This is a genomic window from Spirosoma utsteinense (genome assembly GCF_014282275.1).
GTDB classification, from domain to species: Bacteria; Bacteroidota; Bacteroidia; order Cytophagales; family Spirosomataceae; genus Spirosoma; species Spirosoma utsteinense.
In genome coordinates this window covers 1-230,686 of the sequence record NZ_VFIA01000004.1, presented here as the reverse complement: position 1 = coordinate 230,686, position 230,686 = coordinate 1, and the positions used below count along the sequence as shown (strand labels likewise).

The 230,686-nt window shown below is 52.0% G+C and carries 208 protein-coding genes, 3 tRNA genes, 1 rRNA gene and 1 pseudogene (1 of these 213 cut by a window edge); 89 read left to right on the top strand and 124 right to left on the bottom strand.

Annotated features, from left to right (window positions below):
- A protein-coding gene (locus tag FH603_RS04685; protein ID WP_186736290.1) for an NAD-dependent epimerase/dehydratase family protein crosses the window boundary here: on the top strand, positions 1 to 376 show its 3' portion. It extends 287 nt beyond the left edge of the window; 376 of the gene's 663 nt are visible here — the last part of the coding sequence; its start codon lies off the left edge, out of view; the stop codon is at positions 374 to 376.
- Positions 377 to 429: 53 nt separating this feature from the next.
- Here the strand turns inward: FH603_RS04685 and FH603_RS04680 are convergent, their stop codons facing one another.
- The 5 genes from FH603_RS04680 to FH603_RS04660 all read right to left on the bottom strand — a co-directional run bounded on the left by FH603_RS04680 (position 430) and on the right by FH603_RS04660 (position 9,349).
- The gene (locus tag FH603_RS04680) at positions 430 to 3,639 is read right to left on the bottom strand and encodes a PQQ-dependent sugar dehydrogenase (protein ID WP_186736289.1); all 3,210 of its coding nucleotides are present in this window, start codon (positions 3,637 to 3,639) and stop codon (positions 430 to 432) included.
- A gap of 34 nt (positions 3,640 to 3,673) precedes the next feature.
- Positions 3,674 to 5,293 carry a serine hydrolase domain-containing protein gene (locus tag FH603_RS04675; RefSeq protein WP_394366407.1) on the bottom strand — a complete coding sequence of 540 codons (1,620 nt, stop codon included), beginning with the start codon at positions 5,291 to 5,293 and terminating at the stop codon, positions 3,674 to 3,676.
- Between the two features lie 172 nt (positions 5,294 to 5,465).
- A complete protein-coding gene (locus tag FH603_RS04670; RefSeq protein ID WP_186736288.1) occupies positions 5,466 to 6,794 on the bottom strand; it encodes a DUF6600 domain-containing protein in 1,329 nt (442 codons plus the stop codon).
- A 138-nt stretch (positions 6,795 to 6,932) separates the two neighbouring features.
- Positions 6,933 to 8,375 (bottom strand): Gfo/Idh/MocA family protein, encoded by a 1,443-nt coding sequence (locus tag FH603_RS04665; protein ID WP_186736287.1) that lies wholly within the window; start codon positions 8,373 to 8,375, stop codon positions 6,933 to 6,935.
- A 182-nt stretch (positions 8,376 to 8,557) separates the two neighbouring features.
- Entirely contained in the window at positions 8,558 to 9,349 is a 792-nt protein-coding gene (locus FH603_RS04660) for a 3-keto-disaccharide hydrolase (RefSeq protein ID WP_186736286.1), read from the bottom strand.
- 362 nt (positions 9,350 to 9,711) lie between these two features.
- Here FH603_RS04660 and FH603_RS04655 point away from each other — a divergent pair, with 362 nt between their 5' ends.
- The 3 genes from FH603_RS04655 to FH603_RS04645 all read left to right on the top strand — a co-directional run bounded on the left by FH603_RS04655 (position 9,712) and on the right by FH603_RS04645 (position 13,209).
- Positions 9,712 to 11,169, top strand: a complete 1,458-nt coding sequence (locus FH603_RS04655) for an energy transducer TonB (protein ID WP_186736285.1) — start codon at positions 9,712 to 9,714, stop codon at positions 11,167 to 11,169.
- A 124-nt stretch (positions 11,170 to 11,293) separates the two neighbouring features.
- Entirely contained in the window at positions 11,294 to 12,388 is a 1,095-nt protein-coding gene (gene gcvT / locus FH603_RS04650) for a glycine cleavage system aminomethyltransferase GcvT (RefSeq protein ID WP_186736284.1), read from the top strand.
- Positions 12,389 to 12,495: 107 nt separating this feature from the next.
- The gene (locus FH603_RS04645; RefSeq protein ID WP_186736283.1) at positions 12,496 to 13,209 is read left to right on the top strand and encodes a 2-phosphosulfolactate phosphatase; all 714 of its coding nucleotides are present in this window, start codon (positions 12,496 to 12,498) and stop codon (positions 13,207 to 13,209) included.
- A gap of 118 nt (positions 13,210 to 13,327) precedes the next feature.
- On the opposite strand, the gene FH603_RS04640 is transcribed toward FH603_RS04645, so the two are convergent.
- The 3 genes from FH603_RS04640 to FH603_RS04630 form a co-directional block, all read right to left on the bottom strand.
- Complete coding sequence (locus tag FH603_RS04640) at positions 13,328 to 14,668, bottom strand: TolC family protein (protein WP_317171311.1); 1,341 nt, start codon at positions 14,666 to 14,668, stop codon at positions 13,328 to 13,330.
- 72 nt (positions 14,669 to 14,740) lie between these two features.
- A complete protein-coding gene (locus FH603_RS04635; RefSeq protein WP_186736282.1) occupies positions 14,741 to 16,321 on the bottom strand; it encodes a DHA2 family efflux MFS transporter permease subunit in 1,581 nt (526 codons plus the stop codon).
- A 2-nt stretch (positions 16,322 to 16,323) separates the two neighbouring features.
- Entirely contained in the window at positions 16,324 to 17,430 is a 1,107-nt protein-coding gene (locus FH603_RS04630; protein WP_186736281.1) for an HlyD family secretion protein, read from the bottom strand.
- 223 nt (positions 17,431 to 17,653) lie between these two features.
- Between FH603_RS04630 and FH603_RS04625 the strand changes: the two genes are divergently transcribed.
- Both FH603_RS04625 and FH603_RS04620 read left to right on the top strand, forming a co-directional pair.
- Positions 17,654 to 18,154, top strand: a complete 501-nt coding sequence (locus FH603_RS04625) for a MarR family winged helix-turn-helix transcriptional regulator (RefSeq protein WP_186736280.1) — start codon at positions 17,654 to 17,656, stop codon at positions 18,152 to 18,154.
- A 108-nt stretch (positions 18,155 to 18,262) separates the two neighbouring features.
- A complete protein-coding gene (locus FH603_RS04620) occupies positions 18,263 to 19,627 on the top strand; it encodes an NAD-dependent succinate-semialdehyde dehydrogenase (RefSeq protein ID WP_186736279.1) in 1,365 nt (454 codons plus the stop codon).
- Between the two features lie 444 nt (positions 19,628 to 20,071).
- Here the strand turns inward: FH603_RS04620 and FH603_RS04615 are convergent, their stop codons facing one another.
- Positions 20,072 to 21,262 carry a dipeptidase gene (locus tag FH603_RS04615; protein ID WP_186736278.1) on the bottom strand — a complete coding sequence of 397 codons (1,191 nt, stop codon included), beginning with the start codon at positions 21,260 to 21,262 and terminating at the stop codon, positions 20,072 to 20,074.
- 212 nt (positions 21,263 to 21,474) lie between these two features.
- Between FH603_RS04615 and ubiE the strand changes: the two genes are divergently transcribed.
- The 4 genes from ubiE (at position 21,475) to FH603_RS04595 (ending at position 26,443) form a co-directional block, all read left to right on the top strand.
- The gene (ubiE, locus tag FH603_RS04610) at positions 21,475 to 22,209 is read left to right on the top strand and encodes a bifunctional demethylmenaquinone methyltransferase/2-methoxy-6-polyprenyl-1,4-benzoquinol methylase UbiE (protein WP_186736277.1); all 735 of its coding nucleotides are present in this window, start codon (positions 21,475 to 21,477) and stop codon (positions 22,207 to 22,209) included.
- Positions 22,155 to 22,892 (top strand): type IX secretion/gliding motility protein PorT/SprT, encoded by a 738-nt coding sequence (gene porT / locus FH603_RS04605; protein WP_186736276.1) that lies wholly within the window; start codon positions 22,155 to 22,157, stop codon positions 22,890 to 22,892. The genes ubiE and porT overlap by 55 nt, the downstream gene beginning before the upstream one ends.
- A 320-nt stretch (positions 22,893 to 23,212) precedes the next feature.
- Positions 23,213 to 26,233 carry a DPP IV N-terminal domain-containing protein gene (locus FH603_RS04600; RefSeq protein WP_235985541.1) on the top strand — a complete coding sequence of 1,007 codons (3,021 nt, stop codon included), beginning with the start codon at positions 23,213 to 23,215 and terminating at the stop codon, positions 26,231 to 26,233.
- A gap of 135 nt (positions 26,234 to 26,368) precedes the next feature.
- A tRNA-Val gene (locus FH603_RS04595) sits at positions 26,369 to 26,443 on the top strand.
- A 1,398-nt stretch (positions 26,444 to 27,841) separates the two neighbouring features.
- Here the strand turns inward: FH603_RS04595 and FH603_RS04590 are convergent.
- The 14 genes from FH603_RS04590 to FH603_RS04525 form a co-directional block, all read right to left on the bottom strand.
- Entirely contained in the window at positions 27,842 to 28,066 is a 225-nt protein-coding gene (locus tag FH603_RS04590; protein ID WP_186736275.1) for a helix-turn-helix transcriptional regulator, read from the bottom strand.
- Positions 28,067 to 28,909: 843 nt separating this feature from the next.
- The gene (locus FH603_RS04585; RefSeq protein ID WP_186736274.1) at positions 28,910 to 33,547 is read right to left on the bottom strand and encodes a tape measure protein; all 4,638 of its coding nucleotides are present in this window, start codon (positions 33,545 to 33,547) and stop codon (positions 28,910 to 28,912) included.
- Between the two features lie 21 nt (positions 33,548 to 33,568).
- Complete coding sequence (locus tag FH603_RS04580) at positions 33,569 to 34,768, bottom strand: DUF6371 domain-containing protein (RefSeq protein ID WP_186736273.1); 1,200 nt, start codon at positions 34,766 to 34,768, stop codon at positions 33,569 to 33,571.
- A gap of 129 nt (positions 34,769 to 34,897) precedes the next feature.
- The gene (locus FH603_RS04575) at positions 34,898 to 36,151 is read right to left on the bottom strand and encodes an AAA family ATPase (RefSeq protein ID WP_235985325.1); all 1,254 of its coding nucleotides are present in this window, start codon (positions 36,149 to 36,151) and stop codon (positions 34,898 to 34,900) included.
- Positions 36,148 to 36,426 (bottom strand): hypothetical protein, encoded by a 279-nt coding sequence (locus FH603_RS04570; protein ID WP_186736272.1) that lies wholly within the window; start codon positions 36,424 to 36,426, stop codon positions 36,148 to 36,150. Before FH603_RS04570 ends, FH603_RS04575 begins: the two co-directional genes overlap by 4 nt.
- 16 nt (positions 36,427 to 36,442) lie before the next feature.
- Positions 36,443 to 36,856, bottom strand: a complete 414-nt coding sequence (locus FH603_RS04565; protein WP_186736271.1) for a hypothetical protein — start codon at positions 36,854 to 36,856, stop codon at positions 36,443 to 36,445.
- Entirely contained in the window at positions 36,853 to 37,206 is a 354-nt protein-coding gene (locus FH603_RS04560) for a helix-turn-helix domain-containing protein (protein WP_186736270.1), read from the bottom strand. The genes FH603_RS04565 and FH603_RS04560 overlap by 4 nt, the downstream gene beginning before the upstream one ends.
- Before the next feature lie 101 nt (positions 37,207 to 37,307).
- The gene (locus FH603_RS04555) at positions 37,308 to 38,390 is read right to left on the bottom strand and encodes a hypothetical protein (protein ID WP_186736269.1); all 1,083 of its coding nucleotides are present in this window, start codon (positions 38,388 to 38,390) and stop codon (positions 37,308 to 37,310) included.
- Positions 38,391 to 38,430: 40 nt separating this feature from the next.
- Positions 38,431 to 39,693, bottom strand: coding sequence for a site-specific integrase (locus FH603_RS04550; RefSeq protein ID WP_186736268.1), 1,263 nt, complete (start codon positions 39,691 to 39,693; stop codon positions 38,431 to 38,433).
- Positions 39,694 to 40,016: 323 nt separating this feature from the next.
- Complete coding sequence (locus tag FH603_RS04545) at positions 40,017 to 40,925, bottom strand: DUF5694 domain-containing protein (RefSeq protein WP_186736267.1); 909 nt, start codon at positions 40,923 to 40,925, stop codon at positions 40,017 to 40,019.
- A gap of 103 nt (positions 40,926 to 41,028) precedes the next feature.
- Complete coding sequence (locus FH603_RS04540) at positions 41,029 to 41,487, bottom strand: response regulator (RefSeq protein ID WP_186736266.1); 459 nt, start codon at positions 41,485 to 41,487, stop codon at positions 41,029 to 41,031.
- Between the two features lie 83 nt (positions 41,488 to 41,570).
- Positions 41,571 to 42,071, bottom strand: a complete 501-nt coding sequence (locus FH603_RS04535; RefSeq protein WP_186736265.1) for a response regulator — start codon at positions 42,069 to 42,071, stop codon at positions 41,571 to 41,573.
- 255 nt (positions 42,072 to 42,326) lie between these two features.
- Positions 42,327 to 42,836: a SixA phosphatase family protein gene (locus FH603_RS04530; protein WP_186736264.1), complete on the bottom strand. Its 510-nt coding sequence runs from the start codon at positions 42,834 to 42,836 to the stop codon at positions 42,327 to 42,329.
- 110 nt (positions 42,837 to 42,946) lie between these two features.
- Complete coding sequence (locus tag FH603_RS04525) at positions 42,947 to 43,747, bottom strand: 3-keto-disaccharide hydrolase (RefSeq protein WP_186736263.1); 801 nt, start codon at positions 43,745 to 43,747, stop codon at positions 42,947 to 42,949.
- Positions 43,748 to 43,866: 119 nt separating this feature from the next.
- Here FH603_RS04525 and FH603_RS04520 point away from each other — a divergent pair, with 119 nt between their 5' ends.
- The 5 genes from FH603_RS04520 to FH603_RS04500 all read left to right on the top strand — a co-directional run bounded on the left by FH603_RS04520 (position 43,867) and on the right by FH603_RS04500 (position 54,448).
- The gene (locus FH603_RS04520) at positions 43,867 to 45,795 is read left to right on the top strand and encodes a 3-keto-alpha-glucoside-1,2-lyase-like domain-containing protein (protein ID WP_186736262.1); all 1,929 of its coding nucleotides are present in this window, start codon (positions 43,867 to 43,869) and stop codon (positions 45,793 to 45,795) included.
- Positions 45,796 to 45,843: 48 nt separating this feature from the next.
- Positions 45,844 to 47,841, top strand: coding sequence for a c-type cytochrome (locus FH603_RS04515; protein ID WP_186736261.1), 1,998 nt, complete (start codon positions 45,844 to 45,846; stop codon positions 47,839 to 47,841).
- 249 nt (positions 47,842 to 48,090) lie between these two features.
- On the top strand, positions 48,091 to 51,312 hold the full coding sequence (locus tag FH603_RS04510; RefSeq protein ID WP_186736260.1) for a SusC/RagA family TonB-linked outer membrane protein: 3,222 nt from the start codon (positions 48,091 to 48,093) through the stop codon (positions 51,310 to 51,312).
- A gap of 19 nt (positions 51,313 to 51,331) precedes the next feature.
- Positions 51,332 to 52,861: a SusD/RagB family nutrient-binding outer membrane lipoprotein gene (locus FH603_RS04505; protein WP_186736259.1), complete on the top strand. Its 1,530-nt coding sequence runs from the start codon at positions 51,332 to 51,334 to the stop codon at positions 52,859 to 52,861.
- A 159-nt stretch (positions 52,862 to 53,020) separates the two neighbouring features.
- Positions 53,021 to 54,448, top strand: coding sequence for a vanadium-dependent haloperoxidase (locus FH603_RS04500; protein WP_235985326.1), 1,428 nt, complete (start codon positions 53,021 to 53,023; stop codon positions 54,446 to 54,448).
- Between the two features lie 50 nt (positions 54,449 to 54,498).
- Here FH603_RS04500 and FH603_RS28395 read toward each other — a convergent pair whose 3' ends face one another.
- The 6 genes from FH603_RS28395 to FH603_RS04470 form a co-directional block, all read right to left on the bottom strand.
- Positions 54,499 to 54,921 (bottom strand): hypothetical protein, encoded by a 423-nt coding sequence (locus FH603_RS28395; protein WP_208493011.1) that lies wholly within the window; start codon positions 54,919 to 54,921, stop codon positions 54,499 to 54,501.
- Entirely contained in the window at positions 54,921 to 55,283 is a 363-nt protein-coding gene (locus tag FH603_RS04490; protein WP_186736258.1) for a hypothetical protein, read from the bottom strand. The genes FH603_RS28395 and FH603_RS04490 overlap by 1 nt, the downstream gene beginning before the upstream one ends.
- A gap of 41 nt (positions 55,284 to 55,324) precedes the next feature.
- Positions 55,325 to 55,927: an RNA polymerase sigma factor gene (locus FH603_RS04485; RefSeq protein ID WP_317171207.1), complete on the bottom strand. Its 603-nt coding sequence runs from the start codon at positions 55,925 to 55,927 to the stop codon at positions 55,325 to 55,327.
- A gap of 202 nt (positions 55,928 to 56,129) precedes the next feature.
- On the bottom strand, positions 56,130 to 57,098 hold the full coding sequence (egtD, locus tag FH603_RS04480) for an L-histidine N(alpha)-methyltransferase (RefSeq protein WP_394366368.1): 969 nt from the start codon (positions 57,096 to 57,098) through the stop codon (positions 56,130 to 56,132).
- Positions 57,099 to 57,103: 5 nt separating this feature from the next.
- Positions 57,104 to 58,315, bottom strand: a complete 1,212-nt coding sequence (gene egtB / locus FH603_RS04475; RefSeq protein ID WP_186736257.1) for an ergothioneine biosynthesis protein EgtB — start codon at positions 58,313 to 58,315, stop codon at positions 57,104 to 57,106.
- Positions 58,316 to 58,402: 87 nt separating this feature from the next.
- On the bottom strand, positions 58,403 to 58,675 hold the full coding sequence (locus FH603_RS04470; protein WP_186736256.1) for a UBP-type zinc finger domain-containing protein: 273 nt from the start codon (positions 58,673 to 58,675) through the stop codon (positions 58,403 to 58,405).
- Between the two features lie 191 nt (positions 58,676 to 58,866).
- Between FH603_RS04470 and FH603_RS04465 the strand changes: the two genes are divergently transcribed.
- The 5 genes from FH603_RS04465 to FH603_RS04445 all read left to right on the top strand — a co-directional run bounded on the left by FH603_RS04465 (position 58,867) and on the right by FH603_RS04445 (position 63,268).
- Entirely contained in the window at positions 58,867 to 59,556 is a 690-nt protein-coding gene (locus FH603_RS04465) for a response regulator transcription factor (RefSeq protein ID WP_186736255.1), read from the top strand.
- A complete protein-coding gene (locus FH603_RS04460) occupies positions 59,553 to 60,926 on the top strand; it encodes a HAMP domain-containing sensor histidine kinase (protein WP_186736254.1) in 1,374 nt (457 codons plus the stop codon). The genes FH603_RS04465 and FH603_RS04460 overlap by 4 nt, the downstream gene beginning before the upstream one ends.
- Before the next feature lie 111 nt (positions 60,927 to 61,037).
- Positions 61,038 to 61,304 (top strand): hypothetical protein, encoded by a 267-nt coding sequence (locus FH603_RS04455; RefSeq protein ID WP_186736253.1) that lies wholly within the window; start codon positions 61,038 to 61,040, stop codon positions 61,302 to 61,304.
- A gap of 134 nt (positions 61,305 to 61,438) precedes the next feature.
- Complete coding sequence (locus FH603_RS04450) at positions 61,439 to 61,792, top strand: tellurite resistance TerB family protein (RefSeq protein ID WP_186736252.1); 354 nt, start codon at positions 61,439 to 61,441, stop codon at positions 61,790 to 61,792.
- Between the two features lie 390 nt (positions 61,793 to 62,182).
- Positions 62,183 to 63,268, top strand: a complete 1,086-nt coding sequence (locus tag FH603_RS04445) for a lipase family protein (RefSeq protein ID WP_186736251.1) — start codon at positions 62,183 to 62,185, stop codon at positions 63,266 to 63,268.
- Here FH603_RS04445 and FH603_RS04440 read toward each other — a convergent pair.
- The 3 genes from FH603_RS04440 to FH603_RS04430 all read right to left on the bottom strand — a co-directional run bounded on the left by FH603_RS04440 (position 63,260) and on the right by FH603_RS04430 (position 66,921).
- Entirely contained in the window at positions 63,260 to 63,706 is a 447-nt protein-coding gene (locus FH603_RS04440) for a hypothetical protein (RefSeq protein ID WP_186736250.1), read from the bottom strand. The two genes, FH603_RS04445 and FH603_RS04440, sit on opposite strands and share 9 nt — an antisense overlap.
- 104 nt (positions 63,707 to 63,810) lie before the next feature.
- Complete coding sequence (locus tag FH603_RS04435; RefSeq protein WP_186736249.1) at positions 63,811 to 65,472, bottom strand: NAD(P)/FAD-dependent oxidoreductase; 1,662 nt, start codon at positions 65,470 to 65,472, stop codon at positions 63,811 to 63,813.
- Between the two features lie 66 nt (positions 65,473 to 65,538).
- The gene (locus tag FH603_RS04430; RefSeq protein ID WP_186736248.1) at positions 65,539 to 66,921 is read right to left on the bottom strand and encodes a sensor histidine kinase; all 1,383 of its coding nucleotides are present in this window, start codon (positions 66,919 to 66,921) and stop codon (positions 65,539 to 65,541) included.
- 127 nt (positions 66,922 to 67,048) lie between these two features.
- On the opposite strand from FH603_RS04430, the gene FH603_RS04425 reads away from it, so the two are divergent.
- Entirely contained in the window at positions 67,049 to 67,951 is a 903-nt protein-coding gene (locus tag FH603_RS04425) for a ChaN family lipoprotein (RefSeq protein WP_186736247.1), read from the top strand.
- A 179-nt stretch (positions 67,952 to 68,130) separates the two neighbouring features.
- Here the strand turns inward: FH603_RS04425 and FH603_RS04420 are convergent, their stop codons facing one another.
- The 6 genes from FH603_RS04420 to FH603_RS04395 all read right to left on the bottom strand — a co-directional run bounded on the left by FH603_RS04420 (position 68,131) and on the right by FH603_RS04395 (position 74,196).
- On the bottom strand, positions 68,131 to 68,685 hold the full coding sequence (locus tag FH603_RS04420; RefSeq protein WP_186736246.1) for a hypothetical protein: 555 nt from the start codon (positions 68,683 to 68,685) through the stop codon (positions 68,131 to 68,133).
- A gap of 85 nt (positions 68,686 to 68,770) precedes the next feature.
- Positions 68,771 to 69,679, bottom strand: coding sequence for a 30S ribosomal protein S6--L-glutamate ligase (gene rimK / locus FH603_RS04415; RefSeq protein ID WP_186736245.1), 909 nt, complete (start codon positions 69,677 to 69,679; stop codon positions 68,771 to 68,773).
- A 130-nt stretch (positions 69,680 to 69,809) separates the two neighbouring features.
- Positions 69,810 to 70,271, bottom strand: a complete 462-nt coding sequence (locus FH603_RS04410) for an ATP-dependent zinc protease family protein (protein ID WP_235985327.1) — start codon at positions 70,269 to 70,271, stop codon at positions 69,810 to 69,812.
- 16 nt (positions 70,272 to 70,287) lie between these two features.
- Positions 70,288 to 71,436, bottom strand: coding sequence for a DNA polymerase III subunit (locus FH603_RS04405; RefSeq protein WP_186736244.1), 1,149 nt, complete (start codon positions 71,434 to 71,436; stop codon positions 70,288 to 70,290).
- 54 nt (positions 71,437 to 71,490) lie between these two features.
- Positions 71,491 to 72,678 carry a GlmU family protein gene (locus FH603_RS04400; protein ID WP_186736243.1) on the bottom strand — a complete coding sequence of 396 codons (1,188 nt, stop codon included), beginning with the start codon at positions 72,676 to 72,678 and terminating at the stop codon, positions 71,491 to 71,493.
- A 150-nt stretch (positions 72,679 to 72,828) separates the two neighbouring features.
- On the bottom strand, positions 72,829 to 74,196 hold the full coding sequence (locus FH603_RS04395) for a hypothetical protein (protein WP_186736242.1): 1,368 nt from the start codon (positions 74,194 to 74,196) through the stop codon (positions 72,829 to 72,831).
- Positions 74,197 to 74,418: 222 nt separating this feature from the next.
- Between FH603_RS04395 and FH603_RS04390 the strand changes: the two genes are divergently transcribed.
- The 3 genes from FH603_RS04390 to FH603_RS04380 all read left to right on the top strand — a co-directional run bounded on the left by FH603_RS04390 (position 74,419) and on the right by FH603_RS04380 (position 77,138).
- Entirely contained in the window at positions 74,419 to 75,495 is a 1,077-nt protein-coding gene (locus FH603_RS04390; protein WP_186736344.1) for a hypothetical protein, read from the top strand.
- An 89-nt stretch (positions 75,496 to 75,584) separates the two neighbouring features.
- Complete coding sequence (locus tag FH603_RS04385; protein ID WP_235985328.1) at positions 75,585 to 76,112, top strand: DUF1772 domain-containing protein; 528 nt, start codon at positions 75,585 to 75,587, stop codon at positions 76,110 to 76,112.
- A gap of 87 nt (positions 76,113 to 76,199) precedes the next feature.
- Positions 76,200 to 77,138: a TIGR01777 family oxidoreductase gene (locus FH603_RS04380; protein WP_186736241.1), complete on the top strand. Its 939-nt coding sequence runs from the start codon at positions 76,200 to 76,202 to the stop codon at positions 77,136 to 77,138.
- Between the two features lie 74 nt (positions 77,139 to 77,212).
- On the opposite strand, the gene FH603_RS04375 is transcribed toward FH603_RS04380, so the two are convergent.
- The gene (locus tag FH603_RS04375; protein ID WP_186736240.1) at positions 77,213 to 78,637 is read right to left on the bottom strand and encodes a mandelate racemase/muconate lactonizing enzyme family protein; all 1,425 of its coding nucleotides are present in this window, start codon (positions 78,635 to 78,637) and stop codon (positions 77,213 to 77,215) included.
- 203 nt (positions 78,638 to 78,840) lie between these two features.
- Here FH603_RS04375 and FH603_RS04370 point away from each other — a divergent pair, with 203 nt between their 5' ends.
- The 4 genes from FH603_RS04370 to FH603_RS04355 all read left to right on the top strand — a co-directional run bounded on the left by FH603_RS04370 (position 78,841) and on the right by FH603_RS04355 (position 82,361).
- A complete protein-coding gene (locus FH603_RS04370) occupies positions 78,841 to 79,779 on the top strand; it encodes an RraA family protein (protein WP_186736342.1) in 939 nt (312 codons plus the stop codon).
- A 38-nt stretch (positions 79,780 to 79,817) separates the two neighbouring features.
- Positions 79,818 to 80,747 (top strand): RraA family protein, encoded by a 930-nt coding sequence (locus FH603_RS04365; RefSeq protein WP_186736239.1) that lies wholly within the window; start codon positions 79,818 to 79,820, stop codon positions 80,745 to 80,747.
- A 37-nt stretch (positions 80,748 to 80,784) separates the two neighbouring features.
- The gene (locus FH603_RS04360; protein WP_186736238.1) at positions 80,785 to 81,243 is read left to right on the top strand and encodes a regulatory protein RecX; all 459 of its coding nucleotides are present in this window, start codon (positions 80,785 to 80,787) and stop codon (positions 81,241 to 81,243) included.
- A 62-nt stretch (positions 81,244 to 81,305) separates the two neighbouring features.
- The gene (locus FH603_RS04355; RefSeq protein WP_186736237.1) at positions 81,306 to 82,361 is read left to right on the top strand and encodes a glycosyltransferase family 4 protein; all 1,056 of its coding nucleotides are present in this window, start codon (positions 81,306 to 81,308) and stop codon (positions 82,359 to 82,361) included.
- A 176-nt stretch (positions 82,362 to 82,537) separates the two neighbouring features.
- Here the strand turns inward: FH603_RS04355 and FH603_RS04350 are convergent, their stop codons facing one another.
- On the bottom strand, positions 82,538 to 83,335 hold the full coding sequence (locus FH603_RS04350; RefSeq protein ID WP_186736236.1) for an FkbM family methyltransferase: 798 nt from the start codon (positions 83,333 to 83,335) through the stop codon (positions 82,538 to 82,540).
- A 271-nt stretch (positions 83,336 to 83,606) separates the two neighbouring features.
- On the opposite strand from FH603_RS04350, the gene FH603_RS04345 reads away from it, so the two are divergent.
- The gene (locus FH603_RS04345; protein WP_186736235.1) at positions 83,607 to 85,076 is read left to right on the top strand and encodes a M48 family metalloprotease; all 1,470 of its coding nucleotides are present in this window, start codon (positions 83,607 to 83,609) and stop codon (positions 85,074 to 85,076) included.
- Between the two features lie 261 nt (positions 85,077 to 85,337).
- On the opposite strand, the gene FH603_RS04340 is transcribed toward FH603_RS04345, so the two are convergent.
- Both FH603_RS04340 and FH603_RS04335 read right to left on the bottom strand, forming a co-directional pair.
- Positions 85,338 to 86,111 carry an HNH endonuclease gene (locus FH603_RS04340; protein WP_186736234.1) on the bottom strand — a complete coding sequence of 258 codons (774 nt, stop codon included), beginning with the start codon at positions 86,109 to 86,111 and terminating at the stop codon, positions 85,338 to 85,340.
- A pseudogene (locus FH603_RS04335) lies at positions 86,095 to 86,261 on the bottom strand (hypothetical protein). Before FH603_RS04335 ends, FH603_RS04340 begins: the two are co-directional and overlap by 17 nt.
- A 423-nt stretch (positions 86,262 to 86,684) precedes the next feature.
- Between FH603_RS04335 and uvrA the strand changes: the two are divergent.
- The 6 genes from uvrA (at position 86,685) to FH603_RS04305 (ending at position 93,683) form a co-directional block, all read left to right on the top strand.
- Entirely contained in the window at positions 86,685 to 89,579 is a 2,895-nt protein-coding gene (gene uvrA, locus FH603_RS04330) for an excinuclease ABC subunit UvrA (protein ID WP_186736233.1), read from the top strand.
- 18 nt (positions 89,580 to 89,597) lie between these two features.
- Positions 89,598 to 90,014, top strand: a complete 417-nt coding sequence (locus FH603_RS04325; protein ID WP_186736232.1) for a hypothetical protein — start codon at positions 89,598 to 89,600, stop codon at positions 90,012 to 90,014.
- Positions 90,011 to 90,400 (top strand): hypothetical protein, encoded by a 390-nt coding sequence (locus tag FH603_RS04320; protein ID WP_186736231.1) that lies wholly within the window; start codon positions 90,011 to 90,013, stop codon positions 90,398 to 90,400. Before FH603_RS04325 ends, FH603_RS04320 begins: the two co-directional genes overlap by 4 nt.
- Before the next feature lie 50 nt (positions 90,401 to 90,450).
- Positions 90,451 to 90,855: a hypothetical protein gene (locus tag FH603_RS04315; protein WP_186736230.1), complete on the top strand. Its 405-nt coding sequence runs from the start codon at positions 90,451 to 90,453 to the stop codon at positions 90,853 to 90,855.
- Positions 90,856 to 90,961: 106 nt separating this feature from the next.
- Positions 90,962 to 92,209 (top strand): metal-dependent hydrolase family protein, encoded by a 1,248-nt coding sequence (locus FH603_RS04310; protein ID WP_186736229.1) that lies wholly within the window; start codon positions 90,962 to 90,964, stop codon positions 92,207 to 92,209.
- 187 nt (positions 92,210 to 92,396) lie between these two features.
- Positions 92,397 to 93,683, top strand: a complete 1,287-nt coding sequence (locus FH603_RS04305; RefSeq protein ID WP_186736228.1) for a citrate synthase — start codon at positions 92,397 to 92,399, stop codon at positions 93,681 to 93,683.
- Positions 93,684 to 93,793: 110 nt separating this feature from the next.
- On the opposite strand, the gene recA is transcribed toward FH603_RS04305, so the two are convergent.
- The gene (gene recA, locus FH603_RS04300; protein WP_186736227.1) at positions 93,794 to 94,888 is read right to left on the bottom strand and encodes a recombinase RecA; all 1,095 of its coding nucleotides are present in this window, start codon (positions 94,886 to 94,888) and stop codon (positions 93,794 to 93,796) included.
- Positions 94,889 to 95,064: 176 nt separating this feature from the next.
- Entirely contained in the window at positions 95,065 to 95,580 is a 516-nt protein-coding gene (locus FH603_RS04295; protein WP_186736226.1) for a hypothetical protein, read from the bottom strand.
- 349 nt (positions 95,581 to 95,929) lie between these two features.
- Here FH603_RS04295 and eno point away from each other — a divergent pair, with 349 nt between their 5' ends.
- The 5 genes from eno (at position 95,930) to FH603_RS04270 (ending at position 101,371) form a co-directional block, all read left to right on the top strand.
- Complete coding sequence (gene eno, locus FH603_RS04290; RefSeq protein WP_186736225.1) at positions 95,930 to 97,210, top strand: phosphopyruvate hydratase; 1,281 nt, start codon at positions 95,930 to 95,932, stop codon at positions 97,208 to 97,210.
- 94 nt (positions 97,211 to 97,304) lie between these two features.
- Positions 97,305 to 97,616, top strand: a complete 312-nt coding sequence (locus FH603_RS04285) for an FtsB family cell division protein (protein ID WP_186736224.1) — start codon at positions 97,305 to 97,307, stop codon at positions 97,614 to 97,616.
- Between the two features lie 63 nt (positions 97,617 to 97,679).
- Positions 97,680 to 98,183 (top strand): low molecular weight protein-tyrosine-phosphatase, encoded by a 504-nt coding sequence (locus FH603_RS04280; protein WP_186736223.1) that lies wholly within the window; start codon positions 97,680 to 97,682, stop codon positions 98,181 to 98,183.
- 80 nt (positions 98,184 to 98,263) lie between these two features.
- Complete coding sequence (gene gpmI / locus FH603_RS04275) at positions 98,264 to 99,799, top strand: 2,3-bisphosphoglycerate-independent phosphoglycerate mutase (protein WP_186736222.1); 1,536 nt, start codon at positions 98,264 to 98,266, stop codon at positions 99,797 to 99,799.
- Positions 99,800 to 100,198: 399 nt separating this feature from the next.
- Positions 100,199 to 101,371 carry a hypothetical protein gene (locus FH603_RS04270; RefSeq protein ID WP_235985330.1) on the top strand — a complete coding sequence of 391 codons (1,173 nt, stop codon included), beginning with the start codon at positions 100,199 to 100,201 and terminating at the stop codon, positions 101,369 to 101,371.
- Between the two features lie 29 nt (positions 101,372 to 101,400).
- Here FH603_RS04270 and odhB read toward each other — a convergent pair whose 3' ends face one another.
- Together odhB and FH603_RS04260 are read right to left on the bottom strand one after the other, a co-directional pair.
- Complete coding sequence (gene odhB / locus FH603_RS04265; protein ID WP_186736220.1) at positions 101,401 to 103,026, bottom strand: 2-oxoglutarate dehydrogenase complex dihydrolipoyllysine-residue succinyltransferase; 1,626 nt, start codon at positions 103,024 to 103,026, stop codon at positions 101,401 to 101,403.
- A 144-nt stretch (positions 103,027 to 103,170) separates the two neighbouring features.
- Entirely contained in the window at positions 103,171 to 105,984 is a 2,814-nt protein-coding gene (locus tag FH603_RS04260) for a 2-oxoglutarate dehydrogenase E1 component (protein ID WP_186736219.1), read from the bottom strand.
- A gap of 353 nt (positions 105,985 to 106,337) precedes the next feature.
- On the opposite strand from FH603_RS04260, the gene FH603_RS04255 reads away from it, so the two are divergent.
- The 6 genes from FH603_RS04255 (at position 106,338) to FH603_RS04230 (ending at position 115,119) form a co-directional block, all read left to right on the top strand.
- Positions 106,338 to 109,517, top strand: coding sequence for a cyclic nucleotide-binding domain-containing protein (locus tag FH603_RS04255; protein ID WP_186736218.1), 3,180 nt, complete (start codon positions 106,338 to 106,340; stop codon positions 109,515 to 109,517).
- Positions 109,518 to 109,615: 98 nt separating this feature from the next.
- The gene (locus FH603_RS04250; protein WP_186736217.1) at positions 109,616 to 111,004 is read left to right on the top strand and encodes an ATP-binding protein; all 1,389 of its coding nucleotides are present in this window, start codon (positions 109,616 to 109,618) and stop codon (positions 111,002 to 111,004) included.
- A gap of 56 nt (positions 111,005 to 111,060) precedes the next feature.
- Complete coding sequence (locus FH603_RS04245) at positions 111,061 to 113,148, top strand: tetratricopeptide repeat protein (protein WP_186736216.1); 2,088 nt, start codon at positions 111,061 to 111,063, stop codon at positions 113,146 to 113,148.
- 49 nt (positions 113,149 to 113,197) lie between these two features.
- Positions 113,198 to 113,575 (top strand): response regulator, encoded by a 378-nt coding sequence (locus FH603_RS04240; RefSeq protein ID WP_186736215.1) that lies wholly within the window; start codon positions 113,198 to 113,200, stop codon positions 113,573 to 113,575.
- On the top strand, positions 113,572 to 114,618 hold the full coding sequence (locus FH603_RS04235) for an adenylate/guanylate cyclase domain-containing protein (RefSeq protein WP_186736214.1): 1,047 nt from the start codon (positions 113,572 to 113,574) through the stop codon (positions 114,616 to 114,618). Before FH603_RS04240 ends, FH603_RS04235 begins: the two co-directional genes overlap by 4 nt.
- 54 nt (positions 114,619 to 114,672) lie before the next feature.
- Positions 114,673 to 115,119 carry a DoxX family protein gene (locus tag FH603_RS04230; RefSeq protein ID WP_186736213.1) on the top strand — a complete coding sequence of 149 codons (447 nt, stop codon included), beginning with the start codon at positions 114,673 to 114,675 and terminating at the stop codon, positions 115,117 to 115,119.
- Between the two features lie 49 nt (positions 115,120 to 115,168).
- Here FH603_RS04230 and FH603_RS04225 read toward each other — a convergent pair whose 3' ends face one another.
- From FH603_RS04225 to hemC, 3 genes are all read right to left on the bottom strand, one after another.
- The gene (locus FH603_RS04225) at positions 115,169 to 115,507 is read right to left on the bottom strand and encodes a YrdB family protein (protein ID WP_186736212.1); all 339 of its coding nucleotides are present in this window, start codon (positions 115,505 to 115,507) and stop codon (positions 115,169 to 115,171) included.
- A 121-nt stretch (positions 115,508 to 115,628) separates the two neighbouring features.
- Positions 115,629 to 116,882 carry an ABC transporter permease gene (locus tag FH603_RS04220; protein WP_186736211.1) on the bottom strand — a complete coding sequence of 418 codons (1,254 nt, stop codon included), beginning with the start codon at positions 116,880 to 116,882 and terminating at the stop codon, positions 115,629 to 115,631.
- Between the two features lie 107 nt (positions 116,883 to 116,989).
- Positions 116,990 to 117,919, bottom strand: a complete 930-nt coding sequence (gene hemC, locus FH603_RS04215; protein WP_186736210.1) for a hydroxymethylbilane synthase — start codon at positions 117,917 to 117,919, stop codon at positions 116,990 to 116,992.
- Positions 117,920 to 118,219: 300 nt separating this feature from the next.
- On the opposite strand from hemC, the gene FH603_RS04210 reads away from it, so the two are divergent.
- The 4 genes from FH603_RS04210 to FH603_RS04195 all read left to right on the top strand — a co-directional run bounded on the left by FH603_RS04210 (position 118,220) and on the right by FH603_RS04195 (position 122,562).
- Positions 118,220 to 118,627, top strand: a complete 408-nt coding sequence (locus tag FH603_RS04210) for an Hsp20/alpha crystallin family protein (RefSeq protein ID WP_186736209.1) — start codon at positions 118,220 to 118,222, stop codon at positions 118,625 to 118,627.
- Positions 118,628 to 119,021: 394 nt separating this feature from the next.
- Positions 119,022 to 120,062, top strand: coding sequence for a ribonucleotide-diphosphate reductase subunit beta (locus tag FH603_RS04205; RefSeq protein WP_186736208.1), 1,041 nt, complete (start codon positions 119,022 to 119,024; stop codon positions 120,060 to 120,062).
- A gap of 638 nt (positions 120,063 to 120,700) precedes the next feature.
- Positions 120,701 to 122,341, top strand: coding sequence for a capsule assembly Wzi family protein (locus FH603_RS04200; protein ID WP_186736207.1), 1,641 nt, complete (start codon positions 120,701 to 120,703; stop codon positions 122,339 to 122,341).
- Positions 122,338 to 122,562, top strand: coding sequence for a hypothetical protein (locus tag FH603_RS04195; protein ID WP_186736206.1), 225 nt, complete (start codon positions 122,338 to 122,340; stop codon positions 122,560 to 122,562). Before FH603_RS04200 ends, FH603_RS04195 begins: the two co-directional genes overlap by 4 nt.
- A gap of 98 nt (positions 122,563 to 122,660) precedes the next feature.
- Here FH603_RS04195 and FH603_RS04190 read toward each other — a convergent pair.
- A tRNA-Leu gene (locus tag FH603_RS04190) sits at positions 122,661 to 122,745 on the bottom strand.
- Between the two features lie 37 nt (positions 122,746 to 122,782).
- Positions 122,783 to 122,858: transfer RNA gene (locus FH603_RS04185), tRNA-Gly, on the bottom strand.
- Between the two features lie 303 nt (positions 122,859 to 123,161).
- Between FH603_RS04185 and FH603_RS04180 the strand changes: the two genes are divergently transcribed.
- Entirely contained in the window at positions 123,162 to 124,349 is a 1,188-nt protein-coding gene (locus tag FH603_RS04180) for a type III polyketide synthase (protein WP_186736205.1), read from the top strand.
- Here FH603_RS04180 and FH603_RS04175 read toward each other — a convergent pair.
- Positions 124,309 to 125,049, bottom strand: a complete 741-nt coding sequence (locus FH603_RS04175; RefSeq protein WP_186736204.1) for a glycosyltransferase family 2 protein — start codon at positions 125,047 to 125,049, stop codon at positions 124,309 to 124,311. The two genes, FH603_RS04180 and FH603_RS04175, sit on opposite strands and share 41 nt — an antisense overlap.
- Positions 125,050 to 125,193: 144 nt before the next feature.
- On the opposite strand from FH603_RS04175, the gene FH603_RS04170 reads away from it, so the two are divergent.
- Positions 125,194 to 126,273, top strand: a complete 1,080-nt coding sequence (locus tag FH603_RS04170; protein WP_186736203.1) for a TerC/Alx family metal homeostasis membrane protein — start codon at positions 125,194 to 125,196, stop codon at positions 126,271 to 126,273.
- Positions 126,274 to 126,430: 157 nt separating this feature from the next.
- The gene (locus tag FH603_RS04165; RefSeq protein WP_317171209.1) at positions 126,431 to 130,450 is read left to right on the top strand and encodes an AAA domain-containing protein; all 4,020 of its coding nucleotides are present in this window, start codon (positions 126,431 to 126,433) and stop codon (positions 130,448 to 130,450) included.
- Positions 130,451 to 130,469: 19 nt separating this feature from the next.
- On the opposite strand, the gene carA is transcribed toward FH603_RS04165, so the two are convergent.
- The 33 genes from carA to FH603_RS04000 all read right to left on the bottom strand — a co-directional run bounded on the left by carA (position 130,470) and on the right by FH603_RS04000 (position 150,036).
- Positions 130,470 to 131,573 carry a glutamine-hydrolyzing carbamoyl-phosphate synthase small subunit gene (carA, locus tag FH603_RS04160; RefSeq protein ID WP_186736202.1) on the bottom strand — a complete coding sequence of 368 codons (1,104 nt, stop codon included), beginning with the start codon at positions 131,571 to 131,573 and terminating at the stop codon, positions 130,470 to 130,472.
- An 84-nt stretch (positions 131,574 to 131,657) separates the two neighbouring features.
- Positions 131,658 to 132,278, bottom strand: coding sequence for a 50S ribosomal protein L17 (rplQ, locus tag FH603_RS04155; RefSeq protein WP_186736201.1), 621 nt, complete (start codon positions 132,276 to 132,278; stop codon positions 131,658 to 131,660).
- Between the two features lie 93 nt (positions 132,279 to 132,371).
- On the bottom strand, positions 132,372 to 133,361 hold the full coding sequence (locus FH603_RS04150) for a DNA-directed RNA polymerase subunit alpha (RefSeq protein WP_186736200.1): 990 nt from the start codon (positions 133,359 to 133,361) through the stop codon (positions 132,372 to 132,374).
- Positions 133,362 to 133,545: 184 nt separating this feature from the next.
- The gene (gene rpsD, locus FH603_RS04145) at positions 133,546 to 134,151 is read right to left on the bottom strand and encodes a 30S ribosomal protein S4 (protein ID WP_186736199.1); all 606 of its coding nucleotides are present in this window, start codon (positions 134,149 to 134,151) and stop codon (positions 133,546 to 133,548) included.
- An 87-nt stretch (positions 134,152 to 134,238) separates the two neighbouring features.
- Positions 134,239 to 134,634 carry a 30S ribosomal protein S11 gene (rpsK, locus tag FH603_RS04140; protein WP_186736198.1) on the bottom strand — a complete coding sequence of 132 codons (396 nt, stop codon included), beginning with the start codon at positions 134,632 to 134,634 and terminating at the stop codon, positions 134,239 to 134,241.
- 105 nt (positions 134,635 to 134,739) lie between these two features.
- Positions 134,740 to 135,117, bottom strand: a complete 378-nt coding sequence (rpsM, locus tag FH603_RS04135; RefSeq protein ID WP_080238322.1) for a 30S ribosomal protein S13 — start codon at positions 135,115 to 135,117, stop codon at positions 134,740 to 134,742.
- A 2-nt stretch (positions 135,118 to 135,119) separates the two neighbouring features.
- Positions 135,120 to 135,236 (bottom strand): type B 50S ribosomal protein L36, encoded by a 117-nt coding sequence (gene ykgO, locus FH603_RS04130; RefSeq protein ID WP_018618719.1) that lies wholly within the window; start codon positions 135,234 to 135,236, stop codon positions 135,120 to 135,122.
- A gap of 86 nt (positions 135,237 to 135,322) precedes the next feature.
- Positions 135,323 to 135,541 carry a translation initiation factor IF-1 gene (gene infA, locus FH603_RS04125; RefSeq protein ID WP_009284801.1) on the bottom strand — a complete coding sequence of 73 codons (219 nt, stop codon included), beginning with the start codon at positions 135,539 to 135,541 and terminating at the stop codon, positions 135,323 to 135,325.
- A gap of 7 nt (positions 135,542 to 135,548) precedes the next feature.
- A complete protein-coding gene (gene map, locus FH603_RS04120) occupies positions 135,549 to 136,361 on the bottom strand; it encodes a type I methionyl aminopeptidase (protein WP_186736197.1) in 813 nt (270 codons plus the stop codon).
- Positions 136,362 to 136,393: 32 nt separating this feature from the next.
- Positions 136,394 to 137,713 (bottom strand): preprotein translocase subunit SecY, encoded by a 1,320-nt coding sequence (gene secY / locus FH603_RS04115; RefSeq protein WP_186736196.1) that lies wholly within the window; start codon positions 137,711 to 137,713, stop codon positions 136,394 to 136,396.
- A 32-nt stretch (positions 137,714 to 137,745) separates the two neighbouring features.
- Entirely contained in the window at positions 137,746 to 138,222 is a 477-nt protein-coding gene (gene rplO, locus FH603_RS04110; RefSeq protein WP_186736195.1) for a 50S ribosomal protein L15, read from the bottom strand.
- Positions 138,223 to 138,315: 93 nt separating this feature from the next.
- A complete protein-coding gene (gene rpmD, locus FH603_RS04105; protein ID WP_186736194.1) occupies positions 138,316 to 138,495 on the bottom strand; it encodes a 50S ribosomal protein L30 in 180 nt (59 codons plus the stop codon).
- A gap of 15 nt (positions 138,496 to 138,510) precedes the next feature.
- Positions 138,511 to 139,029 carry a 30S ribosomal protein S5 gene (rpsE, locus tag FH603_RS04100; RefSeq protein WP_186736193.1) on the bottom strand — a complete coding sequence of 173 codons (519 nt, stop codon included), beginning with the start codon at positions 139,027 to 139,029 and terminating at the stop codon, positions 138,511 to 138,513.
- Positions 139,030 to 139,032: 3 nt separating this feature from the next.
- Positions 139,033 to 139,383 (bottom strand): 50S ribosomal protein L18, encoded by a 351-nt coding sequence (gene rplR / locus FH603_RS04095; protein ID WP_186736192.1) that lies wholly within the window; start codon positions 139,381 to 139,383, stop codon positions 139,033 to 139,035.
- A 101-nt stretch (positions 139,384 to 139,484) separates the two neighbouring features.
- Entirely contained in the window at positions 139,485 to 140,042 is a 558-nt protein-coding gene (gene rplF / locus FH603_RS04090; protein ID WP_186736191.1) for a 50S ribosomal protein L6, read from the bottom strand.
- Between the two features lie 13 nt (positions 140,043 to 140,055).
- Complete coding sequence (gene rpsH / locus FH603_RS04085; RefSeq protein WP_186736190.1) at positions 140,056 to 140,454, bottom strand: 30S ribosomal protein S8; 399 nt, start codon at positions 140,452 to 140,454, stop codon at positions 140,056 to 140,058.
- 91 nt (positions 140,455 to 140,545) lie between these two features.
- Positions 140,546 to 140,815: a 30S ribosomal protein S14 gene (gene rpsN, locus FH603_RS04080; RefSeq protein ID WP_186736189.1), complete on the bottom strand. Its 270-nt coding sequence runs from the start codon at positions 140,813 to 140,815 to the stop codon at positions 140,546 to 140,548.
- 23 nt (positions 140,816 to 140,838) lie between these two features.
- Positions 140,839 to 141,393, bottom strand: coding sequence for a 50S ribosomal protein L5 (rplE, locus tag FH603_RS04075; protein ID WP_186736188.1), 555 nt, complete (start codon positions 141,391 to 141,393; stop codon positions 140,839 to 140,841).
- Between the two features lie 21 nt (positions 141,394 to 141,414).
- Positions 141,415 to 141,777 carry a 50S ribosomal protein L24 gene (gene rplX, locus FH603_RS04070; RefSeq protein ID WP_186736187.1) on the bottom strand — a complete coding sequence of 121 codons (363 nt, stop codon included), beginning with the start codon at positions 141,775 to 141,777 and terminating at the stop codon, positions 141,415 to 141,417.
- A gap of 3 nt (positions 141,778 to 141,780) precedes the next feature.
- Positions 141,781 to 142,149 (bottom strand): 50S ribosomal protein L14, encoded by a 369-nt coding sequence (rplN, locus tag FH603_RS04065; protein WP_080238296.1) that lies wholly within the window; start codon positions 142,147 to 142,149, stop codon positions 141,781 to 141,783.
- A gap of 3 nt (positions 142,150 to 142,152) precedes the next feature.
- Entirely contained in the window at positions 142,153 to 142,380 is a 228-nt protein-coding gene (gene rpsQ / locus FH603_RS29210; protein ID WP_394366369.1) for a 30S ribosomal protein S17, read from the bottom strand.
- Between the two features lie 188 nt (positions 142,381 to 142,568).
- On the bottom strand, positions 142,569 to 142,763 hold the full coding sequence (gene rpmC / locus FH603_RS04055; RefSeq protein ID WP_080238292.1) for a 50S ribosomal protein L29: 195 nt from the start codon (positions 142,761 to 142,763) through the stop codon (positions 142,569 to 142,571).
- A gap of 21 nt (positions 142,764 to 142,784) precedes the next feature.
- Positions 142,785 to 143,216 (bottom strand): 50S ribosomal protein L16, encoded by a 432-nt coding sequence (rplP, locus tag FH603_RS04050; RefSeq protein ID WP_093827754.1) that lies wholly within the window; start codon positions 143,214 to 143,216, stop codon positions 142,785 to 142,787.
- Positions 143,217 to 143,328: 112 nt separating this feature from the next.
- Complete coding sequence (gene rpsC, locus FH603_RS04045) at positions 143,329 to 144,246, bottom strand: 30S ribosomal protein S3 (RefSeq protein ID WP_186736185.1); 918 nt, start codon at positions 144,244 to 144,246, stop codon at positions 143,329 to 143,331.
- Positions 144,247 to 144,252: 6 nt separating this feature from the next.
- Positions 144,253 to 144,642 carry a 50S ribosomal protein L22 gene (gene rplV / locus FH603_RS04040; protein WP_186736184.1) on the bottom strand — a complete coding sequence of 130 codons (390 nt, stop codon included), beginning with the start codon at positions 144,640 to 144,642 and terminating at the stop codon, positions 144,253 to 144,255.
- Positions 144,643 to 144,726: 84 nt separating this feature from the next.
- The gene (gene rpsS, locus FH603_RS04035; protein ID WP_018618700.1) at positions 144,727 to 145,005 is read right to left on the bottom strand and encodes a 30S ribosomal protein S19; all 279 of its coding nucleotides are present in this window, start codon (positions 145,003 to 145,005) and stop codon (positions 144,727 to 144,729) included.
- A gap of 9 nt (positions 145,006 to 145,014) precedes the next feature.
- Positions 145,015 to 145,839, bottom strand: coding sequence for a 50S ribosomal protein L2 (rplB, locus tag FH603_RS04030; RefSeq protein WP_186736183.1), 825 nt, complete (start codon positions 145,837 to 145,839; stop codon positions 145,015 to 145,017).
- Positions 145,840 to 145,869: 30 nt separating this feature from the next.
- The gene (rplW, locus tag FH603_RS04025) at positions 145,870 to 146,157 is read right to left on the bottom strand and encodes a 50S ribosomal protein L23 (protein WP_080238282.1); all 288 of its coding nucleotides are present in this window, start codon (positions 146,155 to 146,157) and stop codon (positions 145,870 to 145,872) included.
- 4 nt (positions 146,158 to 146,161) lie between these two features.
- A complete protein-coding gene (gene rplD / locus FH603_RS04020) occupies positions 146,162 to 146,791 on the bottom strand; it encodes a 50S ribosomal protein L4 (RefSeq protein WP_186736182.1) in 630 nt (209 codons plus the stop codon).
- Between the two features lie 3 nt (positions 146,792 to 146,794).
- Complete coding sequence (gene rplC, locus FH603_RS04015) at positions 146,795 to 147,415, bottom strand: 50S ribosomal protein L3 (RefSeq protein WP_186736181.1); 621 nt, start codon at positions 147,413 to 147,415, stop codon at positions 146,795 to 146,797.
- A gap of 425 nt (positions 147,416 to 147,840) precedes the next feature.
- Positions 147,841 to 149,241: a dihydrolipoyl dehydrogenase gene (gene lpdA / locus FH603_RS04010; RefSeq protein WP_186736180.1), complete on the bottom strand. Its 1,401-nt coding sequence runs from the start codon at positions 149,239 to 149,241 to the stop codon at positions 147,841 to 147,843.
- 119 nt (positions 149,242 to 149,360) lie between these two features.
- Complete coding sequence (locus FH603_RS04005; protein ID WP_186736179.1) at positions 149,361 to 149,813, bottom strand: type II toxin-antitoxin system VapC family toxin; 453 nt, start codon at positions 149,811 to 149,813, stop codon at positions 149,361 to 149,363.
- Positions 149,803 to 150,036 (bottom strand): hypothetical protein, encoded by a 234-nt coding sequence (locus FH603_RS04000; RefSeq protein WP_186736178.1) that lies wholly within the window; start codon positions 150,034 to 150,036, stop codon positions 149,803 to 149,805. Before FH603_RS04000 ends, FH603_RS04005 begins: the two co-directional genes overlap by 11 nt.
- Positions 150,037 to 150,189: 153 nt before the next feature.
- Between FH603_RS04000 and prfB the strand changes: the two genes are divergently transcribed.
- Together prfB and FH603_RS03990 are read left to right on the top strand one after the other, a co-directional pair.
- Positions 150,190 to 151,267, top strand: a protein-coding gene (gene prfB, locus FH603_RS03995; RefSeq protein ID WP_186736177.1) for a peptide chain release factor 2 whose coding sequence is annotated in 2 segments (ribosomal slippage) — positions 150,190 to 150,249 and positions 150,251 to 151,267 — 1,077 coding nt in all. Because the reading frame shifts where the segments join, the coding sequence is not laid out codon by codon here.
- A gap of 169 nt (positions 151,268 to 151,436) precedes the next feature.
- On the top strand, positions 151,437 to 152,069 hold the full coding sequence (locus tag FH603_RS03990; protein ID WP_186736176.1) for an SGNH/GDSL hydrolase family protein: 633 nt from the start codon (positions 151,437 to 151,439) through the stop codon (positions 152,067 to 152,069).
- A 2-nt stretch (positions 152,070 to 152,071) separates the two neighbouring features.
- Here FH603_RS03990 and FH603_RS03985 read toward each other — a convergent pair whose 3' ends face one another.
- The 6 genes from FH603_RS03985 to FH603_RS03960 all read right to left on the bottom strand — a co-directional run bounded on the left by FH603_RS03985 (position 152,072) and on the right by FH603_RS03960 (position 159,074).
- Positions 152,072 to 152,767: a DUF2306 domain-containing protein gene (locus FH603_RS03985; RefSeq protein ID WP_186736175.1), complete on the bottom strand. Its 696-nt coding sequence runs from the start codon at positions 152,765 to 152,767 to the stop codon at positions 152,072 to 152,074.
- 134 nt (positions 152,768 to 152,901) lie between these two features.
- A complete protein-coding gene (locus tag FH603_RS03980) occupies positions 152,902 to 153,837 on the bottom strand; it encodes a LytTR family DNA-binding domain-containing protein (protein WP_186736174.1) in 936 nt (311 codons plus the stop codon).
- A gap of 69 nt (positions 153,838 to 153,906) precedes the next feature.
- On the bottom strand, positions 153,907 to 154,527 hold the full coding sequence (locus FH603_RS03975) for a rhomboid family intramembrane serine protease (RefSeq protein ID WP_186736173.1): 621 nt from the start codon (positions 154,525 to 154,527) through the stop codon (positions 153,907 to 153,909).
- A 91-nt stretch (positions 154,528 to 154,618) separates the two neighbouring features.
- Positions 154,619 to 155,590 carry a polyprenyl synthetase family protein gene (locus FH603_RS03970; RefSeq protein ID WP_186736172.1) on the bottom strand — a complete coding sequence of 324 codons (972 nt, stop codon included), beginning with the start codon at positions 155,588 to 155,590 and terminating at the stop codon, positions 154,619 to 154,621.
- 63 nt (positions 155,591 to 155,653) lie between these two features.
- Positions 155,654 to 156,481 carry a hypothetical protein gene (locus FH603_RS03965; protein ID WP_186736171.1) on the bottom strand — a complete coding sequence of 276 codons (828 nt, stop codon included), beginning with the start codon at positions 156,479 to 156,481 and terminating at the stop codon, positions 155,654 to 155,656.
- A 100-nt stretch (positions 156,482 to 156,581) separates the two neighbouring features.
- Positions 156,582 to 159,074, bottom strand: a complete 2,493-nt coding sequence (locus FH603_RS03960) for a glycoside hydrolase family 95 protein (protein ID WP_186736170.1) — start codon at positions 159,072 to 159,074, stop codon at positions 156,582 to 156,584.
- 207 nt (positions 159,075 to 159,281) lie between these two features.
- On the opposite strand from FH603_RS03960, the gene FH603_RS03955 reads away from it, so the two are divergent.
- Positions 159,282 to 160,034 carry a hypothetical protein gene (locus tag FH603_RS03955; RefSeq protein WP_186736169.1) on the top strand — a complete coding sequence of 251 codons (753 nt, stop codon included), beginning with the start codon at positions 159,282 to 159,284 and terminating at the stop codon, positions 160,032 to 160,034.
- A 180-nt stretch (positions 160,035 to 160,214) separates the two neighbouring features.
- On the opposite strand, the gene FH603_RS03950 is transcribed toward FH603_RS03955, so the two are convergent.
- The 5 genes from FH603_RS03950 to FH603_RS03930 form a co-directional block, all read right to left on the bottom strand.
- On the bottom strand, positions 160,215 to 160,847 hold the full coding sequence (locus FH603_RS03950) for an NAD(P)H-dependent oxidoreductase (RefSeq protein ID WP_186736168.1): 633 nt from the start codon (positions 160,845 to 160,847) through the stop codon (positions 160,215 to 160,217).
- A gap of 89 nt (positions 160,848 to 160,936) precedes the next feature.
- A complete protein-coding gene (locus FH603_RS03945) occupies positions 160,937 to 161,641 on the bottom strand; it encodes a DsbA family oxidoreductase (RefSeq protein WP_186736167.1) in 705 nt (234 codons plus the stop codon).
- A 12-nt stretch (positions 161,642 to 161,653) separates the two neighbouring features.
- Positions 161,654 to 162,187 (bottom strand): YceI family protein, encoded by a 534-nt coding sequence (locus FH603_RS03940; RefSeq protein WP_186736166.1) that lies wholly within the window; start codon positions 162,185 to 162,187, stop codon positions 161,654 to 161,656.
- A gap of 90 nt (positions 162,188 to 162,277) precedes the next feature.
- Positions 162,278 to 162,880 (bottom strand): TetR/AcrR family transcriptional regulator, encoded by a 603-nt coding sequence (locus tag FH603_RS03935; RefSeq protein ID WP_186736165.1) that lies wholly within the window; start codon positions 162,878 to 162,880, stop codon positions 162,278 to 162,280.
- 131 nt (positions 162,881 to 163,011) lie between these two features.
- Complete coding sequence (locus FH603_RS03930) at positions 163,012 to 163,575, bottom strand: pentapeptide repeat-containing protein (protein WP_186736164.1); 564 nt, start codon at positions 163,573 to 163,575, stop codon at positions 163,012 to 163,014.
- Between the two features lie 233 nt (positions 163,576 to 163,808).
- Between FH603_RS03930 and fucP the strand changes: the two genes are divergently transcribed.
- A complete protein-coding gene (gene fucP, locus FH603_RS03925; RefSeq protein ID WP_186736163.1) occupies positions 163,809 to 165,053 on the top strand; it encodes an L-fucose:H+ symporter permease in 1,245 nt (414 codons plus the stop codon).
- 93 nt (positions 165,054 to 165,146) lie between these two features.
- Here the strand turns inward: fucP and FH603_RS03920 are convergent, their stop codons facing one another.
- Both FH603_RS03920 and FH603_RS03915 read right to left on the bottom strand, forming a co-directional pair.
- Positions 165,147 to 165,581, bottom strand: coding sequence for a nucleoside deaminase (locus tag FH603_RS03920; RefSeq protein ID WP_186736162.1), 435 nt, complete (start codon positions 165,579 to 165,581; stop codon positions 165,147 to 165,149).
- A gap of 35 nt (positions 165,582 to 165,616) precedes the next feature.
- A complete protein-coding gene (locus FH603_RS03915) occupies positions 165,617 to 166,621 on the bottom strand; it encodes a YpdA family putative bacillithiol disulfide reductase (protein WP_186736161.1) in 1,005 nt (334 codons plus the stop codon).
- Positions 166,622 to 166,945: 324 nt separating this feature from the next.
- Between FH603_RS03915 and priA the strand changes: the two genes are divergently transcribed.
- Positions 166,946 to 169,471, top strand: coding sequence for a replication restart helicase PriA (gene priA, locus FH603_RS03910; protein WP_186736160.1), 2,526 nt, complete (start codon positions 166,946 to 166,948; stop codon positions 169,469 to 169,471).
- A 73-nt stretch (positions 169,472 to 169,544) separates the two neighbouring features.
- Here the strand turns inward: priA and FH603_RS03905 are convergent, their stop codons facing one another.
- From FH603_RS03905 to FH603_RS03850, 12 genes are all read right to left on the bottom strand, one after another.
- The gene (locus FH603_RS03905; protein WP_186736159.1) at positions 169,545 to 169,742 is read right to left on the bottom strand and encodes a hypothetical protein; all 198 of its coding nucleotides are present in this window, start codon (positions 169,740 to 169,742) and stop codon (positions 169,545 to 169,547) included.
- Between the two features lie 145 nt (positions 169,743 to 169,887).
- Complete coding sequence (locus tag FH603_RS03900) at positions 169,888 to 170,385, bottom strand: GtrA family protein (RefSeq protein WP_186736158.1); 498 nt, start codon at positions 170,383 to 170,385, stop codon at positions 169,888 to 169,890.
- Positions 170,386 to 170,506: 121 nt separating this feature from the next.
- On the bottom strand, positions 170,507 to 171,913 hold the full coding sequence (locus tag FH603_RS03895) for an NADH-quinone oxidoreductase subunit N (protein ID WP_186736157.1): 1,407 nt from the start codon (positions 171,911 to 171,913) through the stop codon (positions 170,507 to 170,509).
- A gap of 84 nt (positions 171,914 to 171,997) precedes the next feature.
- Positions 171,998 to 173,476: a complex I subunit 4 family protein gene (locus tag FH603_RS03890; RefSeq protein ID WP_186736156.1), complete on the bottom strand. Its 1,479-nt coding sequence runs from the start codon at positions 173,474 to 173,476 to the stop codon at positions 171,998 to 172,000.
- A gap of 72 nt (positions 173,477 to 173,548) precedes the next feature.
- Complete coding sequence (gene nuoL / locus FH603_RS03885; protein ID WP_186736155.1) at positions 173,549 to 175,465, bottom strand: NADH-quinone oxidoreductase subunit L; 1,917 nt, start codon at positions 175,463 to 175,465, stop codon at positions 173,549 to 173,551.
- Between the two features lie 100 nt (positions 175,466 to 175,565).
- Positions 175,566 to 175,910 (bottom strand): NADH-quinone oxidoreductase subunit NuoK, encoded by a 345-nt coding sequence (gene nuoK, locus FH603_RS03880; RefSeq protein ID WP_020597411.1) that lies wholly within the window; start codon positions 175,908 to 175,910, stop codon positions 175,566 to 175,568.
- A gap of 57 nt (positions 175,911 to 175,967) precedes the next feature.
- Positions 175,968 to 176,789, bottom strand: coding sequence for a 3'-5' exonuclease (locus FH603_RS03875; protein ID WP_186736154.1), 822 nt, complete (start codon positions 176,787 to 176,789; stop codon positions 175,968 to 175,970).
- 54 nt (positions 176,790 to 176,843) lie between these two features.
- On the bottom strand, positions 176,844 to 178,478 hold the full coding sequence (locus FH603_RS03870; RefSeq protein WP_186736153.1) for an FAD-dependent oxidoreductase: 1,635 nt from the start codon (positions 178,476 to 178,478) through the stop codon (positions 176,844 to 176,846).
- Positions 178,479 to 178,610: 132 nt separating this feature from the next.
- Positions 178,611 to 179,003 (bottom strand): ExbD/TolR family protein, encoded by a 393-nt coding sequence (locus FH603_RS03865; RefSeq protein WP_186736152.1) that lies wholly within the window; start codon positions 179,001 to 179,003, stop codon positions 178,611 to 178,613.
- A 92-nt stretch (positions 179,004 to 179,095) separates the two neighbouring features.
- Positions 179,096 to 179,809 (bottom strand): MotA/TolQ/ExbB proton channel family protein, encoded by a 714-nt coding sequence (locus FH603_RS03860; protein WP_186736151.1) that lies wholly within the window; start codon positions 179,807 to 179,809, stop codon positions 179,096 to 179,098.
- A 148-nt stretch (positions 179,810 to 179,957) separates the two neighbouring features.
- Complete coding sequence (locus tag FH603_RS03855; protein ID WP_186736150.1) at positions 179,958 to 181,073, bottom strand: alkane 1-monooxygenase; 1,116 nt, start codon at positions 181,071 to 181,073, stop codon at positions 179,958 to 179,960.
- Positions 181,074 to 181,164: 91 nt separating this feature from the next.
- A complete protein-coding gene (locus FH603_RS03850) occupies positions 181,165 to 182,136 on the bottom strand; it encodes a zinc-dependent alcohol dehydrogenase family protein (RefSeq protein WP_186736149.1) in 972 nt (323 codons plus the stop codon).
- Between the two features lie 240 nt (positions 182,137 to 182,376).
- On the opposite strand from FH603_RS03850, the gene FH603_RS03845 reads away from it, so the two are divergent.
- Positions 182,377 to 183,102 carry an MIP/aquaporin family protein gene (locus tag FH603_RS03845; protein WP_186736148.1) on the top strand — a complete coding sequence of 242 codons (726 nt, stop codon included), beginning with the start codon at positions 182,377 to 182,379 and terminating at the stop codon, positions 183,100 to 183,102.
- A 2-nt stretch (positions 183,103 to 183,104) separates the two neighbouring features.
- Here the strand turns inward: FH603_RS03845 and FH603_RS03840 are convergent, their stop codons facing one another.
- Positions 183,105 to 183,305, bottom strand: a complete 201-nt coding sequence (locus FH603_RS03840) for a hypothetical protein (protein ID WP_186736147.1) — start codon at positions 183,303 to 183,305, stop codon at positions 183,105 to 183,107.
- Between the two features lie 47 nt (positions 183,306 to 183,352).
- Complete coding sequence (locus tag FH603_RS03835) at positions 183,353 to 183,502, bottom strand: hypothetical protein (RefSeq protein ID WP_186736146.1); 150 nt, start codon at positions 183,500 to 183,502, stop codon at positions 183,353 to 183,355.
- 78 nt (positions 183,503 to 183,580) lie between these two features.
- Between FH603_RS03835 and glpK the strand changes: the two genes are divergently transcribed.
- Positions 183,581 to 185,086, top strand: a complete 1,506-nt coding sequence (gene glpK / locus FH603_RS03830; protein ID WP_186736145.1) for a glycerol kinase GlpK — start codon at positions 183,581 to 183,583, stop codon at positions 185,084 to 185,086.
- 279 nt (positions 185,087 to 185,365) lie between these two features.
- Here the strand turns inward: glpK and FH603_RS03825 are convergent, their stop codons facing one another.
- From FH603_RS03825 to FH603_RS03785, 9 genes are all read right to left on the bottom strand, one after another.
- Positions 185,366 to 186,514 carry a mechanosensitive ion channel family protein gene (locus tag FH603_RS03825; RefSeq protein WP_186736144.1) on the bottom strand — a complete coding sequence of 383 codons (1,149 nt, stop codon included), beginning with the start codon at positions 186,512 to 186,514 and terminating at the stop codon, positions 185,366 to 185,368.
- A gap of 110 nt (positions 186,515 to 186,624) precedes the next feature.
- Entirely contained in the window at positions 186,625 to 188,103 is a 1,479-nt protein-coding gene (locus FH603_RS03820; RefSeq protein WP_186736143.1) for a DUF1501 domain-containing protein, read from the bottom strand.
- Positions 188,104 to 188,238: 135 nt separating this feature from the next.
- Positions 188,239 to 191,715: a DUF1553 domain-containing protein gene (locus FH603_RS03815; protein WP_186736142.1), complete on the bottom strand. Its 3,477-nt coding sequence runs from the start codon at positions 191,713 to 191,715 to the stop codon at positions 188,239 to 188,241.
- A gap of 152 nt (positions 191,716 to 191,867) precedes the next feature.
- Positions 191,868 to 193,397 (bottom strand): c-type cytochrome domain-containing protein, encoded by a 1,530-nt coding sequence (locus tag FH603_RS03810; protein ID WP_186736141.1) that lies wholly within the window; start codon positions 193,395 to 193,397, stop codon positions 191,868 to 191,870.
- A gap of 82 nt (positions 193,398 to 193,479) precedes the next feature.
- Positions 193,480 to 194,550 (bottom strand): 6-bladed beta-propeller, encoded by a 1,071-nt coding sequence (locus tag FH603_RS03805; RefSeq protein ID WP_186736140.1) that lies wholly within the window; start codon positions 194,548 to 194,550, stop codon positions 193,480 to 193,482.
- Positions 194,551 to 194,621: 71 nt separating this feature from the next.
- On the bottom strand, positions 194,622 to 195,104 hold the full coding sequence (locus tag FH603_RS03800; protein ID WP_186736139.1) for a GAF domain-containing protein: 483 nt from the start codon (positions 195,102 to 195,104) through the stop codon (positions 194,622 to 194,624).
- 1 nt (position 195,105) lies between these two features.
- Positions 195,106 to 195,612: a hypothetical protein gene (locus tag FH603_RS03795; RefSeq protein ID WP_186736138.1), complete on the bottom strand. Its 507-nt coding sequence runs from the start codon at positions 195,610 to 195,612 to the stop codon at positions 195,106 to 195,108.
- Positions 195,609 to 196,451, bottom strand: a complete 843-nt coding sequence (mreC, locus tag FH603_RS03790; RefSeq protein WP_186736137.1) for a rod shape-determining protein MreC — start codon at positions 196,449 to 196,451, stop codon at positions 195,609 to 195,611. The genes FH603_RS03795 and mreC overlap by 4 nt, the downstream gene beginning before the upstream one ends.
- 58 nt (positions 196,452 to 196,509) lie before the next feature.
- A complete protein-coding gene (locus FH603_RS03785) occupies positions 196,510 to 197,535 on the bottom strand; it encodes a rod shape-determining protein (RefSeq protein WP_186736136.1) in 1,026 nt (341 codons plus the stop codon).
- Positions 197,536 to 197,790: 255 nt separating this feature from the next.
- Here FH603_RS03785 and FH603_RS03780 point away from each other — a divergent pair, with 255 nt between their 5' ends.
- From FH603_RS03780 to FH603_RS03750, 7 genes are all read left to right on the top strand, one after another.
- A complete protein-coding gene (locus FH603_RS03780; RefSeq protein ID WP_186736135.1) occupies positions 197,791 to 199,296 on the top strand; it encodes a GH3 auxin-responsive promoter family protein in 1,506 nt (501 codons plus the stop codon).
- 44 nt (positions 199,297 to 199,340) lie between these two features.
- Positions 199,341 to 200,558, top strand: a complete 1,218-nt coding sequence (locus FH603_RS29070) for a glycosyltransferase family 4 protein (RefSeq protein ID WP_186736134.1) — start codon at positions 199,341 to 199,343, stop codon at positions 200,556 to 200,558.
- 4 nt (positions 200,559 to 200,562) lie between these two features.
- Positions 200,563 to 201,726, top strand: a complete 1,164-nt coding sequence (locus tag FH603_RS03770) for a 1-deoxy-D-xylulose-5-phosphate reductoisomerase (protein WP_186736133.1) — start codon at positions 200,563 to 200,565, stop codon at positions 201,724 to 201,726.
- 103 nt (positions 201,727 to 201,829) lie between these two features.
- Positions 201,830 to 203,146 (top strand): RIP metalloprotease RseP, encoded by a 1,317-nt coding sequence (gene rseP, locus FH603_RS03765; protein WP_186736132.1) that lies wholly within the window; start codon positions 201,830 to 201,832, stop codon positions 203,144 to 203,146.
- An 82-nt stretch (positions 203,147 to 203,228) separates the two neighbouring features.
- On the top strand, positions 203,229 to 203,720 hold the full coding sequence (locus tag FH603_RS03760; protein ID WP_317171212.1) for a DUF6702 family protein: 492 nt from the start codon (positions 203,229 to 203,231) through the stop codon (positions 203,718 to 203,720).
- A gap of 184 nt (positions 203,721 to 203,904) precedes the next feature.
- Complete coding sequence (lon, locus tag FH603_RS03755; protein WP_186736131.1) at positions 203,905 to 206,394, top strand: endopeptidase La; 2,490 nt, start codon at positions 203,905 to 203,907, stop codon at positions 206,392 to 206,394.
- A 23-nt stretch (positions 206,395 to 206,417) separates the two neighbouring features.
- On the top strand, positions 206,418 to 207,617 hold the full coding sequence (locus FH603_RS03750; protein WP_186736130.1) for an AGE family epimerase/isomerase: 1,200 nt from the start codon (positions 206,418 to 206,420) through the stop codon (positions 207,615 to 207,617).
- Between the two features lie 6 nt (positions 207,618 to 207,623).
- On the opposite strand, the gene FH603_RS03745 is transcribed toward FH603_RS03750, so the two are convergent.
- Complete coding sequence (locus tag FH603_RS03745; RefSeq protein ID WP_186736129.1) at positions 207,624 to 208,232, bottom strand: hypothetical protein; 609 nt, start codon at positions 208,230 to 208,232, stop codon at positions 207,624 to 207,626.
- A 189-nt stretch (positions 208,233 to 208,421) separates the two neighbouring features.
- The gene (gene murQ, locus FH603_RS03740; RefSeq protein ID WP_317171216.1) at positions 208,422 to 209,246 is read right to left on the bottom strand and encodes an N-acetylmuramic acid 6-phosphate etherase; all 825 of its coding nucleotides are present in this window, start codon (positions 209,244 to 209,246) and stop codon (positions 208,422 to 208,424) included.
- 130 nt (positions 209,247 to 209,376) lie between these two features.
- Here murQ and ilvD point away from each other — a divergent pair, with 130 nt between their 5' ends.
- From ilvD to FH603_RS03635, 22 genes are all read left to right on the top strand, one after another.
- Positions 209,377 to 211,077, top strand: a complete 1,701-nt coding sequence (gene ilvD, locus FH603_RS03735; RefSeq protein WP_186736127.1) for a dihydroxy-acid dehydratase — start codon at positions 209,377 to 209,379, stop codon at positions 211,075 to 211,077.
- Between the two features lie 63 nt (positions 211,078 to 211,140).
- On the top strand, positions 211,141 to 211,410 hold the full coding sequence (locus tag FH603_RS03730; protein ID WP_186736126.1) for a nucleotidyltransferase family protein: 270 nt from the start codon (positions 211,141 to 211,143) through the stop codon (positions 211,408 to 211,410).
- 81 nt (positions 211,411 to 211,491) lie between these two features.
- A complete protein-coding gene (locus FH603_RS29205) occupies positions 211,492 to 211,587 on the top strand; it encodes a ribonuclease HepT family protein (protein ID WP_394366367.1) in 96 nt (31 codons plus the stop codon).
- 47 nt (positions 211,588 to 211,634) lie between these two features.
- The gene (locus FH603_RS29200; RefSeq protein WP_208493012.1) at positions 211,635 to 211,766 is read left to right on the top strand and encodes a HepT-like ribonuclease domain-containing protein; all 132 of its coding nucleotides are present in this window, start codon (positions 211,635 to 211,637) and stop codon (positions 211,764 to 211,766) included.
- Between the two features lie 46 nt (positions 211,767 to 211,812).
- On the top strand, positions 211,813 to 213,579 hold the full coding sequence (gene ilvB, locus FH603_RS03720) for a biosynthetic-type acetolactate synthase large subunit (protein WP_186736125.1): 1,767 nt from the start codon (positions 211,813 to 211,815) through the stop codon (positions 213,577 to 213,579).
- A gap of 1 nt (position 213,580) precedes the next feature.
- Complete coding sequence (ilvN, locus tag FH603_RS03715; protein ID WP_186736124.1) at positions 213,581 to 214,114, top strand: acetolactate synthase small subunit; 534 nt, start codon at positions 213,581 to 213,583, stop codon at positions 214,112 to 214,114.
- 40 nt (positions 214,115 to 214,154) lie between these two features.
- Positions 214,155 to 215,198, top strand: coding sequence for a ketol-acid reductoisomerase (ilvC, locus tag FH603_RS03710; RefSeq protein ID WP_186736123.1), 1,044 nt, complete (start codon positions 214,155 to 214,157; stop codon positions 215,196 to 215,198).
- A 128-nt stretch (positions 215,199 to 215,326) separates the two neighbouring features.
- On the top strand, positions 215,327 to 216,601 hold the full coding sequence (gene ilvA / locus FH603_RS03705) for a threonine ammonia-lyase (RefSeq protein ID WP_186736122.1): 1,275 nt from the start codon (positions 215,327 to 215,329) through the stop codon (positions 216,599 to 216,601).
- A 21-nt stretch (positions 216,602 to 216,622) separates the two neighbouring features.
- Positions 216,623 to 216,856 (top strand): DUF433 domain-containing protein, encoded by a 234-nt coding sequence (locus FH603_RS03700; protein WP_186736121.1) that lies wholly within the window; start codon positions 216,623 to 216,625, stop codon positions 216,854 to 216,856.
- Positions 216,856 to 217,242: a DUF5615 family PIN-like protein gene (locus tag FH603_RS03695; protein ID WP_186736120.1), complete on the top strand. Its 387-nt coding sequence runs from the start codon at positions 216,856 to 216,858 to the stop codon at positions 217,240 to 217,242. Before FH603_RS03700 ends, FH603_RS03695 begins: the two co-directional genes overlap by 1 nt.
- A 51-nt stretch (positions 217,243 to 217,293) precedes the next feature.
- Positions 217,294 to 218,163: a helix-turn-helix transcriptional regulator gene (locus tag FH603_RS03690; RefSeq protein WP_186736119.1), complete on the top strand. Its 870-nt coding sequence runs from the start codon at positions 217,294 to 217,296 to the stop codon at positions 218,161 to 218,163.
- Between the two features lie 306 nt (positions 218,164 to 218,469).
- Entirely contained in the window at positions 218,470 to 218,790 is a 321-nt protein-coding gene (locus FH603_RS03685) for an ArsR/SmtB family transcription factor (protein ID WP_186736118.1), read from the top strand.
- Positions 218,787 to 219,290 (top strand): SRPBCC family protein, encoded by a 504-nt coding sequence (locus FH603_RS03680; RefSeq protein WP_186736117.1) that lies wholly within the window; start codon positions 218,787 to 218,789, stop codon positions 219,288 to 219,290. The genes FH603_RS03685 and FH603_RS03680 overlap by 4 nt, the downstream gene beginning before the upstream one ends.
- A gap of 151 nt (positions 219,291 to 219,441) precedes the next feature.
- Positions 219,442 to 220,023 carry a YdeI/OmpD-associated family protein gene (locus FH603_RS03675; protein ID WP_186736116.1) on the top strand — a complete coding sequence of 194 codons (582 nt, stop codon included), beginning with the start codon at positions 219,442 to 219,444 and terminating at the stop codon, positions 220,021 to 220,023.
- Positions 220,024 to 220,183: 160 nt separating this feature from the next.
- Complete coding sequence (locus tag FH603_RS03670; protein WP_186736115.1) at positions 220,184 to 222,544, top strand: outer membrane protein assembly factor BamB family protein; 2,361 nt, start codon at positions 220,184 to 220,186, stop codon at positions 222,542 to 222,544.
- A gap of 94 nt (positions 222,545 to 222,638) precedes the next feature.
- Positions 222,639 to 223,205 carry a dihydrofolate reductase family protein gene (locus FH603_RS03665; RefSeq protein WP_317171214.1) on the top strand — a complete coding sequence of 189 codons (567 nt, stop codon included), beginning with the start codon at positions 222,639 to 222,641 and terminating at the stop codon, positions 223,203 to 223,205.
- Positions 223,206 to 223,470: 265 nt separating this feature from the next.
- Positions 223,471 to 224,880 (top strand): 3-isopropylmalate dehydratase large subunit, encoded by a 1,410-nt coding sequence (gene leuC / locus FH603_RS03660; protein WP_186736114.1) that lies wholly within the window; start codon positions 223,471 to 223,473, stop codon positions 224,878 to 224,880.
- An 82-nt stretch (positions 224,881 to 224,962) separates the two neighbouring features.
- Positions 224,963 to 225,574 (top strand): 3-isopropylmalate dehydratase small subunit, encoded by a 612-nt coding sequence (leuD, locus tag FH603_RS03655; protein ID WP_186736113.1) that lies wholly within the window; start codon positions 224,963 to 224,965, stop codon positions 225,572 to 225,574.
- Positions 225,575 to 225,698: 124 nt separating this feature from the next.
- Positions 225,699 to 227,219 (top strand): alpha-isopropylmalate synthase regulatory domain-containing protein, encoded by a 1,521-nt coding sequence (locus FH603_RS03650; RefSeq protein ID WP_186736112.1) that lies wholly within the window; start codon positions 225,699 to 225,701, stop codon positions 227,217 to 227,219.
- 130 nt (positions 227,220 to 227,349) lie between these two features.
- Entirely contained in the window at positions 227,350 to 228,423 is a 1,074-nt protein-coding gene (gene leuB, locus FH603_RS03645) for a 3-isopropylmalate dehydrogenase (protein WP_186736111.1), read from the top strand.
- Between the two features lie 256 nt (positions 228,424 to 228,679).
- Positions 228,680 to 229,819 (top strand): 2-isopropylmalate synthase, encoded by a 1,140-nt coding sequence (locus FH603_RS03640; RefSeq protein ID WP_186736110.1) that lies wholly within the window; start codon positions 228,680 to 228,682, stop codon positions 229,817 to 229,819.
- Between the two features lie 120 nt (positions 229,820 to 229,939).
- Complete coding sequence (locus FH603_RS03635) at positions 229,940 to 230,401, top strand: hypothetical protein (RefSeq protein WP_186736109.1); 462 nt, start codon at positions 229,940 to 229,942, stop codon at positions 230,399 to 230,401.
- Positions 230,402 to 230,570: 169 nt separating this feature from the next.
- Here the strand turns inward: FH603_RS03635 and rrf are convergent.
- A 5S ribosomal RNA gene (gene rrf / locus FH603_RS03630) occupies positions 230,571 to 230,681 on the bottom strand.
- Positions 230,682 to 230,686: the final 5 nt, after the last annotated feature.

Sequence of the window (230,686 nt, the reverse complement as noted above, 5' to 3'; positions counted from 1 at the left end):
CGTTGCCCAAACCCTGTCGAAGCTTAACCCCGACATGACGTTCGGCTACATCTCCGGCGCAGCTACCGACAGCACCGAAAAGGGTAACAGCATGTGGGCGCGCGTGAAGGGCGCGACGGAAAATGCGCTGATGCGCCTGCCCTTCAAAAAAGCGTATATGTTCCGGCCGGGCTTCATGAAACCGACCGAAGGTCTGAAAAACACACTGGTTTATTACAAGTACATCTCCTGGCTGTACCCCCTTGGCCGGGCGATCTATCCGGCGGGATTCTCAACCCTGCGCGAGCTGGCCCTTGCAATGATCAACTCGGTTAGAGTCGGTTATGAGAAACCGATTCTGGAAGTGAAAGACATTGTCAACCTGGCAAAAGCCTGAAGCCCTCACCGGCAACGGTCACTGTCACTGCCGGTGAGGGCTAACTAACTGCCTTATTTGCGCGCAAACTGAATCCAGTCGACAATTAGCAGGTTTTTGTCTTTTACCTGATCGTTGCGAAACACAAAGAACAGGTCCTGAAGGCCGCCCGCGTTGGCAATCGGTGCCGAAACAAGCTGCCAGAGCGGGCCTTTCCGCCCCGTACCGGCATTGGTTTCAGCGGGGTTTGTTATGTCGACCGTAGCCAGCAGTTTACCCGTCGGCGAACCAACGTGAATCTCAACCCGGCCTCCGCGCGATGGCATGGCCGCCACGTTAAGTTCCAGCCGTGAAATACCTGTCAGATCGACATCGGAAAAGCCAATGTATGACCCGTCTTTGATATCGCCCACCCACGATTGGTTACTGCCATCCTGGTGTTTGCGGTCGACATTGGCCGATTGCGCGTAAGATTCTGCCTGTACTTTAGGGTTGCGCAGGACAATCAGCTTCCGGCCCGTCAGCGAACCGGTGATCGGGTTTCCTTTATCGGCGTAGCTGGCCGAAATCACGTAACTTCCTTCCTCAGTCGCGTTTGCGGGCGGGCGGGGCGTATAGGAACCCACGAGCGGCAACCGCTGCGTTGCATCGCCCGTTAGCGAGAGGATATACCGGACCATTTCGCCTGTTTCGGCCTCGGTATGCTGGGGGTGGGCCGACATCATATTCTTTCCCCAATTGCCATTTCCGCCGGTAACCACCTTTTTTGCCAGCATTGGTACGGCACTTTCGGCAGCCGGGCTATATCGTTTGGACACGTCTATCCAGGAAGGGCCAATTGATTTCACGTTCATGGCGTGGCAGGCCTTACAGTCGCTGTTGGCGACCAACGTTTTACCCTGTATATACCTGGCCCCGACATCGCCAAGATTTTGACTATTGGAGGTAAGCAGGGCCAGATCTTTTCCCTCGGCCAGGTAATCGATGGAGAATTTTACCTGTTTTGGTAAAATACCTTTATTAAGGCTACCATCTTCTTTGTCGCGCACGGTAACCGTATACGCCATCGGTGTCTTATCGAAATAGAACGACCGATTACCCCGCAGCACGATGTCGACCTGTGGGGTTTCGTTACCCACTTTCATCTCCAGCTCCGTCGTTGAGCGTTGCCCTTCGGCGTCGATGACTGTCAGTTTAGGCCGGTAAACACCGGGTTTGGCATAGGTAAAGGTGGGAGCAACGGCATTGGATTTCTGGCCAGTACCGGATTCCCACTGGTACGTAATTTTATCGCCCCGGTCATAGTCGAAGGATGAAGCCGCCGAGAGCGTAGCGGTCAGCGGGGCCGCCCCCACCGTTTTTGACGCGGTGATTTTAGCCACCGGCCGGCGGTTACCTTCGGAGTATTCGATGCGGACCAATTGCGAATCGGGGTTGCGGGCAAAATAATTCGCACCATAAGCCAGTACATACATGGCCCCGTCACGGCCGAACTTCATATCGATTGGTTTGGAGATAAACGTAGTAGGCAGGAAGGATTCGATCTGCCTCAGGTCACCAGCCTCCGTGAAACTCAGCACTTTTATCCAGTTCCGGGCCCATTCGTAGATAAACATCTTGTTGTCGTAATATTTCGGCAAGCGGACGTCCGATTTTTTGTAATCGCCGAGGTAATAGAAGGGTCCGGCCATCGCACTCCGCGAGCCGGTACCCAGCATCGGAAACTCGGTCGATTTGTCATATGGATACCAGATCATGGCTTTCTGCGCCGGTGGCAGCACTTTATCGCCCGTATTGTTGGGCGACTCGTTGACTGGCCGTGCCGGGTCGAAGATGGCTCCGACTTTGTTGGAGGCAAAGTCAAAATCGGCGTAGGCTTTGTTGTCGCCCACAAAGTAAGGCCACCCATAGTTGCCCGGCTTCCGGGCCTGATTCCATTCATCCTGGCTTTTCGGACCGCGTTCGTTCGCAACCCCACCGTCCGGCCCTACGTCGCCCCAATACAGGAAACCGCGCTTGTCGACCCAGATCCGGTAAGGGTTCCGCGCACCCATCACATAAATTTCGGGGCGTCCTTTCGACCCGTCTTTAGGGAACAGGTTTCCCGCTGGAATGGTGTAGGTACCATCTGCTTCGACGTGAACCCGAAGAATTTTACCACGCAGGTCATTCGTATTACCCGACGATTTCTGCGAATCGAACGGAGCCCGGCCCGGACGCTCGTCCAGGGGCGAAAACCCGTCGGACTCTTTTGAACTGGTGTTGTCGCCCGTAGACAGGTATAGATTCCCATCCGGCCCAAAGTATACGTTACCCGCCGAATGGCAGCAGGTCTCGCGCTGAACCGGCACCTGCATCACCACTTTCTCGGAGGCCATCTGCAGGCTATCGCCGGTAAAACGAAAGCGCGACAGGTTCTGCACCGGTTTATTACCTACGGGGGAGTAATAGAGATAGACAAAGTGATTCTTCCCGAAGTCAGGGTCCAGTTCCATCCCCAACAGACCATCTTCGTAGTTACCCGTCAGGTGAACAGGCAGTTTGTTGATGACCTTCGTTGCTTTGGCGGTCGGGTCATAGAGCTTGATGTTGCCCCGGCGTTCGATGAACAGCACGCGCCCATCGTCCATAACCTCCATCTCGATGGGCTCTTCCATGTACGAATCGAGTACGGTAGCGGTAAAGCGGTTTTCTTCCGGCGTCCGCATAGTATGGGCATTCCGGTAGTTGATCGCGGGGCCATCCATGGCCTGTTTGATGCCCTCCAGAATCTGTTTACTCAGTGTCTGGTCGGTAATGCTACCGGCAGCGGCATAAAAGATGGGCCCGCCATCGTACGTTTTCGTCCAGAAAACGGGGCGATTGGCATCCGCGGGTTTGTTACCGCCCGCCATCAGGTCATTGTACCACGGCCATTGATAGGCAGTAAAGCCACTGGCGTTGACAACGCCCATCCCCCCACCCGCCTGCACAAACCGCTCTACATCGTTCTGCTGCCAGGTCTCCAGCACATCGGTCGATGTTTGCAGGAAAAGTACAGCGCGATAGTTCTTCAGAGAATCCTCCGCGATGTAAGCCTCATTCGAGGTTGTATCGGCATCGATACCGTTCTGGCCAACAAAGGCCATCAGCGTTCCGGCTGCGACATTAGCTGTGGGCTGATTGGTACTGTTTTTCAGGAAAATCAGAAGTTTGTCTTCCTTACGGCTGTGCCAGCCTATGAGGACCAGCACGAGCAGGACACTGCAAACGGAGCTTACAAACGAACGAAATCGCATAGTCATTGAGTAAATTGGTTTATGCTTTGTGTAACAAACCTTACCCTTTCATACCAACCCCACCAGCCTGTAGTTTACCCTGTAGTTCCGGACGCGGGTCTTTGGTTTTATTGATTTTGGACAGGCTGCTGGCAAAGTCGACGGTGACGCTGTCGTCGCCGAAGGTTAGTGAGACGGTGTCGGTATGAGCGGTTTCAATGAAGCGTAGCGTCATCACGAACGTGTTGGCGTCCTGCCACGTGCCGCTCCCGGCAACGCGCGTTTTGGTTTCGCCGGGGACGGGCGTCGCTACCAGTTTCAATGGTATAGTCGAGAAGGTCGTCTCGCTTTCGACCCAGCGGTTTATACCACACGTTACCTGATGCGCCCCCTGCTCATCCTGCAGTTTGAAGATGCAGCCATCTTTGCCAAATGTCAGCGAGACGGCTTTTGCCTTCATCGAATTGGTAGCCAGCCCGTAGGTATGGCCGCTTATCTTTGACGACACGGGCGAAGTCGACGCCATCATAGGCGGAGCCAGTGCCAGTCCTTTTAATTTTTGATTCAGAGCGGTTGACGCCGTTTTGTCGGTCGATGACCCGGCTCCCTGAAGCGCAGGCAGAATGTTGGTCCAGACCTCGTCGAGGATCGCCTGCATATCCGATGTTTCGGAGGTAATGGCAATCACAGCGTCTTCCTTCGGGAGCACGATGCAGTACTGGCCCAGGGCTCCGTCGCCCCGGTAGGCATCGTGTCGGCAGCGCCAGAACTGATAGCCGTACCCTTGCAGCCAGTCGTTCTCTTCAGCTTTCCGCTTTCCCCCCGCCGACTGGACCTGCTTACTCGTAGCATCGGCGATCCAGGCTTCGGGGAGGAGCCGTTTACCGTTCCACATGCCTTTCTGCACGTACAGCTGTCCGAATTTGGCGATGTCTTCCGTCCGTACCCGCAGGCCCCAGCCGCCCGTGTCGATCCCATTCGGATCTGTTTCCCAATCGGCTCCTTCGATACCCAGCGGATCGAACAGGCGTGGTTTGAGGTAAGTCAGTACCGGCTGGCCGGTGAGTTTCTGAACAATGGCCGAGAGCATGTAGGTAGCGCCACTGTTGTACACAAAATGGGTACCCGGTTTATGGTCGACAGGATGCGCCAGAAATACCTTGATCCAGTTTTTATTCCCGTCGACCCGCATGTTGGGCGTGGGCTCTTTATCATGGCCGGTGGTCATGGTCAGCAGATCTTTCACCCGCATGGCCGCCAGGTTGTCGCTGATGGTGGCGGGCAGATCAGCTTTGAAGAAGGAAATTACCTTATCCTCGACCGTAAGTTTTCCCTCGGCAACGGCCATTCCTACCGCTGTCGACGTAAAACTTTTACTGAGTGAATACAGGGTGTGCTTAAGCTGGGGTTTATAGGGTGCCCACCATCCTTCGGCAACGACCTGTCCATGCCGCACAACCATCATACTATGCAGATTGAGGGCTGACTTCTCGACGGCATTGACGAAATTCAGCAACCCGCCTGATGCCACGCCCTGCACTTCGGGCAGGCTGCGCGGTAGCTGAAAAGTTCGGGCAGGCGAATCCCAGGCCGGGGCCGCCCAGCCTGAAGTAGCTACCGTAAGGCCAACGGCACCGAAGCCCAGTTGCTTAAGAAAGTGACGACGATTGAGATTTATCACGCTGGGAAAGAGTTAGAGTCCGGCTTTTAAAGGGTATGCCGAATGCGTTATACTGTTTATTCCATTATTCTAATCGTCTCTTAATGAAAGTTTCGGCCCACCCGGCAAGAGCAGGCCCGCCATCTCATTTTGCAGATGGCGGGCCTGTTCCAAGCGTAGAAAGTCTATTGTTTTAGCGAGGACCGCGCGAACCGCCCCGCCGTTCGGGCGTTGCGCCCGGAGGAGTTGGCGCCTGTTCCGGTGCCTGGCTGCGTCCCTGCGGCTGCGGCTGTGGCTGAACACGCTGCTCAATCCGGTTCTGCCGTTGCAGCTGGGGCTGACGAATGTCGGCGGGCTGACTGTTTTGGCGTTGCGGGAATGACTCCTGGCGGGTGTTTGCTTCCCGTTGTGGTTGCGGAAATGATTCCTGACGACGGGATTGCGGATACGTAGACGGCTGCGTTGGCTGGTTTTGTTGCGGAACAGGCTGGTTCTGCTGAACCTGCGGCTGAACGCGCTGCTCGTTCTGGTAACGACTCTGCCCTGAGCGCGGATTCACCGGCGATGCCTGTTCACGGGGTTGATACCGCGGATTGTCGTTGGTCTGCACCGGATTAGGCCGTGAGGTACCGGCAGGATTTCCTGCGTTCGGGGCATAGTCCCGGCGGGAGTAATCCCGTGGTTGATCGGTACGCGTTTCGCCACCGTTTCCCCGGCTGCCCCGGTTCATTTCGGGGCGGTAGATACCAACCGAGTTGTTCTGAACCACCGTCCGGCCGGGCCGACCCGAATTTTCGATTCGGTAGACCGGCACGCTCCGGCGGGTTACCCGTTCGATCTCTTCCCGACGCGGTCCATAAGCATAGGACCGGTTGTTGACCTGATATACGTTATTGATGATCGTTGTGCTCTGGTAGATGTTCACTACGCGTGGCCGGGGCACATAATAGCTGAACAGACGCGGGCTGGTAATGTAAATCTGCGGGACGAACACCCAGTAGTTGGACGGGATGTTAGCGTTCACATTGATGTTGATACCAGGTCCCAGTGGTGCCCAGCCGTAATAGCCGCCACCCGACCGCCACGACACCCAGGCAGGGCCCCAGTCGTTGCCCGGCACCCAGGCCCAGCGCTGATAGCGGTCCTGAAACCAGCGGCCGTAGTGGAACGGTGCCCAGCCCCAGGAATAGTCAGAAACCCAGGTGTTACCATACTCCGTAACGACCCAATGTCCATTGGTCGCGTAAGGCTGAAAGCCGGGCTCTACGTTTGGAACCCAGACCGTGCCGTATTCGGGCGTCTGCACCCACTGGCCGTGAGGTCCCAGCTCATTATAGAAGTCCTGGTTCTGTCCCTGACTGCCGTATTGCTGGTCATATTGATTATAACCGGGCTGCTGGTTATAATCGGGCTGGTTGTATCCCGGCTGATTATACCCGACCTGCGCCGTAGTCGTACATGCACCAGTCAGGCCAAGTACCAGGCCAGCCACCAATATCTGAAGTTTTGTTATCGTTTTCATCGCCTTGTTATTGAGACGTACACCCATTGGATGCATTTGACTGGCAAACGTTTAATCGGTTGGTCGAAGAAACGGGTTCGACTAACGTATTCAGCAAATACGTTGGTCGAACCCGTTTTGTTTCCGGCGTCATCCGGACTAGGTCGCGCTCCCGATCTTCATCTTGATGGGGTCCCAACTCATCACTTTCTTCTGGGCCAGACTCATATTACCGCACTGGGTAGGACCGCAGGCGCGCAGACCGAACGTGGCATCTTCGATGTTGGGTTTGTTGTCGCGCACCGAGTTGAAGAAGTTGACGAAGTGTTCATACCGGTCGCCTTTGTAATCCTTGGGCACCGTGTACTTGAACTCCTTCGGCCCTTCCATCTCCGAGGTAGCCGGGTACATTTTATTGTACTGCGCAACGAACAGATCTTTCTGGTCTTTCGGGAAATTATCGACCGACATCCCCGGTGCTTTCGGAAACTTGTTCTTCCGAACGGTCAGGCTATCCCAGCCGATGGACAGGTCACCTTCCGTACCGACCAGCCGCACCAGGTAAGCTCCACCCCCGCCATCGACGAAGTTGGACCGGGTGGTCAGGTTAAATTCGGGGTGCTCTGCCGTTTTCGGATAATCGTAAATGCTCAATTGGATATCGGGCACGTCGCGACCATCTTTCCAGTAGCGCGTTCCTCCGCTCGAATACACTTTGTTCGGTCCTTTGGAGCCGGTAATCGTGTGGAGACTCGTGAGCAGGTGGACATACAGGTCACCGGCAATGCCCGTTCCATAGTCCTGGTAGTTGCGCCACCGGAAGAAGCGGAGGGGGTCCCAGGGACGCTTGGGCGCACTACCCAGGTAGGTATCCCAGTCGACGGTTTGGGGCGAGGCATCGGGCGGAATCGAGTACTGCCAGGCACCCATGGCGCTGTGGCGATCGTACTGCGCTTCGGCAAAGACGAGTTCCCCAATGTCGCCGGCTTTCAACAGCTCTTTTGCCTTGGCAATGATGATAGAAGATGCAAACTGACTACCCACCTGAAAGACCTTGCCCGTTTCGGCAGCGACCTTGATGAGGGTGTGGCCATCCTCTACTTTCTGCACCATCGGCTTCTCGCAGTAGACGTGCTTGCCTTTTCGCATGGCGTCGGACGAGATTTTCTCGTGCCAGTGGTCGGTAGTGGCGTTAATGACGACGTCGATGTCCTTGCGTTCCAGCAGTTCACGGTAATCTTTGGTTACCGTCAGCCCATCGCCCCACAACTCCTTGGCCCGGCGTAACCGGCCGTCATACAAATCGCAGGCCGCCACCATTTCGACGCCATCGACCATCACCGCCGTTTGCGTGTCGCCAATTCCCATGCCGCCCGTACCGATGAGCGCCAGCCGTACTTTACCATTCGCCGACGTACTGGCATGGCTTTTCACCAGATTCAGGTACTGGGGAGCCGCCACGCCCGCAGCCTTGGTTTCGACGAGCGCGGAGGGTACGGTAGCAGCCGCTACGCCAAGGGTCTTCAGGAACGACCGCCGGGTGGCCTCGCCACGCGACTTGCCGCCTGTGTTTTCACCAGGGCCCTGTTCATTGTTTTTCATAGATGTAGGGTATTGCGTTGTAGTGTCACAGGAATTGGTGTGACACTACAAATAAAACCATTTTTCGGTATTGTCGCCCCCTAGCCCACAGATTCATCTGTGGGTTATCAGATTCATCTGTGGGTTATCAGATTCATCCGCGGGTATCAGATTCATCTGTGGGTTATTTCATACCGGCAAACCTAAAAATCCGTATCAGCCTGTTTCAGGTCAATTTTACGAATCCAGATATTGCGATACAGCACATCGTGCCCTTCGGCCTGTAGTTTGATACCACCCGGCGTATCGGTAACGCCTTTGCCGCCGTCATTTCCCCCATCGATACCCGAGTTAGGACCGCCCCATACCTGACTGATGGACTGGTTGGTATGTACCTTCGTCCCGTTGAGGTAGATGGTCGCCATGGCGGGTTCGGTCCGTTTGCCGTTCTGGAACCGGGCCGCCCGGAACTGAATATCGTAGGCGTTCCACTTGCCGGGACCGGTATAGTACTTATAAGGTGATTTAGATTCGTTGATGATGGCACCCATCCCGTGCGAGGTAGTGTCGCCGTCGACGATCTGCACCTCGTAGCGGTTTTGCAGGTATACGCCACTGTTGCCGCCGGGCTTGCTGACGAAAAATTCGACGTGCAGCCGGAAATCGCGAAATGCTTCTTTTGTAACAATGTCGGCCGCTCCGTACTTGCCACCGGCCGCAGCCGGATCATTGGTGTTCATGACCGTGCCGCTACCGGCCGGATCTTTCTCGACCTGCCATTTGATGGGCATGGTTGCGGCCAGCCTGGGCCCTTCCCAGTAAATCCATTTTTCATCGAGCATCTTACGTGACCCATCGAAGAGGACTTCGGCTCCTTTCGGCACTTTAGCACCCACACCAATGGGCTCTTTAACGGTTAGGGCCAGACCTGCACCAGCCGCTACGACGAATAACGCCCAGCGGACCTTGGTTTGGATGAAAACGGAACGTTTCATACGTAGATAAATGATAAGTGCTTGATACATTGCAAACAGCTTTTACTATAAGGATACCCAATTCCTGATTTACCCATGCACCTGATACCAGGCCCTGAGCCGATCAGATTACCTGTCATGTGTCCACTACTCGAATGACAACCACTACCAGGGGCTACGCCCACTGGCAGGGTTAGGCACACACCCTGCCAGTGGGCGTAGCCCCTGGTAGTGGTTGTCATGTGCCAGGTACCATACCAATCGATAACGATTAGTTATAGAAGTTACGTTTATCGACACAAATTTGATAAAGAACAGACAGTATCTCTTTGAGCGTAAATAGTTTCTTTTTTACTTTAGCCTTCATCCATCAACACCCATTCATGAAAAACCTTTTCCTTTTTTGCGCCCTCATAATCTCCACCAGTGCGTTTGCCCAGGAGCCTGTTTACAAGAATTTTGAAACCGACAGTGCGGCTCAACCGCGCGGTGGTATTCCCTTCTTCAACGCCTTCCTGCAAAACAACCTCCGCAAACCGGTCGTCGTCGAAGCCAGCGGGCTGAGTGGGCGCGTTATCCTTGGTGCCATTGTTGAAATCGATGGACGGGTATCCGACGTAAAACTCATGCAGTCGTTCCGGCCCGACTGCGACCGCGAGGCTCTGCGCGTTTTTAGCCTCTTCAACGCCTGGCAACCAGCGTATAAAGGGGGTAAAGCTGTTCGCCAGACGGTTACCATGCCGGTCACTTTCAAAGCCAGTGCTCCGTATGCCTTCGCGAATGGAACCCGAATCACCTATTACGATACGAAACAGAACCTGCTGCCCGATAGCAGCGCCCGGGCGGAGTTCAGGCAGGTTACCCCCCTCGACACAAATGGTTTGCCCAACGGCGACATCGTTGTATTCCAGCGGAAGCGGCAGGAGTGGAAAGAATCGTACCGATTGCCGTTCGTCCGTCAGAAAATTGAGGAGCGCAGTCCCTGGGGTAAACCGGTTTTCAGGCAGGGGATTCAGCAGACCACTAAGCAGTGGCAGGGCTGGGTAACCGATATCGACCAGGATGGCAAAGCCGTTCGCCGGGTTTTCTACGAAAATGACAAACAGACCAACTATGAACTAACCTACCACGCCAATGGGGTGGTAGCGCAGCGAACGGACTATGGTGATCAGGAAAACACGCTGCGTTCGTGGCACCCGAACGGACAGATCAAACAGGTTTGGACCGTTCCCAAACCGAAGACGATGACAATTACCCAACCCGACCAGATCGCTGCTTTCTGGGATAGCACGGGACGTCAGCTGGTCAGTGAAGGAAACGGCACCGTGATTGATATACAGCCAGTCATGTCACGCAGCGATTCCAGCAGACAGACCCGGCTTATTGAGCAGGGCCTGCTCAAGGCCGGCATGAAACAGGGCATCTGGACGGGCCGCTATGCCGACGGGTCTTATCACTACGAAGAACGATACGACAAGGGCATTTGCCAGGGCGGAAAAGCCTTAACCGCGGGAAGCGATACAGTACGATACGCCGTTCATCAACAGCAACCTGAATTCAAAGGCGGTATGCAGGGGCTCGGCAACTTTCTCGCCCAGAACCTTCAATATCCACCCAACGCCCAACGAGCCAACGCCCAGGGCAAGGTCTACATTAGTTTCGTCGTCTGCACCGATGGCAGCCTGTGTGACTACGAAGTGCAGAGTGGCGTACACCCTGAACTCGACCAGGAAGCCCTGCGCGTAGTGAAAGCCATGAACGGCCGGTGGAAACCGGGTAACCAGCGCGGCCAGAACGTACGGGTAAAGTACAATCTGCCGATCAATTTTACGCTCCAGTAGCCGCAGAAGCTTCGGTTTGAGCCAGCGCCTGCTATAATGTGAAGACTGTTTTTGCCCGCGTTCCGGTTAAAACAGACTGAAGTCTGTGGTACGTTCGTAAATTTGCCGGATAACCCCCGCGCAGATGTCGCTAAAGCAAGTCCCTCTCCATCTTATTCATCAACAACTGGGCGCGAAGATCGTGCCATTTGCGGGCTTCGAAATGCCCGTTCGTTATTCATCCGATCTCGATGAGCATAACACCGTCCGCAACAGCGTTGGCGTTTTCGACGTATCGCACATGGGCGAGTTTATCCTCAAAGGGGAAGACGCCCTGGCCCTGATCCAGCGCGTGTCGGCCAACGACGCCAGTACCCTCTTCGATGGTAAGGTACAATATAGCTACCTGCCCAATGGGCGGGGCGGCATTGTCGACGACCTGCTCGTGTACCGCATCAGCCCGCTCGAATACATGCTCGTCGTCAACGCGTCGAATATCGAGAAAGACTGGAACTGGATCAACCAGCACGTCGATGCCGATGCCAACCTGACGCTGGTCAACATCTCCGACGATATGTGCCTGTTTGCCGTGCAGGGTCCACTGGCGGCTAAAGCACTTGAATCGCTTACCCCCGCCAAGCTCGACTCGATGGGTTACTACACCTTCGAGAAAACCGATTTCGCCGGCTATGCCAACGTAATCGTATCGGCAACGGGCTATACGGGCGCGGGCGGATTCGAGATCTATGTATCGAACCACCAGGCCGAAGGTGTCTGGAACGCGATCATGGAAGCCGGAGCCCCCTACGGCATCAAACCCATCGGCCTCGGCGCGCGCGACACGCTCCGGCTCGAAATGGGCTATAACCTCTACGGCAACGACATCACCGACGAGACATCACCCCTGGAAGCGGGTCTGGGCTGGGTTACCAAGTTCACCCACGACTTCATCGACGCCGACATACTCAAACAGCAAAAAGAGCAGGGACTCGCGCGCAAACTCATTGCTTTCGAGATGATCGACCGGGGTATCCCGCGCGGCCATTACGAACTAACCGATGCCGACGGCCAGAAACTGGGAGAGGTCACGTCGGGCACTCAGTCGCCCACGCTCAGCAAGGGCATCGGTATGGGGTATGTACCTACCGCCTTCAGCAAGCCCGGCACCGACCTGTTCGTGAAGGTTCGTGACAAACTCCTCAAAGCCCAGGTCGTTAAATTACCATTTGTCAATAAGTAGTCGTAGTAGTCGTAAGTCGTAGTAGTCGTAAGGGGCTGACGCCCCCCCCTGTTCCAAGTACTTACGACTACTACGACTTACGACTACTATGACTTACATCACTTTCTATGAAACAAATCGACGTTTGTCTTACCCCTGATTTATTGCATCTACACGCTGTAGAGAATACCATTGTAGTCGTTGCCGACGTATTCCGGGCAACCTCCTGTATGGTTACAGCCTTTGCCTACGGGGTTAAAACCATTATCCCGGTTGCTACCATCGATGAGTGTCAGATGTGGCAGGAGCGTGGTTATCTGGCCGCAGCTGAACGCAATGCCCGCCGGGTCGACGGATTCGAGCTGGACAACTCGCCGTTCACGTATATGGATGAACAAATCCGGGATGCCAACGTAGCGATGACAACTACCAACGGTACACTGGCTATTACAAAATCGCGTTCGGCGGTAAAAGTGCTGGTCGGGTCATTCCTGAATCTGGAAGCCATTGTGCGTTACCTCAAAACCGAGCGGTACGACGTCATGGTCTTGTGTGCAGGCTGGAAAGGCCGTGTCAACCTGGAAGACACTCTGTTTGCCGGGGCGCTGGTCGACCGCCTGAAAGATAGCTATGCTATGGCCGAAGACAGCGCTATTATGGCATGGCGGCTATACGAACAGGGCAAAGACAACCTGGCAGGCTACCTCTCGAACTCATCCCACATCAAACGGCTCCAGCGGCTGGGCATTCAGAAAGACATTACCTACTGTCTTCAGCACGACCTGTACGACGTTGTCCCCGTACTACGCGGCAACGCCCTGGTAGCGATGGAAGGGCTATAAAAACACAACCCTTCGCGTCTATCTGTAGAGACGCAACCCCTTGCGTCTCGGATGCGTCAGCAAATTTTCATCAAGAAGACAAATTGCTGACGCATCCGAGACGCGAAGGGTTGCGTCTCTACAGGCCTTCGCCCTGTAACCGCTTTAACTCCAATTGATTAAGCAACAGCTGGTACTGGAAGTTCAGTCGTCCGAGTTCGGCTTCTTCAACGCCTGTTTCGGCACTTTGCAGTTCCACGTTGGTGATGACGCCGTTACGGAGCCGGGCGTTAGCGATCTGGAGCGCTTTACGGGCTTGCAACACCTGTGTTTCCAGATTGGTCAGGCGTGTCTGGTTGCTGCGGATATCGGCGTTTAGCTGGGCGATACTCTGCCGAAGCTGCGCGTTGGCCGTTTCAACGGCATACCGGCTGGCGTTCAGGTTCATCTGCGCAACCTGGTTCTGCAACTGGTAACGTTTGCCTGCATAAAGCGGCACGACAATACCAACTCCAGCCGCCATGTTGGCCCGCAACTGGTCGACATTGAGCGGATAGCCATTCTTATAACCGGCATTCCCGCTAAAGCCAATGTTGGGTCTGCCCGCCTTGTCATTCACCAGAATATCCGTTTCGGCCGCCCGGACCCGGTCCTGAGCCAGCTGCACCTCTTTGTTGCCCGCCAGAACCGGTGCCAGATCACCGTCGAGGTTATATGGCTGCGTCACCGCGTTACCCGTTGCGCGCTGGCTGAACTGATCTACAGCCTGGCTGATATCCGGACTGGGATTCCCCGTCAGGAATGTCAGCGTGGCCAGCTGCCGCTCCAGCTGATTCTGGATTTCTATCCGTCGATTCTGCGCTGTTTTAACCCGAACCGCCTGTGTCAGCACATCGTATTCGAGGGCATCGCCATTCTGTAGCCGTGTCGTCAGCAGCCGTACGTTGGCGCTGGCCGTCTTGATAACCGAGTCCTGAACCGACAGACCACGTTGCAGAAACCCAATGCCGTAGTAGACTGTCGCTACCTGATATGCCAGATTCTGCTGGCTTATCTCCAGACTACGGCGCAGCACCTGTACATTGTCGGCCGCCTGCCGAACGGCAGCCTCGGTGCGCCCGAAGTCATAAATCGTTTGTCCAACTGAGACATTACCATTAAGGCTGTTATTCGGGGCCAGTTTGGCAACGACATCCTCCCCGTTGAGCGATAGCGCAAACTGGGGAACAGGGGTGATGTACGTGTAACTGCCGTTCAGATTTACCGTGGGACGCATCGCCGTATGTGCAATGTCGACCCGCAGTTCACCCGCCCGTATCTGTTCCTGCTGCTGTTTGAGAACCGGGTAATAAGCCGCAGCCTGTTGCACCAGCGACCGTAGTCCATCGGGCGTTTGGGTTGGCTGCGTTTGTGTTTGTGCCTGCACCGTCAAACCCGTCAGGAGTAAGGCCAGGTAGTATGAATGCGAAAGTTTCATCATGTTGTCTGGGCCCGGCTCCCGCCTGACCCGTCAGATAGTTATGCAGACCGGGTGCTACTCCCGATCAGCCGGTTAGTGAGCGGCATCAGCAACCGCTTTGGCCGTTGCCGCGTCCATTTTTTTGTTTTTTAGCAGAAACAGCAGCGGAAAAGAAACAACGAAGAACAGGCCCGCCAGCCGGAACGTGTCCAGGTAGGAAACCATCAGTGCCTGCCGCGTAACAATCAGATCGAGGTTCTTGTAAGCTCCCTGCACCGCATCGAGCGAATTGATGCCTCTGGCAATCAACCCCTGCGTAAGGGCCGTAAGCCGCTCGGTCAGTGCCGGATTCTCGGGCTGTAAGTTCGAGACGAGTTCGGTTCGGTGCAGCGCGGTCCGCTGGGTGACATAGGTGTTGGTGATGGCAACGCCAAACGCGCCCCCCAGTTGCCGCATCATGTTGACAATAGCAATGCCGGTAGGCAGTTGACGCGGTTCGAGCGTGGATACCGACTGGTTGATGAGCGGTACGTTAACCAGCGCCAGCCCAATTCCCCGGATAATGAGCGCATAAATAAAGTCGCCCGACGAAGCATCGGCGTTATAGGTCGACATCGTAAAGCAGAACGTGGCGAAGGCGATGTAGCCGAAGATGACGATGAGCCTTGGTGAGACCCCTTTGGCCAGTAGCCGCCCGGTAATGGCAAACATCGGCAATGTAATCAGTCCACCCGGCATCAGCAGCTTCCCCGTCTGGGTGGCCGTCATGCCTACGATCCGCTGCGCGAATAGCGGGTAGAGCAGTACCGAGGTGAACAGTCCGTACCCAACTACCACAATCAGCAGGGAACCGACCACCAGATTGCGGTTCTTGAGCGTTCGCAGATCCACGACCGGCGACCGGGTACCCCGTAGTTCCCACCACACAAACAAGGGCAGGGATATGACTGTAGCGATCGTTAGCCAGCGAATGAGCGAACTGTCGAACCAGTCGTCGGCCTCGCCCCGCTCCAGCACATATTGCAGACAGCCAATACCCACTGCCAGCAACAGAATACCGAACGTATCGACTTTGATCGCACTTCGATTGATATTGAGTTCTTCTTCTTTTTTGTCGATGAACGCCAGACTCAGGAAAACCGCCAGAATACCAATTGGCACGTTGATGTAAAACATCCAGCTCCAGTGGTAATTGTCGATGATGTAGCCACCCAGTGTAGGGCCGAGCGTAGGACCCAGCACGATACCCATCCCGAACAGGGCCGACGCAACAGCCCGCTGCGACGGTGGAAAGGCGTCGTACATAAGCCCCTGCGAAGTCGATAGCAGAGCGCCCCCGCCAATGCCCTGCAGGAACCGGAAGGCAACCAGCATCCACAGATTGTCGGCCAGACCACAACCGTACGACGCAACGGTAAACAGAATGATGGATGCGATGTAGTAGTTTTTCCGGCCAAAATAGCCCTGTAAAAAACTCGTCATCGGAATAACGATCACGTTGGCAACGGCATAAGCCGTTACCACCCATGATACGTCTTCGATGGTGACGCCAAGGTTACCGGCAATATCGGTCAGGCCTACGTTCACGATCGAGATATCGATCAGTTCGATGATGGCCGCCGAGATGGCCGTGATCACCACAATCCACCGGCGAAAACCCGTTGGTTGATTCATGGTTAGTCGGTTACCCGCACTTCAGCCTCTACGCTTAATCCGGCCCGAAGCTGATTTTTATAGTTCTGCGGGTTGATGATCTCGATTTTCACCGGCACCCGTTGCGTTACCTTCACGAAGTTACCCGATGAATTATCTGGCGGCAGCAGCGCGAAGCGGGCACCTGTAGCCTCCGACAGTGAGGCAATGCGGCCTTTTATGGCAAGATCAGGGTAAGCATCGAGTTTAACCGCAACTTCCTGCCCAAGCTTCATTTTTTCCAGCTGCGTTTCCTTGAAGTTCGCTACAACCCAGAAGGTAGAGTCGGCCACGATCGTGAACAGGTTCTGACCCGGCTGCACATACTGCCCGACGACGACGTTCTTCCGACCGATTTTACCCGCAATCGGAGCCGTAAGCCGGGCGTAGCCCTGCCGCAGTTTGGCATTGTCGATAGCTGCCTGCTTCACGTTCAGCACGGCCCGAATCTTCTGGATATTGGCCTGTGCTCTGGCAATACCAGCCTGCGCCACACCCTGCGACGTTTTGGCCAGCGTAATCTGTTCGACATTGGCTTCATACTGACGCCCCTGCACCTCCACGTTATTCTGCGTGTCTTCGAGCTGCTTACGCGTCAGCGACTGCTCCTTGTACAGGTTCTGGTCGCGCTGCAGGTCCTGGCGGGCTTTGTCACGACGGGAGGCCTGCACCTGCGCCGTCGACTGAGCGACACGGGCATTCTGTATCACGTTGCGCGCCGTAGCCTGGGCTGTGGCCAGATCGGCCTGGGCTGTGGCCAGATCAGCTACCGACTGCTGGTAGTCGGCCTCGACCTGCGCCAGGGCTACATCGTACTCCTGCGGGTCGATGGTAACCAGTGGCTGACCGCGTTTAACCGTTGCGTAATCATCGACGTTAACAGCCTGCACGTAACCAGCTACGCGGGCCAGTACGGGCGCAGAATTGCCCTCGATCTGGGCATTGTCGGTCGATTCGTAGTGCTGGCTGTGCTGGTATGCCTGAAAGGCGAAATAGCCACCGACCAATACGACAAGCGCAATGATGATACGGGGCAAGTATGTCTTTAATGCACTTTTTTCTTCGGTCGGAGTATACGTATCCGTTGCCATAATAGGAGTTGGTTGACTAAATGTTTTGTGCAGATCTGGTATTCAACTGAAACTGCCTTCCCTCGCTCACAGGCAGCCCGATCGGTTGATAATCAGCGACAGCTTTTGTGTATTGGGACAACAAAAGTAAACCAAGTTGACTATAAAGTCAAGTCAGTTGACTATATTTGTCATGTTAATTAATCGTGAATTAATACCGACTGGTTTACTTTGCGGAATAGCCATGGAAACAGACAAAAAAATCGTTGATTTCGACCAGTTACGGGAACTGCGGGGACGGTCTATTGGCCGGTTGGTCTGGCGGCTAAAACGCTACATGGATAACTTCATGGAGCCTCGTCTGCACCAGATGGGATTTACCGATTTCAAAACCAGCTACCTGGCGTTTCTGGCCAATATCGAAGAGAAAGGCATAACGAATAACGAGCTGGCGAAAAGGGCCTGCGTTACCAAGCAGATGATGAGCAAAACGGTCAGTTTGCTCGAATCGGAAGGGTACATACATACCGAGAAAAGCGAAACCGACTCCCGCTCGAACCGAATCTTTATGAACGAGCGCGGCTTTCAATTACTCTATGCCGTTAGTGAATGTATGAATGAAGCCCATGTCAAATTGGCCGACATTATTGGTGAAAAACGGTTTGAAGAAACGCTGGATTCGCTCCGTATACTGGCCGACGCCCTGGAAAAAGAAGAACTGGACAACAAGACCACTCAGCCCTGATACCCGGCAGTGACTTTTTTTACGTGTCGGCTCACTAAAAGCGCGCGCCGTTGTTTAGCCATTGGATGATTACCGGGCTTGCCCGCCGAAACCGTCACCCAGTGTAACATGACCTTCCAGTCCATTAACCCCTACAGCCAGCAAAGGCTGAAATCCTACCGCGCCGACAGTGCCGCAGCCCTGGAGCGTAAACTGAAACAGGCAGACCGGGCCTTTACCGACTGGTCTGCACTATCATTGGCAGAACGGGTTGGCTACCTGCGTCGCGTTGGCCAATACCTCTCCGATCACAAGGGATCGCTCGGTGATCTGATCACGGCGGAGATGGGCAAGACCCGCAAAGAAGGCGCGGCCGAAGTAGAGAAATGTGCCACAAGCTGTACCTACTACGCCGACCATGCCGACATGTTCCTGGCCGATCAATCGATCGATATCGATCAACATAACCGCGCTTTTGTCACCCATCAGCCCCTGGGGCCGGTGCTGGCGATCATGCCCTGGAATTTTCCATTCTGGCAGGTGTTCCGGTTTGCCATTCCGGGGCTGCTGGCGGGTAACGTTGGCCTGCTCAAACACGCCCCCAACGTATTCGGCTGTGCGGTGGCCATCGAAGATGTTTTCCGGCAATGCGGCCTGCCTGGCGGGGTCTTCCAGTCATTACTTATCGATGTAGCGCCGGTCGAGCGTATCCTGGACGACAAACGGGTGCGGGCCGTTACGCTCACGGGCAGCGGGCGGGCGGGATCGTCGGTAGCGGGCATTGCCGGGCGGGCCATCAAGAAATCGGTGCTGGAGCTGGGTGGCTCGGATGCGCTGATCGTTCTGGCCGACGCCGATCTGGAACGTGCGGCTGAAACGGCCGTGAAATCCCGGATGCAGAATGCCGGACAAAGCTGCATTGCGGCCAAGCGGTTCATTGTGGAGAAGTCGGTCAAAAAGCAGTTTACCGAACTGGTCCTGCATCATATCCGACAGATAAACCAGGGCGACCCAATGGATGATACCACAACGATGGGCCCTATGGCCCGTCCCGACCTCGCCGACGCCATCGAACGTCAGTTTGACGAATCGGTAGCGAACGGTGCGAAATCGCTAACGGGGCCTGTGCTGCGTAACGGCTGTAACGTACAACCGATGCTGCTCGACCGGGTGAAGCCGGGCATGGCGGCTTTCGATGAGGAGACGTTCGGCCCAATAGCCGCCCTGATCGAAGCAAAGGACGCAGCCGACGCCATCCGGCTGGCCAACCAATCGGACTTTGGCCTTGGGTCGGCTTTATGGACCAAGGATCTGGACAGGGCCGACCGGCTGGCACGACAGATACAGGCGGGGTCGGTGTTTGTGAACGGGTTGATGCGTTCCGATGCGCGGGTACCGTTTGGCGGTATCAAAAACTCCGGCTTCGGCCGGGAGTTATCGGAAATTGGTATGAAAGAATTCGTGAACGTGAAAACGGTCTGGATCGAGGGTTAACAGAAAAGGCGAATGCCATTACTTGGAGTAATGGCATTCGCCTTTTCTGTTACTGAAATAGTTTTTCAACAACCTCATTGCGTGTCAAACCAAAAGGGGCCGCTACATCCGACAGTATCTTAACGTGAGTCCGGGTTCAGATTTGGCCCGTAGGGCCTTCACAGCGTAGCGTCGGTAGAAAAATGGGGCCATCTGTAGGAAACGAGTGCCGTCAGGTACACAACCGGTATGTACCTGACGGCACATGGATAATGCTGAAATCAAATTGTCCTACCAACACTACGCTGTGAAGGCCCTAACGGGCCAGAACGAAGGCAGTTTAATTCCAAATTCACGTGACCAATGGCAGACGCCATATAGCCACCTTCTTCTGCTTCTTCGATGAGGAAAATATCTCTTTCATAGGCTGACAAAGAAAATCAAAACCCGCCTTTTCTGTTAACCCTACTGCACCTTGGCCTGGCCCAGTACCCGGAGCAGGTTACCGCCCCATATCTTGGCAATGTCTTTTTCGGAGTAGTTCCGTCGCAGCAGTTCGGCCGTCAGGTTTTCGATCTGGCTCACATCTTCGAGTCCGTTGACACCCCCGCCCCCGTCAAAATCAGAACCGATGCCAACATGATCGATCCCGGCAATTTTAACGATATGGTCGATGTGATTGGCAATGTCGGCCAGGCTGGCCCGTTCCGATGAAAATACCTTAGTCAGCGAGTCGCCCTCAGCCTGTAGTTTAGCCTGTAGTTCGGGCGTCATCACCTGACCCACGCGGGCCATCCGGTACTTGGTCTTGGCGATTTGAAAAGCAGGCGATGGCTTTTTAAGGTAATCGCTCACGAAGTTCACCTGCACAACGCCCCCTTTTTTGGCAATTGCCCGAATCATATCATCGGTCATGTTCCGGGGGAAATCGCATAACGCGCGGGCGTTGGAGTGCGACGCGATAACGGGCGCTTTCGACAAAGCCAGCGCATCGTAGAACGTGCTGTCGGCCACGTGCGACACGTCGATCAGGATACCGAGCCGGTTCATTTCCGGGACTACCTTCTTTCCAAACTCACTCAGGCCGCCGTAAATAGGACCATCGGGGTCGGTAGACGAATCGCCGATGAGGTTATTGGCAAAGTGGGTCAGCGTAATGTAGCGGCAACCCAGGTCATAGTAGGTTTTTAGCATCGACAGGTCTTTCCCGACCGGATACCCATTCTCCATCCCGATAAAGACAGCCCGCTTCCCGGCTTTCTGGATTCGGTAGGCATCCTCGGGCGTTAGCGCCAACTCGGCCATATCCGGGTATTTTTTAAGCGCTTTGTGAACCAGATCGAACTGGTTGAGGGCGTTTCGTTTAGCCTCGGCATGACCCGAATCGGTGCGTGGCCCCTGCGAGGTGTAGACCGCAAAAAACATGGCGTCCATACCACCCGCTTTCATACGGGGAAAATCGATCTGCGACCCGTCGCGTTTGGTGTCGTGCGCAACACCAACGTCAAAACCGGGTTTCTGCATCATAATCGGCGCATCGGCGTGGGTGTCGAGGGTCAGAATTCGCTGGTGGAGTTTATGCGCTTTTTTGGTGATGGGATCGTCAGCAGGTGAAGACAGGGCCAACAGAAGAAAAGGAAGTAATGGATTAATCATCGATCAGGAAGTTGGTTGTATGGTGAAATCTACACAATGATGCGGCTAATCACAACCGTTCCGCAGCTTAGGCCGGGAACTACGCGAAACTTTCCGAACAAACACCCGGTTTCTCAAAGAGCAAAAGAAGGTAAAGGGTAAAAAAAGCAAAACGGGCTGCGGCTTGTCAGCATTCACTCTTTTACTCATTCACACTTTTGCTCTTCACCCTAATGTCCGTCGTTCCTTACAAAGATAAAGACACGTCCAAGCGCGAGCAGGTTGCCGAAATGTTCGACAGCATTTCGCCCAAATACGACCTGCTCAATCACGTGTTGAGTGGTGGTATCGACATTTTATGGCGTAAACGGGCTATTCGGGAACTGCGCCGGACCGCCAGCAAGCCCCCCAAACGCATTCTCGACATTGCCACCGGTACCGGCGATTTCGCCCTCGAAGCGCTGGTCCTGAAGCCTGAAAAGATTGTCGGCATGGACATTTCGGAAGGCATGTTATCGGTAGGACGCGACAAGATGAAGAAGCGTGGCGTCGATCAGGTCATTGAAATGCGGTCCGGTGATTCAGAAGGTTTACCCCTGCCGGACAATGATTTCGATGCTGTCATCGTTGCATTTGGTGTGCGCAACTTCGAGAACCTGCTGAAAGGCCTTACCGACATGCACCGCGTTACGCGCCCCGGTGGTACGTGCGTCGTGCTGGAGTTCTCGAACCCGCGCCAGTTTCCGTTCAAACAGCTATACGGTTTTTACTCCCGGACTATCCTGCCGCTCATCGGGCGCATGGTAAGCAAAGACGCATCGGCTTACACCTACCTGCCCGAGTCGGTGCAGGCGTTTCCCGACGGTCCCGACTTCCTGCGTATTTATGAAGCAGCCGGATTCACCAACACCAAATGGATACCGCTCACCTTCGGCGTCGCGTCGATTTACATTGGACAAAAGCGCTAGTTGCTGCTTTTTTCGTTCTGCTGATCCACGGTCAGTCTGTTGCCCAGAGCAACTATAAATACGTGGTAAAGCACCTGGAACGATACGACGACAAACCGATTCACTACGGTTTTTTCTTTGCTGCCCCGATCACACGGTTCAGTGTTGGCTACAGCCCGGCTTTTGTCAACTCCGACTCGGCCTACCGCATCTACTCGCCCAACAAAGGCAGTTTTCGGGTGGGCTTTGTGGTGAATGCGTTCCTGAACGATCGCTTCGACCTGCGCCTTACCCCGGCTGTGTCGCTTTTCAGCCGGGAAGTCAAGTACGATTACCCGGGCGGTACCTCAAAAACAGAAATCCGCGAATCGACCTGGGTCGACCTGCCCCTGTTGTTGAAATACAAATCGGAACGACGCAATAACTCCCGCATGTACCTGCTGGCTGGCGGGGCGTTCAGCGTGGAAACGAACGTGCGCCGGAAAGAAAACACGGCTGCCAGTGGGTTGAGTACCGGCACTATGGACTTCTCCGTTGAGTATGGAGTTGGCTTCGAGCAGTTTTTCGAGTACTTCAAGTTCGCTCCCGAGATACGATTCTCGCATGGCCTGACCAACCTCTACCGCCCCACCTCCAACGCAGCCGGTATTGGTATCAACCGACTAACATCGCATACGGTTACCCTGTACCTGAACTTCGAGTAAGCAGATCCATTATACAAAAAGAGGGGAGGGCAACACGTGTTGCCCTCCCCTCTTTTTGTACTTTACTATATTTAATTTGCTGATCAGTAGACACATAAGTTACGTTTTTTCAGACAAAGCTTTCCATTGAAAAACCTATAATTAATTCCATAAAAAATTATTCAAAGCAAATAATATTCTAATTATACATAAATAGTCAGTATAAAATTTTTATAGATAACCACATCTCCCCATAATTGTCTGTCTATTACGAACACTACCCTATCTGGTCCCGGCCCGGCTATCTAATCCTGATCTATGTACTGTCAGCACGTACAACTATGAAAAACATAACGCTACCTTCTGCCACGATTGCTTACTGGCTCATTGGGCTGTTGCAGGTAATGCAACCCCAGCTAAGCCGGGCCGGCAACGCCGATTCCCTCCGCGTTACCGTGACCGAAGGAACCAACATGGCGGCCGATCTCTCGCCCGACAAAAAGCAGATCGCGATGGATCTCCAGGGTACCATCTGGCTCGTTCCCGCTACCGGTGGCCTGGCCAAACCCATTACCGATGCACTGGGCGACTGCCGCCAGCCAAGCTGGTCGCCCGACGGTAGCCAGATTGCGTTCCATGCCTTCTGGGACGGGCGGTATCACCTCTGGACGGTTTCCAAAACGGGCGGGAAACCGCGCCAGCTGACCACCGGCATTTACGATGACCGCGAACCACACTGGTCGCCCGATAGCAAACGCATTGTGTTCGCTTCGGACCGGGGCGGTAACTACGACATCTGGCAACTGACCGTAGCCGATGGTAAACTGACCCAGCTAACGACCGACAGCGGCAATGATTTCAACCCGTCGTTCTCGCCCAACGGTAGAGAAATTGCGTTTGTATCCGACCGGACCGACGCTCCGGGTCTGTACGTAATTACGCCCGGAAGTGCCGAAAAACTAATCTCCGCCAGTAAAGCAAAACTAGCGGGTCCTGCCTGGCAACCCGATGGGTCACACCTGGTCTACAATGCGCTCACCAAAGCACAGAGCGGGCTCGAAACGGCGGCCCTGACAGACAGCAAGACAGCCTGGCTGACCGAAGCAGCTGAAGATGTCTTTCCCTTTCGGGCCAGCTGGCTTTCGTCCGATGAGTATCTGTACACCGCCGACGGCCTCTTGAAACGCCGTAAGATCGGTAGCAGATCAGCACAGACGATTCCGTTCCAGGCCGTGATCGCCTTACCCCGCACGACCTACAAACGCAAAACCTACGATTTCAACAGCACCAAACCACAGGCGGTGCTGGGCATCAAAGGCCCCGTCATATCGCCTGATGGCAAACAGATTGCCTTTGCCGCCCTGGGCGATATCTGGCTGCTGACCAAAGGCAACAAGATCCCAAAAGCGCTTACCAATGGCCCGGCAATGGATGTTGAACCGACCTGGTCACCCGATGGGACTAAACTGGCTTACGTGTCCGATCGAAACGGAAATATGGACGTCTGGATTCGTGACCTGAAAACGGGGCAGGAAAAAGTGCTGGCCGACATGGCCGAAGACCTTAACTTTCCAACCTGGTCGCCCGATGGCAGCAAAGTCGCCTTTTATCAGGGCGACCCACGCAATGCCTGGGGTCGCAGTACGCTCTACACCGCCGACGTGACTTATACCGCCGACGCAACTGCGCCTAAAACGACTAAAGTACATGAGTCCCTGTTCGTGCCGAGTCAGGCCAGCTGGTCGGCCGACGGGCGAACCATTGCCGTGTCGGCGCTTCACCCCTACTCGTCGCGCTACCGGGAGGGCGTCAGCGAAGTGCTGCTGATTTCGCTCGATGGAAAAAACGATCGGTATGTATCGCCCGCTCCGGCCCATAGTCTCGGCACGCGCAGTAAAAACGGCCCGGTCTGGTCGCCCGATGGCAGCAGGATGGCCTACATCCTCGACGGACAGCTCTGGATCACAACGGTATCGTCCGACGGCACGCCCACCGGTACGCCGGTTCAGTTGACTACCGAACAGGCCGAAGCCCCCACCTGGACGGGCGACTCGAAAAGTCTGCTGTTCCTGGCGACCAATCTGCTAAAGCAGGTAACCGTGTCGGACAAACAGACCGAAACGATTCCGATGACGCTGAACTGGCAGATCAGCCAGCCCAACCAATCACTGGTTATCCACGCCGGACGGCTGTTCGATGGCAAATCGGGCACATACAGGCAAAATGTGGATATCCTTGTGGATAACAATCGAATCAAAGCCATTGAACCACACCGCGCCGGACGGACGGGAACCCTGATCGACGCATCGACAAAGACGGTCATGCCGGGTCTGTTCGAGATGCACACCCATCAGCACTCGATGGTGGGCGAAAAAATAGGGCGGTTATGGCTTTCCTACGGCATCACCTCCGTGCGGGAGCCCGGTGCCGATCCATATGATGCGCTCGAACGCAAAGAGTCGTGGGCCAGTGGTGTCCGGCCCGGCCCCCGGCAGTTTTTCACAGGTGGCCTTACCGATGGCACCCGCATTTATTACGGAGCTGCCACCAGTATCAACTCCGACGAGCAGCTCGACCGCGAACTGAACCGCGCCGTTCAGCTGGGTTATGACCTGATCAAAACATACGTTCGCATGCCTGACGCCATGCAGCAGCGCATTACCACCTTTGCCCACGCCCACGGCATCCCGGTCTCGTCGCACGAAATTTTCCCGGCCATGCGCTACGACGTCGATGCCGTTGAGCACATCGGCGGTACGAGCCGACGGGGGTACTCGCCCAAGATTACGGCCATGAACCGAAGCTACCAGGATGTGATCCAGCTACTGGCTAAATCGGGCATGAATATTACCCCGACAGCCTCGTTGCAGGGCGGCTTCTTTGTAGCCGCCAGTAAAGACCCGGCGTTCTACGAGAACCGACAGTACAAAGCCTTTTACTCGGAAGACTACAGCAATGCCTTACAGGCGGGCGCAGCGCAGATGACCAAAATCAGCCCCGGTTACCTCGCCAATTACAGCAACCTGCAAAAAAGCGTGAAAGCGTTGATAGCTGCCGGTGCGCACGTCACGACCGGCACCGACAGCCCGTTTGTACCCTACGGCCTGAGTTTACATACCGAGCTGCAAACGTTCGTCGATGCCGGCCTGAGCCCGTATGAAGCCTTGCGGTCGGCTACGCTCTGGGCCGCAGAGACGGTGGGTGCCAGCAAAGACCTGGGCTCCATAGAGCCAGGCAAGCTGGCCGACCTTGTCATCGTGAACGGCGATCCGCTCACCAACATAAAAGATGCCCTGAACGTAGAGCAGGTCATCCGCAACGGCGCTGTGTTATCGATCGAAACCTTATTAAAACAGCCCTGACGGTCAATAGCTTAGCCATTCACCTTTCTATCCACACCAATTTTTTACATTTTTTTTCAACCAACTGTTGCATCAAAGGCCAGCATCCTGCTATATTTGCACTCCCAAACGACGAAAGACAGACGGGAAAACAAAGGGAGTTTAGCTCAGCTGGTTCAGAGCATCTGCCTTACAAGCAGAGGGTCGGGGGTTCGAACCCCTCAACTCCCACACTAATAGTCAAGCACTTACAGCGTCAAAACTGTAAGTGCTTTTTTGTTTGATACACATCTTGATACACAGTTCGGCTTTAAAGAGTAGTATAAAAGCTATAGCTAGTAGGTATATTGATTATAGGAGCCGTCGAATACACTTGATCAAAACGAGTGTATAGTTGGACGAGAATACGTTTAGGTCATTCTTCCCGATCAGTTCTTTGAGTTCAAAGAAAGGGACACCCATTTTCACGCCCAGCTGCTTTGGTTAATTACATCATGACACACGACGGATGGGCGGTTGAATCCGGTTCATCGTCTTATCCTTGAAATAACTACATAATCCTACTAAGCAGAACATTTATGAAACCTATTAAACCAGTCGTTACGAATGAGAGTGAATTTATAACTTCTATCTACGCTGCGTCACACGAGCTTGTGGATAGGATTTTTTCTGAGCTGCAGGACCTCCGGAGTCGCGTTGAGTTAGTAGAAGCATTACAGTTTGTTTGGCTAACCAGGAGTCAGACGATGATCCTCCTTGATATAAGTAGTACCAAAATATGGGAGCTGAAAAAGTCAGGTGAGATTATAACGTCCGGCTCCTTATACAGTTACAAGTCATGCCGCGAGTATCTGGACAGTAAAACTGTAAGTAAGGAAGTGATCAAAGCAAGATTAGCCGATGTTATCGCTAAGAAAGATATCAACATGACCAAACAACCTGGTAAGATGCGAGGTAACCTATAAATGGACCAGCCCAACCTATCGCATGCGACAAGCCAGGCTGGTAATATTGAAGGTTAGTGAGAGTTTAGTTTACTGGTTTTCCTTAGAGAAACTCAGTAAACTAAACTTTTCCAGATCATCGTATAATTGCTGGTTGACCTGACTATGCTGTAGCTACAGTTGACCGAGCGCAGTTAACTACTGGCCGATCTATACCTAAAGTGTCACAGCAGAATACCGTGAATGATAGTGAGCGTATAACGTATATAGCCTGCCACTCCTCGTAGCCACGTAACGAGAATTCTTGATCGAGTTCCAGACGGAAACCTTTGTACCAGGTTTCGAATTGCTTTGATCCAACATTACCAAAGGCGGGGAAACTGTCATAATATTCTTCGAAGCATAGACGGGCTACCGACTCCGGAGTGGTGCTAATCGAGCGTGAAGGGGCAACTGATGTCGAAGCGATTGCGTTGTTCGTGAATTTTGAGTAAGATTGCATCGTGTTCATTGTAATAGATAGTTAGAGTGTGACACATTGCCCTTTGCTGCGTTTACGAGGCCCAGCAAAGGGCTTTTTTTATTGTCATTCGGTCCGTACAGTCCAGCGGGCAACCTTATCGGTACTATGTCGCTTTTTCTGTTCCTTATTGACTATTCAAAGGTAATGCTATAAAAGCATTAGTCAAGCTTTATTTAATATTTCTTTTAATTCTTTAATAGTATTTCTTAGCTCTATGTTCTCCTTCAATAGTTTACATGCCGCAACAGTCTGGTTAGAAGGAGTTTGCTTACCAGTTTCTATGTTAGAAACCCTCGTTTGTGGTTCTGTATAGCCTAACAATTCGCCAAATGCCCTTTGGCTTATGCCTAATAATAGGCGCAGTTCTTTAATCTCTGTGCTTTCCATAGTAATGCTTTAAAAGTATTGGTCAAACATACTGCTTTTACGCTTACAAACAAACGTATTATCAATATTAACTTGCCCTATGTATGCCCCTACACCGAGGGATACCGCTTACTCCCGGCTATGTAGGTAGAAGTAAGTGGGTAGAGGTGTACACTGCTTTGTCACTGCATGGTATCAGGCTACCTACTCACCATATGTATAGCAGCAGCTACCTACTCTGCACAAACGGTGCCTTCTGTGTAGTGCTGTACCTTATGCTGTGTGCACATGGTATATGTGGGTAGTGCATAGCACAGTACGTCAGTAGTGTATGCTGGTAGCCTGGTAGTGTAGCCTATGCTATAGCTTATATAGTCTTAGCTCTACGCCTATTACGCTGCTGTATACGCTATGCTACGTATGTTGTGGCATGCCTTCACAGTACATTATATGGTAATATTGCCGTTACTGCTATAAATAGCCTATTATGTTCTGTTATAATACTTGCTCTGTGACGGGTGCAGTCTATTAAACGTACATAGAGTCACCTGATGGAAGATCGTAGCTCCTGTGGCAAAACACCCCCCCCCTACACCCCCTTTTGAGGAACGAGCCTGGCCCCTCCTAGTCCTCTGACCACAAAAAATACAAAAAGGGATTTTCTCTTATGTCAGATGAGAGTGAGATGGCAGATGTATATGGGGAATACTTCCCTTACTCACCCTGGACAGTTCCAAAAAGGCACATCACTCACGGTCGACTGTTGCTGCTCAGTTATACGGGGTCATTCGAATGAAACCATTAGCCCGGCCTATCACACTGGATAAGCCGGGCTAATGGTCTGATCGTTCGATGCCTTTTAGCTTACCGGCTGAAAAGGTTTTGATAATACGTGGCCACGTTACCCTGGCTACGCACTTGTTTTCTGAATCCGTTCTCGTCAATGGTAACGTGTACCTGGTCACGTTCCATCTTCTCGTCTATTCGATCCATAAGTCTCTCTTGAGCTTCGAGTAAACTGGATAGGTCTTGCTTAAAGATACTTAGATCAGGTGAACCGTTTCTTGATAGCATTGCCAGCGTGTCACCCCCGATGAGGCCCGGCCTCGGCAGGCTGGCCGACAGTGAGGCGAAGGCTTCGATCTGGCGGACTAAGTTATCGTTGGAGAGTCCCATAAGCCTGCGGTTCTGCTCGGCCGTCAACACCCTTTCCCCTTTGGTCAGCATAGCGGGCACGGTGTCGATGCCGTCCGGCTGGCCGAGGCCCGCCACGAACTCTGTACCGCGAAAGAAGCGCTCACCCGTGGCCGGAACAAAGCCGCTGGCCTGCATGATAGGCACCTCATTGCCGTCAGCGTCGTAGACAGTGTGGACGGCAGTGGAGTTGACGTAGGTGATCTGGATAGGGTTTTTGTTCTTGTCGAAAACAGGGAAGTTCAGTTCACCACGACCATTCAGCGTTATGGGTACTTTCGGGTTACCCGACGTGTTCAGGTCGTTGGCGTCCAGGTATTCCGCCATGTTGATCTGGTTACCCAGGCTTGTTGCGGCAATCGTACTTATAGCCCCTTCTATGTCGGCAATGGAAGCGTTAATCTTGCCAGCGTTTAAGAAGTTGCGTTTGCTTCTCAGAATTGCTATCTCTGCCTGAAGTTCAGCGATTTGAATTCTCTTCGTCGCCTCGAAAATTTCATTCCTCGAATTGATGACAGCCACTTTATAGTCGAAGTTGGCTTTCTTCTTCTCCTGAGCCGATTGCCGTTCTTTCTCCGTTATCTGATCCTGAATGGCCGTAATCTTATCCTTCGAATCGGCTTCCAGGGCGTTGACTGCATCTTTCTCCTGAGCTTTGGCCTCCTGACTGGCAAGGCTGGTGGCCTTCGCCTTATCACTCATGGCCGTCTGGTACTCGGCGTGTTTATCGGCAATAAGTTTGTTGAACGACGAGGTGATCTGCTCTACCTCAGCAGCCGTAGCGCCCGACTCAGCCGCTCGCTGTAGCTCACGCTGTTTAGCCGCTTCCAGGGCCGCTACTTCCCGAGCTTCACCCTCAGACAACAGCCGGGAGCGGTAGTCACTGTCTTCCTGAAGGCGTAGCTGCTTATCGGAGTAGAATATGTCGGTAGCGGCTTTCTCCGCCGATAGCACCTCGTTGACCTTCGCAATCTCAGCGTCTTTGGCCGCAGTAAAGGCTTTCAGCTCGGCGTCAATCTTAGCCAGTCGGTTATCCAATACCCGTTGAGCTTCCTCAATGTCCAGATTCGCCGCGTTGATAAGCGACTGCTGGATGGCGATGTCGTAATCCCGGCGAGCCGCAAGCATACCCTCTATGTGCTCTTTAACCTTACTGCCCGCATCGGCCTGCACCTGGGCAACCTGCTGGTTATACGCCAGCGTCGCGTCTATCCGGTCCTGACCGACAGCAAACTGCTTTTCCTTGTCGTAGTAGGCAATCAGCAGCTCTTCCCGACGCGCAAAGTTGCCCTCGTAAAGCTGTAGGTCGGCTTCGAGCGCCGTTTTGTTCATCTCGGAAATTGTCTCGAAGTAGAAACGGTAGGCTTCCCGAGTTACCGCCAGTGCGTCAGCGATGGCCTGGTAAGAGGCCCGGTACATCTCCGTGAGTGCGGCATCAGCGGCCTGGGCGAGCTGGAACACCATGCTTATCATGCCCAGCGTTGCGGCCGACGATGCCGCCGTGGCTGCGGCCACATCTTTCTGGGCACCGGCCACTTTGGTGCTGGCCTCGGCAATACGCTTCTCACCTTCCAGTCCGGCATCCGAGTACTGGGCCTTGATGAACTGTAAGCTCAACTGGGCCTGGGATAGCCGGTCTTCCGCCCCCTGCTTGGCGAGACCCGACAGCGCATCCCAGTCCATGTAAACGGATTTGATGGCTTTTCCGAGCTGACCGACCAGGCCCGACTCCTGGGAAAGAAAGTCCATCGTCAAGCCAAACAACTGCTTTTTCGAGGCAATCTGAATCTGAGCAGTTTCCTTTTCCAGATCGGCCGTTTCTTTGTGGGCATCCTGGATGGCCTTCTCGGTCTCTTTGGTGTCCTTGAGCTTCTGGCGGACGATGTTGGTGTATTTGGTGCTCCCCTCCTGGTAGACGGTTTCCAGCTCCTTCCACTGTTTGATCTCCATTGCTCCCTTCGACTGCATCTTGTCGATCTCGTACTGGATGGCATCGCCAAACACCACCCGGTAGCGGGCTTCAATGGCGGCTTTGTCGGCTTCACCCTTTTCGTGGATCGCCAGAATTTTGGTCTGAGCCTCCAGAACGAGTGCGACGCGCTGATCTTCCGAAATCTTCCGGCTGACGGTCACGCGGTTGACGGCTTCGATCTCGGCCTTTACTCTGGCCTCTACCGCTTCAATTTCTTCTTTGTAGTTGTTAGTTGCCCCGGCCGTCAGCAGCGCTTTTATCTGAGCGGCTGACAGTAACGTTATTTGCTTGACCTTCGCGGTGTGATCTTCCAGGGCTTTGATCTCCGTAGCCTGGGCATCCCCCGTGATCCTGGCAACGTTTTTCTTGTTGAGAGCCACCTCAGCGGCCGTGCTCTGGTTGGCTGCTTTGAGCTGATCCATGACCAGCGCGTGACGTACCCGCTCATCCTTGAGCGCCTGCGCCTTTTCTTCTTCCTTGATCCGGCTAACCTTCAAACTCGACTCACCGTAGGCACCCTCGACATTCACTAAGCCGACCTTTATGTCCCGGAGCTGGGTTTCCAGACTTCCTTTCCATATCTGACTGATCTCACCCGTACCCTTCTGGTTGGCGAGCACCCGAAGGTTGATGTCCTTCTGCATGGCGTCATACAGCTTGGCAGCACTACCCTGAGCGATCTCCTGATACTCTTTACTCAGGCCCGCCAGTAACTCGGACTCACGCTTGAAGAGTTCGGTGCGTTTGGTGCCCAGCTCTTCCACTTTGTAGGCTTCGCGGGCGAGGTCGATCCGTTTTTTGTACGTTTCGTTGACGCCACCCAGAATGTAGCCGAGTTCGGCGTTGGAGGTTTTCTCGGCATCCAGCCCGGCAAACATTTCGGGAAACTTGGCAATCAAGACTTCCATTGCCTGGGTCCGCTTGAGGGTGCCCACCTCAGCGGCGTACACGTTGGCGACCAGCGCCTGAAGCTCGCTCTGCTCTTTCCTGATGGCGATTTCCTGATCCCCGATGGCCTGGGTTGTCTCCGCCGTTACCGCATTGTACGCCTGCCAGGCCGTGTAGGCGGCACCCACGAGCGTAACGACAATACCAATCGGGTTAGCGGCCAGCGCAGCCCACAGCCCACGAGCGGCCACCGTAGCGGCCAGTTGGGACGCTGTAAAAACGGTGTGCTGCTGGGTAACCCGCTGAACGGCCAAAAGGTAGGCACCGTAAACGACATTACTCGCCACGGTGAGGGCTGTCGTAGCAGCCGTAGCCGTGCCCTGGGCCACCGTAGCCAGCCGCCAGGTGACCACTGCGGCCGTCGCGGCTTTGAACCAGCTCACAGTGCGTTCGATGGCTTCGTTACTGCCCGCCACAGAGTCGATAAACCGGGCTAACCCGCTGATGGTCGCTTTAAGGCCATTTTCGTAGAAGTCACCGATCCGGGCTTTCGCCAGGAAGAAACGGTCGGCCATGTTACTCACCTGACCGCCCAGCGTCTGGGCCTGAAGCGTCATGAGGTTGTAATACCGGCCACCTTCCTGGGAGGCATCCATGACCGCCTTTTTAACCTGGTCGAAGCTGATGGTGTGCGCCTCGGCCATTTTGATGATAGCGGCACGAGGCTTGTTCATGGATTCGGCCAACAGGTCGTAAATGGGAATACCATTTTCGGCAAACTGGTTGATCTCCTGCTTCATCAGCTTGCCCTTGTTCATTACGTCGGTGTACGCCTTCGCCAGCAGCGGCAGCTTCTCCTGGCCCGCGATGGCCGACATGTTGCCCAGCGCCTGGAGCGTCGGTATCAGCTCCTGGGTAGCCACACCCATGCCTTTGAGCATGAAGGTCGTCTGGAACAGGTTCTCCACCTCAAAGGGTGTCTCCTTCGCTAGTTTGATGATGTCGGTATACAGGGCGTTTACCTCCCGTTTATCCCCGATCATCTGGGTCAGGCCCGTCTTGAAAATGTCGATCTTACTCTTGGCATCAATGACGCCTTTGCCGAACTCCAGTATCTCATACAGCGAGAAGGAGGCGCTGACGATGGTGCGGAAGTCGCGGAGCTGGCTGGTGATACTGTCAACACCCCCACCCACGGAGCGGATCGCGGCCGTCTGTGCCGTAGCGCCCTGCTGAACAGCGGCTGTGGTGGCCCGCTGGGCATTGGTCACTGAGTTGAAACCCGCAATCTGCTGGTTGGTGGCCGCAATGATCTGGTTGGTTTGCTGCTGAACGGCAGCGGCCATCTGGTTACTCAGGGCGATGATCTGGGCGAGCTGACCCGAAACCGTGGGCAGGTTGCTAATCGCGTCGAACTGGTAACGGATACTCTCGGTGCGCGTTGACATGTTCTTGGGGTTTTAAATGGGTTACACGTTTGTTGGTTCGAGAATGGGGAGATCTTCAGTGCCGGGTGGGTCCCATTCAGGCGGGTAGTTGGTGCTTGGCTCGACCGACAACTTTTCTCCAAAAATGGGTTTACCACCTACCGGGGTGTAGCGAGGCCAAGTGAGCATGTCTCGAAGGTCTACGTTAGTTACTCCGGGTGGAGCATTATCTTCAAGGTAGTGGCTGGTTCTAACCTTATGGCCAATTTGCTGGAGTAGGAAGGCTTTTGCGTTCCACTCGTCATACTTGCCCGTGTCAGGCCACAACACGACATTACGGCCACGAAGTACTTCGAATCGTTCGGGATCATTCCATTTCCCGCCAGTTACTCCCCCTGTAGCTAACCAGATGTAGTCATTCCAGATAGCAGCAAAGACAATGGCCGTACTTTCCCCCTCGACAAGGGCAATACGCTTATTGGGGTATTGGGATAACAAGTGCTCACCAAAATAGCACTGTTGCAGGTTTGGTGTTTTTTCCTGCGAAAGACTCTTACCCGCAAACCAAACTTTGTTCGCTTCCGGGTCCGATCCGTACTGGCGCGTATGAGGGTTCCATCGGTGGGCAATGTCTTCGGCTTTGGCCCGACGTCCGGTCTGTGGGTGGAACGGAATCACCTTGACCTGCCGAAGATTCCCGGCCACATCGAACTGTGGCAGACAGGCAGATAGGGCGTTTTCGTATTGCCACCTTCGGGATGTGCCGATCCGGTACTCAACGAACAAGTGGTGAGCGGTGGGTTGGTCGAACAACTCGCACAGGTAGCAGTAGAGGCCGTTGCGTTCATACTGCTGTTGGCAACGGGCGTACAACTCGCCTGGCAGATAGTCGACCGGGCGCAGTGGCGGCTCGGTCACTGATAGCCGCGTTCGGTTGATGGACCTTCGCGGTGTGCTGTCGATTCCATACTGTTGGCGCAGGTCGACCAGTGCTGTCGCATAATCCACCCCGTAGGTTTGACAATATGCCGTAACCGGATAGTAGCGCTTGCCCTGCTGGAAGTCCTGCACGTATGGTTTCCCCTGCTTATCGGCTCGATAGAAGACCTCGGCACTGTGCTTGGTCTGATCGAAAAGCCGGATGGGTTGCCCGTTACGCGTCAGGTGCTGGCCCGTCAAGTCGGACAGGATAGCCGTTCCATAGTCGGTTTCTAACTGGTCTAAAAGGGAATCTGTACTCATGATCCAGGGAATATTTGTTCTTTAGTGGCAAGCTGGCAAAACACATGGCAACGCATTTTGCCACTATGGTTTTTGATGGTGGCAAAGGCAAAGGCCATATAGGGGGTTTGCCTTTGCCACCATCAAAAACTAGCCTATCGGCTCCATTTTGTAATACTCATTCTTGCCCTCACGGCAGTCCGCCAACCGGGCAGGTTTACCTTCCTCGTTATACATTTCTATTCCTTGCTCCATCATAGTTCTTAGCCGTTCACGGATAGTTCTATTGCTGGACGAAAACTCGGTCATGAGCGTATCTACCACGCTGCCTTTGGGTACTGGCCCTTCGGATAGTAGACTGGTCAGGCGGTCGGCCATGTCCTGTACATCCGCCTTGTGTTTACGCTGGTTGATGTGTTCGGCTACCTGTGCAGCGTCGGCCAAAACCAGTCCTTTAGCCTGGTCACAATAGCGGAGATAGATCGGATCGGGTCGTTTCCCGCGTCGCAGTTTGAGAAAGCGGAGCCGGATTAGCTCACTATCCACGCCATTGGAGTCTTTCTCAAAACCAATCTGTAAGACGCTGCTCGCCTTGTTGGCAGCTTCGGTTCCGGTGTGGCCTCTGGCCTTGTCCGTCCCTGGGTTTTGGTGGATGACCAGTAAGAATGTGGCGTTATGCCGGTCGCAGAGGTTCCCCAGAAAATCGAACAGCTTCATTGTCTCTTCTGAGTCGTTAAAGTCTCCGATGGCGTCAGTTACGACGTCAATAAGGGCGAACAGGTGTAGGCTCGTGGACTGACGCACGTGGCCAATGAAGGCATCTATAGCTGCGAAGCGTTGTTTCCGCTCGATATGTTTGATGCTGGTAAAACGAAAGCTCTCGGGCTTGTCTGCCAGCAGGAAGCCAGCCTTTAGTTTGATCTGCTGAACGGCGAAGGGGAGTTCTTCACTCTGGTTCCGCTCGGTGTCGATATAGCACACACAAAACCGCTCTATCACAGCTCGTTTGAAGTCCATAAACTGCGAATCATGCGTGTCGTTTGTGGTCAACATCAATGCAGCCAATGTTTCGGCCAGACGGGACTTGTGACTGCCATACGCTCCCTGAATGATGTTGATCGTTCCCCGGCCAATAATCCCGGATTCAAGTCGACTAATCAGAGGGGGGCTGAACACAACCTCTTTCGTGGCCGCTTCACCCAGGGCACATTCCCGTTCCAACAGGCTCGTCAGTAGAAGAGTCGGGTCCGCCTGTTTACCCCTGGCGGATTGCGAAGGCTGAGCCCTGCTTCGCTCTTCCTCCGTTTCCATTTCCTCGACAATAGGCAGACGAAGGAAGTTGGATAAATTTGTATCTTTCCGCACTTCAGTACTACGGAGGGGGGATCGTGCTTGCTGGCTCATATTTTCTCCTCCGTTTTTTGCGTTTTGGCCTGGGTGATAAGCATCGCCAGGTAAGGTTGAGATGCTTCTGGTGTACGGGAATCACGAGATAACTCTTCGAGTTTTTCGAGTGGAACGTAAAAGCCGCTGCGGGCTGGTGTCCACTCCGAAAGCGAGAACAAAAGGTCCGAAAAGTCACCCTCACTCCATGATGCGTTACTCTCAAGCAATGGCTGTATGCGCTTCTGCTGGTCTTTTATGAGCTGTAGTTCGGCTGGGCTGGGTTTGTTCTTCATGAGGATACAGAACGGGTTAAAGATCAGGGGTAGCCAGATGCGCAATAGGGTGACGCTGGTTGTAAGGAGAGATCGGCGAGGTCGACTTGGGGATCGTTAGCACGTAAGCCTCAAACCACCGCTTGAAACCATTGAGTGAGAAGGAGACGCACACAGTTATACCCGACTTGATGAGAGCTGCGTTGGTTTCCTTCTGGGCGTCGGTTGGTTTCCGGCAATCGACTTCAACCAGTACGGTTTTACCCTCGACTATGGCCAACACCGCATGAAACCAGGAGTTTTCTTGTTTAGGTATGAACTCGTGAGGGACCAGGCAGCGGCTACCGTCGACGACTATTCGTTTGGCACAGTAGCCATGAAGTTCGAAGTGCCGAGCGATGCTGCAAGCCAAGCTCAACTTGGCGAGTTGATGCATGGGGGTCGTGCTCATGCGTTCCGGCTCATTAGGTCGGCATTGACCTCGGCTTGTAATTCAGTTGCCGTTTTACGGCGCCCCTCTTGAACCCACTTAGTTAGCTCTTCGCGAGAAAAGTATAGCTTCCGAATACCATCTTTCTTCATGAAGGGGATGCCTCTACGTCCAACGAGAGCATAGATAGTCGGAACCGCGAGATTGACGTGCTCAGAGGCTTGCTTAATAGTGAGCAGGTCTTGGCTTTGCGGAGGAATTTCCGGGATTTTCCGGGACTGACTTAGTAGAAGCGTTAGATGGTCAACCTTACGCGATAACTCATACACAGCACTTGGAAGCTGGTCGAAGGAGATTGGTTGTGTTTGCATCTGTTCTGTTAGTAATATTAGTAACAGAGGCAAAGGAAGTAGTTGGGATAGAGTGATAGAAATGGGGATTTCGGGGACAATTATCCCCGTTTGTTACACCCTCATTTCAAGCTATTTCGTATCGTTTTAATGTCGGCATCATAATACAATGGGGGTGTTGTAAATTTTTTCTTGATGTCTGAAGGTTTACTCTCCTTCATGTCTGCAAATACCACCCTTAGAAACTCATAAAAAGCTGGATGTCTTTTCCTGGAACCAAACACCTCTCTATGAATTATGTAGTAAGCATAACGTATATGCTCTTTAGTGAGATTAATTGGTGGAATTAATTCAACCTTACCTGGCACAGAATCAGTCAGCACTAAGTGTTTAGTGTACTCAACGAGTCGTTTGAAGTCTTCATCTTTCATAATCTTTACATTATTAGTATGACTATTACCGCGAAAAATAGCCAACTGCTCTTCCACTACCGCCAACCTCCTGGCCTCTTCAGCGGTTATTACCTTCTGGTCGGTAACTTGACCTAGGTCAAAATTCTCTAGATAAAGTGCGAACAGATAGTTACTTTGAGCAAATAGGTATTTGTCTATCAAAGCCCAGTCCATACAAATGGGGGATATCCTAACTGCTGATGACAGATGATCGAGAGTGTAGGTTTCATGAGCAAGCTGGCGGGCCATATTAAGGTAACTCTGATCTATGTTAATGTCTGTCAACTCACAGAGTGCTTCACGCCGGCGAAATGTTATTGGTTCGGCATCCTGTTCTCCAATATAAGCCCACCGTTTAGCGCCAGCGAGTGCCTCTTGAAATATTCTCATCGGAATGCCTTTTGCCTTAAGTCCTTTTAACTCCTGGTCAAATTCTGCTTTTCTTATCTCTAGTGACTTTGGAGCATCCCTCATACTAGGACGAACTTGTAATGCCCACTCAGTGAACTGACGAGCCTCCTGCAAGTCGAAAGGCGAGAGGGTTATAATATCAAACTGGATCAGTTCCTCCCAAGTCTGACAATTTTCCAGTTTGCTGAGCAAGTCGACCGAGTCAAACTCACCAAGGTAGTGTAGCTTTTTTTCCAGGCCATGCTTCTGCCAGAATGCAAGACGGTCAGCATATACGTTGCACTGCCTAAACTCAGGGAGTAGTTTATTTAGATTTAACGTATGGGGAGGTTGGGCTGTCATTTTAAAGGGTCATTTATAGATTAGCGATACGTTGAAAATGTTACGGCTTGAACTTGGTCAAGGCTAGCGCATACTCCCGTTTTACGTCGTCCTCAAAGCTATCAAGGTAGCTCTCTGTCGTACGTAGATCGTGGTGGCCTAGGCTTTCGCTGATGAACTCAATGGGTGCTCCAGATCGCTTCAGAACCGTGCTGAATGAGTGCCGGGCTGTGTAGGTGGTAACGGGCTTGTCAACGCCTAACTCAATAGCGATGCGCCCTACATACTTATTAATGGAGCGAGTAAGATACTGGACTAGCTCGCGCTCCCGCTGAGGTGTCACATCTGGTGGAAGAATCGGAAAAACGTAGCTGTCTGGTGCTTGGTGCTGGTTTGCCCACTTATCCAAGATAGACCGTGAAGCATCGGTCAGGATCACCACGACGGCTTTCTGATTCCTACGCTTGGTCCTGGCTGTCTTGGCTCGAATGAATGTTACTCTGTCCCCCTCAATGTCTTTCCAACGTAGTCGACAGATGTCTTTAATGTTGATGCCGTTGCAGAGGTAAGAGAAGAACCAGAAGTCTTTTGCTCGGTCAGGCAAACTACCGACCTCCGTTTTGTACTGATATATCTTTTCAATCTCGGCCAATGTGAGTGCCTTTTTAATATTCCGAGCTGCTGGCACTTCGTATCGATTCTTACCGAAGGGATATTCTTCAACCGTAATTATCCCCTTCGTTTTGGCTGCATTAACGATAGTCCGTACGTTACGTAGGTAGATACTAACGGTAGTAACGGACTTGTTTCGTTCTATCAACCAGTCATCATACTTCTCAAGTAATGCAGGAGTAATCTCCTCGAAGCGTAAGCGAGCCTTAAAGCTCTTGAGCGAGTTAAGCGTAGTGCGATAGATAGAAGCAGTTGAGACGCTACCTTGCTTTTCTAGCTTCTTTACTTGCTCCTCGAATGCGTGATATACATCCTCAGCCTTAGACTTAGCATCACTGGTGTGATCAGTGAAGTAGAGCTTTTCAAACCGGGCAAAGGTGAACCGCGGTATATCCTTGAAAACGGTATCAGCATCGCTTTCATACGACTTTATCTTGTCTCTCACCTCTCTGATGCGCTCGTCCCTAAGTCGTTCGCCGTTCAGCTTCTCCCACTCTATAGAGGTTAAGTCAGGTAGCTTGAGGCTATAATATTTCCTTTCCCGCTGAAACGTTACCCGTAAACGCAACGGGTATGTACCGTCCTGCTTTTGTCGACGCGTATCTAGTACGACAGCGGCCGTAGGTTTTGGTTCTCTTGGCGTCTTAACCATAAAACTGACGACCCTTTTTTAAGTAGGCAGAGGATCGGTAGATGTTTGCGTTTGATACACGAATTGATACACAAACATACGCAATAGAAATGACTTGACATCAATTCATATAATCTATTTGTTAGCTATACATCTGTTTTTCAATATTTTATATTACTTCCTATCATTTCATAATATGCTATATAACCCCCTAACATCTGCCTTACAAGCAGAGGGTCGGGGGTTCGAACCCCTCAACTCCCACTACTAAAAATGAAAGGGTTACGTCAGAAATGATCGTAACCCTTTTTTATTGTTTGCCTGAATCCCGGCGCATGTCCCTACTACTTGTGATTCAAATACGGCACTGACTCAACCAGCTTATACGCTGGATCATCGCGAAAAATGCTCTGCAACGAGCCAATGTGAGCCACGCCAATGATGACGACGATCTTCTTCGCCTGTTGCGCCAGTTGAGCAGTAACGATGTTGCTGTAAATTTTGTAATCCCTGTTTTTGAAAACAGAAATGAGTTCTGCTCCAATATAGGCCGGGTTGACAAAGGCCGTATCGACCATTTTGTCTGGATTGGTGAAGTGTCCGTTGGTTACACGCGCTGGTGTCATGTACCGCAGATGATATACTTTTTGAACCGTCTCCGGCTGATTTAAGAACCGGATGTAGTTACTGAAAGACAGGCTGCCCGCCTGAATCTGCGTGTATTTTTCCGTGACAAGGGCCCTCAATCGGGCGTTCTCCTGCAGATAAAGTTCGATATTGTGGCCGTTGCTCAGAATACTCTGTGAGGTGCCCCCCGGTGCATTTACGCCAACTATCTTTTTCAGACCAAGCTGTTTACCCAGTGTAAAACCCAGTTGATACTCCTCGGCACGGCCATCGGGAAGATCGGCGAGCGCCAGTTTATTGTTGAGAAAGAGCGTATAAAGGCTATCCAGTGCTGGCTGGTCGGCCGGTAGCCGTTCAACAAGGATCAAATCGGGTTTGTAAGCTTTTATCCGGTTCACGACCTCGGCCAGTTCCTGTTGCCACCTGGGCGTAAAAGCATCTGTGTTGGGATTACCTTTCCTGTACACCTGCTGGAGGTGATCACAGCCAACGAACATAATCTGAGCAGGGGTAGACTGGGCCAGCAGTGAAAATGGAAACAGTAATCCTGTCAATAAAATAATAACGCGCAGGCACATACTAGTAGCGATCCGGTTGGTGATTTCCCGGTATTTACCAAGATACATGCCAATAAGTTAATAGGGTAATAGTCAGACTGAACGGGTATCGACCGGTGGAGCGATCGTCCAAAACCGTACAACTATCGTCCACTAACGGACGTCGCGGTACTTACGCCCCCTGACGGGCGATACTGTAACCCGGCAACGTCACTTCCTTAAACCAGTACTGAATAAGCAGGTTGAGGAACGAATGCCATTCGCTATAGGCTCTGGGTTTCATAAAGAAAGAAGCAACACCCCGGTCATAGGCTTCCTCGATCATGCTTCTATCATCGGTATCGCTCAGTACAATGACCGGAATCGAACTCCGCAGCGCCCGTTTCTGCAGTTCATCGAACAGCGCGTAATCAGCTTTCGACAGCTCGTTATGGTCGACCAACAACAGAGTTGGGAGGGAGGATGGCGTTCGCTGGATGGTTTCCAGATACGACAGCGCCGACGGTATCGTGTCTTTACTGATTAGTGAAATACCGGCCTGGTTTTGCTGATATACATCGATATGCGCTTTATGCTCCCCATCGCTTTCAATGATTACTATTGTATTTAGCTGATTGGCGGTGCTGCGCATCACTAGTTGCGGAAAGAAGTAGACTAACAAAGATAGATTATTCAGCTCTATGTAACTAGTATAGTCTTACATTCAGGAACACACTAGCTGGCTTGCGAACGTGGATACTGCGGTAGCCCGGTATGTTGCAAAGTCCCCCACCGCTGGGTTGAATATTCGTCTGTCGGTTCGTTCGGCAAACGTACATCCGACTGTGTCCAGTAAGTCAGCAAAGTCCGGGCAAATTGTGTCCAGTCCTGAGGACGCTTGAAAACAGAGATAGTCCCCTGCTGATACAGGCGCTCCACAAAGCTGCTGTCGTTGTTCCGGCTGAAGGCAATCACGGGCGTGGCAGAGCAGTAAGGGTGTTTCTTAAGCTGGGGCACGATACTCGTTCTGTAGCCATTCGAGTCGTCCAGATCGACAATAATCAATGAGGGGCGTTTGGGATCATTTCCTGCAGCTTCGTCCAGCCATCGAAGCACATCGCTGTCCGGCGACTTAGTGATGCAATGAACCCGCACACCATCGTTTGTAAAGGCTTCGGTCAACGAACTACATTCGTGCTGATTGGTGGTAATAATCAAAACGGATAACAGGCGCATACTGACTAAGATTCTATACTAAATGGTGGCAACTAGTTCTCTACTACAGAGGTACTTGCTGACAGAAATGCAAGCGACAACTGATAAACGAATAAATATAATTTGTAGAGGGTTTGTTCAACAAAACTACATAGTTTTTTTTGAGATTATAACTCCTGTTGTTCCACCTACCCTATAAAACGAGTCGCTTACTGCGACAGCAGCTGTTTGCGCGAGACAAAACAGGCTGGCCAGGTAAAAAGGGGTGTTGTCCGGCTAAGGCTGTGTAGGCTGTCCATATGTTTTTTCGGACAGGTCGATGGTTCTACCAAACAGCCCACGTTTGATGCGCAGGACAAACAGATTGTCGAAATCACCCGACTCGATGGTTCGCAGGGTGGGCGACGCGCCCAGGCCCCGGGCTATGTCTAGCACTGTATTGCTGTGTCCAACAACCAATACTGTTTTGGTGCGGATGCGGTTAACCCGGTCGACGAGCGCGCTGGTGAGTTTAGGTGCGTAGTCGACCAGTTGAAGGGAGAGCCGCTGAGCCAGTGGTTCGGCCGTCTGTCGGGTTCGGCGGTAAGGCGTTGTGAAGATAGAGTCGATACCCCGTTTGGCGAGGGTGTCGGCCAGGGCTATCGCGCGCTGTTTGCCAGCCGGGCTAAGATCGGTGGAGTCCGTCTCATCTACTTTTTCAGCATGACGAACGATGTAAACGGTGGTTGTGGAACAGGCGGCTAGCGAGAAAGCCAGGAAAAGTAAGGCAGGAAAACGTAAACGCATAAGGATTGATTAGTTTGATAGATACCAAAACGGGCTGAAGTCCGTGTTACGTAACACGGACTTCAGCCCGTTTTGGTACAGACAGAACAGTTTACAGACACAAACAACGGTTACAACTCTCGCACCCAGATGTTACGGTAACCAACCGGATTGCCATGGTCCTGTAACAGAATTGGACCCGCGCCGTGGGCCTGTACTTTGGGGTAGCCGATGTACTCGGTTGTACCGCGAATGGCTGCATGGTTCTGCACCAGCACCCCATTGAGCAAGACCGTCACGTAGGCATAATCGAGCATCAGACCAGCTTTATTGAAGCGGGGTGCCTGATAAATGATGTCATACGACTGCCACTCACCCGGCTTGCGGCTGGGGTTAGCCAACGGAATGGCCTGTTTGTAGATCGAGCCAACCATACCGTTCACATATGTCTTGTTGTCATAATTGTCGAGAACCTGCAGTTCGTACCGGCCCTGCAGAAAAATACCGCTGTTTCCCCGTCCCTGCCCGTTGCCTTCAACTTTCTCGGGCGTTTTGAATTCCAGGTGCATCTGAAAATCGGTGAACTCTTTTTTGGAACGAGCCGAGAACCCTTTGGTCGAGTACATCACGCCATCGGTTACGGGCCATTTCAGGGGACCCTCATTGACTTTCTCCCAGTTGGCGGGGGAGTAACCTTTGATAGCCAGCCACTGATCTGCGTTTTTACCGTCGAACAGAATAGTCGCATCAGAGGGGGGCGTAGTGCCCGATGTATTGGCTGAAGTCGTACCAGGGGTAACAACGGGTGGTACAGGCTCCCAGATTTCAGTGGATTCGGGCGATTGTTTGCTGGGTTGAACCTGTGCAATAGACACAGTAGCCAAACTCATCAGCGCAACGCAGGCGGCAAGCGATAAAGGGCTGTTCTTCATGGAAATTGTTGGGGTTGATAAATCGTCAATAAAACGGTCAAAGATAGGGCAAATGGTGTATTACGTCCTTTTATGGTGAAAAAATGGTAAATTTCAAGCGTCAAAATTTCCTATCATTCATGGTAAAATTAACCCAGGCAACCCGCTTTCGCTGGCTGTTAAGCGTCGGCTGGACAGTAGGTGCCGGACTGGCTTTGGCTCAGCCCGCCCCGATACCCGGCCTTCCGCTCCCACTCAACGACTTGAGCGCTTTCGCCCCAACGACACCCAACTGGCGCATTGCGGGTGGTGTCCGCGCTGACCTCAACAAACCCAATACGCTGACTACCGACAACGGTGCAGGCGTTCTGGTGAGCTTACCGCTTCCCGCCAACCAGGCCAGCAAACTGGCTGATCAACAAATGAACGCTGTATCCAGGTTGCAACACGGCGACATGGACCTGGAGCTGGATTTCATGATCGCTCCCAAATCGAACTCGGGCGTTTACCTGCAGGGCCGCTACGAAATTCAACTGTTCGACAGCTGGGATATTCGCAGTCCACGCACTATCGACAATGGCTCGATCTACGAACGCTGGGACGAGAAGCGGGCCGAGGGCCAGAACGGGTTCGAAGGGCATCCGGCCCGTCAGAATGCCAGCCGCGCTCCCGGCCTCTGGCAACACCTGAAAGTTTCGTTTCAGGCACCACGCTTCAGCGCAAACAGTGCCGGCGGGGTACCGCAAAAAACCGAAAACGCCCGCATGGTCCGCGTCGAGTTGAACGGCGTTGTTATCCACGAAGACGTTGAACTAACCGGACCTACTCGTGGATCGATTTTTTCCGATGAAAAACCAACCGGTCCACTGCTGCTTCAGGGTGACCACGGGGCCGTGGCGTTCCGGAATATCCGCTACATCAACTACGACAAGCCCCGCCCCGAGTTGATGAACCTGAAGTATGCCGTTTACAAAGGCAAATACGAAAAAGAGGCTGAGTACAGCCGCACAGCACCGGAGTCGGAAGGCACGACCGGTGTTCTGTCGGCCAACGTTAGCCGCATTCCCAACGAGTTCCTGATTCGCTATACCGGCACGCTGCGGGTAGTCGAACCAGGTGAGTACCGGTTCAACCTGGGTGTTCCGGGAGGTGGCGGTATGCTCAAAATCAATAACCAGCCGGTGGTGGCTTCCGGGAGCAGCACCGGGAAGGTGACGCTTGCCAAAGGAGACCTCCCCTTCGAGTTGTTCTACTCCAAATTCGTGGACTGGGTAAAGCCAAATCTGGGTCTGGCCGTTTCAGGTCCGGGTATACGCGAGTACACCGTTACCGACGCGACCAGCGGTACCAACGACGAAGTCGACCCAATCATCATTGATGCGCCGACCAACACGGTGCTGCGCAGTTTTATGGATATGCCCGGCGTGGATTCGCCGGGTGAGAAAACCCCCGCATCGGCGAACCGCCAGCGCCGAACGTTGCGCGTGGTCCATGCGGTATCGGTAGGCAGTCCGGAGCAGGTCCATTACACGTATGATCTGGACAAGGGAGCGCTGCTACAAGTCTGGCGGGGCTCGTTCCTGGATGCAACGCCCATGTGGCACGACCGGGGCGATGGTTCGTCGAAACCCATGGGCATGGTGCAGCGTCTGGGAGCGCCTGTGCTGTTCCTGAGTAAACTTTCCTCACCCCAGGCCAGCTGGATAGCCGACACGACGGGATCGGGTTACCGGCCCAAAGGTTACGTGCTGGACGAGGTCGACCGGCCAACCTTTCGGTATATAAGCTACGGAAGTATGGTCGACGACAAGATCCGGGTGCTGCCCAACGGTCAGGGTGTGCAGCGGGAAGTGTCCATTGCCACGCCCGCCAGTGATCTGTATGCCCGGTTAGCCAGCGGAACCACCATCAGCCCGATGGAAAACGGCCTGTACCTGATCGACGGACAGCAGTATCTGCGTATCGACGATGGTACGGGCGGCAAACCAGCTATCCGTGAAGCCAGCAACGGCCGTCAGGAGTTGATTGTGCCGGTAAAAGGAAAAGTGATCTACTCAATCCTGTTTTAGACTAAAATTCCCTCCCGACCTGTCGGTGAAGGAATGAATAGACCTATCATGAAAAAAATACTAACAACGCTCCTGGCTGCCGCCACGTTCTCGGTAGCCTGGGCGCAGGAGTCGCCTAAAGAGGAAGATTTCTTCAAGATCCTGAAGGTGACAGCGCCGGAGGGTACCCTGCTGGAAGTAGGTGGCCTGACGGTACTGCCCGACGGTAATCTGGGGGTAGCTACCCGCCGGGGCGATATCTGGATCGTAGAAAACCCCACCAGCCGTAAACCCTTTTTCCGCAAGTTCGCGTCGGGTCTGCACGAGGTACTGGGGCTTACCTATAAAGACGGGGCGCTCTACTGCGCCCAACGGGGAGAACTGACGAAGCTTATCGACGCCAACAAAGATGGAAAAGCCGATGTCTTCGAAACGGTCTATGCCTGGCCCCTGTCCGGGCACTATCACGAATACAGCTTCGGCCCTAAAATTGCCCCCGATGGTCAGTTCTTCGTCACTGGCAACGTGGCCTTCGGTGATGAAGAGTGGTGGCGGGGCGAAAGTCGGGTCCCCTGGCGGGGGTGGACAATGAAAATCAGCGAGAACGGCACCATGCAGCCGTGGGCTACCGGTATGCGTTCACCCTGTGGACTGGGAATTTTCGACAACGAGTTATTCTATTCCGACAACCAGGGGGAATGGATGGGGTCAGGGGGAATCTTTCACGTTAAAAAGGGTTCGTTCACCGGCCATCCGGCAGGGCTGAAATGGACAGGGCTGGCTAACTCACCCGTTAAACTGACAAACGAGCAGTTCGTTGCCAAAGTCGACGAGCGCCGACGCCGGGACGAAAACGGCCGGGCCATCAAACCCGAAAACGTGGTGAGCGAAACGCCAACCCTTCTTTATACGATGAAGGAACAGTTTCCGAATGTGGATGTCCAGACGCCCGCCGTCTGGCTGCCCCACGGCATTCTGGGTATTTCAAACTCCGAAATTCTGGAGATTCCGCAGGGTGCCTTCGGTCCGTTCTCGGGCCAGCTCCTGGTGGGCGACCAGGGCATGAGCAAGATCTCGCGGGTGTTCATGGAAAAAGTGAACGGCGAGTACCAGGGCGGAGCCATTGAATTCCGCAACGGGTTTCGGTCGGGCGTACTACGGATGGCCTGGGCCAAAGACGGTTCGCTGTTCGTGGGCGAAACCAACCGGGGCTGGGGATCGGCTGGGGAAGCCAACGAGGGGTTACAGCGGCTGGTCTGGAATGGGGTCACCCCCCTGGAAATGCGTACGGTGAAGGCTATGCCCGATGGGTTTGAAGTAGAATTCACGAAACCTGTCGACCGCAAATCGGCCGAGGATCTGGCTTCGTACCGGGTCGAAAGTTTCCTCTACAAATACCACGCGGTATACGGCAGCCCAACGATCAACAAAGAAGCACTTCCGCTCAAAGGTGTGAAGGTGTCGGCCGATGGCCTGAAAGTGCGGCTTATCGTCAGCGATTTACGCCGGTATTATATCCACCAACTGACGCTCGACGGCGTTCGGGGGGTAGAAGGGTCCTACTCGCTCGTTCACCCGATTGCCTACTACACGCTCAACAACATTCCAGAGGGTGAGAAACTGGCGATGAGTGAGGTGAGTACCCGCAACTCGGCCACTACACCGGCGGCTCCGGCCAAAAAAGCCACACCGGCAAAAGCGGGGACGAAACCGGCTGTTACGGTCGGCAAGCCCAAGCTGAAAGAAGGACAGGCCGTGACAATGGCAAAGGCCCCGACCTATGACGAGGTGAAAGGGTTACTGACGCGCCATACCTGCCTGGCCTGCCATCAGGCCAACAAACGTCAGGTAGGACCGGCCTATGCGGACGTGGCCAAGCGGAAATACACCAACGACCAGATTGTGGAGTTGATCTATAACCCGAAACCACAAAACTGGCCTGAATACGCAACCGAGATGCCGCCCATGCCCCAGGTTCCCAAAGCCGACGCGCTGAAGATAGCGGCCTGGATCAACTCATTGTCATCGGCTGCGGGGAACACCTCAGCTAGTGAGCCAAAGCCGTAATCAGTAAAGACTGCAACCTGATATAATCAGACGTAACGAACAACCCAAGGAAGCCCGGTAGACTACTATCGGGCTTCCTTGCATTTCCAGCCCTCAAAAACCGTCGATTACCTAGAAAATTTACGATTGCTCCCCTTGAAACGTATAGTAGAATACGTACCAAAGAATCTTTCCCTTCTTTATCAATCTACCAAGAATTATTTGTTTTTATTTAAGCAAGTAAATAGGTAATCAATTTAAAGTCAGGCTATGAGACATTTTGTACGTAGACAAGTGTGTTCGCTCGGAACATTACTCTGGGCGCTATTTCTACTAGCGGGATCTGCACAGGCGCAGGATCGCCGGGTAACGGGCCGCGTTCTGTCGGGAAAGGATCAGCAGCCCATACCCGGCGTGAACGTCCTGATCAAAAGTACACAGACCGGAACGACGACAGACGCAAACGGTAACTTTACGCTGAACGCGTCGCCAAATGCTACGCTGGTCTTCAGTGCCATTGGCTTTCAGGGACGGGAGGTCACCATCGGGAATCAGTCGCAGGTAAACGTCTCACTTCAGGAAGGGGAGCAGAACCTGAACGAAGTGGTTGTAACGGCGCTGGGTATCAAAAAAGAGGCCAAACGCCTGGGTTATGCCACGGCGATCGTAAACCCCGAGCAGGTCACCACCAACCGAACCGTTAACTTCATCAATGCGCTACAGGGCAAAATTGCCGGGGTGAACATCAGCAGCTTGGGAACAGGGGCCGCTGGTACCAGCAAAATCAGGATACGGGGCCAGTCATCGTTCTCGGGTCAGAACAGCCCGCTGATCGTTATCAACGGCGTTCCCATCGACAATACGAACTTCGGCCAGAACAACGGCAATAACGGGGGCGACAACTCGGTTGGTAACCGCGACCGGAACTACTCCGACGGGGGCGACGGGCTGTCGTCTATCAACCCGGACGACATCGAGGGCATGACCGTGCTAAAGGGCGGTACGGCTGCGGCTCTGTATGGCTCCCGCGCCAAAGACGGGGCTATCCTGATCACGACAAAAACCAAAGGCGCAGGGCAGGGAATCGGCGTGACCTACAACACCAACTTCACCTCCGACCGGCCACTCGATTTTACCGACTACCAGTATGAATACGGGCAGGGCGAATACGGCGTTCGGCCGCAGGCAGCAAACCCTACTTCGGGCGTATGGAGCTTCGGCGAGAAGTTTGCGGGCCAAACCCAGGTGTTGTTCGGGGGGCTGACGGTTCCTTACCAGCCCGTTCGCAACCGGATCAATACCTTCTACCGCGACGGCTCCACCTGGACCAATTCGATTGCGGTTTCATCGGGCAGTGAGAAAGGCGGCTTTAACCTCTCGCTGTCAAACATGGACAACAAAGGCATCACGCCCAATAACAGCTTCAGCCGCAAAACCATCAACCTCGGCTTCAGCTACAACCTGTCGCCTAAACTAACGGTAACGGGCACGATGAACTACTCCTACGAGCTGAACAAAAACCCACCCCAGATTGCTCAGCAGGATAACAGTACCCCAACCGTACTCTATACCCTGGCCAATTCGATGCCCCTCGACGTGCTACAGGCCAATCAGATCAATCCAACAACGGGCAACGAGTTCATCTATTCGCGGTTTATGAACCGTACCAACCCGTATTTTGTGCTCAACAACAAGTTTGAGACCATTCGCCGGGACCGGCTGTTCGGCAACATTTCGGCGCGCTACAACTTCACCGACTGGCTGTATCTGCAAGGGCGCGTGGGGCAGGATTACTGGTCGCGCGATCAGGACTATAACTTCCCAACGGGGCAGGCCTCGCTGGCAGCCGCACCCGCCGGTTTCGTCAACGGCGCTTACGTACAGGATGCACGCCGGTTCCGCGAACTCAACACCGACTTCCTGATCGGTGCCAACCGTAAATTCGGCGTCTTTGGCGTCGACCTGACCCTGGGTGGCAACCAGCTTTACCGCCGGAGCGACCTCAACAGTGTGCAGGTAACCGATTTCATCGTGCGCGGGCTGTATGTTCCGCAGAACGGACGGGTTAAAGATCCACTGTATGGACTTAGTGAGCGGAAAGTCAATTCGTTGTACGGTGCCCTGGAGTTGGCGTATAAGGACTTCCTGTTCCTGAACGGAACGGTTCGGAATGACTGGTTCTCGACGCTGGCACCGGCCAACCGCAGCATCGTGTATCCATCCCTGACGGGTAGCTTTGTGTTCTCACAGGCGTTCAACAGCCTGCCTTCGTTTATCAACTTCGGTAAACTTCGGGCGGCTTATGCCGAAGTGGGCAGCGACGGCGATGTTGCCCCCTACTCCAATAACCTGTTCTACGGCGTATCGGCAAACCTGTTCCCGAATCCAGCCGGACAGGGACAGCCGGTAGGGACCATCACCTCGAACACGGTTCCGAGCGCCACGCTCAAACCAAGCCGTACGGCCGAAACCGAAGTTGGTCTGGAGCTGAAAATGTTCAACAGCCGCGTTGGGTTAGACGTGGCGGTATACAGCAAGATCACCAGCGATCAGATCGTTCAGGCGCAGTCGTCCGATGCGTCAGGCTACACCAGTACCCTGATCAACAGCGGACAAAGTCGCAACCAGGGTATCGAAATCCTGCTCAACCTGTCGCCCGTACGGACGCAGAATTTTTCGTGGGATGTTACCCTAAACGGTTCGTATAACAAAACGAAGCTGCTCAAGCTCCTCACCAACGATGACGGTTCGCCGGAAAGAGACTACAACAAAGACAAGCAGGCGGAGCAGATCGTCGTAGGCACCGGCATTTACGTGGGCGATCTCCGGCAGGTAGTTGGTCAGGAGTTGGGCCAGTTGTATAGTTTTGGCTACCAGCGCGACGCACAGGGACGAATCATTCACGGGGGCGATGGTCTCCCGCTGCGCACGGCAGCACCCGTTTCATTTGGGTCGGCCCTGCCCAAATACCTGGGTGGTATCACCAACACCTTCAACTATAAAGGCCTGAATCTATCGGTTCTGGTCGATTTCAAATTAGGCGGCAAGATGATTTCCGGCACCAACCTGAACGCGTTCCGTCACGGGTTGCAGAAGGAGACGCTGGTAGGCCGGGGCGAAGCCGACAATAAAATGCTGGGCGTTGGTGTGAACGAAAAAGGGGAAGCCAACGCGGTGCGGGCCTTTGTGCAGGATTACTACTCGGTAGGGCGGTCCAAGAGTCTGGGCGAGCAGGTAGTCTATGATGCCGGGTTATGGAAACTCCGGCAGATCAGCCTGGGCTATGACTTTACCAAACTGCTGCCCCAGAGCCTGTTCATAAAAGGTGTCCGCCTGAGCGCCGTAGCCAATAACGTAGCTATTCTGAAAAAGTGGGTGCCCAATATCGACCCCGAACAATTCGGATTCAGCTCCGACAACCTGGTTGGACTGGAATCGACGGGATTGCCCACTACCCGCAGCATAGGCTTCAATCTGAATGTTAAATTCTAATCTCAGTACGACTCTGACCATGAAAAAAATAAGCCTCACGCTCGGTCTTTTTGTTCTGCTCGGCTGGATGAGCAGCTGCGAAAAAGGATTCGATCAGCTAAACCTCAACCCTACGGCGGCTACGTCGCTGAACCCGGTATTCACGTTCAACAACGCGATTATCAATACGTCCTTTCCGGGGTCGATCATCATTTTTGAGGAGCCTATTGTCCAGCAGATGTTTTCGCCCAACTCAGGCATTATAGCCGGTGGAAATTACAACATCGACAACCGCGGATCGGCGGGTGTCAATGCTCAGCTCTGGCAGCGCTATTACCGGGACAATATGCGTTACCTCATCGATGGGCTGGCCAAGACCAAAACCGACGCCAACCGCAGCAATCTCTACAACATGATGCGGATCTGGAAAGCCTATGTATCCATGGTGCTTACCGATACCTACGGCGATGTGCCCTACTCAGAAGCGGGCCTGGGTTATCTGGGGAATAACCTGACGCCCAAGTATGACACGCAGGAAAGTATCTATACCGATATACTCAAGGAACTCCCGGAGGCAGCAGCGGCCCTCGATGCCAGCAAGCCCACTGAAGCAGGCGAAGTGATGTATGGGGGCGATATCGTTAAATGGAAGAAACTGGCTTACTCCATCCTGCTACGGGCCGGCATGCGTCTGTCGAAGGTAAATCCTACCCTGGCCCAGTCGACGGTACAGAAAGCCGTAGCCGGTGGCGTCATGCAGTCGAATGCCGATAACTGTGCCGTTCGGAACAATGCCAACTTCCAGAATACGGTCGGCACGACGCTCAATTCAACGGAGGCTGCCAACTACTACCTGACCGGCTTCTTTGTGAACTACCTGAAAGCAACGGCCGATCCGCGCTTACAGTCGATTGCGGTGCGGTATGTGGGGGCCAAAAGTGGTCCCGAGCAGACGGCCGCCAAAGCAAACCGCGACCCGACCGTGCAGATTGGCATGCCCCTGGGCTTCGACAACGGTACCATTCCGGCCCAGGCGAAGACCGACGGGCTGGCCAGCTTTTATGACTACTCCCAGCTGGACCGCACCCGGATGGGCAAGTTCGACGCGCCCTGCTTCCTGGTCACCTACGCCCAGACGCAGCTTTTGCTGGCCGAAGCCGCTCAACGGAACTGGACAACCGGCAATCCGGCCGATTTCTATACTGCGGGGGTAACGGCCCACATGAAGCAGTTAGGCGACTATGATGCCACTTCCCTCGTATCTGACGCTAACATTACGGCTTATCTGCAAAAGAACCCCTATGTGGCTGCCAGTGGACTGGAGTTGATCAATACGCAGTACTGGGTGGCTTCATTCCTGAACGGACCTGAAGTGTTCGCGAACTTCCGCCGGAGCGACTTCCCCGTGCTGACACCCAATCCCTACCCAGGTAAGGAAATCAAGGGCAACTTTATCAATCGGTTATCCTATCCGGATTTCGAACAGTCGGTTAACCAGGCGAAACGCCAGGAAGCCGTTACCCGTCAAGGCCCCGACGATCTGGACACCAAGGTTTGGTGGGACAAATAACGGCCATTGCCCGCTGATATAGTTTTTACAAAAAAGCAGCCTGCTTGACAAACAGGCTGCTTTTTTGTGACATAACAGTAACTATGCCTATAGATTGCAACGGTTATACCCTATCCGGAATCTCGTAATAAATCCCGGAGGTTTATTCAAGCACATCACATGAGCGACAGAAGTACAGTATCCACCGATCACTGCATCCGCAGGCCGACGGTTGCCCGTTTGTGGTGGTTTCTAGGGCTATGCTGGGTCCTGTATGGCTGCTCCTCCCCAACACCCGAGGAGCCCAAACCGGTAACGAAACCGGTTTTTCCGGCAGGTACGCCCGCCACGCAGTTCACCGCTGACGTAGCTATAAAGTGGGGCCAAATGGCCTTGTTCGTCACTGCCCAAACCCCCGCCAACACGCCTACCTACGCGTCGCGGGCCTTTGGTTATATGGGGCTGGCCATGTATGAGTCGACCGTTTACGGCATTCCCGGTCGTCAGTCGCTGGGTCGGCAACTCAACGGGAATGCCAGTTTTCCGTTGCCCCAGACAGATAGTGTCTATAGCTGGCCCCTGGCTCTGAACTCCGGACAGGCTTACCTGCTCAAAAACCTGTATGAACACACCCCCTCGGCCAATAAAACCTCCGTCGATTCGCTGGAAGCGGCCCTGCTGCGGGCTTATGGCGACACGGTAAGCCCGGCAGTGGTGGCCCGCTCGGTGGCCTTTGGGCGGGCGGTAGCAACGGCGATCTACGATTGGTCCAGGAGCGACGGTGGTCATCAGGGTTACAAAGATCCGTTTCCAACCGATTATACATTAGCCACCAAACCCGGCTCCTGGTCTCCGCCATTCGATGGGCAGGTAGCCATTCGTCGGGCGCTGCACCCGCGCTGGGGTGCTAACCGCACGTTTGCTCCGGCCAACAGTCGGCTACCGATGCCCGAACCCGTCGTCTATTCCACCAGCCCGTCGTCGGCGTATTACAAGCTTTACGACGCTGTGTATAAGAAAAACAAACAACTGACGCAGTCGGAAAAAGAGATTGCACTCTGGTGGGCCGATGATCCCAGCCAGACGTTTACACCGCCTGGCCATTCCTATAATCTGGCTACGATTACGATACGGACAACCGGAGCTAATCTGGCTAAGGCGGTTGAGACCTACGCCCGCGTAGGCATGGCCGTAGCCGACGCCTTCATCACCTGCTGGAAATGTAAGTACACCTATACGAACGAGCGTCCCTCAACCTTTGTCCGGGCCAACATTGACAGGACCTGGCTACCGTTCTGGCCGGAACCCCCGTTTCCCGGTTTCTCATCGGGCCACGCCACACAGTCGGCAGCAACGGCAACTGTACTGGCCCAGCTATACGGCGAAACGATCAAACTCGTCGATGACTCTCATCAGGGAAGACCCCGAGACACGTTTCGGGGGGTTGACTATAAAAGCCGTTCATTCGACTCGTTCTGGGCCACAGCCGAAGAATCGGCGTATTCGCGGTTTCTGGGTGGGATTCATACCCAGCAGGACAACAATACGGGCCTGAAAGAAGGCCGGACAATCGGGGGTAACATCAACGCCCTGAGCTGGACGAACTAAGCGAACCGACAGACCACTGCTGGTTGTCGATTCGCCCGGTCCAGCTACCCTTACGCCGTTGGTTCAACCGGTTCGGGGGAATCGGGTTGCCCGGCTTGGGGACCCCTATTCCAGCGCCCTCGGCCCCAGCGCCCCTCACCCCGAAAACCCGGTCCGCACCTGGTGCGCCATTGCTCTTTCATCTGCTCACGTTGTTCGGGGGTCATGCCCTGCCAGCGTTCGGTCATCTTTTGTTTCCAGTCGCCCCGGCCTCCCCGCCAGCCAGGTCCACCCCCGCGCGGGCCGAAGCCGCCAAATAAAATCCGGCTCAGTACCAGCAGACCCAGGGCCTGCCAGAAGGTAATGACGGAGACGCCCAGAATAGCGGGCAGCAGAGCGTTCCAGAGCGTCATGACAACCAGTCCGGCCAGTCCGACGAAGAGTAGGGCAAAGCCGAGGAACCGTAGTCCCCGGCGAATCCAAAATCGTTTCATTAGTTACTTAAAGCGGTTTCCCGCTGTGGTTTATGTGTGATACCCGATAAATGGTGGGCTTCCGGCTTTCCTGCCTTTGGTGCTACGTGGTGGTGTCTGGACCAGTCGCTCCGATGCCAGTAGCGCCCGTAACCATGCGGACCACCCTGGTTGAACCGGCTATGCCCAAATCCGCCAAAACCAAACAGCAGACGCGCCAGAAGAAACAAACCCAACGCCTGCACGAAGCGCAGCTTAGGGCCATTGAACAACGATGGAACCAGCCAGTTCCAGAGTCGCATGACGGCATAGATCACCAGCACGAACAGACCGATGCCCAGTGCCGCAAACCCAATGCCTTTTATTATGAATGTTGTGTCCATTAGTGAAAAAAGTGATTGTGTGAAAAAACAGAATCAGTTGATCAGTCATCCAGAAAATCGTCGTATAAATCGCGAAGCCGCTTGCGGAGGTGCAGCACGGCATAGCGTTTCCGCGACAGCAGCGTGTTGACCGGCACGTCCCATTCGTCAGCCATATCCCGGAAACTCCGGCCTTCGAGTTCGTGCTGCACAAATACCTCTCGCTGCTCAACGGGCAGTTCGGCCAGGGCGTCGGTCAGGGCGTCCATCAGCGTTTCACGGAAAAATTCACTTTCGGGGCCGGTCTCATCGGTAGCGGCTAGCCAGGAAGCCAGTACGGGCGCGCCCTCGTCGTCATCCAGGTCGCTTTTGTCGATCGAAACCATCCGGCCAGGTGGAGCCTTCCTGTACCAGTCGCTGATCTTGTTGCGGGCCACCGTAAAGAGCCAGGCCGCCACGCGCTCGATGGGTTTAGCGAGCCGGTAGGCTTCAACCAGTTCCATGAATACGTCCTGCAACACGTCTTCAGCTTCGTCGGGGTCGGGCAGCCGCCGACGGATGAAGCTGAGCAGCCGGCCGCGCTCTTTACGGACGGTATCGCCGACCGATGGCTGCTCGCGATCAGTTCGTTCGACGGGTTGGCTGCTGATAGGGATTGTGTTCACGCGCTGATTTTCGGATTACCCAATTAACTTACAAAAGGGTAGTCGGAATCAGGCGAATTATATTTTATAACCGGGGCAGCAGACTGATAGAAAAGGATGAATGGAGTAAATAACCCAGCAGTGGTCGTAGCGTACCGCGGGCTTCAGCCCGTTATTTCCTTAAAATGAATACGGACTGAAGCCCGCAGTGCAGGGGGTACACTTAGCGTTCAAAAACGACATCAGCAAAGTAGGCGCTGGCGTCGGTGAACCAGCCTGCCAGCGAGAAACCGGTGCGTTCGGCCAGCTGCTCAATCTGATGTCGGGTAAACTTGCGGGATATCTCGGTGTGGATGATTTCGCCGTACTGGAAGGGGACCGTCATATCCAGCGAACCGATCTGTACGGTTTGTGCTTTCTCGCTGACCAGATACGAACGGGCCTCCCCCGTTTCAGGGCTGTAGGTTTCGTAATGGCTGAACGCGCTGAGGTCGAAATCAGCATTCAGGTCGCGGTTGATGCGCCGGAGCAGATTCAGATTGAAGTCCCGGGTGAGCCCTTCACGGTCGTTATAAGCCGCATGAATGATGGCGGGGTGTTTCTGCAAATCGAAACCCGTCAGCACCAGGTCGCCGGGTTGGAGCCGGTCGTGGAGCTGCTGGTAAAACCCGACCGCTTCGTCGGGAGAGAAGTTGCCGACGTTCGATCCCAGAAACAGTACCACCCGGCGGGCGTCTGACTCCTCCGAGAGCTGGTCGAGGGCATTGAAATAATCGTCGTGGCGGGGACGCAGTTGCAGATCAGGCCACTGCTGGCTCACGTCGGCCACCAGGCCATCGAGTGCATCGGCCGAGATATCGACCGGCACGTAGGTAAAGTCGGCACGTTCGCGGCTAAAATGATCGAGCAGCAGTTTTGTTTTCAGCCCGTCGCCCGCTCCTAGTTCAACCAGCTCGAACGGACGGTCGTCCGGGGCGAACAGCTCAAGAAGAGAGGCTTTGCAGGTGTCCAGCACTTCATATTCCGACCGGGTCAGGTAATAGTCCGGCACGTGCATGATCGCCTGAAAAATCCGGCTCCCTTCAGCATCATAAAAAAAACGCGACGACAACCGTTTGGGCTGTTGCTGCAGTCCTGTCCGCACTTCCTCCATCAATGCCGGATCAACGGCGGTACTGGTTTCCAGCATCATATCGTTTATTGGCTCACCAGGCGTATGCCCGTGAACTGCCATCGTTTGTCCGGTTGAAAAAAGTTGCGGTACGTAGGTCGCGAGTGCCCTTCAGGCGTAGCGACCGATGCGCCACGAAGAACCATCTGCCCGCTCATGAACTTACCGTTGTACTCACCCACGGCTCCTTCGGCGGTAACGAATCCGGGGTAGGGCAAATAGGCCGACCGGGTCCACTCCCACCGCATTCCCCAGTTCAATTGACTGCCCGGCAACCGCGCAGCCGCTTCCCATTCGAATTCGGTTGGTAGTCGCCGGCCTTTCCAGCGGGCATAGGCATCGGCTTCGTAGTGGCTGACATGGCAGACCGGTACAGCCGGATCGACGGGGGCCAGCCCATCGAACGTATACTGCCACCACGCCCCTTCTACCTGGTGCCAGTACATGGGTGCCTGAACGCCATTGTCACTGACCCAGGCCCAGCCATCGGCCAGCCAGTACCGAAAATCCTGGTAACCCCCGGCCTCCATGAACGCGAGGTACTCACCATTCGTGACCAGCTCGCCCGATAACGTCGTTTCGTTGAGGTAAACCTTGTGAACAGCTTCTTCATTGTCGAAATGAAAGGGCTGGTCCTCCGCTTCTGTCGAACACGGGTGCCCGATGGTATATACGCCTTCGGGCAGACGGATGGATGGGTGGGCCGACGCCGACAGAAACCGATTTTCCTGTTCGGTGACCATAGGCATGGCAACAGGCGGCAGCAGCGGGTTGTTGCCGAGAATATATTTGATGTCGGAGATAAGCAGTTCCTGATGTTGCTGCTCGTGGTTCAGGCCAAGTTCGATGAGCGCATACTGTTCGGGCGATTCGTACCGGGCCTGATCGAGAAACCGACGCATGTGCTCGTCTACGTAAGCGCGATACTCATATACGCCCGAAACCGTTGGACGGCTCAGGTTCCCACGGTCGGTACGCAGCACGCGCTTCCCTACCGTTTCGTAGTAGCTATTGAAGACGTAGCTGAAATCGTCATGAAAAATCCGGTAGCCGGGCGCGTTGGGTACCAGCACAAACGTCTCCCAGAACCAGGTAGTATGCCCGAGGTGCCACTTCGGCGGGCTCACATCGGCGATGGGCTGAACGACATAATCTTCGGTTTCGAGTCCCCGGCAAATGGCTTCGGAATGCGCCCGGACGCGGAGATACTGATCGGTAAGGGTTTGTTCGGCAACCATTCGGGTAGGTGTCGTTTATCCGTGTCCTTATCCCGGTTTGGGTTTCTGACAGCGGTACCGTATCAACTACAAATGAAGTCCCTTGTTTCAGTATTCGGCCATCTCTTCGTCAGCATAGCACCAGAGCCAGCGCTCCCCCGGCTCGGCGGAGGCCACGACCGGATGGGCACTGGCCTGAAAATGCTTCGTCGCATGCTTATTGGGCGACGAATCGCAGCAGAGGGTTGTCCCGCAGGTCTGGCAGGTTCGCAGGTGTACCCACGAATCGCCGGTTTTGATACATTCGTCGCATACGTAATCACGGGCTGGCTGAAGGCTGGTCAGCGACAGGAGGTGGTTGCAGGTTTTCCGGTTGAGCATGATTGGGCGGTTTACAGACCAAACTAACAGATCGCTGTAAAAAAAGCAAAAGCTTCCTTTCATAATGAGGCTGTACAGCACTGCGTTCTAATGTGTTTCTAATCACGTCCTAACCCCGGTCCAATGAGGACTTCCCACCTTTGAATCGGTAATTTGTCCGATATTCGCTTTATCATTAATTCCAGCCAACCGTGTCTCAATCTACTTTTCCCCGCCTACTGGTTGTCGAAGACGAAACTAAAGTAGCCACCTTTATCAAGAAGGGGCTCGAAACGCAGCGGTATACCGTTGAAACTGCCGACGATGGCCGCGAGGGTAAACGCATGATTGCCGAACGAGCCTATGATCTGATCATTCTGGACCTCAACCTGCCCTTCGTGAGCGGGCTGGAATTGTGTGCCTTTATCCGGACCAAACAGCCATCAGTACCGGTGCTGATGCTGACAGCCCTGGGCTCGGTAGCCGACAAGCTGGCCGGATTCGATGCCGGGGCCGACGACTATCTGGTGAAGCCATTCGACTTTATGGAGTTGATGGCAAGGGTCAAAGTGCTGCTCAAACGAACTGCCGAAGTAGGCCCAACCGTTTTGCAGGTAGCCGACCTGGAGCTGGATCTCAACGAAAAGATTGCCCGACGGCAGGGACAGACCATCGACCTGACCGCCCGCGAGTTTGCGCTGCTCGAGTACCTCATCCGCAATGCCGGTCGGGTGGTGTCCCGAAACGATATTGCCGAGCATGTCTGGGATATTAACTTCGATACCGGCACCAACGTCATCGATGTGTACATCAGCTATGTGCGAAACAAAATCGATAAGGATTTCCCGACAAAGCTCATTCATACCGTCGTGGGTATGGGCTACATGCTGAAGCAGAAATGACGATCCGTACCCGCCTGACCCGGTTGTTCACACTGCTGGTATCACTATTGCTGGGCGTGTTCTGTGCGGTCATTTATACCCTCTCCGAACGCTACCGACAAACGGAATTTTACGAACAGCTCCGGCAGGAGGCCCTCACGTCGGCCCAACTCCTGTTTGGCCGGGAAACGATCAGCCCTCAGTTATTTAAACTTCTGGACAAGAACCAGATGACGGTTCTCAATCAGGAAGAGATCATCATCTATGACAACCAGAACAAGATTGCGTATGAAAGCGGCACCGACTACCTGACGGTGCCGGTAGAAACGCTCAACCAAATCCGGCTTCAGAAGCAAGTACAGTGGCGGCAGGACGACCGCGAAATTGTAGGGGTTCTGTTCAGCGATCGGTATAACCATTTTGTGGTGCTGGCGTCGGGCGTCGATAAATACGGGTTTCTCAAGCAGCGCGACCTGGCCATTATTCTCTCGGCGGGCTGGCTCCTGGCAACGGTGGTCGTCTGGCTGGTTGGGCTTTTCTTTTCCACCCGGGCTCTCGCCCCGATCAAGCAGGTGGTGAAGCAGGTCGATACCATTACGGCAACGAACCTGGACCTGCGCCTGGATGAAGGCGAACAGCAGGACGAAATTGCCCAGCTGTCGCACCGCTTTAACCGAATGCTCGACCGGCTCGAAGCGGCTTTTCAGGCGCAGCGCGCTTTTGTGGCCAACGCATCCCACGAGCTGCGTACCCCACTGACCGCCATTACGGGCCAAATACAGGTGGCGCTGCTGGCCGACGATGATCCGGATGAGCTACGGGCCGTTATGCGGTCGGTGCTCGACGATGTGCGCGGCCTGAACCAGCTCACCAATGGCCTCCTCGACCTGGCGGATGTAAGCCTTGGCGAGTCGGCGGTAATAACGACGGTACCTGTTCTGCTCGATGAACTGCTCTGGCAAACCCGGGCCGAACTGCTCAAGACCTACCCGGACTATACCATTCGGTTGAGCCAGCCCGAAGCCGGCGAAGGGTTGGTGGGCGTGCGGGTGATGGGCAACGAAGCGCTTTTACGGATTGCCTTCCTGAACCTGCTCGAGAATGGCTGTAAGTTCTCGCCAAACAAGACCGTGACGGTCCAGATGGAGACCGCTACGTCGCCAAACTACGTTACACTACATATCCGCAACGGCGGACCCGCCATTCCGGCGCTCGAATTACCGCTTATTTTCAAACCACTCCGCCGGGGCAGCAACGCCCGGCATGTACGCGGCTACGGCATTGGGCTGTCACTTACCGAACGCATCGTCCGGCTGCATAAAGGGCAGATCTCGGTCGAGTCAACTACCGAATCGAGTACGACATTCACGCTGATGCTGCCCCGGCCCTAACCGCCCAGCGCGCCCTGAGGCCGTTTGGATGCATTCTAATACCTTTCTAACCAGCTACTAATTCAGGTTTAATAGGCCAGTTATAGGTTTACGGGTGAAATCAACGTAGCCATGACAAAATACACCCTTGATTACTCGGAACGCCAGGGGCAGCCAGATCACCCCCGCCGGCACGCCCACCCGATGCTGTTTGTCTTTATTGTCGGTATGCTGTTGAGCGGCCTGCTGATTACGCAGTCAATTGTACTCAAAACCGAAAATCAGCAACTCCGTCATCAGCTTGATACGCAGCTGCTACAGTACGATTCATTACTGGCGGCCAAGCTCCACGCCGACCGAAAGCTGGCGAACTGGCAACAGGCCCGCCCGCCACGCTAACGAATATCCTGCCATTCACAAACACACTACGAGACGACTTGCCTGACTGACGGTTCCACGCGGGTTATCCGGAGCGGGCCTGCATCTTCCCTCGTTTATATTCCTATACCTACTAATCGTTCGTTAGCATGATCATGAAAATTCAGGACATATACATGGGATTGGGTAGCCTTGTCTACGCCATCGCCAGAGCCGACGGTCATCTGCATCCCCTAGAGAACAAAGTCATCCGGCAGTTGCTGGAGCAGGAGCCCTTCGGTGATGTAGCCCGGTGTGCGTTCACCCTTCGGGAGTTTCACCGCGAAACGGCCGAAGAAGCTTATGCCTTTGCGCTGCGTCATTTCCGGGCGAACCGGGTATTTATGGACGAAGCCCGAAAAGCCGATTTCGTTTCCATCGCCGAATCCATTGCCCGCGCTCATAATGACGTATCGGTAAACGAACAGTTGCTGCTCGAGCGCCTGCGGGCAGATTTCAACGCATTATAAACGTCCAATACCATTCTGTAGCCACAACGGGGACGAGCCAGCACGGTTCGTCCCCGTTGTGGCTACAGGCCACTTAGCTTCCCGCTGACGCTATTTCCGGCCCAACAGTTGTTCAGTAGGCTGAACAAGTATCGTTCTGGGAATTTGATACAACCTAACGATTACACCAGTGGCAGATCGGTACCGGACCTGCTTATTTTGCCCGTCAGTTATCGATCATTTTGCCTCACCACTTAATGAGCTACTTTCTCCCAGCCTTTCGGGAACCCAATTACGAACCGGAACTGCTCCTGAATTTTGCGCCAAAAACCGGGGCCAGGTACAGGTCGACTGTCTCTAAATCATTATCGCTACCAAAGCAGTTCTTGTTATGACTAAGCAATTTAACCAATGAAAAAACGATTTACGTTCTTACTGCTTGCCTTGACATGCTTACCGTTCATACAGGTTTCGGCTCAAACGACCCGCCTGAAACCCGGATTCGACAAAGCAGAAGCCATTGAGATGCTAAAGATGGCAGGTGCCTTTGTCGACAGCGTCACCATTGGCGACCCTGCCCGCTGCAAACGCGTCTACCGGTCGCCGGTTGTCGGGCTGGACAATGTGTGGGATCTCTGGCAGCGCGATGATGGCGTGGGTGTCATCAGCCTCCGCGGCACAACGCTGAAAGCGGTTAGCTGGCTCGAAAATTTCTACGCAGCCATGGTGCCGGCCACGGGTCAGCTACAGCTTGGGCCCAACGAGACATTCACCTATGCGCTGGCAAAAAACCCACGTGCTTCTGTCCATGCAGGCTGGGTCATTGGCATGGCCTATCTGGCCAGGGACATCATGCCCAAACTCGACTCGGCCATAAAGAAAGGAACTCGTGAATTCATCATCACGGGCGACAGCCAGGGTGGGGCGCTGGCATTTATGATGACGTCGTACCTGCATAGCCAGATAGGCAACCGTCTGCCAGCCGATATGCGGTTCAAGACCTATTGTTTTGCCGCGCCCAAACCCGGAAACCTGTATTACGCCTACGACTACGAATCGCTGACCCAGGGCGGCTGGGGATTCAACGTCGTCAACTCGGCCGACTGGGTACCCGAAATCCCGATGTCGATCCAGACAACCGACGATTTCAATCCAACAAATCCGTTCGTCGGTATTCCGCAGGCCATTCGCAAGCAGAAGTTTTTCAAACGCATTGCGCTCAACTATGCCTTTGGCAAGCTGGACAAACCCACCCGCAAGGCCCAGAAAAGTTACCAGAAATTTCTGGGCAACTATATCGAAAAGACCGTTAAGAAAAACCTGCCCAGTTATCAGTCACCAACCTATGCCAACAGCAACAACTATGTCCGTACGGGCCAGACGATCGTGCTGTTAACTGACGAAGCGTATAACCAGAAATACCCTGACAACCCGAAGAAGTTATTTCAGCACCACTTCCTGCCGCCTTATTTGCTACTGCTCAATCAGTTAAAGTAAAGGTACGGCGGGCAAAACGACTCTATTTTCAGCAGGTAAGGCGGAATATTGGTGGCTACCGACACATCGGCCAGCGACAGGCATGGTTGCAGATAAGGCTTTGGGCTGGTCATGTACTGTTCCAGCATAAGGAGTTTTTTCGCGTGCGTCCGGCTCAGATGGGGTCGTTACGCTAACCTTACGATAGCCATTAGCTAGACTGGCACCATCCTGCCTGACGGCATCGAGCGAAATCCTGCCGATGGGATCGGTAGGCGGCATGGCCAATGCCGCCTGTTCAGAAATGCCATCCGGATCACGAGCCGGTTTACGGAACCAGTTGGCCCCGTAGAGCAGGCTCGGACGCTGGATAATGTAGACACAGGTAAGCAGATGAGCCACCACAAAAATCAAGTTGATCGTGTAATTGGCGTAAGGCGTGTTACGCAGGAAGAGCATGTTAAGCGCACAGACTGACAATAATAAGCTGAATTACAAGCTATTGCTATATAATTACATTATTTACCGGTTTTCGCGGCTCAACCCTGTTTCACGTCGGCGGTTTAATTTTCTGCCAGGTATTTATGAACGAAGCTCACGGCCATGGCTCCTTCACCCACAGCCGACGCCACACGGTTCATAGCCCCGGCGCGCACATCGCCAGCCGCAAAAATGCCGGGACTGCATGTTTCCAGCAGGTAGGGCTCCCGGTTTTGTTTCCACACTTTTTTGTACTCAGCATACTTCCCCATATCACGGCCTGTAGCAATAAATCCTTTCTGGTCCTTGATGATGTCCATCTCGATCCAGTCGGTAAGGGGTTTGGTGCCGATGAAAATAAAGAGCCCGCCCGCATTATGGGTCTGCCGTTCGTGGGTATCCATATTCTCCAGTACCAGACGCTCCAGCCGTTCGTCACCGAGGGCTTCTACCACTTCGGTACACCCGATTACGTGGATATTGGGCGTTTTTTCGATCTGGTCGATCAGGTACTGCGACATCGTTTCGGAGAGGTCTGGACGCCGGATGCAGATATACACATCGGAAGCGGTTCTGGACAGGTACATGGCACCCTGCCCGGCTGAGTTTCCACCGCCTACGATGTAGACCGGCTGGCCTTTGAAGGCAAACGCTTCGGTTGTGGCTGCCCCATAATAAACACCGGCCCCTGAAAACCGATCGAGGCTTTCGTTATCGAGCCTATGGTAAGCAACGCCCGTACTGAGCACAATAGCGCGCGTCACTACCTTACTGCCGTCGGTCATGTTGATGTGCTTATACTGGCCTTTCGACTCGATCGACATAACTTCCTGCGGAGCCAGAAATTCCACCCCAAACCGTTTGGCCTGCGTAATAGCCCGTTTGGTTAGCTCGGCACCACTCAGCCCCGCCGGAAAACCAAGGTAATTTTCGATTCGGGAGCTGGTCCCCGCCTGCCCGCCCGGTGCCCGTTTATCGATCAGGATCGTTTTCAGCCCTTCGGAGCCCCCATAAACGGCTGCCGCCAGCCCGGCCGGTCCCGCGCCAATGATGGCCAGATCGTAGAGTTCTGCTGAAGCCGTTGGGCTCAGGCCCATCTGCGCCCCAATTTCCTGGATACTGGGCTGCACCAGCACCGTACCGTCTTCCAGCACCGCCACCGGCAAATCTTTATGGGTCATACCGTGCAGATCGAGCAGAGCCTGTGCATCCGGATCGGTTTCTACGTCGAGCCATTGGTAGGGCATCAGGTTCCCCGCCAGGAAATCTTTCAGTTCGTGCGAACGGGGCGAAAACTGGTACCCGACCAGTCTCAGTCCGGTGAATCCGGGCTTATAATCAGATTGCCAGTTGCCGAGCAAATCATCGAGAACGGGATACAGTTTTTCTTCCGGCGGGTCCCAGGGCTTGGCAATGTAATAATCCAGCTGTACCTCGTTGATGGCGCGTACGGCTGCGTCGATGTCGGAATAGGCCGTCAACAAGGCCCGTTTGGCGTTCGGGAACACCTTCCGGGCCTGCGTCAGAAACTCAACACCGGTCATGTCGGGCATCCGCTGATCGGATAGGAACAGCGCTACATCTTCGCCTTTTTTCTTCAGCTCCGTCAATGCATCGAGGGCCTCGCGGGACGAAGTCGTACACATGATCCGGTACTGTTTCCGGTAATGCTGCCGCAAATCGTGCTGAATAGCCTGCAACACCTGCGGATCGTCGTCGATCGAAAAAATAATAGGGAGTTTCATAGAAAAAAAGAGAATGCATAAAGCAAAGGCGTGAACGCATCACAACAAAATACGGCACCCGTTCAGTTATTGGATTGGCAAACAAACGCTGAACACGGTTCTTCCCGGCTCCGACTCCACCTTGATAGAGCCATTGTGGTGTTTTACGACGCCCTGCGCAATGTCGAGGCCCAGTCCGGTGCCCTTACCGATTTCTTTGGTTGTAAAAAAAGGTTCGAATATGTTGTCTTTGATAGCGTCCGGAATGCCCGACCCGTTATCGGTGATTTTGGTGAGCACAAACTCCGACCCGTCTGGTTCGCTGCTGATGGTGAGTTGCCCGCCGTCGGGCAGGGCATCGACGGCGTTGTCGATGAGGTTTGTCCAGAGCTGGTTAAGCTCGCCCGGCCAGCCACCTACCAGCGGTAGATCGTTGGCCAGGTTCAGGGTTACGGCAATGTGCTTGCTGCGCAGTTTATGGTCCAGCAGCGTCAGCGTATTACGGATGCCTTCGCCAAGCGGAACCTGTTCTTTGCCCACCCCCCGATCCATGTGCGTGTAGTTCTTGATGGAGTTTACCAGCGTCGAAATGCGTTTCGACGCTTCGCTGATATCCATCACCAGCTTTTCGGTAACCAGATTATTGACCAGCCATGCCAATACGCCCGCCAGATTATCGTCACCAATCCGGGCCAGAACGGAGTCCAGGTCATCGGTTGTGAAGCCGAACTCAACCAGCGGCCCGGCCAGATCGACGGAGTCATCGACGCCATGATCGTCGAGCCAGTCGGTTACGTCATCTTCCAGCGTTGTCCGTTCCAGCAGCGACAGGTTGATGCGCTGGTCGACTTTCCTGAAAAAAGCCTCATCTACCGAGTCGACCTGTTCGTTGGTCAGGTTGAGGTGCATAATGGCTTTAAAGTTCTCGGGCGTGGCGCGCATGTGCTCTTTGAGCGTATCGGCCGAGCGGACAACGGCCGCTACGGGATTGTTCAACTCGTGAGCCAGTCCTGCCGACAGTCGGCCCAGGGAAGCCATTTTATCTTCCTGCTGGGTTTGCCGGGTATATTCCCGAACGCGGGTCGTCATCTGGTGCACCAGAGCACCGGTCAGTTCATAATGTGTCTGAGACAGCTCTCGCAGGTGGTCGCGGTGCAGCCGCAGCACCCGCGACGGGGCTTCGGTAATAACCCGGTTCCGGATGTGTTCGAGCCGCGAGAACGGCAGAAGGCCCAGGAACGACTGCGGCCCAAAGGTAGCCAGGTCGTCGCCGGGGCCGTTCTGGCCGCTATCGATGACCATACGGCCTTCGAGCACCAGCATCAGGTGATCGACCTTGTCGCCGGGCTTGTTGATGACATGATGGATAGGGAGCGACACCTCCTCCGAACGGTCGATAAGCCATTGTAACTGCACGTCGGGCACCGTTTCAAAGGCCGGAAACTGACGGAGCGATTCGAGTAAAGTCATTGGTGATGACGAGTTAGGCTATATCGTATAACAGACGGGTAACTAATTGACGGCAGGATTAGTTACGAGATTGTCTGAAGCGCGGGCCAATTCATATGGTCCGTCATTTGCCCAACATCCCGACCTTATGCGCGTTTCCCTCGTTCTGCTTTGTCTGCTGGCTTTCTCATTCAGCCCCGACCGACCTGCTTACCGGATTTATGATGCCAGACTAAAAGCCACGACCTACGCGAAGTTGCTTCGGCAGGCGGCCGATGCCGATGTGGTGCTGTTTGGTGAGTTACATAACAACCCCATCTGCCACTGGCTCGAACTACAGTTGACGAAAGACCTGGCCGCGCAGAAAAAGGGCAATCTGGTACTGGGCGCTGAAATGTTTGAAGCCGACAACCAGACAGCCCTCAGCAATTACGTCGAAGGCCGCACCACCGGCGCTGAACTAGCCAAACAGGCGCGGCTGTGGCCTAATTTCGACACCGACTATAAACCCATTGTCGATGTGGCCCGCGAGCTGAAAATTCCGTTTATAGCCACCAACGTGCCGCGCCGGTATGCCAGCCTCGTATCGCGCCAGGGCCTGAGCGCGCTCGACACGCTATCACCCACGGCCAAAAGTCAGATGGTGCCCCTGCCCCTTACCGTCGACCTGACGCTGCCCGGATATCAGGCCATGCTGGAGATGATGGGCGGTTCAGGCCACGGAGCCGACACAAAGCAGGCCAATCCACACAGTGGCAACGGCGACATGGCAGCCAACTTTGCGCGCGCCCAGGCAATTAAGGATGCGACAATGGCTCATTTTATTTTACAAAACCTGAAGGCTGGTCAAACGGCCCTTCACTTCAACGGCGATTACCACTCCAAGAACTTCGAGGGCATTGTCTGGTACCTGCGCAAAGGTCGGCCTGACCTGAAAATTATGACACTCTCGTCGGTCGAGCTGGCCGACCCCGATAAACCAGCCGGTGAAAACCGCGCCCTCGGCGACTTCGTACTGGCCATCCCCGCCGATATGACCAAAACGTATTAAATAAGTCGTAGAAGTCATAAGTCGTAGCAGTCGTAAGTGGCTGACGCATCCTAGATGCTCGACTGTCAGCCACCTACGACTGCTACGACTTACGACTTACGACTTCTACGACCTACGACTTCTACGACTTACGACTTCTACGACTTACGACCACTTACGACTTACTACCACTTACGACTTCACACCATCCATTCTTTTGGCAGGCCTAGTTGGCGGGCGTAATGGGCCGGGGCATTTCCGTGGATCCACAGCAGCAATTTGTTGATCTCACTGGCAAATTCGATGTGATAGTCGGGGTCGAGTTTAGCGGCTTTTTTCAGCACCTGATCGGTTCGTTTGGCAATGTACTCGGCAGCTTTGTCGGAGCGCGAATTGTACTTATGCAGCAGGTGGGCATTATGATCGTAGAACGTATTGAGCATCGACAGCATCAGCTCTACCTCCCCATACTTATCCTTTGTTACCTTCAGATGCCGACTGATATAGCCACTAACGGTACGCATATCCATCATCAGCCAGCCGGGCGTATCGGCGTTGAGGGTAGCCGTCCGTAGAATAAAATCCCGGATCATCGTGCGCCGGTCATCGATAGTCTGTCCCCGTTCAACAAGCTCGAACTGGAGTTTTTCGGTCAGAATAGCATCTTTGGCCACCAGCCGAAGCAGGAGCTTATCTTTTTCCACACCGGGCATGTGGACAATAGCTTTCTTGAGTTCAGGATCGAGAGCAGGCATGTAAAAAAAACGATGAATGATAAACGCAGAACGAGACACAAAGTTAGCGGGTCCTTTCCCATTCCTCATTCCTCATTCCTCATTCCTACACCCCCACCATGTCGCCTTCGTCGGCGCGGATTTTGTCTTCGATGTAGGCAATTATTTCGCTGGCGACGTCGATACCCGTTGCGGTTTCGATCCCTTCCAGACCCGGCGATGAGTTGACTTCCAGCACCAGCGGCCCGCGATCGGAAGGCAGCATGTCGACGCCGGCAACTTTGAGGCCCAGTGCGCGGGCTGCCTCGATGGCCACCCGCTCCTCGTCTTCTCCCAGCGTTACGGCCACGGCGTTTCCGCCCCGGTGCAGATTCGAGCGAAACTCCCCCTCCAGACCCTGCCGACGGATAGCGCCCACGACACGTCCGCCGATAACGAACGCCCGAATGTCGGACCCTTTGGCTTCGGCCACGAACTCCTGCACCAGCACATGTTTTTTCAGCCCATAAAACGCTTCGATGGTCGATTTGGCGGCTTTGGTCGTCTCGGCCAGCACCACACCAATACCCTGGGTACCTTCCAGCAGTTTGATCACGACGGGTGGGCCGCCAACCAGTTCGATCAGTTGAGTGACACTACCATTTTTGGGATGGTTGGCGAAGGCCGTTTTAGGCAGGCCAACACCCGCCTTCGACAACACCTGCAAACTGCGCAACTTGTTACGCGAGCGCATGATGGCCTGCGATTTGGCCGTTGTAAACACATTCATCATTTCAAACTGCCGGACAACAGCGCAGCCGTAGTCGGTAACCGAAGCCCCGATCCGGGGAACGATGGCATCGAATGACGCTAGTTCACGCCCCTCGTAAAGTACCGACGGGTTGCCACCTTCAATCATCACCTGACAATTGAGGTGGTTTATCAAAACCCCTTCATGGCCGCGCCGATCGGCGGCTTCGAGCAGGCGTTTGGTAGAGTACAAAGCCGGATTGGCCGATAAGATGGCAATTCGCATTGGTTGAGTAGACAGGGGTCAGTTGGTGAGTCGTAGTAGTCGTAAGGCGTAGTAGTCGTAAGGCGTAGAAGTCGTAAGTCGTAGTAGTCGTAAGTGGCTGACGCATCCTGGATGCTCGACTGTCAGCCACTTACGACTTCACGACTTCTACGACTTCACGACTATTCTTCAATTGATACGACAAATTCGTTTGTGATACGTCGACGATAAAGCGGTTGCGGAGCAGTTTGCGACCCAACAGTATTGGGTTTTTAAGTCGCTCCCGATCGGCGAGCGTAAACTCGGTTTTGATGGTACGGCCGAACAATACGATACGTGTTTTAATGACGTACCGCATTTCGGATACGCCGAACGAGTTGCGAATCATGCGCTGGCTGAAGTCGTCGCTGTAGAACTTCCGGGCGGGCTCGCCGGTTTTGTCGATCACCCAGAAGCTTAGTTTAGTGCGGGTGCCGGTTCGTACCTTTTTGATTTTCTTACAGTGCAGCGACGAGGTAAATGCCCCGGTATCGATCTTCGCCTGCACGTCGAACAGGCCCAGATCGGGAAGGTCGATGATATCCGTCATGCCAATAATCTGCCTGGGTTTCATGGATTGGGCAAGGGCGTTACAACTTCGTTTTTATCAACCGGCTGAAGGTAAGCGACAGATCCAGCATGATCATCCGGGCCCGGGCGTTGCGTTCGAGATGATAGGCCGCTTCGTTGAGGTCGGTTACGATGTGTTCGATATGGGTAATGGTTAGCACTTTCGAGAAATTCTTGACAAACTCCAGCTCATCGTCTGGCAGGCGCAGTAACGCACCAGCCCCCTGCTGCCATAAAAACAGATCGCGGTACAGACGAATACTGTATTCGACCAACCCTTTCTGTTTCTCCTTGTTGAAACCATCGAACTGGTCGGCCTGTTTTACCAGCCCCAGTAAATCCTGCCGGTAACAAAGTCGCATCCACTCGGCAAACCAGGTATGCTGACCAGATACCGACGTTCCATTACTTTCCTGCTGGCCAAGTTTGGTCGCTGCCGACAAATCGCCGTCGGCCAGGTACGCAATGCGCCGGGCAGTGGTTTCGTCGAGGTTCAGGTGCTGACGCAGGTAAGTGCTTACTTCCTCGTCGGTAAAGGCCCGCACCGCCACCCGCTGGGTACGCGACAGGATCGTGATGAGCAGTTTGTCGGATTGGTTGGTTACCAGCAAAAACAGCGTTTGCGCCGGTGGCTCCTCCAGCACTTTCAGCAGGGCGTTGGCTGACGTTACGTTCATTAGTTCCGGCAACCAGATCAGCATGATCTTGTAAGCGCCCTCATAAGCTTTCAGCGACAGCTTTTGCAGAATATTGCGGGCTTCTTCGGCCGATATATTGCCCTGCTTATTGTCGGCACCCATCGTTTCGAGCCAGTCCGGCAAGGTACGGTATGGCTGGTCGAGCAGGAATTTACGCCAGTCGACCAGGTAGGCTTCCGAGTTTTTTCCTTTCGCCAGATTGGCCACCGGAAACACCATGTGCAGGTCGGGGTGTACGAGTTTCTGGATCTTCACACAGGAGGCACACCGCCCGCAGGCATCCTGACCAACCCCGTCGATGAGTTGCTTGTCTTCGCAGTTGACATACTGCGCCAAAGCGAGGGCCAGGGCCAGATTGGCGCTACCCTGCGGCCCATCGAACAGCAATGCATGGGCAAGGTGGTTGGTCTGTACCGCCCGCAGCAGCATCTGCTTGGTTTCGTCGTGACCAATAATTTCGGAGAATTGCACGGCCTGAAAATGATGAATGGTGAATGATGACTTAGTACAGCAACAGCGTATTCATCATCCACCATTTACTGCTGAAAATATAGTTCTTAAGATCCCCTCCTCCACCGCATCGAAAAGTTTACCCCGGCGGCTAAAGGCTTCGCGGGCAACCTGTAGTGCTTTCTCGATACGGTAGGTGGTAAAGCCGTCGACGCTTCCGCCCCAGGAGAATGACGGAATGTATTTTGGCTGAAACCCACCCCCAAATACGTTGCTGCTGACGCCTACCACCGTACCCGTGTTGAACATGGTGCTGATACCGGCTTTCGTGAAATCGGCCATCATCAGGCCACAGAAAATGCGACCTGTATCTTCGAGCTGGTCGGTGGCGTAGCTGTGAAGCTTAACGTTGGTGTAGTCGTTTTTGAGGTTCGAGTTATTGACGTTGGCCCCCAGATTGCACCATTCGCCAATGACCGAGTTACCCAGAAAACCGTCGTGGCCTTTGTTGCTGTAGCCCAGAAAAATAGAATTACCTACTTCCCCACCTACTTTACAAAATGGCCCGATGGTGGTGTTGCTGCGCATTTTACCACCCCAGTTCACGGTAGATCCTTCGCCCAGCGCAAATGGCCCGATCACGATAGATCCTTCGCTGATGGTAGCGTCCCGGCCAATATAAATGGGGCCGCCCTCGGCGTTTAGGATAGCGGCCCGGATCGTAGCGCCCGGCTCTATGAATATGTTTTCTGGCGCGTAGCAGCGCGTAAACGGATCAGCGATCGGCTGCGACTGACGACCGGCGGTCATCTGCGCAAAATCGGCCCGGATCTGGTCGCCGTTCTGCACGAAAATATCCCAGAGATTCTGGACGATCGTGAGCGGTTCGGCAAACGACCGCGCTACGTAACTGCCACCAGCGATGGGGCCGTTTGGCAGCGCGTGGTCGGTACGAACAGCGAGCAGAAGGCCATCGGGTGTGGTAAGTCCCTCACCAGTGGGTAGTTCGAGAATTGCCTGCTGCAACGCAGGCGTTGGGCAAACAGCCCCATTGACATACCAGTTATCGGAACCGGTGCGAACCGGAAATTTAGCCTGTAAGTAAGGTTGCGTCTGGAACGAGGGCTTTTTGCCGAACGAAGCCGCCCATTTTTCGGACACCGTTCGGATACCGATGCGGATTTCTGCCACGGGACGCGTGAACGTGAAAGGTAACAGGGCCGTTCGGATGGCCAGATCGTCGAATAAAATAAGGTTGGACATTGCGTACTCAAGTCAGTCGGCAAATATCAACTCTTAATTTTTAAATCGGGAATATATGAACAGGCCAACGTATCGGCGGGGGCGCTACCCGTTTGGATGACCAATAGGCGGGCAGGTGGCCATTTGCTGACCCTGTCCGGGCCATTCTACTCATACGCGGTTGTTGCTCAGCCGGTACCGTCTGGTGGGTGGCTTGTATAAACCCAGCCGGTACATATTCGTCCAGCGCTGCTCATAATACTGCCGTATGAACGGAGTTGGCGCGTCTACCGATCTGTACAGAAGCCAGTTGTTGAGTTGAAGAGTAAGGTAGGCCTGATGCACGCCTATAATTGGCAAATAGCGTTTATAGGCAATACCATTTGCGATCAAACACAGTAAAACGACAGGCCGAATCGACCAGACCCGCCACCGGAACCGATCAAGGCAAAGCAGGTACAGGCAGATGAGTAACAGAACGGGATAAATTTTGTAACGGCTTACGTGCAGTATGGCATCCAGATGCCGGTTAACGGCAATAGCGGCCATGGTCAGTAGAATAAAGCTGCTGAAAGCCAGCACAAAAATCGTTTGGCGGTCGACTGACGCTACAGGCAACTGAATAAGGGCCCTGATTTTGGGGGAAACCGCCAGGGCAACCAGAATGAGAAAAACGACACCAACGATAACCGACACATAATCATACCGTTGCGACTCCACGAATGCACCCATCATGCCCAGGAATGAAAGGCCGCTATCCAGCACATCTGGCGTTGTTTTAGCGGCACTCCCCGAATGAACGCCCGGAATGAACCCAGTCCAGTAAAGTTCTACGACAAATCCGCCCGTTACCAGCCAGCCAACGGCCTGTTTATAGCACCGTTTAACCAGCAGGACAAGAGCCACAGGGAGTAGCAACAGTATCCCATTGGCCCCCGTGAGCATGGCGGCACCCGTCAGTAAAAAGGAGACAAGCAAGCGGCCCGCAGAACTACCGTCACCACTGATCAGGTATCTCCGAAGATTCCTCGTACCTCGGAATGACAAACCCGCAGCACTGCCGTCACCACTGATCAGGTATATCGTTATGGCCGACAGGACCAGCACACCGATGTTTTGCAGCGAAGCCATACCCCAGTAGGTAAGCTCGGCAGCGAGGGGTTGAAAAAGCAGCAGAACAACCGGAACGAAATAGATAAACGGCTTCTGATAATTAGCAAAGACCCGGTAGAATACATACCCGATTAAGAGCAGGAGACTATTCCCAGCCCAAATCCACCACTGAATGTCGACGATGCCCCCATTAAGTTTGGCTAAGGCCATAATTACCAGCCTTGGCAGCAGTATCCGGTGTTCGTTATGGTAGGAAAGCAACGTGGCAACTACGTCTGAAGGCGTAGTTGCCACATGGATGTCGTACAGATTGGCCATGATGGCCAGATCATCGGCGAACGGAATATTTTGACTGTTTTCGACAATAACGGTGTAGTAAACTACGATGCACAAAAAACAAACGGTGGGCCAGATGAATCGTTTCATGGTGGATAGACGCTATAGTTAATGCTCACCAGACAAAGTCAGTATGTCTCTGCATTAACTATGCATTTGACTCTCAACAGACCTTTAGGTAACTGCTCCGTCCGGTGCGCTTATCCACACGGGGGGTTAACCGGCTTATGAAGGCGTAAAGCCGCCTGCGGGTAGGCCACCGTTTTCAAAACCTACCCGGCCTGGTTTACCTTTGTTAATCTTTACCTGCTAATCGACGCTGTTATCATTCCCGACGCTATCATCCAACGCATTGCCCGCCTGCAAACCGATCTGGGCCTGTTCCCGTCGGTTCGGAGCAACCCGGCCATTGCTTACCGGCGGCCTGATACAAATGTCTTTTTTACGGCCATTACCGTGTTCACGCTTCGGCAGCTACACCCGAGCGCATCGCCGGGGTCGCAGCGGCTGATCGATCAGATTCAGGTGCGGGCCCTGGCGGCTTACCCCCGCTTCCGGAATAAAGACGGCCTGGCTACTTACAACTTCTGGCCGACGCGCCCCTCGCAGCATTTCCCGAACGGGCATCTGTTCCGACGCTTCGAGCATTTTCGCATCCCCGACGACATTGACGATACGGCGATGGTTTACCTGACCACCACCCCCACACCGGACGAGTTGCGCTGGCTGAAAACCAAACTACCACAACACGCCAACCTGACGACCCGACAGATCCAGACGACCTTTGCTGAATACCAGCCTCTGAAAGCGTATTCAACCTGGTTCGGCAAGCAGATGGGGATCGATTTCGATGCCTGTGCCCTGAGCAATATGCTCTATTGCATTTACCGGTATCGGTTACCCCTTAACCAGCACGACACCGACTCGCTGACCTACCTGCGGGCAGTGGTTGAGTCAGGTCGCTATAAGTCGGAGCCGTTTCGGTGTGCGCCCCACTACGCCCGAACGTCGCTGATCATCTACCACCTGGCGCGGTTGATAGCTGCTTTCGACCCGCCGGAACTCACCTCCATTCGGTCATGCCTGATTACCGATGCGTATACCCTGCTGGCCCAAACCACGAATCGGGTGGAGCAGCTTGTACTCGCCACGTCGCTGATTCGGCTGGGCGCAGCGCCCGATGCTGTCGACACCGTGGCGATCGAACGCGATTTCGAGGGATTCCATTTTTTTATTGCCGGTCTGCTGACGGCCTACGAGCACCCTTTTCTGCGCCGGTTTGCCCATCGGCCACTCGTGCAGATGCGGTGGCAATGTGAAGCGCATAACTGGGCGCTGGTAACGGAGTATTTGACACTGCGTGCCAGCCAGGTCAGTTCAGCGCCCTGACAGCCGGGTTTATCCCCACTTTTAAGCAGTTGATTCCTGTTTGTCGGCAACCGGTTTGGCAACGGTGTAGGTTTGACCCTGTCAACTGAATGGTTCCTCTATACTTACCAGCTGATCTGGCTACCGACATGATGAATCATCCCGCTGAAATCCTGTTAGTGTTGTTTATCCTAAACCTTGGAACGGCCTTTGGCGCGGGTTTATACGAAACAAGAATTATCATTCCTCTCTGGTTTCATAAAGTGGCAGGGGCAGGTTACCGGGTCAATATGGAAGCGATGCACGACATAGAAACGGGCAGAAAATTCTGGGCATTTGTAACAACGGTGCCGCTTACACTCCTTACGCTGGCGAATCTTACTATGGCTTGGCAGTCATTGCAACCCGGTCAGGCGTGGTGGTTTGGCGCAGCCCTGATAACGCTCGTTGAACGGATAGGCACTTTTGCTTTTTTTATTCCAACCGCCATCAAACTACAGCAGGCCAATCGGCTCCCAGACTCGGTCGTTACGCGTTTGGCAGGGTTGTGGATTACGTTGAATTATATACGCATTGCCCTTACGCTGATGGCCTGGGTAGCCGCGCTGGCAGCGCTTTCTATTCGGTCCGGTCATTAGCAACCGGCAACCCTTTAGTTAGGAAGGTTAACAAACCAGATGCTCCTTTATTGGGTTAATACCTTTTTGACGCTACTCCTCCCACACATGAACCAAACTGTGTTAATCACCGGCGGTACGGGCACTATTGGTCGCCGGTTGACGCAACTTCTTCAGCAACAGGGCTACCAGGTTTCTTTACTAAGCCGACAGGTGTCCAGCGCGACGTCGGCTGGTACGCAGCCGGACTCTTCTGTTTCCGTTTACCAATGGGATATCAGGAAAGGGCATCTCGATCCGCAGGCGATTCAAACCGCCGATCATATTATTCACCTTGCCGGGGCCGGTGTTGCTGACGAACGCTGGACCGACGCCCGCAAAGACGAAATTCTGACCTCGCGCACCGAATCGACAGAGCTGATTGCGAAAGCACTGGCCAACAATCCGCACCACGTCAAATCCTTTATTGCTTCGTCGGCCATTGGCTATTACGGGGGTGATACCGGCGACCGGCCGCTAACAGAAACCAGTTCGGGCGGATCTGATTTTCTGGCGCAGGTGACGCGGGCGTGGGAACGATCGGAAGATCAGGTGGCAGCACTCGGCATCCGAACCGTAAAAATGCGGACGGGCGTCGTGCTGACGATGGCTGGTGGAGCGCTGCCAAAACTCGCCCAACCGGTTCGGCTGGGTGCGGGGGCACCTATCGGTTCGGGGCAACAGTATATTTCCTGGATTCACCTCGACGATCTGTGTCGGCTATACATCAGGGCATTAGAGGATGAGTCGTGGCAGGGCGTTTATAATGCCGTTGCGCCCGGACCTGTCACGAACGAAACCCTGACGCGCACCATTGCCAGAGTACTGAATCGCCCGATGCTGCTGCCCAACATCCCCAATTTCGCTATCAAGCTCATGTTCGGCGAGTTGGCCATCACCGTCATCGGCGGCAACTACGTCCTCAACAAGCGCATCAGCGAAGAAACCGACTTCCAGTACCAGCACGGCGAACTGGAATACGCGTTACGGGAACTGTTGAATGAGTGATGAGCGATGAATGGTATTCCTTCTGGGACCATTCATCGCTCATCACTCATCATTCATCATTCATCACTCCCTTCTCAACTCCACTCCCGGTCGGCGGAATCTTTGGTGTTCCACACGTCGGTGGGAGCAAACCAGGTACCGCCTTTCTTGAGGAATTTCTTGGCTACGTCCTCGTTCAGTTCAACGCCCAGGCCCGGCTTGTCGGGTACGCGTACGAAGCCTTTTTCAACGATGGGCTTCATACCGGTGACGATATCTTCCCAGCCTGCCACATCGACGCCGTGGTGTTCGAGGGCGACAAAGTTTTCGGTAGCGGCCGCACAGTGAATATTGGCCATCATACAGATAGGCGACCCGGCAAAGTGCATGGCCATGGGAATACCTTTTTCCTCGGCATAGTCACCAATCTTCTTCGTTTCGAGCAGGCCACCCGACGAAGCCAGATCCGGATGGATCATGTCGATTGCCTTTGCGTCGATAAGCTTGATAAAATCTTCTTTCAGGTAGATGTCTTCGCCCGTCAGTGTGGGTGTGTCGATGGCGTCGGAAATCTGTTTCCACTGATCGGTGTAGAACCAGGGGACAAGGTCTTCGAGCCAGGCCAGCCGGAAGGGCTCCATAGCTTTGCCGATCTGGATGGCTGTATTCACGTCAAAGTGCCCGAAGTGATCGGCAGACAGGGGGGTTTCATACCCGACGATTTCCCGGATACGGCCAACGTGCTCAACCAGCGAATCGAGCCCTTTTTTGGTAACCTGTATGCGGGTAAAGGGGTGTTTGGTGTTGGCATAATTACCAAGCTTTCCCATCTCTTTATCGTCCCACTGCCTTTTTACGCTCCAGCTGTTGGCATTGACCAGCATACCCGGCTTATCGGCCAGCATACCGATGCCAAAGTCCATCTTCAGGAACGTGTATCCCTGGTCCCGGCGCTTTTTCATGTTCTCGGCAAATCCTTCGTAGGTATCAGACTCGGGGGTGTCGGCATAGAGCCGGATGTAATCCCGGTACTTCCCCCCCAGCAGTTGATAGGCGGGTACGTTGTAGGCCTTCCCGGCCAGATCCCATAACGCCATCTCAACGCCACATACACCCCCGGCCGCCCGGCTGTGGCCGCCAAACTGCTTGATCTGTTTAAAGATCTGCTCCACGTTGCAGGGGTTCTTACCGAGTAAGCGGCTTTTCAGCATCAACGCGTAGTTGGCGCTGGCCCCATCCCGGACTTCCCCCCAGCCCACTAATCCCTGGTTGGTATCGATGCGGATAATGGGACTGCTGAAGGGAACACCACTCAGAATGGCCACGCGCATATCCGTAATCTTCAGATCCGATGGTTTGGAGTCGCGGCTTACTTTCTGCGTGATAAATTCCATTTCGCGGTCGTGTTGCCCATCGAGCGACAGACCAAGCGACAGACCACCTAAGCCGGCACTGCGCAAAAAATTCCGGCGGTCGGGCGACGTGCCAGAAGCAAATAAAGAAGCGAAGGTTTTTTTCATGTCAGCGGGGCATATCTTGGTTCAGGACTATTTATCCATAAAATAAGCTAATGTCAGTATTTTACTTATCTATCCGCCTTTTTAACCATATATCTAATGTTGATCTATAGTTTTTAGCCATTTTGAACGACCCTCATCCGGTACTCTCCTTCCCATTTATGAAAAAATCAACGACACGCGTTGTGCGGCTACCGCTGGCCACGATGAAGAGAACGCTGCTGGCTCTGGCAACCGGTATGACCCTACTGACAGGCTCCGCAGCCCAGGCCCAGCGCGTAGGCTCGTCGCCGGAGCACGTAAAAGCGCTGACGGCTAACTGGAAAGGAGACCGCCTGCCCGATGGGCGCCCGAACGTGCCGGACCTGGTGCTGGAACGGCTCCAGAACTGCACGCTGGAACAAATCTGGGGTTACCTGAGCAACAAGGGATACCGGAACCAGGTCGAAAAAAACTGGATCATTCTCAAGCCCGGCGAAACAATGACCGGGCGGGCGCTGACAGCTCAGTTCATGCCCACCCGCACCGACCTCGACAGTCTGGTACGGGCACAGGGTAAAGCCGAAGGGCGCTCTCAGAAAGGAGGAATCAACATCTGGCCAATCGATGTGTTGACAAAAGGGGATATTTACGTGGCCGATGGCTTTGGCAAGATCAAAGACGGCACGTTGATCGGCTCCAGCCTGGGCAACGCCATTTATGGAAAAACAGGAAAGGGCGTGATCTTCTACGGATCGGTACGGGACATGCAGGAACTGAAAGACACCAAAGGATTCAATGCCTGGGTAAAAGGCCATGACCCGTCCTATATCAAAGACATGACACCAACGTCTATCAATGCCCCTATCCGCATCGGCGACGTTACGGTACTACCCGGCGATGCCGTATTTGCCAATGAATACGGAACGGTATTTATCCCGGCTCACCTCGTTGAAGGGCTGGTGTCGGCGTCGGAGATGACCGCCCTACGCGACGAATTCGAACGCGTACTCCTGCAACAGGGTAAATACCCGTCCGGCGAAATCCACGGCGACTGGTCCGACAAGATAAAAGGCGAGTTCCGGACGTGGGTTGGTAAGTACCCCAAAAAATTAGCGATCACCCAGAAAGATATCGAAACGTATCTGGCCAAGGAAGGCCATTGAGCCGCGTCTGGTCAACCCCACTTCTATAAACATCCAACATGCCCTGTAAGCCCACCCTTCTGTCGTTACTCTTTATTATTTGCCTGACGAGCCCGCTGTTGGCTCAGACCATTCCAAAAGAGGAGCTTATCTTTTTAACCTCGGAGTGGAAAGGCGAGCGCTTCCCGGATGGGCGACCCAGGATCTCCGACGACCTGGTCGAACGCGCCAAACACATAGGCATTGATGATGCCTGGACGGTTTTAAAAAATGAAGGCTATACCAACCAGTTCGAAGGGGGCTGGAAATTGATCAAGGAAGATGTTCCCGTGACGGGACGGGCCGTGACGGCGATGTTCATGCCCAGCCGGCCCGACGTGGAAAAAACGATCAAGGAGCGCGGCATTTCCAAACAGGGCCGGAAAGGCAACACCAACACCTGGCCAATCGAAGTACTGACAAAGGGTGACGTGTATGTAGCCGATGCGTTCGGCAAGATTGGCGGGGGAACGCTCATGGGTGCCACGCTGGGCAACGCTATTTTTAGTAAGACCGGCAATGGTGTCGTCTTCAACGGAGCGGCCCGCGACTTGCAGGAATTACAGAACATCAACGGCTTCAACGCTTTTGTGCGCGATTTTCACCCGTCTTTTCTGGAAGAGATGGTTTTGATGGGCCTGAATTCTCCCATCCGTATTGGTCAGGTGATGGTGCTGCCGGGCGATCTGGTTATAGCCCAGCGCGAAGGAGTGCTCTTTGTGCCTGCCCACATGGCCGAGCAAGTCGTTGGCACCGCCGAGTTTGTTACCCGCAAAGATCAGTTCGGCTTTGAAATGGTCAAATCAGGCAAGTATACGACCGGGCAGATCGACAGCCAGTGGACCGACGAGATCAAGACCAACTTCCTGACCTGGCTGGGCAAGCATCCCGAACTGGGCGCTATGACCCGGCCCGAATTAGATAAGGTAATGAGCAAACGTACGTGGTAAAATAGAACCTCTGTCCTACCCGCTGCGTTTTCCTTTTATGACCGAATCGATAAAAGATGCCCTTCGCAAAGCGGCTATGTTTTGCGCTTATCAGGAACGGACCCAGCAGGACGTACGCGACCGACTGAAGGAATGGGGGGTGTGGGGCGACGATGCCGAGGAAGTTATCGCCGAATTGATCCAGCAGAACTACCTGAACGAAGAGCGGTTTGCCAAGTCGTTTGCGGGGGGTAAATTTCGGGTGAAAGGCTGGGGAAAGCGCAAAATAAAGCAGCACCTGCAGCAACGGGGCATTACCGGCTACAACCTCGATCAGGCCATGAAAGAAATCGCCCCCGACGATTACCGTACGACCCTGGCCGACCTGCTGGATAAAAAACGCCGGACACTGCGCGACGACAATCCGCTGGTTATAAAGCAAAAGCTGGTTCGGTATGCGCTCAGCAAAGGGTATGAGTCAGATATGGTCTGGCAGGTGCTGGGCAGCGAGGACTAGGTCAGGCTTCCGAAAATCCCTTTTTTTGCCGATTATTGTCGTTCACCCTCTGTACCGACGGCATGCCCCGACTCTTTCTGGAAACCGAACGAATGGCCAATATTAACAGTGGTCTGGGACAGGTTTGTCTGCACTTAGGCCATGAGTTAGTTCGCCAGCGACCACCGGGTTGGGAGATCACCTTTCTGGTACCACCCGATCAGGTCGGCGTGTTTGGCCCCTCGGTAAGCTATATCACCGCAACGCGCTGGCGACGGGTATGGCACCCCTGGAAGTTCGATGTCTGGCATAGCCTCTATCAGGGTACCCGCTACCTGCCGATGCGGAGTTCCCGGTTCATCTACACGATTCTCGATCTTAACTATTTATCGCTGCCTGAGATCTCAGAGAGCCGGAAAGCGCGTCAGAAAAAACGCTATCAGCACCGGATCGACAAGGCACGGGCCGTCACAACTATCTCGAACTACGTGGCGCGGGATGTGAGCGGTCAACTGACCATACCGCCAGCTACCCCGCTTCAAGCAATTTACTGCGGAGTAAACACCCCCGATCAACTGCCGGCAACCCCGCCATCGGTGAAACCCAACGGGCCATTTCTGTTCTTCATCGGGATGATTCAGCCCTACAAGAACATCCACACGATGCTGCCGTTGCTGGAAGCTTTCCCCACCTACCGGCTGGTAGTGGCGGGCCCTAACGACCGCGCTTACGGCCAGGAAATGCGCGAACAAGCCGAGCGTATGGGGGTGTCGGACCGGCTCCTGATGCCCGGCCCCATCGATGAAGCGACCAAATGGTGGCTTTACGCCCACTGCGAGGCATTCCTGTTTCCGTCGCTGATGGAAGGATTTGGTCTGCCGGTGGTTGAAGCCATGCGGTTTGGCAAGCCCGTTTTCAGTTCACCGCTGACCAGTCTTCCCGAGGTGGGTGGCCCCGACGCGTTTTACTTTCAATCATTCGAGCCTGAAACGGTCGTTGACACGTTTCGGCAGGGCATGGATGCCTATCGGCAGGACCCGACCCTGGCGGAGCGGTTTCGGCAATACAGCCAGCGGTTTCGCTGGGATGCCATAGCTGCCGAATACTGGACGCTTTACCAGGACGTAGCCTCACGATAAAATGCTACCGACGCGCTACCAACGCTACGCTGTTGAGCCCCTACGGGGCTTCATTCACCGATGCTACCGACGCGCACCGACGCTGCGCGGTTGAGTCTCTGCGGGGCTTCTGTTGATTATTCATTGATGTTACCGACGCTGCGCTGTTGAGCGGCTGCGGGGCTGTTGGTAATGGCCTACCGGCGAACCGCTTCCAGGGCGTGGCAAAATGAATTGATCGGTTCGTGGGTGGTCGTGTAACCCAGCGACTGGAGGTAGGCATCGAAAGCCGCCAGGTTGTTCCGGTCAGTGTCCACATCGTGTACTTCGACAACCATTTTCCCAATAAGCCGAACCAGGGTAGGATCGGTGTTGTAAAGGATGTCGTATTCGCTTCCTTCGCAGTCCAGTTTGAGCAGATCGATCGATTGCAGGTTGTTGGTCTGGATAATATCGGTGAGGGTAATACAGGGTACGGTTATCTTCTGGGTGTTGTTTTCGTTGAACCCGGCAAACATAGACGCTACGACCTGATTGTTTTCTTCGGCTTCGGCATACAGATCCAGCGAATCGAGTGGTTGCCCGGTCACCGCCATCTGAAAGAGTTTGACCTGTTTTGCCAGGCGCGGATTTTGCTGTAGCGTGTGGTGAAGCGTTTTCACATTGGCGGGCATCGGCTCATAGGCGTAAACCGTTGCTTCGTTGATCTTGGACAAAAGCTGAACGATGAAGAACCCCGCGTTGGCACCAATGTCGATGACGACCGGCTGAGCCGGTAATGTTCTTACCAGCGCATCGATTTCGTACACGTCGGCCATGAATATTTCCTTGAACACCTGATACAGCGCAGCCGATACCTGGAAACGAACGGGCAGCGGTTTTGTCGTGAACAGCAGGTCACGCTGGCGTCGTTCACCCTTTCGAACGATGTATTCGACTGGATTTTCAATGTGCTTTACTAACCTGAAATAGCGATTGACACCGGTTACGGCCATACTTTAACGAATTACAATTGAACTGATTGACTTAGGTACGCTGGCCCCCTGCAAAACTTTCTATCTATCGGCGTATATAGGTCCAGGAACCGATAGAGCCCCCTATGCAACGATGTTTGTACAGGGAAAGATAAAACCGAAACGGGTTACTTTAAACAAAGTGTACAATTACCGTAGTTTGTATTGCACTTCGACCGGCCTGAATGGGACTCACCGCGCCCGCTCAACCAGGTTGAACTTCACCATCACTCACAGAACCATACGTACACGAATGCGCACCAACACAGCCTTCATTCAGGTTTCGTTAGCTGTTACCCTTTCCCTGTTTGCTACCTGCGCCCGCAACCCGGTCACCGGTAAACGGGAGCTGAACCTGATGTCGCAGGAACAGGAAATTGCCATTGGCAAGGAGTCGCACCCATCCATAGTGTCCAGCATGGGGCTATACGACAACAGGAACATTCAGGCGTTTATGAACGAGAAGGGCAAAGCCATGGCAAAGATTTCTCACCGCCCCGACCTGCCCTACGAGTTTCACATCGTCGATTCGCCAGTGGTCAATGCGTTTGCCGTGCCGGGGGGCTTCGTCTACTTCACACGCGGCATTCTGGCTCACTTCAATAACGAAGCGGAATTTGCGGGCGTACTGGGTCATGAGATCGGTCATATTACGGCGCGGCACTCCGCCCGTCAGCAAAATAAGCAGCTATTTGGCACACTCGGCACCATTGCCACCGCCATTTTACTACCCCAGGCAACCGAAATGGCCCAGCAGGGGGTCGGTTTGGCCTTGCTGAGCTACAGCCGCGCCCACGAAACAGAATCGGACGGTATTGGCGTCGAGTATTCCAGCAAAATTGGGTACGATGCTCATCAGATGGCTAATTTCTTCAGCACCATCAAGCGCATATCGGATGGGTCCGGCCAGGTTATTCCGGACTTTATGTCGACACACCCTGACCCGGGCAACCGCAACGTTCGGGTCAATAAACTGGCAACGGAATATCAGGCGAAGAACCCGGCTAACTACCAATCGAATCGTGATCAGTACCTGCGCCTGATCGATGGCATAACGTACGGCGAAGACCCCAAGCAGGGCTTCGTGGAAAACAATCAGTTTTACCATCCCGAACTGCGCTTTCAGTTCCCGGTCCCTGGCGGCTGGCAGCACCAGAACTCACCCGTTCAGTTTCAGATGGGTCCAAAAGAAGGAAAAATGGCCATGATCCTGATGCTGGCCAAAGGCAACTCGCTCGATGAAGCTTCCCAGGCGCTGGTTAAGGAGCTAAGTCTGAAGGTTTCGGAAAGCAAAAAGACGACGATCAACGGCAACCCTGCCTATATACTTATCTCGCAGCAGCAGGCCCCGCAGGAACAAGGCCAGCCGCAGCAACAGCAGCAGGACCCGAAAACGGCCACCCAGATTGCTACCTGGCTTATCCAGTACAACAACGCCGTTTACGCCCTCCACGGTCTATCGGCCGTGAGCACTTTCACCGATTCATTCCGTACGTTTCAGACGGTAGCCGGTGGTTTCAAAGCCCTCTCCGACCCCGACAAACTAAACCGGAAACCCGAGCGTGTGCTGGTCAAAAGCGTACCGCGCGACGGGTCTTTCAGTGAAGTCATGAGTGCACTCGGCATGCCCGCTGCCCGTCTCGAAGAGTTGGGAACGCTCAACAGCCTGAAAGCCACCGACCGGGTAGCGCGTGGATCATTGATTAAAGTTATTGTGCGCTGATAACTGAATTCGAGAGGTAGTCGCAAGAGGGAGTAGAAGGAAGCCCAGTGGCAGACGTCACTGGGCTTCCTTCTACTCCCTCTTTCAAAATTCTTATCTGTTCGCTCAACAGCATCACGAGTAGCAAGAATGTACGTTTTCTTCACACCACCTATTGTGTAGGCACGTCGATCAGACCAACAGATTAGTGTAGTTCCATCACCGACTTTTGTCTCGGGAGATTTGTTTCCGCGTAAACGAGATTGGTTAACGTGCCATAGGTCATAGTTCAAACTGGTTTAGTCTATATTCTAAAAATTCCTTCCTGGGCTGGTAGGTTTTAGGTACGCGAATGGGTTGATACTCAAAACGACCGAAGAATTCCTGATAGAATTTTTTTGAGACGTCTGCCTTCAAACGCTTTGAGATCAATAGTTTATGGTCAGTATCAATACAAATTAACCCCTTCTCGTAAGCTCGGTCGTACAGGCTTGACATGCACAAACCATTTTCAGGATTAAGTCGCTCATGTTCGTTTTCCGACCACGGAATGATATGACCAGCCACTAATAATTCTGGAAGGTCAATTCCAGAAATAACGCACTGATTCGCGTAGGTCTTCAAGATCATTTTCCGAAATACACTTTGGTTTACGCGCACTTTTACAGCTCGGATTTTAACCTCACCAACCAAGTCTTTCAGATCAAATACAATCTCTGGATACATTTCCTCTATCGTACTACCCTGATAATCAGCCAAAATACGTTCACTTTCAAAAACAAGCTCTTGCTGATTATTGACAAATTCATCCCAGATTGGTTCAACCTGCCGTCTGCCACCGTCCATTCCTTTAACTCCTCGTTGTTGATGATAAGGATCAACGCTGGCAAAATTAGTGAGTCGAATCGCTACAGAGTCAGGAGTACGACGACCTAGAATGGAGGCCAGTTTCTTCACCTCTTCGTTGCCTTTGTGCATTTTCCCAAAAGGCAGTTTCAGGTATAGGTTGAAAGCTAGAATCAGTTCTTCGCGGGTCCAGTTAGGGGAGGTTGCCATGCACGAAAATAACGGTTTTGTATCTGGGTAGTACTATGTCCGGGCTACCGGGTAGTTTTTGTCGTGGAGCCGGTAGCGGAAACCGTGTGCGTGTAAGAATTTGCGGACAATCAACTCAGGGTTGGTGTCTTTGCTACGTACCCGAGACATGCGGGCCGACGTTTCGGTTGTAGCTGCGCTGAGCGGGGGTGTGTACGTCGGTCATTAAAAGGGGTGTTAAGTTCGTGTAGTTATAACAACATCCCCCACTCTTGTAGAGACGCGACCCTTCGCGTCTCCTGATGCGTCAGCCTTTCGCGTCTCCCGTCACGTCAACCCTTTGCGTCTCCCGATGCACCGTTGGTAGACTATCCGCAAACCATCCGGTTGTGGAGACGCGAAGGGCTGACGCAAAGGGAGACGCGAAGGGTCGCGTCTCTACGAGAGATTATGCCTATAGGAATCAATAAACAGACAGGGCCATATTTGCCTTCTACGAATACATGATCCCTATACCGGTTTTCCGGAAACTTCACCCGGCTGCTTTACGTTGCTATAAAGAATAAGCTAACCGCTCTGGCGGTCTGATGCAACGTGACGACAGCTGAACAAAAGACGCTTACCGATATTGACCTGACAGGCTATGACCAGATCGACGTACTGGGAGCCCGCGAACATAATCTCAAAAACATTGATGTTAGCATTCCCCGCAATAAGCTGGTCGTGGTAACGGGTATCAGTGGCAGCGGCAAATCGTCGCTGGCCTTCGATACCATCTATGCCGAAGGCCAACGACGCTATATGGAAAGCTTTTCGGCGTATGCCCGCTCGTTCATTGGCGACATGGAACGGCCCGACGTCGATAAGATCAATGGCCTTAGCCCGGTGATTTCCATCGAGCAGAAAACAACGTCTAAAAATCCACGCTCCACCGTTGGGACTACCACGGAGATCTATGATTTTCTGCGGTTGCTCTATGCCCGGGCTGGCGAAGCATATTCCTACCTGACAGGCCGTAAAATGGAGCGGCAGTCGCAGGACCAGATTATCGACACGATCATGGGTCGGTATGAGGGGCAAAAGCTGACCCTGCTGGCTCCGGTCATTCGTAGCCGTAAAGGTCATTACCGCGAACTGTTCGTGCAGATCGCTAAAATGGGGTATACCAAAGTGCGGGTCGATGGGGTAGTGCAGGATATCGTCCCCAAGATGCAGCTGGACCGTTATAAAATCCACGACATCGAGATCGTGATCGACCGGCTCGTGCCCAAATCCGAGACGGCCGACTCACAGTCACGTTACCGGCTCAGCCAGTCGGTACAAACGGCGCTCAAGCAGGGCAAGGGTGCTATGCAGATGCTCGACGGGGAAGATGCACTCGTCTATTTCTCGCAGAACCTGATGGACCCGGAGTCGGGTATCAGCTACGATGAGCCATCGCCCAACTCGTTTTCGTTCAACTCGCCCTATGGTGCCTGTCCGGTTTGTAACGGCCTGGGAGTGGTAGAAGAGATTACGGAGGAGTCGGTCATTCCCGACAAGTCGCTGAGCATCAGCCGGGGCGCTATTGCGCCCCTGGGTGAGTTCCGGGAGTTGTGGATCTTCAAGGAGATCGAAGCCATTCTCAAAAAATACAAGCTAAACCTCAGCACACCCGTCGTCAAATTTCCCGACGATCTGCTCCGTGCGCTGATGTACGGTACGGAGGACGATGCGGCCAGTGGCGAGACGACTTCCGACGCCAAATATTCATTCAAGTTTGAAGGAATCGTCAACTTTCTGAAACGGCAGCAGGAAAACAGCACCGATAAGATTCAGGAGTGGCTCAAAGACTTTATGGTCGTTAAGACCTGTCCGGAATGTGCCGGTGCGCGGCTGAAGAAAGAGTCGCTGTACTTTAAAATGGCCCATAAGAACATTTCGGAACTGGCCCGCATGGACATTTCGGAGCTTTCGGCCTGGTTCGATGGGGTTGAAGAGCGTCTGACCGATCGGCAAAATATCATCGGCAAAGAAATTCTGAAAGAGATTCGTAAACGCATCGGATTCCTGCTCGATATCGGCCTTGACTACCTCACACTCGACCGGCCCCTGCGGACGCTGTCGGGTGGTGAAGCACAGCGTATCCGGTTGGCAACCCAGATCGGGACGCAGCTCGTCGGGGTGCTCTACATCATGGACGAGCCAAGCATTGGTCTGCACCAGCGCGACAACGTCAAACTGATCGACTCGCTGAAGAACCTGCGCGACCTGGGAAATACCGTTCTCGTGGTCGAGCACGACAAGGACATGATGCTCGAATCGGACTATATTCTGGATATCGGTCCCGGAGCGGGCCGACACGGGGGTCAGGTCGTTAACCGCGGCACACCCGATGAATTCCTTAAAAACCAGTATGTCGGCCCGGCGGGTAGCAGCAGCACTGCCGATTACCTCAGCGGTCGGCTTAACATCGATGTACCTACCGAAAGGCGGAAGGGCAACGGTAAATTCCTGATCATCAAAAACGCTACGGGCAACAACCTCAAGAACGTAACGCTGAAACTGCCCCTTGGCAAGATGGTCACCATTACCGGCGTATCGGGCAGTGGCAAATCGTCGCTGATCCATGAAACCCTGTTCCCGGTGCTGAATCGGCACTTCTTCCGATCAAAGCGGGAACCGCTGCCGTTCAAGACAGTGGATGGACTGGAGCATCTGGACAAAGTAATCGAGGTCGATCAGTCGCCTATCGGCCGGACACCCCGCTCTAACCCCGCCACCTATACCGGCATGTTTTCCGACATCCGGATGCTGTTTGCCGAGTTACCCGAAGCCAAAATCCGGGGCTATAAACCCGGCCGTTTCTCGTTCAACGTGAAAGGGGGCCGCTGCGAAGACTGCGAAGGGGCGGGCATGAAAAAGATCGAGATGGAGTTTCTGCCCGACGTCCACGTGATGTGCGAAACCTGTAAAGGCAAGCGCTTCAACCGCGAAACGCTGGAAGTGCGTTTCAAAGGAAAGTCCATTGCCGACGTGCTGGACATGACTGTTGAGCAGGCATTGGATTTCTTCGCCAGCCAGCCCAAGATACTACGCAAAGTCACCACCATGAATGATGTGGGGTTGGGTTATATCACCTTAGGTCAGCATGCCACAACCCTGTCGGGTGGCGAAGCGCAGCGGGTGAAGCTTGCCGAAGAACTGTCGAAGAAAGACACAGGCAAGACGCTGTATATTCTCGATGAACCAACGACGGGACTGCATTTCCAGGATATCGCTCACCTGCTCGATGTGCTGAACAAGTTGGCCAACAAGGGAAATACCGTCCTGATCATCGAGCATAACATGGATGTGATCAAGGTATCCGATCACCTGATCGACCTTGGTCCAGAAGGGGGAAACAAAGGCGGCTTCATCATTGCCGAAGGCACACCGGAAAAGGTAGCAGAGGTGAAAGGGAGTTACACGGGCAAGTTCCTAAAAATGGAGTTGGAAGTGACAAAATAAGATACTATTTTGTCACTTATGTTGCTAAAATCAGACCTAAAACGCATCGCCAGTGCACGTCTGGCCGATGCTGACGCACTATTTTCAGCTAGTCGATTTGACGGAGCAGCTTACTTGTGCGGATACGTTGTAGAGATAGTTCTCAAATTGAGGGTTTGTAAAACGCTCCAGTGGGAAGGATTTCCAGAGTCGCGAAAAGAGTTTGATGGCTTGGCAAGTTTCAAAACGCATAACCTTGATGCCTTGCTGCATCTATCAGGAGTTGAAAATAAAATTAAGCAATTTTATTTTTCAGATTGGTCAACGGTAAAGGCTTGGGACCCTGAATCGCGTTACAGCCGAGTAAGTATGCGTACCAAGAGTGAGACATTACAGCGAAGAGGTGAAGTTTTGGCAATATTAAGCGCAACAAAAACGCTTTTAAACGTGCTATGAAACAACTCATAAAGAAAATAGGTAGTCTTCTTGAGCCAATTACGGCAGAGAAAGGAACAGTGCTCTTCTTTGCTTTAGCCCGGAGGGAAGATGCTTCTGTATGGGATTTATTGGTTGCGGCCAAATGGATTGATGAGGACAGAAAGAGCGCTCTGGATTATCTGGTAAATCAGGTACAACAGGTATTGACAAAACAGGAACTGCTCTATATATCAGCAGTAATCATGCTACGTCATGAATACTTCATTGATGGTTCACTTATTAAACGTGAGATGGGCTGGGAAGAATCAAATATTGATTTGTACGGTGTAGCTGTAGAAAAGGCATACATATTTGTAGCACCCGACGTAGAATTCAAAATGGGACCCTTACACGCTATTCATTAAATCTAATCTTGATTTTCATTCCGCTGATCATTAAAACTGTTCTCTTATAAATGCGTAACCCTTTTTTCTACGTTATCCTGCTTGTATTGGTCGTTCTTGATGCCTGGCTGTTGTCCCATCCGAACCTGATTGGCCGTGCCGGTGTATTCTTTTTCGATTACGATTACCTCGAAACCTTTCCCAAAGCGCTGGCCACGGTAAGCGTTGTTATAGCCCTCACGCTGATTGTTTCCGGCGTACTTGGCCAACTGGGGCGGCCGCTGGGGTCCATTATTCTGGTTGCGCTGCTGGCTGTATCCGGCTATTGGCTTTTCGACAGCTTCATGCTCTACAACTCAGGCGTCTATAAACTGACGGGGGCAGGCTTTCGGGCGGGTGCCATTCTATTGCCAGGATTACTGGCTCTTATTTTTGGGAAAGGAGCCCTGGATGCCAGTACGAAGAAACGACGTTGACGACAAGCCGGCATTACAAAAGCTGCTTCACCAACCTATTATCCTACGCAAAAAGGGGCCTTCTGGCTCCTTTTTGCGTATGTTTGGCCTTGTCCTTATCTCGCTCATGAAACGACTTTACCTGCTGCTGCTTTTACTTCCTTATTCGCTCGTTGCTCAAACCACGCTGTTGCTTCGACCCGACCGAGTTTTTGACGGCGAAACCATGCATGCAGGTTGGGTGGTACGTATTAACGGGGAGAAAATCGAAGCGGTTGGTCCTGCCAGTTCCGTATCGGCAACCAACGCCGGGATAATCGACCTGAAGGGTACAACGCTTTTGCCCGGTCTGATTGAAGGGCACTCCCATTTGTTACTTCACCCCTATAATGAAACCAGTTGGGACGATCAGGTTTTAAAAGAATCCCGTTCGCTCCGGGTAGCCCGCGCAACGGTTCATGCGCAAAAAACGCTGCTGGCAGGCTTCACCACAGTACGCGACCTCGGTACCGAAGGCGCGGATTATGATGATGTAGGACTTAAGCAGGCTATCAACCAGCAAATTATACCCGGCCCACGGATGGTGGTAGTGACGCGGGCGCTCATTGCTACGGGTAGTTACGGACCCAAAGGATACGGACCTGACATCAGCGTACCGCAGGGTGCCGAAGAAGCCGACGGCCATGACGCCCTGATCCGGGCCGTACGGACCCAGATCGGCAAAGGAGCCGATGCCATAAAAATATACGCTGATTACCGCTGGGGCCTGATGGCCGAAGCCCATCCTACGTTTACCCTCGATGAATTGAAACTGATCGTAGAGGTCGCCCGCAGCAGCGGCCGGGGCGTTGTAGCCCATGCCAGCACAGCCGAGGGCATGCGACGGGCTATTCTGGCAGGCTGCGAAACCGTTGAGCATGGCGATGCCGGAACCCCTGAGATCTTTGCGCTGATGAAAAAAAATGGTACCGCTCTTTGCCCCACACTGGCGGCTGGAGACGCGGTTAGTCAGTACCGGGGCTGGAAAAAAGGCCAGGACCCCGAACCAGCCCGGCTGGGCGAAAAGCGCATTACGTTCAGGCAGGCACTGGATGCGGGCGTGACCATTTGTGCCGGGGGCGATGTAGGCGTGTTCAGTCACGGCGACAATGCCCGCGAGCTGGAGATGATGGTCAATTACGGCATGAAGCCCCTGGATGTGCTGCGCTCGGCCACGTCTGTCAATGCCGATGTCTTCCATCTGGCCGACCGGGGCCGGGTCCGGCCGGGTTTGCTGGCCGACCTGGTAGCGGTTGAGGGTGATCCCAGCCAGGCAATGGCCGCCATCCGGCAGGTTCGGCTAGTGATGAAAGGTGGCAAAATCTACAAACAATAAGACAAAACTAATTCTTCTGCCAATGGGTTACATAATTAATTAACATGGGTTTAATGGCCTTTTTCGGTAGTTTTCGTCCGCCGTTTGTGTTTTTGGACTAATTTCGCCCGGTTGGTATGGTAAGTTACGATCCATACCCGACAACCCCTTATTCGTTCTATTAGAATACTCTACCCTGATTTTTTGTATGGCAAACGCTGCTGAATTAACCGTCGATGGTAAGTCTTACTCGTTCCCCACGTTAGAAGGAAGCGAACACGAAAAAGCCTTCGACATCTCGAACCTCCGTGACCAGACCGGATACGTTACGTTAGACCGGGGCTACAAGAATACCGGCGCTACTCAAAGCGGCATTACATTTCTGGATGGCGAAGAGGGTATTCTTCGTTACCGGGGCTACTCCATCGAAGATCTAGCGTCAAAAGCCTCGTTCCTGGAAGTAGCCTACCTGCTAATTTACGGGGAATTGCCTACGCAGGATGAGTTCGCCACCTTTGAAACCGCTATCCGTCGCCATACGCTCGTTAACGAGGACATGCGGAAAATCTTCGACGGTTTTCCGGTCAACGCCCATCCAATGGCCGTTCTGTCATCACTGGTTAGTGCCATGAGTGCCTTTTACCCTGACTCCTACGACGACACAGCCGAGGCTTCTACTGACCAGCACATTATCCGGCTGATGGCCAAGTTGCCAACCATAGCCACCTGGTCGTACAAACGGTCGCTGGGCCACCCGATCAACTACCCCAAAAACAACCTCGACTACATTCCCAACTTCCTGAACATGATGTTCGCCCTGCCGGTCGAAGATTACAAGGTAGACCCGGTTGTAGCCGAAGCCCTAAACGTATTACTGATTCTCCATGCCGACCACGAGCAAAATTGCTCCACATCGACGGTGCGGCTTGTTGGCTCCTCAAAAGCCAACCTGTATTCATCTATTTCAGCCGGTGTGAGTGCCCTCTGGGGTCCGCTCCATGGCGGTGCCAACCAGGAGGTGATCGAAATGCTGGAAGAGATCAAGAATGGTGGTGGCGATGTCAATAAGTATATCGACATGGCCAAGAACGCCAAGACAACGGGATTCCGGTTGTTTGGCTTTGGTCACCGGGTGTACAAGAACTTCGATCCCCGCGCCCGCATTATCAAAAAAGCAGCAGACGACGTACTGGCAAAACTGGGCGTTAACGATCCGGTGCTTGAAATAGCAAAAGGTCTTGAAGAAGCGGCCCTGAACGATGAATACTTCGTATCGCGTAAATTATACCCGAACGTCGATTTCTATTCAGGTATCATCTATCGGGCACTCGGGATTCCAACGAACATGTTCACCGTGATGTTTGCCATTGGCCGTTTGCCGGGCTGGATTGCGCAGTGGAAAGAAATGCGCGAGCAGAAAGAACCTATTGGCCGCCCACGCCAGATTTATACCGGCGCTACGCTCCGTGAGTTTAAATCGATCGAACAACGGTAGTAATCTTACAGGTGAAGTTTACCCTTCAGGAAGACTTTTCCCGTGCATAAAAAAAGGTAGCTAACCATTCGTTAGCTACCTTTTTTTACTAAAAGCGGTCCTGATTACGATTAATCGTCGATAGCGCCTTCATCGTCCTCTTCTGTAGCAGCCAGAACGGGGTCAACCAACGCATTTTCGTCTTCACTGATTTTCGTGCGGATCTTACCTTCCAGTTCAGCGCTCAATTCAGGATTGTCCAGTAACAATTCTTTTACGGCATCACGTCCCTGAGCCAGACGGCTTGTTCCGTATGAGAACCACGAACCTGACTTCTTAACGATATCCATTTCGACGGCCAGGTCAAGAATTTCTCCGACTTTGGAAATACCCAGTCCGTACATGATGTCGAATTCAACAACTTTAAATGGAGCCGCCATTTTGTTCTTAACGACTTTCACTTTGGTACGGTTACCAACGACATTATCGGCACCTTCTTTGATCTGGCCGATTCGCCGGATATCCAGACGTACGGAAGCGTAGAACTTCAGCGCATTACCACCTGTAGTGGTTTCGGGGTTACCGAACATCACGCCGATTTTTTCCCGCAGCTGGTTAATGAAGATACAGCAGCAACCCGTTTTGTTGATGGTACCGGTGAGCTTACGGAGCGCCTGCGACATCAGACGAGCCTGTAGTCCCATTTTGCTCTCGCCCATTTCGCCTTCGATTTCCGCCTTTGGCACCAGAGCCGCTACGGAGTCGATAACGATAATATCGATTGCACCTGAGCTGATGAGGTGTTCGGCGATTTCCAGCGCCTGCTCGCCGTTATCGGGCTGTGAGATCAGGAGGTTTTTGGTATCGATACCCAGTTTCTCCGCATAAGCGCGGTCGAAAGCGTGTTCAGCATCGATGAAAGCTGCCAGACCGCCCGCCTTTTGTGCTTCGGCGATGCAGTGCATGGTCAGTGTAGTCTTACCCGACGATTCAGGACCGTAGATTTCAACGACACGACCACGTGGCAAACCTCCAATGCCCAACGCCAGATCGAGCCCGAGCGAACCGGTTTTGATCACCGGAACGTCTACGACCCGGCTCTCGCTCAGGCGCATGACAGTGCCTTTCCCGAACGCTTTATCAAGCTTCTCAATCGTGGTTTGTAGGGCCTTCAGTTTGTTTTCAGCGGCAGTTGCTGTAGCCGTTGCCGAATCAGATTTAGCCATGTTTGGATGGTTGTTTAAACAGATAAAGTTACCCAGAAAGGGGTAAAAAACCAAGCAGTTTTTGAAAATAGTTGGCAGCCTTTATCGAAGCCACAACAGAAAATTCAACAGAAAAAAAGAAACCCGTTCATAGGCCTTTCAGACGCAATGAACGGGCTTTTTTCTAGAAAATCAGACTAGAGTGTTGAGTCAACCGGCATAGGCTGGGCCTGCGCCGGAGCCATCTGCTGAGGCTGGGTTTGCTGCACCGGAGGCTGCTGCGTCTGCGGTTGTCCCTGACCCGGCTGAGCACCCGGATAAGCCGACCCGTCGCCGTACGAACGTGTTCCCGGACCAATGATTTCTACCGACGTAATGTAGTATTTGGTATCGCCATTCCAGGGCAGGCGCAGGATCTTCTCTTCGTAATGAAGGGTTACCCGCTGCCCGGTCTTGACAGCATTTGTGATCTGGGTAGCGATGTTATCTTCTTTCACCGAAAAGTCAAAGTACTGAGGTGTCAGCGAACCCGTTTCTCCCGAAAAGCCGCCTACATTCAATACGCCCTCATAGGTTTTAAAGACAAATCCCCGTCGGCTGAACTTGGAGATTGTACCCGCACGTTCGCCATCGCTGTAGCTCCAGCCGGTAAGTGCGTACAAAACGCCGAAAATAACTAACAGGAATAATAAGAAGTACAATAATCCTCGCATGGATCTGGTTGGTTTGGTTGCGGTGTAATACCGCACAAATAGACAAAAATTTCAGGACATACCTAACGACGTGTCACTAAGATTTTAGAACGGTCGGCAGCGTCTATTGTTCGTTAAATAAGCCAATAGTCGGTGGTGTGGCCCGGCAACGCTGGCAAATACAGGCCTTACAAGTGGTCACTTTGGTAACCTACCCGGTAAGCATACCCTACTAAGCCCTATGAAAATCCTGCACTTTTGACCTGTATTTCGTTACTTTACACTCAGTTTGTCAGTCAAGGCGTAATGACTTGGTAGTCAGCGCAGAAAAAATTGACTTTTTCGTTGTTAACCCTTCTATATTTTTGAAATGAGTACAATCCAAAGCATTCATGCCCGGCAAATTCTGGATTCACGGGGCAACCCAACCGTTGAAGTTGACGTTCGCACCGAGAACGGTTTTTTAGGTCGGGCGGCTGTACCATCAGGTGCCTCAACCGGAAGCCATGAGGCTGTTGAACTCCGTGACGATGATGCCAGCGTATACGTTGGAAAAGGCGTATTGAAAGCTGTATCGAACGTTAATGAATTGATCTTCCCCGAATTGGTGGGCATTTCTGTTTATGAGCAAAGCATGCTCGACAAGATCATGCTGGAACTGGACGGAACGCCTAACAAGAGCCGCCTGGGGGCAAACGCTATTCTGGGTGTATCGCTGGCGGTTGCCAAAGCGGCCTCGCAGGAAGCAGGTATGCCGCTGTACCGCTACGTAGGTGGCGTCAACGCTAACACGCTGCCCGTACCGATGATGAACATCCTCAACGGTGGCTCCCACGCTGATAACTCCATCGATTTTCAGGAATTCATGGTGATGCCCGCCAATGCACCGAGTTTCTCGGAAGCACTGCGGATGGGTACCGAGATATTCCACACGCTCAAAAAAGTACTGAAGAGCAAAGGCATGTCGACTAACGTTGGTGATGAAGGCGGATTTGCCCCCAACATTCCTTCCAACGAAGAAGCGATTCAGATCATCATGCAGGCCATCGAAAAAGCGGGTTACCGGCCAGGTGAAGACGTATGGATCGCGATGGATGCGGCTACTTCGGAGTTCTACGACGCCGAAACCAAACAATACCACTTCAAAAAATCGACCGGCGACAAGCTGACCTCGTCTGAAATGGCAGGTTACTGGAAGGACTGGGTTAGCAAATACCCGATCCTGTCGATTGAAGACGGCATGGCTGAAGACGATTGGGATGGCTGGAAAATGCACACCGACGCGCTGAAAGACACCAAAACGCAGCTTGTTGGCGACGACCTGTTCGTAACCAACGTAACCCGTTTGCAACAGGGCATCGATCAGCATATTGCCAACGCTATTCTGGTGAAAGTAAACCAGATTGGCTCACTTACCGAAACCATCGACACGGTAAACCTGGCAAAGCGCAACGCGTACAAGAACATCATGTCGCACCGTTCCGGCGAAACCGAAGATTCGACCATTGCCGACCTGGCCGTGGCGCTGAATACAGGTCAGATCAAAACCGGATCGGCTTCCCGGTCAGATCGTATGGCTAAGTACAACCAACTTCTTCGTATTGAAGAGGAACTGGGCGAAATCGCTTATTTCCCCGGGTTGAAATTTTAATTGCCGATACCTGACGAACGATGAATGATCTCAAGCAGAAATCATTCATCGTTCGTCATTTGTACTCCTTCCAGCTTCCCGATCGATCATCCCTATGCTTCAGAAACTCCTCCGCTCTGTTCGCAATTTCTACGTTGCCACTTCACTGGCACTGCTGGGGTGGATGACCTTTTTCGACGCCAATGACCTTCCTTCGCAAGTACGTAACTGGCTGAAACTGCGTGAACTGGAAGGAGAAACAAAGTTTTATCAGGCGGAAATAAAACACGTACAAACCGAACGGCGGGAGGTGCTTGGCAGCGACCGGCTCCGCGAGAAGTTTGCCCGCGAGAAATACCTGATGAAGAAACCGACCGAGGATGTATTCGTGATCGTCGATGCACAAAACGAACCGATTGAAAAATAGTGTTGGGTTAGTAATGATGAGCGCTGAACAGCGCTGGTTGCTCACCATTACTAGCTCATTTTTATGATAAACGTTCTCTTCGTTTGTTACGGCAACATCTGCCGATCGCCGGTGGCAGAGGGCATATTTCGCGAACTGGTTGCCGAAGCCGGGTTAAGCGAACAAGTTCAATGTGATTCAGCCGGAACAGCGTCGTACCACATCGGCCAGCTTCCCGACCGACGTACCCGCGAAAATGCTATTGAGCACGGTCTGGTGCTCACCCATCGGGCCCGGCGGATGATTGGCGAGGACCTGGCACTGTTCGATTATTTTGTAGCGATGGACGAAATGAACCTGGAAGCCATCGAAAAACTGAACTACCGCAGTACAGGGCTACACACGAACGATACCATCTTCCTGCTCCGTGAGTTCGATCCGGCTACCAGCGATCAACCGAATGTACCGGACCCTTATTACGAAGGACCCGAGGTTTTTGACGAAGTGTATCAGATAACGGCCCGTTGCTGCCGCCAGCTACTGGAGTTCCTGATCAAAGAACGGATGACCCACCCACCTATGTTATAACTTATGGACGGACTGACAGGCGACTCTTCTGAGCGCCTGACCGCCCGGCAATTCATTACGTCGCTCATTGAAATCATACCATGAATAAAAAAGTCATTCTCATTATTCTCGACGGCTGGGGCATTCCCCTCAACCCGGCGGTATCAGCTATTGAGGCTGCTAACGTCCCTTTCGTCCGGTCGCTGTATGCTACCTATCCTAATAGCCGCCTTGAAGCGTCGGGATTAGCCGTTGGTTTACCCGTCGGGCAGATGGGCAACTCTGAAGTCGGCCACATGAATCTCGGGGCGGGACGGGTTGTGTATCAGGACCTGGTGAAGGTCAACAAGGCAGTTGATGAACACACGCTCGATACGGAGCCTGTTCTCGTCGATGCCATGAATTACGCCAAACGGACCGGCAAAAAAATTCACTTTATCGGACTGGTATCCGATGGAGGTGTTCATGCTCACATCGATCACCTCAAAGGTTTACTGTCTATTACGCACGCGCAGGGTCTTACCGACGTATTCGTTCATGCGTTCACCGATGGCCGCGACACCGACCCCAAAGGCGGGGTTAGCTACTTGACCGAGCTTCAGGCGCACATGGCCAGCACCACCGGGCAGATTGCCAGTGTGGTTGGCCGCTATTATGCTATGGACCGCGACAATCGCTGGGAGCGGGTTAAGGTGGCATATGATGCCATGGTACACGGCACAGGCCAGAAAGTAGCGGCCGATGCTGTTACGAAAGCACTTCAGGCCTCTTATGACCAGGACATAACCGATGAATTTATTAAACCAATTATCGTTGCCAGGGCTGACGGTTCGCCGGTAGCCGTAATCGAAGAGGATGATGTCGTGCTGTGTTTCAACTTCCGCACCGACCGGGGCCGCGAAATTACCCAGGCTCTGACGCAGAAAGACTTCCCGGAACTGGGAATGAAAAAGCTGGCCCTTGATTACATCACAATGACGAATTACGACAACGAGTTTGTTGGGGTAAAAGTCATTTTCGATAAGGATAACCTGCAAAACACACTGGGTGAAGTCATTGCCAACGCTGGTCGTAAACAAATCCGGATCGCCGAAACCGAAAAATACCCACACGTTACGTTCTTTTTCTCAGGTGGGCGTGAGGAGCCGTTCGCTGGTGAGAAACGGTTGCTGTGCCAGTCGCCGAAAGACGTGAAGACATACGATCTGAAACCCGAAATGGCGGCTTACGATATCCGCGATGCGATCATTCCTGAATTGGAGAATGAAGAAACGGATTTCGTTTGTCTGAACTTTGCCAACACCGACATGGTCGGCCATACGGGCGTGTTCGAAGCGGTAAAGATAGCGGCCCAAACTGCCGATACCTGCGCGAAAGCCGTTACCGAAGCAGCCCTCGCCCATGGCTATACGACGATCATCATTGCCGATCACGGTAACGCCGAATTCATGATCAATGGAGATGGAACGCCCAATACGGCACATACCACTAACCTGGTACCCTGCATCCTGATCGACAAAGAGTACCGCCCGACACTGAACGATGGTAAACTAGCCGACATAGCCCCTACTATTCTGGAACTGATGGGGATTCCAAAACCCCCGGAAATGGCGGGTGTTAGTTTGATCAGAAAGTAGTTTTACAATAGCCCTGCCAGTGGGCTTTGCCCCTGGTAGTGGCTATTGTAAAACTACTTAGGCTTTACAGCCACTACCAGGGGCTTTGCCCACTGGCAGGGCTACTGTAAAACATGAGTCATCCCGAATTTTAGGGACTTGACAAAAAAGAGCCTCCTTTCTTAGTTTTGAGCATCACCACAACGCCAAAACCAGAAAGGAGGTCTTTTTATGTCCAGGACATACTCACAAAATACGCAAAAGCAAGGCCCAAAGTCAACCGCTACCCCTTTTTTAGAGGCCAAAATCAACCAGTATCTTCAACCACTACACCACCAGTTACTCGATCAAATCGACAAACGCCTGGTGACCACCTTTGAGACCCTATTTCGCTCCATTTTACTGTTTCGTCATACTAAAATGGGACTCTTGCTCAGTGAGTTGGGTGGCTACGTCTGCGGTCATGCCCACGCACCGTCCGGCACCAAACGCATCAGCAACTTACTGCGCTGCCAGAAGTGGACAGCCGCTTTAGTGGATGGGTTCTTCTTTGCCAATACCCAACGGCGAATGGACCAACTCGTGGCGGTTGGCAAACGCCCCCTGCTACTTTGGGACGATAGTCGACTCGAGAAGCCCGAGAGTTGGTTTGCCGAAGGACTTTGTTCCGTAGAAAGCAGTAAGGGCAAACGGCTTACTAAAATCAAGAAAGGCTACTACAAGCGCCCTACGGCCCGGATTTGTGTGCCAGGCTTCCACTGGACGGGGGTACTTTTGTCAGCCCTGGGTGAAGTACCTAGCGTGTGCCAGATGAGTTGGTGGACCACCCGTGGCAAACATAAAGAGGTTGGCACCAACATCATGTTTCGGATGCTCAAAGCACTTCAAGCCACCATCCCCCACCGCCTGCTGCACGTGCTGGATCGGGGCTATGCCAGCAGTTGGACGATTGAGTGGATGCTCCATTTTGAGCAGCACTTTTTACTGCGCTGGAAAAAGAACCACCTACTGGTCCACGCCCAAAAAGGGACTAAGCAAACGCATCTGCTGGCCCGCAGTTGTGTGGCTCAGGGTCGAAAACTCCTGCGCGACAAGGAGCGCAAGATGACCAAACACGTTAGCGTGGGTTGGCTAGGAGTTCATCACCCTGAATTTATGGACACCCAACTATTTTTAGTGGTGGTGCGGGACAGAAAGCACCAGCAACCACCGATGTATCTGCTCACCTCACTTGCCATCAACAGCCTCAAAGATGCCTGGGAGATAGTGCATAGCTATATGCACCGCTGCGGTTCCCCGCCGGGACAGATCGAACAGGCTTTTCGGGCGGGCAAAGCCGAGTTAGGGATGGAGTCGCCCCGGCTGTGGTTTTGGGAAGGTCGGCTTAAGTTATTAGGGATTGTTAGCTTAGTCTATGACTTTCTGTTGTCGTTGTTGCGTAACTGGTCGGGCTGGGTGCCGATCTTCTTGAAGCGGTGGGCACCCCGGACAGGTAATCGGCACCGAATAGCTTCGGTGCCGATCTACAGATTGCGGTTAGCCATTGCCAACGCATTGATGATAGCTTTTGCTATTACTCAAAATTCGGGATGACTCATGTTTGTATGACTTAAAAGCAATGACTACATATCGAACAGCAAACGGGCAGGATCTTCCAGAATCTGTTTCACCCGAACCAGGAAGCTAACCGACTCTTTTCCGTCGATAATGCGGTGATCGTATGATAGGGCCACGTACATGATAGGGCGAATCACAATCTCCCCATTGACGACTACGGCCCGCTCAACGATGTTGTGCATACCCAGAATGGCTGACTGGGGCGCGTTGATGATTGGCGTCGACAGCATCGACCCGAAGGTACCGCCATTGGTGATAGTAAACGTGCCACCCGTCATTTGCTCAATGGTCAGCTTGTTTTCACGAGCCAGACCCGCCAGACGGACGATTTCTTTCTCAATCTGGGCGAAGCTTAGTTGCTCGGCATTCCGGATGACAGGAACGACCAGACCCCGATCGGACGAAACGGCAATCGATATATCACAGAAATCGTTGAAGACCATCTGGTCGCCATCGATCTGAGCGTTCACGGCCGGGAAGTCTTTCAGCGCCGTACAAACGGCCTTCGTGAAGAACGACATGAAGCCAAGGCCTACGCCGTTTTTCTCCTTGAACTTATCCTTGTACTTATTCCGCAGATCCATGATCGGCTTCATGTCTACCTCGTTAAAGGTAGTGAGCATGGCCGTTTCGTTTTTCACAGCTACCAGTCGGCGGGCAATGGTTCTACGCAGCGACGTCATTTTTTCACGACGCTGGGCGCGCTCACCCGTCATGACGGGGGCGGGTGCCGGTGCGGCTGCTGGTTTAGCGGCAGCAGGTGCTGGCGCGGGTGCCGACGGAGCGGGTTGTGCAGGCGCGGGCGACGCTTTCATCGCATCCTCTTTGGTCAAACGCCCTCCTACCCCCGTTCCTTGAACCTGCTGCGCCGAGATACCTTTCTCGTCCAGAATTTTAGCGGCTGCAGGCGATGGATGGTTTACGGCATAGCCGTTCTGCCCATTCGACGTCGTTTCAACAGGTGCTGGCTGCTGGGCAGCCGGCGCCGACGCTGGCTGCGAAGCTGGAGCAGCCGCCGTTGCACCCACTTCGATCTTGGCGATCAAGGCGCCAATGGCTAGTGTTTCGCCTTCCTGTGCTACGATACGCAGCGTTCCAGCGGCTTCAGCAGGCAGTTCGAAAGTTGCTTTGTCGGATTCGAGTTCGCACAGCACCTCGTCCAACGCTACCTGATCGCCATCTTTCTTACTCCAGGACGCAATGGTCACTTCGGTAACCGACTCGCCCACAGCCGGAACTTTCATCTCAATTACCTTCGTAGCCGCCGATGGCGCTGGCTGGGCCGGTTCTGCTACAGGCTGAAGAGCAGGGGTTGGATCGGCATTGGTCGCTGCTGGTTGGGCAGGCGCTGGTGCCTGGGCTGGTTCAGCTGAAGGAGCCGCCGGAGCCGCGCTTCCATCGCCATCGATGGTGCAGATGCTGGCCCCAATGGGCAGTACATCCCCTTCCTGCGCCAGGATATGTAATGTACCGTTGGCTTCGGCCGTCAGTTCAAACGTAGCTTTGTCGGAGTCGAGGCCACAGAGAACTTCGTCCATCTTCACCTGATCGCCTTCTTTTTTGTACCACGTACCGACGGTTACTTCGGTAATCGATTCCCCCACAGCGGGGATTTTCATGTCAACGGCCATATAACAGTTGGTCAGTTAGTGAGTCGGTCAGTTAATAAATCAGTTAAATGAGTCAGTTGGTGAGTTGAACAGTCGGTGAGTCAGTCTGCTAACTCACCGACTGTTCAACTCACCAACTGACTCATTTAACTGACCAGCTATTTTTTATTCGAAAGCTCTGCGAACGATATCAGCTTGCTCCTGCGTGTGCACTTTGGCATAGCCTGTAGCCGGCGAGGCCGCAGCACCACGCGAAATGACGCGCAACGTATAGGATGCGGCCGGGTTTTGACCTGCCATCACGCGTAGCAGATAGCCCCAGTAGCCCATGTTCTCGGGCTCTTCCTGAACCCATACCAGTTCGGCTTTCTTATACTGGCTCAGTACATCGTCCAACTGCTTTTTGGGCAGCGGAGCCAGTTGTTCCAGGCGAACGATGGCGACGTCGTCGCGTTGGTCGGCCTGTTGCTTATCGAACAGATCGTAATAGATCTTACCTGAGCAGAGCAGCACCCGCTTCACTTTCTTGGCCTGCGCATAGGAATCGCCCAGTACTTCCTGGAACGACCCTTTCGTAAGATCCTCCAGCGGAGATACACACTTTGGATGACGCAGCAGCGACTTGGGCGACATGACCACCAATGGCTTCCGGAAAGCCCACGCCAGTTGACGACGCATCAGGTGGAAGAAGTTGGCCGGCGTCGAGATATTGGCTACTATCATGTTCTGCTCGGCGCTGAGTTGCAGGTAGCGTTCGGGCCGGGCGTTGGAGTGTTCCGGGCCCTGGCCTTCGTAGCCGTGTGGCAGCAAGAGTACCACCCCGTTTTGAATACCCCACTTCGACTCGGCAGCAGCAATAAACTGGTCGATGATCAACTGGGCACCATTCGAGAAATCCCCGAACTGCGCTTCCCAGATAACCAGTGCGTGCGGGTTTGCCATGGCATAGCCATACTCAAAACCCAGTACACCGTACTCCGACAGCAGCGAATTGTAAACCTGAAACTTCTGCTGGTCGTCCCGGATAAAATCGAGCGATGAGTATGACTGGTTCGTATCTGCATCGTGCAGAACAGCATGGCGGTGCGAGAACGTACCGCGCTGCACATCCTGCCCGCTCAGGCGAACGGGTTTACCTTCCAGTAGCAGTGACCCGTAAGCCAGCAACTCAGCCGTGCCCCAGTTCACCATTTTACTGTCGGTCAGCATCGCCTGCCGGTCTTTCAGCAATTTATCGATCTGTTTCAGCGGCTTGAAACCTTCCGGAATTTTAACCAGGGCTTTGCCAATAGTTTCCAGCGTTTCGGGAGCCACACCCGTCTCGGGCGACTGGTCGAAATCCTGTGCTTCGGAGAAGCGCAGTTCAGCCCAGTCCAGATCCAGACGCAGCGGTTTGTACGGAATCTCTGCTTTCTGCTTCACCCGGTCGAGCCGGTCCTGCAACTGCTTTTTAAATTCCGTATCCATACGCGTTGCCAGCTCCGCATCTACATCGCCCCGCTCAATGAGCAATTTGTTGTAGAGTTCGCGCGGGTTGGCATGCTTGTCGATGATGTTGTACATCGTTGGCTGCGTAAATTTCGGCTCGTCGGACTCATTATGTCCATAGCGCCGGTAGCACACCATATCGATGAATACATCCCGGTTGAATTTCTGACGGAACTCAACGGCTAATTTAGCGCAGAATATAACCGCTTCCGGGTCGTCGCCGTTGACGTGGAAAATCGGGGCATCAATGATTTTAGCCACATCCGAGCAATAGATCGACGAACGGGCATCCTCAAAATCTGTTGTAAAACCAACCTGGTTGTTGATAACAAAGTGGATCGTTCCACCAGTTTGATACCCCGCCAGTTTAGCCATTTGTGTCACTTCATAGACAATGCCCTGACCGGCCACGGCGGCATCACCGTGAATCAGGATGGGCATGATCCGGGTAAAGTCACCGGCGTACTCTTCATCGGCCTGCGCCCGTACGAATCCTTCAACAACCGGGTTAACGGCTTCGAGGTGCGACGGATTCGGAGCCAGTTTCACGCTGATCTGTTTTCCCGATTTGGTTTCGGTCAGGCTGGCATAACCAAGGTGATATTTCACGTCACCATCGCCATGTACCTGCTCCGGTACGTTTCCTTCGAATCCGTCGAATACGGCTTCGTACGATTTGCCCAGAATGTTACAGAGTACGTTCAGCCGTCCCCGGTGGGCCATACCGATCATAACTTCCTCAACACCCATGTCGGATGCCTGGCTGATGATGGTGTCCAGCGCCGGAATAGTCGATTCGCCACCTTCGAGCGAGAAACGTTTCTGACCCAGGTATTTGGTTGCCAGGAAGTTCTCGAAAACGGTAGCTTCGTTCAGCTTTTCAAGGATACGCTTCTTCTCATCGATAGTAGGCGTAAATACCAGCGCTTCTTTCTCGATCTTGTTGCGTAGCCAGTTTTTCACATCCATTTCCCGGATGTACATATACTCGAAGCCGATATTGCCTGCGTAGATTTTCCGCAGCGACTCCATGATAGTGCGCAGTGTAGCTGGCCCGATGCCCAGAAGCTTACCCGACTCGAAGGTGGTGTCGAGATCGGCCTCCGTCAAGGCATAGTCGGGCAGGTCAACGCGAGGCTGCCGGTCTTTACGCGCTTTGAGCGGGTTGGTTTTCGCCAGCAGGTGACCACGAGACCGGTAGGCCTTGATCAGACTGGCTACCGAAACTTCTTTTTCGGCATGACTGGCATCGACTGGTTTAACAGCCTGGCCATTGGTTTTTGTAGACGCACCGTTGGCAGCAACGCCGTTCTGTGCTGTGGTGTTCGCTTTGTTACCGTTGGCGGTTTCACCGTAGGTTAACGAGAACTCAAATCCTTTGAAAAATTGCTGCCAGCTTTCGTCAACTAATTGAGGGTCTTGCTTATAAGACTGATACAATTGATCTACGTAAGCCGCGTCGGAATTGGCGATATATGAAAACTGGTCCATGACGAGGGCGCGTCGTTGTTTTGACTCGCAAAGGTAGCGTATAGGCTAAACACTTAGCCGTAAAAATTATGGTTTTTATCCTACTGTGTACTGGTTACGACACGATTACTCCTATAACAGCATTCGTGCCGGTTTGGTTGACCACTGTCTTTTTGTGAAAGAAGCTTCGTTCCCACCCGTAACAGGGGCCGCTTCAGGTCATTGAAAAAGCTGGTCGAAGGCCACTACTAGCCCCTAAAAAGTTAGGAAGAATGCCCCCGTTTAACCGTGGCCGCGTATATTTGAGGTTGAGACTGGTTCGTGAATTAACCCGTCTTTTATTAACCAAGCGAACTTCTCCGTAGCAACAACGTATGAACGTAGGTGCCAGTACCCCGCCTTCTGACCTGTCGTTTACTCAACGATGGCAACGTGCGTTAGGCATACGGCCTGACGAAGCCCGAACGGTCGGCTTGTTTTTCGTTCATAACTTCCTGCTGGGCATCGGTACGATTCTGGTCTATGTAGCGGCTAATGCCATTCTCCTCGAAAACCAGCCTGAAACCAGTCTGCCCCTCGCCTACGTGATGTCGGCAGTAGCGATGATTGCGGTTGGCAAGCTGTATGGGTACTATGAGCACCACCTGTTACTAAGCCATTTAGCCACACGGGTGCTGCTAACGGTTGTGGCCATGACTGTTGTGGTCGGCCTCTTCGTCGTATACGGCCACTCGGTAGCGGCTGCTGTAGCTATCATGGTCGGTTATCGGGTCGTCTATCTGCTCACGAACCTTGAGTTCTGGGGCGTGTCGGCGGTGGTGTTCGACACCCGGCAGAGCAAGCGGCTGTTCAGTGTCATCAGTTCGGGCGATATGCCTGCCAAAGCACTGGGGGCTATCCTGGCTGCTTTCGTACACGCCCATACGGGCATTCTGATCCTGGTACTGGTTGCGTTCGGCGCCTTCCTGGCCGCCTATTACGCGCTTCAGCTCACCGTACAATCCCACGAGGTTCACGCGGCCCACCGGCCAGCGCGGGCCGTTCGACGTGAGCCATCCCGGTTTGTAGGGCAACAGTTTGGCGGTAGTAACCTTATTTTTCTGATGTGTCTCAGTATGGCGGCTCTGGCAGCCGTTGCTATTGAAATCGAGTACAACTTTTTCATTAATGTAAAGCACCGGTTCCACGATCAGTCCGATGTGATCAAATATGTCAGCTACATACTGGCGCTGACTTACGGGTTGGCTATGCTGGTCAAGTTACTGCTGTCCGGCGCGCTGCTCGATAAATTCGGAGTACGTCGGTCGCTGTTGCTGTTGCCGTTGGTAGCGCTGGCAGGTCTGGTCGGTCTCATCGTGATGAACCGGGTCGGGGCCGAAGAAACCGTGCTGCTCGTCTATTTCTGTATCCTGTACCTTGTCTTCGAGGTCGTGCGCCGGTCGTTGTTCGACCCCGTGTTTCTGGTCCTGTTTCAGCCTTTATCGCCCCCGCAGCGGCTGAAAGGCCATACGCTGGCCAAAGGATTGTATGAGCCGCTGGGTCTGGGATTGGCCGGTCTGCTGATCTGGGCTATGCATAACCATCCTACCCTTGGGGTTTGGGTACCATTCGTCTGGCTCATGCTTTTGGGTGGTGCTTTTTACCTCCTGCGCAAGACCTACCGCCACTACATGCATGAGTTGAACGACGCTATTGGCCGGCGGTTCCTGGAACGCGATCAACTGGCGATGCCAACAGCCGCCAAAACGACCATGCTCCGGCAGCTCAACAGTGATAAAGTGACCGATGTGGTAGCCGCGCTGGGCTGGCTCGGTACCCATAGCCCCCGCGAGCTGACACCACAGCTACCAACGTTGCTGCTCCATCCCGATTCAACCGTACGGCGACGAACGCTGGCGTTACTGACCGATCATGACCAGGCCATTCCGGTTCGGCAGTTGACCCATGTTGCCCTGACCGATACAGAACCAGTCCTGCGCGAACAGGCTGCTTATCTGCTCGGTCGCCGGATCAGTGCCGAACCGGGCGAACTGGCACCCCTACTCAATCACACCGATCTAAGCGTGCGGCAGGGTGCCATCAGGGGGGTTCTGGAATTGAACCCCCGCGATCTGGCCGGTCGACACAGCCTGACCGGACTCATTAATAACCCGGAACCGCTACCCCAGCAAATTGCGCTGAAGCTAATTGGCGTGCTACAGCTCGTCGACTACGCATCGGTGGTCAACCAGCGGCTAAAGAGCCCGGATGCAACCCTGGCCAAAGCCGCCATTACAGCCGCCGGCCGATTGCCAGACCCGGAGCTGACCCGGTTTATGGTGGCTCACCTAACCGATACCCATATCGGCCGAACGGTGGTCAACGCCTTGAAAACACGTGGCGAAGATATCGTTCCGGCGATGCGGGCTGCGCTTGCCACCACAAATCGCCTGCTGACCGAACGCATTGCGGGTATCTGCGGCACGATCCGCACGGCCGAAAGCCGTCGTTTGTTGAACGAGCTGGCCAGTCAGGCGGACCTGACCATCCGGGGGGCAGCCTTGCGGGCACTTCGCCGGTTCCCCAACGAATCGGCCGACGATGTTCTGTTTCGGATTCTGCTGGACAACGAAATCTCACTGGCGCAGCGGCTCCTGCATGGTAGCCTGACCGATCCCGATCTGGCCGATACGCTCGATTATGAACTGACGGTATTGTTGCAGCGTCTGTTCGATGTGCTCACCCAGTTATACGATTCTGAAACCATCACCGGGGCACGGCTGGGCGTAGGCCATCCGGCTCGTGAGCGACGCGCCAACTCGCTCGAACTTCTAGACAACCTGATTCCCAGAAACGTTTACCAGACGATGCAGGTGCTCATCGATGACCTGCCCCTGCCCGAACGGGTACGGATGCTGGACGTTGAGCTTGGTCCCTTTGCAGAGCCGGAACCCATCCGGACATTTATTCTACGTACCGGCGAGACTGTTTTTTCGGCCTGGACTGTCAGTACCGTACTGCGCAGTTTATCGGCTGCCGATGCGTTGCTGGCCCGGCAATCACTACTATCCCAATCCCGTGCTTTCTCTCCGCTGCTCATGACGCATCCAACCGACAGTCAAAACCAGATTTCTGACTACGACCGCGTGCTGCTACTGGCACACACCAGCCTGTTTTCGCAAACACCCGAAAATGTGTTGGCCAGCATCACACCGATCATGAAGGAGGAAGCTTACCAGGCAGGCAGCACCATTTTCACAAAAGGCGACCTCGGCACGGGTATGTATGTTATTTACGCCGGTGAAGTCAGCATCCGTGATGGCAATACCGAACTGGCTCGTTTTGGTCGGGGTGATTTCTTTGGCGAGCTGGCGCTGCTGGATACCGAATCCCGGTCGGCTACCGCCGAAGTGAGTAGCGATGTACGGCTGTTGCGGCTGGATCAGGACGATTTTTTCGACCTGATGGAAGAGCGGGGCGAGGTGCTGCGCAGCATTGTCCGCAGCTTATCGGGCCGTATCAGGCGCCAGAATGAACTACTGGCCAAACAAACTACCCCGTCGCCAGCTACCTGACAACTGGCCGGGAGCCAATCGGTAAGTATATTTCCTCATCACGGAGATAACTGTATCTTGCGCATGCACATTCCATACTGAACCCTCCGTGGCCACGCATGAAATTTTCAACACCAGAAGGCATTGGAGCACTTATTTTGTGTGCTCTCAGTATTCAATACCTGCGTAAGTTTTTAGATACCCCGAATCGAACTCCCCGGTGGGATCAGGTGCTGAGGAAAGCCTGGGCCGGTGTGGGTATTCTGTTCGGGATAGGCGCTATTTTTGGGATAGACGATCTCTCGACCGGGTGGCTCTGGGCAGGCTTTGGTGCCATTATCGCCTACACCGTCTGGCTGATCAACGATTTCAAACCCGCCCGGACGCTGTTGCTGGCCGTAGGACCGTTCATGGTCATGGCGTTTCTGAGCGAGCTGATGAAGTCGGTAGTGCCAACCTTCCGGGAGGAGTATGATGACTACATCGGATCGGCCATGGCGTTCTCCGTTATCTGGCTCATCACGTTCATCATCATCGCAACGAGGCAGAAAAAAGCCCTGGCCAACGAATCGGTCGAACGCGAAAAGGAGGCCGAAAAGCGACGTGAAATCGAAGCCCGCAAAGCCGAACTGGAAGCACTGGTAGCCGAACGGACAGCCGAAATTACCCAGCAAAAAGAAGAACTGGAGCACGCCCTGGCAGAATTGCGAATCACGCAGAACCAGCTTGTTCAGTCGGAGAAAATGGCTTCTCTGGGCGAACTGACAGCGGGTATCGCTCATGAAATCCAGAACCCCCTCAACTTTGTCAACAACTTCTCGGAAGTGTCGGTCGAGTTGATCGACGAACTGGCCGATGAGCAGCAAAAACCGGAGCGCGATCCGGAGCTGGAAGCCGAACTCCTGGCCGACCTCAAACAGAACCTCCAGAAGATAACCCACCACGGCGGGCGGGCATCGTCCATCGTGCGCGGCATGCTCCAGCATTCGCGGGCCAGCAGCGGGCAACGCGAACCGACCGATTTGAACGCGCTGGCCGACGAGTACCTGCGGCTGGCTTACCATGGATTGCGCGCCAAGGACAAAACCTTTAATGCTACTTTCTCCACCGACCTCGACCCGTCGCTTGGCCTTATCAGCCTGATTCCCCAGGATCTGGGACGGGTGCTGTTGAACCTGTTCACGAACGCCTTTTACGCCGTTCAGCAGCGCCAGAAACAAGCAGGCTCATCAACGAGCCCAGCCCTTTACCAGCCTGCCGTTCGCGTGCAGACCCGCTGTGAGAACGGACAGGCCAGGATTATGGTGACCGACAATGGTACTGGTATTCCCGAAGAGCTTCAAACACGAATTTTTCAACCGTTCTTTACTACCAAACCTACTGGCGAGGGAACGGGTCTGGGCTTGTCGCTGGCCTACGATATTGTTACGAAAGGGCATAATGGTACGCTGCAGGTGGAGAGCCGGGAAGGCGAAGGCACCACATTTATTATCAAGCTACCAGCTTAACATGATTCTATCGGCCATCCCCTTGGTATCTTGCTACTTCTGGTGATCGTTCTGTTATGATAATACGATTTGCTCAACTGGTCTTACTGGTGGTATTGACAACGGCTTCGTTGCAGGCACAGCCGTCTGCCGACAGCCTGCGGGCCTGGCTGGCCACCCATCCGAAGGCAGATACAAATCGGGTCAACAACATGACCGCTCTTTCGGATGCCCTTCGTTCCGACGATTATATCCAGGCAATGCAGCTGGCGCATGATGCGCAGCTAATAGCGCAAAAACTGCATTACCCGCTGGGCGAAGCCAATGCCCTGTTTGCATTAGGAGTAGCGTATGGTGGCCGAACTGATTACGCTACGGCCGAGCAGTACCTGAGGCAGGCCCGCCAAAAGTTTGAGCAGCTAGGCAATCGGCTGGGTGTGGCGCGTGTAATGGGGCAACTAGGCTGGATTGATACCAACCGGGGCAATTATGTAGCCGCTCTTTCTACAGGCCTGCAATGCCTGAAACTGGCCAGGCAACTAAACGACCCGCTCCTGTTACGGCAAACAACAGGTCGGCTGGCCATGCTCTACAACCTGCTCGGTGACTATGAACAGGCATTGCGGTATTATACAGCAGCCCTCGACCTACACCAGCAGACGGGGCAGGAGTCGTCCATTTCCCGCCTGTTAAATGGTATAGGTGAACTTTACCGAAACCAGGGTGATCTCAAAAAAGCGACCCGGTACTATAATAAAGCGATCCGTTTGGCGCAACGCCTGGGCAACGAAGGGCTCCAGGCCGAAGCCGAAAGTAATCTGGCAGCCGTTGAAGTGCAGCAAGGCCATACGGAGCAGGCCTTGCAACTGGGCCGTCAGGCGTTACGGGTCATGCTGGCCAGGGGTGGTTATGAGGTCGTGTCCTGGACCTATACGGTTCTTGGTCGCGCTCACCTGCAACTGTCGGAAGCCGACAGCGCTATTTATTACGGCCGGCGTAGCTGGAACCTGAGTCGTCATATTGGCTATAAAGAAGTGACCCGCGATGCCAGCGACGTATTGGCAAAGGCCTACGCGCTAAAAAATAACTACCGGGAAGCCTACCGGTTTCGGGAGCTGAATGCTGCCTACAATGACACCCTGTCTGGCAGGCAGACCCAGCAGCAGTTGGCTCTATTACAGCAGAACACCCTGACCGCCGAACGGCAGGCTCAGGCAGCGTTGCAGGCAGAAGCCGATCGGCGGCAGCGCCAGTGGCTTGTCAGCGCGCTAATTGGTCTGGCCTTGGTGGGAATAGTAGCCATTGTATTATGGCGCAGCTACCGCCGACAGCAGCAGGCTAACGAACAGCTTCGACAACAACAGGCTGAACTGCAGGCGGCTCAGAACCAGCTTGTTCAGTCGGAGAAAATGGCCTCTCTGGGCGAACTGACAGCGGGTATTGCCCATGAGATACAGAACCCCCTCAACTTCGTCAACAACTTCGCAGAAGTCTCGGTCGAATTGGTCGATGAATTGATGGAGGAACAGCAAAAACCGGAGCGCGATACAGAACTGGAAACAGAGTTGCTCACCGATCTGGCGCAAAATCTTCAGAAAATCGGTCATCACGGACAGCGGGCTTCCGGTATCGTGCGGAGTATGCTGCAACACAGCCGTACCAGCACCGGTCAGCGCGAACCGACCGATTTGAACGCGTTGGCCGACGAGTACCTGCGGCTGGCTTATCATGGGCTGCGGGCTAAGGATAAAACTGTAAATGCCGAGCTGATTACAGATTTCGACCCGGCCGTGGGCAAGATCAACGTGGTTTCGCAGGATATTGGCCGGGTATTGCTTAACCTGTTCAACAATGCGTTTTACGCGGTACAACAACGGCAGAAAAATGGGCAGCAGGATCAGTCTTACAGGCCCACGGTAGCCGTACGGACCAAACGTACAGGCTCTACCGTGGCGATTCACATTACCGATACCGGTACGGGCATGCCTGACCTGGTAAAGCAGAAGATCTTCCAGCCTTTCTTTACCACTAAGCCCACAGGCGAAGGTACTGGCTTGGGCTTGTCGCTGGCCTACGACATCGTTACAAAGGGGCATACAGGCTCGATGACCGTTGAAAGCCGCGACGGAGAAGGCACTTCGTTTGTGATTACACTGCCTGTCTGACAAGCTTACTTAGTGACTAAACGAGTTATCTTTGACGAACTTGACCAATATGAAAATTTTAGTTGTTGACGACGAAATCGACGTAAAAGACCTTTTCGAACAACGATTCCGGCGGGAAATCCGAAACGGAGAATTTGAACTGGCGTTTGCCAATTCCGGGGAAGACGCTTTAGCCTATCTTGATGGTCATGCCTCCGAGATTATCCTGATCCTGTCGGATATCAATATGCCGGGTATGAGCGGATTTGAACTCCTGCGGCATATTCGCTCTGGTTTCAACGCCCCTCCACCACCCATTGTCATGATGATTACAGCCTATGGCGATCCCCAGTCGCAGCAACAGGCCGTTGACTTGGGGGCCAACGATTTTCTGACGAAACCGCTCGATTTTGCGGTTCTGAAACAAAAACTTCGCAGCGTAGTATGAAGGCTAAAATACTGGTCGTCGACGACGAAACCGACCTCGAACTGCTGATCAAACAAAAATTCCGACGGCAGATTCGGGAAAAGAAATACGAGTTCGTATTCGCCAACGACGGCGAAGAAGCTCTCCTTGTTCTCGAACAGCACCCCGATATCGATATGGTCCTGACCGACATTAATATGCCGGGTATGGATGGGCTGACGTTACTGGTCAAATTGCATGAGACCAATCCGATGCTCAAATCGGTCATCGTCTCGGCGTATGGCGACATGGATAACATCCGCACCGCCATGAACCGGGGCGCATTCGATTTCATTACCAAACCCGTTAATTTCGAAGATCTCGAGTTAACCATGCAGAAGACGATGGACTATGTGATCCAGCTTCGGCAGACGTTACAGGCCATCAAGGAAAACGACATTTTGCGCATGTACGTCGATGAGTCGGTGTTGGCCTTCATGAGCCGGGCCGAATTTGAAACCTCCCTCTCGGCCAGCGAGACGGTGCAGGCAACGGTCATGTTCATCGATATCTGCGGCTTCACCGCCATTGCCGAGCGGGAATCGGCCGATACCGTCGTGAAGTTGGTAAACCGCTATTTCGACGTAATGGTCAAAGAAATCATTGCCCAGAGTGGACATGTCGACAAGTTTATGGGCGATGCTGTCATGGCCGTTTTCCGGGGCGAGTATCACCTGGACCGCGCCATCGAAGCGGGTCTGGGTGTTCGGGGGCAGATAGCCACGCTCGAATCGTCCTTGCCCAACCATCCCGATTACCACCCACAAGTGGCCATTGGCATCAACACCGGCGAAATGGTCTCGGGTAATATTGGCTCCCGCACGCTCCGACGTCTGGATTATACCGTTATCGGTGATGTCGTTAACATGGCCCAGCGGCTCCAGACGGTAGCCCGTCCCGGTCAGGTTGTTATCAGCGAACTGGCACAGCAAAACATAGCCGAATCATTCACCTGCGAACGCATCGGCGAAGTGACGCTCAAAAATAAATCGGCTCCGGTTGTTATTTACAATGTGCTGGGATAAGCAGTCGATCGCCCGGCGTCGCTCTCCGGTGACGTTGTCATTCTGACCATCGTTGTGAAACCACTTCTTGTTCTAATTGCGGCTTTCGTGGTATCGATTCTGGGGTTATACCTCGTCACTGATCAGTGGAACATGATCTTGGCTGGCAACATGGCCATGTCGGCTATGCTCCTGTTTACAGCTATGGGGCATTTCGTCTTCACGAAGGGTATGACTATGATGTTGCCTGATGTCATACCGTTCAGGACAGGGCTTGTTTATCTGACCGGTGTACTCGAAGTAGCCGCAGCCATTGGGCTCCTGGTTACTTCGAGCCGGGAAACAACGGCCATTTTGCTGATCCTCTTCTTTGTGTTGCTGTTACCAGCCAACATCTATGCAGCCCTGAAGGGCATAGATTATCAGAAAGGCACCCATGAAGGGCCAGGTTTGAGCTACCTGTGGTTTCGTGTGCCCCTTCAATTGTTATTTATTGGCTGGACGGGCTACTTTGGCCTTTAGGCCGCCTAATGCCTGTCCAGAATGGCATTCATTCATAGAAAGGGGTGCATCACTGTTTCAACACTAGTGCCAGCAGTTCAGTCGTCAGCGCCATGACGCCGAAAAAAATTGCCAGGCGGACATGCTCCGTCCGGTACAATAGCAGGGTGGTGAGGGCGAAAAGGGTTAGCGCAAATAAAGAGCGGTAGAGAGGTTCTAAGCGATAGGTAGACCGCGGAGCCGCGAATATGCCCCATAAGGTAATGGCCACCAACGGCAAACCAACCGCAGCCACGTATTTTCCATAAGGATGAGTGCTGACTTGAAAGCCAGCATATCCCAATGACACGAACATGCTTAATTCGACCAGGAAATAGAGTAGCTGATTGAGCCCCTTGATGAACTGCATGGGTTTAAGGGAAGTTTATCCTCGCGATTTCCTGAAACGACAAGGAAGTTAGTTTCATGAATATAAGGGCTTTGGACTGATCTAACGTTTCTGCTTCACTTAGCGTCTTCAACAGCCTTCGTCAATCCTCGGCCAGTGTCCGGGAGATATTCATGCGGTAGACGCCCAGGGCGGGTAAGGCCGCAGCCAGTAATCCGATCAGGACAGCAACGCCCAACAAGACCCATTCTTCGGGCAGGATACTGAATTGCGACAGGTCGTAATGATACTCCGACGAAACTGTTGAGGAAAAAAGCCAGAGGCCAATCCGGCTGAGTACCACACCCAATCCAAATCCAATCAGGGCCAGCACTAACCCTTCGAGCAGCAGCATACCGAACAGTTGAGCCCGGGTGGCTCCCATCGATAGCATCAGGGCCATTTCATAGCGCCGTTCTTTCAGCGAGTTGTAGAGCGAAACGAACACGCTGATCCCCGAAATGAGCATAATGGCAATGGCCAATCCCCGGAGAGTGTCAACGCCCACACCCAGTAATGAGAACAGCCGGTTTATCTCAATATTAGGTAAGGCGGCCTGTAGCTTTGAATTTGTATTGATGCCTCGGGCCAGCATCATTCCCATGGGGTTCCGAAACTTAACGAGCATACTGGTAATCTCACGAGGTTCTTCTTCGTGCGCTTCCTCCCCTTCATGAACCTCCGCATCGTGGTCATCTCCCTCCACACCCGGCCCGGCTGCGGCCGCTGCGCTACCGTGTCCATGTTCGTGGATGGCCCAGACACTCGACACGGGCGTTAGAATTAGCTGGTCTGTAACGGTATTGGTAGCCTTCAAGAGACCAACGACTTTGTACTTCGTGTTGGCATGTTCTTCGCCATCCTGATCCAGTCCATGTGAACCGCTGAACGTATCACCCAGTTTCAGCCCGGCTCCCTCGGCTACCCGTGGCCCGATAACAACCTCCAGATCCTGCTGAAATAAACGCCCCTGCCCAACAGTGGCCTCGAAATGATCCAGGTATTTTTTGTTCGTACCCACAATTCGAAACGACTTGTAGTTGTCACCCATAGCCAGCGGAATTGCGGTTTTGATCATGGGGTTACGAGTGAGCCGTTCAGCCTCGTCGATTGGAATATTCCCAACCGGTGAATCGATCTGGTAAATGCTGGACAGGATCAGCTGCAGCGGGCTTCCTTTAGCCCCCACCACCATATCGATACCTTTTATATTCTTCCGAAACTGATCGTCCAGTTGCTTATTGAGGAGCAGCAACAGCGAAATGATCGTGATACCGAACGTCATAAGCAAGCCGCTCAGAAAACTGCTCAGGGGTTTGTCGGTCAGGTTACGCCAACTGATTTGAAACAGGTTCATCGTTTTCTTGAGTTCATGTAGCCTGGACGGCCACGTCCGGGTAATTGGCAGGTTTGCTCCCGGACGTGGCCGTCCAGGCTACAGTATACCCACGCTTCGTTTCTTTTCTAATTCGATAACTGATGCCGAATAGCCTGGAGAATTTCATCGCCCCCCTGCCCCAGTATACGCTCAGCCAACTGGTGACCTATAGTCTCTGCCTGAGCAACCGGCCCGACAATCGTTTCACGCAGCAGCTGCTGGCCGTCAAGATCAATCAATCCACCGGTCAGGCTGATCTGGTCGTTGATATTGGTCGCCAGCGCAAAGACGGGAATACTACATCCCCCCTCCAGCCGACGCAGAAAAGCCCGTTCTGCTTTCAAAGCGCCTTCGGTGGACTCGTGGTTGGTCAACTGGCGAATGGCGTTCAGCTTACCGATGGGCAATGTATCGGCCGCTTCGATGGCGACGCTCCCCTGCCCTACAGCAGGCGTAAAATCTTCGATGGGTAAATATTCAGCAATCAGGTCATCATAGTGCATCCGGTGTACCCCGGCATACGCCAGTAGCAGGGCATCGCACTGACCATCGTCAAGCTTGCGCAGGCGGGTTTGTAGATTTCCGCGCATGTCGACAACCTTTATGTGTGGGCAAAAATGCCGCAGCATGGCCACCCGGCGGGTCGATGATGTACCCACTACGAACGGCTGCCCGCTGGTGAGCGACAGCGTCGTATTTCGGCTAACCAGTACATCGTTAACGCGCTCCCGCTCAGTAAACGCAATGATGCTGAGATCCGGAGGCAGCGTCGACTGTAAGTCTTTGGCACTGTGGACGGCAATGTCTATACTGCCGGAGCGAAGCTGATCTTCCAGTTCCTGCGTAAAAACACCTTTACTGCCAATCTTGGCCAGCGACCGATCGAGTACCAGATCGCCTTTCGTCTCAATGAGAACCAGTTCTGACGTCAATCCGCCCGCTTCCAGGCATGTTTGTATGTGTTCAGCCTGCCAGAGCGCCAACCGGCTGCTTCGCGTTCCAATCTTGATGTGCATAAGGGAACAAAGGTACGATGGGATTGTGATCAAAACAGCCTTTATGCTGTCTAACCACGCGTTGAACGCTGTGGAATGTTAACCCCACAAAGACCAGAAATACCAACACCCAATTTCCACAATACCACCTGGCCTTTATGGCAGCTAAAGGGTGTTTTATAGCACTCATTGTGTCAAAAAGGCATTTGCGTTTAAATTTTAACGAAAATAACCGACACGCTGGCGGGGAATTTTTGCCAGTTCAGGTTAGGCACGAGGTTTGTTTATAGTGTATTACTTGAACAGTAAACAGCAACTCCTATGAAAGATATAGAAAACGTATTTCAGGGGACAGGCGGTCAGGTTGATCTGCTTAATACCCTGTATGGCGGTTCGAGCCAGACGACGATGAAAGTAGCGCGTGAAGATGAGCGACTCGTCATCAATTTGTCGGCACCTGGCGTCAGTGCCAACTCGTTTAATGTGTTGGTAGAAGGTAACAAACTTGTTCTATATACATTACTCGTTAGTACATCCAACCGGCAGATCGAAGATGGTAGTAGCCAACGACTGGCGGTACCTATGTTTCTTCGGGTATTGGATATCCCATCCTTTGTTGATGCCGATCAGATTGAGGCCATTCATGAGCACGGCCGGGTGATGGTAACGCTTCCTTTTAAAGACGAAGAACATCTGCATCGGCGGATCGATATCAAAGATTTATTTTAAGTCTGACTCCCGCCGGGAATCTCGGTGGGGGTTTTCCATCCGGAGTCATTATTGACTCTGTAGCCTATAGATCAGAGTAAAGCTACTTCTACGGAAGTGGCTTTTTTTGTTTATAGCTGGCGGTGTAACGGGAAGGCTATACGACGTAAAACCCTGACAATCAGGTTTATTTATATTTTTTAGAACTATTTCAAGAACTTATCTTCGCGCCTTTCCACAACATACTGATTGCGTACAGGTTAACTATGTAGCCATTGGTAGCATCCTCACCGTGTGGCTATATACGACTTGCACAAGTGTCAATAACGCCTAATTTTGTTGGTACGAAATTCAGTCATTTTCTTTAGCGAACCCAGTGTCAAAGCTGGCGATCACGATAAAACACTTTCCCAATATGGTACAACACGATATAGTAGAGCCGATTCTTCAGGAAGACAAAAACCGCTTTGTGCTGTTCCCAATCAAACATTGGGACATTTGGGAGTATTACAAGACCCATGAGGCTTCGTTCTGGACGGCAGAGGAAATCGACCTTGCTCAGGATATGACGCACTGGAACGGACTCAACGACGGAGAACGGCACTTCATCTCGCACGTACTGGCTTTCTTTGCCGCTTCTGACGGAATCGTAAATGAAAACCTGGCCGTTAACTTCCTCTCTGAAGTGCAGTATGCCGAAGCTAAATGCTTCTACGGTTTCCAGATTATGATGGAGAATATCCACTCGGAAACGTATTCGCTGCTGATTGATACCTACATCAAGGATTCGGTCGAGAAGGACCGGCTACTTAATGCTATCGACACGATTCCCTGCGTTCAGAAAAAAGCGGAATGGGCGTTGCGCTGGATCGAAAACGGATCGTTTGCCGAGCGGCTGATTGCTTTTGCAGCCGTAGAAGGCATTTTCTTCTCTGGTTCGTTCTGCTCCATCTACTGGCTCAAGAAGCGGGGGCTGATGCCGGGCTTAACCTTCTCTAACGAATTGATCTCCCGTGATGAAGGGCTGCACCGCGATTTTGCGTGTATGCTCTACACCGATCACATTCAGAATAAAATGCCGGAGTCGGCCGTGTACGACATTATCCGTAACGCCGTTGAAATTGAGCAGGAGTTCGTAACCGATGCGCTGCCGGTGTCACTGATCGGGATGAACGCCGACCTGATGAAGCAGTATATTGCTTTCGTAGCCGACCACCTGCTCACGACGCTTGGCCTCCGCAAGATATACAACGTATCGAATCCATTCGATTTCATGGATATGATCTCGTTACAGGGTAAAACCAACTTCTTTGAGAAACGAGTGGGCGAATACCAGCGTGGTGAAGTAATGGCCAAATTCAAAGCCATGAAAGCACAAGCTACCCAGGGCGACTCGGCCGAAGCGCCCGTTGTCGTTGAAGAACCGAAAGGATTTGTATTAGACGCTGACTTCTAGAAATAGATTTCCCGCTAAACGCAGAAAGCCCCGAATTCGGGGCTTTCTGCGTTTAGCGGGAAAATAGTATCCCTATCAGCGATCTCGGAACCATTTATTACTCGAAACATGACTGATTATCAAGCGCCAAACAGTAACTTTTTTCTGGCGTTACGGCTTTATTTGCATCCTTTGTATTAAATCTCCATTCACTCACTCGACGTACTATGTTTTCTTGCTTATTCATACATAACACAGTAGGCTATACCCATTAGCTCACTACTGGCTCCGTTCTTATTCGCTACCCGGAGAAACTGGCCAACGGTCAGACTCAATGGTACACCCATGCTCACTCCCCTCCCCGGCATCGTTCAACCGGTTGAGCCTATATCGAGCTTCCATTCAGAAGCCCAGCCCTGGCCAGACGTTACCAGGAGTACGTACCCAAAAGCGGGTAAGTGCTCCTGTGGCTTTTGTGTCCGGCACAATTTTCCTTTTCCATTGGCCCCAGCCTGCGACTTTCTTCTCCATCTGGTTTGAACCAGCCCTACACCAGAGAAGCAGTTTCTGCGTCCATTCGGGTAAATGACTTTATCAGCTAGTTCTGGTGACGTCTTTACCAAGGGACAGTCGTATTTGAATAGAATAAGAATGTACATATGATTAATAGACAAAAAAAATATGATTCGTTCCGTATCGAGTTATACCGCTTCATTATCTCCGCCCGGATTGTTCTCACACTCTCACTGGTTACAACTATAACAGATTTACAAGCCTATCACCCTGATTCTCTACGGCTTCCCCGAACGCTACCCGTCTGGACTGTCCAACCCCTATCCGATTCGACAAGCCGTCACCCGCTACAAGGCTGGCTGGAAGTTGGTGGACTAGCCTCTTCGTCGGGCACGACCCCGTTCTGGCTCCAGGCAAATCAATTCGGTACAATCCCCGAAGCCACACCAGCAGCCCTGGTGCGGGCAGGCCTTAGCCGTGGTTATCGCCTTCCTGTGGGTAGAAAACTGCCCAAAGTCGATTGGGGATACGGTTTCGAACTGGTAGGACAAGGTATTTCCCGAAACCAACTGATCATACCTGAACTATACCTGAAGGCCCGATTGGGTATATTCGAAGTGTTCGGCGGTCGACGCAGGCAGGTTATCGGTCTGGTTGAAAGCGCCCTCTCGTCAGGATCTTTTATCTGGTCGGGTAATGCACTACCCATGCCCCGGGTTCAACTGGGCATACCAACGTATACACCCCTTCGGTTTACGAAGAACTGGATTGCAGTCAAAGGATTTTACGCCCATGGCTGGTTCGGCAATACGCCTTACGTTACCGGGTCGTACCTGCACCAGAAAGCCATTTTTTTTCGGCTTGGGCGCGACCAGTCACGCATCCGGCTATATGCCTCATTTAACCACCAGGCGCAGTGGGGTGGCTACGCTCCTTTCCTGGAAAGCGACCCAACCAGCTCATTTGGCGGTCAGCTGGCCAGTAGCTTCGAAGCTTATGCCAATGTGGTGCTACCACTAAAAACCGAAGCGCTGAAAAACCGGGCCAAGTTCACGACCTTCGATCAGAACCGGGTCGGTGATCACCGGGGGTCGGCCGAAGCTGCGATCGAGTACCGGGGGAAAACATGGTCTCTTCTGTTCTATCAGCAACACTTTTATGACCTGGGTCGCAAACTCTACAACCTGCGCAACATTGAAGATGGCCTCTATGGCATCAGGCTGGAAAACAAACGACCTAAGGCAGGAATCCAGGAAGTGATTGTCGAGTTATTCAATTCCGGTGGCCAGGGCTATATGCAGTTCGGCCGGACGCTGGGGGGCGAACCGGAGAACTACTTCCTCAACGCGCAGTATCCCGACGGCTGGTCCTATAAGGGGCGCACACTTGGCACACCGTTTATTACGCAGGCCAGTGCCAGTAATTCCAATCTTCCCAACATTCCTTTCAGTGGCTTCACGGCAACCAATGAGCATATTACTGGAAATTATGCCATCAACAACAACCGTGTCTGGGCTTTATACACCGGTTTGCGGGGACAGGTAGGCAGGCGATGGGGGTACCAGATCAAGGGATCGTTCAGCCGGAATTACGGCACGTTCACAACACCCTTTCCCGGCGGCACCAACCAGTATTCAACACTCACATCGCTATCCAGAACAATGCGATTTTTACAAGGGTCCACCCTGCTGATGTCAGTCGGCTACGATCAGGGGAAATTGCTGGCCAGTTCTCAACAATACGGTGGTTACGTAGGCATCAGAAAAGAATGGGGCACACGCTTATGACAACGCTGACCCGACCAAAACGCACAAGGATGTGGAGCCTGCTCATTGGGGGCGGCCTGCTAAGCCACTGGCTTTTCTACGAGTTGTTGAGAGAATGGCTCAATGGACTGCAAACCATCACCGGCCAAAGTACCGATATGGCTCAGATCGGCTGGTCATCGGCTGTGCTGGGAATCTGGCTCTACGGAGCCGTTCGCTTTCTACAGACAAGATGCCGGTAGCTATGGTTTAGGAGTTTTCTTATCAACTAAAGCCATGATTGGCAGCAAGCGCTGAAACAAAAAATGCCCCGATTCGGGGCATTTTTTGTTTGACTCTGTACCAGGAGCGGGAGTCGAACCCGCACGGGCTTGAGGCCCACAGGATTTTAAGTCCGGCGTGTCTACCAATTCCACCATCCCGGCATTTACGAAAAAAGCACCGATGGTCGGTGCCTTTTCGTGGAGCGAAAGACGGGGTTCGAACCCGCGACCTCGACCTTGGCAAGGTCGCGCTCTACCAGCTGAGCTACTTTCGCATTAACCATCTCGCCGTTGATTGAGCGATTTGTGGATGCAAAGGTAAGGTGTTTTCGACGTTTGTCAAGTCCTCGGTCTGAAAAAATTTTAGATAGCCCTCTCTGCGCAACGCTAAAAACTGATTACGAATGGGTTATAAGCGCAATATTTTTAAAACGAGTCAGGTACCCGATACCATTGAAAATGTAGAAAAACCACGTTCTGTTGTACTTATTTGCATAACTTTCGCTTTAACACCTGGTTATAGGTACGGTAACCGGTGTTCAAAGCAGCTCTATTCATACCGGTGAATTACCCCCACAATGAGACAACATTCCAGCGCATATATCAATAGCATCGGTACGGCGGTACCTGCTTATTCGTCTACGCAACAGAAGGCAGCTGAATTCATGGCCGATGTACTTCAGCTTGATGAACGCGATAGCCGTCGGTTAATGGCCCTATACCGGCATACGCGTATCGACCGCCGTCATACTGTTCTGGCAGATTATGTACGCCCCAGGGAGGAGTATACTTTTTATACGAACTCGCCGGGCATGGAGCCCTTTCCGACCGTGGGCCAGCGGATGCGCCTATATCGGCAGGAGGCCGTGCCCCTGGCGCTGAAGGCAATCAGGGATTGCTTTGCTACTTATCCCGCTTTCGATCCCCAAACGATTACGCACCTGATTACGGTTAGCTGCACTGGCTTGTATGCCCCGGGTCCAGACATCGAACTCATTGAAGCGCTTGGCCTGCCTACAACGACGCAACGGCTGGCCATAAACTTCATGGGTTGCTATGGTGCCTTCAACGGGTTAAAGACGGCGGATGCAATCGTGCGGGCAGACAGGGAAGCTAAAGTGCTGGTCGTATGCGTAGAACTCTGTACGATTCATTTTCAGAAGAAAAACGAGACGGACCATCTGCTTTCCAACGCGCTCTTTGCTGACGGTTCGGCAGCGGTAATTGTCGAAGGTGAACCACGCCCAGATCAGGCGTTTCGATTACGCTCCTTTTATTGCGATCTGCTGCCAGAGGGCAAAGAAGCTATGGCGTGGCATGTCAGCGATTTTGGTTTTGAGATGACGCTGACTTCGGCCGTACCAACGTTTATTCAACAGGGTATTGGCCAGCTTATGGAACGGCTTCTTAACCAATGTCAGCTCACACTGGATGACATTGGTCAGTATGCACTGCATCCGGGAGGACGGCGCATTCTGGAGGTTATCGAGCAGCAACTGGGCATAACGGCCCATGACGACCGCCACGCCTACGAAGTGTTGCGTCAGAACGGCAACATGTCATCGGCAACGGTGTTATTCGTGTTGAAAGAAATATGGAATGAGCTGGCTACCGGTGAGGCAACCATCCATCCTGAGCGGCCCAACATTCTTAGCTGTGCATTTGGACCGGGACTGACACTCGAGTCGATGGTGCTGGAAGCCGTCATGGCCGAACCGGAATACGCTAGCGTAGAATCTTCCAGCGCATCAGCCCAAGTTTTGTGAGCATGTAGAATAAGGAGGTCTTCAACACACCTAGCCCATAAATAGAACTCCGGGTGAAGTTAATGGAGGAGGCCTCCTCGAAGTATTTGGTTGGGCAGGTTACCTCAGCAATCTCGTAACCTTTGTAGAAAATCTGCGCAATCATCTCGTTATCGAAGATGAAGTCGTCGGAATTATGGGTAAAATCCAGACTCCGTAGCACTTCGCCCGAGAACGCCCGGTACCCGGTATGGTATTCAGACAGTTTCTGGTTCATCATCAGGTTCTGCGTAAACGTCAGAAAGCGGTTCGCGATATATTTATACATCGGCATTCCCCCTTTGAGTGCACCTTTGCCCAATATGCGGGATGCAAACACCACCGGATACAGCCCATTGCCGATAATAGTAATCATAGCGGGTAGCAACATGGGTGTATATTGATAGTCGGGGTGAAGCATAACGACAATGTCGGCCCCGAGTTCGAGTGCTTTGGCGTAGCAGGTTTTTTGGTTACCACCATATCCTTTATTTCTATCATGGCGAATAACGTGGCGGATGCCTAACTGCCGGGCTACATCGGCTGTGTTGTCAGGACTGGCATCATCGACCAGAATAACGTCATCGACTAAATCAAGTGGAATTTCGCGGTACGTACGCTCAAGCGTGAGGGCAGCCCGGTAGGCGGGCATCACCACAATAACTTTTTTACCATTAAACATGGTTCAAAACTACTGCCCATCTACCATTATGCCAATAATTTGGATAACAAACATCATCGGTTTGGTATATTGAGCGTAGTTTTACCTAACTAATTCAACTATTCGGGCAGGATAACGTTATTTTTTTATCCTAGTCAACAGCTTATGCTTACCAGCGAAACTACTTTTTTTCTGGCCTTCGCGGCCTTTGTGCTTGTTGTAATGGTTCTGGACCTTGGCGTTCTATCCAAGAAGAAGAGCCATGTTGTTCACTTCAAAGAAGCAGCCATCTGGAGCGCTATATGGGTAGCTCTTTCCGTTGCCTTCTATTTCTTCCTCAAGAATTACGGCTACCTGGTCCACGGTATAACTACCATGGCTCACCTACAGGAGGTTCAAACCCAATACGCTGACCATGTCAGTTTAATTCCTGGCGACTTTGCGGCCAGTCTGAGTGCTTTTCAGGCTAATATGGCGCTGGAATATATTACAGGCTATCTGGTTGAATACTCGCTCTCGGCCGATAATATCTTTGTGTTCATCCTGATTTTCAACTCGTTTGGCGTGCGGGAGCGCTATTACAAGAAGATTTTAGTATGGGGTATATTGGGGGCTATCGTTCTGCGCTTCGTCTTTATTTTCCTGGGTTCAGCGTTGCTACAACGCTTTGAATGGATCATCTATATTTTTGGCGCGTTCCTTGTCTACACCGGCGTTCAGTTATTCTTCCAGAAAGAAGAAGACGAGAAAATTGAGCCCAGTACCCATCCGGTGGTGCGCTTTGCCAGTAAATACCTGAACGTGTACAAGCGTAATGTTACAGACAACTTTTTCATTCGTCGGAAATCAGACCGCAAGCTATTCGTAACCCCATTGTTTCTCATTGTCATCGTTGTGGCCTTTACCGATCTGATCTTTGCAGTCGACTCGATCCCAGCCATCTTCTCGATTACGAAAGACCCGTATATCGTCTTTTTCTCAAACGTATTTGCCATCATGGGCTTACGGTCGATGTTCTTCTTCCTATCGAGCATCATCAGCCAGTTCCGCTTCCTGAAAACGGGGCTGGCCGTTCTGCTCACGTTCATCGGTGTTAAGATGCTGACCGAACATTGGCTGGAAGCACTGGGCTTTAAACCGGTTTACTCCCTGTATATCATCATCGCCATTCTGGGTGTGAGCATTCTGGCGTCCTGGCTGATACCCGAGAAAAAAAAGGAGGCTGAATTGCAGAATCAGGAATAGGCGGATAAAGTCTTTCTAAGCCTGTGAAATGCTTTAAACAGCATAGTGGCACGACTACCCGTTTGTAGTCGTGCCACTATGCTTAACAGAGGTTGTGCCTACCGTAACGGATCTGGCTACCCTACACGTTATACGTCTGTCCCCGTTTGTAAATCCTGTGAAAATTCAGCAAGACCGCTTGGTGGTCCCGTCAACTGTTCTCCGTGCCTTTCGCCGACGCCTGACCAACCTCAGCAGCCGTAATCGGTCGTTGGTGCTGACCAGCCTTCCGGCGGGTCAGTTTCTGGATCTTCATGACACTGATTTTCTACTTAACAAACCATCCTTCAGCCTCATTGCCGACCTCATAAGCCGCAAAGTCTCTGTTCCGCTATGCGAGGTGCTCGATCCCCGTCAGGAGCGTAGTAACGAAGTCAGTCGGAAACTTCGGCGGATCGATCGAACGGCGCGGTTTATTGAGGAAGAGCGTGGCACCGAAGACCTGTATGTTGGCTGGCCTTTCGTACGGGGCAAATTCATGGATGGTACCGTAGTGCATGGCCCGTTGCTGTTCTTTCCGGTACAAATTCAGCAACAGGGGAAATTCTGGAAGCTCTGTCGCCGGGGCGATGAACTGGCTTTCCTCAACCCCACACTGGCGCTTGCCTACAGTCAGTTCAGTCAGGTAAAACTTTCCGATACCGTACTGGAGAAAACAGTGGATGACTTCGACAAAGATCCGCTGGTATTCCGTACCCAACTCTATGAATGGCTTAAGGAAAGCCCGCTCGAAATAAACTTCAACCGTGACGTTTTCGCCGATCAACTTCATTTCTTCGATAAGCAAAGTACCAAAAGCCTCGATCAACTCGAACGTACCGGCGAGTTGAAACTTTATCCAGAAGCGGTATTGGGTATTTTTCCGCAGGCCGGGTCGTACCTCGTTCCGGACTATGATACGCTGATCGAAGAAAGTACTTCGGTAGCAGCCGTCGATACGAACCCGGAGGCAGACCTGCCGGCACCTGAGCCCGAAATCCCGGCACTCCTTCCTGAACGGTTTATCCATACACCCTTGCCGCTCGACGCTTCGCAGGAGGTGGCGGTACGAGCCGTTAAATCGGGACAATCGATCGTCGTACAGGGTCCACCCGGCACCGGTAAGTCGCAGCTCATTGCTAACCTTATGGCCGATGCAGCTGCGTCGGGTAAACGTGTGCTGCTGGTATGTCAGAAACGAGCGGCCCTCGACGTTGTTCACGAACGGTTGCGTCAGGTTGGCATGACGCCGTTTATGGCGCTGGTTCATGACTTTCAGGACGACCGTCGGGCGCTATACGCACAAATTGCGGAACAGATTGAACAACTAGAGACCTACCGTCAACAAAACAACAGTCTGAACGCCGTCCTGTTTGAGCGGGACTTTGATTTGGAAAGCCGTCGTATCGACGATGCACTGGCAGACCTCAATGCGTTCAAACAAGCGCTGTTTGACACATCGGCCTGCGGCTTATCGGCTAAAGAGCTTTACCTGACCAGTAATCCGAACGAACCGTCCATTCCGCTACACGATATTTATCCACATTTCCACTTTTCCACTGTGGATAGCTTTGTTCGACGGCTGAGTGATTATGCCGCCTACCAACAACGACTCGACCTAGCTCATCCCTGGGCAGAACGGGTGAGTTTTGCCACGTTTACCACACGGGATGGAGCCCGGGCAGACAACGTACTACAGAATTGGTCAGAGACGGTGCAAACCGCTCAGCAGCAACTGAGCCGGCTTACAGACCATCCATTTTCATTAGCGGATTTGGCACTTTGGGCGTCAAGCAGTCATGAGCTGACAGCGCTGCTTGCCATTCTTGATACACCGGATTCGGAAGCGGTCTGGTCAATTGTACAAGTTCTGCGTACCAGCCCCCTCCATCCTGCCCGGCAACTAAACGAACCCGATCTTGATACGTTAGCTATGGCCTGGGATGAATCATTGACAGCTCCAGGGCCGGAGCTAATGCTGCAGCCGATTGAGCGGCCTGCTTTTAAGGCGTTACTAGCCGTTGCCAGGGCTGCCCGCCCGTCCTGGGTTCGCTGGCGCTGGTGGCAACTGACCGATCCAGGCAACAGTCAACTTCAGCAGGTGGCCGCAGCCAATGGGTTGACGCTGTCAGAAACAGACTTACAAACGCTTAGTGTAAAGATCGACAAACGTATCCGGCTGGAACAAATACAGCAGCAGGTAGAGCCCTTGCTGGTTGGGCTGGCTATTCCTGATGGCTTACGGCTTCTAAACCGCGCCCTGCACCTGAACAAACAAATTGATAGCCTATCAATCCTGCATCAGCTACCAACATCGGCCTGGGGAGAACACCTACGCTTTATGAACACCCTAAGCACAGTGGCTACTGTGGCAGAGAGTGTGCAAAAAAAACACAACGAGAGCCGTACTTACCTGACCGGCAAACAACTTGAGCGCATCTGGCAAACAAACGATTTTGCTGATATACTACGCCATTCACTCAGGCAGGACATAGATCTTCTGATCGAAGCAGACCTGCTTGAGACTGGTTTCTCCGCTACCGAAAAAGTCGTTATCGACCGATTGATTGCTATCGATTCCTCCAGGCAATCAGTGTCGGCATGGGCTGTAACGTTTCAGAATGCCCTTCGGCTGGCATGGCTTGATCATATAGAGCAGCAAAACCCACTCCTGCGAAGTGTGTCATCCCTCAGGATGGCTCAAACCGAACTGGCCTTACAAGAGAGCGTCCAACGGAAACAGGCCCTGAGCCGCGCTATTTTGCTGGTTAAATTACGAGAGCAAACCTATCGTAATTTAACCCTGAACCGGCTGAGCAATGTAGTCACCTACCGGGACCTGCTCCACCAGACAACCAAGAAACGAACAATCTGGCCGATTCGAAAATTAATGGAATCGTTTGCGGGTGAAGTGTTCAAGTTAATACCATGCTGGCTGGCATCGCCCGAATCGGTGTCGGCGATGTTTCCCCTTCAACACGACCTGTTTGACCTGGTAATTTTCGACGAAGCGTCACAGTGTTACGCGGAAAACGGAGTGCCTGCTATGGCCCGGGGCAAACAGGTTGTGGTTACCGGTGATAATCAACAGCTACGCCCCAGCGATTTGTACCGGGCCCGGCTTGACGAACCTGATGCAGACGAAGAAACCCCAATAGCTCTGGAAGTTGAATCCCTCCTTGAGTTGGCGGCTCAACAGCTTCCACAACTGTCCTTGACTGAACACTACCGCAGTCGTTCACTCGATTTGATTACGTTCTCGAACACGCATTTCTACCAAAACAAACTCGCGCTTCTACCCGCTTTTGATGATGCGAACGAGTCAGCCAATCATGGTCGGGCTATCCGTTACCTCAATGTACAGGGCACATGGCAGCAGCAGACAAACCCGACAGAAGCTACAGCCGTACTGCAAGTGCTGAATCAGGTGATCACAGAGTTGCCGGGCCGCACGGTGGGAATAGTGACCTTTAATTATCCCCAACAGCAGCTGATTCAGGATATGCTGGAGAACGAAGAAAATCCTGAATCTACGGGCGTCTTTCCTTCAGCAGACCAGCGGTCTGCCTTGCAACTCTTTGTAAAAAATATTGAGAATGTACAGGGCGACGAGCGCGACATCATCATTTTTTCAACCGGTTACGCTCCGGATGAGCGTGGCCGACTTGTTATGCAGTTTGGTAGTTTGACGGCCTCTGGTGGTCAGAATCGCCTGAATGTAGCCGTTACGCGAGCGAGGGAACGGATATATGTTGTCACGAGTTTATGGCCTCATCAACTCACTGTCGACGAAGCCGCCAATGAAGGGCCCAAATTGCTTAAAGCTTATTTACAGTATGCTCTTGATGTATCGGAGGGTCGCTTTCAGCCAAAACCGCAGACCAGCATTGGTTTACCGATGGGCAGAACGCTTAAAAACCAGTTAGCTGCTCACTATCCAAACTGGCATGCCGAACTTCCCTTTGCCGACTTAACCGTGAAAGAGGGTGAGATGTACCAATCGGTGGTATTGACCGACGATGATGCTTATTATCAACAATCGATCAAGCAGGCTCACGCTCACTTACCCACGGCGCTTACAGCCCGTCACTGGCCATTCCAGCGTATTTGGAGCCGACAGTTCTGGCAAACACAAAACCAAAAAAGACGCCCGGAGTAGCTACTCCGGGCGTCTGCGTTTATTCTTTCATCATACCCACGAACTGATCGAACAGGTACCGTGAATCGTGCGGTCCCGGCGATGATTCGGGGTGATATTGTACCGAGAAAGCTGGCTTGTCTTTGCGACGAATCCCTTCTATGGTTTTATCGTTCAGGTTAATGTGCGTCAGTTCAACGTTCGAATGATCCATCACCTCTTCTGCCTGAACCGCAAACCCGTGGTTTTGCGATGTAACTTCACAATGACCCGTAATCAGATTTTTAACCGGGTGATTTAACCCCCGATGTCCATTATGCATTTTGTAGGTAGAGATTCCGCTAGCCAGTGATAGAATCTGGTGGCCCAGACAAATACCGAATACGGGCTTCTCTTCATCCAGCACCTGTTTGACAGTCTCTACCGCATACGGCATAGCAGCCGGGTCACCGGGGCCATTCGCAATGAAATACCCATTGGGTTTCCAGGCAGCCAGATCAGCATAGGGTGTTTTAGCAGGAAACACTTTACAAAATACACCCCGCTCATTGAAGTTACTAAGGATGCTGCGTTTTACGCCCAGATCCAGTACGGCAACCCGCAGGTCGGCTTCCGGGTTACCTTCTTCATAAGCTTCAGTCGTACATACCTCCGACGATAGTTCAAGGCCAGCCATGTCAGGTACTTCATTCAGTCTGGCCAGTAAAACGGCTGGATCAAGTATCTCCGACGAAATGATGCAGTTCATTACTCCTTTCGAGCGAATATACCGCACCAACTGCCGGGTATCTACACCGTGGATACCAACAATGCCGGCGCGATCAAAATAGTCCTGTAACGAACCATCGGCCGTATAGCGTGAGTGAATATTGGAGAAGAAGTTGCAAACCATTCCCCGAATCTTCACGCCACTCGATTCCTGCTCGGCATTGTTCAGCACGCCATAATTCCCAATATGGGAAGTGGTGTTAATAATTACCTGGCCATAGTAAGAAGGATCTGTATAGATCTCCTGATAACCTGTCATTCCGGTGTTAAAACAGATTTCGCCACCGGCTGTACCAATTTTTCCAAGAGCCAGTCCCCTGAATACAGAACCATCTTGAAGAACCAACAAAGCTTCGGGTTGCTGTGTGTGTTTCATAAATGCGTTTTTGGTGAAAAAGCCTAAAAAAAAGGGCTAACCCTAACGGCTAACCCTCTTTTTATATGAATAACGATTCAGTCATTAACTCTGTTTCGTTTCGTCATTTGTTGATTCTTCCGACGCTGCGGGGGCTTCGTCAGTCGATGAATCGGTCGTTGCTTCAGCTACAGGAGCTTCGTCTACAACAGCAGCTACAGGAGCTACATCAGCAACTACAGGCGCGGCTGCGACTGGTGTTGCTTCAACTTCAGGAGCATCCGTTGCTTTAGCACCACCACTCCGGCGGCTACGACGTGTTTTGGTTGTTGCCGTTGCTTTATCAGCAGCAGCAGCCAGCAGAACTTCGTTAAAATCAACAAGTTCAATCAGGCAGGTTTCAGCATTATCACCTAACCGGTTACCCAGTTTAATGATACGGGTATAACCACCTGGGCGGTTTGCGATTTTATCGGCTACCACTCCGTACAATTCTTTCATCGTCTCTTTATCGTTCAGATACATGAACGAAATACGACGGTTCTGGTAGGTATCTTCTTTAGCCCGGGTCAGAATAGGCTCCACGAACTTGCGAAGTTCTTTCGCCTTGGCTACCGTCGTTTCTACACGCTTGTGCAGGATAAGCGACGATGCCATATTCTGCAACATCGCTTCGCGGTGCGAGTGCGTCCGGCTTAAGTGATTATGTTTTTTACCGTGTCTCATTGTCTGGTGAAGGGAGGCCGGGAGGACAGAGAAGGGAGTGAGGTAGTATAGCACCTTTCTCCATTTTCCTTTCTCCTTTCTCCTTTAGTTTTTTTAATCTTCGTCTAGTCTGTACTTAGCGACGTCCATACCGAACGTCAGGTTTTTTTCAGCAACGAGTTGCTCTAACTCCGTCAGCGACTTCTTACCGAAGTTGCGGAACTTCATCATGTCCGAAATCTCTAACCGTACCAGATCGCCCAGCGTACGAACATCAGCCGACTTCAGGCAGTTGTATGCCCGAACTGACAGGTCCAGATCAGCTAACGAAGTTTTCAGAAGTTTGCGCATGTGCAACACTTCTTCATCAACCACATTCTCTTCTTCCAGCTTAGCCGTCTCAAACGTCATTGTCTGGTCGGAGAACAACATGAAATGCTGAATCAGAATGTAAGCAGCTCCTTTAAGCGCTTCTTCCGGATGAATCGAACCATCTGTTTCGATATCAAGTAACAGCCGTTCGTAATCTGTCTTCTGTTCTACACGTGTATTTTCCACGCTGAACTTGACGTTCTTGATTGGCGTGTAAATGGCGTCGATTGGAATATGGCCAAATGGAAGCTCATTTGCCCGTGGCTCATCGGCAGGAACGTATCCCCGGCCTTTCTCCACGAAAATTTCCATCTCCAGTTCCCGGGTGTCATCAATATGACACAGTTCCAGTTCGGGGTTTAACACCTCGAACGATGGCGAGAATTTGGATATATCACCGGCCTTCAGGACCGATTGCTTTTTAATCTGGACTGTGATCTTGTTGTCGACCATGTCCGAAATCTTTTTAAACCGAACCATTTTCAGGTTCAGGATGATCTCGGTTACGTCTTCAACGACGCCCTCAATGGAGGAGAACTCGTGTAATACACCTGGAAACTTAACACTGGTGATTGTGTATCCTTCCAATGATGATAACAGAATGCGACGCAGCGCATTACCGATCGTTACACCATATCCTTTCTCAAGGGGTTTGAATTCAAACACACCGTGAAAGTCGTCGGCTTTCTCCACTACGACTTTGTCGGGCATTTGGAACGCTAATATTGACATACGTTTCGTATCGTTTACAGCAGTTCTCTGCCTTGGCGTGAAGACTGAAACAAGGTTTGTAGCACTACGTTATCTATTTTCAATAAACCCATGGTTTGAACCAGAAAGGCTGAAAACGAAACCATCGATTTACAAACCATTTATACTAAAGGAAGCAGAACCCGGTAAGGTCCTGCCAATCCAATTACTTCGAATATAATTCGACGATGGCTTGCTCGTTGAAGTTCTCCGGAATCTGGTCACGCTCAGGATAGCTGATAAACTTGCCCGCCATTTGCTGACCATCCCATTCTACCCAGTTGTAACGTTTGGTGTTACGGGCAGACAGGCTTGAGGAAACAGCTTCCAGTGACTTCGATTTCTCACGAACACCAATAATCTGTCCTGGTTTCAACGAATACGAAGGGATGTTGACTACCTCGCCATCGACGATGATGTGTTTGTGAGCAACCAACTGACGGGCGGCCCGGCGCGAAGTAGCAATACCAAGACGGTAAACCGTGTTATCAAGACGAGCTTCGCACAACTTCAACAGGTTTTCGCCCGTGATACCTTCACGAACCTGAGCGCGGTGGAATAAAGCACGGAACTGACGCTCCAGAATCCCGTAGGTGTACTTTACCTTTTGCTTTTCAATTAGCTGGAGCGCATATTCGGATTGTTTCCGCTTGCGTCCCCGACCGTGCATACCCGGTCCGTAATTCTTTTTCTGAAGCGCTTTGCTGGGACCCATGATAGGTTCACCAAACTTGCGCGAAATTCTGGCTTTAGGCCCAATGTAACGTGCCATTCTTTGCTGAATGAATAAGAGTGAAAGATCGGACAGACACAACCAAATGTCGCCTGTCCCTATTCATGTACTGCCCGTGCGTCTGCGTTAAACACGACGACGCTTGGGTGGCCGACAACCATTGTGCGGCATAGGGGTAATATCGCGAATCGTAGTTACCTCGATTCCCGAGTTCTGGATGGTACGGATTGCCGACTCACGGCCTGATCCTGGACCTTTAACGAAAACTTCTGCTTTGCGCATGCCCAGGTCGTGGGCAACGGCAGCACAGTTTGAAGCGGCCGTCTGGGCAGCATACGGCGTATTTTTCTTTGAGCCACGGAAGCCCATTTTACCCGCCGAAGCCCAGGAAATAACCTGGCCGTTCATGTTGGTGATCGAGATGATGATGTTATTGAACGTAGCCCGGATGTGTACCTGACCAACGGGTTCAATAATCACTACCCGCTTCTTCGCTTTGTCTTTGCGTTTTGCTTGAGCCATTGTCTTGAGGTAATCGTCAATGAGTCACCGGTTTCATTACTTGCCATTCAGGAACTAATACTGAACAGCCACAAATGGCCCGTATGACGATGAGCGACCGATTAATTATTTCGTTACTTTCTTCTTGTTAGCAACAGTCTTCCGTTTGCCTTTCCGGGTACGGGAGTTGTTTTTGGTATGCTGACCACGAACGGGAAGCCCTTTCCGGTGCCGAAGGCCACGGTAGCAACCGATGTCCATCAGGCGCTTAATGCTCAACTGTACTTCTGAGCGTAGCTGACCTTCAACTTTGTACTCGTTCGTGATAGCGTTACGCACTGCGCTGGCTTCATCGTCTGACCACTCACTTGCTTTTTTGTCAACGCTAATACCCGCGTCAGTCAAGATTTTCTTCGCCCGGCTACGGCCAATGCCGAAGATGTACGTCAGCGCAATCTCGCCCCGCTTTTTGTCTGGAATGTCTACACCTGCAATACGTGCCATACTTAGCCTTGTCTTTGTTTGTAACGGGGATTCTTTTTGTTGATCACGTACAGTTTCCCTTTCCGACGGATCACCTTGCAGTCTTCGCTGCGCTTCTTAATGGACGCTTTGACCTTCATGGTTAAACCTTGTTTTACATGCCCCAGTGCCTAAATGTTCCAGCAACAGCGTAAACACTATAACTATCACACTCATTCACCTGACACTATTTGTACCGATACACAATCCTTGCCTTACTCAAATCATAAGGCGACATTTCTAACTTTACGCGGTCTCCTGGCAAAATCTTGATGTAGTTCATCCGCATCTTACCAGATATGTGGGCAATTACTTCATGCTTGTTAGCCAGTTCGACCCGGAACATCGCATTGGATAATGCTTCCAAAATCACGCCATCCTGTTCTATTGAATTCTGCTTTGCCATGTTCGCTTTAAACCGCCGTCAGTTCTTGTATGTCAACCATCAGGCTTGTATTCGCGGTGACTGCCTCAATGTATTCGAAAGTTGTCAGTATCTCAGCTTTTCCCTTACGCACAGCAACCGTATGTTCGAAATGGGCCGATGGTTTGCGATCGATAGTACGAATTGTCCAACCATCACGCTCCTGCACAACACCCTTCTTACCGTAGTTGATCATCGGCTCAATCGCCAGAATCATCCCTTCCCGTAATTTGGGTCCTTGCCCCCGCTTGCCATAATTTGGCACTTCGGGTGCTTCGTGCAGGTCTTCACCAACACCATGTCCTACTAACTCACGGACTACAGAATACCCGAACTTCTCGGTATATGTCTGAATCGCATAGCCTATATCACCCACCCGGTTCCCATCAATCGCTTTCTCTACACCCATATAAACCGATTCTTTGGTCCGGGCTAAAAGTTTGCGGATAGCCGGCGATACCTCGCCAACCGGATACGTGTAAGCGCTATCGCTATGATACCCATTCAGCTTTACGCCACAGTCGATGGAAATGATATCACCATCTCTTATTTCGTAACGACTTGGGAAGCCGTGAACCACAACATCATTAACCGAGATACACAGAGAAGCCGGAAACTTATTATATCCCAAGAATGAGGGAGAGCCACCATTATCCTTTATGAACGTCTCAGCTACCTTGTCAAGTTCCTTCGTTGCAATACCCGGGCGAATCAGCTTGGCTACTTCGGCATGCGCTTTACCAAGCACCTGCGCGCTGATTTTTATCAGGGCGATTTCTTCTTCGCTCCTGAGATAAATCATTTTTTCCTTCTTATCCGAACCGGCCATAACACTTACACTGCTGCTGCTGTCTCACTCGTCCGGCCCTGAACGCGACCTGACTTCATCAACCCCTCATACCGACGCATCAGCAAATAGCTCTCAACCTGTTGCAGCGTGTCCAGTACAACACCTACCATAATTAGTAAGGAAGTACCACCAAAGAATTGAGCGAAGCCACTGGTCATGCCAAATAAGTTAGCAATAGCTGGCAGTATAGCTACTATAGCCAACATAACAGCGCCAGGCAATGTAATTCGATCCAGGACAGTACCGATATAGTCAGACGTTTGAATTCCGGGCTTTACACCTGGAATAAAACCACCACTACGCTTCATGTCATCAGCAATTTGAACGGGGTTAACCGAAATTGCCGTGTAGAAGAATGTAAAGACTATGATCAATAGAGCAAACAGGACGTTATACTGCCAGCTCGTGTAACTGGAGAAAGCATTCTGCACATTGGCGGCAAAATCGCTCTTTTCAGCAAAGACACCAGCCAAATAGGTTGGTACGAACATCAGTGCCTGCGCAAAAATGATCGGCATCACCCCGGCAGCGTTCAGCTTCAACGGCAGATACTGCCGTTGTCCGCCTACTACTTTATTACCGATTACCTGCTTTGCATACTGAATAGGGATACGGCGAACCGCTTGCGTCAATACGACAGCCCCCATCACAACAAAATACAGAGCCACCAACTCAAGTACAAAAATTAGAATACCGCCCGATCCACGTGATTGTTGCTCACCAATGATAGCACCCGGTAGCCTTGACACAATCCCGATCATAATGATCATCGATATGCCGTTACCAATGCCCTTATCTGTAATCCGCTCGCCGAGCCACATACAGAAGATGGTGCCTGAAGTCAGGATAAACAATGATGAGATCGTAAACAAACCCCGATCAATCAGGAGCGCTTCATTCGGAATGGTTGTACCGATGTACGTGATTGCCTGTACTGCCGTAACAGCAATAGTTAATACCCGCGTGATCTGGTTGAGTCGTTTTCTCCCCGACTCACCCTCTTTCTGCATCTTCTGGAAATAAGGTAATGCCAGAGTAAGCAGCTGAATAGCAATCGACGCCGATATATACGGCATGATGCCTAACGCAAAGATCGACGCTTTACTAAATGCCCCTCCTAAGAAAGTATCCAGCAAACCGAGTAATCCCTGTGGATTCAGATTCAACTTGTTCGGATCGACGCCCGGTAACACGATGGCTGAACCAAGGCGAAACGCCGTGATAAATAACAGCGTGTTGAGGATACGACCCCGCAACTCGTCAATGGAAAAAATATTTTTAAACGTACTGATGAGTCGGTTCATAAGGTAGGGCGGCTGGAGCCGTGCTCACACGTTTAGATCGCTGCTTCTTCTTTAGCTTTGCGTTCAGGCACAACAGCCTTACCGCCTGCTTTTTCGATTGCTTCTTTAGCACTGGTCGAGAAAGCATGTGCGTGGATTTCAACAGCTGTTGTCAGTTCGCCACGACTCAGGACCTTAACCAGGTCTTTGCGGCTAACTAGCCCGTGGGCCAGCATGAAATCCATATCAATAACAGTTGCGTTGGTCTCGTCAATGAGTGCCTGAATGTCGTCCAGGTTCAATGGCTTATACTCGACGCGGTTGATGTTTTTAAAGCCGAACTTTGGCACACGACGTTGCAAAGGCATTTGACCACCTTCAAAGTGTGTTTTGCGGCTGTAACCTGAGCGCGATTGCGCTCCTTTGTGACCCCGCGTAGACGTACCGCCCATACCAGAGCCTTGCCCGCGTCCGACTCGCTTGCGCTCTCTGACGGAACCTTTTGCCGGTCTAAGGTTGCTTAAATTCATTATTGTATAGTTAAAAAGATGATTCTTTTGGTTTTTAACCCGTCCATAACAATCTGTTACAGTGGCTTGAAAACCAAAAGAATCGCAAAGATACTAAATTTCTTCAACCTTCACTAAATGCTGCACTTTAGTAAGTGCTCCTTTCAGCGAGTCGTTATATTCTAACTCGACACTGCGGTTGATTTTGCCCAAGCCCAATGACTTGATAGCATTCTTTTGCGTTTGCGGACGGTCAATAGTGCTTCTGACCTGCGTGATGCGTACTCGTGCCATGTCTATTGCTGTTTATTAACCGTTGAACACTTTAGCCAGGCTAATCTGACGTTGAAAAGCTACCTGATGAGGTAAGCGCATCTTCAATAAAGCCACAAGCGTAGCTTTTACCACGTTGTGGGGGTTCGAAGACCCTTTCGATTTGGCCAGGATATCACGAACACCGGCTGATTCCAGTACGGCGCGCATAGCACCACCGGCGATCAGACCTGTACCCGGAGCGGCTGGTTTCAATAGAACAAATCCACCGCTGAACTTACCTTCCATCTCGTGAGGAACAGTATGCTTTAGAAGAGGAATCTGAACCAGATTTTTCTTGGCATCTTCCACACCCTTTGCAATGGCATCCGTTACTTCATTGGCTTTACCTAAGCCATAACCGACGACACCGTTACCGTCGCCGACGACGACAATCGCCGAGAAGCTGAACCGGCGACCACCTTTTACCACTTTCGCTACGCGATTGATGGCCACCACCTTTTCCTTAAGGTCGGCTTCGTTAAACTTTGTCGGTCTTGCTGCGTTGATATTCATCGTTTAGAACTTAAGGCCTCCCTCGCGGGCTGCGTCGGCCAGTGCTTTTACTTTACCATGGTACAGGTAGCCATTACGGTCGAACACGACAGCGTCGATGTTCTTGGCAATTGCTTTCTCGGCCAGCCGTTGTCCGACTTTCTTTGCCGTATCAATCGTGTTGCCTTCTATTTCGCTCTTCAATTCAAGCGATGAGGCAGCCGCCAGCGTATTGCCAGCGACGTCATCGATTAGTTGAGCGTAGATCGCTGTATTCGAGCGAAAAACCGACAGGCGGGGACGCTCAGACGTACCCGAGAGCTTAGCCCGGATGCTGAACTTAATCCGCTGTCTTCTTGATAGTTTATTTGCCATTTTATTTGATTCCGACCAAATAGGCGATTTAAATAGTGATTTAGTTTTAAGTTTTTAGTGACAGGATGATTCGACCAACGAGCCACTAAAAACCTAAACCCTTATTTTTTAGACGAAGACTTACCAGCTTTCCGGCGAACTTGCTCACCGATGAAGCGAATACCTTTGCCTTTGTATGGTTCTACTTTACGCAACGAGCGGATTTTGGCAGCTACGTCACCCAGTAGTTGCTTATCTGAACCTTCCAGATAAACCTTTGGGTTTTGGCCCTTTTCCGTTACGGCGGTCACCTTGATCTCGGTTGGAACAGCCAGATACACGTTGTGTGAGTAGCCGAGTTGTAATTCGAGAACGTTATTGGCAACAGAAGCTTTATAACCAACACCAATTACTTCAAGATCAAGTTTAAAGCCTTCGCTTACACCTTGGACCATGTTGCTTACCAGCGACCGGTACAGACCGTGCATGGCTTTGTGACGCTTCTGCTCCGTAGGGCGCGACACTTGGATTTGCCCTTCTTCAATGGCTACCGAAATGTCCGGGTCAACCATCTGGGTGAGCGTTCCTTTAGGCCCTTTCACTGTAATAACGTTCTTATCATCGATAGAAAACGTTACGTTACTTGGCAGGGCAATGGGTTTCTTACCTATGCGTGACATCGTTCAGTTCGGATTAATAGACATAACATAATACCTCACCACCAACGTTAAGCACCTTTGCTTCTTTATCCGTCATCACACCTTTCGAGGTAGAGATGATGGCGACACCCAGACCATTCAGAATACGCGGCAGGCTATCGGCTCCCCGATACTGACGCAGACCTGGACGGCTGATGCGTTGTAGGTCAACGATAGCCGGTTGCTTCGTCGTGGGATTGTACTTCAGTGCAATTTTGATCGTGCCCTGAGGAGTGCTATCGTCGAACTTATAGTTCTGGATGTACCCTTTCTCGTACAATACTTTGGTTAATTCTTTCTTTATGTTGGAAGCAGGAATCTCCACAACCCGGTGCTTAGCCCGGATAGCGTTTCTGATACGAGTCAGGAAATCTGCTATTGGATCTGTAGTCATTCTGAGCGTTGCGTTACTTGCAAATATCTGGTTTACAGAAAGTTCGCAAAATTACGAAAACTGAAATTATATGTGTACTGTCTGACTGGAACTACCAGCTTGACTTGGTTACGCCCGGAATCTTACCCGCTGATGCCATCTCCCGGAAGGTTACCCGAGAAATACCAAACTTGCGCATATAGCCCCGGGGACGTCCTGTTAAGCTACACCGGTTGTGCAGACGAACAGGTGATGCGTTCTTAGGTAGCTTGTCCAAGCCGATGTAATCACCAGCGGCTTTTAGAGCCGCCCGTTTGGCCGCATACTTTGCCACCATCGCTTCGCGTTTCCGCTCCCGTGCTTTGATTGATTCTTTTGCCATTGTCTTAGCGCTTGTATCGGTTGTTATTTACCGCCCTTTGAGAACGGCATACCCATTGCTTTCAACAACTCATAGCTTTCGTTATCCGTTTTGGCAGTCGTCACAAACGTGATGTCCATACCCGAAATACGAGCTACTTTGTCAATGCTGATTTCCGGGAAGATGATCTGCTCCTGCACGCCGAACGTGTAGTTACCGCGGCCATCGAACCCTTTGTCGCTAATGCCTTTGAAATCCCGTACGCGGGGTAGCGATACTGCCGTCAGGCGGTCCAGGAATTCATACATCTTAACACCACGCAGCGTTACTTTCGCACCGATGGGCATTTTCTCCCGCAGTTTGAAATTCGAAACAGCCTTTTTCGACATCGTCGGAACGGCTTTCTGCCCAGTGATGGTCGTTAATTCTTCGACGCCTACATCAACCAATTTCTTATCGGCTACGGCGGCTCCGATCCCTTTGTTGATGACAATTTTGCTCAGACGCGGAACTTGCATAACCGACTTATACTGGAACTTGTCTTTCAACTGAGGAACGACCTCGCTTAAATATTTTTCTTTCAGTCTTGGCGCTGCCATTTTCTTAGACTTTTTCTAGTGTTACTTACGGACAAGGACATCAGGAATGAAGCTACCTGTCTTCTTTGAGAAGCGCTGTAACTTACCCTTTTCATTTGCCTTGCGGCCCGTGCGGGTGGGTTCGCCGGTGGCAGGATCAACCAACTTCAGATTGCTGATGTGAATTGAGCCTTCCGTTTTCTCCAGACTACCCTGCGGGTTGGAAGCCGTCGGTTTTGTGTGTTTGGTAATCATGGCGACGCCCTCTACTCGAGCACGATCTTTTTCCACGATAACCTCTTGCACAACACCGCGCTTACCTTTCGAGTTACCACCAATCACGACGACTGTGTCGCCGGCTTTGATGTGGAACTTATGTTTCGGAAGCGTTATTTTCTTTTCCATTAGTTATAATACCTCCGGGGCTAACGATACGATTTTCATAAACTGCTTCTCGCGCAATTCGCGGGCTACGGGTCCGAAAATACGGGTGCCACGCGGCTCGTCATTTGCGTTCAGCAATACGGCTGCGTTATCTTCGAACCGGATATAAGAACCGTCTTTACGACGAATTTCTTTCTTGGTCCGAACAACCACGGCTTTCGACACCGTACCTTTCTTCATGTTGCTGGACGACAGGGCTTGCTTCACCGTCACGACAATCTTGTCACCGACCGATGCATACCGCTTGCCCGTACCACCCAGGACGCGAATAACGAGCACTTCCTTCGCGCCACTGTTATCGGCAACTCCTAATCTTGATTCTTGCTGTAGCATGGCTTACTTGGCCTTTTCGATGATTTCGATTAATCTCCAACGTTTGTTCTTGCTCAACGGGCGGGTCTCCATAACACGAACGGTGTCACCGATATTGCACTCGTTTTTCTCGTCATGAACGGTCAATTTCTTGGTCTTGTTCATGAACTTGCCATACATTGGGTGCTTCACTTTGCGGTCAATAGCAATCGTGATGGTCTTCTGCATTTTATTGCTGGTAACCCGCCCAATCCGCTCTTTACGAGCGTTCCGATCCGACTCCGCTTTAGCACCCGTTGCCGGGGTTGCGGTCGCTTTCGGTTGTTCTGATGCTGCGGCAGCTGGCGTTTCATTTACCGGCTGCGTTGCTTCTACGTTCGCCGGAGTCGATACTTCCTCCTGCGGTGCTGGTGCTTGTTGCTCTTCCATTGTCGTGTCTACTAGGCTTGCGCCGATTTAGCCGTCAGTTCCGTGTGCAGGCGAGCAATCCGTTTACGGCTCTCGCGAATACGCATGGGGTTCTCAATGGGAGATACCGCATGAGCGAAACGTAGTTTCAACAGGCGATCCTGTTCTGCACCGATCTCGGTACGAATCTCATCGGCCGACAATCCTTTTAATTCTTCTTTTTTCATCTTGTTCGTCGCTTAGGGATTCTATTCCTCGACTTGCTCCTGATAATCGCGCCGAACCACAAACTTGGTCCGAACTGGCAACTTCTGAGCAGCTAGGCGCAGGGCTTCCATACCCGTTGCTAAATCAACACCCGTTGTTTCGAACATAATCGTACCGGGCTTCACTACGGCTACCCAATACTCGGGTGCACCTTTACCTTTACCCATCCGAACTTCAGCCGGCTTCTTGGTAATTGGCTTGTCGGGGAAAATACGAATCCAAACCTGGCCTTCGCGTTTCATTGCCCGCGTAACGGAGATACGAGCGGCTTCGATTTGACGGGCGGTAATCCGACCCGGCTCCAACGATTTGATACCGAACGTACCAAAGGCGATCTCATGGCCGCGGGATGCGATACCAGGAATCCTGCCTTTGTGCTGCTTGCGGAATTTGGTTCTTTTTGGCTGTAACATAGCTCAAATATCAGTTAGTCAGTTAGTCAGTTGGCCAGCTAGTCAGTTGGTCAGTTGTTCAGTATGATTACTGTACGCACTGACTGCCTGACTGATGACTGTCCGACAGTAATTATCGTCTTGGTCCTGCTCCGCCACCGCCACGGTTGCCACCTGGGGCACCACCACGATTGCCGCCTGGCGCACCGCCCCGGTTGCCGCCCTGACCGCCACCAGCACCCCGGTTGCCGCCCTGACCGCCACCAGCACCCCGGTTGCCGCCCCGATCATTGCCACCACGTCCACCCCGGTCGCCACCTTCACGGTCGCCACGAGGACCACGACGGTCACCACGATCATTTGGACCAGCACTACGTTCGCCCGCTTGAGCCTGCGTCATCATAGCAGCTGGCGACAGGTCGCGCTTGCCATAGACTTCGCCTTTGAAAATCCACACCTTGATGCCGATTTTACCGTAGACTGTTTGTGCTTCAGAAAGTGCATAATCGATATCGGCACGCAGTGTGTGGAGAGGCACCCGGCCTTCCTTATACTGCTCCGAGCGGGCAATTTCTGCGCCACCCAACCGACCTGATACTTTCACTTTGATACCTTGTGCGCCGACCCGGATAGCAGACTGGATAGCCTGCTTCATAGCCCGACGGAAAGAAATACGAGCCTGTAACTGTTGCGCAATTGCTTCGCCTACCAGTTTAGCATCGATTTCAGGACGCTTGATCTCGAAGATATTGATCTGGACATCTTTGCCCGTGATCTTCTTCAACTCTTCTTTGATCTTGTCGACCTCACCACCACCCTTACCGATCACAATACCCGGACGGGCCGTGTGAATAGTTAGTGTGACGCGCTTAAGTGTACGTTCGATTACGACCCGCGCAATAGCTCCTTTCGGAATACGGGCTGCAACGTATTTTCTGATTTTTTCGTCTTCAACGAGTTTGTCTGCAAACTCCTTGCCGCCGTACCAGCTCGATTCCCAGCCTCGCACAATGCCAAGTCGCAGGCCAATCGGATTTATTTTTTGTCCCATTTGCTATTACTCGTTTTCAGAGGGTTGGGTGGTTGCTTCGTCTAATACGGGCTGGGCCGCGCTGTCAACCACAATCGTGATGTGGTTAGAACGCTTCCGAATCCGGTGGCCACGGCCTTGTGGGGCCGGACGCAGACGCTTCAGCATAGGACCGCCATCTACGAAAATCGTTTTGATGTAGAGATCGGCGTCTTCAATACGCGCGTCCTCGTTTTTTTGCTGCCAGTTGGCAACTGCCGACAGCAGCACTTTCTGCAACGTGGCGGCACCGGCCTGTGGCTGGTATTTCAGGAGTCCCAACGCCCGGCTAACGCGCTGACCACGAATGAGGTCGGCGACTAACCGCATCTTACGGGGCGACGTGGGCACATCATTAAGTTTTGCTACTGCTTCCATGTTTTTCAGTTGTCAGTTACCAGCCATCAGCTATCAGTTATGCCTCGCATACTGCTGGCTAATAACTGCTTGCTGTTCACTGATTTATCGTTTGCCCTTGTCTTTCTTTGCGGTGTGACCCCGGAAGTTACGTGTCGGGGAGAATTCGCCGAGCTTGTGGCCCACCATGTTCTCGGTGACATAAACCGGGATGAACTTGTTGCCGTTATGCACGGCAAACGTGTGGCCTACGAAATCCGGCGAAATCATCGAGCGACGCGACCAGGTTTTGATGACCGATTTCTTGCCCGAATCGTTCTGCGTCTGAACCTTGTTGTCCAGGCGAAAATCAATATAGGGGCCTTTTTTGAGTGAACGTGCCATTTCTATCTGTTACTTTTTGCGTCGGCTAATAATCATGCTTTCAGATGCCTTGTTCTTCCTGCGGGTCTTTTGACCTTTAGCGAACTGGCCATTACGCGACCGGGGATGTCCACCGGAAGCCCGGCCTTCACCACCACCCATTGGGTGATCGACAGGGTTCATCACAACAGCCCGTACGCGGGGGCGGATGCCCAACCAACGATTACGACCGGCTTTACCCATCACTACGTTCATATGGTCGGCGTTCGATACCGAACCAACCGTAGCCATACCCGCGCTCAATACCCGACGGGTTTCACCCGACGGTAACCGCAGAATAGCGTACTTATCTTCACGACCAACAAGCTGTGCATAGGTACCAGCCGAACGGGCCATCGAACCGCCTTTACCCGGCGTTAGTTCGATATTGTGAACGATAGTACCAATTGGCATAGAATTCAGTGGCATAGCATTACCCACATCGGGGGTAGAGCCAGCACCTGACTGAATCGTCTGGCCAACTGTGATGCCTTGTGGGGCGATGATGTAGCGCTTTTCGCCGTCGCCATACTGCACTAAGGCAATGCGGGCGGTGCGGTTTGGATCGTACTCGACAGTCAGAACTTCGGCAGGCTGGCCGACTTTATCGCGCTTGAAGTCTATAATGCGGTAATGCCGCTTATGACCCCCACCAATGTAGCGCATAGTGCGGTGGCCTTCGTTGTTCCGACCACCGGATCTCTTAATGGGCTCCAGCAGGCTCTTTTCCGGCTTGGAGGCAGTTATCTCCGCAAAGTCAGGTGCTACGCGGAAGCGTGTACCTGGCGTTATCGGCCTCATTTTTTTAACTCCCATGACTGATAAATTGGTAGAGCAATGCTCGGTTTATAGGTCAGCGTAGATATCGATTACTTCGCCTTCCGCCACCGTCACAATTGCTTTCTTGGTGGTTGGGGTCTTGCCCGTGACAACACGTCCGTTGATGTTTTTGCTGCGCTTTTTACCCAGCTGCCGCATCGTGTGAACTGCTTCAACGTTAACGCCGTACATTTTCTCAACGGCTTTAACAATTTCAAGCTTGTTCGCTTTCAGTTCGACCTCAAAAGCATACTTGCCAAGCTTGTTCAGGCCCGTCATCTTCTCAGTGACGATTGGTCGTTTCAGTACGTTCATGAGTTTACTTGTCGAAAATCGTTTGAATGGTTGACAACGCTTCTTCACTGATCAGCAGCTGGTCGGCGTTCATCAGGTCGTAGGTGTTCACCTGCGATGCTGTCGTTACCTTCGCTTTCTGCACATTCCGGCTCGACAGGATCACGTTCAGGTTCACATCGGGCAGAATCAGCAGGGTCTTGCGGCCCGTCAGGTTCAGATCGTTCAGGAACTGGATATAATCTTTCGTACGGGGTGCCTCGAGTGTGATGTTGTCAATCACCGAAATCTTGCTGGCCTGCGCTTTAACGGCCAGAGCCGATTTACGAGCCAGTGATTTCACTTTCTTGTTCAGTTTGAAACTATAATCACGGGGACGTGGTCCGAAAATCCGGCCACCACCAATGAAAACAGGCGATTTAGCGCTACCGGCGCGGGCTCCGCCTGTACCTTTCTGCTTCTTCAGTTTGCGGGTCGAGTGGGCATTTTCAGCGCGCTCTTTCGCTTTGTGCGTTCCTTGCCGTTGGTTGGCTAAGTATTGTTTCACGTCGAGATAAATCGCGTGTTGATTCGGCTGGATACCGAATACGTCTTCCGGCAGCGTGACCTTTTTGCCTGTGTCCTCGCCCTTGCTGTTATATACGATTACTTCCATGGCCTACTTCTCGATAATAACGTATGAATTTTTGGCTCCTGGAACTGAACCACTAACAACGAGCAGATTCTGCTCAGGCATCACGCGCAGGATGCGCAGGTTTTGCACCTTCACCCGGTTGCCACCCATCCGGCCGGCCATGCGCAGCCCTTTGAATACCCGCGAGGGGAAGGAGCAGGCACCAATCGAACCTGGGGCACGACCCCGGTTGTGCTGACCGTGCGTTTGACCACCAACACCGGCGAATCCGTGACGCTTCACAACGCCCTGGAAACCGCGGCCCTTGGCTGTTCCGACTACGTCAACGAAATCTTGCTCGCTGAACACGTCGGCTACCGTGAGGGTCTCGCCAAGATTAAACTCTTTCTCGAATTCTTTGAACTCAACGAGTTTACGCTTTGGCGTGGTACCAGCCTTTTTGAAGTGGCCCATCTCCGGTTTGTTGCTGTGCTTTTCTTTCTTGTCGCCGAAACCCAGTTGCACAGCCGAGTAGCCGTCTTTCTCGACGCTACGGACTTGGGTTACGACACAGGGACCTGTTTGAATCACTGTACATGCCAGAGCCTGCCCGTCCGCATTGTACACGCTGGTCATCCCGATTTTCTTGCCAATTAAACCAGACATTTGTGTTTGTTTAAAGTAAGCAGGTAATTAAGGTATGCATTCCCGAAGCCGGTTACCTTCCGAATCGGGCCGCAAAGGTAGGCAGTTTGGCGGACGAATCCTATATCTGCTTAGCAATCAGGCCCTATAAACGACATAAAAAAAGGCCGGGCGCACAGCACCTGACCTTCAGCGACAGACAATACCCTATAAGGCAGGGTTTGTTTGCCAAAAAGTCAGATGTGGTTTCTACCAGATCATATAGATCGGCGGACCTTCACCCTCGTATGTCGTTGGATGTACTCCGAGTTTGGGACTGCAAAAGTAGAGAATAATTAGTAGAAATGGAAAAATTATTTTAAAGAAGTTCTGAGAAGCCTAAAAAGAAACTGCCAGCAATGATCATAATCATTGCTGGCAGGCAAATAAAAAGTTGCTAACAGGGCTTACAAGTGGATTGCTTCGCCGTAGGCAGCTTCAGTAGCGTCTTTGATCGCTTCCGACATGGTTGGGTGCGGGTGAACCGCTTTCAGGATTTCCTCGCCGGTTGTTTCCAGCGCACGGGCAGTGACCACTTCGGCAATCATCTCAGTTACGTTTGCCCCAATGAAGTGAGCGCCCAGGAACTCGCCATACTTCGCGTCGAAGATCACTTTGACGAATCCTTCCGGTACGCCACCAGCTTTGGCTTTGCCCGAAGCCGTAAACGGAAACTTACCAACTTTTAACTCATAACCCGCTTCACGAGCCGCTTTTTCAGTATAGCCAACCGACGCGATCTCGGGCGAGCAGTATGTACAACCGGGAATGTTGTTGTAATTCAACGGCTGCACATGAGGATGTCCGGCAATCTTTTCAACGCAGATGATGGCTTCGGCTGAGGCTACATGCGCCAGCGCCTGTCCTTTCGTTACGTCGCCAATAGCGTAGTAACCTTCGATATTGGTCCGGTAATAATCGTCCGTAACGATCTTGCCTTTGTCGACCGAAATACCTACCTCTTCTAAACCGATGTTTTCAATGTTAGCAACGATACCCGCTGCCGACAGGACGATCTCAGTGTCGAACACTTTTTCGCCATCAGGTGTCTTCACATATACTTTACAGCCGCTGCCGCTGGTATCTACCTTGGTAACTTCTGACTTGGTGTAGATATCGATGCCCAGTTTTTTGTACTGCTTGGCGAGTTCTTTTGAAATCTCCTCGTCTTCGACCGGCACGATGTTGGGCATAAATTCAATGATCGTCACCTTCGTGCCCATGCTGGCATAGACATAAGCAAACTCGACGCCAATAGCCCCCGAGCCAATAACCAGCATGGTTTCGGGCCGCTTTTCGAGCGTCATAGCTTTGCGGTACTCAATCACCTTCTCTCCATCGAGCGGAACGGTGGGCAATTGGCGAGCGCGGCTACCGGTGGCGATAATGATATTCTTCGCTTCGTATTCTGTGACTTTACCGTCGGCACCCGTGACGTCAATCTTTTTGCCGGGCTTTACCTTACCAACACCGGATAGGACGTCGATTTTGTTCTTCTTCATCAGGAACTGAACGCCCTTGCTCATGCTATCGGCAACGCCCCGGCTCCGCTTGATAACGGCACCAAAATCAGCTTTCGACTCCCCCGAGATAGTAATACCATAATCGGCCGAGTGCTTGATATATTCGAACACCTGCGCTGATTTGAGCAGGGCTTTGGTGGGGATACAACCCCAGTTGAGACAAATGCCGCCGAGACTTTCGCGCTCGACCACGGCCGTTTTCATACCTAATTGCGAAGCCCGGATTGCAGCTACGTAGCCGCCCGGTCCGCTACCCACAACGATTAAATCGTACGGTGAAGCCATTTCTTAGAATGTATATTGTAGAATGAAAAATGCGATCCGCTCGCTTCGGCGTGCCGGTTGCGGACAATGTCCTTGTTTAAGGAACACAAAGGTAGGGTGAAAAGTTGGTTCGCGCCGGGCTACGCTACATCTGTAATTTCCCGAATCAACTGGATACGTTCGCCCTCGCAGGCAGGAAGGAAGTCGGCATCGAAGCTGGCAATGGTATCGATACCATGGAGTTTGGCAGTGGCAATTATCAGGGCATCGTTGGGTAGTAGATTGTAGCGTTGCATTAGCTCCAGGCAGACAGGAACGATCCGATCATCGACGGGCAGAACAACGAACAAAGACAAGAAGACTGCTTGGTCGTTTGACCTGATTATTTCCCCTATTTTCCGGCTCTGTTGTAACGAACGCGGTGATTTCCCACCGTTATTACCCAACCAATGATACATGTACTCACTCAACACAATCGAGTTAATAAACAACATGCCTGGCATTGTGAGCAGCAAATGGTCCATCAATGCTGTCCTGTTATTTTTTGTGTACTCGACAAGTACCGAGCTATCCAGGAAAAGTTTACTGATCATATACATCGTATTCATCCACCTGGTAACCGGAATTTTTCATTGACCCCTTAAACCGCTGAGCAATTTCATAAGAAGACGGATTATTACCCGGTTCGATAATCTTTTCATGCAGGGGCCGGACAATCACCTCGACTTCGGCTTTATCGACGCCCTCGGGCAGGTCGATGACCAGCTGCTGAGCACCCCGCTCGATTGTCTTGAAGAAATGCTGTACCGCTTCCATAACTCAATCGTTTTCTAACAAATATACCCTTTCTGCCGAAACAACAGCCCCCGCCCCTTTTGTTCTATCTTTGCAGTTCATTCATCAAACGTCCGTCCCATTTTCGTTTCACGAGTGGGGTTCGTTATTTATTAACCCGTACACGACAAGTTCATGACAACTGACCAGTTGACCGACTTGAGGACCAGAGTAGAGGCCCTGAGGAGGTATCTTTGACTACGATACAAAGAAAGATCAATTAGCGGAACTCGAACAGCAAACGTTTCAACCCGAGTTCTGGACCGACGCAGCCCGCGCCGAAGGGGTGATGAAACAGGTCCGTGGCCTGAAAGGGTGGACAACGGGCTACGAAAAGCTCAATAGTCAGTTCGGCGACCTGGAAACGCTGTTTGAATTCTACGAAGCAGGTGAGGTTCCGGAAGAGGAAGTTGATGCCGAAGGCGAAACAGTTACGGCTACGCTCGAAGACCTCGAACTCAAGAAGATGCTTGGCAACGAAGAAGACCAGCTAAGTGCCGTACTTGAAATCAACGCGGGGGCGGGCGGTACCGAAAGCCAGGATTGGGCCGATATGCTGTACCGGATGTACATGCGCTGGGCCGAAAAACACGGTTATGGACTCAAACAGGTAGACTACCAGGACGGCGACACGGCCGGTATCAAATCGGCAACGATTGAAATCGATGGGCCACTGGCTTATGGCTTCCTGAAATCGGAAAATGGTGTTCACCGGCTGGTGCGGATCTCCCCTTTCGACTCCAACGCCCGCCGACATACGTCCTTTGCCTCCGTTTACGCCTATCCGCTTGTCGACGACACAATTGAGATTGAAGTCAACCCGGCCGATATCGAGTGGGACACCTTCCGCTCGGGTGGTGCCGGTGGCCAGAACGTAAACAAAGTGGAAACGGCCGTTCGACTCAAACACAAACCTTCGGGTTTGATTATCGAGTGTCAGCAGGAACGTAGCCAATTGCAAAACAAAGAGGTAGCTACCCGGCTGCTGAAATCGAAACTGTATGAAATTGAAGTACAGAAGCGTAATGCAGCCCGGGCCGAAGTGGAAGCCAGCAAGCAGAAAATTGAGTGGGGATCGCAGATTCGCTCCTATGTGCTCGACGATCGACGGGTGAAAGACCACCGGACTGGCTATCAGACGTCCAATACAGATGCTGTTTTAGACGGCGACATCGACCCTTTTATTAAGGCGTTCCTCCTGGAGCAGGAATAGCCAGATCAGGGTAACCCTGCCAGTGGCCCCAAAGGCCCTGGTAGTGGTTCCTGTGTCTTGCGCGTCAACCACTACCAGGGCCTTTGGGGCCACTGGCAGGGTTACTCCAGCCCACTGCTCCTGCTCGCTCCTATTTTTTGCTTGCGCCCAGCGCTCCGCCGATCCCATAATGGTAACGAACCCAAACGCATCCGGCAACGTGTATTCATTCCTGTCGATTGGTGATTCCTATACCATCGGTGAAAGCGTCGATGCATCAGCCAGATGGTCGGTTCAGCTTGCCGGGCTGTTGCGGAAGAATGGCGCTGACATAGCAGACCCCGATATTATTGCCAGCACTGGCTGGACGACCGCCGACCTACAGGAGGGTATTCAGCAGAGTGGCAATCAAAAAACGTATGATCTTGTCTCTCTCCTGATTGGTGTCAATAATCAGTACCGGGGCCAGAGCCAGGACCGCTACCGGACCGAATTTCAGAAATTGCTACAGACCGCTACCACCTTCGCCGGTGGAAAAGCGAGTCGGGTACTGGTGCTGTCGATACCGGACTGGGGCGTTTCTCCGTTTGCAAAGGATCATGATCAGTCAAAAATCACAACGGAGATCGATGCCTTCAACGCCATTGCCAAAGACGAATGCGGCAAGTCCGGCATCGTTTATGTTGACATCACTCCTTTTTCCCGTCAGGCAGCGGGTGATGCTTCGCAGTTTGCTTCCGATGGGCTCCATTACTCGGGCAAGCAGATGCTACAGTGGGCAGAAGCGGCTTTGCCCGTTACCGAAGACCTCTTGAAAAAGTAGTCCTACACCAGCGTTGGCTTTGCTATTTTCATTTTAATGACATAATACCGCACTGTACGACCAATCAGCATACCACCAACGACAGAAGGAGCGATCCAGCCCAGCGTCAATATCCATTCGGGTGCGTCGGCGGGCACCATTCTGCCCATGTTCGTAACCAGCGCTGCGGTGAACGTAGCAATATAGGCCCCTCCCATTCGAGTGATGTGCTGGAAAAACCAGTGTAACTTCTCCACCGGCTTCCCATACAGGGTAGCATCTTTCCAGGCGAACACACCTGTAAGTACACCAAAGAAGGTAAAGAGCACGGGGAAGAACGATACCCCGTTGAGAACGAGCAGATATATGCCGAACCCGATCATAGCCGCACTCACCACTAACGTAGCGTAGGCCAGCACGCGATCGGCCACCGTTGGGCCAGACGTCTTTTGCCGGGTTGCCCGCCAGCCCGTCATGGTCAGGTAAAAGCTAAACACGGCAATGCCGGTGAGAAACACCCGCATCATTTTAAACGGCTGTAGTACACACAGTAGGAGTGCCGTGATGGCAACAATGATCATACAGTACACAAAGACCATCCCCGCCCGTTTGTGCAGGCTATTTCCTTTTTGAGAAAACATGGGAATCAATCCCACCAGCAAAGCAAGGCAACCGGCGGCAACGTGTGTGATCAGGAGTGACGTGACGACTGTGTTCATGGCGGTGTTTTTAAGTGCGTTTCGATGAAACAAACGTAGAGCGTTTCATCGAAACAAAGCCACTTAAAGGGCCATACAGCAAGGTTTGGGACGTTTGGTAAATGAAAGAGCCTGTCGAAATAACTGCAAACGCTTCATAGCAGGGATTTCAGCTGACCAATCAACGTATCGTTGAACCGCCGGGCTACCGGTACCTGAAATTTCCCACCAGACAGATGTAGCTTGTATCCCTGTGCGTTGCCTGTAACCCGCTCGACCCGGTTCAGATTGACGATATATGACCGATGGCAACGTACCAGATGGGAGTGTAAGCCCTGCCTTCCGGCAATCTGCGTTTCGAGCCGGCTCAGACTCGTGCGCAGTAGTGGCTTCAGGGTCTGTTCTGTACCATTGACGTGACTCGCCAGGTAGACAACGGTGCAATAATTGTCGCTCGATTCGATGAACAGCAGCTTATCCACGCCAAGAGTCAAGGTATCTTTTTCGTTATCAGCTACCAAATTCAGGGTGGATTCCACAGCGTTGTGCGTCCGTACAGCAGATACCTGTTCACTAAGCCACGGCTCTCTCGGCGCTGAAGCATCAGAATGGTCGGGAATTTCGGCAGCCATGCGTGAATATTTTCGCAACTGAACAATGTAGTTGAGCAAAACAGCGCCAATCGTTGGAAAAATGCCAACGACAAATGTCATGCCCATGATTGACAGCCAGCCATAGCCCGATGATGGCGCATCGAAAAGCCACGCCAGATAGAATCGATTGCCTGCTGCAATGACGATCAGCAGCAAGAGAACTCTGACAATTTCCCGGCCAACTGTCCAGTGCTGGTCTGAAAAATAACGAGGAAAGAGAGCAGGCAGGAACAGGGAGTCGGCTATCATCACCAGCATAGTGACCAGACCGAATCCCATGATTTTCGACACTTTAGCCGACGTTTGCCAGTCATCCAGCCCAAACGGTTGGAAGATCAGCAAAAACAGGCCTACAAACAAACCAATAGTAACGGCTTTAATCAATAATCGTCGTATTGACTCTTCGGTAGGATACGGCTGGCTGAGTAACCTGAACATAAATGAACAACAGAGTGTGAATCCGTCGATTTTAACACAGCGGGGATTACGTACCGGCCTTGTTGGCTACTAAAATAGACGCCATCCGGCAATCTGATCAATGAAGTTTGGCAACACTGGTGGGTAAACGATGATCATGAACACAATGCCAAACAAGGCTCCGTAGAAGTGAGCATCGTGGTTTACGTTACCAATCCCCCGACGTGACTCATAATAAGAGTAGGCCAGATACAAGCCACCGAAGATAAATCCAGGTACACAGAGCGCGAAATACAGACAGACCTTGTTTAGGGGGCTGAACAGAATGGCCGCAAACAGGATCGATGATACCCCACCCGAGGCCCCAAGTGAATTGTAGCCAGGGTCGTTACGGTGTTTCAGAAAACTAGGAATATCGGAAATCAAGATACCTACCAGATAAAAACCAATCAGATAAAGGGGAGCCATAAGACCAAACAGCGCATCAAAAACCTGTTCGATAACACCACCAAAGAAATACAGGCTAAGCATATTGAAAAACAAGTGGCCCCAATCAGCATGCAGGAATCCCGATGTCAGAAGTCGGTAATACTGCCCCCGACTGGCAATCTTGTACGGATTCATGATCCAGCGGTCCATCAGCGATGGGTTATTCCAGGCTAGTAAACTAATACCGGCGGTTACAACTATAATGATCAGCGTGACGGTCATGGATTAATATAGACTATAAGATGTATAAAAGCTGTTGTACGATGCCGGATTGTCAACTGTCTGATCCTGTATCGTACATCATGCCTCATTTTTAACTCTCCCGCTCGGCTAGCTGCCTCACAAACTGAGTAAGGAGCGTTTTTCGGGCGGGATCGGCGTTGATTTGATCGAAGTTAGCGAAGCCTTTGTCGAAATACTCGCTGATTCGGCTTTCGGTAATCTGGCGAATCTGCAACGTTTCGTAAATAGCCGTGACAGCCTGCACTTTTTCGGCCCTGTCGGTTACGGGTTTGTTGAGCCAGCCCGTCAGTTCGTCCCGAACGGGGCCTTTTGCTTTTTCTAATGCTTCAATAAGCAAAAACGTCTTTTTGTTGGCCAGAATATCGCCCCCTACCTGTTTACCAAACTTTTCCGGGTCGCCATACACGTCCAGCAGGTCATCTTTCAACTGAAAGCCGATGCCAATGTTCACGCCCCCTTCATAAAGGTGCCGGGTTGTTTCGGCATCGGCTCCGGCGATCAGCCCGCCAAGCTCAAGGGCGTAACCCAGCAGAACTGACGTTTTGAGCCGGATCATCTCAATGTATTCGCTTTCTGTTACGTCCCAGCGCTTCTCAAAATTCATGTCCAGTTGCTGACCCTCACAGACCTCGGCTGCTGTCCGGTTGAAGCGTGTCATTACCGCCTTTAGCTTGTCGACCTCGACGTGTAGGAGTAACTCATAGGCGTTAACCAGCATCACATCGCCTGAGAGAATGGCAATGTTATGGTTCCATTTTTCATGCACGGTCAGCTGCCCCCGGCGCAGGGGGGCCTGATCCATGATATCGTCGTGCATGAGGGTGAAATTGTGAAAGACCTCCACGCCCAGCGCTGGCTGGATGGCCTTTTGCCAATCGTCGGAGAAAAGATAAGCGGCCATCAGCGTCATAAGCGGACGTATCCGTTTTCCGCCAAGGCTCATGATATATCGGATCGGGTCGTAGAGTTCGGGGGGGTGTTGCCCGTATTGTGTAAGCTGAAGTTGGTTCTGTATAGCGTCGATGAAAGTAGCTGGACTCATTCGGTTGGCAGGCGGCATTTCGCAGGGTTTTTGCCCAAAAATAAGGGAAACGCCCTCAAAACCCTAACCGCCGAACATACGCCGGTAATTACGCTGAAGAGGGGTCATTATAATAAAGACAAGCCGTGCCGACAGCGTCAGATACCCGTCATTCCGGGCAGGATTCCCTCGTTTAGCGCCCGGAGCGTTAGGCAGGTTGCCAATCTCTGGACTGCGGTCTGACAAAACAACAGCCGGAAATGGCATGCTGGTTCTATCAACATACTGCGTACTCACGTCGTCGAGGTAATCGCTCGCAACATGCGTATATGTGCCTTCGAGGCTTCCTTTGAACCTGTCGCTTTTTATCAGTGGTAAGCCAATACCATATCGAACGATGAGCGGCAGCCGGTTATAAGCGATGCCTTCGGTTTGCAGTGGTGCCAGGCTATAACTGATGCCCTGGTAAACGGCTTTAGGCGTCATGTAGGTTACCCCGATCCCGGCTATGCCATACGGAATAACGGCGTACGTCCTGTGCTTTGAGTGCCAGATGCTGTATTGTATTCCCACCGACAGGTCGGGGTTGGTACTGTGAAAAGCCAGGTTATTATGCGCGAGACGAGTGCCTCTCTGCGCCCCCCGAATGTAGTAAAGTTGCAGGTCGCCCCGGATAGCCAGCTGATCTGTCACGCAGTAGGTTACGGCAGCACTCGTTGCGAAACCCAGTCGCAACTGTGCCAGATCGAGGGGCTCGTTCAGGTCGCCGAGGTAGCGTGATGGCCCTATGCCCACATGCAGCGACCACGTACCCGGCCTTTCCTGCCAGATAACGGATCGCTGTGCGGTTACACCCAATGGCATCGCCAGCAGCAATAGATTGACAAGCCGGAGCAATCGATAAATAGCCACCACGTCTGTGAATTACATTTTCACTAAGACGGAAAATGCACTGACAGTATCGGCTACGCATTAAATTTTTGTCGGTTGTCGTTGGGTTACGCTGCGGAGTTTAACGAGCGGTTAGCTGATAGGCTTTCCCTTTCGTGGTCGTAAACGAGGTTAAATAGCCCTGGCCTGATTGGATCGATTTTGCGTTCACCCCGTTTATTGTAATCGGGCTGGCTGTTCTCAATACACATTTGCCACCGTTGAGCGATGTGATGGTCGCTTTTATGAGCCGATGGTTTTTCCAGTGAATAGCGACACCATAAGCCCCTCTGGCTTTCAAACCGGTTATACTGCCCTCTTTCCAGACACTGGGTAAGGCAGGCAGTAGATTAACCTCGTTCAAATGACTCTGCAACAACATCTCGGTCATGCCTGCAGTGCCGCCAAAGTTGCCATCGATCTGAAAAGGCGGGTGGGCGTCGAAAAAGTTGGGATATGTTCCACCCCCATGCATGTTGCCACCCGAATCATTTGTGTATTGCAGCAACTGCCGAATTAGGGCGTAGGCATGATCGCCATCGAGCAGGCGGGCCCAGAAGTTGATTTTCCAGCCACGACTCCAGCCGGTTCCGCCATCACCCCGGATTTCCAGCGTCTTTTTAGCCGCGTTGAAAAAATCGGGGGTTCTGGAAACCGATAACTGACGACCGGGATGCAGCCCGAATAAATGAGATACATGCCGATGTTCCAGGTCGGTTTCGTCAAAGTCCTTGTACCATTCCAGCAACTGACCCTTTGCGCCAATATGCATGGGATACAGTTTCTTTCTCTTCTCGATAAGCATGTTTCTGAAAGCCGTATCCGTTCCCAGCACCTGACCTGCGTCGATCAGGTTCGTGAACAGATCCCAGATGATCGACATGTCCATGGTCGTCGCCACAGACACTCCCTGCTGTTTACCCGCTTTGTCTTTGAACAGGTTCTCGGGCGTGGTCGACGGTGCGGTAACCAGATAACCTTCTTTGTCTTCAACCAGCCAGTCGAGGGTGAACAGCGCTGCCTGTTTCATGATCGGATAAGCCTTTTCGGCCAGGAACTTCCGGTCGCCTGTAAAAGCGTAGTGTTCCCACAAATGCTGACATAACCAGTTCCCACCCATGTACCAGTTTGCCCAGACCGGATCGCCCGCCCCTTTCTCCCCTACTGGATTCGAGGTGCCCCATATTTCGGAGTTATGATGAGCTACCCATCCCTTCGCGCCGTAAAACTCCCTGGCTGTATTGGCCCCCGTCACCGACAGATTCCTGATCCAGTCCAGTAAAGGCATATGCATTTCAGAAAGATTAGTCGTCTCTGACGGCCAATAGTTCATCTGGGTATTTATGTTGATGGTATAGTTTGAGCTCCAGGGTGCCCGCAGCTCTTTGTTCCAAATACCCTGCAAATTAGCGGGTGGCCCTCCCGGCCGCGATGAAGAAATCAGCAGGTACCGCCCGAACTGAAAATAGAGGGTTTCCAGCGCCGGGTCATACGCGCCTTTCGAGTAGGCCTGCAAGCGTTCATCGGAGGGCAGGGCCTGGCTTACCAGCCGTTTCGACGTATCGCCGATGATGAAGGAGAGTCGGTTAAAATACCGTTGATAATCGGCAACGTGCGTTTTGAGCAACGCAGCGTAAGACTGCTCCGTAGCCTTCTTTATCGTCGATTCCGTCAGGCGTTTCTCGTCCTTTCCCTCGCGGTCAGGGCACTTATCGAAGCCGTTGAAGCTGGTAGCAGCGGCCACAAAGAGAACAACCTCACTCGCGCCTTTCACATGAATTCCCGCCGTATCAGCCGTCATCGTTCCGCCGGTAGGAATTGCTTTTACCCGGTACTGGAACCGCATACCGTTGCAACCCGTCGCATCTTCGTAAACGATGGGCTCCCGGTCTTTGGGATTGTAGTAGTTCGGATCGGCATGGGCGGGTGCTTTCCCGCTCACGATCAGTTCATTGGTACCACTGGCGGCCAGCTGAGCGCGTAACTGGCTTCTGGCCGACACGTCAAAGGTCAGTGCACCCTTTTGGCTGGCCGTAAGCCGGATCAACATAACATTGTCAGGCGCATTTATAAATACTTCTCGTTTATAGGCTATCCCATCGATGGTGAATCGGGTGGTCGAAATGGCCTTCTCAATGTCCAGATCCCGGTAGTAGTCTGATGGCGACGCGCCGGCGTGGGCCTGTTTGATCACCAAATCACCCATTGGCATATACGATTCGGTGTATACGCCCTGCATTTTTTTAGTGAGCGTATTGGCTCTGGTATAATCCTCGTCGTTGAGCAGTGCCTCCCGGATCTGGGGCAAATATGCAGGAGCGTCCGGGTTGACAGCTTGTTTTACGGGACCTCCGCTATACAGCGTGCTTTCGTTCAACTGAATCAATTCCTCGTCAACGCCCCCAAACACCATGGCACCAATTCGACCATTGCCTACAGGTAAGGCTTCAACCCAGCTAGTTGCGGGTTTGGTATACCATAGTTTCAACGGCGATTGACTAAAGCCCGAACTGGACAAAGCCAGCATCAGCACAAACAGTGTAGTTTTTTTTCCAGACGTTTTGGGTGGTGTCATCTTTTTCGGCGACTGATAGGGAGTAAGGGCTGCACATTGAGCCATCTGTCAAATAAGTATACCCCCTGGCTTTACTACTAAAAAGCCTAAACTAGCGGCCAAAACGATAAGTAGCTAGTTTAGCCGATTCAATCTTGAGAATTAGCTCGATTGTGGCAGAAAGTGCGTGTAATTTCGCCCAATCATCGCGTACTGCCTTTTTTATCTATGAATATCCTCCTCGTTAAAGTAACCTTAATGCCGTTGGTGATTGGTTTAATTACCATAATCAGCCGGAAGTGGGGCTATAAAGTAGGGGGATTGATCGCCAGTATGCCGTGGATTGCCGGGCCGATTTTACTGTTCTTCATCCTCGAACAGGGCAAAGCATTCGGTATCCGGTCGGTTCCGGGCATTCTGACGGGCATCATCTCCCTGATCAGCTTTTGCTATTGCTATGCTCAGCTATCGAAACGCTTCAACTGGCTGGTTACGATACTGATTTCCTACCTTGTTTATGTGCTGGTGGCGGTGGTATTCGATTTTTTCCGGATCAATCTGTTCGCCATATACGGCATAACCCTGACCTGCGTTGTACTGGCCCTATACTTTTTTCCCGTTCCGGCCGACCACCAGCCACAGGCTAAACGACTACCGTTCGATATGGTGATTCGAATGGCAGTAGCTACCCTGTTCGTAATTCTCATCACCGGATTAGCCACTATACTGGGGCCAACCTGGAGTGGCATTCTGACCCCCTTCCCCATCATCACATCTATTCTCGCCATTTTTACCCACTATCTACAAGGCAACAGCGCCACGATAACGGTATTGCGTGGCCTGGTCAGCGGCCTCTTTGGCTTTACCACTTTCTTGTTTTTACAAGCCTTTTTACTGCGTGAATTTTCGGTTGGCGTCTCCTTCCTGCTAGCCCTGATTGTCAATCTGATCATCAACTACATCGTTAGCCGGATGTGGTAAACAGATCGTTTTGCCTTCCGGATAATGCTCCTAAAATACGGACTAAACTGGTTGGCCATGTGGTAGCGCAACCCGGCGAAACTAACCGCTCAGGCCAGACTAGGCAACCAACCAGTTTACAAAAGAAAACCCGCCATCAACGGACAGCGGGCTTCAGAAAACCAATATGATCGAAAATGCCTAGGCAAGCTCAATGAAAAGCGCTTCCCGGGAACGTCTCACTTTAGGTGCTTTCGACAGAAAGTCTTTCTCCTCATCCCGGAAACCCAGTGCCAGCAACGATACACTGTGCAGCCCTTTGGCAGGCAGGTCCAACAGTTTGTCAAGGGCATCGGCGTTGAACCCCTCCATGGGCGTGGCGTCAACCTGTTCCGTAGCGGCAGCAATCATACCTGATCCTAAAGCGATATATGCCTGACGAGCCGCCCACTCAGCACGTGCTTCGGGTGTCCGGCTCAACAGACTTCCCTTTATCGAATCCGCAAAAGGAGTTAGCGATTCGACAGAAGTCTGACGGGTGTCAGCAATAAGCTTGATATAGGCATCGATCTGTTCAGCCTCTACCGCCGTCCAGGATGCAAATACCAGCAGGTGAGAACCCTCAACGATTTGTGGTTGCGGACAGGCCAACTCATGAATCTTGCCTTTCAGTTCGTGATTGTCGATCACCAGCACCGTGTAAGGCTGCAATCCCACCGATGAGGCCGACAGGCGAATGGCTTCCAGAATAGTATCTATCTTTTCCGTAGGCACTTTTTGACCGTTCATTTTCTTGGCAGCGTACCGCCAATTCATTGCTTCTAATAGTTCCATGTGTAGGTTGTGTTAATGGTGAAAACAAAACACCGCTTTTTGTCAACGGTATACTTTTCAGGCCAGTTATAAAATTGATAGTCCGTAGTTTAGCACACCTCACCGGGCGTGCAGGCAGGCCCTTCAGTCGATAAATCAGTAAGCTCGGGATTCGTTTTCTCCCATTCTGCCCAGGCTGTAGTAAGCGCCCCGAGAAATGTTTCGGGCTGTTGAGCACCCGAAACCGCATACCGCCGATCGAGTACGAAGAACGGAACGCCCCTTGCTCCTACCTGCTGCGCTTCGTAGATATCCTGATGAACAGCTTCAGCATATTGATCACTGTCCAGCATCTGCTGAACATCGGCGGCCGGAAGGCCAATTTCCTTGCCCAGTTCGAGAAGTGTAGAATGATCGGAGGTATCACGGCCTTCGGTGAAATACGCCAGGAACAGCCGTTCTTCGGCGGCATCGCCCAGGCCTTTTTGTTTAGCCAGTTGTATCAACCGGTGCGCATCCCAGGAATTAGCGACAACCGCTTTGTCGAAGTCGTAGGTTAAACCAACCTCGTGCGCCATGTCGGTGACGTGGTCACTCATGCGTTTAGCTTCGCTCAGGCTCCAGCCCTTTATATCTGCCAGATGCTGATAGATGTTTTTGCCCGGTTCCGTTTTCATATCCGGGTTAAGCTGAAAGCTTTTCCAGATAATGTTCACCTGATCCTTGTGGTCAAACTGGCTAAGGGCCTGCTCAAATTTCCGCTTACCAATGTAGCAGAAAGGGCACATGACATCACTCCAGATTTCTACATTCATCTTTTTACAGATTTAGGCAGCTTTCGCTAACTGAATATTGGCAATCAGTTTGATATCTTCACCAAGCGCCAGACCACCCGTTTCGGTCAGCGCGTTGTAGGTCAACCCAAACTCTTTGCGGTTCACTTTACCGGTTACTTCAAATCCAAGCTTCTGATTACCGTAAGCGTCTTTGGCCGTTCCGCCATACTCCGCCTTCAGCGTTACGGGTTTCGTAACACCTTTCATGGTCAGGTCGCCCTTCAGTGTGTATTCATCGTCATCTACTTTCTCAAACGAAGTCGACCGGAACGCAATTTTCGGATGAGATGCCGTGTCAAAAAAGTCAGCTGATTTAAGGTGTGTATCCCGCATCTCCTGATTGGTGTCCACGCTGTCGACATCCAGCGAGAAATGAATTTCTGCGTCCGTAAAGTCGTCGTGTTCTGTCGTAGCACCTCCCTCGAAATTTCGGAACGTGCCTGTCACCGTGGAAATAACCAGGTGTTTTACTTTAAACTGTACTTCGGAGTGCGTGGGGTCAACGACCCATTTTGTAGTTGCCATACTTGTAAAAGCTATTGTGAATTAACTGATTTGATTTGTTTAACTAACAATGAAATAATTGCTAACGGTGTTAATAGTTGGGCAAAAAAATTATCCTTCCAGGGCTTTAATGAACCCATCAATGGCATCTTTCAGCACTAATTGACTCCAAGGGTTGATGATTGACTGGCTATCGATCATCTGAATAGAAACCAGGCCGTGAAGAATAGACCAATAGGTGTGAAATTTCAAAAACGCATCGACCTGGGGCTTGTTGCTGGTACTGATTGCGGTCTGAATAACCGATATAAGCACATTCGAAAACTGTTTCATCTCGGCAACCTGGTTGACTTGTTCGCAGGCTGGAATACCCAAACCAAACATGAGCTGATAATATTCTTTATGAGCAAAAGCGAAATCCCAGTAACCCTGAGCTATAGCCTCCAATTGGTGGCTGGGGTCAACCTGGCTATCGCGTTGCCGAATAATATCTTCTGTCAGCAGTTTGAACCCGTCCCTGGTGAACTCCTGTAAAATGGCGTCCTTATTCTCAAAGTGCGTGTAGATTACCGGAACACTATACTCGATGGCATCGGCAATCTTGCGAATAGAAAGCGCCTGCCAGCCTTCTTCCAGAACCAGCTGCCAGGCTGCCTGTAAAATACTGGTTCTTACTTCTTCTTTCTGCCGTAACCGACGCTCAAGGATTCCCATATGGGTGGTGTTATTCTTACTAACAGTGTTAACTTATACGTTAAAAATAAAGTTTCCATCTCATGATGAAAACTTTACCGTGGCTGTATCAGCCAACTGATAAACTGAACAGCCTCCTCACTATCAATAGCTTAGTTCACAATAATATCATATTTTGTCAGCAAACCGGGGAGACTATGGAGCGAGAACTTCGTCTTTTTCAACTTATTATTATCAGGATCTAAACTCACATTATAAGAACTGGAGAAATCCGTTTGGATTAAGGTGTTGCTGGCAAACTGGGCTAGTTCCAGATTGCAGGTCTTAAATACCGCACTGCTCAGATCGCAGTTTATAAACCGGGCTTCCAGAAGGGTACAGTCCACAAACCGAGTTTTTTTCAGATTACGATTAGAAAAAGAAGCATAATCAAGCTGGCACCCCTGAAAGTCGACATGAAAACCGAACGCGCTACACTGGCCGAAGTTAACTGAGTTGAGTTTGCTGGCCACGAAGACTACGTCATCAAGCTTGGTGCCTTCCAGCAGGGCCAGCCCCAGGTTACAGTCCTCAAAACGGCAGTTTGTAAAATTGGTATTCGCAAAAATCACCTTCGACAGATCGAGGTATTTAAAAGTACACTGCTCAAAGTCCTGGCGGGCCCACTGCGCGGGCAAATCGGCATACTGATCAAATAGTTGGTCGCGAAAATCCATCTCCGGTTGTATTATCTGTACCAGGGTAAACCCCAAAAAAAGCCAAACGTAATGCTGACGGTGGCAAATATCAAATCAGGATTAAATCTTCATACGTTACTACGAAGAAACAAAACGGATTAAACAATTAACTTTAACCAGCCAAAAAGCACATGGTAATTGCCCTGGCTTGCGGTCTGCTGATTATACGAGCCGTAATTCAGCCAGTAGCCTAACCCCAAACTAACAGTATTATGCCGGCAACTGCCACTGCCCGACCAAACGCGTCTGCTTCCTTTACCGAGCCTAAGTTCCTGATCACCCTGGTATTTGTTACCTCATTATTCATGTTTTGGGGTATTGCTATCACGATGGGTGACGTTTTAAACAAACATTTTCAGCACGTTCTGAGCTTGACCAAGACTCAGTCAGCGTTTGTCCAGTTCGCTATTTTTGGTGCTTATTTCGTCATGGGTATTCCTGCTGGCCTGTTCATGAAGCGGTTTGGTTATAAGAACGGAGTACTGTTAGGGCTTTCCCTATTCGCTATTGGCTCATTCTTGTTTGTTCCTGCCGCTGCTGCTGCTTCCTTTACGTATTTTGGTATCGCCCTGTTCATCTTGGGCTGCGGCATATCGACACTCGAAACGGTTGCCCACCCCTTCGTTGCCTCGCTCGGCGACCAGCGCACCAGCGATCAGCGCATCAACTTCGCACAGGCATTTAATGCCCTGGGGGCTATCATCGGCCCTGCCATCGGGTCTTACTTTCTCCTGCGGAACAATACGGCGGGTAGTACAGATCTAACCTCGGTAAAGACACTGTACATTGTCATCGGCAGTGTCATTGCAACCATTGCGATTCTGTTTTCCTTCGTGAAAGTGCCCGCCCTGGTCGACCCACATAGCGTAGTGGATACCGATGCCGCCAACGTTGACGCAGAACCAGGAAAAACGCTGTTTCAACACAAGCATTTTGTATGGGCCGTTATTGCTCAGTTTTTCAATGTAGCAGCACAAGGGGGAACCTGGGCCTTTTTCATTAATTATGGCCACGAGAAAATGGGCTTCTCCGATGCCACAGCCGGCAATTACATGGTGTTATTTATGGGCTTGATGCTGGCTGGCCGGTTTGTAGGTACGTTCCTGATGCGGGTTATCGCACCGAATAACCTGCTGGCCATTTTTGCTGCCTGTAATATTGTTATGTGTATCATCATTGCCCAGAGTTTCGGGTGGCCTTCCTTTATTGCCCTGATGATGCTCAACTTCTTCTTCAGCATCATGTTCCCGACAATTTTCAGTCTGGGCCTGAAGAACCTGGGAGCACACACGCAGCAGGCTTCCTCGTTTATTTCAATGGGTGTCGTGGGTGGCGCTGTATTCCCGTTCCTGATGGGCATGGTTGCCGAAAAAGACGTAGCATCGGCCTATTATCTGCCCATTATCTGCTATGCCGTTATCTTCCTGTTCGGTGCCAGATTTTCCAAAGCGCGCTAACTGATCGTCGCTTCTACAAGCAATACCCCGGCTGGCGCGGTTTATCGATCGCACCAGCCGGGGTATTGCTTGTAGGTTTTTTTGTAGAGCTGGCTAAAGCTCTCCGATATCCTCATTCCACAGCGTGGGTTTTTCAGTAATGAACCCATTCATCATATCCACACATTCGGAAAGATCGAGATCAATTACCTCAACGCCATGTTCTTCCATGAACGCGCGGGCACCGGCAAAAGTCCGCGACTCGCCCACAATCACTTTTGGTATTTTAAATTGAACGATGGTCCCTGCACACATGTAGCAAGGCATGAGCGTGGAATAAATAACCGTATCGCGAAAGGAGCCGACACGACCAGCGTTATTGAGGCAGTCCATCTCGCCATGTAAAATGGGATTATCTTCCTGAACGCGCTTATTATGTCCTGAAGCCACCAGCTTCCCGTTCTTAACCAATGCCGAACCGATTGGGATACCTCCTTCGTTCAGGCTTTTGCGGGCCTGAGCAATGGCCTCCTGCATAAATTCGTCCATAGTGTTTTGAATTTCGTTTGTTCGATGGAACCTGATCAGATGCGCTGTATCAATTCGGCCACTTTGTGGACTTCCCGGCCCACAATATGATCGATAATAGTCAAGGCATGTTCCCGGCCGTTTTCAATGAATACCTTCTCAGTATAAATGCCAGCCAGCACCGTACCACAAACATACAGCCCTGGCACATTCGTTTCAAAGGTTTCTTTATCGAACGCAGGCACCTGAGTAGCCGGGTTCAGATCGATGCCGCAACGCCGGAGCAGAGCTGCATCAGGAATATAACCTGTCAGAACCAGCACAAAATCGGCTGGGATCTGAGCTTCTTCGCCTGTTTTCAGGTTATTGATCGTCACCGTTTTTTCATCGATCTGCGTTACAACGGAGTCGAACACGGTTTTAATCTTACCTTCTTTAACCCGGTTCTTTACATCCGGGACCAACCAGTATTTCACTGTACTACGGAAGTCTTCGCCCCGGTGCACGACCGTTATGTTCACGTCGTGCCGGTAAAGTTCTAAGGCAGCCTCTACCGCCGAATTCGATGCACCGATGATGACGACATTCGTAAACGAATACTTGAACGGTTCGTCGTAGTAGTGAGAAACATGAGGTTGGTTTTCGCCGGGAATACCGAGCCAGCGAGGGTGCGTAAAATAGCCCGTTGCCATGATCACCTTCCGGGACTGATAACGTTCTCCGGTTTTAGTCGACACCGTGAAACATTCCCCTTCCTTAGTCACCTCCCATACCTCCTGAAACAGTTTGAAGTTAAGGTGGAAATAAGCGGCTGCTTTCCGATAGTATTGAAGGGCCTCATCACGCCCGGCCTTAACACCCGAGATAGGAAATGGCAAACCCCCAATTTCAATATTTTCGGCTGTCGAGAAGAAACGCATCCGGCGTGGATACTGCCGGATAGACTCCGTCAGGCTACCCATATCCAAAATCAGGTGGCTAAGTCCTGCTTTGGTTGCTTCGATTCCGGCTGCCAGCCCGCAAGGGCCACCGCCAACGATGATCACGTCGTATAGTTGCATGTTGTGTAAGGGAAAAATCCGTCTGACGCGTATTAACCGGTAGCCGATTACCCAGTTTACTAACACTCAAAAACCGCTCAAAGGTTGCGCCAACATAAGCTTTTTGATTCTTCAACGGCCTAATAGCAAGGTCAACAGACCCAAATACGGGTAAGACAGCAGTTTTGTTACGCCAATCATAACGTGCTTCACGCTTGCCTTCCATGGCTCGCCCTCTTCGTCTATCGGGATCGGCCGGTGACCTTATACCGGAAGTTGTCGGCATGAATCCTTACCAGCGGGCCGTGGTTTATTCGTATATTTACTGAGGCCATTTCGTTTTTAGTGGAAAATCTCACCAACACATTATTCTCGTCTTTCGAGGCTGACGAAGTCACTTTCTTCGCTGATTTGATCCTGCCTATCCCGGTACCCAGGCTATTTACGTATCGTGTGCCGCGCGAAATGGCAGAGGTTCTTAAGATCGGTGCCCGGGTCATTGTTCCCTTCGGCAAAAATAACGGGCGTGTGTTCACTGCTGTAGTAGCCCGTTTACATAACTCCCCCCCTACCAATTATCAAGCTCGCTACATTACAGAAGTCCTAGACGAATATCCGCTGGTGACCGGTTATCAACTCGAATTGTTCCGGTGGATGGCCGAGTATTATATGTGCTGTGTCGGCGAAGTGATGAACATTGCCCTTCCTTCAGGCCTGAAAATTTCGAGTCAGTCGAAAGTTCAGATCAATCCCGATTTCGATTATCCCGAACTGCTCACTGAATTTGAAGATACCCTGCTTACCGAACTCAAAAAGCAGCAGGCGCTATCCTATGACGAACTGGTGCGGCTGGCGGGTGCAGGAACCAACATACCCGCCCTGATCAAATCGCTGGTGGGGAAGAAAGCGATCATTGTTTTTGAGGAAGTACGCGAGAAGTACATCCCCAAAATGGTACGCAAGGTCCGGCTTAACCGGACCTACGAGGAAAAAGAGCAGCTTCTCGCCCTGCTGAACCGGCTCGAAAAGCTGCCTAAACAACAGGAAGTGGTGATGCGGTACCTGAGTCATGTTCCTGTCCAGATGAATGCTTCTCTCAACCAGAAAGGGTTGGATAAGACAATTCTCAATCAGGATGATACCGTGTCTCAATCGTCATTGACGACCCTCATCAAGAATGCCGTTTTCGAAACATTTGAACTGATTCAGCCGCGTTTTTCCGACAATGCCCCGCCACAGGCCGAGATAAAGCTGACAGACGCACAACGAGAAGCCTCACAACAGATTATGGCGCAATTCGAGCGCCAGAACATCGTACTACTCCATGGTATTACGGGCAGCGGCAAAACCGAAGTCTACATTGACCTCATTCAGCAGGCGGTTGGCAGTGGCTCGCAGGTACTTTATTTACTGCCCGAGATTGCTCTGACAACGCAAATTGTCGTTCGACTCCAGCGCGTGTTTGGCGATAAGATGGGCATTTATCACTCTAAATTCTCTGATAACGAACGCGTCGAAGTCTGGAAAGGCGTCGTGTCGGGACAGTATCAGTTTGTGGTGGGCGTTCGGTCGGCGGTGTTCCTGCCGTTCGATAACCTTGGACTGATCATTGTCGATGAAGAACACGAAACCAGCTATAAACAGCACGACCCTGCCCCCCGCTATCATGCCCGTGATGTAGCGATCATGCTGGCCCATTGGCAACAGGCGAAAGTTTTACTGGGATCTGCAACGCCTTCGCTCGAAACATATCATCAGGCTAAACAGGGACGCTATGGATTGGTAGAACTTTTCAGACGCTTCGGTGACGCCACCCTGCCCAATATTCTGTTGATCGATACCAAGGTGGAGAAAAGGCAGAAAACGATGAAGAACGAATTCTCGTCGGCGTTACTCACCGCCCTGGAAGCGAATATGGAGCGCCGGGAACAAAGCATCCTGTTCCAAAATCGACGCGGTTATTCACCCTATATGCAATGTGAGGATTGCGACTGGACGGCCGAATGCCCCAACTGCGCCGTTAGCCTGACCTATCACCAGCGTGCTGCGGAATTACGCTGTCACTACTGCGGTCACAAAGAAGAAGTGCCGCGGATATGTCCCGTTTGTGGTTCTACCAAGGTACGTACAATAGGCTTCGGTACCGAAAAGCTGGAAGACCAGTTACAGATTATATTTCCAAAGTCAAAAGTGCTGCGGATGGACCTGGATACTACCCGCGCTAAAAATGCCTATCAGCAAATTATTCAGGAATTCGAGGGTGGCGAGATCGACATACTGGTAGGTACACAAATGATTACCAAGGGCCTTGATTTCGACAATGTCAGTCTGGTAGGGATTTTTGACGCCGACCGCCTGATCCATTTCCCTGATTTCAGAGCTACAGAACGGTCATTCCAGATGCTAACGCAGGTAAGTGGTCGAGCAGGCCGACGTGCCGGGCGGCAGGGTACCGTACTCATTCAGACGAACAACCCGCAACAGACAATTCTGCAAAAAATCATTGAGAACGATTACAAAGGTTTGTTCGATGAAGAGATTCAGGAGCGACAGAACTTTAACTATCCACCTTTTTCCCGGCTTATCAAACTAACGGTTCGCCATGCTGACAAAGCTGTCAGCCAGCAGGCCGCCGACCGACTGGCCGCCGAACTTACCGATGCCCTGGGTAGCAGCCGTATACTGGGACCCGAACAGCCCTTGGTCGAACGCATCAGAAATCTATTTCTGTTTGATATTCTGATTAAGATTGAGCGGGATAAGGTAAACGTGAAAGCGGTGAAGAGCTATATCCAGGACCGCATCAACGATATTCTGACTGATAAAGGCCTACGCCAGGTTAGCATCGTCATCGATGTAGACTGCCTATAAAAACTCGTTGGCACAAAAGCAAAAAAGCCCTCAAACGGGGCTTTTTTGCTTTTGTGCCTGGCAGCAGTCCAGATTACTTCGCGCTGTCAGCAACCATCGTAGCAGCCGAGTCAGTAGCTACCGTAGCGGCTGAATCAGTAGTCATTGTCGTTGTGTCGGTCGACATGACGGCAGTTGAATCAACACCCGCTTCTTCGGTCTTTGGTTTGCTCTGGCAGGCAGCAAAAGTCAACATGCTACCAACGAATAGGAGAGTAACTAATTTTTTCATCACTTACAGTGGAATTTAAGGTTTTCGGCACAAATATACCTTTTTTTAGAATTGTACAAACAATAGGGCCTTTATTTCCAAAAAACAGCGATATGTCTTCGAATAGTACATATCCAATAGAACTAATTGGGTGATAGCGATGAGCCTAAAATTGCTCTTCCTCCTGTTTCGACGACCTCGCCCGCAGTTTATCGTACATGCCTGTACTGCGGAAGGTGAGCAATTTATGGCCAAAATAGTTGGCCATGAAACTCATACCCATACCGGTTAGGTGAGAACCGGTTTCACGCCATAACTTAAGCTCCGGTGATGGAAAGAGGGGAGTTGCAATCCATTCGAGGGTATACTTAGCGACATATACCTGGACAAAAAGGGCCACCAGTGCTATTCCCAGGAACTTGATGGCCTCGCGGCCTGTGTTGCCCGTATCACCGGCAGAAAAAGCGTATCGCTTTGTTGGAATAAATGTCAGTACTGTAGCTGTCAGGTATCCACATAGCACGCTCGTATCGAAATCGAAATAGTTGCGATAAAATATACGGGTCACAAAGTTAATTGACGCCCCCAGCACAGCTGTCAGAAAGAACGTGAAGAAGTCTTTAGACTCTTTTTGCTTGGACTGCTGAATAGTACTCACGTTCACAGTTAAATACTGGTTTTCCGCCTAAGTTTTTATGTCAAAAGCCAAAAATACGAATTAGCCGCTAAAGGGATTCGGAGTCGATCGTTTACTGAGGGTACGGTTCCGGCAATTGCCGATATAATCAGAAAAGTCCTTGTAGCAGACCAGGTGCAATCCCTAAACCAATGGTTAGGATTGTAGCGGCCAGAAGCACATACTGATAAAAGGGCGCTACCCGAATTGGCTCTATGACTCCATCACGGAAGTACATAGCAATGATAACGCGGAAATAATAGTAGATACCGATGGCCGACATCAGTACGGCAACCACCAGCAACCAGATTTGTCCTCGTTCTACAGCTGTAGAAAACATATAGAATTTACCCCAGAAACCGGCTGTTAACGGAATACCTGCCAGTGAAAGCATAGAGACGGCCATGGCAAACCCGAGGAGTGGATTTTGACGGGCCAGACCATTGAAAGAATCGAAACTTTCGCCGGTTGCGCCTTCCCTCGAAATCGTTTGTGTCCCTCGTTGCTGGGCTACCAGCAGCAATACGCCAAATGCCGAAATAGTGGCGACCGAATAAGCCAGGGAATAGAAAACGATAGCCTGCTTGGTTTGGGCTCCCAGAGAAGCCAGGCCAATGAGTAGGTAACCGGCATGCGAGATGCTGGAGTAAGCCATCATTCGCTTGAAACTGTTCTGGTAAACGGCGGTGACATTACCGATGACAAGTGTGATGGCGGTTATAACGGCCATGATTACCCACCAGAACTCGTACACGCCAACAAATGAGATCGACAATAAGCGAAACAACGCGGCAAAACCAGCCGTTTTTACAACGGTAGACATGAAAGCCGTAAATACAGTAGGGGCACCATCATATACATCGGGGGTCCAGAAGTGGAATGGGGCCGCCGACACTTTGAATAATAAACCAATAAGCAGCATCAGCAGACCTACATACAACAGCAGCGACAGGCCCGTTTGTGGATTAACGGCATAAGCCGCTATACCTGCCAGCGTGAACGAACCGGTAGCCCCGTAAAGAAGGGCCATCCCGAATAACATAATGCCTGTGGTGAAGGCCCCCATCAGGAAATACTTCAGGGCCGCTTCATTGGAGCGCAGATTCCGCTTGTCGCTGCCAGTAAGTACATACATGGCCACCGACAGGATTTCAACACCGACAAACAGCATGATCAGGTTCTGAAAACCAACCATCATGACCGCTCCAACCAGCGCAAACATAATGAGACCATAATACTCGGCGGGCTGGGCTTCTTCGTCCTCAATAAAACTCCCCGACAGGGCTACTACCAGAAACGCAGACCCCAGAATGATGGCGGTAAAAACCATGGTCAGATTATCCGTACGCAGCATGTCGCCAAAATACAGATAGGTCTTATTCCAATCCAGGAAATTGGCGGCACCTGCTACCAGCAGAAAAAGCAGCGTAGCCGGCAGCAGAATCGCTTTCGACTTCAGGAAGCCAAGAAATAGCAGCACAATGCCAAAAACCGACAGGAGAACGATGGGAAGCATAGTTTATAGTTTGTGAGTTGTCGTTTACAGGGTGTAGCTGCCACTCGAAAAGCACGGCCCGCTCCGCACGACCAACTAATTAATTCACTTCATTGAGACGGCCGTGGTACCGATGTATTTCATCAGGTTGACAACCGCGGGTTCCGTTATATCCATAAATGTTTTCGGATAGATACCCATCCAGAACACCATGATGACTAAAGGCACAAATACCAGGCTTTCAGACATGGTCAGATCGGCAAACGTAGCCGTTCGTGATGAAGTTGGCCCAAACATGCTTTTTTGAAACATCCGAAGCATATACACCGCGCCGAAAATGATCGTGAACCCAGCCGCTAATCCCAGATAGTGGTTGTACGTGAAGACACCGTGCAGCAACAGGAACTCGCCGATAAAGCCATTGGTAAGCGGCAATGCCACACTACCCAGCAACATAATCATAAAGTACACGGTCAGTTTCGGTGTTGCACGGGTAATGCCACCAAGCTGATCAAGCTGGTTGGTATTCGTACGCGAGAAGATAATATCGGCCACGAAGAACATACCAACTACATTGATGCCGTGGGCCAGCATCTGAATCAGCGCGCCCTGCATGCCGGTTTCCGTTTGGGAGAACACACCAGCGGCCATCAGGCCAACGTGCGAAAATGACGAATAGGCAATGAGCCGCTTCATGTCGCGTTGCCGGATCGCGATGATCGACCCGTATACGATGCCGATCACCGACAGAATGATGACCGTCTGGCCCCAGGCTTCAACCCCAAGCGGGACGATGGGCAAAATAAATCGAATCAGTCCATAAACGCCCATTTTGAGCATGATTCCGGCCAGCAACATAGTAGCTGGCGTTGGCGATTCTACATAGGTGTCAGGTTGCCAGGTATGGAAGGGGAACACCGGCATTTTGATAGCGAAGGCAATGAAAAACGCCCAGAATACCCAGTTTTGCGCGTTGGGCGTTAGTTTTAGCTTATAAAAATCAACAATTGCCGATGAGTGAGCAATACCCGCAACAGGTGGTGTCTGGTAATAGAGATAAACCAGTGCCACCAGCATAAACAAGCTACCGAAGATGGTGTATACGAAGAATTTGAACGTAACCGGAATGCGGTTTGCCCCACCCCACATAGCTGCCAGGAAATAAATCGGAATCAGCGCAGCTTCAAAAAACAGGTAGAAGAGGAAGCCATCGCGAGCGGTAAAGACACCAATCAGGGCCGCCTGCATAAAGAGCATAAGCGCATAAAAGGTAGACGGGCGCTCATACTGCCGGTTGAAAGTAGACAACACGATCAGGGGAACCAGCAAACCCGTCAGGAGCACCAGCAGGACACTGATACCGTCGATACCGGCGCTAAACCGGATACCCAATGCCCCGATCCAGGCGTAATCGAATCCAAACTGTGAGGTGGCATCCGGCTTGAACTGTACGAATGCGCTCAGCGCAAGAGCAAGTTCGACTAAGGCTGCTGCCAGCGCTACCTGCTTCGCCCGTTCGCCCTTGATGAGCAGAATGAGTGTGGCCGCAATGGCTGGGAAAAGAATTAAACCTAAAGTAAGCATGTAGTGAACAGGTTTTCGATTTTCGGTTTTCGGCTAAAGGTAATCGTGGCTGAGAAGTCAGCCAGAACCAGATTAGAACCGAACAAAGAAGCGCAGCGCGAAAATAGCCGCAATACTAACTACCATAGCCAGCACATAAAACCCGATTGAGCCGTTTTGTAACAGCCGCAACTGAGCCGATGCTTTCTGTACCAACCAGGCGATCCCGTTGACAACTCCGTCGACCAGACCCTCACCAAAACTATAAAACGAATCACCCAGCCCACGAATCGGCCGGACAATGATGGTGTCGTAAAATTCGTCGATGTAATATTTGTTGTATATAACCTGTTCGGGCAGCGATCGCTCGGCGGTTTCAGGTGCTGGAATAGCCCGACGGCTGACATATACAACATAAGCCATAATAAGGGCCAGCAGGGCAACGCCGGCAGAGACAGCCATCAGGACATACTCTGTGCTATGCTCCATTGTCGATTCAGCAAACGCTTCCGGGTTTACCTGCCGTGCGTTCTCAAACAGAGGAGCCATAAAATTACTTAGCCAGCCTCCACCCGGTAGGTTGAGCAGACCACCCAGCGCCGACAGAATTGCCAGCACAATCAGCGGAATGGTCATGGATGCAGGTGACTCGTGGAGGTGGTGACGCTGTTCCTCCGTACCCCGGAACTCGCCAAAGAACGTCAGAAATAACAGGCGGAACATGTAGAACGAAGTTAGACCGGAGCCAAGAACACCCAGCGCCCAGAGAATCTTGTTATGCTCGAACACATGCGCCAGGATTTCATCTTTGGAGAAGAAACCCGCAAAAGGAGGCAAACCGGCAATAGCCCAGGTGCCAATGGCAAATGTGATAAACGTAACAGGCAATGATTTACGCAGACCACCCATTTTGCGAATGTCCTGTTCGTCGGACATGGCGTGGATGACACTACCCGCTCCGAGAAATAGCAGCGCTTTGAAGAACGCGTGGGTAATGACGTGGAACATACTTGCCGTATAGGCCGTAGCGCCCAGACCCAGGAACATATAGCCTAGCTGCGACACGGTAGAGTAAGCCAATACCTTCTTTATGTCGTTTTGTAGCAGGCCGATCGAAGCGGCCAACAGCGCCGTAGCAATAGCGATGCCGCCAATAATTTCGAGTGTGAGCGGGGCCATCGAGTACAGGACGTTCGAGCGAACAACCATGTATATACCCGCCGTAACCATCGTAGCCGCGTGGATCAGAGCCGACACCGGAGTTGGACCGGCCATAGCGTCGGGCAACCAGGTGTAGAGCGGAATCTGTGCTGACTTACCCATAGCACCTACGAAAAGGAGAATGGTAATCAGCAGAATCGTACTGTCGCCAATCTCCAGGCTTGCGGCCTGTTTGAAAACATCGATGTACTCAACCGTACCGAAGGTATTGATGAGCATGAAGATCCCCAGCAGAAAACCCAGATCACCAATGCGGTTCATGACGAAGGCCTTACGAGCCGCATTATTATAGCTTGTGTTCGTGTTCCAGAAGCCGATGAGCAGGTATGAACAGAGCCCTACACCTTCCCAGCCAATGAACATGATGACGTAATTTGACCCCATCACCAGTAGCAGCATGAAAAATATGAACAGGTTCAGGAAAGCCATGAACTTGCCAAATCCCTCATCGTGCTTCATATAGCCGATACTGTACAGATGGATCAGCGTACCAACGCCCGTTACCACGAGCAGCATCAGTAAGCTCAACTGATCGATCTGGAACGAGAAATTGATTTTAAGATCACCGACGCTGATCCAGTCAAACAGAGTGGCTACCAGCGGGTCGGTACTGCCCGTTGCCAGGAATGCCATGAACAGGAAAACCGACGTCAGAAACGAGGCCAGCACGGCAACGGTTGCTAGGATACCGGCCAGCCCTTTAGGCACATGCCGGAAGCCAATACCATTGATCAGGAAACCAATAAGTGGGAAAAGCGGAATTAACGCACAGAGTAATTCTGGTTGCATAGGTAGTTAGTCGTAGATGTCATAAGTCGTAGATGTCATAAGTCACAGGCGATGGTACGTACCTTTCGACTGTGCGACGTCTATGCCTTACGACTAAATTTTACCATTTCAACTTATTGAGCAGCCCCACGTCGATGGAGCGGGTATTGCGATAAATCATGACAATAATAGCCAGACCAACCGACACTTCGGCAGCGGCTACGGCCATAATGAAAAAGACAAATACCTGACCGGCTGAGTCGGAACGATACGATGAAAAGGCGATGAGCAATAAATTGACAGCGTTAAGCATCAATTCTATCGACATAAAAATAATAATAGCGTTTCGTCGGGTCAGTACGCCGATTATACCGATGACAAACAGCGCGGTGCTGAGAATCAGGTAGTAAGTTAGCGGTATCTGCTGAATGACTTCCGGGATGAGGACGTCCTGCGTGGGTTGCATGGGTTGCCGGTTAATAGAAAGTGCCGCAAAGGTAACCAATATTCGATATCAGCGGAATCACTTCCGCCCATTGCCACTACTGAACATGCGTAAACGGATTTCGGTCAGCCGACGTTTGGTGTCGAGAGGAAACTCGCCTTTCAGTATCCAGTCGTAGAAAGATGGTTCTTTTTTTAGGACGTCCAGTACGGGAAGGCCTTTATGCTTGCCGAAATTAAAGACTTCTTCGCCCTTGTCGTTAATGATCATCCGGCCGGCAAGGTCCACATTTTTGTTGGCTGTGAGCCCGTGGAGCATCTCAATATCGTTCTGAAATACCAGATCCTGACCACTGTCAGACCTGGCCACCATGCCCATGTACCGCTGCACCTGTGCGTTCAGTACTTCGAACGTTGCAATCGTGTCAGCTTCAGCGCCATGAGCCCCTATCAGGTCTTTATTGCAGTAAAATTTGTAAGCTGCGGTCAAATTGCGCGGCTCCATCAGATGGAAAATCCGTTGCGCATCGACTAATCGACGATTTTTCATATCAAACTCGACATTCGCCCGCAGAAACTCCTCAACCAGCAGGGGTACGTCGAACCGGTTACAGTTGAAACCAGCCAGATCGCAGCCATCAATAAATTGTGCCAGGGTCCGGGCTACCGATTTGAACAGGGGTGCGTCTTTAACATCCTCGTCATACAGCCCGTGAATCATACTCGATTCCAGGGGAATGGGCATGTCGGGATTTACCCGCTGATTTTTGGTGATGACTTCGCCATCGGGCATTGCCTTGATGATGCAAATGTCGATGATCCGGTCTTTGGCAACGTTGATACCGGTTGTTTCGAGGTCGAAAATAGCAAGCGGCTTTCGGAGAATTAATTGATGCATCATAACCAAACCGGGATTAAGCGGTCAGGTTGCAAAGGTAAACTGATTTCCGTGTAATCAGGACTTTTTCAGTACGTCCATCCAGTCTATACCCTGCCGGATCTGAGCAATCGATGGCATTTTGCCTGCCTGCATCAGTTCCCGGATGGCAATAATGTCGGTGTCGCGCTTCAATCCAGCTGCGGCTTTTACCTGACCATCCTGTAAATAAAGTGCCAGAAAGGAGTCGTCCTCCTCAGGGCTTCCCGCATAAAAGATGTCATCGAAGGTACTCGCGTGACCAACATAATTGATGCGTTTCCCCTGCTGATTGGTCCAGAAAAAAGGAACACTTCGGTAGGGTTGAGCTTGCTCGTCGGGCCCGATCGGGTTAGACTGAGCTTGCGTTGGCGCGCCAACGTGCGACCGGGCCATATTCACACCCGCAGTATGGCCCTGCTGACCGGCTATTTTCCAATGCTCAATTCGCTGCAAACCATCGTTGGCTGGATACTGTGCAATATCACCGGCGGCATAGAGGCTATCGGTTACCTGAAGGTATTCATCCGTCTTTACGCTCCCATCCTTTTCAATCGTAACGCCCGTTAAAAAGCCAGTTTGTGGCTTCACACCAAGGCCAATCAGCACGGCATCGGCAGCGAGCCGTTCGCCCGTATCGAGAACAACGCTTTCTACCGTACTATCCCCGTCAAATTGCTGCGGTTTGCAACCAAGATGAAACCGAATGCCTTGCTGTTCGTGCCATCCCTGAATTACGCGACCGATTCGTTCGCCCAGCACTTTCGCAAACGGAACTGTTTCTGTACCTACCATATCGATCTCGCTACCAAGTTTACGCAGGCTCATAGCCCCTTCCAGCCCGATAAAGGAGCTACCAATAATAACGATTCGCTTTCCCTGCTGCCCCAGCTCACGTAGGTGCCGGCTATCCTGCAACGTACGGAGTGTGTATACGCCCGGCAGGTCGGCACCCGGTATAGTCAATCTAGTAGGCGTGCCGCCGGAACAGATGACGGCCTGGTCGTAGGGCAATACCTCACCCGATGCCAACACGATTTCTTTAGCTGCTGCATCAAGGGAAGCTACGCGTTGATGCGTACGAATAGCAATGCCATAATTAGTGTAGAAATCCTCCGTCCGAAGTGGCATCCACTCGTCGGGGGCTTCTCCCTGAAGATAATTCTTCGAACAATTGGGGCGGTCATACGGTCCTTCTTCCGATTCGGTCAACAGGATTACGCGACCTGTAAACCCACCCTCGCGCAGCCCTTCGGCAGCAAAAGCACCAGCCCCACCACCGCCAACGACGACGCAGGTTTCGGTATTGGCCTCGTCGGGCGTAGCCATCGGATTTTCCCGACTTTCCTTGTCTGTTGTTAGTCGAACGTACACCTGATCGCCTTCTATACGTACCTCATGCATGGGTAAACCATTCAAGGCGGGGGCTTCGAGCCGATGACCCGTCCGAACATCAAAGCAGGCGTTATGCCAGGGACAGATAAGCCGGTTACCATTCAATACACCTTTGGCCAGCGGGGCCTGATAGTGGGCGCATTTGGGGTAAAGAGCATAGTATTGTCCATCGGCACGAGCCAGTAACACATCGGTGTCGTTGACCCGCACTTCTTTCAACTGACCATCGATCAGGTCATCGACATGGCAAACAGGAGCTTCAGAGTAGTCGGCAATCATAGCAGCACGTATTTCCTCTATCAACCTATAGTTTAAGCCGATTGATTATAATACGCACAAAAAAGCCGCTGTGAATGATCGCAGCGGCTTCAATAAATGAACTCGTTTTAGCTTCGACTGCTTGACGGCTAGCTATTTCGAGGTAGCCATCACCATTTTGATGTTTAGTTTGGCACCCGTCTGGAGCACGTCGACCAGATCCTGTACGGTCAATGTCTTATCGAAACGCACCACTACCGTTGGCTCGGCAATACCAGCCATGACAGCTTTAAGCTCATTTTCCAGATTAGCCGGGTTGATCGGCTTCTTATCGATAAAATACTGTTTCTCGCCATCTACCGACAGCGTCACCTGCTTTTTACTCAGTTGCTGCGACGCTGCCGCTTTGGGTAAAAGCAGTTTGATGACGTTTGGATTGGCCACCGTCGAAATAATCAGGAAGAACAACAACAGGAAGAACATGATGTCGTTCAGCGAAGAGGTCGCTACTTCGGCGGCAAATTTTTGCTTTCTTCTAAGTTTCATACTGTAAAGCCACCCCTTGGGGCCCGGCTGTCATTCAGTAAATTTCGTATCAGCCAACCCGTCGACCCTATGCGTCGGGGGCGGCTTTTGTGTTAGCGCATCCGGGCCGTTTCGGTAGTAGGCTTCTGAAGCACCTCGATAAACTCGAAGGCATTCATTTCGAGCGACAGTGTAAATCGCTCGATCATCATGTTGAGCAGGTGGTAGCCCGTATAGGCAATTACACCAACGATCAGACCGGAACCCGACGTGATCATTTTCTCGTACAGACCACCGGCAATGATACCGACGCTGATGTTATCAGACAGCGATATGTCGTAGAAAATGCGGATGATACCGGAAATTGTCCCGATAAAACCCAACATTGGGGCAATACCGGCAATAATGCCCAGGTAACCCATGTTCCGCTCCAGCCGCGACAGTTCGATCTGCCCAACCGTTTCAATCGTTCCTTCAATATCTTTCATGGGCGACCCGATACGGCCGATGGCTTTCTCGAATACGCGTCCCATGGCAGTACGCTGGTTTTTAGCGAACGATTCTGCCGATTTGATATTACCCTGAGCGATCATGTCGCGGATATTATCGACAAAATTAGCATCGACTTTCGTCTGCGAACGAATGACAAAGAATCGTTCGAAAATCAGGTACAGCGCCGAAAAGAGCAGAAAAGCAATGGGAATCATTACCCAACCGCCTTTGGCTACCAGATCAAATAGTTGCAGACTTTGGGGTTGAGCAGCCGCCGAAGTGGCCGACAGTGATGCGGCCGTGGTGTCAACGGCCGGAACCTGAAGCAGGAGCATACGAATCGGGTAAGTGGATGAAATCAAACGAAACGACCAGTTTGAAATCAAACGCACTGGTTTCGCCGGATATTGTTGTCAAAGATAATGAAGCCCGGTTTAATCAAAAGAGAAACTTAGCCAATAGATCGGTTTGGCCTGTAGGTAATTAGGCAAACTGTTTTACAGCGCGGGCAATTTCCTCGGCCCGAAAGGCACGCGCCTGCCAGCGTTCGAGCCGTGGATTCATGAGCCGGAACCAGAGCGGTGGTATGTAGCTGATGAGGATCATGAGAGCATAGCCGAAAGGCAGCTGGGGCGCTTCGTCGAAATGACGTAGTACCTGATAGGGTCGGGCCGCATAGGCATGGTGATCGGAATGACGCTGGAGCTGAAACAGCACCAGGTTACTGATCAGCTGGCTGGCGTTCCAGGAATGCAGGGGGTTTACCCGTTCAAACTGCCCCGGCGATACTTCCCGGCGCGTAATGCCATAATGCTCGATGTAATTGACCGATTCGAGCAGCAGAATGGCGATCAGGCTCTGGCTGAAAAAGAAGATCGGTACGATCCAGGGGATATAACCGACCCAGAAACCAAACTCAACGGTCAGGAACGTGCCAAAAAGAATAGGAAGGCCTGCAAACCACAGCATGTCGTTATGCCGGCTCCAAACGGCGTACCCCTGCCTCTGTATTAATCGTTTTTCTATCTGCCACGCACTTCGGTAGCTGCCCACCAGCGTTTGCATCCAAAATGCATACAACGTCTGATTTTTTTTGGCTGTAGCCGGGTCAACAGGAGTAGCTACGTGAACATGGTGCCCGCGGTTGTGTTCAATGATAAAGTGCATGTAACAAACCGACAGCAGGGCGGCTTTGGCATGAAACTGAGCAGTGGAACTACTCCGATGCCCTAGCTCATGCGCCACATTGATAATACCCCCGCCAAAAATACCGATGCTGTAGATCAGTCCCAGCTGTTGCCATACCGTCAGCCCACCCGCGATGAGTACGTAACACCCCCAGGCAATCAGGGCATAGTGCAGATACACGAATGAATAGACGAGTGCATCGAAGTATGAGTCGTTGACAACCACGTCGTAGCGATCACGACTGACATTGGTTCGGTCATTGCCCGATACTAGATCGAGCAGGGGAATAACGATGTAGGTATACAGGATACCAGCTACTACCCAATCAGGGCCGAACAGATAATAAGTGCCTACAATTACCGCCAGCAGGCTATATGACCACAGGAAAGCAAATTTTTTAAATAAACTCATGGTGGTTAGCGATTTATGTGTGCGTGAATACAATTTTGCGACTATCGACAACCTTTGTATCCAATCAGCCCACAACGAACCGCCAACCAGATCAAGGCTTCAGTAAGATCTTTCCCCAGCGTCCTGGCCGATCAGCATGTTCAACGGCTTCTTTGATTTGATCAAGCGAATAGGAGGCTTCGACAGGTAGCTGAATTTTACCCGAAGATAACAGGCTAATTACATTCTGCGCTACTAACTGGCGCGTTTGACTATCAACCCGGCGCATCCAGTCGGTCAGCCAGAACCCCTTGACTGTCAGCTCTCTGAAAATCAATAGTCCCGCATTAATTGCCGGGTCCTGCAGGCTCATCAGCCCGTAGATGAACAGTGTACCTCCTTTGGCCAGACAGGTCAGTGCTTCAGATGCCGTATGACCGCCAACGGCATCGAGCACACAGGATACACCATGCCCCCCCGTGATTTCGCGTACACGTACTGCCATTTTTTCTGTCTCAGTATTGATAACTTCGGTAAGACCAAGGGCTTTTAGCTCGTCGTTCAGATCGTCGCGCCGAACCGTTCCTATGGTTCTGATCCCGCGCATCTGGCAGAGTTGAATAACCAGTTTGCCAAAGGCTGAACCAGCCGCCGTTATCATGAGCCAGCCACCCTCGGACACGCCGGAATCCTGAACCATGGCATAGGCCGTAAACGGGTTGACGAACAGCTGAGCCGCTACTTCGTCGGTCATGACGTCGGGAACCGGGATCAGGCTGCGCTGGTGCGCGATGGCATAGTCAGCCCAGGTACCTACACTGGTAAAACTCACGCGCATCCCGGTTCGCATCTGAACCCCCTCGCCTAGTGCCTCCACTACGCCTACTCCTTCAAAACCCGCTCCGGATGGCAGGTGCGGACGAATGCCGTACAGGTTCTGCACGAACATGGTATCTGATGGATTGATTGGCGCGGCAATGACCTTTATTCGTACTTCATTCGGACCTGGTTCCGGCAACGGACTATCGATACAGGCCAGACTGTCAGCCGGTTTGCCGATATGGTCGAAGATGATACTTTTCATAGTTGATGAAGCGGGTTATGATGGTTTCTATACTATTTGTGATTCGTCTTATGGCGGACCATGCGAACGCACCAAAAATATGACTTAATTCGCACAAACTATTCCTAAACCCTGAACAGGTCGTAAGTCGAGAAAAGTCGCAGGCGTCGTATATGACTGACCGAAGAAGCCAGTTGGCAACCGTTTTACTGGATTCCACTTACGACACCTACGACTTTGCTCGACTTATGCCAATTTTCTATGCAAACCTCTCCCTTTATCGGTGAATTGATTGGAACAATGGTGCTGCTCTTGCTAGGCAACGGTGTTGTTGCCAATGTAGTCTTGAAACGAACGAAGGGCGAATCGGGCGGGTGGATCGTTATTACAGCGGGCTGGGCATTTGCGGTGATGATCGGCGTTTTTGTGGCAAAAGCCTTCGGGAGTGTCGACGCCCACCTGAACCCGGCCGTGACGGTTGCTTTCGCCGTCGCCACGAATGACTACAGCCATCTACTCCCCTACATTGCCGCGCAGCTGATTGGCGGTTTTCTGGGTGCTACCCTTGTTTGGCTTCATTATTTCCCCCATTGGGCCACCACACCCGACCCCGCCGACAAGCTGGCTTGTTTTGCTACCGGACCGGCTATTCGCAGCCTGGGAGCCAATGTCTGGAGTGAAGCACTGGCCACCATTGTTTTGATTCTGGGACTGGCAGGTATCTCGTCTAAAAATTTAGGCGAATTGGCCATTGGCGTTGGCCCCTACCTGGTCGGGATGCTGGTCTGGAGCATTGGCCTGTCGCTGGGCGGCACTACAGGTTACGGTATCAATCCGGCGCGTGACCTCAGCCCGCGTCTGGCTCATGCCCTGTTGCCTATTGCGGGCAAAGGCGCATCGGATTGGGGGTATGCCTGGGTACCGGTCGTTGGTCCTATCATTGGCGGTATTATTGGCGGGTTGCTGATTCGCTGGTACACGCTGTAGCATCAGGCCGTTTGCTGAGGCTGTCGGCTAAGCATCGCTTTGGCTTCCTGAAGGGCTACCTCCATCTCGTCGATCTTTAGCAGCGTTTTTGCGAACTGAGCATCATGCACCTTGTTGGCTTCCGCTTTCTGCTCGTCGGTCAACGCTCCATAATGCGCCTTATAATCTGACACCAGCAACTGCTGCTGCTCGTTTGATTCCACATCCTGAAATTGGTTATGGTACTGTTCGGCTCTTTCTATCGCGTTGTTCATAAGTCCACCGCCTTGTTGATCAAAAACGTATACTTTTCGTCATCGTCACGAATCGAATAGTGTAACAACTCCTGCTCCACGATGATTAGATAATCCGCAAGAATTGCCTTCATGTTCAGCCAATCCTGCCGTTGGGCGTCACTCATTTATGATTTTGTTACGGTAAAAAGCAAGTTATATATTCCTGAAATCATTGTCATCAGTAAACCCGAAACGCCTTTCCTATGCCCACTTACGTAGCTGCTATTGACCAGGGTACCACCAGCACCCGGTGCATTGTTTTCGACCGGCAGGGCCAGATCATTTCGCAGGCCCAGAAAGAACATAAACAGATTTATCCCCAACCCGGCTGGGTCGAGCACGATCCGGAAGAGATCTGGAAAAATACCCTCGAAGTTGTGGCGCTGGCCCGTATCAAAGGCAAACTATCAACGGCCGACATTGCCGCTGTCGGTATCACGAACCAGCGCGAAACCGCCGTCGTCTGGAATCGTAAAACCGGAAAGCCCTACTACAACGCCATTGTCTGGCAGGACATGCGTACCGCCGACCTGGTTGCCCGGTTCGCAGCAGATAGCCCGGCCGGACAGGATCGGTTCCGGGAGAAAACGGGCCTGCCGCTGGCTACGTACTTCAGCGGTCTTAAACTCAAGTGGCTGCTCGATAACGTACCCGGACTGCGGGAGGATGCCGAAGGGGGCGATGCGCTCTTTGGCAACATGGATTCATTCGTGGTCTGGAACCTCACCGGCGGGCCCAACGGTGGCCTGCACCTAACTGATGTCACCAACGCCAGCCGGACTCAGCTCATGGACCTGAGAACGCTCGACTGGGATAACGACCTGCTCGAAGCCTTTGGCGTTCCGCGCACGATGCTCCCCCAAATCCGGCCCAGCAGTGAAGTATACGGTACGGTCCAGTCGGAAGTGCTGCCGGGCGTTCCCATTGCGGGTATCCTGGGCGACCAGCAGGCGGCCCTGGTGGGCCAAACGTGTTTTGAGCCGGGGCAAGCCAAAAACACGTATGGAACGGGTTGCTTCCTGCTCATGAATACAGGCACCGAACTCCGCCCCTCTACCTGCGGACTACTCACCACCGTGGCCTACCAGTTTCAGAACGAGCCCGTTCACTACGCCCTGGAAGGGAGTGTAGCCATAACAGGGGCACTGGTGCAGTGGCTGCGCGATAACCTCGGCATCATCAAAAAAAGCACCGATATCGAATCCCTCGCCCGATCGGTGGACGATAACGGAGGGACTTACTTCGTTCCCGCTTTTTCGGGCCTCTACGCGCCCCACTGGAAATCGGATGCGCGGGGCGTCATTGCCGGTCTCACCCGTTTTGTCACAAAAGGCCACCTGGCCAGAGCCGTTCTGGAAGCCACCGCTTACCAAACTGTCGATGTTGTTCGGGCAATGGAGCAGGACGCGGGCGTTTCTCTGCGGTCGCTTCGGGTCGATGGTGGCATGGTTATCAACTCGCTGCTCATGCAGTTTCAGGCCGACGTATTGAATGGTCCGGTCGTTTGCCCGCGCATGACCGAAACCACTGCCCTTGGCGCAGCTTATGCAGCTGGCCTGGCCGTGGGCTACTATAAAAATCTCGATGATCTGCGCCAGAACTGGGGCGTTGCCCGGACGTATGAATCGACGATGGACGACGCCCAGCGGGCGAAGCTGATGCGCGGCTGGCAGAAAGCCATCGAGCGCTCGTTTGGCTGGGAAGAGTAACTGGACCCTGTGCTGGCAGGAATCAGTCTTGCCAGCACAGGGTGTACCCATCTACTGCTTATCCAGGACGGATAACCCGGCGTCGATGTAGTAGAAATTTTCGGGCTGGTAGTGATGAATAAATTTTTCCAGAGGTAAGTTTCCCGGCCGCACGACAGGTTGCACCCGTCAGGAGCAGGAGCACCAGCAGAATACGGGTAGGATGGCAGGTACTTTCGCCAACTATAGCCGAAACTTGGATGGACTACAGGCTGGTCGACTGCCTGACTAACAAAGCTGTTACACTTTTCGCTGTACGACATCAAGCTGCTGCGTGCCGTGTCGTTCGTTCGGCTTCATTTCTTCTGCCAGTAGCAGACGGGTTTGGGGCAGACTTTGCGGATATTCATCCCGAAGAAAGGCAATGAGGTTCTCGCGCATGTGACAGCGTAGATCGAAGGCAGACGGGGCATCTATGGCCGATACCAGCACACGCACCACGATACACGTTGGCTGCGTGTCGGTCACTTGCACCGCAAAGCTCTCGCCTGTCCAGAGTGGATCGTTTTCGGCTAGTTCGCGCGCTTTCTTACGCAGCGTCTCGATGGGCACGCTGTAATCCAGGTACAGAAAAATTGACCCAATGATCGACGCGTCTGAGCGGGTCCAGTTTTCGAACGGCGTTTCTACAAAGTACGTAATCGGCAGAATAAGCCGTCGGCGGTCCCAAAGCCGCACGATTACACTGGTGAGGTTTATTTCTTCAATGCGTCCCCATTCCTTCTCTACCACCACCGCATCATCCAGTCGAATCTGCTGGTTGAAGGCAATCTGGATACCCGCCATCAGGTTAGCCAGCGTTTTCTGGGCGGCAAAGCCAATCAGTACCGACACGACCCCCGCCGATGTCAGTACGCTCAATCCGACCTTTCGGCTCCCCTGAAATGAAATCAGCAACAGCGACGCGCTGACGACAATAATACCCGCTACGAGTACCCGCCGAAAAAACCGTACCTGGGTTACAAATTTCCGGTGCGACAGGTTGACGTCCAGGGCTGTATCATACTGACGAATGAGCAACAACTCACCCACTTTCAGCAATTGAACTACCAGCCAGGTTGCCGTGATCAGAAACAGGACCTCAGCCACCTTATCGGCAACGGGGTGACGACGCAAAAACCGCGTCGACTGGATATTCGTAGCCAGCAGAAAAAATAGGGATGGCACAAACACATAGAAAGCCCACCGGACGTAGATTTTAAGAAAAGTCAGCGTCTGGAAGGGACGACGACGAGCGACGAATCGAATAATCTGCGTCACGACGAAGTCGACAGCGAAACCCAGCAATATGGCGATCGTGAGCAGCACCCAACCCGATAAATCCCGGTTAGGAACATACCCTGCCCACCGAATCAAGGCCCGAATCCAAGTATCTAATTGTTGCTGCATAGCACAAAAGTAAAGGAGCCAGACCGAAATGATGTGGCTCCTTACCATATGGCCTAGAAAAGTACCAGACAATTACCCGGGGATACTAAATACTAGTTTGGTAACCGGGCTCATGCCAGCAACGGCTTCACTACTTTGCCATGAACGTCGGTCAGCCGATACCGTCGGCCCTGACTTTTGAAAGTCAGTTTCTCGTGGTCGACACCAAGGAGGTGGAGAACGGTAGCCTGGAAGTCATGAACATGCACCGGCTGATTGACAACGTTGTAGCCAAAATCGTCGGTTTGCCCGTACACCATGCCTTTTTTAACCCCCGCCCCGGCCATCCAGACCGAAAACGCCCGCGGGTGGTGGTCGCGGCCGTAGTTTTCGCGGGTAAGCTTGCCCTGCGAGTACGGTCCCCGGCCAAACTCCCCCCCCCAGATCACGAGTGTATCGTCCAGCAGACCGCGCTGTTTCAGGTCCATCACCAGCGCAGCCGATGCCTGATCGACACTTTTCGCCTGAATCCTGATATCATTGGGCAGGTTTCCATGCTGGTCCCAGCCCTGATGGTATAACTGCACGAACTTTACATCTTTTTCGACCAGCTTTCGGGCCAGCAGACAGTTGGCCGCAAAGGTACCCGGCTTCCGGCTGTCGGGTCCATACATGTCGAAGATGTAATCCGGCTCTTTAGAGATATCGAGCGTTTCGGGCACCGACGTCTGCATTCGGTAAGCCATTTCATACTGGGCCATCCGGCTGTTGATTTCCGGGTCCAGCACCTGCTTGTATTGCTCCTGATGCAGTTTGGTCAGATAGTCGAGCATACGCCGACGGCTGGGGCGGTCGATGCCGGGCGGGTTGTTCAGGTAATAAACCGGATCAGGGCCTGACCTGAATACCACGCCCTGATGCACCGATGGCAGAAAACCATTACTCCATAACTTGGCATAGAGTGGCTGGTCGCCGTCGCGTCCTTTAGAGAGCAGCACCACAAAAGCGGGCATGTTCTGATTGTCGGAACCCAGGCCGTAACTCACCCATGACCCAAAACTGGGCCGACCCGCCTGCTGACTTCCCGTCTGGAAAAACGTGACCGCAGGATCGTGGTTGATAGCCTCCGTATTCATCGACCGGATGAACGTCAGATCGCCTGCAATACGCGCCGTATGGGGTAGCAATTCGCTCATCCACATGCGGTCCGGGCCATACTGCGCAAACTTGAACGTTGACGCGGCCAACGGGAACCGGCTTTGTCCAGCCGTCATTCCCGTTAACCGCTGCCCTTTTCGCACCGACTCGGGCAGGTCCTGCCCCCACATCGTTTCGAGTTTGGGTTTATAATCGAACAGGTCCAGCTGGGAGGGTGCCCCGCTTTGGAACAGGTAGATAACCCGTTTCACTTTCGGCGGAAAGTGGGGTTTGCCCACCGCTGGATTTTCGCCCGGAGATGTGCCACCAAACAGACTGGTAGCCGAAGCGCTGGACGGATTCAGCAGCGACGCCAGCGCAATGGCCCCTAAGCCCACACTCGATTGCCCCAGAAAATTCCGGCGGCTGAGTTGATCGTGGACATTGTCGAAAATCTGGTCCTGGATATCCATTTTTTACTAAAAGTCGTAAGTGGTGCGAGTCATAAGTCGAAAGTCATAGAAATTGTGAGTAGCTGGCGCTTGATTACTATCGTCATTCTATCACTTACGACTCCTGCGACTTTTGACTTTTATGACGTTCATAAACTATCGTTTTACAATGGCTTCGTCAAAATTCATGATCGTACTGGCCACGACCGTCCAGGCCGCCAGCTCGGCGGAGTTAAGCGTTTTATCGACCGGGTACTCCCCTACCGACAGCAACTCCTTCGCCCGTTTGGGATTCCTTCTGAAGTCTGCCAGTTCTTCCTTGTAAAGTTGCTGAATCAATGTTAGCTCCTGCGGCCGGGCCGACCGGCTGATGACGGCTTTAAACGTGTCATTGGTCAGTTGGGCATCACGGCTTCCTTTGGCCAGCAAACGCTGAACCAGCACCCGCGCAGCCTCTACAAACTGGGGATCGTTGAGCGTAACCAGCGCCTGCAACGGGGTACTGGTTTTCTGACGCTTCACGATACAGGTATGCCGCTCGGCCGCGTCGAAATTGAGCATCATCGGTGGGGGCGAAGACCGCTTCCAGATCGTGTACATACTCCGCCGGTACAAGCTGTCGCCGTGGTTCTGCGTATACTTCACCGCATTTCGCGTGGCCAGCGCTTCCCAGATACCGGCTGGCTGATACGGATGAACACTTGGCCCGCCAATACGCTTCGTCAGTAGCCCACTGGCGGCCAGCGCGTTGTCCCGGACCTGCTCCGCCGACATCCGGTAGCTGGGTCCACGCGTCAGGAAGGTATTGTCGAAATCAGCCTCCCGCGTCGCTTCCGAAACAGTAGACGACTGCCGATAGGTGGCCGACATGACAATCAGTTTGTGCATGGCTTTTGTGTTCCAGCGGCCACCTGGCTGTCCCGTACCCTCCCTAAACCGAACGGCCAGGTAATCGAGTAATTCGGGATGGCTCGGCAGGGCACCCTGATTCCCGAAGTCATCGCCATTCTTGGCCAATCCCTGCCCGAAATACTGCTGCCACATCCGATTGACCATAACCCGGCTAAACAATGGATTGTCAGCCATAAGCAGCCAGTTTGCCAGACCGAGCCGGTTTTTTGGCATTCCGTCCGGAATGGGCTTCAACCTGTGCAATACGGCAGGCTGAACAACTTCACCGGGCGCATCATAGACGCCACGCTTCAGCAGATGAGTTACCCGTGGCTCTTTCCGCTCCTGCATTACCATCACCTGATCGGAGTTGGTATAGAGCATCAATTGCTGGCCCCGCAGTTTCATCGCTTCAGCAAAGGCGGCTCTATACGACGGATCTTGTGTTGTGACATAATACGTGTACAAACCCGTTCGCTGGTCTGGCGTACGCTTCGCAACGGGCGTTTGCCGGGCTATCGTAAGCGCATCAGGAGCACCACCCAGGCGGGGCATTTCGAGCGGAGTCAGGCAGCGATCATAAATCCGAAGCTCGTCGACCGCAAAATCCTTGTAAAAATAATCGTGCATCCGGCCAACATAGAACGAGTGCTGGGCCCAGTGCGATTTATCTTTGCCGTAAACCATGCTATGCTGCAAATTGTCGGACAGGATCCGCATCCGCATGGGCTTTCCATTCACATACAGCGTCACGCCCTTAGCCTGCCCCATCCCATTATAGGTTAGCGCTACCTGAAACCAGGCATTGACCGGCACCTTATCGACCGACTCGACATCGATGGCATTAGCGGGCCATACGTGGCTTAGCATCAGTTTCAACCGTCCGTCGGTCAGCAGGTCAAGCTGGTAGCCCCGCTGTCCATCCATCGGTCCGGTCGTTCGTCCGAGCAGGGTAAGCCCCATTCCTGCTTTGGCCAGTTTAAACCAGCTGCTAATGGTAAATGGCTGGTTCTGTTCGAAGGCCGCAAAACTGGATGGCAAACTGATATAACTGTCGCCGGGCAGAAAACGGGCCTTACCAAAACGGCCCGGCACAGCGTAAGGGAGATTATCTGAATCCCCGCCTAACCAGGCAGGCAGAGTGTCGTTGACCTGATTGGCGAAGGCGTTGCGCGGGTCTTTCATCAACTCCGCCTTTGATTTGCGTTTGGCAACGTCTTTTGTGGCTGGCTTCTTCGCTTCAACAGGCTTTTTACGGGCTTCTTCCTTTTTGTCTTTTGCTTCTTCCCGCTTCCTTTTTTCACTTTCGGCCTTTACAAAGGCTTTGATATCACCCCGGTCGGCTTCATCGAAGGTGTAATGCGCTATCAGGCCAGGCTCAGGCTGAGCAGCGGTATAGAGCTGACCGGCAGACAGCCACTGGCTGAACCGCTGCTGGTAATCGGAACGGTTTACGTTCAGCTGTTGCTCCAGTGGCGTTAATTTTTCACGGATATAAGCCAGTTGGGCGTCGGTCTTGGGCGTTGTCAGCGTAAGGGTTGGGGCGGCTTCACCATTGTACGGAATCTGGCCGCGCTCGTTGTTGCTGTTGAAGAAGGCAAACAGCGAGAAGTAGTCTTTTTGTGAGATCGGATCGTACTTGTGATCATGACAACGGGCGCATTCGACCGTCAGGCCCAGCATGGCCTTGCCAAACGTTGCGGTACGGTCGGCCACATACTCGATCCGGTATTCCTCATCGACAATGCCGCCTTCCTGACTCTGCTGATGATTTCGGTTAAACGCCGTGGCAATCAGCCTGTCCCGGCGGTCGGCTTCAGTAGCGGGCTTGGGCAGCAGATCCCCCGCCAGCTGCCAGGTTATAAACCGGTCGAACGAAAGATTGCGGTTGAACGCCCGAATAACCCAGTCGCGGTAGGGCCACATGGTCCGCAGCCCATCGTCCTGATAGCCGTGGGTATCGGCATAGCGCGCTACGTCGAGCCATTCGACAGCCTGCCGTTCGCCATAATGCGGGCTGGCAAGCAGTCGGTTTACAACCTTTTCGTAAGCATTTGGTGCCGTATCGGCCAGAAAGGCGTCGACTTCAGCGGGCGTGGGGGGTAGCCCCGTCAAGTCCAGGCTTACACGCCGGAGCAGGGTTGTCTTGTCGGCTTCGGGCGTTGGTTTCAGCTTACGGGCTTCCTGCCTGGCCAGCACGAAGCGGTCTATGTCATTTTTGGCCCACTTAGCGGCATCTTTTACGGTCGGCACCTCCGGCATCGTTGGTGCAATCAGTGACCAATGCTCCTTGTACTCGCCCCCCTGCTCAATCCAGCGCAGCAGCAAGGCCTTTTCTTCGGCGTTCAGACTGAGGTTTGACTCAGGCGTAGGCATTACCTTATCGGGGTCAGTGCTGGTGATGCGGTGGAAAAGTTCACTGGCTGCCAGATCACCGGGAACAATGGCTTTATGGCCACTTTTAGCCAATGCCTCATAAGCACCTTCCGGCGTGTCGAGCCGCAAGCCAGCCTGTTGTTTGGCTTTATCAGGACCATGACAGGCGAAGCAGCGATCAGATAAAATGGGCTTGACGTGCAGGTTGTAGTCGACTTTTTCTGGCAGACTGGCTTCGGCCGCAATCACGTCGGCTGGCTTTTCAACCGACGAACGACAAGCCGTCAGCCAGACCGACGCGCCGAACAACCCGGCCGTTCCCGTAAGCAAAACGTATCGAAATCGTATGTTGGACCAGACGGGCATAACAAACAAACAGATTGATAATGAGCCATATCTAAAAACAGACAGGAAATATAACTAAAAATCAGCCTACTTTATCTTGCCGGGAATCAATTTTACCAAACAGCCTGAAGAGACAAACCGGCCAACCAGTCCATAAGCCGGAACCTGACAGCCTACTTCTTTTTTTGCTCGTCGCCTTTACCCTCAGGGGGAGTAGCCCTGGCCAGTTCAGTAAAGGTTTTCTCCGTAACCCCACCAACGATCTCAAGAGTGGGTAGGGCTTTTTTCAGAGTCATCAGTCCTGTCTCCGTCACCTTCGTTTGCCAGAGATAGACCGTCTTGAGACTTTTTATACCAGCCAGCTCAGCCAGTCCGGCGTCGGTGATGGCGGTACCGTACAGGTTCAGGTACTCCAGGTGGGCGAGCCCTTTCAGGTTTTTCAAACCGGCATCCGTAACGCTGGTTTGCTCCAGGTGCAATTTCTGCAGATTCTTAAGCTTAGCCACCTGTGCCAGCGTTGCATCGGAAACCTTTGTATCGCTCAGTTTCAACCAGACGATCTGCTGACTGATTTTGGGCAGCACCGTTGCCTGTGCATCACTGAATGTTCGGGCATTGACGGCGCTTACTTCGAGCTGGTTCTTCTCTTTCGATACCGGCAACACCAGTAACCCTGTTTTCTTTACTTCATCGATCAACTTCTGATCGGCAGCAGGAACGGCCATTGTCAACACCGGCGATTCGGGCGCAGGCCCGGCTACCGCTATGCCACCCTTCTCGATGGGGCCGCCCCCACCCAGCGAAGCCAGCACGGGCCGAACGGCCTCGTTAACGGTAAGATCGGCCACCTTCTTATCGAAAGACGCGCCCTGATCGATCCACCAGGTTATCAGCGCAACCTGTCCTTCGGTGAGTTGCGGCTTACCCTTGGGTGGCATGTGGTCGTCATCCTCTTCGGGCAACAGGCATCGCTTCACCATGGCGCTTTCCAATCCTTTGCCAGCAATGAAAACGGGACCATCTTCGCCCCCTTTCTTGAGCATTTCGGCCGTGTCGTACCGTAAGTCTCCTTTCGACTTGTCGGCGTTATGACATTGTACACAGCGGCTTTGCAGAATCGGGTCGATAATCTGTTCGTACACCACAGCCTGATTGACGTCGGTGATGGGTTTAAAGGCGATGGCTGTTTTTCGGGGCGGGATACCGGCCAGTGTACGAAAGGGTTCGGGCGTGTACTGCGTCAGGTAGTCGGACCCGTGTGTAAGCGAACCGCCCAAATGCCCGGCCAGCCCCAGCAACACCAGGGCCACGACGAAGGCTGGCAGATATAGAGCCGATCCCGCAGGAATACGGTTCCCCAGCCAGTCGGACTTAACAGCCCAGGCGATCCAGGTAAACACGGCTACGCCAATACCCTGCCACATATGGTCGTTCAGCGTTTCTTCTTCATAACCTCCACCCAATGATAGTAGGTAGCCAAATACGCAGGCTATCGTGGCGCTCACCGCCGACCAGAACAGAATGCTCGTAATCGTTGATTCCTCGACGCCTAGTTTTCCCAGCCGACGACCCACTTCCAGCAAAGCCGCCACCAGCAGAAACCCGATGGGCAGGTGAACAACGAGTGGGTGGAAATGGCCGAAAAAGAGGGCCCATTCGGACGGCTGTGAGGCCCGGGCATCCAGAAGTATCAACAAGATCATAAATAACTTACGGTGAAGTCCTCGATAAAAAAGAGCCCTGGCCTGCCAGCAAAGTAACCTGCTGAAAATCAGACAACCAGAATCAGGCTACCCGCTCAAGTTTAATAGGATATGTTTTTTTAGAAGCCCATTGCGCTACGTAAACGCTTTCATCTCCGTCGACCAGAACGTCGTGCGGGTGCAGAAAAACGGCCTGATTTTGGTCTTTCCGCTGTTCACCGAGTTTACTTCCCTGATAGAGAGGTTCAGAGCCACCGGGCGTCGAGACAACCCGATCATTCTTATCCAGAATCTGGATGTAACCCGAGTCCGGATAGGAGTCGGATGTGCTTCGAAAGACGGCCCCATACAGGTTATCACCATGAATGACCGGGCGGCAGATGTACGAACCCGGCAGGGCAATGGTCGATTTATACTTCCCGTCGAGCGTAAACCGTTTGAGTGCATTACGCCGTCGATCGGTAATGATCAATGTTGGCGCGTCGGCCCGGCGCCGATCGACCACGATGCCGTGGCAACAGTCGAAGGTTTCGTCACCCTCTCCTTTACCGCCCCAGTAGCGGATAAGCTTTCCGGTTTTATCGTACTGCATGACATAGTTTAACCCGTAGCCATCCACCACATATATATCGCCATTAGCGGGATTTACAGCCGTTTCGGTAGGTTTGTACTGCGACGGGTAGGCATATTTGCCCGTTTCCTTCGGGTACTCCAGCTTCATCAGCTCACGGCCTTTGAGATCGGTTTTAATCACCTGGTGCCGATCGGTGTCGGCAATCAGCAGGTACTGGTCATTACCCTCGCCCCCAATCGTCAGGCCATGACCACCGGGGTACTCATGCCCCCATGTATCGAGGAGCTTTCCCGATTTATCGTAAATGAGGACGTTGTTTTTTGTCTCGTTGGTGAGCAGGATAATACGGCCTTTAGCATCCTGCACCATCTCATGGCAGTCGTTGACCGGATTTTTCCCCGCATCCAGCACGCCCCACCCCGGTACCACCCGATACCGGAATCCGTTATGCCCCACAATCGTTTCAGCTACCGGCTTAGGGAGTGGTTTTGCCGACAGGATAGTTGGCACCGCAATGCCGGCTGCCGTGGCCAGCGACGCCTGCCGGACAAACGACCGGCGCGAAAGTAAAGAAACCATGGTAGTGACGAGTTTGCAGCAAAAGACAGCAACTGAGGGAGTTTACTGCAAACTCGGGGTGAAGGCCCGCATTACATCCGGCGAATAAGCGCCACAATCCGCTCTAGCCCCGCGGCATCGACATCACTGAAATCGTCCAATTGGTCGCTGTCTACGTCCAGCACCATTGTCACCGTCCCGTCCTGGTCAAATACAGGCACGACTATCTCTGATTTTGATGCTGAACTACAGGCAATATGGCCAGGAAACTGCTCTACGTCGGGCACTATGATGGTTTGTCGACGGGTATAGGCTGCTCCGCAAACGCCCTTTTCGAAGGCAATACGCGTGCAGGCAATCGGCCCCTGAAAAGGGCCCAATACCAATTGATCCTCTTTTTTCAGATAAAAGCCGACCCAGAAGAACCCGAACGCTTCTTTCAGGGCTGCCGTGATATTGGCAAGATTGGCAATCAAGTCTGGTTCGCCATCGACCAGTGCGGCAATTTGAGGGATAAGAATCTCATAGATTGCCCGCCGGGTGGCATGTTGCGGTATACTAAGTGTTTCGGCCATGTTAGTTGCGTGTAAAGAACTGAATCAATACAATACTTACTGAGGTGAACAGTGTACTGGCAATTACCCGAATCAATGTGGGTGCCAGGAGGGCCAGGCTGCTGGCTTCAATAAAAAATAAAGCGGTATGATGAATCAGCGTCAACACAAAAACATACCGAAAAAAGGCACCCGGCCCTAATTCCTTTAGCGAGAACTCAATGCGTGACTCCACGCCCGGTACGTCGATCTGCGCCCGAACAATGAGCGGGCGGCAATAGGCCATAAGTACCGTGGCGGCCGCATGCATACCCAGCGTATTGTAGAATGTATCGACAATGATGCCGGTTGCGAACGCAATCACTAACAGCCAGGTCAGGCTTGTTTCGTTCGGCAACAGCAAGACACAGGCAATGTAGACAAAGCAGAAGGCGTAGTCGAATAGCACCAGGTTACGGGCAAGCAGCAGTTGCAGAGCCAGGTAGAGCACGAAAAGCAGGGTTGTAGACAGGATTTCGCGCAGCGTCATTTCTCGGATTCGACTTGTTTTTCTAATTGTTCCTGCTGGTCTTTCAGGCGATTTTCAACCACGTATACAAACGATAGATTGCTGAAGTTGGTAGCCAGGTTCAGGGTGATGTCGTGAAAGGTCTGGTTTGGCTGAATACCAACCGAACGGACCCGGCCTACCAACACATTCGGCGGAAAGGTCGAGTTAAACTCCGATGTGACAACCGAATCTCCTTTGGCAATAGGTTTGTCGCGCGAGATAGCGATGTCATTGAGCTTGATCAGATGTGGATCGCCCCCATCCCATTTGGCAGAGCCAATCTCTTTGGCCTTTACGAGCTGTGACGAGACCAGGAAGTCAGAATGAAGAATGGAGGTGATAACCGAAAAGTGCTGGTTGCAGACTTTCACTTTGCCTACTACTCCCGTTGGCGAAATAACACCCATGCCCGGCCGTATCCCATCGTTGGTGCCTTTATCGATCGTAATGTAGTTGTTGGCAAACTGCGTTGTGTTGTTAACCACTTTAGCCACGGTAAAGTTGAAGCGGCCAGCGAAGGTAGAATCGGCTTTGTATTCGTCCGGAGACAGGGGTTTACTTTGCAGTAATTGGGTCAACTGCGTATTGAGCCGCTGGTTTTCTGTAGCCAGATCAGCGTTTACCTGCGCCAGACGCGCATATTCATTAGCCGCATTCGACCATGCCAACACCCTGGCCGCATACCGGTTCGAGGTGTTAAAATAGGTCGCACTCCAGTAATTGCTGGTATTGATGATGAAATAGAAGCAAAGCACCTCCAGCAGTATAAACAGAATGAAGTTGCGACTTCGAACGAAAAAGTCAACTAACTCTCCCATAAGTAGTGCCGGATGTATAGGCCGGCTGTACAGAAATAGCTCTACAGCCGGCACTACATTAGCTAATCAGTACCGACCGGTACATATCTAAATTTTTGATCACTTCGCCTGTTCCTTTCACAACTGCCTTGAGCGGATCATCGGCCACGTGAATCGGCAACTTGGTTTTGGCGGCCAGGCGTTTGTCGAGACCATGCAGCAGCGCTCCGCCACCGGTCAGGTGAATGCCATTGGTATAAATATCGGCCGACAGCTCCGGGGGCGAAATTTCGAGGGCTTTCATGGTAGCCTCTTCAATTTTCGAGATGGATTTGTCGAGCGCGTAAGCAATTTCACTGTAGGTAACTTTAATCTCCTTAGGAATACCCGTCATTAAGTCGCGGCCCCGGATCTCATAGTCGGCAGGTGGATTGTCGAGTTCGGGGAGGGCTGAGCCAACTTCCATCTTGATTTGCTCAGCAGACCGTTCGCCAATCAGCAGGTTGTGTTCCCGACGCATATAATCGACAATATCACGGGTGAATACGTCGCCCGCAATCCGAATCGACTGTTCGCAGACAATGCCTGAGAGCGCGATAACGGCAATTTCGGTCGTTCCACCGCCGATATCGACGATCATCGTACCGTTGGGCTGCGTAATATCGATACCGATACCGATAGCGGCTGCGATCGGTTCGTGAACCATATACACTTCTTTAGCACCCGCATGTTCGGCCGAATCCTTAACGGCCCGCTTTTCTACTTCCGTGATACCTGAGGGAATACAGATAACCATCCGGTGTGAGGGCGAAAAGAGCTTACTCCCGGTATCGATCATCTTTATCATACCCCGAATCATTAGTTCGGCCGCTGTAAAGTCAGCGATTACGCCATCTTTGAGAGGGCGAATGGTCTTGATGTTTTCGTTGGTCTTTTCGTGCATTTGCATGGCCTTATGACCAATGGCCAGCACCTTGCCACTGACTTTGTCCATCGCAATAATCGAAGGCTCGTCCACCACGATCCGATCCTTGTGAATAATCAAGGTGTTCGCCGTACCCAGGTCGATAGCAATGTCGCTGGTTAAAAAATTGAAAAGTCCCATTTCAGGTTGGCACCGAGTGCCGCGTTACGAATGTAGTTTACTTGACAGGTTTGCAAAAATATGGATTATTCAAGAGAAACAACGCCCATCATTGGAATAGAGTAGTCTATTTTTGAGATGAGTGTCAGGCGTATGGAAATAAAATAATCCAAAATCCATACCCGCTCACGACGCTTGCCAACCTGGACGCGCGACGGGAACAGTCCACGCTTTATCCACCCTTCATTCCCCATTATCCATTACTTTTGCACCACTATGGGCGTTCGATCAGTGTTGAGTAAGCCATTGGCAAAGTGGGTTGTGGAGCGGCAGCAGGCATGGATGTACCAGCCTGCCGAGACACAACAGCGCTGGCTTAGGCAGTTGATAGCGGGCGGAAAGGATACGGCTTTCGGGCGAGATCACCGGTTCAAGGATGTGCAAACGGTTGCCGACTTCCGGCAGGCGGTGCCCATTCGCGATTATGAAGCCCTGAAACCGTATGTTGAGCGTATTCTGGCGGGTGAATCGGATGTTCTCTGGAAAGGAAAACCGCTGTACTTCGCCAAAACCTCCGGTACCACATCAGGCACCAAATACATTCCTATTACCCACGACTCTATTCCTAACCATATCAACTCGGCCCGCGATGCGCTGCTGAACTATATCAACGAAACGGGCAACAGTGCATTTCTGGACAAGAAGCTGATTTTTCTTTCGGGAAGCCCCGAACTGACTCAGAAAGCGGGCATAAACATCGGGCGTTTGTCAGGCATTGCCAATCACCATGTGCCGGCTTATCTGCGCACCAACCAACTGCCCAGCTACGAAACCAACATCATTGACGACTGGGAGAACAAACTGGAGCGTATCATCGACGAGACCATCGACCAGCCGATGTCGCTTATCTCAGGAATTCCCCCCTGGGTACAGATGTACTTCGACCGTATCCAGGAACGAACGGGCAAACTCATCAAAGATGTGTTTCCTGACTTCTCGGTGTTTGTCTACGGCGGTGTCAACTTCGAGCCCTACCGAGCCAAACTAGTCGAAAGTATTGGCAAGCGCATAGACTCCATTGAGACATACCCGGCCTCGGAAGGATTCATTGCGTTTCAGGACAGCCAGACCGAGGAAGGTCTATTGATGCTCCTAGACAGTGGTATCTTCTACGAGTTCATTGCCGCCGAAGACTACTTCAGCGAAAATCCGCGACGGCTGACCATCGATGAAGTAGAACTGGGCAAGAACTATGCCGTCATTATCAATAACAACGCCGGATTATGGGGCTACTCCCTGGGCGACACGGTCAAGTTCGTCTCGCGGGAACCCTACCGGCTCCTGGTGACGGGCCGCATCAAGCATTTTATATCCGCTTTCGGCGAACATGTTATCGGTGAGGAAGTTGAGAAGGCCCTGCAATTTGCCATGCAGCAACAGCCCGAAACAGAAGTCGTTGAATTTACGGTAGCTCCCATGGTCAGCCCGCGTGAAGGACTGCCGTATCATGAATGGTTCATTGAGTTCGCTACACCACCGGGCAATCCCGAAGCATTTGCCCGCGACATCGACAATCGATTGACCAGGCTGAACGTGTACTACGATGATCTCATCAAAGGCGCCATTCTGCAACCGCTTAAACTAACAAGCCTGTCGCGCGGTGCCTTTCAGCGCTATATGAAAAGCCAGGGTAAGCTGGGCGGCCAGAATAAAGTACCGCGTCTGGCCAATGACCGCGTCATCGCCGACGAGTTGCTGAAGCTCACCAGCAGCCCGGTATAAGCTTTTTAAACAAACCACTCAACATTCCCACTTCATCTTCGCGCGTGACCAATCGACTGCTGCTTTTCGACATGAATCCTACCGGCCACCATGCGGGTTATATGCATCACCTGATCCGGTACTGGCATATGTGGGATATAGCAGGCGAACTGATCGTTGTCGTATCGCCCGCGTTCCTGACGATGCACCCCGGGCTGGTGGCGCTGGCTCAGGACGCGCCAACGGTTCACCTTGTCGTTATCAGTGACGCCGAAGAAGCGCACCGGATCAGCCGTGGTCGGCTGGTCTTTCAAATGCAGTACGAATGGGAACTTGTTACCCAATATGCCCGGCAGTGGCAGGTTAACCAGATACTGCTGATGTATTTCGATACCTTTCAAATGGCGTTCGGACTGGCCCAGCGCCTGCCATGTCCGGTAGCAGGTATCTTTTTTCGGCCAGTTTTTCACTACGAAGCCTGGGGACACCCGCCTGCCAACAGCCGGGAGAAACTACAGGGATGGCGAAAACGCCAGCTCATCCGGCTGGTTGTTCGCCGACGCTCGCTAAAAGCGCTGTTCTGCCTGGACCCTTTCGTTGTGCAGCCCCTTAACCAGTGGGCCGGGCGGCAGGTAGCTGCCTATCTGCCCGATCCAGTCGAAGTATATCCCGCAACAGATGCCGAGGCCGTTATGCTTCGCAACAAGCTGGGTATTGAGCCAACGCGCCAGGTCATGCTTGTATTCGGCCAGTTGGACGAGCGAAAAGGATTGTTCACGCTGGTCGACGCGCTGAAACGCCTGTCTCCCGATCAGCAAGCCAGGTGGTGCCTGTTGCTGGTTGGACCGGTAGATGACCGCATTGCCCCGGCTTTAGCAACCAGCCTCGATACGCTGACAGCAGACACGGCAGTTCAGTTGGTTCGCCAGCATTCATTCGTTAGCGAGACCGCTATTCAACCGTACTTCAGCCTGTCGGATCTGGTGATTACGCTTTATCAGCGGCATATCGGTATGAGCGCCGTGCTGGTTCGGGCGGCTGCGGCTGGCAAACCGGTGTTGTCATCGGATTACGGGCTTATGGGCCAACTGGTAAAAACCAGGCAATTGGGTCAGGTAATAAACGCAGAAAGTCCTACGGCCGTCGCCGATGCACTAGTCACCTTCGGTCAGAAATCCTGGCCGAGCAACCTGGGCGCTATGACCTGCTTTGCCGAACAAAACCAGGCGAGCCAGTACGCCCGTACCATTTTTGACACGTTAGGCTGGCAATCAGCCCGCTAATTCTATGCAAAAACGCCATATCGCTATTCTCGGCTCTACCGGTTCCATTGGAACGCAGGCCGTAGAGGTTGTCAAAGCTTATCCTGATCAATTCCAGGTCGAGGTGCTGACGACAAATAACAACGCCGATTTACTGATTCAGCAAGCCGTTGAGCTGAAACCCAACGTAGTTGTCATCTGCAACGAAGACCGCTACGACCAGGTCTTCTCCGCGCTCGACCCGCTGGGTATCAAGGTATATGCCGGGTCGGCCGCCATTGCCTCAGTGGTTCAGATGGACACCGTCGATATGGTGCTGACGGCTATGGTCGGCTATTCGGGTTTGCTGCCAACGATCAAGGCAATCGAAGCGGGAAAATCCATTGCTCTAGCTAACAAAGAAACGCTCGTTGTGGCGGGCGAACTCATTACCCGGTTAGCCGCCCAGAAGAGTATCAATATCTACCCCGTCGATTCGGAGCATTCGGCCATTTTCCAGTGTCTGGTCGGCGAGTTTCACAATCCCATCGAGAAGATCATACTGACGGCCTCCGGCGGTCCGTTCCGGGGAAAGTCGAAAGATTTTCTGTCAACTGTTACCAAAGCGCAGGCGCTGAAACACCCGAACTGGACGATGGGGGCTAAAATCACCATCGACTCGGCCACGCTCATGAACAAGGGACTGGAAGTAATCGAAGCCAAATGGCTCTTTAATCTGACGCCCGCCCAGATCGACGTGGTCGTTCATCCGCAAAGCATCATTCACTCACTGGTGCAGTTTGAGGATGGGAGTTTAAAGGCGCAAATGGGTTTGCCCGATATGCGGTTACCTATTCAGTTTGCGCTCGGGTATCCCAACCGATTAAAGTCTGACTTCCCGCGTTTCAATTTTATGGACTATCCATCGTTGACATTTGAGCAGCCCGATCTGGATACATTCCGAAACCTGCAACTCGCTTTCGATGCGCTGGACCGGGGTGGCAATGCGCCCTGTATTATCAACGCAGCCAATGAGGTTGCTGTCGAGGCTTTTTTACAGGATCAGATTGGTTTTCTGGAGATTTCTGAAATCATCGAGTCGTGTCTGGCCAAATCGACCTTTGTTCAGGCACCCAACTATGACGATTATGTCAAAACTGACGAAGAAACGCGTCGACTGGCCAGGGAGCGAATCAAAAGTTTGGTTTAGTTGTTTATAAAACAGAGCAATTCTCCCCCATCACACCGGCAATGTCTAGTTCGTTCAATTACACGGCTTGCCAACCTATTTATAAAATAGTAAACTGTAAATAATGGAAGGTTTAATCATGGCAGGGCAGCTCATTTTGGGACTGTCTATTTTAGTTGGGTTACATGAGTTAGGTCACCTGCTGGCTGCCAAAGCGTTTGGTATGCGGGTTGAGCAGTATTTTATTGGCTTTCCACCTAAAGTCTTCAGCATTAAGCGGGGCGAAACTGAATACGGTATCGGAGCAATTCCGCTGGGCGGGTTCGTCAAAATTTCGGGAATGATCGATGAGTCGCTCGACACCGCTCAGATGAAGGCCGAACCCCAGCCGTGGGAGTTCCGGGCAAAACCAGCCTGGCAGCGCCTGGTCGTGATGCTTGGCGGTATTATTGTCAATGTAATTGTGGGTATCCTGATCTTTGTGGTCCTGGCGTATAAGAACGGTAACACCTATCTGGCTGCCAAAGACGCTCAATACGGTATCGTAGCCTATGATCTTGCCAAGAGTATTGGTCTGCAAACGGGTGATAAAATTGTGAAGGTCAACGGAAAGCCCATCAACGATTTTAACGAAATCCGCAGTTCAGAGGTGTTCTTGGGTGACAACAGCACCTATACGGTAGATCGTAATGGCCAGTTTATAGACATCGATATACCTAACAACTTTGTCGATAAACTCGCCGATAAGAAAAGTGCCGGTGAATTTATTGAGCCTATCCGTCCGTTTAAAGTGGCAGAACTGGCCCCCGGTCAGCCGGCGGCCAAAGCGGGACTAAAACCGGGCGATGTTATTACAAGCGTCAACGGAAAGCCCATCCGGTTCTACCACGAATTTGTCGAGTCGGTTAAGCCCTTGAAGAAAAAGCCGGTGCTGCTGGGCGTCGACCGCAGTGGAAAGCCGCTTCAGTTGAACATGACCACGAACGAGGACGGCACGATTGGCTTCTTTGCTGAATTTTTACTGCCTGTTACCAAGCAGGACTATACGTTTGGTGAGGCCCTCACAGTTGGGACGGAAAAGGCATTTGGAGTCGTTTACGACAACATCAAAGGATTTGGAAAGATCTTCCGGGGCGATGTTTCGGCGTCAAAAGCACTAAGCGGTCCTATTGGTATTGCGCAGAATTTATTTGGCGGGGTTTGGGTATGGGATCGTTTCTGGACAGTAACGGGCTTGTTATCGATGGCGCTGGCGTTCATGAATGCGTTGCCCATTCCGGCGCTTGATGGCGGACATGCTACCATCCTGGGTTACGAGATAATTTCGGGTCGCAAGCCATCCGATCGGTTTCTGGAGGCTGCGCAACGCGTGGGTATGGTTATTCTGCTGGGACTCATGGCATTTGCCATTTTCAACGATGTCTTTAAAGCCGTTTTCTAATAACCTGTACGTAAAGAACCTTAAGTGGTTTTACCGAGATTGCGGGGTTTTGTAAGCGCTGCGTAAACGTACTCTATTTCCTGTGTTCAAGAATATTCTCTGCGGCCTTTTACTCGTTAGCCTGACTGCTAGTCGACCGGCACACGATTTTCACGCCAGTGTTACCCAGATGCAGTATAACGCGAAGGAAAAAATTTTCGAGATTAGTATACGGGTATTTACAGACGATCTTGAGAAAGGGCTTTCCAGAGAGTTGAATACAACGGTTCATTTAGCACCCGGCGGCAAAACGGACGCTATTCTCGAGAAATACGTCCGTTCGCATTTTGCGTATGTATCTCCGCAGAAACTACCGAAAGAGTTCAGCTATGTAGGCCATGAAGTAGAAGCCGACGCTAACTGGTTATATCTGGAAATGCCTTACGCTGAGGCTTTTCGGGGCGGGTCCCTGAAGCAAACCGTTCTGATGGAAATGTTTGACGATCAGGTAAATATGGTCAATATTCAATACCAGGGTCAGAAAAAGACATTCGTTTTTCGGAAAAATCAGACCGTTCAAGATGTTTCTTTCTAGTAAATAAATTTGTTCAGGTGGTAGCCGCCAAGTTTATTTATTTTGTAGGTATAGCCAAACAGCCCGTCGTCTCGTCATAACGTGCACATCTGGCACGGCCCTTGTTATTACTTTACTTCTTTTCCTGTCCGCGAAGAATAGACACCCAATGCATTTTGAAGGCTGTCAGTTTGACAGTGTACCTATGATTTCAGAAAACGAATTAGCTACCCGGTTACTACTGGCCGATTTTGACTCGGACAATCTGGAGATTGTGCCGCTTGGCTCACCGGAGGGTATAGATGAAGATTATGAGTTACCACCCAATTTACCCATCCTGCCAGTCCGTAATACGGTACTGTTTCCGGGTATGGTTATTCCCGTAACGGTTGGGCGGGCCAAGTCGATTCGGCTTGTCAAGAAAGCGTATAAAGGAAATCGCATCATCGGTGTAACGGCTCAGCTAAACCAGCAGAAAGATGAACCCACTGCCGACGATCTGTACCGTTTTGGTACGGTGGCTTACATCATCAAGATGATAACGCTGCCTGATGGAAATATTACGATCATCATTCAGGGCAAGAAACGCTTCGAGATTCAGCAGATCACGCAGGAAGATCCGTTTATGACGGCGCAGGTGCGTCAGATAGACGACGTGTTTCCGAATGTAAATAAGAAGGAAGGGAAAGCGCTGTTGCAGTCGCTGAAAGATGCGGCCTATAAAATGCTGCGTCTTAATCCGGAAATTCCTCAGGAAGCCCGTATTGCGCTCGATAACATCGAAAGCCCCACGTTTTTACTGCATTTCCTTTCGTCGAATGTCAACGCCGACGTAGCCGACAAACAACGCCTGCTGGAATTGCTTGAAGGAAATCAACAGGCTAACGTATTACTCGAATACATGCTTCGTGAAGTTCAGCTTCTTGAACTGAAGCGTGAAATTCAATCGAAAGCTTCCTCTGATCTCGATCAGCAGCAACGCGATTATTATTTGCGCCAGCAAATGAAGGTGTTGCAGGATGAGTTGGGCATAGACAATCCCGACCGCGAAATTGACGAGCTGCGCATGAAAGCCGATCGTAAAAAGTGGCCTGTCGAAGTCCGTTCTCATTTTGATAAAGAGCTGAACAAGTTACAGCGTATAAACCCCATGGCGCCCGAGTACCCGGTCACGATGAACTACATCGAACTGATGGTCGACCTGCCCTGGAACGAATACACTAAAGATAATTTCGACCTCAAGCGGGCGCAGAAAATTCTGGATGGCGACCATTTCGGGCTCGAAAAAGTGAAGGAACGGATCATTGAGTATCTGGCCGTTCTGAAGCTGAAAAACGATATGAAAGCGCCCATCCTTTGTCTCTACGGCCCTCCCGGGGTTGGGAAAACATCGCTGGGCAAGTCGATCGCCAAAGCGTTGGGCCGTAAATACAGTCGGATGGCCCTTGGTGGCGTTCATGACGAGGCCGAAATTCGCGGTCACCGCAAGACATACATTGGCGCCATGCCGGGCAAGATTATCCAGAACGTACGTAAGTGCGGAACGGCCAATCCGGTGTTCATCCTGGACGAGATCGATAAAGTGAGTTCCGACTTCCGGGGCGATCCCTCATCGGCCTTGCTCGAAGTACTGGACCCCGAACAAAACTCGACGTTCATGGATAATTACCTGGAGACTGAGTTCGATCTGTCGCGGGTGTTATTCATTGCTACGGCCAACTCCCTCGATACTATTCATCCCGCCCTGCGCGACCGGATGGAGATCATCGATATTGCCGGTTACACCGTGGAAGAGAAGGTACAGATTGCCAAGAAATACCTGATCCCAAAACAGCGCAAAGACCATGGGCTCAAGCCGAAGGATTTGCTATTCGAAGACAAAGCCATTTTACGGATTATCGAAGGATATACCCGTGAATCAGGCGTTCGTAACCTAGAACAAAAGATAGGCGCAACGATCCGGAAGGTAGCCAAGTCCATTGCCATGGAGGAGGAGTACAACCATACCGTTAAAGCCGTCGATGTACCGAAGATGCTGGGGGCCGAGATTTTCGATAAGGAACTCTACGCCGACGACGACATTGCAGGTATCGTTACGGGACTGGCCTGGACGCAGGTGGGTGGTGAGATTCTACTGATCGAGTCGAGTCTCAGTCGCGGCAAAGGAGTGCTAACCCTGTCGGGACAGTTGGGCGATGTTATGAAAGAGTCGGCGATAACGGCTCTATCCTACCTCAAAGCCCATGCCGACGATCTGGGTATCGACTACCGGACGTTTAACCATTACGATCTGCACGTTCACATTCCGGCTGGAGCCGTACCTAAAGACGGTCCTTCGGCGGGTATTACCATGCTGACATCGATGGCATCGATCTATACACAGCGTAAGGTGAAACCTTATCTGGCGATGACGGGTGAGATAACCCTTCGCGGAAAGGTTCTGCCAGTGGGTGGCATTAAAGAGAAGATTCTGGCGGCAAACCGGGCGGGTATCAAAGAGTTGATTCTCTGCACGAAAAACCGGAAAGACATCGATGAAATCAATCAGAGTTACATCAAAGACCTCACGTTTCATTATGCCGATTCGGTGGATCAGGTGCTTGAAATAGCCCTGTTGCCAGGCCAGGTCGGGAAACCTATGAAGTTCGTGCTGCCTGAAGATAAGGAGCATCGCGAAGTGGAGCGGGTATATTAACGAACCTTGTTTCGGATGTTTCTGTGCTTGATTTTCAAAAGCTATCCGCCGATTACCAACAGGCACTACTTCGACAGGTAGTGCCTTTCTGGCTTAAGAACAGCCGGGACTCGCTGTGTGGTGGCTATTTCGACATGCTGTCAGCAACGGGCGATGTTATCGAAGGTGATAAATCCGTTGCCGCCCAGGCACAGCAAGTGTGGGCTTTTGCCTGGCTCTATAATACGTTCGATGGCCAGCCCGCCTGGCTGGACCATGCCCGTCACGGCGGTAATCTGCTGAGCCAGTTTGCTCATACAGAAACGCTCGACTGCTACAGCCAGCTCGACCGGCGTGGTCGTCCGCTCAGCCCCGCAACCAGCACTATCCCGGCTTCTACAACGGTGATGGCTTACGCCCAGCTTCATCGCGCCACCGGCGAAGATGAATGGGCCATGCTGGCCAAACAGGTATTTGGGCAACTGCTCGAACAACGGGACAAAAGCCGGGCACAGCAGCAGGAAATTGGTGGCTACCGCCAAGTCCGGCACCTGAGCGAAGCAACCCAGTTATTGAAAGCGGTACTGGATATGCAACCCCTTCTTGATGAAGAAGCGGGGAAGGCCGTTGCCGACATGGCCCTTCAGGAAATCATAGCCGAATTTCTGGACCGCCGTACCAATATACTGCGCGAATACATCCTGCCGGAAGGCGGGTTTATCAACACGCCGGAAGGTCGGCGGCTGAACGTTGGATTAACGTTTCAAACAGCTGGCTATCTGCTGGACCTCTGCGCCGAAAACGGCGATCGTAAAATGACCATGCAGGTTGTAACCTGGTGTCTTCATCTGTGTGAGCAGGCATGGGACGAAGCGATGGGCGGACTCAATCAGTATATCGACGTTAAGGGTCAGGTGTCAATTTTTCCGGATGCGCAACAAAAGTGGGCATGGGTACATGTTGAAGCCATATCCTGCCTGGTGAAGGGGTATTTTCAAACGCGTCACCCCGACTGCTCCAAGTGGTTCAAGCGCATCCATACGTACACCTTCCAGCATTTCCCCGATGCTAAACAAAACGGGTGGCATCTTGCTTTGGATCAACAGCAACTCCCTTTGTTATCCGCTAAATCCATACCAGAGACCGGCTGTTTCTCACTGATCAAATGTCTGGCCGAAACAGCTAAAACCCTCATCAAGTGTGGTCAGTTACAACCATTGGCGCGTAACGTCCGGGTTATTTAGGCCAATTTATAGTTGAAGGGGCTTGTTTGGTCCTATTGGTAAAACCAGTAGTTCGCCGTTATCTACACCGGCTACCAGAAAGCTAATCGTTGAAGAAACAGCATACTGCCCATCGATTTTGAATGTATGGGTGCCAGCGCTAACGTAGGTAGAGACCAGTGTCTGTTGGTGAGATGTATGAACAGCGTCAAGCTCATATACCTCGATGGTTAACCGGCAGGCTTCAGTTACCGTAACGTCTACTTCCAGCTGCCGGGTTGGCTGACAAGTAAACTTGATGAGTGTTCTTTCTACCGTCTGATTACCTGACAGAGCCTGTTTAATCTGTCTAACCAGCAAGGGAATAACAGGGGCTAAGCCATCTACAAACAGTACTTCTGGATTTTGGGATAAAAAGTCAGCTCTCAAGCGGGCATTCGTCACGGCGTCAACGCCACGTCCAAACGCGATCAGGTTTATCTCCGCAGCATTAAACTGGCTGCTGGCTTGTTCAACAAGGTCTGTTGTACGGACCAAATAACCTTCATTTACTAAGGCCGCGGCTAAACCAGCCAGTACGCCAGGATTGCGTCCAATCAACAAAATTACGTTGTCTATCATTTTCCGATTTGTCATCAGAAAGGAGAGACGTTCAACTCAGGCAACTTATTTTAACAGCAGCCTATTTAACGTGAATTATGGCTAACGCTGACAACAAATAACTGACAATAAGCCAGTTAGAATTAGCCTTATGTTGTCATCCCTCCTATCGTCGGGATGACAACATTGTGTTTTGTTTACATTCATACTAGTCCCTAATCCACGTTATTTATTGGTTTGTGCAAAGCCGTCAATAGCGCCCCGGACATTACCAAATTGCGCTAACAGCGCTTCTGCCTGTTCCCGACCGACCCCAATTTCGCTCATGACCATTTTAGCTGCCCGGTCCTGTAGTTTTATATTGGTCAGTTGCATGTCTACCATCTTGTTGCCCTTCACACGGCCCAGTTGAATCATAACCGCCGTCGAGATCATGTTGAGCACCAATTTCTGCGCCGTACCAGCCTTCATACGAGTGCTGCCCGTCAGGAACTCCGGTCCGGTTACTACCTCCACCGGAAATTCAGCAGCCTGCGCCACCGCCGAGCCGGGGTTACATACCACGCAGCCCGTTAGCAAGCCTGCTTCCCGTGCCTGATTCAAACCACCGATAACGTAGGGCGTACGGCCAGAAGCCGCTATGCCAATGACCGTATCGTTGGGGTTTGGTCTGTAGGGAGCAATATCTTTCCATGCCTGTTCGGCATCGTCCTCGGCATTCTCCACCGCTTTTCGGATAGCCCCGTCACCACCCGCCATCAGGCCAAGTACCAGTTCGAAGGGAACGCCAAACGTGGGTGGGCACTCCGAGGCATCAACCACACCCAAACGACCGCTGGTGCCTGCCCCAATGTAGATTAGCCGCCCGCCCCGACGCATCCGGGCTACAATCTGGGTGACCAGCGCTTCGATCTGGGGAATGGCCTGCTCAACCGCCATCGGGACCGTTTTATCTTCCTTATTGATGTTGGAGAGTAGGTCATAGACAGACATCTGCTCCAGGTGATCGTAATGAGATGCGTTCTCGGTTACCATAGTATTGACTGATATCGTCAGCAAAGGTCTGAAGTTTGATAGCGTTTTTTTAACCGTAAACCGGATTTTTCTTGCCTATTACAGCAACTTCTCCTTAATTTACGGCGTTATTACACTATCAGCGAAATTTCGCTAAATATTAATTATGCTTACCGATCAACCTGTTACCGCATTAAACCGTTTCAGTCGTACCCTAACCCAAGAGATCAGCAACCCAGCGGCAAAGGCTATGCTCTATGGCGTGGGCCTGAGTGAGGCCGACATGCAGAAACCTCAGATTGGCATTGCCAGTACAGGGTATGAGGGTAACACCTGCAACATGCACTTGAACGGCCTCTCGGTCTACGTCAAACAGGGGATACAGGCGAACGGACTGGTTGGCTTGATTTTTAACACGATCGGTGTATCAGATGGCATGACCAACGGCAACGATGGCATGCGCTATTCGTTACCCAGCCGCGACCTCATTGCCGACTCTATCGAATCGGTGGTAGCTGCTCAGTGGTACGATGGTGTGGTAACGGTTGTTGGCTGTGATAAAAACATGCCGGGTGCTGTAATGGCTATGGCCCGTCTTGACCGGCCCGGTATCATGGTTTACGGTGGCACCATTCGGTCGGGTCATTACAAGGGACAGAAATTAGATATCGTTTCGGCGTTTGAAGCGCTGGGAAAAAAATATGCGGGTAACATCTCCGACGAAGATTACGAAGGTGTTATCAAGAACGCCATTCCGGGTGCCGGTGCCTGTGGTGGAATGTACACGGCCAATACTATGGCCGCGAGTATCGAGGCTATGGGCCTGAGCTTGCCGTTCAGCAGCAGCTACCCCGCCACCCACACAGGCAAGCAGGAAGAGTGCAAGAAAATTGGTGCCGCCATGCGGATATTGCTGGAGCAGAATATCATTCCAAAAGATATCATTACCCGGAAATCGCTCGAAAACGCGCTTACCATTGTTATGGCATTGGGCGGCTCAACCAATGCCGTACTCCATTATCTGGCCATTGCGCGGGCTGTTGACATTAACCTGACGCTCGACGAGATTCAGGCCATTAGTGACCGGGTTCCCTTTCTGGCCGATCTGAAGCCGAGCGGCAAATATTACATGGAAGACATGCTGGCCATTGGCGGTGTTCCAGCCGTGATGAAGTACCTATATGAACAAGGCATGATCCATGGTGACTGCATGACGGTAACGGGTAAAACCATAGCCGAAAACCTCGCCGATATAGACAGTCTGAACTTCGAAACACAATCCATCGTACGGCCGATCACGAATCCAATCAAGAAAACCGGACATATTCAAATTTTGCGCGGTAACCTGGCACCCAATGGATCGGTCGCCAAAATCACGGGTAAAGAAGGTATGCAGTTCGATGGTACCGCCAAGGTTTGCGAACACGAAGGCGAAGTGATCGATGCGCTTCAAAAGGGTGAAATTTTGCCGGGTCAGGTTATCGTTATCCGGAATGCTGGTCCCAAAGGTGGACCGGGCATGAGCGAAATGCTGAAACCAACCTCGGCCATCATGGGCGCGGGTCTCGGCGACAAAGTAGCCTTAATTACCGACGGCCGTTTCTCGGGCGGCACCCACGGCTTTGTGGTGGGTCACGTTACACCCGAGGCTTTCGACGGTGGTCCTATTGCCTTGGTGCATAACGGCGACCGCATCACGATTGACGCTACTACGCGCCAGCTGATACTACACATTTCGGATGAAGAAATGGCGCAACGCAAAAGCGAGTGGAAGCAACCCGCCCCTCCATTTACAAAAGGCGTGTTAGGTAAATACATCCGCAACGTAAAATCAGCCAGCGAAGGGTGCGTAACGGATGAGGTTTAGCAATAACTGTCAAACTCAAGTGATCAAATAGTTGATTTGTATGTAGTTATAACTAGGCAAGTCATGACAACAGCCAGCCAAAACCAAGCCATTCTCAATTACCTGAAACCGTATCAACCAGAATGGATAGGCATTTTTGGATCATGGGCGCGGGGTAAAAACAGGCCAGATAGTGATTTAGACAGTCTAATTAAGTTAGGAAAGCCCGTATCACTATTGACGTTTGTTCAAATAGAGGATGAGTTATCCGAAAAATTGGCAACTAAAGTGGATTTAGTATCGGAAGGAGCACTAACTAATGAACGCTTGAAAAGACATGTTCTCCAAGCCTGAAAATTATCTATGAAGGATGATCTCGTCTACATAGAGCACACTTTACAGGCCTTACAGTGAATTAGCAACTATACGGATGATATGGAGGAAGCTAATTTTTTGATAGATACCCGAACGCAAGATGCCTGCATCCGGCAATTTGAAATAATGGGAGAAGCGACAAAACGACTCTCCTAAACCATTAGAAATCGGTTTACCCAAATTCCCTGGCGAGCTTAGCCGGAATGCGTGACAAACTTATTCACGACTACATTCAGGTTGACTTGACAGTAGTTTGGACAACAATTTCAAATGACGTTACACCGCTCTTAATTGAACTGGAAACTATTTACGAAATACTTACAAGCGAAGAGTAACAGTAAATCAACAAACTGAATACGACTTTTAAATTGACCATACATCATGGAAGCAATCGCCAGTACTGAACCGGAAATCGCCCACGCAGTAGACACAGCACCAGCGGTTACTCTGGCACCTGCCTACATCAACGGCTCGCAGGCCTTGATGCGGGCACTGGTAGCCGAGGGCGTAGACACCATTTTTGGCTATCCCGGCGGAGCGATCATGCCTGTTTACGATGCGTTGTATGATTTTCAGGACCGGATCAACCATATCCTTGTGCGTCATGAACAAGGTGCAGGTCATGCAGCTCAGGGCTATGCCCGTGTAACAGGTCGGGCGGGCGTTTGTCTGGTTACATCAGGACCGGGGGCTACTAATCTGGTAACAGCCATTGCCGATGCGCTGATCGACTCCACGCCTATGGTCTGTATTGTTGGGCAGGTAGGCAAGAAACTGCTCGGCACCGATGCCTTCCAGGAGGCCGATGTAATTGGTATTACCATGCCGATTACGAAATGGAATTACCAGATAACCGATGCAAACGAAGTACCGGATATTCTGTCGAAGGCATTTTACATCGCGCAGTCGGGCCGACCCGGACCTGTGCTGATCGATATCACGAAAAGTGCGCAGCTGGAAATGCTGACAAAACCCTTCGCTTACGAACGGTGCCGGTCTATCGTTAGCTACCGACCACGCCTGGTGCCGAAGAAAGAGCAGGTCGAAGCAGCGGCTAAGCTCATCAACGAAGCCAAACGCCCTTACATTTTCGTTGGTCATGGCGTTCAGATTGCCAAAGCCGAAGGCGAATTACTTGAATTCATCGAGAAGACGGGTATTCCCGTAGCAACAACGCTGCTGGGCCAGTCGACCATCTCCACGAATCACCCGCTTTATGTAGGCTGGCTGGGTATGCACGGCAATTACGGCACCAACGTCCTGACCGATGAAGCCGATGTGATCATTGCCATTGGTATGCGTTTCGATGATCGGGTCACGGGCGATGCCAGCAAATACATCAAACAGGCGAAAGTTGTTCATATCGAGATCGATCCATCGGAAATCGACAAGATCATCCATGCCGATGCGCCGGTTATAGGCGATGCGAAAGAGGTTTTGAAGGCGCTGATTCCACTTGTCAACGCCAATGACCACACGGTATGGCGCAACGAATTCCGGAAGTATGAAGCCATCGAACACGAGCAGATTACGGTGCCGGAGCTAACCAACAACGGCGAGAAGATCAAAATGGCGGAAGTGATCGATATGCTCTCCACGAAAACCAAGGGTGAAGCCATTCTGGTTACCGACGTTGGTCAGCATCAGATGATGGCCTCCCGCTACTACCAGTTCCGCCGGCCCAATAGCCTTGTCACCTCGGGTGGTATGGGCACGATGGGCTTTGCCTTACCAGCCGCTTTTGGTGCGCAGGTTGGTGCACCCGACCGGCAGGTAGTTGCGGTTATCGGCGATGGCTGTTTCCAGATGACCCTGCAGGAGCTGGGAACCATTGTCCAGAACAAGCAGCCGGTTAAAGCCATCATCCTGAACAATAATTTTCTGGGTATGGTCCGGCAGTGGCAGCAGCTCTTTCACGACCGGCGCTATTCGTTTGTGGAGCTGCAAAACCCCGACTTTATTACCATTGCCCGCGGCTTTGGTATGGATGGGCAAACCTGCTCCGAACGCGACAACCTGTCTGATGCTCTCGATACGATGCTGGCACACGACGGCCCCTTCCTACTCGAAGTGATTGTTGAGAAAGAAGAAAATGTATTCCCAATGGTACCCGCCGGCGCGAGTGTTTCGCAGATTAGACTGAAGTAAAATGACTACCTACACGATCTGCATATTCACGGAGAATACGATCGGGCTGCTTAACCGCATCACGATTATTTTCACCCGTCGGCGCATTAACATTGAGAGTTTGACGGTATCAGAAACGGAGCGAAAAGGGGTATCCCGCTTTACGATCGTCATCCAGCACGAATCACGCGAGGATGTGGAAAAGCTGGTTCGTCAGATTCGTAAAATTGTTGAGGTCATGGCCGTGTTCGGCTACCTCAACGACGAGATCGTGTTCAACGAAATTGCCCTCTACAAGATTGCCACACCCCTGGGTGCCAAGTCGCTGGATGTTGAAACCATTAACAAGCAGTACAAAGCCTGGGTTGTCTACTGGGGCCTGGATTACGTAGTTATCGAGAAGACCGGTAACAACGATGACATCTTCGCTTTCTTCGAGTACTTAAAGCAATACGAAATACTCGAATTTGTCCGCTCAGGCCGGGTGGCCGTTGGCAAAACCGAAAAAGGTCTGGTCGAATACCTGCCCGAAGCAGAATGGGCTTACTATTTGTAACGCATTAACCTGAAATACGAATACCAAAAACCAAGCAAACATGGCACAAATTAACTTCGGCGGTGTCGTCGAAAACGTTGTAACCCGCGAAGAATTCCCATTAGAGCACGCCCGCGAAGTGCTGGCCAACGAAACCATCGCCGTTATTGGCTATGGCGTACAGGGCCCCGGCCAGTCGCTCAACATGCGCGACAACGGATTTAGCGTTATTGTCGGTCAGCGCAAAGGCAAAACATATGACAAGGCCGTTGCCGATGGTTGGGTACCGGGCGAAACACTGTTTGAAATCGAAGAAGCGCTGGAAAAAGGTACCATCATCTGCTTCCTGCTCTCCGATGCCGCCCAAATTGAACTATGGCCAACGGTAAAAGCAGCGCTGAAGCCCGGCAAATCGCTGTATTTCTCGCACGGTTTCGGTGTGACCTACAAAGAAAAGACAGGCATTATCCCCCCCGCTGATGTCGACGTATTCCTCGTTGCCCCAAAAGGATCGGGTACCTCGCTGCGCCGGTTGTTCGTTGAAGGCAAAGGCCTGAACTCGTCGTTCGCGATCTATCAGGATGCCAGCGGTAACGCCCGCAACAAGGCTATTGCCATGGGTATCGGTGTTGGTTCAGGCTACCTGTTCGAAACCGATTTCTACAAAGAAGTAACGTCTGACCTGACGGGTGAGCGTGGTACGCTGATGGGTGCTATCCAGGGCATTTTTGCGGCTCAATACGAAGTGCTGCGCGCCAATGGACACAGCCCATCGGAAGCATTCAACGAAACCGTCGAAGAGTTGACCCAGTCACTGATGCCGCTCGTCGCTGAAAACGGAATGGACTGGATGTATGCCAACTGCTCGACAACTGCCCAGCGCGGTGCCCTCGACTGGTGGAAGCCCTTCCGCGACGCGACCAAGCCTGTTTTCGAGCAACTCTACAACTCGGTAAAATCACAGGAGCAGGCCGAAATCAGCATTACGCGGAACTCGCAACCCGACTACCGCGAAAAGCTGGAAGTTGAACTGGCTGAACTGCGCGATTCAGAAATGTGGCAGGCCGGCACAGCCGTTCGCAGCCTGCGCCCGGAGCGGGCCTAGTCCTCTTCCGTAATTAAGTTACTGGGTTATTGGTTATTGACTTGTTGACTATCTGTCAATGAGCCAATAACCAATAACCCAGTACTGTTTATAAGCGCCCCAATGCGTTGTTTGCTTAACTTTACGTTATGAGCACGGTAGTAGAAAGCGATAAAACAAGTACGTTTCCAGACCTCGACAATATCTATCTGGCCGCCGAGCGGCTACGGGGCGTGGCTACGCATACGCCCCTTCAGGAGAACATCAACCTGTCGGATCGGTACGGGGCCAACATTTTCCTCAAACGGGAAGACCTACAGGTAGTCCGGTCCTACAAGATCAGAGGGGCCTACAACAAGATGGCCAGTCTGCCCCAGGAAGCGCTGGACAAAGGTGTTGTTTGTGCCAGCGCCGGCAACCACGCGCAGGGACTCGCCTACGCCTGCCGCAAAATGGCTGTCAACGGGACTATCTTCATGCCCACTACCACACCGAACCAGAAGGTGAAACAGGTGAAGCTTTTCGGTAAGGAGTTCGTTGAGGTTGTACTCGTTGGTGATACCTACGACGATGCCTACTATGCCGCCCGGCAGTTTGTCGACACCCACGACAGCATCTTCGTCCACCCCTTCGATGATGTGCAGGTGATGGAAGGGCAGGGAACAGTGGGATTGGAGATTTTTAAAGACTCTAATTTTAAGATCGATTACCTGCTCATGGCTATTGGCGGGGGTGGATTAGCCTCGGGCGTTTCGACCGTTTTCAAGCAACTCAGCCCTAAAACCAAGCTCATTGGCGTAGAACCGCTTGGATCGCCAAGCATGAAAGTAGCGATGGAGGAAGGCCACGTCGTTACCCTCGATAAGATAGACAAATTCGTAGACGGAGCCGCCGTCAAGCGGGTTGGTGATACCACCTTCGAAATATGTCGTCAGAATCTGGACCGGGTTGTGTTGATTCCCGAAGGAAAAGTCTGCACGACCATTCTGCAACTTTATAACGAGGAAGCGATTGTAGCCGAACCTGCCGGTGCCCTGACTATTGCCGCGCTGGATTTCCTGAAAGACGAGATAAAGGGTAAAAACGTTGTGTGTCTGGTGGGTGGCGGCAACAATGACATTACCCGCACGGAAGAAATAAAAGAACGGTCGCTCTTATACGAAGGACTCAAACACTATTTCATTATCCGCTTCCCACAGCGCGCTGGTGCGTTCAAAGACTTCCTCAACGTACTCGGTCCTACCGACGACATCAGCCGTTTCGAATACACCAAGAAAACAAACCGCGAAACGGGTCCGGCGGTTGTTGGTATCGAGCTGAAAAATCGGGACGATTTCGCCCCGCTCATTCAGCGCATGCAGGACCAGAATATCGTATTTGAGTACCTGAACGACCAGCCTAACGTGTTTCAGTTTTTGGTGTAAATTAGCGTAAAACAACACACTATGGTCTATCAACATATTGCTTCTACACCGGGTATATTGGGTGGCAAACCCTGCATAAAAGGAACTCGTATCAGTGTAGAACTGATTCTGGAGACTGTTGCTGATGGGGCATCAGTTGCAGATATCGTACGCGAGTTTCCCCAGCTTTCGACTGACGCCGTTCAGGAAGCTATTCGGTACGCGATCAATACATTGCGGAGCGAACGGATCATTGACGTGGATTTAGCAGCCTGATGAAGTTAACAGACTTTGCCATTCTGGCTGATGAAAACATCAATCCGCTTTTGGTAACGACATTGCGTGAGAAAGGGATCGATGTTGCTCATGTTAATGACGTTGATCTAGGAAACACCCCAGACCATGTAATACTTTCCTATGCATACGACCATAAACGGGTTGTTTTAACCCTGGATGATGATTTTGGAGCGCTAATTTTCAAGAACAAACAGCCATTTATCGGAATTATTCGACTTCATCCTGGTCACTTAATTGGCGATACACATATAGCGACGCTAAATGCTATACTCACTACTGATATTGATTTTCGACTACCTTTTTTGTTGATTGCAGAAAAAAGAACAGACCGTATTCACATTCGATACCGAACCTACGCAAGCTAACTCTCGGTGCCACTTTTGGGCTGAAACGTTATAAAGAATAAGCCTCCTTTCATGCTTCGTGTTCCCTCCTCCATCCAGGCCAATCAGTTTCAGTCCCTGAATATTCAGCGGCCCGACGGCTCCGAGATGACGTTTGTGGCCTACCGTAGTGACGTATATCCCGAACGGAACGAGGTCTTCTTTGAAGAACATGCCGTCATTGTGGTACTGGAAGGCGAAAAGAAGTTCAACTCGCCCACGCAGGAGCTACACGTACACAAAGGCCAGATACTTTTCTTCCAGCGGGGTTGCTACTCGATGAACGAATCCATCGACGCCAACTACAAGAGTCTGGTCTTTTTCGTGAATGAAAAATCGCTGAAAGAGTTTGTCGGCCAGCACCTGAACCTGTTCGAAAACCGTCAAACGCCCCTCCCCACCGATCCAATCCAATCCCTGACCTCATCGGCTACGTTCGCGACGTTCATTGATTCATTACTCCCTTATTTTAGCGCAAAGACCCCATTTCTAAACGAGTTACTGCGGCTCAAGTCGCAGGAACTGTTATTACATTTACTCGAACTCGACACGGCCCATCATCTGCGGGCTATTCTCTGGCATATCTACCAGGGTCAGAAAACCGACCTCGATTACCTGATGAGCACCTATTTCCTCAAGCCTCTATCCATGAACGAGCTATCGAGGTTATCGGGTCGAAGCCTGTCAGCCTTCAAACGCGATTTCGAGGAGCACTTCCATACGTCACCCGGACACTGGATCCGTAGAAAACGGCTCGAACACGCACATTTCCTACTGCGCAATACCGACCAGAATGTATCGGAAGTGAGCATGGAAATCGGTTATGAAAGCGTATCCCATTTCATTAAAGCCTACAAGCAGCAGTACGGCAATACCCCGAAGCGGGCAAACTTGAGCGAATAAAGATTACTTAGTAGGTTAACCTGTTCAAGGTTGTCCAAATCGTTCTGATCACGAGGACGACCGGCAGCACGAAGCAGGTTTGCCAGCTTACTCGGCGTGCTTACGGGCAGCGAAGGCAGTTCTATCCAAACGGGGCGGTTTATTAGGGTCGAATCGGTAAGCAACGCTATTTAGATAGGCGGCTACACGTAATCGTTCAGCATAGGAAGTGGACTGGCAAGCCATGTGACTAAAAAAATTTGCAAAACCGAATAGTTGCACATACATTTGCAACCGATTGGTTTCATAACTACAAATGCTAACTATATGAGACGAGACATCTTCCAGGCAATAGCCGACCCAACAAGGCGGGCAATTATTACTTTGATTGCCTTACAGGCAATGACGCCGAACGCCATTGCTGACAACTTCAATACTACCCGACAATCTGTTTCTAAACATCTTCGTATTCTCACAGAGTGTGAAATTGTAAAACAGGAGCAACAAGGCAGGGAAATTTACTACTCTCTTGAAATTGATAAAATGAAGGAGATTGATAAATGGTTAAATCAGTTCAGAAAAATTTGGGAGACCCGTTTTAATCAACTTGACGATATATTATCAACAATTAAAGAACAGGAAAAATGAAAAATGATTTGCTATTTGATTTCTCCGTTGACAGAACAACAAAAACGGCAATTGTAACCAGAGAGTTTGATGCCAAACTTTCGCTGGTATGGGATGCCTATACCAGACAGGAAATTCTGGACCAATGGTGGGCACCTAAGCCCTGGGCTTCAAAAACAAAATATATGAATTTCGAAGTTGGCGGGCGACGGTTTTATGCTATGGTAGGCCCCGAAGGACAAGAGCGATGGTCCATTCAGACATATACCTCTATTAGTCCAAAGACCAATTTCAAAATGTCGAATGCCTTTGCCGACAAAGATGAAAATCCTGAATTACCTGGTTCTGAGTGGGACTTTAATTTCAGCGAGCAAAATGGAAAGACAACGGTCAGTATTTCTATTTATAATGAATCCCTCACTCGATTAGAGAAGATGATTGAAATGGGCTTCAAGGAAGGAACGGCAATGACAATGAAAAACCTGGAAGAATTATTAGCAACTTTATCGCAACGACAATAGAAAAAACTGCTGCTAACATTAGGTTTTGGGCAGGTTGGGCAGATGAAATTCCATTGCCCAACCTGCCCAAAACCTTTATGTTCGCTTATAATAACCACACGCTCTGCACGTACAGTAACTCACATTCAATCCCTCTTTTCTCTACCAAGTAATGAATCCCAGCGTCGATTTTTATTTTAACAAAGCCCAAAAGTGGCAGGAAGAGCTTGAGCTGTTGAGATCGATCGTTCTTGACTGTGGGCTGACCGAAGAATTGAAGTGGGGCGTCCCCTGTTATACGCTTCAGAAAAGTAACGTAGTATTGATCCATGCCTTCAAAGAATACTGCGCGCTGCTCTTTATCAAAGGGGCTTTGTTGCAGGATGCTAGTGGTATGCTGGTCCAGCAAACGGAGAACGTACAAGCCGGACGCCAGATCCGTTTTACCAGTGTTCAGGCAATAGTCGACAGGAAACCCACGCTGAAAGCTTATATTTTTGAGGCCATCGAAGTGGAGAAGGCAGGCTTGACAGTGGTTTTCAAAAAGAACACCGAACTCCTATTCCCTGAAGAGTTTCAACAAAGGCTGGATGAAGACCCAGCTTTGAAAGCAGCGTTTGACGCATTGACACCAGGGCGGCAACGAGCTTATAACCTTTACTTTTCGGCCCCTAAACAAGCCAAAACCCGGGAGTCGAGGGTTGAGCACTCTATACAGCAAATTCTCAATGGGAAGGGATTGACTGATCGTTAGATTTAATTGAAAACGTATTGGTTTAGTCTACTCATCCAGCCTGGACTTTCCTTGTAAGACCATTGGTATTCAGCCTTGACAATCTGCATAGCTAGTTTCGGTATATTCACGAGTAGGCCTACTTTTCAGTACGTTTAGACCTTACCGTAACTCTGGCTACATGAAGAACTTATTCGTCTCCGTTGGCTTATTCGCTATACTACTGCTGTTTCATCCAGGCCTGAGGGCTCAATCGCAGCCCGCTAAAAAAACTGGAATAACGGCTAATCTGGGCGTTTTTACCCAGAAGCAGGCTGAGACGGGTGCCGCTCTCTTTTCAACGCACTGTGCTAGCTGTCATGGCCGGGATTTGCGCGGAACAGAAGGCGGCAACGCACTGGTTGGTGAACGATTTGTTGGCAAATGGAGCGATAAATCAGTAGGGCAGTTGTTCGACCTCACCAAATCGTCCATGCCTAAAACAAACCCGCATTCGTTGGATGATGTGTCATACGCGTCGTTGATCGCGTATATCCTGAATGCGAATGGATTCCCAGAGAGCGACGTAGCATTACCGTCAGTAACGGCGCGGTTGAAACTGATCCCGATTGGTACTCCTCCCCCCTCATCGCGGGTGAGTATGCAGTTTAAGCCTGCTAACTATACGGCCAAACCAATCACCATTGAAGGCGACTGGCGGCAGCACCGGGGCGACTTTGCCAGCTCGAACTACTCGCCCCTGAGTCAGATCAATAAAGACAATGCCAAACAGCTGAAAATAGCCTGGCGATGGAAGACCGACAACTTCGGTGCCAGCCCGGAGTATTATTTTAAATCGACGCCCCTGATGGTTAATGGCGTTCTGTTCACCACAGCGGGTTTGAGCCGGACGGTAGCCGCCATCAATGCCGAAAACGGCGAAACGTTGTGGACGTTCCGGTTCGACGAAAAAGAACGGAAAACGTATGTACCCCGCCAGAACTCCGGCCGGGGCGTTGCTTACTGGACCTCGCCCTCAACAGGAAGAGACCGGGTCATTTACATAACGCCCAGTTTTCAACTCATTGCGCTGGACGCGCAAACGGGGCACCTGATTCCTGATTTCGGCGATAACGGTGTTGTCGATTTGAAGAAAGGACTCGGTCCCCATGTCGACACGCTCACGTCGACCATTGGTTCTACATCGCCACCTATCATCGTCAACGATGTGATTATCATGGGTGCCAGTTTCCCGGTAGGGCTGGCTCCGACGTCTAAAAAACAGGTTCGGGGCGACATCATGGGCTACGATGTAAAAACCGGAAAACAACTATGGATTTTTCGCACGATTCCGCAGGCGGGCGAACCCGGCAACGAGACCTGGGAAAAGGACAGTTGGCAGTACACCGGAAACGCCGGAGCCTGGGCACCACTCACAGCAGACCCGGCCTTAGGATATGTGTATCTGCCGCTGGAAGCCGCCACCGGCGATTTCTACGGTGGGCATCGACCCGGCAACAATCTGTTTTCGCAGAGTCTGGTTTGTCTGGATGCCAAAACGGGTAAAAAAGTCTGGCATTACCAGCTAATCCACCACGATATCTGGGATTACGATTTACCGGCTCCGCCTATTCTGGCCGATATTCGGGTAGACGGCAAGCCCATTAAAGCGGTTGTGCAGGTGACCAAACAGGCGTTTGCGTTCGTCTTTGACCGCGTTACCGGAAAACCCGTCTGGCCCATTGAGGAGCGGCCCGTTCCTCAAAGCGATGTAAAAGGTGAATGGACATCGCCCACGCAGCCTTTCCCGACAAAACCGGCTGCCTTCGACCGGCAGGGCTATTCGGATGATATTCTGGTCGATTTCACGCCCGACATAAAGAAAGCGGCTCTGAAAATTGTCAGTCACTATAAAAAGGGGCCGCTCTATACACCCGTTAGTCGGTACGATCCCCCGAAAAATTTAGGTACGCTCATGCTCCCCGATGCCGTGGGCGGTGCCAATTGGCAGGGCGGTGTGCTGGACCCCGAAACGGGCATGTTGTATGTGTCGTCGAGCACGGTTATCCGGCCGATGAGTCTGGAGTCTGCTCCCGCTATTTCGGATATGGATTATGTGGCTTATATGGGCAACGCCCGCATTGGTCCGTATGGGTTGCCGCTGGTTAAACCGCCTTACGGACGAATCACGGCTATTGACCTCAATTCCGGTAACCATAAATGGATGGTGCCTAATGCCGATACACCGAGTTGGGTACGCGACGTTCCAGCTCTGAAAGGTATAAAGATTCCTAGAACGGGTCTGCCGGATCGGGTGGGTATGCTGGTCACGAAAACCCTGTTGTTTGCCGGAGAAGGCGCGGGCCTGTACGGCTCCGATGGCGGTGGCGGCAACAAGTTCAGAGCCTATGATAAAGCGACGGGCAACATCATCTCAGCGATCGAATTGCCAGCCAATCAATCCGGTCTGCCCATGACATACTCCATAAACGGTAAACAGTACATCGTCGTGGCCGTTGGGGCTATCGGGCATCCGGGGGAACTGGTGGCGCTGTCGCTTTGATCAAATGTAGCAAACGACGCATAACCGGACAGGATGCGGCAACGACAAGATAGCACATAAGCAGGTGATCAACCTTACCTCAAACCCTCAACAAATGGAAACGACAATGAGAAAGCTGAAGCTTCAGGTACAAATGACCGTCGATGGATTCATCTCGGGTCCGAACGGAGAAATGGACTGGCTGACATTCAATTGGGACGACGCACTTAAAAACTATGTAACTGCGTTGACTGAACCTGTTGACTGCATCGTACTCGGGCGAAAACTTGCCCAGGGATTTATTCCACATTGGGCAGCGAACCCACAGGAAGAAGGGGCAACGAAGATCAATGGAACAAAAAAGGTAGTTTTCACCAAAACGCTTGACGAGTCAGACTGGGCCAATACCATTTTAGCCAAGGGTGACCTTGCCGACGAAATCAATAAACTAAAACATGAAGGTGGACAAGACATCATTGTTTATGGCGGTGGAACGTTTGTTTCGGCGCTGATCAAACAGGGGCTGATCGACGAATTCCATCTATTCATTAATCCGGTTGCCATTTGTAACGGAATGCCAATCTTTAGGGAACTTGACACCAAACAGGGCCTTACATTGATAAAAGCCACATCGTTTAGTTGTGGGCTTACTGTTCTGCATTACGAGCCTAAACGTAGTTAGTGAAAATTGCTTATTCATCCGCATAACTCCTTTTCTACAGCCACGATAAATACGGTTTTACACCCAAATCATATAGATGGACTAAAATCGCTATTTACTGGACCAATGGCGGGATGAGTCATTGAGTAACATGTACCAGATTTGTACCCATATTTCCTGACTCATTTGCCCTACTGATGAAAAGAACATCTTAACTAATAAGCATTAAGATATTTCCTTCATCAGCCTGACAAAGAAAATTATCAAATAGTTATCCTTTAGAACTATGAGTACCCCAACGACCCTGTTCGATAAAGTATGGGATGCCCACGTCATCCGGCAGGTTAAAGATGGCCCCGACGTGTTGTTCATCGACCGCCATTTCATCCATGAAGTTACCAGCCCGGTGGCTTTTCTAGGCCTCGAAGGCCGTGGCGCTACGGTGTTGTTTCCCGATCGCACGTTTGCAACCGCCGATCACAATACCCCAACGCTCAACCAGCACCTACCCGTTGCCGACCCTATGTCGGCTAACCAGTTGGCGGCTCTGGAGCGCAACGCCAAAACCTACGGCATTTCGCATTGGGGCCTGGGCCACATCAAAAATGGTATCGTACACGTTGTAGGGCCCGAAAACGGAATCACCTTACCCGGCATGACCATCGTTTGTGGTGATTCGCACACCTCGACCCACGGTGCATTCGGTGCTATTGCGTTTGGTATCGGTACGTCAGAAGTTGAAATGGTGCTGGCAACGCAGTGCATCATGCAGCCGAAACCCAAGAAGATGCGCATCACCGTTAACGGTAAGACCGGTAAAGCTGTACTGCCTAAAGACGTTATTCTGTACATTATTTCGCAAACTTCGGCCAGTGGCGCTACCGGTTATTTCGTGGAATATGCCGGCGAAGTGTTTGAGAATATGAGCATGGAAGGCCGTATGACGGTTTGTAACATGACCATCGAGATGGGCGCGCGGGGCGGTATGATCGCTCCTGACCAAACCACACTCGACTACCTCAAAGGCCGTGAGTTATCGCCTAAGGGCGAGCAGTGGGACAAACTCGTTCCATACTGGCAGTCGCTCAAAACTGACGAAGGCGCTACCTTTGATCTCGACCTCACCTTCGACGCAGCCGACATAGAGCCGCAAATCACCTACGGTACGAACCCCGGCCTGGGAACGGGTGTAACCCACCAGATCCCTATGGCTGACACGGTTAAAGACGGATCAGCCAGCTATAAGAAATCCCTGCAATACATGGGCTTCGCCGAAAACGAAACCATGATTGGCAAACCGGTCGATTTTGTGTTCCTGGGCAGTTGCACCAATGGCCGGATTGAAGACTTCCGCGCCTTTGCGTCGATTGTAAAAGGCCGTCAGAAAGCCGACAACATAACGGCCTGGTTAGTGCCGGGTTCGCACGTAGTTGAGAAACAGATTCAGGAAGAAGGTATTCTGGAAATCCTGACCCAGGCTGGTTTCGAACTACGGCAGCCGGGTTGCTCAGCTTGCCTGGCCATGAATGAAGACAAGGTACCGGCAGGCAAATACGCCGTGTCTACCTCGAACCGTAACTTCGAAGGTCGCCAGGGACCGGGTGCGCGTACGCTCTTGGCAAGCCCGCTGGTAGCAGCCGCTGCCGCCGTTACGGGTGTCGTTACGGATCCACGTGGACTAATGGAAACTGCATAATCAATAATGAACGCTTCGCCTGGTTAACTCAGGTGAGATCTCATTTTCCATTATTCATTTTCCATTCTACATTATATAAAAAATGGCTTACGACAAATTCACCATTCTTCGCAGCAGTGCCGTTCCCATGCCCAACGAGAACGTCGACACTGACCAGATTATCCCCGCCCGTTTTCTGAAAGCCACCGAGCGCAAGGGATTTGGCGACAACCTTTTCCGCGACTGGCGGTACAATAACGACAATACGCCCAAAGCCGATTTCGTCTTGAACAACCCGACCTACTCGGGCGAAGGGGCGCCCCGAAAAATTCTGGTGGGTGGCAAAAACTTTGGCAGCGGATCGAGCCGGGAACACGCAGCCTGGGCCATATATGACTACGGTTTCCGTTGCGTCGTGTCGAGCTTCTTTGCCGATATTTTCCAGGCAAACTCTATCAACGTCGGTATCCTGCCAGTTAAGGTCAGTCCCGAATTTCTCGAGAAAATCTTCGCAGCCATCGAAGCCGATCCAACAACGGAGCTGGAGGTTAACCTACCGGCACAAACCGTCACGCTGCTGGCTACGGGGGAGAGCGAGAGCTTTGCAATCAACGAATACAAGAAGCACAACCTCACCAACGGCTACGACGACATCGACTACCTTCTGTCGATGAACAACGAAATTGCTGCTTTTGCCGAAACGCGACCTTTTTAACTAATTGGTGAATGAGTGAATGATAGAATGACCGGGCTGGCGAACCAGTGAATAAATCGAACATCCGCTATTCACTGGTTCGCCAGCCCGGTCATTCTATCATTTACTCATTCTATCATTACCTATGAAACGTCGCTACATTGAAATAATGGACACGACACTCCGCGATGGTGAACAGACCAGCGGTGTGTCGTTTTCTGCGTCCGAAAAACTGGCACTGGCTCAGTTGTTGCTGACCGAAGTAAAAGTAGACCGGGTTGAGATCGCTTCAGCGCGGGTGTCGCCCGGCGAACTGGAAGCGGTGCAGCAGATTACGCGCTGGGCTACCAGCGTTGGCCTGATCGACAAAATTGAGGTGTTGACATTCGTCGATGGCGAAGCCTCACTTGACTGGATGCGGGCATCGGGTGCTAAAGTCATGAACCTGCTCACCAAAGGGTCTATGAATCACCTGACGCACCAGCTCAAAAAGACACCTGAGGCCCATTTCGCCGACATAAAGCAGGTCATTTGTGCCGCTAATAAACTGGGTGTGAAGGCCAATGTTTATCTGGAAGACTGGAGCAACGGCATGCGCAACTCGCCTGACTATGTGCTTCAGTTTCTGGATTTCCTTCAAACCCAATCCATTCTCCGGGTATTGCTCCCCGACACGCTGGGCATATTGACGCCGGCAGAGACCTACACCTTCGTTGGGCAGCTTGTAAACCGCTATCCTACCCTGCATTTCGACTTTCATGCCCACAACGACTACGACCTCAGCATTGCCAACGTGATGGAGGCCGTACGGGCGGGGGCCCATGGTATACACCTCACCGTTAACGGGCTGGGCGAACGGGCGGGTAACGCACCGCTGGCGAGTGCTATCGCTGTGTTGCGCGATTTTATGCCGGAAGTGCGGACGGGTGTTGTCGAGAAATCGCTCTATCAGGTCAGTAAAATCGTTGAAACCTTCTCGGGGCTTCGAATTCCCGACAATAGACCCGTTGTTGGTGATAATGTGTTCACCCAGACAGCCGGTATTCACGCCGATGGCGATAAGAAGAATAACCTGTACTTCAACGCACTACTACCCGAACGCTTCGGCCGCAAACGCAGCTATGCGCTCGGCAAAATGTCGGGCAAAGCCAACATCGAGAATAATCTGCGTGAACTAGGCATTCAATTATCGGAAGATGATCTTAAAAAGGTAACGCAGCGGGTTATCGAGCTGGGTGACCAGAAGGAAATGGTCACGCGGGAAGATCTGCCCTACGTTATTGCTGATGTGTTGAACACAAACTCAATGGCATCGCGGGTGGAGGTGCTAAACTACGTGCTTACCCATTCCAAAGATCTCAAGCCTTCGGCTACATTGCGGGTTCGTATTGCCGAAGAGCAGTTTGAGGAAAGCGCGCAGGGCGACGGCCAATACGACGCATTCATGAATGCGTTAAAGAAAATTTACGGCAAAAAGAAGCTGACGTTGCCCTTGCTAACGGACTATGCCGTGCGCATTCCGACCGGTGGCCAAACCGACGCCCTTTGCGAAACGATCATTACTTGGCGTTGTAAGACTGGAGATTTCAAAACCCGGGGTCTCGACTCCGACCAGACGGTATCGGCCATTAAGGCTACGCAAAAGATGCTGAACACGCTGGAGTAAAACCGTTACGATTTAGGTCATAAGCACTCTGTTAAGTTAGTTCTGTTCAATTTATTCACTCAGTCGAAAGCGTTACGAAGCGATAGTTGCTGTTTGAGCTGTGTCTGCTGGTTGCCTTTCCTTTTTCAAAATGAAGAAACACATTGTAGTTATTGCCGGAGATGGTATTGGTCAGGAAGTAACAGCCGTTGGTAAGCAGGTGCTGGACGCCATCGCCACGAAGTACAACCACGAATTCACGTACGACACGGCCCTGATCGGGCACGCGGCCATTGAGGAAACCGGTAATCCGCTGCCTGAAGAGACAATAACCAAATCAAAGGCGTCGGATGCTATTCTGTTCGGTGCAGTGGGCCATCCTAAATATGATAACGATCCATCGGCTAAAGTCCGTCCCGAGCAGGGCCTGCTGGGTATTCGTAAAGCATTAGGTCTATACGCAAATCTGCGACCAATCAAACTGTTTGACGAACTACTGAGCGCATCGAGCATCAAACCCGAAATTCTGCGGGGTGCCGATATCCTCTTCTTCCGGGAACTAACCGGCGACGTCTATTTTGGTGAAAGGGGTCGTACGGACGATAACAATACGGCGTACGATACGATGATCTACAGCCGTTATGAAGTTGAACGGATCACAGTCAAAGCCTTCGAGGCTGCTATGACCCGCCGTAAAAAACTATGCTCCGTTGATAAGGCAAACGTACTGGAGTCGTCACGTTTATGGCGCGAGGTGGTTCAGGAAATTGCCCCCCGCTACCCGGAAGTTACGGTTGAGCACCAGTTTGTTGATGCAGCGGCTATGTTGCTCATTAAAGATCCCTGCCGTTTCGATGTAGTGGTTACCGGCAACCTATTTGGCGATATCCTTACTGATGAAGCTAGCCAGATTGCGGGTTCAATGGGTATGCTGGCCTCGGCCTCCGTCGGCGACACAACGGGTTTATACGAGCCGATTCACGGGTCCGCCCACGATATTACAGGGAAGGGCGTTGCTAATCCCTTAGCTTCTGTCCTGTCTGTTGCGCTTATGCTGGATATATCGTTTGGAATGAAAGAAGAAGCCGAAGCTGTTGTTCAGGCGGTAGATGCCGTGTTGAAGGCTGGTTTCCGTACAGGTGATATTGCTGAACTATCGACCCCCCGCGATATGATCCTGGGTACGCAGGCGATGGGCGAGCAGGTGTTAAAAGCACTTTTATAGCAATAATTGCTGACTGGCAGACAATTAAAATTCATCAGGCACTTGTAGCAATGCAAAGAACCATTAATTTTGTAGCGTAATAACGCAGTTAGCGAAATTTCGCAAACGATATGATCACTACCTCGGCATCCAAAAATGAGCAGCTACTAAGCTTATCCTTAGCTTGAGAGAGGCACGTGTTTTTATACAAGGCCCTTTCTCAAGCAGATGGGGCCTTTTTTTAATCAGTTACTAAATAGAAAGTTATTTCAAGTCTATGAGCCAGCGAGTATATATCTTCGACACTACCCTACGAGACGGTGAGCAAGTACCGGGCTGCCAGCTCTCGACTGATGAAAAGGTAATTGTGGCTAAGGAGCTGGAGCTGTTAGGCGTGGATATTATTGAAGCCGGTTTCCCGGTTTCCAGCCCTGGCGACTTCCGGTCCATTGTCGAGATTTCGAAAGCTGTTACGGAGTCTACGATATGTGCCCTTAGCCGGGCTGTAAAAGGAGATATTGATGCCGCTGGCGAATCGCTCAAGTATGCTAAGCGGGGGCGTATTCATACAGGCATCGGTTCATCTGACATTCACATCAAAAATAAGTTTGGCAGTACGCGGGAAAAGATTCTGGAACAGGCTGTTGCTGCAGTCAAACACGCCAAAACCTACGTAGAAGATGTAGAATTTTACGCTGAAGATGCGGGTCGGGCTGATCTGGTCTTTCTGGCACAGCTAACCGAGGCCGTTATCAAAGCAGGTGCTACGGTTGTGAATATCCCTGATACTACAGGGTATTGTTTACCGGATGAGTACGGCCGAAAGATAGCCTACATTTATGAACACGTGTCCAATGTGCATCAAGCGACTATTTCCATCCACTGCCATAACGATCTGGGCCTGGCAACAGCTAACTCGCTGGCCGGGATTATGAATGGAGCCCGTCAGGTTGAAGTGACTGTGAACGGCATTGGTGAACGGGCTGGAAACACCTCCCTCGAAGAGGTAGTCATGGCGTTGAAGGTTAAAAAAGAACTGGGCTTTTACACCAATGTTAATTCGACTCGTTTATTTCCAGTTAGCAACCTGGTTGCCGAGATGATGAACATGCCTGTTCAGGCTAATAAAGCCATTGTGGGCCGGAATGCATTTGCGCACTCGTCGGGGATTCACCAGGATGGGTTTTTGAAACATTCCGAAAATTACGAAATCATGAACCCTCAGGATGTAGGTGTCGATAAATCGTCAATTCTGCTAACTGCACGCTCGGGTCGCCACGCGCTGAAGCACCGCCTGGAACTTCTCGGGTACCGCTATGACAAGCCAACACTGGATGGTATTTACTCCCGTTTTCTCGATATGGCTGATATTCGTAAAGAGGTAAATGACAAAGACCTTATGGAGTTAGTGCGGTAAATGAGCGAGTCGGACGCACTTGGCACAGGATGTTTGCCGACGATGAACAAAACGCAAAAACAGGCTGTTGCAGCGTTATATACGATTTAGTTATCTTGACAACGAAAACCAATTGTAGTCATGGCACGACCTACCCCCGAACTCATCGAAGCACTACGCCGTACGGCTATTAAATTAAAAAATGGCGCACCGTACCAGTGGGGCCATATGGGTGGCTGTAATTGCGGGAATTTAGCTCAGGAATTGACCAAGCTTAACCGGGATCAAATCCACCAGTATGCCATGCAACGGTACGGTGACTGGAATGAGCAGGTAGAGGACTATTGCTCGACCAGCCAAATGCCCATCGACATCGTCATTAATGAAATGCTCAACGCCGGATTGATGCTGGAAGACTTGAAGCACCTTGAAAAACTTGACGATCGACAAGTGTTGGCTCGTTTCCCACTCGAAGCGCGTTATTTGAAGCATAACGTACGTGATGACGTTGTTGCCTACATGAACGCCTGGGCTGAGCTATTGAAAGAACAATTACTGGAAAAGATTACATTGCCGAATTTTCAATCAATGGTGTACGCATAATTACAACATGTCTTTCACATACAAAAGGGTCGCTGACAGCTGTTAGCGACCCTTTTGTATGTGAAAGACATGTTCTCATCAACAGCATTCTATTTTTTATAGAAGTTTATAAACGCGAAAAGCCGTCCATCTCTCGATGAACGGCTCTCTCTTCGCTTCTTGTGTCAACAGGTGGCACCTTCCTACTCTCCCGCCTTTGACGGCAGTACCATCGGCAGTACGGGGCTTAACGGCTCTGTTCGAAATGGAAGAGGTGAACACCCGCCTTACCAGCACCAACCTGAT

Bases quoted from the DNA above. Each gene is read 5' to 3' on its own strand.
- FH603_RS04425 (WP_186736247.1), top strand. From the start codon at position 67,049: ATGCGCGTTTCCCTCGTTCTGCTTTGTCTGCTGGCTTTCTCATTCAGC.
- FH603_RS04345 (WP_186736235.1), top strand. From the start codon at position 83,607: ATGCGCACCAACACAGCCTTCATTCAGGTTTCGTTAGCTGTTACCCTT.
- FH603_RS04280 (WP_186736223.1), top strand. From the start codon at position 97,680: ATGATAAACGTTCTCTTCGTTTGTTACGGCAACATCTGCCGATCGCCG.
- FH603_RS04420 (WP_186736246.1), bottom strand. From the start codon at position 68,685: ATGCCTGCTCTCGATCCTGAACTCAAGAAAGCTATTGTCCACATGCCC.
- odhB (WP_186736220.1), bottom strand. From the start codon at position 103,026: ATGGCCGTTGACATGAAAATCCCCGCTGTGGGGGAATCGATTACCGAA.
- FH603_RS04450 (WP_186736252.1), top strand. From the start codon at position 61,439: ATGAAAATTCAGGACATATACATGGGATTGGGTAGCCTTGTCTACGCC.
- FH603_RS03955 (WP_186736169.1), top strand. From the start codon at position 159,282: ATGAATATCCTCCTCGTTAAAGTAACCTTAATGCCGTTGGTGATTGGT.
- FH603_RS04250 (WP_186736217.1), top strand. From the start codon at position 109,616: ATGAAATTTTCAACACCAGAAGGCATTGGAGCACTTATTTTGTGTGCT.
- glpK (WP_186736145.1), top strand. From the start codon at position 183,581: ATGCCCACTTACGTAGCTGCTATTGACCAGGGTACCACCAGCACCCGG.
- leuB (WP_186736111.1), top strand. From the start codon at position 227,350: ATGAAGAAACACATTGTAGTTATTGCCGGAGATGGTATTGGTCAGGAA.
- ilvN (WP_186736124.1), top strand. From the start codon at position 213,581: ATGACTACCTACACGATCTGCATATTCACGGAGAATACGATCGGGCTG.
- gcvT (WP_186736284.1), top strand. From the start codon at position 11,294: ATGTCGCTAAAGCAAGTCCCTCTCCATCTTATTCATCAACAACTGGGC.
- FH603_RS04365 (WP_186736239.1), top strand. From the start codon at position 79,818: ATGCCCTGTAAGCCCACCCTTCTGTCGTTACTCTTTATTATTTGCCTG.
- FH603_RS04590 (WP_186736275.1), bottom strand. From the start codon at position 28,066: ATGGAAAGCACAGAGATTAAAGAACTGCGCCTATTATTAGGCATAAGC.
- FH603_RS03945 (WP_186736167.1), bottom strand. From the start codon at position 161,641: ATGAATGTAGAAATCTGGAGTGATGTCATGTGCCCTTTCTGCTACATT.
- FH603_RS04540 (WP_186736266.1), bottom strand. From the start codon at position 41,487: ATGCGCAGCACCGCCAATCAGCTAAATACAATAGTAATCATTGAAAGC.
- FH603_RS03855 (WP_186736150.1), bottom strand. From the start codon at position 181,073: ATGAGTTTATTTAAAAAATTTGCTTTCCTGTGGTCATATAGCCTGCTG.
- FH603_RS04620 (WP_186736279.1), top strand. From the start codon at position 18,263: ATGACCTTCCAGTCCATTAACCCCTACAGCCAGCAAAGGCTGAAATCC.
- FH603_RS03700 (WP_186736121.1), top strand. From the start codon at position 216,623: ATGGTCTATCAACATATTGCTTCTACACCGGGTATATTGGGTGGCAAA.
- hemC (WP_186736210.1), bottom strand. From the start codon at position 117,919: ATGCACATCAAGATTGGAACGCGAAGCAGCCGGTTGGCGCTCTGGCAG.
- FH603_RS04490 (WP_186736258.1), bottom strand. From the start codon at position 55,283: ATGGACACAACATTCATAATAAAAGGCATTGGGTTTGCGGCACTGGGC.
- FH603_RS03640 (WP_186736110.1), top strand. From the start codon at position 228,680: ATGAGCCAGCGAGTATATATCTTCGACACTACCCTACGAGACGGTGAG.
- leuD (WP_186736113.1), top strand. From the start codon at position 224,963: ATGGCTTACGACAAATTCACCATTCTTCGCAGCAGTGCCGTTCCCATG.
- rpsS (WP_018618700.1), bottom strand. From the start codon at position 145,005: ATGGCACGTTCACTCAAAAAAGGCCCCTATATTGATTTTCGCCTGGAC.
- FH603_RS04205 (WP_186736208.1), top strand. From the start codon at position 119,022: ATGGTACAACACGATATAGTAGAGCCGATTCTTCAGGAAGACAAAAAC.
- FH603_RS04410 (WP_235985327.1), bottom strand. From the start codon at position 70,271: ATGAAACCCAGGCAGATTATTGGCATGACGGATATCATCGACCTTCCC.
- FH603_RS04240 (WP_186736215.1), top strand. From the start codon at position 113,198: ATGAAAATTTTAGTTGTTGACGACGAAATCGACGTAAAAGACCTTTTC.
- FH603_RS04530 (WP_186736264.1), bottom strand. From the start codon at position 42,836: ATGCGTTTACGTTTTCCTGCCTTACTTTTCCTGGCTTTCTCGCTAGCC.
- FH603_RS04625 (WP_186736280.1), top strand. From the start codon at position 17,654: ATGGAAACAGACAAAAAAATCGTTGATTTCGACCAGTTACGGGAACTG.
- rpmD (WP_186736194.1), bottom strand. From the start codon at position 138,495: ATGGCACGAGTACGCATCACGCAGGTCAGAAGCACTATTGACCGTCCG.
- FH603_RS04395 (WP_186736242.1), bottom strand. From the start codon at position 74,196: ATGAAACGATTCATCTGGCCCACCGTTTGTTTTTTGTGCATCGTAGTT.
- FH603_RS03905 (WP_186736159.1), bottom strand. From the start codon at position 169,742: ATGAAAAAATTAGTTACTCTCCTATTCGTTGGTAGCATGTTGACTTTT.
- porT (WP_186736276.1), top strand. From the start codon at position 22,155: ATGGATACCGCTCACCTTCGGCGTCGCGTCGATTTACATTGGACAAAA.
- FH603_RS04660 (WP_186736286.1), bottom strand. From the start codon at position 9,349: ATGAAACGTTCCGTTTTCATCCAAACCAAGGTCCGCTGGGCGTTATTC.
- FH603_RS04545 (WP_186736267.1), bottom strand. From the start codon at position 40,925: ATGTATCTTGGTAAATACCGGGAAATCACCAACCGGATCGCTACTAGT.
- FH603_RS03865 (WP_186736152.1), bottom strand. From the start codon at position 179,003: ATGAAACTTAGAAGAAAGCAAAAATTTGCCGCCGAAGTAGCGACCTCT.
- FH603_RS04550 (WP_186736268.1), bottom strand. From the start codon at position 39,693: ATGGTTAAGACGCCAAGAGAACCAAAACCTACGGCCGCTGTCGTACTA.
- FH603_RS04505 (WP_186736259.1), top strand. From the start codon at position 51,332: ATGAAAAAAATAAGCCTCACGCTCGGTCTTTTTGTTCTGCTCGGCTGG.
- FH603_RS04680 (WP_186736289.1), bottom strand. From the start codon at position 3,639: ATGACTATGCGATTTCGTTCGTTTGTAAGCTCCGTTTGCAGTGTCCTG.
- FH603_RS04325 (WP_186736232.1), top strand. From the start codon at position 89,598: ATGTTGCTAAAATCAGACCTAAAACGCATCGCCAGTGCACGTCTGGCC.
- rplC (WP_186736181.1), bottom strand. From the start codon at position 147,415: ATGTCTGGTTTAATTGGCAAGAAAATCGGGATGACCAGCGTGTACAAT.
- FH603_RS04640 (WP_317171311.1), bottom strand. From the start codon at position 14,668: ATGATGAAACTTTCGCATTCATACTACCTGGCCTTACTCCTGACGGGT.
- FH603_RS03745 (WP_186736129.1), bottom strand. From the start codon at position 208,232: ATGACAAATCGGAAAATGATAGACAACGTAATTTTGTTGATTGGACGC.
- FH603_RS03675 (WP_186736116.1), top strand. From the start codon at position 219,442: ATGAATCCCAGCGTCGATTTTTATTTTAACAAAGCCCAAAAGTGGCAG.
- FH603_RS04200 (WP_186736207.1), top strand. From the start codon at position 120,701: ATGATTAATAGACAAAAAAAATATGATTCGTTCCGTATCGAGTTATAC.
- egtB (WP_186736257.1), bottom strand. From the start codon at position 58,315: ATGGTTGCCGAACAAACCCTTACCGATCAGTATCTCCGCGTCCGGGCG.
- FH603_RS28395 (WP_208493011.1), bottom strand. From the start codon at position 54,921: ATGAAACGATTTTGGATTCGCCGGGGACTACGGTTCCTCGGCTTTGCC.
- FH603_RS04260 (WP_186736219.1), bottom strand. From the start codon at position 105,984: ATGGACCAGTTTTCATATATCGCCAATTCCGACGCGGCTTACGTAGAT.
- FH603_RS04305 (WP_186736228.1), top strand. From the start codon at position 92,397: ATGGCAAACGCTGCTGAATTAACCGTCGATGGTAAGTCTTACTCGTTC.
- secY (WP_186736196.1), bottom strand. From the start codon at position 137,713: ATGAACCGACTCATCAGTACGTTTAAAAATATTTTTTCCATTGACGAG.
- FH603_RS03795 (WP_186736138.1), bottom strand. From the start codon at position 195,612: ATGACGCTGCGCGAAATCCTGTCTACAACCCTGCTTTTCGTGCTCTAC.
- rplF (WP_186736191.1), bottom strand. From the start codon at position 140,042: ATGTCACGCATAGGTAAGAAACCCATTGCCCTGCCAAGTAACGTAACG.
- rpsD (WP_186736199.1), bottom strand. From the start codon at position 134,151: ATGGCACGTTACATTGGGCCTAAAGCCAGAATTTCGCGCAAGTTTGGT.
- lpdA (WP_186736180.1), bottom strand. From the start codon at position 149,241: ATGGCTTCACCGTACGATTTAATCGTTGTGGGTAGCGGACCGGGCGGC.
- FH603_RS04630 (WP_186736281.1), bottom strand. From the start codon at position 17,430: ATGGCAACGGATACGTATACTCCGACCGAAGAAAAAAGTGCATTAAAG.
- FH603_RS03820 (WP_186736143.1), bottom strand. From the start codon at position 188,103: ATGGATATCCAGGACCAGATTTTCGACAATGTCCACGATCAACTCAGC.
- FH603_RS04580 (WP_186736273.1), bottom strand. From the start codon at position 34,768: ATGAGTACAGATTCCCTTTTAGACCAGTTAGAAACCGACTATGGAACG.
- FH603_RS03860 (WP_186736151.1), bottom strand. From the start codon at position 179,809: ATGCTCCTGCTTCAGGTTCCGGCCGTTGACACCACGGCCGCATCACTG.
- FH603_RS03985 (WP_186736175.1), bottom strand. From the start codon at position 152,767: ATGAACACAGTCGTCACGTCACTCCTGATCACACACGTTGCCGCCGGT.
- FH603_RS04555 (WP_186736269.1), bottom strand. From the start codon at position 38,390: ATGACAGCCCAACCTCCCCATACGTTAAATCTAAATAAACTACTCCCT.
- ykgO (WP_018618719.1), bottom strand. From the start codon at position 135,236: ATGAAGGTCAAAGCGTCCATTAAGAAGCGCAGCGAAGACTGCAAGGTG.
- FH603_RS04535 (WP_186736265.1), bottom strand. From the start codon at position 42,071: ATGCGCCTGTTATCCGTTTTGATTATTACCACCAATCAGCACGAATGT.
- FH603_RS04255 (WP_186736218.1), top strand. From the start codon at position 106,338: ATGAACGTAGGTGCCAGTACCCCGCCTTCTGACCTGTCGTTTACTCAA.
- rpsE (WP_186736193.1), bottom strand. From the start codon at position 139,029: ATGAATATCAACGCAGCAAGACCGACAAAGTTTAACGAAGCCGACCTT.
- rseP (WP_186736132.1), top strand. From the start codon at position 201,830: ATGGAAGGTTTAATCATGGCAGGGCAGCTCATTTTGGGACTGTCTATT.
- FH603_RS04500 (WP_235985326.1), top strand. From the start codon at position 53,021: ATGAGCGACAGAAGTACAGTATCCACCGATCACTGCATCCGCAGGCCG.
- FH603_RS04510 (WP_186736260.1), top strand. From the start codon at position 48,091: ATGAGACATTTTGTACGTAGACAAGTGTGTTCGCTCGGAACATTACTC.
- FH603_RS04220 (WP_186736211.1), bottom strand. From the start codon at position 116,882: ATGAACCTGTTTCAAATCAGTTGGCGTAACCTGACCGACAAACCCCTG.
- FH603_RS03940 (WP_186736166.1), bottom strand. From the start codon at position 162,187: ATGGCAACTACAAAATGGGTCGTTGACCCCACGCACTCCGAAGTACAG.
- FH603_RS04670 (WP_186736288.1), bottom strand. From the start codon at position 6,794: ATGAAAACGATAACAAAACTTCAGATATTGGTGGCTGGCCTGGTACTT.
- eno (WP_186736225.1), top strand. From the start codon at position 95,930: ATGAGTACAATCCAAAGCATTCATGCCCGGCAAATTCTGGATTCACGG.
- FH603_RS04430 (WP_186736248.1), bottom strand. From the start codon at position 66,921: ATGACTTTACTCGAATCGCTCCGTCAGTTTCCGGCCTTTGAAACGGTG.
- lon (WP_186736131.1), top strand. From the start codon at position 203,905: ATGATTTCAGAAAACGAATTAGCTACCCGGTTACTACTGGCCGATTTT.
- carA (WP_186736202.1), bottom strand. From the start codon at position 131,573: ATGAAACACACACAGCAACCCGAAGCTTTGTTGGTTCTTCAAGATGGT.
- rimK (WP_186736245.1), bottom strand. From the start codon at position 69,679: ATGCGAATTGCCATCTTATCGGCCAATCCGGCTTTGTACTCTACCAAA.
- FH603_RS04570 (WP_186736272.1), bottom strand. From the start codon at position 36,426: ATGAAGAACAAACCCAGCCCAGCCGAACTACAGCTCATAAAAGACCAG.
- FH603_RS03695 (WP_186736120.1), top strand. From the start codon at position 216,856: ATGAAGTTAACAGACTTTGCCATTCTGGCTGATGAAAACATCAATCCG.
- FH603_RS04455 (WP_186736253.1), top strand. From the start codon at position 61,038: ATGACAAAATACACCCTTGATTACTCGGAACGCCAGGGGCAGCCAGAT.
- nuoK (WP_020597411.1), bottom strand. From the start codon at position 175,910: ATGCAACCCACGCAGGACGTCCTCATCCCGGAAGTCATTCAGCAGATA.
- FH603_RS03875 (WP_186736154.1), bottom strand. From the start codon at position 176,789: ATGATGCATCAATTAATTCTCCGAAAGCCGCTTGCTATTTTCGACCTC.
- FH603_RS04585 (WP_186736274.1), bottom strand. From the start codon at position 33,547: ATGTCAACGCGCACCGAGAGTATCCGTTACCAGTTCGACGCGATTAGC.
- FH603_RS03890 (WP_186736156.1), bottom strand. From the start codon at position 173,476: ATGCTTACTTTAGGTTTAATTCTTTTCCCAGCCATTGCGGCCACACTC.
- FH603_RS04295 (WP_186736226.1), bottom strand. From the start codon at position 95,580: ATGCGAGGATTATTGTACTTCTTATTATTCCTGTTAGTTATTTTCGGC.
- FH603_RS04385 (WP_235985328.1), top strand. From the start codon at position 75,585: ATGGTTCCTCTATACTTACCAGCTGATCTGGCTACCGACATGATGAAT.
- FH603_RS04195 (WP_186736206.1), top strand. From the start codon at position 122,338: ATGACAACGCTGACCCGACCAAAACGCACAAGGATGTGGAGCCTGCTC.
- ilvC (WP_186736123.1), top strand. From the start codon at position 214,155: ATGGCACAAATTAACTTCGGCGGTGTCGTCGAAAACGTTGTAACCCGC.
- egtD (WP_394366368.1), bottom strand. From the start codon at position 57,098: ATGATGCTGGAAACCAGTACCGCCGTTGATCCGGCATTGATGGAGGAA.
- leuC (WP_186736114.1), top strand. From the start codon at position 223,471: ATGAGTACCCCAACGACCCTGTTCGATAAAGTATGGGATGCCCACGTC.
- FH603_RS04435 (WP_186736249.1), bottom strand. From the start codon at position 65,472: ATGAAACTCCCTATTATTTTTTCGATCGACGACGATCCGCAGGTGTTG.
- FH603_RS03895 (WP_186736157.1), bottom strand. From the start codon at position 171,913: ATGCTTCCCATCGTTCTCCTGTCGGTTTTTGGCATTGTGCTGCTATTT.
- FH603_RS04655 (WP_186736285.1), top strand. From the start codon at position 9,712: ATGAAAAACCTTTTCCTTTTTTGCGCCCTCATAATCTCCACCAGTGCG.
- FH603_RS04380 (WP_186736241.1), top strand. From the start codon at position 76,200: ATGAACCAAACTGTGTTAATCACCGGCGGTACGGGCACTATTGGTCGC.
- recA (WP_186736227.1), bottom strand. From the start codon at position 94,888: ATGGCTAAATCTGATTCGGCAACGGCTACAGCAACTGCCGCTGAAAAC.
- FH603_RS03770 (WP_186736133.1), top strand. From the start codon at position 200,563: ATGCAAAAACGCCATATCGCTATTCTCGGCTCTACCGGTTCCATTGGA.
- FH603_RS03785 (WP_186736136.1), bottom strand. From the start codon at position 197,535: ATGGGACTTTTCAATTTTTTAACCAGCGACATTGCTATCGACCTGGGT.
- FH603_RS04175 (WP_186736204.1), bottom strand. From the start codon at position 125,049: ATGTTTAATGGTAAAAAAGTTATTGTGGTGATGCCCGCCTACCGGGCT.
- ilvA (WP_186736122.1), top strand. From the start codon at position 215,327: ATGAGCACGGTAGTAGAAAGCGATAAAACAAGTACGTTTCCAGACCTC.
- rplQ (WP_186736201.1), bottom strand. From the start codon at position 132,278: ATGAGACACGGTAAAAAACATAATCACTTAAGCCGGACGCACTCGCAC.
- FH603_RS04615 (WP_186736278.1), bottom strand. From the start codon at position 21,262: ATGATTAATCCATTACTTCCTTTTCTTCTGTTGGCCCTGTCTTCACCT.
- FH603_RS03635 (WP_186736109.1), top strand. From the start codon at position 229,940: ATGGCACGACCTACCCCCGAACTCATCGAAGCACTACGCCGTACGGCT.
- FH603_RS03825 (WP_186736144.1), bottom strand. From the start codon at position 186,514: ATGCAGCAACAATTAGATACTTGGATTCGGGCCTTGATTCGGTGGGCA.
- rpsH (WP_186736190.1), bottom strand. From the start codon at position 140,454: ATGACTACAGATCCAATAGCAGATTTCCTGACTCGTATCAGAAACGCT.
- FH603_RS04340 (WP_186736234.1), bottom strand. From the start codon at position 86,111: ATGGCAACCTCCCCTAACTGGACCCGCGAAGAACTGATTCTAGCTTTC.
- rpsM (WP_080238322.1), bottom strand. From the start codon at position 135,117: ATGGCACGTATTGCAGGTGTAGACATTCCAGACAAAAAGCGGGGCGAG.
- rplN (WP_080238296.1), bottom strand. From the start codon at position 142,149: ATGCTACAGCAAGAATCAAGATTAGGAGTTGCCGATAACAGTGGCGCG.
- rplW (WP_080238282.1), bottom strand. From the start codon at position 146,157: ATGAACGTACTGAAACGACCAATCGTCACTGAGAAGATGACGGGCCTG.
- FH603_RS04315 (WP_186736230.1), top strand. From the start codon at position 90,451: ATGCGTAACCCTTTTTTCTACGTTATCCTGCTTGTATTGGTCGTTCTT.
- FH603_RS04225 (WP_186736212.1), bottom strand. From the start codon at position 115,507: ATGCAGTTCATCAAGGGGCTCAATCAGCTACTCTATTTCCTGGTCGAA.
- FH603_RS04350 (WP_186736236.1), bottom strand. From the start codon at position 83,335: ATGGCCGTAACCGGTGTCAATCGCTATTTCAGGTTAGTAAAGCACATT.
- FH603_RS03960 (WP_186736170.1), bottom strand. From the start codon at position 159,074: ATGACACCACCCAAAACGTCTGGAAAAAAAACTACACTGTTTGTGCTG.
- FH603_RS04355 (WP_186736237.1), top strand. From the start codon at position 81,306: ATGCCCCGACTCTTTCTGGAAACCGAACGAATGGCCAATATTAACAGT.
- FH603_RS04645 (WP_186736283.1), top strand. From the start codon at position 12,496: ATGAAACAAATCGACGTTTGTCTTACCCCTGATTTATTGCATCTACAC.
- rpsN (WP_186736189.1), bottom strand. From the start codon at position 140,815: ATGGCAAAAGAATCAATCAAAGCACGGGAGCGGAAACGCGAAGCGATG.
- ubiE (WP_186736277.1), top strand. From the start codon at position 21,475: ATGTCCGTCGTTCCTTACAAAGATAAAGACACGTCCAAGCGCGAGCAG.
- infA (WP_009284801.1), bottom strand. From the start codon at position 135,541: ATGGCAAAGCAGAATTCAATAGAACAGGATGGCGTGATTTTGGAAGCA.
- FH603_RS03915 (WP_186736161.1), bottom strand. From the start codon at position 166,621: ATGCAACTATACGACGTGATCATCGTTGGCGGTGGCCCTTGCGGGCTG.
- FH603_RS04375 (WP_186736240.1), bottom strand. From the start codon at position 78,637: ATGAAAAAAACCTTCGCTTCTTTATTTGCTTCTGGCACGTCGCCCGAC.
- FH603_RS03730 (WP_186736126.1), top strand. From the start codon at position 211,141: ATGACAACAGCCAGCCAAAACCAAGCCATTCTCAATTACCTGAAACCG.
- FH603_RS03935 (WP_186736165.1), bottom strand. From the start codon at position 162,880: ATGGGAATCCTTGAGCGTCGGTTACGGCAGAAAGAAGAAGTAAGAACC.
- FH603_RS03690 (WP_186736119.1), top strand. From the start codon at position 217,294: ATGCTTCGTGTTCCCTCCTCCATCCAGGCCAATCAGTTTCAGTCCCTG.
- FH603_RS04575 (WP_235985325.1), bottom strand. From the start codon at position 36,151: ATGAGCCAGCAAGCACGATCCCCCCTCCGTAGTACTGAAGTGCGGAAA.
- FH603_RS04400 (WP_186736243.1), bottom strand. From the start codon at position 72,678: ATGTCCAACCTTATTTTATTCGACGATCTGGCCATCCGAACGGCCCTG.
- FH603_RS04180 (WP_186736205.1), top strand. From the start codon at position 123,162: ATGAGACAACATTCCAGCGCATATATCAATAGCATCGGTACGGCGGTA.
- rpsC (WP_186736185.1), bottom strand. From the start codon at position 144,246: ATGGGACAAAAAATAAATCCGATTGGCCTGCGACTTGGCATTGTGCGA.
- FH603_RS03845 (WP_186736148.1), top strand. From the start codon at position 182,377: ATGCAAACCTCTCCCTTTATCGGTGAATTGATTGGAACAATGGTGCTG.
- nuoL (WP_186736155.1), bottom strand. From the start codon at position 175,465: ATGCAACCAGAATTACTCTGTGCGTTAATTCCGCTTTTCCCACTTATT.
- FH603_RS03835 (WP_186736146.1), bottom strand. From the start codon at position 183,502: ATGAGTGACGCCCAACGGCAGGATTGGCTGAACATGAAGGCAATTCTT.
- rplR (WP_186736192.1), bottom strand. From the start codon at position 139,383: ATGGCAAATAAACTATCAAGAAGACAGCGGATTAAGTTCAGCATCCGG.
- rplX (WP_186736187.1), bottom strand. From the start codon at position 141,777: ATGGAAAAGAAAATAACGCTTCCGAAACATAAGTTCCACATCAAAGCC.
- FH603_RS04445 (WP_186736251.1), top strand. From the start codon at position 62,183: ATGAAAAAACGATTTACGTTCTTACTGCTTGCCTTGACATGCTTACCG.
- FH603_RS03930 (WP_186736164.1), bottom strand. From the start codon at position 163,575: ATGGATTTTCGCGACCAACTATTTGATCAGTATGCCGATTTGCCCGCG.
- FH603_RS04565 (WP_186736271.1), bottom strand. From the start codon at position 36,856: ATGAGCACGACCCCCATGCATCAACTCGCCAAGTTGAGCTTGGCTTGC.
- FH603_RS03990 (WP_186736176.1), top strand. From the start codon at position 151,437: ATGGTAACGAACCCAAACGCATCCGGCAACGTGTATTCATTCCTGTCG.
- rpmC (WP_080238292.1), bottom strand. From the start codon at position 142,763: ATGAAAAAAGAAGAATTAAAAGGATTGTCGGCCGATGAGATTCGTACC.
- FH603_RS04310 (WP_186736229.1), top strand. From the start codon at position 90,962: ATGAAACGACTTTACCTGCTGCTGCTTTTACTTCCTTATTCGCTCGTT.
- FH603_RS03920 (WP_186736162.1), bottom strand. From the start codon at position 165,581: ATGGACGAATTTATGCAGGAGGCCATTGCTCAGGCCCGCAAAAGCCTG.
- FH603_RS04440 (WP_186736250.1), bottom strand. From the start codon at position 63,706: ATGCTCTTCCTGCGTAACACGCCTTACGCCAATTACACGATCAACTTG.
- rplD (WP_186736182.1), bottom strand. From the start codon at position 146,791: ATGGAAGTAATCGTATATAACAGCAAGGGCGAGGACACAGGCAAAAAG.
- FH603_RS04370 (WP_186736342.1), top strand. From the start codon at position 78,841: ATGAAGAGAACGCTGCTGGCTCTGGCAACCGGTATGACCCTACTGACA.
- FH603_RS04210 (WP_186736209.1), top strand. From the start codon at position 118,220: ATGAAAGATATAGAAAACGTATTTCAGGGGACAGGCGGTCAGGTTGAT.
- FH603_RS03980 (WP_186736174.1), bottom strand. From the start codon at position 153,837: ATGTTCAGGTTACTCAGCCAGCCGTATCCTACCGAAGAGTCAATACGA.
- map (WP_186736197.1), bottom strand. From the start codon at position 136,361: ATGATTTATCTCAGGAGCGAAGAAGAAATCGCCCTGATAAAAATCAGC.
- FH603_RS03975 (WP_186736173.1), bottom strand. From the start codon at position 154,527: ATGACCGTCACGCTGATCATTATAGTTGTAACCGCCGGTATTAGTTTA.
- FH603_RS03685 (WP_186736118.1), top strand. From the start codon at position 218,470: ATGAGACGAGACATCTTCCAGGCAATAGCCGACCCAACAAGGCGGGCA.
- FH603_RS04635 (WP_186736282.1), bottom strand. From the start codon at position 16,321: ATGAATCAACCAACGGGTTTTCGCCGGTGGATTGTGGTGATCACGGCC.
- rplB (WP_186736183.1), bottom strand. From the start codon at position 145,839: ATGGGAGTTAAAAAAATGAGGCCGATAACGCCAGGTACACGCTTCCGC.
- FH603_RS03850 (WP_186736149.1), bottom strand. From the start codon at position 182,136: ATGAAAAGTATCATCTTCGACCATATCGGCAAACCGGCTGACAGTCTG.
- FH603_RS04665 (WP_186736287.1), bottom strand. From the start codon at position 8,375: ATGAAAAACAATGAACAGGGCCCTGGTGAAAACACAGGCGGCAAGTCG.
- mreC (WP_186736137.1), bottom strand. From the start codon at position 196,451: ATGGGAGAGTTAGTTGACTTTTTCGTTCGAAGTCGCAACTTCATTCTG.
- rpsK (WP_186736198.1), bottom strand. From the start codon at position 134,634: ATGGCTCAAGCAAAACGCAAAGACAAAGCGAAGAAGCGGGTAGTGATT.
- FH603_RS04285 (WP_186736224.1), top strand. From the start codon at position 97,305: ATGCTTCAGAAACTCCTCCGCTCTGTTCGCAATTTCTACGTTGCCACT.
- FH603_RS04600 (WP_235985541.1), top strand. From the start codon at position 23,213: ATGAAAAACATAACGCTACCTTCTGCCACGATTGCTTACTGGCTCATT.
- FH603_RS04320 (WP_186736231.1), top strand. From the start codon at position 90,011: ATGAAACAACTCATAAAGAAAATAGGTAGTCTTCTTGAGCCAATTACG.
- ilvB (WP_186736125.1), top strand. From the start codon at position 211,813: ATGGAAGCAATCGCCAGTACTGAACCGGAAATCGCCCACGCAGTAGAC.
- FH603_RS04150 (WP_186736200.1), bottom strand. From the start codon at position 133,361: ATGTCAATATTAGCGTTCCAAATGCCCGACAAAGTCGTAGTGGAGAAA.
- FH603_RS03665 (WP_317171214.1), top strand. From the start codon at position 222,639: ATGGAAACGACAATGAGAAAGCTGAAGCTTCAGGTACAAATGACCGTC.
- FH603_RS03815 (WP_186736142.1), bottom strand. From the start codon at position 191,715: ATGCCCGTCTGGTCCAACATACGATTTCGATACGTTTTGCTTACGGGA.
- FH603_RS04000 (WP_186736178.1), bottom strand. From the start codon at position 150,036: ATGGAAGCGGTACAGCATTTCTTCAAGACAATCGAGCGGGGTGCTCAG.
- rplV (WP_186736184.1), bottom strand. From the start codon at position 144,642: ATGGAAGCAGTAGCAAAACTTAATGATGTGCCCACGTCGCCCCGTAAG.
- FH603_RS03780 (WP_186736135.1), top strand. From the start codon at position 197,791: ATGGGCGTTCGATCAGTGTTGAGTAAGCCATTGGCAAAGTGGGTTGTG.
- FH603_RS03680 (WP_186736117.1), top strand. From the start codon at position 218,787: ATGAAAAATGATTTGCTATTTGATTTCTCCGTTGACAGAACAACAAAA.
- FH603_RS29205 (WP_394366367.1), top strand. From the start codon at position 211,492: ATGGAGGAAGCTAATTTTTTGATAGATACCCGAACGCAAGATGCCTGC.
- FH603_RS29200 (WP_208493012.1), top strand. From the start codon at position 211,635: ATGCGTGACAAACTTATTCACGACTACATTCAGGTTGACTTGACAGTA.
- FH603_RS03970 (WP_186736172.1), bottom strand. From the start codon at position 155,590: ATGAGTCCAGCTACTTTCATCGACGCTATACAGAACCAACTTCAGCTT.
- rplO (WP_186736195.1), bottom strand. From the start codon at position 138,222: ATGAATTTAAGCAACCTTAGACCGGCAAAAGGTTCCGTCAGAGAGCGC.
- FH603_RS03670 (WP_186736115.1), top strand. From the start codon at position 220,184: ATGAAGAACTTATTCGTCTCCGTTGGCTTATTCGCTATACTACTGCTG.
- FH603_RS04170 (WP_186736203.1), top strand. From the start codon at position 125,194: ATGCTTACCAGCGAAACTACTTTTTTTCTGGCCTTCGCGGCCTTTGTG.
- ilvD (WP_186736127.1), top strand. From the start codon at position 209,377: ATGCTTACCGATCAACCTGTTACCGCATTAAACCGTTTCAGTCGTACC.
- FH603_RS03870 (WP_186736153.1), bottom strand. From the start codon at position 178,478: ATGATTGCCGACTACTCTGAAGCTCCTGTTTGCCATGTCGATGACCTG.
- FH603_RS04245 (WP_186736216.1), top strand. From the start codon at position 111,061: ATGATAATACGATTTGCTCAACTGGTCTTACTGGTGGTATTGACAACG.
- FH603_RS04460 (WP_186736254.1), top strand. From the start codon at position 59,553: ATGACGATCCGTACCCGCCTGACCCGGTTGTTCACACTGCTGGTATCA.
- gpmI (WP_186736222.1), top strand. From the start codon at position 98,264: ATGAATAAAAAAGTCATTCTCATTATTCTCGACGGCTGGGGCATTCCC.
- rplP (WP_093827754.1), bottom strand. From the start codon at position 143,216: ATGTTACAGCCAAAAAGAACCAAATTCCGCAAGCAGCACAAAGGCAGG.
- FH603_RS04360 (WP_186736238.1), top strand. From the start codon at position 80,785: ATGACCGAATCGATAAAAGATGCCCTTCGCAAAGCGGCTATGTTTTGC.
- FH603_RS04520 (WP_186736262.1), top strand. From the start codon at position 43,867: ATGGTAAAATTAACCCAGGCAACCCGCTTTCGCTGGCTGTTAAGCGTC.
- fucP (WP_186736163.1), top strand. From the start codon at position 163,809: ATGCCGGCAACTGCCACTGCCCGACCAAACGCGTCTGCTTCCTTTACC.
- FH603_RS04270 (WP_235985330.1), top strand. From the start codon at position 100,199: ATGGGACTCTTGCTCAGTGAGTTGGGTGGCTACGTCTGCGGTCATGCC.
- FH603_RS04560 (WP_186736270.1), bottom strand. From the start codon at position 37,206: ATGCAAACACAACCAATCTCCTTCGACCAGCTTCCAAGTGCTGTGTAT.
- FH603_RS03950 (WP_186736168.1), bottom strand. From the start codon at position 160,847: ATGGAACTATTAGAAGCAATGAATTGGCGGTACGCTGCCAAGAAAATG.
- FH603_RS04525 (WP_186736263.1), bottom strand. From the start codon at position 43,747: ATGAAGAACAGCCCTTTATCGCTTGCCGCCTGCGTTGCGCTGATGAGT.
- FH603_RS04005 (WP_186736179.1), bottom strand. From the start codon at position 149,813: ATGATCAGTAAACTTTTCCTGGATAGCTCGGTACTTGTCGAGTACACA.
- FH603_RS03810 (WP_186736141.1), bottom strand. From the start codon at position 193,397: ATGATCTTGTTGATACTTCTGGATGCCCGGGCCTCACAGCCGTCCGAA.
- FH603_RS04235 (WP_186736214.1), top strand. From the start codon at position 113,572: ATGAAGGCTAAAATACTGGTCGTCGACGACGAAACCGACCTCGAACTG.
- FH603_RS03800 (WP_186736139.1), bottom strand. From the start codon at position 195,104: ATGGCCGAAACACTTAGTATACCGCAACATGCCACCCGGCGGGCAATC.
- FH603_RS04515 (WP_186736261.1), top strand. From the start codon at position 45,844: ATGAAAAAAATACTAACAACGCTCCTGGCTGCCGCCACGTTCTCGGTA.
- rplE (WP_186736188.1), bottom strand. From the start codon at position 141,393: ATGGCAGCGCCAAGACTGAAAGAAAAATATTTAAGCGAGGTCGTTCCT.
- FH603_RS03805 (WP_186736140.1), bottom strand. From the start codon at position 194,550: ATGGTTTCTTTACTTTCGCGCCGGTCGTTTGTCCGGCAGGCGTCGCTG.
- FH603_RS03650 (WP_186736112.1), top strand. From the start codon at position 225,699: ATGAAACGTCGCTACATTGAAATAATGGACACGACACTCCGCGATGGT.
- FH603_RS04470 (WP_186736256.1), bottom strand. From the start codon at position 58,675: ATGCTCAACCGGAAAACCTGCAACCACCTCCTGTCGCTGACCAGCCTT.